Raw genomic sequence first — 230,686 nt, 5'->3', positions numbered from 1 at the left:
ATGCCGTGGGCGAGTATTATAACAAAGCCGAAACGAATTGCAAGCCTTGTCTACAGATTTAATGCCGCTTTTGTCATAATTGTTAATTTAAATGGTTTTATCATTCTCTAGTCATAAGGAATATCTCATTTAGCGGTGAGTTTCCGAGTTTTTAGGTTTTATTACTTATAGTCAAAATATCCCAAAATCGCTACGGCATTGCTGATATATTGATATTACTTTCCACTGATTATATTTACCAAAATCTGCTGGCTATGGCTTTTTGGGCAATGGATGGCTATAGTATTTATCATTCATTATAGGATAAATAAAAGGAAGGGTTATGCGACCGGTAGTACTGTGTTTTTCAGGATTGGATCCGTCAGGTGGTGCTGGATTACAAGCGGATATCGAGGCAGTCGGTCAAGCAGGTGCCCATGCCGCTATCGCTTGTACGGCGATCACCATTCAAAACTCGCAGCAAGTATTTGGTTTTGAGGCTTGTGCGGCCGACTTGGTAGCAGCGCAGGCGACCACCGTGCTCGATGATTTGCCTGTGCGCGTGATTAAGTCAGGTATGCTTGGTACCACTGACAATATCGCCATGCTGACGCGTTTATTTGCCGAACAGGTTATCGCATGTGACACGCCATTTGTCCTCGACCCGGTATTGGTTGCCAATAGCGGTGGCAGCTTGGGCGATGAACAAACCTTGGTAACGGCGTTTAGAAAACTACTGCCCTATGCGACCTTAATCACCCCAAATACGCATGAGCTACGCGCCTTAAGCGGCGAGCAAGATTTGCATATTGGTGCGCAAAAACTATGCGCCCAAGGCACTCAAGCGGTATTGGTCAAAACTTCACACGACTTTACCAGCGGTGATATCAAGCAGTATCTCTATATTAAAGGCGAGATGGTGCATAAAAGCGTTTTACCGCGCCTAAAGGGTGAATTTCACGGTTCTGGTTGCTCATTAGCGAGCTTTATCGCTGGACGTTTGGCGATGGGTGACGCGCTTATCGATGCGGTAAAAGCGGCAGATAGTTGGATTACCCAAACGCTGCGTGCCGCTGATGCGCCGCACCCTAATAATGCCAACGCTCAATTGATACCCAATCGCTTTGTAGAATTTTAGAACAATCTATAGATGGTAAATAAAGAAAGGCGCTCTATAAAATATAGAGCGCCTTTTGTATCTTTTATAGAATCGCTAGTTTTTTAAATTTTATTAGGCCAGCCTAACCCAACATCGGCATAAAATTTGATGCCAAACCGCCAATAAAGATTTCAAGCAGATAAAAGGCAAAAAAGGCAATCATTGGCGATAAATCAATCATACCCAAGTTTGGCGTGATACGACGAAACGGCGCTAAAATTGGCTCAGCCAACATAATAATAATACCAATAATCGGATGCTGAGACTGGGTAAACACCACAATCCAGCTGACAATGATAGAACCGATGACCAGATAGCGACACATGCGTAAAAAGTCTAATATCAAGCTGATAGTACCAGTAAAAAATAGCGGCACAGGCGCGATACCTTTATGGGTCAATGCCGCCTTGCCAGAGATATCAATCAGGCGAATTAAAAACATCAAGACAATGGCAGCAATACTGATACGACCTTGGCCGACAGTGGGGAAAATACGCCCAAATACATCAACGATATGGGTGGCTCTATAAGCAGGCGCAATCATAGGGTTGCTGGCATCCATCCCTGCAAACTGCAGCATAAAACGGATAAATACCAACATCATGGCGAAGGTGGTGACCAAATCAAAAATTTGCAATAACAGGTTGTTCATGAAGTGCTACTCAAGGTGACATTATTAACGGGATTTAGGATGACGAATGTCATTATCAGGCATTTTTATGACTTTAAGTTTTTTATGACTTTAAGTTCTTATAATTATTAATAAGGCAGCTCATCAACCGCGACATGCCCTATCAATAGCGTACTAGCTATTTAGTACTATTTTATTTACTCATCTCTTCGCTTAGCGCTTGGCTACGATCGGCGCAAGCTTGCATGGCTTCAACGATTTGACGGCTGATGTCATTGGCCTGCATGGACTCGATAGCTGCTTGGGTGGTACCATTTGGTGAAGTGACTTTACGGCGTAGCTCGCTTGGTGCATCTTCACTACCCAGCGCCATTTTTGCCGCGCCAAGCATGGTTTGCATCGCTAGCGCTGAAGCTTGCTCTTTATCCAATCCTAACGCGACTCCGCCATCGACCATTGCTTCGATAAAGTAAAACATATAAGCGGGCGCTGAGCCTGATACGGCGGTGACCGCATGCATGTGCTCTTCATTATCGACCCACATGACCAGACCTGAGGCTTCCATCACTGCGGTTGCCAATTGTTTTTGTTCGGCAGAAATATCATCCGTACCGTACAGACCAGTCGCGCCCATTTGAATCATCGCCGGCGTATTTGGCATCGCACGAACAATATTGCTATAGCCGCCGAGCATATTTAATAACAGCTCAGTCGACAAACCTGCTGCCACTGAAATCACCAGCTGCGTGTCTAAAACGTCAGCAAAACCACTGACCACAGCTTTCATGACTTGCGGCTTTACCGCCAATACCACGATGTCAGCACCGATAACCGCCGCTTTTGCATCGGCCGTTGGATCAACCGTATTCAATCCTTTAGCAGCCAATTGCTCGCGCGCTTCACTACTCGGATCAGCAACGGTAATCAGACTCGGTTTGACGCCGCAGCTGATAAGTCCACTAATCAAAGCCTGCGCCATATTACCGCCACCGATAAAGCTGATTTTTTTATTATCTAATACTGACATACGTGTCTCCTATTCAAAAAATGCAAAGGCACTCAAACTAACATAATGATAGGTAAAATGACACTCAGTTTACCATACTGCTACTGGCGTCGTTTGATAAATTGAAAGACTCAGTAATGGCGTTGCTGTTTAAGTAATTATCACTATAGAACGCACCATATTTATTATTTAACAGGTTTTATGCAGAGTTAAATGGCTGTTGATAAATGCGACAAGCTGTTTTACATCTACACTAATATTCGCCTGCTCAGCATTCAACGCCCAGCTTTCAAAAGGTGATAATAATAAAATAGGCAGTTCTATCGGGCAATCGTTCTCTAAAGGCTCATTTTTACTACTTTCTTTATTCATAAAAGTAACGCTCACTACTACCAAACTCTCACGCAGCCATGATGGAATACCTAAAGTTTGATAGAGCTTTTTGCCCGCTTGTGAACGTGATGCTAATGCAGTTTGCACACGCTGATTGCGCTCTAATGGCGCAAAGGTAATCTTAAGCTTATCTGTATCGCTTTCTACGTTATAGCTTTCTAATAGCTGAATTACTTCATTTGGCAAAACTTTTAATTGCCAAGCAAATTTATCCTCATTACGTAAATTAATTGCAACAGGTTGTCTGCCAGTTGCCTGAACATCAGCCTTAATAAGATTAGACTCAGTAAAATTAAATAAGGTTTGAGTCTGCTTGGCAAGCGGCAACTCTAACCACTTGAGCCAATCACTACTTAAACGATAAAGCTGTTGACGATAACGGCGAACAGTATACGACTGCTTGCGACCTTGCCAAAATAGCGCCGTTTGATGGTCATTATCATCACGTTGGCTTAGGCTTAACACATCATCAACGAGCTGTTTGGCTGTCGGTAATGGCTCATCTTGACCAAGCCAATGATGCAATAATTGTCGCTGACGATAAATCGGTAGTTTTTGCAATTTATCTATATTTAGCACGCGCTGGGCAGGCGGCAGCTGTAATGAGGCAACCTCTGTGTGCTGCAAATCCTCGCTTGCTTGGGCATTGATTATTAATTGCGCGTCACTTAATAACTGCGCGCTACGGGCAATATTATCAATAACGTTGGAGTTATAGCTCGCCAATATCGGCATGATGTCTCGACGTAGGCCGCTACGCACATTATCACCAGCATCGTTGGTTGGATCGTCGATATATGGCAGCTTTAAACGCTGAGTATAGGCGCTGATAGTGGCGCGTTTGATAGTCAGCCACGGTCGCCATAATACTATGCGAAGTGTGCCCTGCGTTTGAATGCGCCACGGCTGCATACCTGATAGACCATTTACCCCAGCGCCTTGAATCAGGCGCATTAAAACCGTTTCCGCTTGGTCATCGGCATGATGGGCTAATAATAAAACATCATTTTGATTAAGCTGCCTTCGCATCGCATCATAACGAGCTTGCCGTGCGGCTTGTTCATCTCGACCATTGACCTGCGCCTGTAAAATCCGACAAGGTATATTTTGCGCCTTCGCCCAATTAGCAACGTGCTGTGCCCAAGCGCCACTAGCCGCTTGCAGATTATGATTCACATGCAGCAATTGTGGTAAAAATGGCAATTCCCCCTGCTGATAGAGCTGTACGCAAAGTGCTGCTAATGCCAACGAATCACGCCCCCCGCTACACGCCAGCCAAACTCGCCGACCATGTAGTTGCTCGCCATATTCAGCTAGACTTTTTAACAATGCCTCTGCTAGAACAGCATCGATAGGCAGTTCTGCAATTGGTTCAATGGGGTGTGGAAGGATTGCGCTACTGGTCATAATCGTTCTTATTTACTTGGTGGTTTTATTTACGTATCAATCAATTAAAACATAAACAAGTCGGCACAAAAAAACGCGCCATAAAATGACACGTTTTTATTTTAACATTAAGCGTAAAGCGATATCGTTAAAAGCTAAGTCTAAGTAACTTAGCAATATACTTTCATATAAATGCTTAGCAAGGCAACATCACTTCTGAGTTAAAGGACTTCAATTTCTCATAACGCAGCTCGCAGCGCTCATCCGCATCCATATCTTTAAGCTCACCTAATTGCTCAACAATTAATGCTTTTAGTGCCGTCATGACTGGCTGCGGCTGAAGATGAGCACCCTCGCCTTCATCGATAACTGCGTCAATTAGGCCCATTTGATAAAGGTTAATGGCATTCAGTTTTAATGCTTCACTGGCATCTTGGGCTTTTTCCGCAGTTTTCCACAGAATAGACGCACAGCCTTCAGGAGAAATGACTGAATAAATACTGTTTTGGAGCATATTTACTTTGTCGCCAACGCCAATTGCCAATGCGCCACCTGAGCCGCCTTCACCAATAATAGTGACGATAACAGGTACTTTAAGGCTAGAGAACACGGCGATACTTTCAGCAATGGCTTGCGCTTGGCCGCGCTCTTCAGCACCGATTCCGGGGTAGGCACCTTGGGTATCGACAAAGGTCATCACCGGAATATTAAAGCGCTCAGCCATTTTGACCAAACGAATGACTTTGCGATAACCCTCGGGGTTTGCCATGCCAAAATTATGTGCGATACGCTCACGCGTGCTACGACCACGATGCTGACCAATCACCATTACAGGCTGACCATCTAGGCGCGCAAGACCACCAAGAATAGCCTTGTCATCTGCATAAGCACGGTCGCCATGTAATTGATCAAATTCGGTAAACAGCTGATTGACATAGTCCATAAATAATGGACGTTTGGCATGCCGTGCAAGCTGAACGCTATCCCAGACGGTACTCATAGACGCTTCCCTTTCATAATTCTATATAATATGGTGATGGTTAATAATGGCTGTGTTAGTTAATACTGTTATTATCGACTCTCAAATAATGAAAGTACAGTTGTAAACTCAATAGAAGCTATAGTAGCACATCTTAAATCGCATGGCATTACTGACAACGCCGCTTTTGTTACGTTAATCCGTAGCACCATTATTATAATAGTAACGGCTTCGCATTAAGAATCAGTATTAAGAATCAGTATTAAGAGTCGGCATTAAGAAACAGTATGAGCAATCAGCCCTTATGCCTCAACCATACTTCCATCAACAACACTCAGCTTTACGCCCCATTTAGCAAACTGCTCAATCTCCGTATGCAAGTCTGACAATAAGAAAGTATAGTGCTCACTACTTTCACCAACGGTAATTTGCCAGCGGTTATTGTCAATCACTTTTAAACCCAGTTTTGGTAATTCATGCTCGCTACGGCTATGATGCGCAAGCACCGCCAAACGTAGCAGCAAACACAGATAAACCAGCGAATCGCCACCGATTATACAAGCCTGCTCTAACATATCCGCTTTGAGCTTACGGCGATGATTGAGCATCAGCTGCGCCATGCGTTTTTGATCGACCTGCGAAAACCCTGGAATATCAGAGTATTCAACCAAATAAGCACTGTGTTTATGATAGCCGCTATGCGCAATTGCTAAACCGATTTCATGTAATGACGCTGCTCGTCTAAGTAAATCACCATCTTCTGTACTAAGTCCGAGCTTTTCTTTGACTTGCTCAAATAAACTGCGGCTGGTTTTGACCACTTGTTTGGCTTGTTTTTTATCGCCAGAGTAGCGTTTAATCAGCGCAAGCACACTGCGGTCACGCACATCTTCGCTAGCAAAACGTCCAAGCATATCGTACATAACGCCTTCACGCAGCGCGCCATCTGAATACACCATGGTCTCAATGCCGAGCACTTTCATCACCGCTCGCAATACCGCAACGCCCGCTGGGAAAACCGCTTTACGGTGTTCTTTGACGCCTTCTAATTCAATGTCATCGACGTTGCCAATTTTAAGCAATAATTTTTCTAACTTTTTAACACCTTTATAGGTGATGCGTTCTTGTTCATCTGCCCAGCCTTTTGACACAAGGACGTTGCGTACCGCTTTAATGGTGCCACTTGAGCCAACCACACTACTCCAGCCGGTTTTTTGGTAACGGCCATTAATCGCCAGCACTTCTTTGCGCGCCGCTGAGATGGCATTATTAAAGGCTTCTTTGGTAATCAGGCCGTCCGCAAAATACTTTTGGGTAAAGGCGACGCAGCCCATCTGCAAGCTTTCGGTCAATAACGGATCGAACTCTTGACCAATGATAAACTCTGTCGAACCGCCGCCGATATCAATAACCAAACGCTTATCGCTACTGGCATTGGTATGCGAGACGCCCAAATAAATCAAACGCGCCTCTTCACGTCCAGCGATAATCTCAATCGGTTTTGGCAGGATTTTATTGGCACGGCTGATAAAGTCATTGGCGTTTTTTGCTTGGCGTAGGGCGTTGGTTGCTACCACGCGAAGACGCTCGGGCGGCACCGAATCCAAACGCGCCACAAAGCGGCTTAAGCATTCAAGCCCGCGCTTTTCAGCCGCCGCGCCCAAGATATTATTCTCATCGAGTCCGGCAGCGAGCTGCACCTTTTCAGACATAGACACCACTTTTCGCACTTCACCGTGGTCGAGACGCGCAATCGCCAGATGAAAACTGTTGGAGCCGATATCAATAGCGGCCATCATTTCATCTTCAGCAAGTGGTGGATTTTTTAGGTAGTCTTTGGGCATAAGCGAGATTGTTACCGTATTAGATAAAGTGGTATTTAAAAGCCTTCAAGCTTTTAAAATAAAGAATATGAGCAAGTTTTTCCATTAAAGCATTTATGCCAAACGCTGGCAAGTCAGCGGCTACCATCACTAAACACAGCTTGCAAAAACATTCAAATATCTAAGAAAACTCGATTAAATACTGGCTAAATAGTGATTAAACCAGAACCTTAAAGTCAGTCTCTAACGCTTGTTTTAATGCAATCGGTTTGCTACATTAAAAATGCGTTAGAATCTCATAATTAGCCGGTATATTGTAATAGATAACAAGCACTTACTTATATTATAAACATTGGTTATATAAGCCCATTACATAAAGCAGCCCTCAATTTTGCGATTGAGCATTCATAACTCATTGATGATTTAAAATAACTAATTTGCAAGGAAGCAAAGTCATGAATCAAGCCACTACCCAAACCTCACAAAACAAAGCTGCCCAAACTGAAAATGCCGATACTCATATTAATAAACAAAGTAATGGCAAGATTATCAAGGTAGCAGACCCAGCCAAGCATCAATTTTATGACTTTTATTTAAATGAACATCAAAATATGGCGTGCCGCCGTTTGCACTTCGCCGGTAGTAGCTTTGGCTTATTAGGCTTAGCAAAGTCTGTCAAAAATCGCTCAGCCAAACCGCTGCTTAAAGGCATCGCTGCGGGATATGCTTGCGCGTGGGTCGGGCATTTTTTCTTTGAGAAAAACAAACCTGCTACTTTTAAATACCCATTACAAAGTTTTGCTGGTGATATTCGTATGTTCACCGATGTGCTCCGCGGTAATTTGAGCTTAAAAGACCGTAAGTTCGATAAAGCGCGTTAAATTTATTGATAATAAACAGAAAAAACAAAAACTGGGCCAGTTTAAGACGCTAGCCCAGTTTTTTATGTCGTTATCAAAAATCTATTATTTAGCAGCTATTTAGCGTAAAGACTTACGAAGTATTTTACCTACAGCGGTTTTTGGTAACTCATCGATAAAATCGTAAGCTTGCGGACGCTTATAACCGGTCAAACGCTCTTTGGCAAACGCCGCCAATTCCTCAGCCGTTAAGCTGGGATCTTTTTTAACCACAAACGCTTTTGGCACTTCGCCACTGTGCGCATCTTCAATGCCAACGACAGCCACCTCGAGCACTTTAGGATGTTCCGTCAGCGCCGCTTCCACTTCATTTGGATATACATTGAAACCCGAAACCAAAATCATATCCTTTTTACGATCAATCAATGTCAAAAAGCCATTTTCATCTAACATGCCGATGTCACCGGACTTAAAGTACCCATCATCGGTAAAGGTCTCTGTATTATCCAAACCCCAATAACCCTGCATCACTTGTGGCCCTTTAATCCCCACTTCGCCGGGCACGCCAACAGCACAGGCGGCTCCTTGCTCATCAATGATTTTGATATCCATCATGGCTAAAGGTAATCCGACGCTACCATTAAAGCTATCTATCCCTGGTGGATTAAAAGAGATAACCGGCGACGTTTCTGACATGCCATAACCTTCATTAATAATCATGCCTGTAGCGCGCTGCCATCGGTCAGATACCGCTTTGATAATCGCGGTGCCGCCACCGATAGATAATGCCAAGCGACTAAAATCAAGCTCGGTAAACTTTGGATGATGGAGCATGCCGTTAAATAACGTATTGACCGAAGGAATCACATGCGGCTGATGCTGTTCAATGCTATTTACTAAGCCATCGATATCGCGCGGATTGGTGATCAATATATCTTCCCAGCCGCCATAAATACCCAGTAAACCACAAACCGTGAAGGAGAAAATATGATAGAGCGGTAAAGGGTTAAGTATCTTGATTTGCTCGCTGCGACCTGCTTCGACAACGCTGCCAAACATTGCATAACACTGGCAAATATTAGCCATCAAATTATAATGAGTAAGCATCGCGCCTTTTGGCTTACCCGTTGTGCCGCCCGTATACTGGAGTAACGCCAAGTCTTCGCGCGTGATGGTCGGTGGCTGAAACTGATCTGCATGGTACGCTTGCATAATATGAGCAAAGCTCACATAACGTTCTTGATGAGATTTTGCAACTGTAAGCTCATTTTCACCGTCATTTTCAGTTGAACAATGAATACTGTTAAGGATAGCAATATCATTATCGATAAGCTCAGCACTCGGATTGATAGAACAATGTACGACTAAAGACAGTTGCGCTTTAACCTCATCATCCAATTTATCGAAAGCTGCCGACATACCATCGAGAATCACCAATCCACACGCTTGAGAGTCTGTCAGCTGATGGGCCAACTCATACTGGGTATACATCGGATTGACATTTACCAATACTACCCCTGCGCGCAGACAACCAAGCAGCACCACCGCATATTGCAATATATTTGGCAATTGCACCGCAACACGGTCGCCCTTTTGAATGTTTTGTGCTTGTAAAAAAGCAGCAAAGCGGCGACTTGCAACATCTAACTGAGCAAAATTTAAGGTGGCAGCGCCCATGCTAAAAGCAATAGCGCTACTGTGCTGATCAATTTTTGGTTGTAATAAATCAAGCAGGTTGTCCTTACCGTTTAACACATCCAAATTATTTTCCAAGCCATATTGCTCGTAAGCTCGCTGCCATAATGGCGGAACACGGCTACTTGGCGCATTATTTTCAAAGCTATTATCCATCAAATTGCATCCTTGCTAAAACGTGATTGGTGCTCTCAGAATAGCACAACTTAGACGTTGTATTATAGGTTCTAGAACAAGGATACTTTTAGGTTATAGATTATTTTCAAGCCTAAAAAACTTCCACCATTTATTAAAAATTCGTTTTATTAATGCGCAGGCACAAAAAAACCAGCACGATAATCCTGCTGGTTTTTATGTTGCAGATATAAATTCTAAAGAACATTAAACTTTAAATTTTAGACAAGTAATTTTAACCAAATGATTTACGCTTTTGCCATTTCAGCAAAAATCTCATCAGCGGCGTTAATAGACGCTTCAATGTCTGCATCACTATGCTTGATCGACATAAAGCCCGCTTCATAGGCAGATGGCGCAAGATAAATACCGCGCTCTAACATGCCATGAAAAAAGGTATTAAACACATCCATATCGCACTCGGTGACGTCATCGAAGTTTTGCGGTACGTTTGTCGCCTTGTCTTTAACAAAGAACATCCCAAACATGCCGCCCAGTTTATTGGTGCGCAGATTGATACCATGCTTGTCCGCCGCCGCTTGGATACCATCAATAAGCTGGTCTACTTTCGCAGATAATTCGGCGTAAAAACCATCAACGGTTAAGTCTTCAAACATCGCGATACCAGCGCGCATAGCCAGCGGGTTACCTGATAACGTACCCGCTTGATAAACGCCGCCAAGTGGCGCGATACAAGACATCACTTCTTTTTTACCACCGAAAGCACCAACGGGTAAGCCAGCACCGATAATTTTACCAAAGCAGGTCAAATCAGGGTCAATGCCAAAATGCGCTTGCGCGCCGCCAAGTCCAACGCGAAAACCGGTCATCACTTCATCAAAAATCAATACCGCACCATTGGCGGTACATTCTGCGCGCAAAGTATCATGGAATTCTTGGGTCGGAATGACCATATTCATGTTGCCGGCGATTGGTTCGACAATCACGCAAGCAATCTCACTACCCCATTTTGCAAAGCACTCTTTAATCGCTTGCGGGTCATTATAAGGAATGGTAATCGTATGCTTGGCAAAGTCCGCTGGCACGCCTTTTGAGGTCGGTTCGCCAATATCTAGCATCCCTGAGCCCGCTTTTACCAGTAAGCTGTCGGAATGACCATGGTAGCAGCCTTCAAATTTGACGATTTTGTCACGCTCAGTAAAGCCGCGCGCCAAACGAATCGCGCTCATGGTCGCTTCCGTGCCCGAGCTTGTCATGCGAATCATCTCAACACTTGGGACGATTTCGCAAATCTTATCAGCCACGGTGGTTTCAAACGGTGTTGGCGTACCAAAGCTCAAGCCATCATCAGCGGCTTTTTTAACGGCATCAATGACTTTTGGATGCGCATGACCCAGAATCATCGGGCCCCAAGAGCCGACATAATCGATATAAGCATTGTCTTCGGTGTCATAGATTTTGCTGCCGTTAGCACGGTGCATAAAGATAGGCGTACCACCAACGCCAGCAAAGGCGCGAACCGGTGAGTTTACGCCGCCAGGAATATGTTTGCGGGCTTGCGCAAAGAGTTGTTCATTTTTAGTACTCATAATTAGTCTCTACTTATTCTTTTGGTGTTATTTTATTAACGATAGCTTAATTAACAATCACTTAATTAACAACAACTTAAGCTTTTTTAACCACTGACGATTTGAGCTTCATCGGTCCAAAACCATCGAGTTTACAGTCGATATCATGACCATCAGACGCATCTGGCAATAGGCGAATCCCCTTTGCTTTGGTGCCGACTTTGATAATGGTTGATGAACCTTTGACCTTTAAGTCTTTAATCACGGTGACGGTATCGCCATCTTGCAGCTCGTTACCGACCGCATCACGAATGACCGCCTCTTGTGCTTCAGCCTGCGCCGCATCGGTTTCAGCCGCGGTCCACTCATGAGCACACATCGGACATACCAGTAACGCACCATCTTCGTACGTATATTCAGCATCGCATTTTGGGCAATTGGGTAAGCTCATAATTTCCTCGTCAGCCGTGATAAATTGAGTGTATTCTAACGCTAACATTGTACCGTAACTCGCCAGCTTTCACCAATCGCTTCGCTTGTAAACACAGAACTGTGACTAATTGATACATTCGCTTATCTCTTAACGTGGACGTTTTTTATCACGTGGTTTTTTGTGGTACTCTGCTGTAACCAAATTTGATTTGATCACCATTTGTCTTTAGGTACTAAAAAGATGGTAAAAACTTAAATAACGACTTTTTCGCATTATTTTAACAGTAAGTTTTATAACGACTTTAATCACTCAGTATTAACCCTAATATCTGAGGCTATAGCGACTCATAAATAGGACAATAATAATGACTCAATCAACATTGCCACAATTTGTTCAACTAACCATTCAAGGTGAAGATGCCGCAAAGTTCTTACAAGGGCAGCTGACCTCTGATGTCACTAAGCTTGGGCTTAGCTATCAAGCAACGGCGCTTAGCAATTTAAAAGGCCGTATCGATTTTGGCCTTTGGATTAAAAAACAAGACGAAAAGCATTTTGATGTAGTAATCAGCGCCGATTGCGCTGAGGCGTTCCAAGCGCATCTTAAAAAGTTTGGCGCCTTTTCAAAATTTGATACCAGTGCACCAACGCCCATTTATCCTTGGGTACTCGATGGAGTACCAACCTTTAGTCATAAAGACGAGCATAATACGCCAGCGGACACCCAAGCGTGGATGCAAGCGAGTCTTGCAGCGGGTAACTATTGGATAGTCGCGGACACACGAGGCGAGTTTCAGCCGCAAGAGCTGCGTCTGCATCAGCGCGGCGGTATGGATTACGATAAAGGCTGCTACCTCGGTCAAGAAGTCATTGCTCGTATTTACTTTAAAGCGGCACCAAAAGCGTTTTTACATTATGTCAGCGGCACAGGCGAGGTGCCAGCCGCAGGTGATAAGCTAGAGAAAATTCAGGTGGTCAATGCCATTGCTGATGATAATACGAATGGCAATAGCTTTAGAGCTTTGGTCGTTGCCCGCCCAGAGCATTTAGCCGATAGCGAGCTTACGATATTAGACTTACCACCAGCACTACAAGCGGATGTCGCCCGTCAAAAATAACGTGAAAGGTTTGATAGTCTATTTCACAGTCCAACACGTATTATAAAAAGCACTTTTACTAAAACGCAGCAGAGCAATTTATGACCCATATTGCGGTACTCGGAGCAGGTGTGGTGGGCGTGACCAGCGCTTGGTATCTTCGGCAAGCAGGCTACGATGTGACCGTCATTGAGCGCGAATCTGCTGCTGGTATGCAAACCTCGTTTGCCAATGGTGGGCAGATATCCGTCTCGCACGCAACCCCTTGGGCAAATCCGAGCACACCAATGAAAGCGCTTAAATGGCTATTTCGTGAAGATGCGCCGCTGCTCTACCGCTTGCGAGCTGATAAAGCGCAGTTGAAATGGGCGATGCAATTTTTACAAGAATGCCGCGCAGATCGTGCAGATGCCAATCTGGTACAAATGGTACGTTTGGGCTTGTACTCACGAGATACTTTGCAGCAGCTACGTGCTGATATCAGTATCGATTACGAGCAGCAAACGCGCGGTATCATGCATTTTTATACCAACCAAGCTGAGTTTGATGCCGCCATTGCGCCAACCGAGCGTATGCAAGAGCTCGGCTGTGAGCGTTATGTGATAGATATTAATAATGCTATTAGCCTTGAGCCTGCGCTTTACCCTATCGCGCATGAGCTCAAAGGCGCGACTTATACCAGCCGTGATGAATCGGGTAATGCGCATTTATTTGCCCAGCGTTTGGCGCAGCGCTGCATCGATGCTGGCGTGAAATTTTTATACGATACCGATATCTTGGCGTTAAACACCGACGCCCATTCTGTTCGCCCGCACGTGCATAGTATGACCATTCGTCCCAAGGGCGAAAACGCACAGACTTTTAGCGCCGACAGTTATGTGCTAGCACTTGGCAGCTATAGCGTATTGCTCATGAAACCGCTCAATATTCATCTGCCAATTTTCCCTGCCAAAGGTTATTCAGCCACTTATCAAGTCAATCCGCGTGCGCCACATTTAGCACCTTTCGTTAGCCTTATTGATGATGAGTTTAAATTAGTCACCTCGCGCCTTGGTGACAAATTACGCGTCGCAGGTACGGCGGAATTTAACGGCTATAATATGGATTTAAATAGCACGCGCTGTGCAGCCATTACCCGCCGCGTCCAGCAGTTATTCCCCAAAGGTATCATTGCCAATTCTGTGCAATATTGGACGGGACTGCGCCCAATGACACCTTCTAATGTGCCGTTAATAGGGCGCGCGCATCATGGTCAAGTCCGTCATGGTAGTCATGATACCAATGCCAGCTTTGATAATTTATGGTTAAATACCGGTCATGGCACGCTTGGCTGGACCCATGCTTGTGGTTCGGCAAAGGCGCTCAGTTTATTGATACAAGGTGAAACGCCGCCGGTAGATTTTGACTTTGTTGGCTTAAGAACGTAAAAATAAGCAACTTAGAAATCAGAAACGTAAGAATTAGGAACGTAAAATGAGAAGCATAAAAAAGGCGCTACCACTATAAGTAAGCGCCTTTTTAATTAAATGTAGAATTTCTAACTTAGCTTAATTTTAAGCAGCAGTGGTTACTTTAGTGTCAGAAATAGTTGTATCTAAGTTAACCTCTGCTGGCTCGATTGCTTCTAATTGCACAGGTACGCCATTGACTGCTGCATTACCACTTAGCTGATCGATTAAGGTATCGTCCGTCAAGTCATTAACACTGACTCCGGCATGCGCTTGCGCAATCTTTTGCTGCACACCTTTACGCCCATGACCCCAACCATGAGGAATACTGACTACGCCCGGCATTAGCTCATCGGTGACTTCTGCGGTAATAATCACACTACCAACGCGCGAGGTCACTTTTACTTCTTGTCCATCCTTAATACCATGCTGTTGCGCCGTTTCAGGATGCAGCATCAGCGTACAGCGTGGCTTGCCTTTTACCAAGCGATAGCTATTATGCAGCCATGAATTGTTACTGCGTACATGACGCCGACCGATAAGTAAAATCTGTTTGTCATCATAATCCTGCATCATCGTTTGCACGCGCGCTAAATCGGCTTGATAAAAATCAATATTAAGATGAATTTGCTTATCTTTATGCTTTATTGCTTGCGGTAGCATTCTTTTGAGCGTGCCTAAATCAAGTCCATGTGGCTTTTTCTTGAGTTTATTTAGATTCATGCCAGCATAAGGTCCACGTCTTAAGCCTTGATCAAGCAAAAATCTCGGTCCTAAAGTCTTAACCAATCGGCGCTCAATCTTGGTCGCAAGCGGCGCTTTTTTATCGAGGCGTTTTGCCAGCTCTAAGTAGATTTGCCAATCGTGTTTGGCACTTTTTTTCTTAGCAAACAACGCTGGAGAGTATTTAGCGACATTATGAACGGCAAAATTATTAAAGGTAACGTCATAATGGTCACGCTCTAGCGGCGAGACGGGTGGCAAGATAATATTGGCATGCCGGCTGGTTTCTGTGACAAAGTAATCAATCGCGACCATGAAGTCCAAATTGGCAAAGGCTTTATCTAACTTTTCACCATTTGGCGTACTGAGGACAGGATTGCCAGCAACGGTCATAAAGCCTTTTAATTGACCCTCGCCTGTTACCAGCATCTCGTCACCCATCGCTACGACGGGATAATCACCATTGAAATCAGGCAAGTTACTCACGCGGCTATGACGTTTACCCAGATAACCTGGACCGGAGTTATTGACCACATCGAGTGCAGGATTGGGGAACATGAGGCCGCCCACTTCATCCAAACGTCCGGTGACGATATTAATCGCCATAATCAGATACTGGCTTAATAAGCCAAATTCCTGCACCGATACGCCCATGCGCCCATAGCAGACCGAGCTTTGTGCTTCACAAAACTCTTTGACCAGTCTTTTAATCTCATTTGCAGCAATGCCAGTAATATCAGCAACCGACTCTGCGCTATAGTTTTTAGCAAAATCTGCCAAGCGCGCGATCTCTGGCGCAAGCGCCGCCGCTCTATTATTAGTCTGTGCTTTATCGGCGTAACCTTGGGCATAGATTTCATTGAGCATAGCAAGCAAAAATAAAACATCGGTTGCTGGACGTATAAAATGATGCTCGCTGGCAATGTCAGCAGTTTCGGTACGGCGTGGATCAATCACTACTACTTTGCCATCGCGGGCTTTGATGTCTTTGAGCTTTTGGCGCATATTTGGCGCGGTCATAATACTACCGTTCGATGCCAGCGGATTGCCACCAATGATGAGCATATATTGGGTGCGATTGACGTCAGGCACAGGGATACGCAGCATATGCCCAAACAGGTGCATGCTGACGATATGGTGCGGTAATTGATCGACCGAGGTTGCAGAAAAACGACTGCGGGTCTTGATACTGCTTAATAGATGCTTAATCGTTAGCATGCCGCCCAGATTATGGACGTTAGGATTGCCTAAATAAACACCAAAAGCATTTTGGCCATGTTTCTTTTGTACTGACTGTATGCCAGCAGCTACTTTATCAAGCGCATTATCCCAGCTGATTGTTTTCCAACCGTTAGCCGTCCTCTCGATGGGATGACGCAAGCGATCTGGGTCTTCATGCAAATCTTGTAAGGCAGTTGCTTTTGGGCAAATATAACCTTTAGAAAATGGATCATTTTTATCACCTTTAATCGATAATACCTTTGCTCCATCGTGCTTTACTTCAATACCGCACATTGCCTCGCACAGATTGCAGGTTCTAAAATGTGTTTGCTCATTCGTCTTGGTTTGTTTACTGCTCATGGCCACGCTCCCTGTGATGTTTTACTATCGCTTTCGTTAACTAAATTCCGTTTTATGATATGGATTTTACGATATCAATCGATTCGTAAGTCTTAAAAACTTTGCGAGCTCAGCATTCATTAATTTGCTCACTAGCTACTTATTACTTGCTCATTATTGATAAAAAATCCACCAAAAAGCCCATCAAAGTTTTTGCACAACATCGCAATTGCTTGCTGCTGTGAATAACGTCCTCGATGACAGCCTAATATCAACTCATGAACTTGCGCGCTCGCACTATCAACGCAGAGATAAACTTCAAACGTCTCAAAAGAACACTCGGCTGACTGTAATCCTTGGATGAATATCTTTGTCCATTCCTCGCGTATGTCGGTAAACAAACTTCCCAAACCTTTATCTTCTACTCGCAAATCAAAGCGCAGACTGTCTTCGAGTAACCGTTGGAATAACCTAATATTTTGAAAGGCAGCTGTAAAAATTAGCGTCAAGCAATGCTGACAGCGCTGATTGAACGCCGCTCTAGACAGCGTTGGATAATCACCAAGCATATCTGCCCACGCCTTACGCATCAGTGATAAATAATTGTCTTTTAATTGCCTACTCAACTCACTTTGTAGCGTTTCTACGCTGTCAAAGTGATTATAAAAACTTGGCTGGGCGATTCCCGCCCCTTTAGCGATTTTGTTCATACTCATGCCGCAAGCGCCTTCCAAGCTATAAAGCTGCAGCGCACTTTTTAATAAGGCACGACGGGTTTTGGCTTTTGCCAGCTCACGCTTCGTATCTAATCTTGTCGCGTTTACGGTATTAAGTGGACTCACTGTTATTCTGTCCTAATTGTCTAAGGCTTATGATTTCAGCTATAAGCTTATAGTTATTTAAATAACAAGTCTATAATCAGGGGCGTAAAAGATTAGATTTTCCATTAATAGTTTTAGAATTAGGATTGATAAAGACATAAAAAAGGACAAAGCACTATATAGGTAGAGATTTGGCTGCTGGTTTTCTTTACGTATCGCTCTGACAAAGTGCCCTGTCTATTACACAACTATGCCCTCCATAACATAGCAAGAGCAATGACCATAATTAAGCAACACTACAAACATTGCTCATACAGACACGGCGGTCTAACATTTATATATTGGTATCACAAGTTGGCCACGGGCTAGCTGTAAAGTGCTTAAAACAGTACGAGATAAATAAGAACAATCATAAATAATAACCTGCTCCTAAAGCACTTTACGGTTTATAGCGTTAGAATTTTTAAACTATTTACCGTAAAGTTTTGATAACTAAAATAAGGACTATAATAATGAACGAACATACGCTAAAAGGTGATTGGAAACAGATGAAGGGTACGGTCAAGCAGAAGTGGGCTGACCTAACTGATGATGATTTACTACATATTGAAGGTAGCCGTGATAAACTCGTGGGTAAAGTCCAAGAGCGTTATGGTCACAGTAAAGATGACGCTGAGCGCGAAGTAGATGCATGGCGCGTTGAAAACAAATACTAATTTGTCTTATAAGAATTTTCTTACATATAGATTTTTATAAGCTATTTATTGAGAAAGGTCACATTGATTTAATGTGGCTTTTTTTATCGTCTATGCTTTTTTATTGTCTATAAGTAACTACTCATCATATTGGCTTATGGATTTTAACGATAAAAATATGAGGTCGTTATCATTTGGGATAACGGGTATGATAAAAGTTTTCTAAGGAATACACGTTCTGAGAAAATCTGAATGGAGAATTCTTAACACCCAGACACGATAAAACCGCATAGCAATTAATTGTTATGCGGTTTTATTGTTAACCATCCTTGTTACCCATCACCACTCTAATCGCTGCATCCTTGCAAGATATTGAGTATATTGTGATAGCCGGGCATCCTGCCCATTTGTTCTGACTACTACTGGCATTAGATGCCTGCAGCACGGGTCATGTGTCCTTATTCCAATTGCCTTTATCATCCTGATGCTAGCGATTGAACTATTATCCTTAATACGGTTAACTCAATCCTTGAGTCACATTCCCTTATGCCGTGTGTGTATAGTGTCAAATTATGCATCACGTGTTAAGTCGCGTAAGCGTCATTGCATGTAAGCATATGCTTACGTCGATTTTAAGATAGCCAATATCTCAATCTAAGTTATTGATAAATTTGAAATAATCTTTACGTATATCTTTAATTGTTTCGTACTCCCTATATTAGTCATTAAAAGTGTTAGCGACATTGAACAAATTTAGAAACGCCCTAGTCACCTAAAGTGTCGAATGCTTACGCAACTATTTGCAAAATTTACAACTTATTAACACCAAAGACATGGAAAGATGATTTTTAAGTCTTACTATGTGTATGTAAGAAAATATTTCAATATTAAGAAACAAATATTGGCTTTGCAGGCTTATAAGCTACCAATCACCTATTGTTAAAAGTATCCCTGTTAAATAATCGTTCCTTATTCAGATCATCAGTACTCCAAAGGAGATTTTATTGTGAAAACTCTATCCGCTTTCTCATTTAGGACCGCAATATCTGCTGGTTTAGCGCTGTCTTTGTTAGGAACGGTGGCTGGTTGTGCCGTTGTTGATCCAGGTTATGGAAATTACCCAATATATGGTGGTAACAGCGATTACGGCAATGCTGACTATAAACGCGTTAGCCAGACTCTAAGCAATAATCTACGCCGTCAAGGCTATCAAGTCATGGACATCCGCTCTGATAACTATCGTGGCAACCATGCTATTACTGCAATCGCTAGAAAGAACAATCAAACCTACGAGCTTAAATATAGCTATCCAGACTTAAGACTCATCAGCTCAAACAAAAGAGGTTCCTCTAATGTTTGGCAAGATGATAGAAACGATAAAGACCGTTACGACAAAGATTATTATAAAAAAGACAAGTATAAAAATCATGGTAAATATAAAAACAATAAGCGCTATAAAGACGATGGTATCGAAAACAGTATCAAACGAGATTCTCGTTACCCAGCGATTAAGCAGCGGGCTGTCAATAAAGTAAAGTCAATGGGCTATAGCGTTAAAGATGTAGAACTCGATGAAAAGAACGGCCGCGGTGTGTTCAAGATTGAAGCCAAACGCGGCTCACAAGAATATGAGATTTTTCTTGACTATCCAAACTTGAATGTGATTAAGATTAAAAAAGACTAATCTTTAAACAGTCCATTTTTATACGTTAGCTTTTCTTATGCAACGTTATTGTGGTAGTGCAACATTAAGATCAGTAATTAAATACCAGTAATCGCCACATTACTGATAAGTAATAGGAATTAATAAGATAATAGGAATATTTATTATGAAGATATTAAGCTTCTCAACTTTAAAAACCGCTTTTTCTGCTGGTATTGTGCTTGCTTTATTGGGCACTACCTTTGGTTGTACCGTCACGCCAAGACATGATGGTCAAAGAGTTTATTACCCAAACGGTCCGTATCAGGGTAACGGCAAGTATAACAATAATGGTCGTTATAATAATGGCGGCCATAAAGTCAATCATGCTCACCACGATAGCAAAAAAGGCAAACATAAGAATAAAAACGGTCATCACAAAAATAAAAACGGTAAGCATAAAAAAGATAATAGCCGCTACAACAATAATGGTCGCTATAATAATAACCATTATCGCTACAAGTAACTTAACCTCTCAACAATTTATAGAAATAGCGCATAGCGCCTAATGGCTAGGCGTTTGGGTTTTTGGGTCTGTGCTCTCGTTATTTGACGACGTTTGACAAAATTTAGCTATTTTAGATGAGTACGATTCAATTAAGAACACGCCTTGTACGTACAGATAAGATTTTGGCATCGTTGATGACTTGATGCCCTTGGTCAAATAAGCCAGCCCTTGGTTTAGTTGACCATTTTTTTATTGTGTCGTTTTTAGCATAGAACCTTGCTTATATAGACGAGCTACCAATACCTTTAATAGCATAGCATGAGAGAATATTATGAAAAAATATACGTTATTAAAAACCACGGCGGCGAGCAGTATGATTGCCGCGTTACTGTCCATAACGACTGGCTGCGTCACCGCGCCCGGCTACAATGCTTATGGTGACCTTTATGAAGACATTTACAAAGATACTAAAATCTATAAGAAACACAAGAAAACCATCAAGTCTATTGATAAAGAGCTTTATCAGCCTGCTATCGAGCAGCGCGCGGCCAATCAGGTTAGCAATATGGGTTATCGGGTCAAAGACGTCAGATATAAAAAAGGCGACAGTAAAATAAAAGTAAAAGCTCGCCGCGGCAGTAAAGACTATAAAATTGAGCTTGATTATCCAAGCTACAAGGTGATTAAAATCAAAGAAGACTGATAATTTCTGATAATAAATTTAAGATCTTAAAAGTCCAATACCTCAATCACATCATAAGCAGGCGTTTCATAAGGATGCGTCTGCTTTAATGCTTCAATCACTGGCTTAATATAGGCGTCGGCTACCACCATCTCCACGCGCCACTCTATAACGGTTTCGAGTGTATCCTGCGTGCCAATATGCGGCTGACTGCCTGATAATGGCATGAACTGACCGCTGCCCCGCACTTGCCAGCAGCACTGCTCATAATCACCAATTTTTCCAGCACCAGCCGCAAACAAGGCAGTCTTTACTTGCTCTAGCGCTTCATTGGGAATAAAAACTGTCAATTTATACATCGCTTACCCCTTTCATGCTCTTTAAAAAATTACTAACAACTCTAGATTAGCTATTTTTTGGACAGTGAAGGATGGTCGGTCCAAACATAGCGCAGTAACCAATCTTTTGCCGCGCCCGCATAATCAATGCCAATGCGTGGGCGCAGCGATACCGGCGGCTGGCAGCCGTCGTCTTCGACCCACAGCCGTGACGCGGGCGTGATAGGCTTACCATATAACTCGCGGTCGATTTGCAGTCGTTTGGTCAGCTTGCCAGGGCCTGCAAATTGCTTGGAATGCGTAAGCTGCTTATCAGCGCTAAGGAGTTGCTCGTCGATTAAGCGCGCGCTATCGTCTGTCAAAAACCCTGCGCGTATTAATACCGCTTCTGGCGACTCTGCCGTTCCGCTGACCAAATTGAGCATATGATGGATACCATAAGTCAGATAGACATAGAACACCCCACCCTCGCTATACATAATTTCGGTACGCGGCGTGCGCGTGCCAGCATGGGCATGACAAGCGGCATCACCTTCGCCAATATAGGCTTCGGTCTCTGAGATGCGCATCCGTAGGGTTTTTTGTTTACCATCACTATCGATTAGCTGTCGGCATAAAATCTTGCCAATTAAATCTGCCGCTACCACGCAGGTCGGGCGGACAAACCAGCTAGGTTCTAAAACGGAGGGTTGTATATAAGGTAATTTGTACAATGACATCAAAGATAACCTTTTTTATAGCGGCGTTTATATTGACGATATAAATTTAGCATAAAAAACCACTCAAAGCGGCTAAGCGTTAGACCTTATTACCTATTGCAACTGTTGCTATACAGACAGTTAACTCATTCTAATAGTAAGCTTAAAACTCGCCAATCAATTTTAAAGTTAAAAAACTAAAAACATCCAACACTAAAAAATACAAACAAAAGGATATAACAATGACTAACTCTAATACTAACAATGATAAGCAGCACAACAACGATAGCAATAAAAATGCTAGCGAAAAAGATACGAATAAAAACGCAGTGATGAAAGATAACAACACTAATAATGGTAATAATGCTTCTAAAGGCAACGCTACTAACGATTCAAAGGACAACGCCTCAAAAGATAGTCAGTCTAAGACAGACGATAACAGTAAGAACGACAAGCAAAATAGTCAGTCACAAAGTAAAAACAGCAAAGACGATAAGTCATCTAATCAAGACAATACTAATGACAAAAAAGATGATAAAACGTCGGACAAGAACGATAGTAAAGATAGCGATAATGATAAATCGTCTGATAAAAACAATAGCGGTGCCAAAAAAGACGATCAATCAGACGCTAAAAACAACAGTAAAAATGGTGACGATTCTGATAAGAAGGATAAAGATAGTAAAGATGATGACTCTAAATCTAGCGAAGATAAAGAATCTTCTTTAAAGGACACCGCTACCACTAAAGCTAAAGAAGTGGTTGGCACATTAGCGGACAAAGCTGCCGATGCGATGGAAATGGCTGCTAAAAAAATTAAAGAAGCGCGTAAAGACAAATAACATAGCAATCTTTAACATAACGGTTTTTAAAATGCTTATCCCCATAAAAAAACTGAGCGCATGGCTCAGTTTTTTATTTTTTAAATATTTTATATTTCTAGTTTAACGGCACACCGATACGTTTTGCTACTTCTTCATAGCCTTCAATCACATCACCCAATGATTGACGGAAACGGTCTTTATCGAGCTTTTTCTTGGTCGCTTTATCCCAGATACGGCAGCCATCAGGCGAGAACTCATCACCTAGAACGATACGATCATGGAATACGCCAAATTCAAGTTTAAAATCTACCAGTATTAAATCGCCAGCATCGAACAGCTGTTTTAATACTTCGTTTACTTGGTGACTGAGCTCTTTCATTTTCGCCAATTGAGCCTCGTTCGCCCAATCAAGCGAGATAGAGATGGACTCATTGACCATCGGATCGCCAAGCGCATCGTCTTTATAAAACAGCTCATAAGTAGGTGGTGTCAAAGCTTGACCTTCCTCTAAACCTAGGCGACGTACCAAACTGCCCGCAGCAAAATTACGCACCACGCATTCAACCGGAATCATGTCTAAACGCTTGACCAGCACTTCATCGTCTGACAACTGCTTTTCAAAATGGGTTTCGATACCAGCGTCAGCCAGTTTTTGCATGATAAAGGCGTTAAAGCGGTTATTCACCACGCCTTTACGAGCAAGCTGTTCGATACGCTTACCATCGAGTGCGGAGGTATCGTCGCGGAAGTGTAAAATCAGCAGATCATGGTCTTCTGTTTCATAAACAGACTTGGCTTTGCCTTTATAGAGCAGTTGTTGCTTTTGCATGAGGGAGTTCCTGTTCGTTCAAGCTTATGTGGTAAAAACGCGCAGTGACCGCCAAGCGCTTTGTATTAAGGTATAAAATGCTTAACCATAATAAAAGACCAGCGGTATAGATAAGGATGAAAAAGGGGTTTATTCTGCTGCTTGGGTCACGGCAACCGTACGCTGAGGTCTTGGCAGCTGATATTGTTTACCTGACTCATTTTCTAGTTTCAAGGTATTAGCACCGGCATTAGGCGTTGGGTATAACGGCACAAATGGCGCTGTTTCTTGCGCCGCTGGCAATTCTAATGGTGCCAGTTTTTTGCTTTGCTGATACTCAAGGCTACCATTATCGCGCTTACCAAACAGACCTTTGGTCGCTTGGCAGCCGCTCAACACTAACGTACTACCCAAAACCACGGTCATTAGCATCGGGAATATTTTTGCAGGGTTTGATGATACTGTCATCATATTATCTCTCTGAGTTAGCAGTTATTGCTTATTTGGTGCGTATGTAGGCAAAGCGTTTATAGTTTTACTATGTCTAACTTTTTTACTTAATAATCAAAACCTATAGAGCCACTATAAGCGGTATGTTTATTAAATTTATAAAAACCTAAAGTAAGTTTGCACGGATTAGAGCTTCATCAATGGTCGCATGGTGCTTTTCAGCCAACCATACCAACGGCAAACGAATACCGGTATCTATCATGCCTATTTTATGCAGCGCATATTTAACAGGAATAGGGCTTGATTCGATAAATAAGTCACGGTGTAAGTGCTTGACCACGTCATGAACTTTATGAGCGGCATCAAAATCTCCACGCAGGCCAGCGCTAAAAGTCTCACTCATAGCTTTTGGTGCCACGTTAGCCGTCACCGAAATATTGCCTTTACCGCCAAACTGCATCAGCTCAAGAGCAGTACTATCATCACCAGATAGCACCACCATTCTGTCGCCAACGGCTCTGATCAATTGCTCACCGCGAACAGCCGAACCTGTGGCGTCTTTAATAGCAACGATATTGTCAATATCAGCGAGGCGTTCAACGGTTTCTTGGGCGATATCTACAACGGTACGTCCCGGTACGTTATAAAGCATTTGCGGGATTTTTACCGCTTCAGCGATGGCCTTATAATGCTGAAACAAGCCTTCTTGTGGCGGTTTATTATAATAAGGGGCGACCAATAACGCACAATCAGCACCTGCTTCGGCGGCATCTTGGGTTAGCTTAATGGCTTCCATCGTATTGTTGGCGCCAGTGCCTGCAATCACAGGTACGCGACCTTTGACATGCTGAACAAAGTAGCGAATCACATCGCTGTGCTCTTGCATGGACAAAGTCGCTGACTCGCCAGTGGTACCGACAGCGACCAAGCAATGCGTACCTTGCTCAATCTGCCAATCTATGAGGTCTGCCAGACGTTTATAATCGACCGTGCCGTCAGGATGCATGGGCGTTACCAAGGCTACCATTGAGCCTTGTAGCCGGGTTTTAATATCGTCGTATGCTGTGCTCATAACCGTGCCTGTATATCCTAGCTTTTATTAAAGCTATCACATGATAAGTCGTTTGCAAGTGCCCCTATCCACTCTTCGGAGCTGAACGCTTGATAAAACTAACGTCAGGGCAATACCTTGCGTGATGTTCATACTGTGTATTTATTATGCTAACGTGATTGACGCTATTTAGCTGCCGCCACTTGATTGACTGCAAGCCATAAAAACGCCTGCTAGTGTAGCATATTTTGCCTTCATCGCTATCAAACAATTCATGCTTAACACTTCTATAAAGCGAAAAATTAGCAATCTATCATAATGCTAAGCGCGATGTTATTTGGCTTAAAAAACGTGCGTGAAAACTAAACAATTAGTGTAGCGTATTCGCATAGTAGCGATAAAACCTTTTTAGATATTTTAACGAATCGTCAACACAGTAGGAATTAGACGATATAACTTCATTGTAAATAAAGAAAGCCGATTCGTCGCGCTGCTAATCACCCTATCCACTGCTATTCAATGCGTAAACCAATGATACCTGGAATACCTTGCCGGACTATCTCAATTGTCACCACGCCTTTTTCGGGCAATGACCCCACGGCGCTAGAAAAATCGTTGACCGTTTTAATCGGTTTTTGGTGCAAATTGGTGATAACGTCGCCTGCCAGTATACCCGAGCGCGCCGCGAGTCCCGTCGGCTCAATAGCGGTGACCAGCACGCCGGTCTTATTATCAGCAGCCAGCTCTATTTGCTCCTCTGGCGTTAAATTGCGCAGCGCCAGTCCCAAGCTGATGCCGTTGGCTTGCTGTGCGCCGGTTTGCGATTGCATAGCATTGGAAGCATTACTAAGCTTGCCGGTTATGATAGCTTGTTTACCGTCACGCTGAATCTGAACGCGAAAGATATCGTCAGGCCGCGCCCGATTGATCAGGTTTAATAAATCGGAGGCTTCCATAATTAAGACATCATTGTATTTTAAAATAATATCGCCTGGCTTTAGCCCCGCTTTTTGCGCCGGTGAGTCTGGTGAAACGCGCGTCAATAATGCCCCTTGCGGACGCGCTAAATTATAAGCTTCGGCTAAATTCCGGTCGATATCTTGCGGAAAAATACCCAGATAGGCGCGCGCAACTTCACCGTTATCTTTTAACTGCTCATAAATATCCATCGCCGCATCAATCGGGATAGAGAATGACAGACCCATATAGCCGCCCGTGCCACTAAAAATACGCGAGTTAATACCAATTACTTCACCGCGCTGATTAAATAATGGGCCGCCAGAGTTACCCGGGTTTAATGCCACATCAGTTTGGATAAAGGGTACGCTGGTTTCACGGGAAAAATTGCGCGATTTGGCACTTACAATACCTGCCGATGCTGAATAATCGAAACCAAAGGGCGAGCCAATTGCTAATACCGGCTCCCCTACTTTTAGCGCATTAGAATCACCGATTGGCAAGGCAGGGAATTGGCGCCCCGTGACCTTGAGCACCGCCACGTCTGAGCGCTCATCACTGCCAACCAATTTGGCATCAAGCTCGCTTCTGTCATTGAGCGTCACAGTAATTTTGTCCGCGCCTGCCACCACATGATGATTGGTCAGCATATAACCATCACGGGTGACAAAAAATGCAGTGCCATATGCATGTTCAATCGCAGGCGTCGCTGCTTGGTCAGGAATATGTAAGCGATCACCAAAGAACTTCCGCAATAGCTCAGCCGTTTGGGCTTTAGCAAGCTCTGCCTCGCTGACAGTTTTGGTGACGTTTACTCGCGCGACCGCTGGCGTGACTTGCTGTACCAAGCCCGAAAAATCTGCGGTGGTAACGGCCGCTTGTGCAGTTGGCACGGTCGCGATGTTGATACCTGCCGCCATAGTAGTGGCTACCGCTATGGCCAACGCGCTCTGCTGTAACCAACGGCTCAAATTGGCTGTATTCGACGTTTTAGACATATTGTTAGGCATGTTACCCTCCATATAATGGGTTTTTATAATTGTTATAAACGGTTTGAATAGGACCGTTATGAATAATAATTCTGGCGTCTTATTTATACATTATGCTGATAATCGCTCAGTTTACTTTTTCGCTAACCTCTAAAGCTAACATTTAAAAACTGATTTTTATATTGGTCTTTGCATTGCTGGCTGAGAGATTCTACCGCTTGCTTTTGTTATCTGCGTTCAGCATAAACTTTGGGAAATACAAACTTACAAAGAAGAATGCTTGTTAGTTTACCGTCCATTTTCGACTTATGGTATAAAACTTTATCTTTTCTATCATAAAGATAGCCTTATTGCTAACATGCCAGCACTACTCCCTTTAATAAGCGTTCTTAGCTGAGAATCAAGTGGCGCAAAGATTGCTCTAGAATACGTCAAATAAAACCATGTTATGATAACAAGCCAAATAATTTATATGGCAAACAAAAGTTAATTTTTGTAGGTCGTTATTTTAGCAAATTGGCGATCATCAGCTTATTTTTCATCTTTTGCTTTTTAGATTCTGCTTAGGGATCTAAAAAGCTTTTGTCTTTATAGCGATATCGTACTGATAGCCAACCTCACTTGTGCTTTGATTACTTGTGCTTTGATTACTTGTACTTTGATTATAGTGTGGTTGATGCTTTTATTAACAAGCGCTAGATTTAGCGCTCAGCGGTGACAGATATTGCAACACTATATTTAGACGACTCTTGCTGCAGCTTACGCTAGCAGCGCTGGTAGTGCGCCTGAATAGATATAAAATATGACAAGATTATAAAAGGATTAATTTATGGATACCGCCCTATTGTTATCCGGCGTGGTTGGGCTTGGTATTGCCGCCCAATGGTTGGCTTGGTATTTAAAGCAACCGTCCATTTTGTTTTTATTACTGATTGGTATTATTGTTGGCCCGATATTGGGTGCTTTTGACCCAGACTTGGTGCTCGGCGAGCTGATGTTCCCGTTTATCTCATTGGGCGTGGCGATTATTTTATTTGAAGGCTCGCTGACTTTAGAGTTCGATGAGATTAAGCAGCACGGCTCTGTGGTACAGATGCTGGTGTCAGTCGGTGTCCTTATTACCATTGTCATTGTGGCGCTATCGACTTACCTGTTGTTTGATGTCGACCCTTTGATTGCTTTGCTATTTGGTGCGCTGGTTTGTGTGACTGGCCCTACGGTCATTATGCCGTTACTGCGCAGCGTGCGTCCGAATAAAACCATTTCTAACATTTTGAAATGGGAAGGTATCATCATTGACCCTATCGGCGCGATTGCAGTGGTTTTGGTCTATGAATATATCATTTCAGGCGGCGAAGCCAGTAGTATCTTACTGTTTGCCAAAATTGTAGTATTGGCAGTGGCCATGGGCTTAGCGGGCGCGTGGTTATTGGCGTTTTTAATGCGCCGCCATATGATTCCTGAGTTTTTACGTAATGTCTTTACCTTAGCTTTTGTACTGCTCCTGTTTTCTATCTCCAACCATTTAGAGCACGAGTCCGGCTTATTAACGGTCACCGTCCTTGGCGTGGCGCTGGCTAACTGGCCAAAATTCCCGCGGGAGACGATTTTAGAGTTTAATGAATCGCTGACCATTTTATTGGTATCGGTATTATTTATCATTCTTGCGGCTCGCGTTGAGCTTGCAAGCTTGCTTAGCGTTGGTTTTGCAGGCTTGGTGTTGCTCGCGATTGTGATGTTTGTCGCGCGTCCTTTGTCTGTTTGGGCATCGTCTATCGGCTCCAATCTAAAAACCAATGAAAAGCTAATGATTAGCTGGATTGGGCCGCGCGGTATCGTTGCCGCTGCAATCTCATCGCTTTTTGCCATTCGCTTGCAAGAGTATGATATTCAAGGCGTTGAGCTGCTCGTACCTTTGGTTTTCCTCGTCATTATTGGCACAGTAATGATTCAAGGTTTGGGCGCCAAAATGGTTGGTAATTTCTTGGGCGTCCGTGAGCCTGAAACCAACGGTATCTTAGTCGTTGGCTCCAACCCTATCGCTTTATTGGTAGCGACGTCTTTAAAAGACCAAGGTTTTGATGTCATCGTCGCGCACAATAACTATACCAATATCGCCAAAGCTCGTATGAGTGGTTTGCGTACTTACTTTGGTAATCCTATCTCTGACCATGCCGACCATCACTTAGACCTTATCGGTATTGGGCGTCTGTTTGCCATGAGTACCGACAGGGAAATGAATACCTTGTCTGAAATTCATTACCGTCATGAGTTTGGCGAGCGTAAAATCTATCGCCTTAAATTCAGTGATGAAAAGGTCAAAAGTGAGCGCGATGATAAGCAGGGCAACTTCCATTCGCAGTGGTTGTTTGGTAAAGATGTGACTTATGCCAAGCTTGCCAGTATGCTGTCGAAAAAAGCGCGTATCAAAATCACTAATATCACCGACAGCTATAGCTTTGAGCAATACAAAGCCGATAATAAGCAATTTGTGCCGCTTTATACCGTCGATAAAGAAGGTAAACTGCACGTGATTACCGATAATTTCGATGGGGTGGTGCCGCGTGATCGTAAGCTGATTTCATTGGTCGTCGATGATGAAGTGCAACCAAAAGCGGTCGATGTAACGGCAAAACAAGAGCAGGCCCGCGCGGCTGCAGATGCTAGCTTTGAGTCCAGCTCAAAAGCGCCTGAAAAGCGTAAAGGTATAGAACTGACCGATGCTAGTGATGACACAACTACGTCAGAGACTGCAGCAACCACTGCTAAAGAAGCCAATGTAGCAGAAGCCTCCGAGTCAGAAAAGGCACAAGACAAACAGGCCAATAGCGTTATTGATATGCCTAATAAAACTCAGGTATCAAGCACGACTGTTAAGAAAGATAACGTGCAAACAACAGAGCCTGATGCTACTGCTCCTAATGGTTCTACCAATGCTATAAATAAAGGTGTCATGTCGGATAATTCGACCGCAACTTCGAAAACCAAAACCTCTAGCAGTACCAACGGTAATGGCAGCGCACCAAAAACCAAAAAAGGCACGCTTGACCCCAATCGTTTACCGGATTCTAGCGGTGACAGCCTTGATAACGTTGACAGCATGGATATAGATAAAGAGTAGAGTTATCTTTTTAATATTTTCCATAAACGATAAAAGCCCCAACTGCGCAGTTGGGGCTTTTTTTTGGATAATATAAAGTAGAAATGACAGCTTCAAAACAACATTACACTAATGCAAATTTTTCCTGCACCGCCTGCCAAATACGCTCGCTAACGTCTTCGGCACTGCCTGACGCATCAATACGCTGGATACGCTCCGGTTGCTCGCTGGCAAGGACACTAAACCCTTGATGTACTCGAGTAAAAAACTCCGTCGCTTGCTGCTCAAAACGGTCAGCAGCGCTGCGTTTATTGGCGCGCGCCATGCCTTCTAATACTGGCAAATCCAACCACAAGGTCAGCTCTGGCAACTCTTTGACAAACTGCTCGATAAGCATAGCAATTTTAGCACGTACAGCATTATCACCATGCGCGCGTCCAAAGCCTTGATAGGCAACGGTCGAATCGGTGAAGCGATCACATATTACCCACGTACCGCATTGCAGTGCAGGCAAAATCACTTGCTGCAAATGGTCACAGCGCGCGGCAAACATCAGTAGCAGCTCAGTATCATCATTAATTTTGGTATCCGGGTCTAATAAAATAGCACGCAGCTGCTCAGCAAACGGACTACCGCCCGGCTCCCGGGTACGCAGATAGTCAATGCCTTTTGCTTGTAGCTGATTGCAAAGCTGCTCGATAGCGGTGGTCTTGCCAACGCCTTCAGTACCTTCAAAGCTAATAAAGCGCCCTTGATTGGACGCTGTATTTATATAATGTTTAGGCGAATTTATTTGCGCTGATTTTTCTTGCACTGATTTATCTAGTAGGGATGCTGACATGATATGACCTTATGTCATTGATGAACGTTATGCAATTAGATAGATAGTTATATAAATAGCTATATAAAGACATAACGCTCAGTACACGATAGGTTTTTAGAAAAGATAAAGGATTAAATTACGGCGGCGGTGTTTGTGCTTTTTTCTGACGCATGACGCTGAGATATTCTTTGACCGCTTGGTTATGCTCATTTAAGCTATTGGTAAATTTGTGCCCGCCGTTACCGGTCGCCACAAAATATAACGCTTCGCTATCGGCGGGATGCAAAGTCGCTTCAATCGAGGCCGCAGATGGCAGCGCGATTGGCGTTGGCGGCAAACCATCGATTTGATAGGTGTTATAAGCGGTCTTTTCATCGATGTCTTGACGGCGAATATTGCCTTCATAACGGCTACCCATCCCATAAATAATGGTCGGATCGGTTTGCAAGCGCATATTTTTATTCAAACGATTGCTAAATACTGCCGAGACTAAAGGACGCTCTTCTGCCACGCTGGTTTCTTTTTCGATAATCGATGCCATCACCAGCGCTTCATACGGACTGTCATAAGGCAGATCAGGGTCGCGATTTTCCCACGCTTTGGTCAATGCTTGCTGCTGACGCTTATACAAATCGGTCAATACCTGCTTATCGGTGCTGCCTTCGCCATAATAATACGTATCAGGCGCAAACCAGCCTTCAAGATTGTGATTGACGATAGCATCATTACTATTGATCACCGAATCTGGCAAGATGCCAACCAAATCCAACGCCTGTGCGATGCTGGCATTCGTGCTATCCGCCGTCAGTACTTCTTTTTTGATGCCTTTATTATCTCGTAGCGCCTGATATAAATCTTTTGAGGTTTTGCCTTCGATAATCTGTACCTTGACCATCGCCGCTTTTACCCCTTGCCCCAATACTTCTAAGGCTTCAGCAAAGGTAGGGTTTTCTGGTAATTGATAAATACCGGCATGCAATGGGCCATCGATTTGCGTTTTCATATAAAGCTTGGCAATCGTGGCAGAAAACAGCGGTATTTGCTGCTGCCACTGCGGCAATAGCCCATAATACGTCTGACCCGATTCAATCGTCACCATCTGCTGCGGCTGCTCAATACGGCCAAACAGCGTCTGATACACCATCACCAAAAAAAACGCGGCAATCAGTCCAAGTACCAATAACACCTGATAACCACGCTGCATAAAAAACGATGGATTATCAGCTTTATAGTGGCGCGGTTTAGTGCCACCGCTAATGAGTGAGATATCCGTCGCCGGTACTTCCTCTGCGCTAACGTCGTCAATGATAGGTTTTTTATCCAGCGCCGTCGTCTCGACAGGCTGCTCCGGCGCGTCGTCATGGTCATTTTTTGGCGACTCATCAGGGCGTTTAGGTGGTATTTCAGGTGTTGGCTTGCTCATGGCAACTCGCGAGGCAGAAGTTTGCTAGAATTTAGCACTGAACTGGGCGATTTTCAATGGTATTTGCTTAGCTTATCGATTAACTTGGTGGTTAGAGTAAATTATATGGCTTAATACTCATATTGCTTATTTATCACTTTGAATTTTTCCTTTAATAAAAAAATCGGCTATGAACCTTAATTTCAATCAAAGTCTTGCCAAAAACTATTCATCTGAATCGCAAAAAATTCGTGTGCTCAGTGAAGATTGGGTCGCTAAGCAAAGTTATTGCCCCCGTTGCAATACCGAACCCTTAGTTGAATTTGCCAATAACCAACCTGTCGCTGATTTTTATTGCGCACATTGTAGCGAGGAATATGAGCTAAAAAGTAAAAAGGCAAAACTGAGCCACCTGATTAATGACGGTGCTTATGCCACTATGATTGAGCGTATCAATAGCGAGGATAATCCCAGCTTTTTCTTTTTGACCTACTCGCCAGAATATAGGGTGAATAACTTTTTAATCATCCCCAAACAGTTTTTAAACCGGACATGATTATTAAACGCAAGCCGTTATCCATCACTGCCAAACGTGCTGGTTGGGTCGGCTGCAATATTGATTTGCGTAAAGTGCCCGAATCGGGGAAAGTGTTTTTGGTCAAAGACCAGCAAGTCATACCACGCGATAATGTCACCAAGCACTTTCAAAAAACCTTGTTTTTACGTGAGCAAACTATTGCTTCGCGTGGTTGGACATTGGATATTTGGCAATGTATCGATAGACTGGATACTGACTTTTCTCTCAATCAAGTTTATGCGTTTGCCAACTTATTAAAACTCAAACATCCCGAAAATAACCATGTTAAAGATAAAATCCGTCAGCAGCTACAAGTGTTACGCGATAAAGGCATTATTGAATTTACTGGTCGTGGGCACTATCGCAAATTATATTAAGCGCTTTTCATTATAACGCTCAGCTCTCGGTTGCCCTTTCTTATCGCGATAGGCATCAGCTATCAACTCATCCTTATCGTCCCATAATGGTAAACGTGCCGTTGCAACTAAACGGTCATGAAACTTATGCGGCGGATACTCCCAATCAATTTCATCATTTATTTTAAAAAAGTGCTCTTCTCGATAATCTACATAAGCGTGCATTCTATTTTTAACATAGTTATTCCAATGCCATACTAGCTGCAAAGATGTGCGAGCAGGCTTAGTAAACTGCTTCAAATTGACCGTTAGCGCACGCCTTACTGGTTCATCGTTAGGAAAGACTTTAATACGTTGCTCGATAACTTCTTCTTGTGTTTCTGCATACTCAAACACACCGCCAAAGGCAATAAATTTTTTGAAGTCTTTTAAATACATAACGCCGAGCGATAATTGGGTATAAGGCGATAAGTAAATAATTTCATCAGGTTGTTCTTTTGCTAATTTGCAAATTTCATCAAAAACCATCAAGCGACGAATTTGTATTGGAATTCTGCTTTCTTCATAAATTGGACGCATCGATATCTCTCCCTTTAAAAGGCGCTATTGAACCTTTATGATTGAGAAAATATCATTGATCGATTTGCCTGAGCGCACAAGTCTTTGTCACAAAAGACGATCACTTCTTTTTAAACGCCTTTGCTAACCTAGTAAATATAAATCCTAAAGAAATTTTGATAAGCAGGTATTGGGAAGGGTGATGATGAAAAACGATAAGAATATGGAAAAAGTCTTTCAGATAGAGGTTGTCGAGACGCTAAGTAACCTCGTAAAAATTAGCGCAGAGGACGAACAAGGAGCACTATTAAAAGCGCAAGAACTGTATCGCAATGAAGACGTTGTTTTATACCCTGATAACTTAATTGACACCAAATTTAACATTCTTTAAATACGGTTAACTCGCTTCAAAACCCATCACTTCACCCGAGAGTAACCTCAGACTACTCATGGGCATAATACCGCGCAGCGCATTGCAAAAGAATAGCTGGCTTAAATGAGGTAAATCCTCATCTTGTAATGACCGGATAATGACGGGATTTTCACTAGTCGATAATGTATCGATAATCACTTGCCGCATCACTCCAGCAACGCCCGATTGCGCCATCGATGGCGTATACCATTGACCTTGGGTTAAATAGTTGCTGCTGCTGTTATTTTGAGAGTGTGGAGGATTGGACGATTTTGCGACTGGCGCTTCTACTAATTGATAAAACACATTACTCATCGTGCCCTCAACCCAGCGCCCGCTCATATCGCGTAGCAGACCTTCAGCGATGCTTGGCTTGATAGTGCCTGCCAATGTCTTAGCTTTGATAGCTTGCAGCTCGCCACTTGCCAGCACATTATCGAGGCGATTTAAGCTTTTAAGTCCAGCAAGTGTTGGCGGCAAACAAGCAATTTGAGAGGATAAGCAAATGGCGCTCGCGGTAGGTTGTAGCGGGAGGAATTGATTATTAGCGAGTGGCAGCGATCGTGCGGTAGTAATGGCCATTGGTGAGGATTTAAGCCAAATTTCGCACGCACTGCCGCCACCAATATTTGGTGTATAACCATAACCACGGACTTCTTGCTCGGCGCGCGTGATTATAAGTTTTAGCATACCTTGCTGTAATTGCTTGGCATGTGTTTTTAACACCGTTAATAATGAAAAACTGTCCAGCTGAAGTTGCAAGGCTACCGCATGCGAGACAAGGCGCTGCTGATGATAGTCCAACCACAGTATCTGCCCATCGATGACGCCCATAGTGGTAAAAAAACCATCACCGTATGCCAACCCGCGATTGTCTAACGATACCGTGGTCTGTGTAGCATTTGACGGATGCAAACATATCCAGCTATTGGGCGACATTCAGGCCAGCCCCGCTTATTTATCAGCAGTTTGAGCAGCAGATTTATTAATCACTAGCATACAGCTATAAAACTCGCATTTTGCCAGCTCTACTTTTTGACCGCCGATGGTTTTATTTTTGGCGATTTGACCGCCGAGCATATCAGCGACCAGCTTGCCGCCTTCATCGCCCATTAATTGACGCGCCAGTTGATAAGCTTTTTTGGCATGGTTTTGACTGATTTCTTTTTCTTTATCAGAGTCGGTTGGATTGGCAAAATACCAGCCAAGCTCGAGGTATTTTTCAGAATCAATCAGGTCCAAATACGGCGCATCATCCTGCATAAATCGATATTTGGACGCCGGATTACTGGCATAGTCCAAGCTATTTTCGTCGGTGCTGACCACTTTACCAAAGGCTGATTGTATCTTTTTAAGCTCATCGATACTTAAGGAGGTTACTTTGGCAGTGCCCCACGAGGCGATATCGTATTTTACTGGCGTCCCTTGCGCAGCTGTTGCGCCATCAAGATCAGCGTTGGCATTGGGGTTTTCTGCCTTGGAGGTCTCAGCGGCGGTCTGCTCGCTATTATCAGCGCCTGCTTCTTTGGCGGCAGTATCACTCTCTGTATTGCTATTACAGGCGCTCAAAGACACGCCAACTGTCATTATCGTACTGACCATCAAGGTCTGTAGGCTTTTATTCCACATGGGCAATGTACTCACACTTTTAAAGGGATCCAAAAACGATATTAACGAGCGGGGTTTGCTGCCGCTGATAACGAAAAATGTCTGTTAAACTTTTATAGTTATATAACTTATTGGTTATAGGCTTTGGTAGCAGTCAAATTGTTAAATATTGCCTTTTAATCATCGTAACACAAGGCCGACTGAAATCTTCATGCTCCCTAGTTTACCCAACTGCTTAACACTTGACTAGCTTTTACCTTACACTTACCGCTCCGGCAGAGTACAGATTTGTTAAAGACCTCACGAGATAAAGGCATGATTTATTTGGCTAATGAGCAGCTCCGTTTTTAGCCCTTTTATTGACTTAGCATAATTGGCTTAGCTTAGTTGGTTTAGTATAGGTTTGTGAAAGTTAACGTTATCCCCTATGATAAGTAGGATTTATTAAATGACATTGCATAAGATAATTAAACGGCCACTTTTTTATTGATAACTTCTCACCTGTTGATTTTGCCTATATTTCACCCTTTACAAGCAGCGGACCCTTTATGACCCAGCATTTTATCGTTATAGGCAATCCGATTGCCCACAGCAAATCCCCTGAAATCCATACGCAGTTCGCTGTGCAGACAGGCTTAGAGATTAGCTATCAGCGCCAGTATTGCCCTGATGATGTAGCCAGCTTTACTGCGGTGATTGAGGCATTTTTTCAGGGCGGCGGCGTTGGTGCTAACGTGACTGTGCCCTTTAAGCAAGTAGCTTATCAGTGCTGCGCGGCGCGTGGCGGCTTGTCTGAACACGCTAAGGTTGCAGGCGCTGTTAATACTTTGTTGATCAATAAAACGTTGTTAAAAAATGGCACACCGATAGCCGAGGCGATATATGGCGATAATACCGATGGCCAAGGGTTGGTCAATCACATGACAAGTTTAGATTGGCCGCTAAAGGGCGCGCGTGTGGCAATAATCGGCGCAGGCGGCGCGGCGCGCGGGGTGATATTGCCATTGATTGAAGCGGGTATCAGCGAGCTTACCCTTGCCAATCGTACATTAAATAAAGCGACAAATTTAGTTACTGATCTAAACGCTGCAAGTGAGACAATTGCTAAGCAGCAGATTAAAACCTGTAGCACTGAAACGCTAAGCGGTGAGTTTGATATCATTATCAATGCTACCTCGATTGGGCTAACGGGCGATACGCTGCCGCTTAGCGACCAACTAGACGGCCATTATGCTTACGATATGATGTATGGACGTGAGCTGCCGTTTTTGCAGCATTTTACCAAGCGCGGCGCACAAACGTCAGACGGTTATGGCATGCTTATCGGGCAGGCAGCGTTAAGTTTTGAGCGTTGGACAGAACATAAAGTCGATGTTGCGCAAGTCATCGACAGTTTATAAGTACATTGAATGAACAGCTTAAACCGCGACTAAAAAAGCCATATGAATAGAAATCATACAGCTTTTTATCTGCTAAAAAATTTAGCTAAAACGCGCTAGCAGCCAATTCTCCATCCGGCGCAGCGGCACGCGTAAATCGGTCGAATGCATCACCACCCCGCCGCTTAGCCCCACCACGCAGCCAATCATGGTATCAAACAAACGCGCTAAAATGACCTCTTGATAAGCTTGCTTAGTAAACGGCAACCCACTGCCATATTCGGCAATAAATATCGTCAGCGGCGTGATAAATATCACCGCCAAGCCATAATGGCGGTCGACCAAGGTTTCGATACACAGCATTAAGCTTAATATCGCCAGTGCCACACCCCATATCGGCAAACCCCACGCCAGCATCCATCCCGCCAGCCCAACGCCAACCATGGTGCCAAGCAAACGATGGATTTGCTTAATCCACATGGTACGCAAATGAATACCTTGGATAATCAAAAAACAGCTGACTGCTGCCCAATAGGGATTTGATAAATTTAAGCTCAGCGCGATGACTAAAGATAGACTGACAAAACCGGCGACAATCACACTCTCCGTAATGGTATCGGGCTCATAGCTATAGGTCGGCGTCGGTGTCGCTAGGCGCGTCGCTAATAGAAACAGCGAATATAGCAGCGCCATCACCAAAGCAAAACCACTACCGAGCATCACCAAGCCTGTGGCCGGCATGACATCTTCTAAAGGCAGGGGGATAAATAGCGCAATCGCCCCCGCCATCATCACAAACAAACCTGCGGGCGGCGGTTGACGATAGTAGCGCCCAAAAATTACAATACCAAACGCCATCAAGGTAAATATCGGCAATTTTAATGGCGGAATTTGCTGCGCTATCAGGCCCAGCGCAAAACACAGCGACATGGCAAACCCCCACGCCATCACCGTCACCAAACGAAACGGCAGCTTACCTGCTAACGGTGTATTTAAAATAACCATCGCTCCTAGTGACGCTTTAATACCAGACGGCAGAGCATCAAAGTACGCCCCGACAAATACCGGAAAACTAATGGTAATTGCAGCGATAATCGGCATGTGCCACGGTCGTTTGCTACGGTTTACGGTTAATAAATGGTTAAGCTCACCATCGATGAGTTTTTTTAACCGCCCAACTACTGCCATTAGCCAAAATACTGGCGTCTTTTTCTGCTCTGTTTGGTATGCTAAATTGCGCTTTGGTGCGCTCATAAATTGTGTTCCTTTATTCTGTTTGGGCACGCAACTCATACACTTAACGGTTGTTTTGCGTCTATCCCGCTGTCTATACTAAAACTTACGCTGCAACCTGTACTAAAACTATGGTTGTTTATAAAACTGGACTTATTGATGCCTGTTTATAAATAAATAACCATTTATATTTATAACTTAAATTTTTATGTTTTTTAATATATTATGAATATTAGTTATCGGTTGTATATTTGTGGCTATAGAAGATTTATACTGACCTCAATGCTACGACAGCTGTTTTTTATCAAGGATGCCTTAACGGTTATCAAAATGGACAAGCTGTTCTTAATAAACCTAGATAACGACCTGTAATATTGTCTGCCTTTATCTCAAATAATTAAACTCCCGTTTACATGAACCATGGCTCAATTAATGAGCCGACAGTCTATGCTAACGAACTATCCTAGCCAAATAATCAAAGAGAGCGACTATGTTAACTTACAAAGCACCTTTGCGTGATATCAAGTTTTTGATAAATGATGTTTTTGACTATCAAACGCATTATAAAAGCCTAGACAATGGCGAAAACGCCGATCCTGAAACCGTCGATATGATTTTGCAAGGCTTTGCTGACTTTGCTGAAAATATCTTAGCGCCTTTGTACCAGCCAGCGGATGAAGAAGGCTGTCATTTTGAAAATGGTGTGGTCACTACGCCTAAAGGTTTTAAAGAAGCTTATGACCAGTTCGTCGAAGGCGGCTGGCAAGGTATTTCGTACCCTGAAGAGTACGGCGGTATGAACTTACCGATGTCAATCAACCTTATTAAGTCTGAAATGATGGGTACGGCTAACTGGCCTTGGGCGATGTATCCTGGCCTATCAACTGGTTGTATCAACACCTTACTACAGTACGGTACCGACGAGCAAAAAGCGATTTATTTACCTAAATTGGTTGAAGGTACGTGGTCGGGCACCATGTGTTTGACTGAGCCGCAGTGTGGTACTGACTTGGGTCAGGTTAAATCAAAAGCCATCCCGCAAGATGACGGTACTTATAAAATCAGCGGTACCAAGATTTTTATCTCAAGTGGCGAGCATGACTTAACCGACAATATCGTCCATATCGTTTTAGCTCGTCTACCAAATGCGCCAGAAGGCACACGCGGTATCTCATTGTTCATCGTACCAAAATTCTTGCCAAATGCTGAAGGTGAATCTGGCGAGCGTAATGGCGTGGTTTGTGGCTCTATCGAGCACAAAATGGGTATCAGCTCATCGTCAACTTGTGTTTTAAACTTCGATGACGCAGTTGGTTACTTAATTGGTGAGCCAAATAAAGGCTTGAAAGCGATGTTCACCTTTATGAACACTGCTCGTATCGGTACTGGTATTCAAGGTTTGGCGCACACTGAATTGTCTTTCCAAAACGCCCTACCATACGCTAAAGACCGTCGCTCTATGCGTACGCTATCAGGCACGAAAGACCCTGAAAAAGTGGCTGATGCGATTATTCATCATGCCGACGTACGCCGTATGCTATTGACCCAAAAAGCCTTTGCTGAAGGCGGTCGCTCAATGATTTATCACTCAGCGCGCTATGCCGACAAAATGTCTCAAGGCGTTGCCAATGGTGATGACGCTGAGTTTGAAAAATGGGATGACAAATTGGGCTTTTATACGCCTATCCTAAAAGGCTTTTTAACGGAGCTTGGTATTGAAGCGGCCAAACACGGTCAGCAAATCTACGGTGGTCACGGCTATATCAAAGAATGGGGCATGGAGCTTATCGCTCGTGATGCCCGTATTGCGACGATGTACGAAGGTACCACTGGCGTACAGGCGCTTGACTTACTCGGTCGTAAAGTTATCTTGCAGTCTAAAGGTAAAATTATCCGTGATTACACCTCAAGCATTATGAAATGGTGCGGCGAGTATGCGCTTGATAAAGACATGCGTAAATTCGTTTGGGCACTGACCAAACTATGTGCTGAGTGGAACACCTTGACCGTACGCTTGATGCTGATGGCGCGTAAAGACCGTGAAATCATCTCTGCGGCATCAGATGACTTTTTGATGTACTCAGGCTATGTGATGATGGGTTATCACTGGGCGCGCATGGCGGCGGTCGCTTATGACAAGCTTGAAAAAGGCGGCACTGAGTCACCAGAATTCTACAAAGCTAAGATTCAAACTGCAGAGTTTTACTTTGATAAAATCTTACCGCGTACCTCAGGCCATGCTGAAAGTATGGTTGCTCCAAGCGAGAGCATGACGGCAATGAAAATCGATAACTTTGCTTTCCTAGACTAAGATTGCTTCTCAATTGAGCAAATAATTAACAAGAAAAGCGCCTATTCATTAGGCGCTTTTTTATGTTTAATATAAAGTCAGAGAAGATACTAGAACCATAGTTATCAAGTAATAGACATGCAAATAATAGACAGCTGATAAAATATAATTTAATAAGGAAGTAATGATGTTGTCGATTAATAACAGAACCACTTTATCAAGTACACGAGCGCTAAAAACGCTATTATTGAGTGCCGCATTAATCAGCGTTGGCGCCCATAGCGCGATGGCTAAAACCAGCGATACCCCCATCCATTTTGCCAAAGGCGCTATTAGTAGCGTGGTTACGGGTAAATTAAAACCTAACGAACAGGAGCGCTGGTACCGCTTTAATGCCGCCGCTGCGCAATATGCCATCATTAATATTGCGCCGCTTACTGGCACGTCTGAGACCGCCAATGTCGGCGTCCTGCACATGCCAAATGGTAAATATGATGGCACCAAAGGCGGGTTTATTTATCAAGGCTGCTTACCGGAAAATGGCGAATATCGCTTACGTATCGCCCGCAATTTGATGGCGACTCACGGTAAAACCGCTGGTTATAAAGCTGAGGTGATGGTACTGCCTAAGTTTGCCAGTAAGTCGCTATGTGCAGATAAATAGCTGGTCTGTCATTTTTATAAATCACTCTTATAAACAATTGAGCCTAGCGTTTAGCTCAGCATTTTTTTATGATAAATCGCGCTGATTTCCTCTACTTCGACACAGATTTGAATGTCGGCGCGTCCCGATTGCTGTGCATTCAAGCTTTCCTCTATAGCAGCTGTTAATAATTCAGCGAGTTGATGGCGTATGACTTCGTCACGGCCGCTCATAATTTTTAGATACGCATAAACAAAGCCGTTGCGCTGCTCGTCATCTTCCACGCCAACCAAAAACGTCTCAATCGGTACGATGCGCGCTTTGATATCGGTAGGTTTACCAAAGTGTCCACTGTCCCACAGCACTTGATTTAATGCTTTTAGAAATGATTCTTCATGAGTAATCGTGACGTTTGGCGTCACTTGAATGGTTAAATGCGGCATGGGTAACATCCTTATTTAAAAATAGCAATTCTACTAATAAGCAGCGCAAACACTATTGAGAGCAAATGACAAAGGCGCAGAATAAAGGGCGTGTAAAATTCTTCTTAAATACTAATCATCGATGATATCTACAAAGCGCGCGTTAAGCGTGGTCGCTAATTGCTCAGGTGGCAACTCAATCTCTAGACCTCGGCGACCGCCACTCACATAGATAGTAGCTTGCTGTTGCGCGGCGGCATGGATAAGTGTCGGTAGGCGCTTTTTTTGCCCCAATGGGCTAACGCCACCGAGCACATAACCCGTCGACCGTTCGACCAATTTAGGCTCAGCCATTTGTACTTTTTTACAAGCCAGCATTTTAGTGCTCGATAAAGCCTTCGCCACTTTTTTAAAATTTAGCGTTTGATCGACCGGCAAAATCGCTACGGCCAGCGCGCCTGCGTCGGTTGTCACCACCAAAGTTTTAAACACACGCTCGGCAGTAATACCCAGTTTTTCTACTGCTTCTAGTCCGAAAGAGGCGGCGGTGCTGTCGTGAGTATATTCATGCAACTTATAATCAAGGCTTTGCTGTTTGGCAAGTTTGATAGCAGGGGTCATAATGTTCTGGCTTAGAATAATGAAGTTAAAAGATAAAATTCTACATAGATTTGAATGTAAATGTTTTGATTTAATGCCATACAGTATTGCGCGAAATCGCAGATTTTTCTACCTCTTACTTTAAATAATTTCGCATTTTAACGGTTGGCTCGTTAAGTATTCTCGGGCATTTAAACCAGTATTCTATGCCGTTATGCTGTTAATATTGGCAGTATATACAGACACTATATATCGCTTTGATGGCTTTTATGGCATCATAAGCTCACCACATTTGACTAATTTTGATACTGATTATGATACCGAAGTTCTTAAAAAAACGGATTTTTAAAGCGCCCGTCGCAACTGACCATACAGCCTCGACCCCAGAATTCGAGGCTGAGATGTTGCCGGTTGCCTCAACCCTTTATGCTAATGCGCCTATTAACCAGCTTTATCGCAAGCTGTCGGGTCAGCTGCTTGATGTGGCTGTGAAGCCAAAGCTTTTGGGTGAGTTGCCAGAATTTGACGATGACGACAATATCCTTAGGTTTTATGTGCTGCAAGATTATTCGCGCTCCAACAGTATTTTGATTGACCTACAAACACAAGAGCACAATCTGCCGCCCGCCTTGGTCGGTGTGCAAGATATTACTCATGATGTTAAAGAAAATGCCGCCATTATCTTTTTACATCATCCACATGCCAAAGACAGCCAGTTATCACCTCGCCTATCGCGTCTGGTTGCCGCGGTCTTACAACATCCAGAATTACAAGTGCGTTTGGTGCCAGTGTCGATCCTATGGGGACGCGCGCCAGAAAAAGAAGACTCGCTATTTAAACTGTTGACTGCCGATAACTGGGAAGATCCTAGCATCACCAAGCAGCTATTTAATATCGGCGTGATGGGACGTGATACCTTTGTCCAGTTCCATCCGCCGCAGGATTTACGCACCCTTATCCATGACAGCTTAAAAGGTGATGGCGAAGGATTCTCTGTCTTTGATTCTGTTGCTAGCGAAACCAATACCGTACAAAACACCGCGCAAGCTGATACGGCAAACGATGCTAATAAGGTAAATGATATAGCGCCTAGCTTTGCCATGGTTGCGTCAGCCGATGGCAATCGTGAGCTGGTGCGCTCATTACAACAGCAGCTTAATATTTATTTGGATAAACAGCGAGCCAGCATGCTCGGCCCCGACTTGTCAGACAGACGTAATTTGGTCGACAAATTGGTTTATTCGCCCGCTATCAAACATGCAATAGAAGCAGAAGCGGCGGCGTCAGGCACCAGTGTGCGGGAAGCGCGTATGTTAGCCAAGGGCTACGCCAATGAAATGGTTAATGATTACTCACACTCTATCGTGCGCGGTTTTTATAAGTTCCTGACGTGGTTGTGGACGCAGCTTTATGATGGCGTAGAAGTGCATCACTTTGAGCGGGTACGTGAGCTGGCCGCTGATTATGAGCTTATTTATGTGCCTTGTCACCGCAGCCATGTCGACTACTTGCTACTGTCCTACGTCATTTATATGCGCGGCTTAAGCATTCCTTATGTCGCAGCGGGTGATAACTTAGATGTACCAGTATTGGGGCCATTATTGCGCGGCGCGGTTGCCTTTTACATTCGTCGTAGCTTCCGTGGCAACGCGCTATATACTGCGGTACTGCGTGAATATATGCACACGCTGATTACCCGTAATACCCCGATTGAGTACTTTATCGAAGGCGGACGCTCGCGTTCAGGGCGACTGCTGCCACCAAAGATGGGTATGCTAGCGATGACGGTACATAGCCAATTACGCCGGACCAATAAACCTGTGGTATTTATACCGACCTATATCGGTTACGAGCGCATCATGGAAGGCGGCACTTATGTGGGCGAGCTAAAAGGTAAGCCAAAAGAGTCAGAATCACTAATCGGTCTCCTAAAAGTTGGGCGCAAGATTGAACGCATCTTTGGTAATGTGCATTTAAGCTTTGGTACGCCGCTGCATCTTAGCGACTTCATGCAAAAATTCGATGTGCCGGCCAACAGCTTACCTGCTGATCGCACCGACACGCCACTCGATGATAAAACCAGCGCCATGGTGGATAATATCGGCGTCAAAGTCATGCAGCATATCAATAAGGCAGCGGTCATCACTCCAGTGTCGTTATTGTCATTGGTATTATTATCGGCACCAAAGGCGGCGCTTGATGAAGATATTTGCCGTGAGCAAATCGCCCTTTATCAAGGTCTGGCTCAGCACTTGCCCTACTCTGATGATACGATTATCACCGATATGACGCCGCAGCAAATCATCGATTATGGTATTAAGCTAAAACTTATCGAACGCATACCGCATATCTTGGGTGATATTATCCAGGTTGCTGGCAAACAGGCGGCGCTACTAAGCTATTTCCGTAATAATATCCTGCATGTCTTTATTTTATTGTCTTTCTTATCCGCTCTGGTCGCGCGTAACGGTCGCATTGAGCGCAGCCGTCTCAATAGTATCGCCGAGCAGTTATATCCCTTTTTACAAAGTGAGCTGTTCCTCTATTATTCCGCCCATGGTTTGACAGAAACGCTGAATAAAAAAGTCGATAGCCTGCTTGCAAGTGGCCTGATTGTAGAATTGAGTGATGGTATGCTAAGCGTCCCTGAGACCAATAGCAAATGCTATCAGCAGCTACAAGTGCTTGCGACCCCAGTCGAACAAAGCCTTGAGCGTTACTTTATGACCCTTGCCCTACTTGCGCAGCAAGGCTCAGGCAATCTGACCGAAAACGAAGTTGTTGACCTCTGTCATTTGCTTGGACAGCGTTTGTCAGTCCTCTATGCTGACGACATTCCAGATTTCTTTGACCGTGCGCTATTTACCAGCTTTATCGGTGCTTTGATTCGTCTTGATTATCTGCAAAAAGACGAAGAAACTGGCATCTTAATTTTTGATCAGCGCATCGACGATATCGCCCATCATGCTAAATATGTCCTTAGTCCTGATATGATGCAAATCTTGCAGCAAGTGGCGAGCCTCAACGAAGAAGAGATTGCCCACGCCATTACTGAGATTAGCAATAAAAAGCAGCGTAAATTTGGCCGTAAGCGCTCATAAAGCAACGTAAAAGCTGAACATAAAAAAGACCTCTAATAGATTAGAGGTCTTTTTTTATATCTAAAATTATTGTCCAAAAATACTTATGACAAACAAAGTTTTTAGCAAAGATTCTAGGTAGAAATCTTTTTATACTTCATACGTTTAGGACTGGCGTCATCACCCATGGTCTTTTTGCGATAGGTTTCAAACTCAGAATAGTTGCCATCGAACCAAATAGGGCCTTCTTCTTCGAATGCCAAAATATGGGTCGCGATACGGTCAAGGAACCAGCGATCATGCGACACCACCATTACCGTACCGGGGAATACTTGAATGGCATCCTCTAGCGCACGTAAGGTTTCGATATCCAAATCGTTTGATGGCTCATCAAGGAGCAAGACGTTAGCGCCCTGTTTTAGTGTCTTAGCAAGTTGTAAACGGTTACGCTCACCACCTGATAATTGACCGACGTGCTTTTGTTGGTCTGAACCTTTAAAGTTAAAACGGCCAATATAAGCGCGGCTTGGGGTTTCATAGTCGCCTACTTTGATGATATCTAGGCCGTCAGAGACTTCTTCCCAAACGGTCTTTTTGTCATCTAAGTTATCACGTACCTGTCCGACATAAGCGACTTTGACACTTTCACCCAAATCGACTGAGCCGGTATCTGGCGTATCACGTTCGGTAATCATGTTAAATAGCGTGGTTTTACCCGCACCGTTTGGACCGATAATGCCAACGATAGCGCCCGCTGGGACATTAAAGCTGAGGTTTTCATACAGCAGACGATCGCCAAACGATTTAGAGATATCGTTGACTTCGATGACTTTATTACCCAAGCGAGGGCCTGGTGGAATATAAATCTCAGAGGTCTCATTACGCTGCTGGAACTCTTTTGAGTTCAATTCCTCAAAACGCTGCACGCGTGATTTTGACTTGGCTTGCTGACCTTTTTGGTTTTTACGAATCCACTCAAGCTCTTTTTTCAGCGCTTTAGCAAACGATTCTTCTTGTTTATTTTGCTGCTCTAGACGGACGTTCTTTTGCTCGAGCCACTCAGTATAGTTGCCTTCGTACGGATAGCCATGGCCACGGTCAAGCTCCAAAATCCACTGAGCGACATTATCCAAGAAATAACGGTCATGGGTAATGGCGACGATGGTACCGCTGTAGTTCTGGAGGAACTGCTCAAGCCAAGCAACCGATTCAGCGTCCAAATGGTTGGTCGGTTCGTCAAGTAACAGCATATCAGGGCGTGATAACAGCAGACGGCAAAGTGCCACACGGCGTTTTTCACCACCTGATAGTTTGCTAACGTCCGCATCCCATGGTGGTAGACGCAAAGCATCAGCGGCTTTTTCTAGTTGAGTATTTAAATTATGCGCATCCCATGCTTGAATGATATCTTCCATCTTGCCTTGTTCTTCGGCAAGCTTATCAAAGTCGGCATCAGGTTCAGCATATTCGGCATAAATGGCGTCAAGACGTGACAGCGCATCTAAAGCTTCACGCATACCATCTTCGACGTTGCCACGGACGTCTTTGCTATCATCAAGCTGTGGTTCTTGCGGTAGGTAGCCAATTTTGGTACCCGTTTGCGCGCGCGCTTCACCGCTAAAATCTTTATCCACGCCCGCCATAATGCGTAGCAAAGTTGATTTACCCGCACCGTTGATACCTAGCACACCAATCTTGGCGCCAGGGAAAAATGACAGGTTGATATTCTTTAAAATTTCACGCTTAGGCGGAACAAGTTTTGACACGTTGTTCATCGTGTAGATATATTGAGCCATTAACACTCCAATAGACTGCATAGACGAGACGTGCAAACCAGACTTAGCAATCATGCCAAATGGACTGCGCCTCAAAAATCAGGGTTATAAATTGTTTACCATTATCGCATTGTGGCGCAACCCCTGCAAGCTAACGGACTGTTTTACCTGTCTTTATATGCCTTTTAACTTTTTTTGCAGGCTTTTTACGCTTAGCTGTCTGTTTTAGTAGCTTTCTCTGCCAATACCTTTATGCGAAATCACGCCTTACAAAGTCATGTCGTGACGTTTGAATTAAAGTAAGGCTATTAACATTCGCCCTATCTAGCCTTACGGTAAATGACTAGAAAATCCATTTAAAAAAGCTCACAATAAGTGCAATAAAAGGTTAAAACTGTGCAGATTATGCATATGACAGCTATTTAATAACTAATGCTTAAATAATCAATATTCAAGAATAGCCAGTTTATCAACCGCTAGGAATAATTATAAATATCAATAATTGGAGAATTTTTATGAGTAATAACGACAAACAGAATCTAGATATCGTTCACAATGAGCAAGCCAAACGTTTTGAAACGTCAATCGACGGTCATACTGGCTATATCAGCTATCAAGAGCGCGGCGATCAACTGGTATACGACCATACCATCGTGCCACAAGAATTGGGTGGTCGCGGTGTTGGGTCTGCACTGGTTAAGCATGCTTTAAACTACGCGCAGGATAATAATAAAAAAGTGGTGCCACAGTGCTCGTTTGTCGCCTCATATATTGATAAAAACCCTGAATATAAAGGGTTGCTTTAAGCTTAACAAAACAAGCCAATGATAGATAAAGCTTTATAGTAGTAACTATGCTATAAAAGCCTTATCTTGGTTTAAGCGCTAAAACGTACGACTACCCTCCTATTTATCTGACGATAATTATTATATTTTTGCTTGCAATGATGTAATAAAGACAATCAGAATTAGGTGGGTTTTTTGTCCTATGTGCTTTTTGTCATGACATTGGGCAAGAGAAGATATGTAAAGTGAAATAAAAACCCGCAAACCGCTAACCCTCCCTAATAATAATAAAGGATATCACCATGAGTAGTTTATCTAACCAACAAATCGACTTACAATTGGAAGACTTGGCTGGCTGGCGGCGCGACGGCAATAGTATCGTCAAAAGCTATCATTTCAGCGATTTTATTGAAGCGATGAGCTTTATGAATCAAGCCGCTTTTTATGCCGAAGCGCTCGAACATCACCCTGAATGGAGTAATACTTATAACATTGTTGATGTCCGCCTGACCACGCACGATACGGGTGGTATCACAAGCCTAGATATTCGCCTTGCAAAACGTATGGAACATATTATCCAGCCTAAAACTTTCTAGAACCGTATAAGACGTTTGGTACTAAAAGTAATCAAAATAGTCAAATTTTAGCCATAAAAAAAGTCCTCAATCGAGGACTTTTTCTTATTACCAATATGGAAAATTACGACCTAAGCAGTCACTGTTCTCTATTACATACGGCGACTAACAAATGCGACAATGAATAGAATCACAGCAATGGCTAGTAGGATATAAGCAAAGTTTGCCGATAGACCAGCGACACCGCCAAAGCCTAAGAAACTTGCAATCAATGCGATTACCGCAAAAATAATGGCCCAACGAAACATAATATTCTCCTCAAATTATGGTTAGAAACTAGATATACAGCTAGCAATTTTGGTTATTAATAAACTATTTATCAATCAACCGTTTTACCACTGCACTCTTTTCTTCCTGAAAGTCTTCTTTTTGTTTTGATACAACTTATTACTGCGTACGAATATAGATTAGCAATGATTTTCTCTAAAGAACGTTCATTTTGGTAATAATGTCGATAGGTTATGTAAACTTTGTAGCAACTCTTACCATTTTTAAGTTTTTACTTGGCTTTTCAAGACTTATGTGTAGAGATAGTGAATAGTTACTTAAATTCGCTTATTTTTATGACAAAATCTGCTATAAACCTAGATTGGCTACTTTCTGCAGATTACATATCTAACGTCAGTTGCATAATGAATAAAAACAGCTATTTAGCAATAATCGCTATTTAATAAGGAAAATAACTATGAATACGGAAAACTCAAACGAAACAGCGGCATCAAAACAAGCATCAACAAATCAAGAGCCTGCAAACCCTAGTGAGAAGCGTCCTTACGCGGTAGTCTTGTACGGTGCAACCAGTTTTGTGGGTCAGATTACGGCGCATTATTTAACAGAATTTTTATCGAACGCTAAAGATAAAAATGACGAGAATGTCACGTGGGCGATAGCGGGCCGTGACGAAGAAAAGCTCAATGAGCTACAGTCTAAGCTTGCCAGCAAAGTCGATATTATCATTGCTGATAGTAACGATGCGGCTAGCCTCGATAAGATGACCAAACAAGCCCAAGTTATTATCTCAACCGTTGGCCCTTACCTAAAATACGGCGAGCCATTGATTAAATCTTGCGCTAATAATGGTACCGATTATGTCGATCTGACTGGCGAAGCGATATTCATCAAAGATATGATGGATAAATATCAGGACGCCGCCAAGCAAAGCGGCGCGCGTATCGTCAACTCATGTGGTTTTGACTCTATTCCGTCGGATTTGGGCGTCTATTTTACCCAGCAGCAAGCACAAGAAAAATTCGGTAGCGCTTGTGATGTGATTCATATGCGCGTCAAAGCGGCAAAAGGTGGTTTATCTGGCGGCACGATTGCGTCGATGGCGACAATTTTTGAAGAAGTTGGTCAAGACAAATCACGCCGTAAGCAAGTGGCAAATCCTTATCTGCTCAACGATGACAAAGATGCACCAAACGTGCGCCAAGATAATGTCAGCAAGCCAGAATACGATGAAGAGCACAAACGCTGGCTGGCACCATTTGTCATGGCCAGCATCAATACCCGCATTGTCCATCGCAGTAACCAGCTGCTTGGTTATGAATATGGTCGCGACTTTAAGTATGACGAAGCGATGTGGATGAAAGACGGCGTAAAAGGTAAATTATCAAGCTACGCGATGAGCGCAGGCTTAATGGGTTTTGCCACGGCGATGATGATTAAACCAAGTCGCGAGCTGTTATCTAAACATGTGCTGCCTAAATCTGGCTCAGGTCCTTCTAAAGAAGAGCAAGAAAACGGCTATTTTGATATTCGTCTGTTTGGTGAAACTGCTAATAACGACACCATTAATACCAAGGTAACTGGCGATAAAGACCCTGGTTACGGCAGCACCTCGCGTATGTTGTCGCAAGCAGCTTTATGTCTCGCGCAAGATATCAGTAAAGACGATGTCGGCGGTGGTTTTTGGACGCCTGCTTCGGCGATGGGTGATCGCTTAATGGAACGTTTAGAAGAACATTCTGGTCTCAGCTTTGAAGTAGTAGAAGATTAATAGTAACTATAGCTAAGATTAAAACAAGATTTAGCTCATTGAGTATGACTTTAACTAAGCCAGTAACGACCGCTTCTTGGTAGCAAGAGGCGGTTTTTTTATTGCTTATATTCTTTACCTTGTTGCTCATTACATTTTAGACAAATGTTAATAAACGATAAAAGCGTATTTCTTTGGTAAACGATGTTGCCCCTTTGCCCTTTTTCAATACATTAAGCTACACATTTCCAGACTAATGTCACAGCCATATTGCTATAACTCACGTAGGATTAAACAGGTTATGGCACGGATTTTATAGACCAAGCCTAAGTTCAACAAGCCCAAAGAAACATATTAACAATAACTACATTAATAACAACTAAGAGGGAATGACTATGAAATTAAATGTATTAACAGCCGCAGTTTTGACATCCGGTGTCGCCATGTTTGCGAGTACCGCCAACGCTGGTATGACGACTGATAACCATGGTAACGTTGGTTATGACAGCTACGATGAATGTGTCATGGCGGTCAAAGATGGTTCGGCAAAATTTTATACGCCTTATACTTACCAAAAACCAAAAATGCAGGCAGGCGAAGCGTCGATTAAAAAGATGCGTTTGTCTGAGGTCATGATTCCTCAAGCCGTGGTCAATAGTAATAATTTACAAGCCAGTGATTATTCAGCCGGTGCTTGTGATTTGGGCGTTGGACAGTCAAACGGCCGCTATGGTGTCTCAGGTCCTTTAGTGGGTAAATACGTACCTATCGCTGCTGATATGCCCGTCAACGTCTATATGGACAAAGCCGGTAATCCGGTACGTCTCAGCATGCAGCAGTGCGATAACCACTTTGGCGCCAAATTCCCCACCCCTGTTGTCAGCGACGCTAAAGAAACTGAAGCGCCAGCGCCAGAACCTCAAGTTGCCATCACTGAAGAGCGCAGTATGGAGCCAGTCGTTGTCGAAACTACCCGCGTTATCCGCCCTGCTAAGTATCGTGTAAAAGAAGTCATCATTGCGCCAGAAGACCAAATTAAACGGGTGAATACCGCAAGCGGTACGGCAATTGCGGTAGAAGATGGAGCTAATCGCGCCGTCATCGTTGGTGAAGAAGCAGATAGTAGCGTCCTTGAAGATACCGAAATCAGCCAAACCTTTCCTGTGATTCGCGTGCCGGACAATAATACCCAGCAACGCGTGGTCGATCCAAGAACTGGTAAATATGTGATCGTTGAATAGAATGTTGATAATTGAGTATTAACCATACAGTCTTTAAAATTAGAAAGGAAAGCAAAAAAGACATTTTGCTTTCCTTTTGTCGAGCCTGACAATAACGCTACAATAGTTGCACAAACTCACTTACAAACACCGCTCTGTGAGAGTTTTAATCGATGCGCTACTGAACCCATGCTTATTTAGTTGCTATTCTCCTATTAGATTTTTATCACTGACCCAGTTCAGCTTATAAAACTCTTTAACCAAATCAATCATGATAATCGTTCAATGGTTATCATGATTTTATTTTGTCTATAGTTTTAATGTTAGATATATTAAATATATAAATGCGAAATACTAAATGAATTGGTATAGCAATTTTATTTTATACAACAATACTCAATATAAGCGTCAAGTTTAAAACTCCTTAAACTGACATTATAAGATTGTAAATTAAGGAATGGATTAATGAAAAAAAGTACTCTATCTTTATCGTTACTTATGGGCGCAGCGCTCACTATCCCAAGTTTGGCTATGGCAGCCCCTACTGCTAGCGAAGCAGTAGAAGATGCAGCCACTGCAACCACCCTCGAAGCTGAAGGCACTCCTACAAATGAAGCCGCAGCCGATCACTCTAATCCATTTCAGTTAAGCGAAACTCAAACGATCAAAAGAGCACAGGTTAATAATCTTGCTAGCCAACAGCCAATGACTACTGAGCTACAAGCTGAGCAAGCGACAATTCAAAATACCATGCAAGAAGACATGCAGGCACAACAAGCCGCAATACAAAATCCAGAAGCAGCAATGCAGCAACAAGCCATGCAAGATGATGAAGCAGCGATGCAACAACAAGATTTGCAGCAAGCTATGCTAGATGAAGAAGCAGCCCTACAAGAAGAAGCGTTATCAGAAAACGAAGAAGATGCCGAGCCAACGCAAGCGCTATAAAACATAAATAGCGAAATCAATTTTAAAGAGAATCCTCCAATATATTCTCAATAAAAAAGGCAGCCAGATGGCTGCCTTTTTTGGTTAATCTTTATGATAAATATTATTTTTTAGTTTTAGTAACGCCAGCTTCCTGCAACAGCGCGCCAAGCGTGCCTATTTTATTAGGTGCTTCTTTATGAGATGCGCCTGCTTTCTCCACTCTAGGTGCTTTACGACGGTTGTTGGCATTATCTTTATCTTGACGATTGCCACGTGGTTTTGACGAACGCTTATCAGCCGCTGGACGACTATCACTTGGACGGTTGCTACGTGGACGATTGGTTTTATTCTCATTACCCGTACCTTCTGCAGTTGACTTCGCAGCTGAGCGTACGGGTTTTTCAGATTCAGGCTTCATACTAAAGCCGATACGGCCGCGTTTTTCGTCGATAGAAATCACACGTACCGAGACGATATCACCAGGTTTGACGCGGTTCATCGGGTCAGCGACGAAATCATTGGCCATTTGTGAGATATGCACAAGGCCATCTTGGTGGACGCCGACATCAACGAAGCAACCAAAGGCTGTCACGTTGGTAACAACACCTTCAAGCTGCATGCCCTCGCTTAAGTCTTTAATACTATTAACGTCTTCACGGAAGTTAGCCGTTTTAAACTCAGGGCGCGGATCACGTGCAGGCTTGGCAAGCTCTTCGATGATGGCTTTGACACTGATATTATCATCATTAGCAGCGAGCGCAGTGGTATCGATGCTGTTTAACACGCCATCGTTACCGATAACTTCTGGTAATGCTTTACCCGTCTGCTCAAGTAAGCTGTCAACCAACGCATAGCTTTCTGGATGCACACCTGTCGCATCAAGGGGATTGCTACCGCCGTGCACACGTAAGAAACCTGCCGCTTGCTCAAAGGTTTTTACCCCTAAGCGTGGGACGTTCTTTAATGCTTCACGGCTATCAAAGGCGCCGTGCTCTTTACGATAGGTGACGATTTGCTGGGCGACATTTTTATTCAAACCAGCAATATGCGCCAAGATAGCAGGACTTGCTGTATTTACATCAACACCAACGGCGTTCACGCTGTCTTGCGTGACTTTATCTAAACTATCTGCCAACTGGGTTTGGTTGACATCATGCTGATATTGACCAACGCCTATCGCTTTTGGGTCAACCTTAACTAGCTCTGATAGCGGATCTTGCAAGCGGCGGGCGATAGAAACCGCACCGCGTACCGAGACATCTAAATTGGCAAGCTCGTCGCTGGCAAGCTCACTCGCCGAATAAACTGACGCGCCTGACTCATTAACGATTACGGCTTTGGCTTTTAACTCAGCGTTGGCAGCCAAAATCTCTTTAATCATCGCGTCTGTTTCGCGGCTCGCGGTACCGTTGCCGATAGCGACCAAATCTACATTATAAGTACTTAATAATTCATCGATGACTTTTTTGGCTTCATCCATCTTATTATCAGGAGCGAATGGATAAACGGTTGCGACGACAGGCTTTTCTTCGCTATCTAGCATGACATGGCCTTGGGCATCGACAATCGCCATTTTGACGCCATGACGAATACCAGGATCGACACCTAAAATCACTTTACGGCCGGCAGGCGCTGACATGAGTAAATGCTGTAAGTTATTGGCAAATACATCAATCGCATCGGCTTCAGCGGTCAGACGTTTTTCTGTCAATAAACGATGCTCGATATGCGGACGCCATTTTTCTTTCCATAAACTGGTCGCGGCTTCTGTTAAAAACTCTTGACGTTCTGCTGGCGCTTTGGCATCAATCTCAAAGTGCTTAACGATTTTTTCAATAAATGGCGCGTCTTCGCCTTCGATTTTAAGACCTAAAACGTTTTCTTGGCGACCGCGCAGCATCGCTAATAAACGATGATTCGGCAGACGCGCAAGGCTTTCACTATGTTCAAAGTAATCTTTGAACTTCTCACCAACTTCGCGTTTTTCTTCACTGGCGACGCTCGATACGATACTCGCCGTTTTCGCAAAGCCACTGCGTAGATTATCGAGTAAGTCTAACGCTTGCGTCCATTCATCAACGATGATGGCTTGTACGCCTGCCAATTGCTTGTCGATATCGCTGAAGTCGACTTCAATCTCATTACCACTATCATCGGTAATGCTAGATTGGACTTGATAGTCGGCAAGTGCTGCTGTCGGCGTAATCTCTTGCGTTAAGACCGCTTGTGCTGCCACATCAAGACCGGCGGCACGTGCTTTAGCAGCCGGCGAACGGCGACGTGGACGGTATGGCAAGTAGATGTCTTCAAGCTCAAGTTTCGATGTCGCATTATCAATACGCGTCTGCAGCTCGTCAGTCAAATTACCCTGCGTGCTTAGCAGCTCGGTAATTTTAAGGCGACGGGTTGCCATATCACGCTCATAATTGAGCGACTTCTCTAAAGCTCGCAGCTGCGCATCGTCAAGATTCTGCGTCTTTTCTTTACGGTAACGGGCAATAAAGGGAACGGTCGCGCCTTCATCGTAAAGTTTGACAAACGCATTGACTTGAGCAGTCTTAATGCCAAGCGCGCGAGCAAGCTTGTCGTGAATATTCGCGTGTGTGGTTGCATCCAAAACCTGTGCATTTGTCGAGGTTTGAGATGGCGTTAAGGTATCAGTGCTACTCATAGACGTATCAATCGTTGAGAAATGTAGTTTTGCATTATAGCAAAAGCTGCATGAATAAAAATCCTTTTTATCTTTTCGTTATTTATCACCTGTTTTCTGGCAAAAATCGTCTGATATTGTCCGTTCTTGCGCCCTGTTAAACAAACGCATACAGCATTTAGCATTATCATTGATGCAATTATTACAGCAATCTTATACACTAAAGTCTTAATCGTACAAATATTGCAGTTTACTACTGTACTGAACACTAGTTTGTTATACTTATTGATTTTTAGCAATCGATGGAATGATTCCTAGCTAGTAACACTAATATTGTTACCTTTATGGACGCTTTTTTGAATTCTATTTTTATTAACAAAGATATTAACCCTTGTATTTTTAATCACAATTTCTACCAATAATAATTTTTATAAGAGGATGACTGTATGACAGATAATAACAGCCCTGACACCTTAAACCAGCGTATTTTGGTCGTTGATGACGATGCACGCTTGCGCTCTTTATTGCAGCGTTTTCTAGAAGACGATGGTTTTGTCGTTCGTACCGCTCATGATGGCAATCAAATGGACAAATTGATGCAGCGTGAGCTGTTCTCATTGGTGGTATTGGATTTGATGCTGCCAGGCGAAGACGGTATTAGTATCTGTAAGCGTTTGCGTGAAGATAATGGCGATATACCGATCATCATGCTGACGGCCAAAGGTGGCGATGCCGATCGTATCGCTGGCCTTGAAGCCGGTGCTGATGACTATTTGCCAAAGCCATTTAACCCAAAAGAGTTGCTCGCTCGTATCAAGGCGGTGCTGCGTCGTCAAAATCGTGAACTGCCGGGTGCGCCAAGCCATCAACTTGAAGTGGTTGAGTTTGGACCATGGACGCTTGATTTATCGACCCGTACCCTGAAACGTGATGGCAATGTGGTTACTTTAACAACCGGTGAATTCTCGGTATTAAAAGCCTTGGTGCAGCATCCGCGTGAGCCGTTGACGCGTGATAAATTGATGAACCTTGCTCGCGGCCGTGAATGGGGCGCGATGGAGCGTTCTATCGATGTGCAAGTATCACGTTTGCGCCGCCTGATTGAGGATAATCCGTCACAGGCGCGTTATATCCAAACCGTTTGGGGCGTCGGCTATGTATTCGTACCCGATGAAGCAGAAGTTGAAGCCGCTAAAAGTGAATAGCTTTAGCATTCAGTGTTGATACTATTTAATGCTATAGAAATTAATGCAATAAAAAAGCCCTGCACATTGATTGCAGGGCTTTTTTATTGTTCTAATACCAAACCCAAAATATATAGTATCATCCACTTATGACTATACCAATACATAACCTAGAAGACCATGACTTTGGCAAACACTCAAAGACTGAGCGCAATCCCAGAGCCCGACTACGCCTGCTCATCTTATACCAATATAGTATGGGCAAAGCCACTAACGATATTGCCAAAGACCTCTGCATACATCCTGAAACTGCCAGACGGACATTGAAGCGATATTATGAACGAGGACTTGAAAGTCTCTACGATCGTCATCGTCGAGGTCGTCACAGCAAATTGGCAGAAGCAGACACAGCCGCTTTTAAAGCCATGATAGTCTCTGAACAAGAAAAGCGAGCTGGCGGTCGTCTAACAGGCAAAGACATTCAGCAATTGGCTAAAGAACACTACAACGCTCACTACACCGTTAACGGTATCTACGAGCTACTCAAGCGTATTGATATGAGTTGGATAAGTGCTCGTAGTCAGCATCCAAAAGCCGACATACAAGCTCAAGACGCTTTTAAAAAAACTTTATAGCACAGGTTAAGGCGTCACTGCCTACTGATGTAAGCCTAGATCAAGTGGACATCTGGTTTCAAGATGAAACTCGAATAGGACAACAAGGCTCATTGACCAGAGTTTGGCACTATCGCGGTGGGCGACCTCGACTGATCAAACAGCAACAGTTTCATTCCGCTTATCTGTTTGGTGCCTTTTGTCCAGCGACAAAGAAGGCGGTCGGCTTAGTACTGCCTTTCGTTAATAAACACACCATGTTATTGCATATGCAAGAGATTAGTAAAGCCGTTCCAAAAGGACGTCATGCGGTGGTGGTGATGGATGGCGCATTATGGCATCAACCAAGCTTGAATCAGGCTAATGTCACTATGCTTAAACTACCGCCTTATTCACCTGAGCTGAATCCTTCTGAGAGAGTATGGCAGTACCTTAAGCAAAATGAGTTATCTAATCGTTGTTATGACAGTTATGAGGCTATTGTCGATGCCGCTTGCTTGGCTTGGAATAATTTGCTTAAACAGCCACAAAGAATTCGGTCGTTAACTGCTCGTGCTTGGGCACAACTTTAATTTTTGGGTTTGGTATAACTATTGGTTTAACGCTAAATATTTAGTACGTAAGCCTAACGTAATTGACTGTCCTTACTACCGCGGCGATTAAATAACTCGGTCGCCCTTGCTTCTTTTTCAAGCTCAGACTGACAGCTAACACAGTGCTGCACACCCGGTACCGCTATGCGCCGCGCTTCTGGAATGGGATTGCCACACTCATCACAAAACTCAGCGCTTTCACCGGTCGGCAGTGAGCGCCGTGCGCGTTCTAACGCATCGTTAACCGTTGCATCCATTTGCTCATGTTCTGCTCCATCTCTTGACCAGCCACCTGCCATAATCGTATCCTATTTTTTATTAATGCTATTTAGGTCTTAATTGATAAAAGTCTTTAATAACAAATAGATGGGTCTACATAACGTTTATTTCAATAAATAAGCGGTTTTATCAATGATAAAAATAGCTATGAAATTATTGCTCAATAGAACTGTAGATGACGATTAGTCTTTTGGTTGCAGCTCAACCACTTGACCGCGTACGCCGATGCTTTCATCACTCATCAAAAACACATAACCGCCCATAATATCTTCTGGCGTTTTCAGGCTCATCGGATTTTCACCCGGAAAAGCATGAGCACGCATATTGGTACGGGTGCCGCCGGGGTTGATGCAATTGAAGCGTAAATTGGTGGTATTTTGCGTCTCTTGGGTAAATATATCACTCATGCCTTCTACCGCTTGCTTGGACAGTGCATAGGCACCCCAAAACGCGCGCGGATGGGTGCCAACGCTACTAGAAGTAAAGACGATAGAACCATGGGCGGCATCTTTAAGCAGCGGCAGTAGCGCTTGGGTGAGCATAAAGGTGGAAGTAAAGTTGACCTTCATCACTTGAGCAAACATATCGACATCGTACATCTCAAGCGGTGTCAAAGCACCTAGCATGCCAGCGTTGTGCAATACCCCATCGAGCTGTCCGACTTCTTTTGCTATCAAATTCTCTAGCGTTTGCATCTCAGCATAAGTCGCACCTTCGAGATTCATCGGTAGCATGGCAGGCTGCTTGCCGCCAAAGCTTTCGATTTCATCATAAACGTATTCAAGTTTGCTACTGGTACGACCCAACAGTAACACCGTCGCACCGTAACGCGCATAGGTCAAGGCGGCAACACGGCCGATACCATCACCAGCACCCGTGACCAAAATTGTTTTACCATCTAAGCAGTTATCAGGCGGTATAAAATTACGAATAGCGTCGTGCGATACAGATGGTACAGCGTTTTGCGCAACTGCTTGATTGGCTTGCTGCGGCGTAGGCGGATTAGTATTGTCACTCATGGCATTACTCACTGCTTATTATTTGATGATTTAATAGGTAGGTTGCTTATTAGCTATCTTGATGAATGGCTTATTTGCTTTATAAGTAGTTATTTTATAAATAGTCAAACTTACCTGAAGCAAGTAAAAGCTTACTCAACTCTTTAGGGCTATCGGTAATGTAGTCAGCACCCCATTTCTTTAAGTTTTTTTGATCTTCAGGCGGGATATAACCATAGGCAGCTAAAATGGTTGTCATACCAGCGGCGTTGCCCGCTTCGATATCGCGTATATGGTCGCCAATATAAAGTACGCTTTCAGCAGCGCCGCGCGGGATAGCGAGTTTTTCCAACGCCATATACATCGGCTCTGGATCTGGCTTAGAGCGTGATACATCATCAGGACAGACCAGTACCGAGCAGCGCTCATCTAACTGCATTGTTTCTAGCAAAAGCTCTGCTAAATAGCGCGGCTTATTGGTGACAATTCCCCACGGCACGCCTTTATCCTCTAAGGTGCGCAGTACTTCTTCAAGCTCGCTAAAAACACAGCTATCGACGCATATATCGGCTTCATAATCGTCTAAAAACTGCTGACGAAACTCAAGCAATGCCTCTTCACTAACCTCAAGTTGGCCGTTATGACGCAGCATCAAGCGTACCATCGACGAAGCGCCTGCGGAAACTTGCTCACGAATCTCAGCTTCAGGTGGTGCTTGCCAATCATTCTCGCCGCTCATTTTACCAATAATCCGGACGAAATCGGCGGCAGTGTCGATTAACGTCCCATCAAGGTCGAACAAGACAGCTTTTACAAATTGACTCATAACAGGCGCTCTTAATATTAATTTAAAACATGGATTTAAAAATTGGTTAAAAAGGAATACTCATAAAAAAAATTTACGTCAGCGGTTTTTGTACCGCCATCATATAATTGACATCGACGTTTTGCGCCAACCAGTAGCGTTTGGTCAACGGATTATAATGCAGCCCAATCATATCTTGACGGCTGAAACCCGTATTAATTGCCATTTTATCCAATTCGGCTGGGGTGATAAATTTGGCGTAATCATGGGTGCCGCGATCAAGTAGGCGCAATACATACTCAGCGCCAACGATGGCAAATAAGTAGGACTTAGGGTTGCGGTTAATGGTCGAGAGCACGCAAACGCCGCCTGGCGCTAGTAGCTTAAAACACGCCTCAACGATGGCAGTTGGGTCTGGTACATGCTCGAGCATCTCCATACAAGTCACCACATCGAACTGGCCGGCATGGGTTTCAGCCAATTGTTCAATCGGAATGTGCTGATAACGCAAGGTATTATCTAAATTGCTTTGCTCAGCATGCAAGGCCGCCGCTTTGAGATTTTCTGTGCCAAGGTCAATACCAGTAACATCAGCGCCGCGTCGCGCCATTGATTCTGACAAGATACCGCCGCCGCAACCGACATCAAGAACTTTTTTACCCGCCAAGCCCAACTCTGCGATTTTACTGCTATCGGCACTCTTAAAGCCGTGCTTGACGTTGCCTTCTATCCAATTAAGGCGTAGCGGATTGATTTCGTGTAAGGTGGCAAAGGCGCCGGTTTTATTCCACCACTCGCTCGCCAAATTGTTGAATTTTTCTACTTCGCTGGCATCGACATTAATCGCCGTGTTTTGATTGAATTCGTTAGCAGCATTATTACTATTGCTCATATTGTCAGTAGGATTGTTTTGTTGATGATTCACAAGCTGCGCAGAAGGTAAAACTTGGCTCATAGGATTTTTCCTTTATTGGCATTATAGTTATTATCGGGAAGTATGATGCTACGCTCAATATTAGCATGAGAGCAGCAACTTTGTCGTGAGTACATCGTCACCGTTTGTGAAACGCGCAAATTATAGTCTTATGAGTCAGTTATTCTTATATTGAAAAAATTTGGCTTAACGACTTTGGATTGACGATCGGGCTGAAATTCAAGGTATAAAATAAGCGCAAAACCATAAGTAAGATACCTTAAATAATAGCTCACAGCTTTACAACCGTTAGTTAAGAATCGGGTTCACAACTATGGGCATTTTACGCTATTATAGGCAGTAGTCTATAAAAGGGTGATTTAGGCGACGCATTGCCGCTTAAACTTGTGAGACCTCTATACAAATGCGCTAAATGACTGCTGAATCGAACCTTCTGAAACAATTATTCTGAATCTCGACACCTCAAGGAAAAAGTATGAAACGTATCATCGCATTGACTGGTTTGGCTTGTGCTATTGGGTTTGCCAATATGGGCGCACAAGCCGCCAATTATGTCGCAGGAAAAGACTACCGCGTGCTAGACAACCCAGAAAAAATCAGCGGTGGGGCTATCATTGTGCGTGAATTCTTTTGGTATGGCTGCCCGCATTGTAACGTCCTCAATCCACATATGGAAAAATGGGCCAAAACCAAAGACAAAGACGTGGCATTTTTCAAAACCCCAGCCGCGCTAAACCCTGTTTGGGAAGCCAGCGCCCGTGGTTTCTACGCCGCGCAATTACTAGGCTATGAAGACAAAACCCATGACGCCCTATTTGATGCTGTGCATAAAGACGGCAAACAGTTATTTGACCAAGCATCACTGAGCAAATGGTACGCATCTAAAGGGGTGAATGAAAAGAAATTCAATAGTCTTTATAACTCATTTGCCGTTGGCACAAAAATTGGTCGCTCACAGGCAGGTGCTAAGCGTTATCAGCTTTCAGGCGTACCAGCAGTAGTCGTCCATGGTAAGTATGTGGTGACTGGTGAAAGCGCCACTGTTCCTAAAGTGGTTGATTATCTCGTTGATAAAGTACGTGCCGAGAAAAAATAATTTAAGATGTGTAAATTATTAAGAAAATGAACGTTTATAAAAATGCAAAAAGCCAATCTTTAACGATTGGCTTTTTTATAGGTCATGGTTTATAAATTAATATAAGCATTATTATTAATTAGCTTTTCAGCTGCGACAATATCGCCACTTCACGAATATAACTGGCCAAATCTTCTTTAGACTCCGCCATCAATTCATCGTCTTGTGTATGTTTGGCATATTCAATCCATAGCAGCAACTGATACAAACTATTACGCTCAGAGGCTTTGTATTGTTTTACAAACTGCTTTAGCGTGCCTTCATCATTGATGTTTAAGCGCTCAATCCAGCTTTCGATTTTAGAAATCTGCTCTTTTGGAAAAAAAGCATCGAACAAGGCTTTAACCAATTCATGGCGGTTTTCTTCACTGATGAGTTTACCGACCCGTTTGGTTTGACGATTGCGCGCATTGGCACTGGTAATATCAGCAAGCGCCATCAGCTCTGCCATAAAATAATCACTTGCCGGCAGTTTTTTAAGCTGCTTTTTCGATAAGCTGGCAAGCGGTATCGACAATGCCTGTAAGCGCTCATGAGCTTTTTTGAGCTCTGTGCGCGAGACGCGCATATCTTGTTCTGACCAGTCAATCATAAAAGCTTTCCATTTTTCGAGATAGTAAATAATAGAGTTTATTGCGTCTTGCTGATTATATTGCTTAAGCATTCATCGTAGCTAATAACCATTAATAATTAGCATTACTAACCTTGCCTTACCAACGATGTTTTTCGCGGTGCTTAGCGGTAACGCTCAAACCTTCGGGCAGATTGGTAGTCAATTTATCTTGCAAATGCTTGGTAATAAATACTGAGCGATGCTTGCCACCGGTGCAGCCAATGGCAACCGTTACCGTATGACGGTTGTTGTGTAAAAAATCTGGCAACCAGCGCGTCAAAAATGTAGCGATATCGTCAGTCATCTCTGCCACCTCTGGATAATCAGCAAAAAATTCAGCAACTTCCGCATCAAGCCCTGTCGCAGCGCGCAGTTTTGGGTTCCAATGCGGATTGGGCAAAATGCGCACATCAAAGACAAAGTCGGCATCGATTGGGCTGCCGTATTTAAAACCAAAGGATAACAGGTTAATGGCGATTTGATTGTCAGCGCCAACATAATCGCGCAGGCGCTCTTTTAGCTGATGAATATTTAGCATACTGGTATCAATTTTAAGATCCGCACGCCTAAATATCGGCTGTAAAAGCTGGTTTTCTTTTTCAATTGCCGCTGGTAAATTATCAGTGGTATTTTCTATACCTTTGCTATCTTGCACCATCAAAGGATGAATGCGGCGGGTGGCATTAAAGCGCGCCACCAAGATATCCTCTTGCGCCGTCACATAAATGACGGTGAGCGCCTCTTCGCCATACGTCCGCTTTAACGTATCGTGTATTTCGGCAAAATTGGACAAATCGGCACGCGGAGTGCGAATATCGACCCCAAGGGCGACGCGCTTAATCCCGCTATCACAAACCAGCTTTTGCGCCGCCTCAGGAACCAATGACAAAGGCATATTATCAATAGAATAATAGCCCAAATCCTCTAGGATATTGAGTACGGAGGTTTTGCCCGAGCCTGAGCGCCCTGACACCACCAAGATACTTAAACCATCTTTATGTGTCTGTGTCTGCTCGTTATTTGATTTGGCGTGCTCATTGTCCTTAGTTGTACTCATGATCCGTCATCCTTATACATTGCGTCTAGCCACTCCCGCGCTCATGACGGCAGTGTTACCGTCACTAGCTGATTGTCTAACAAGCGTGCACGGCCCAACCAAGCAGCAACTAAAATCACCAAATCTTGCTGACTTCCAGCGAAAGTTGTCGATTTTTCATCTATCTCTAAAGCATCAAGCTGCGCCGTTTTGACTTCTAAATAATCAATGATAAAACCTGCGGCAGTGATACGCGCGCTAGCCGCTGCTAATAAATGCTCAAGCCCTCGTTCGATATATGCGCCATTCATTAGCTGGTCGGCTAAGCGCTGTAATTCTTGATGAAGCATGGGAGCGATATTGCGCTCAGTTTCAGTTAAATACTGATTGCGCGAAGACAAAGCTAAACCATCAGCCGCTCGTACGATAGGTGCGCCAATGATTTTAATCGGATAACTTAAATCACGCACCAACTGCTGAATAATGGCCAACTGCTGATAGTCTTTTTGCCCAAACACAGCGACATTGGGCTGGACGATATTAAAGAGCTTTGAGACGACAATGCCAACGCCATCAAAATGACTTGGACGCGATTGGCCACATAACTGGCTGGTGATTGCGCCTGCTCGAACGGACGTTGGTGGCGGTAATACCGGATACATCTCATCAATACTGGGCGCAAATACGTAATCGGCAGCAACAGTAGTAAGTTTGGCAACGTCCTCATCTAACGTCCGAGGATAGCTATCAAAGTCTTCACCGACGCCAAATTGGGTAGGATTGACGAAAATACTCACCACCACAATATCGGCATGTTGTTTGGCAAGTTTAACCAACTCAAGATGACCGTCATGCAGATTGCCCATCGTTGGCACTAACGCAATACGCTGCTTGCCATTTTGCTGACCACGATAAGGGTTTAAGGCGTTACGCAACGCTGCGATGTGATGATAAATAATGGACATGGTTAATACGTTTTATCCTGACAGCTTGTTCTACTGATAATGGTCAAATCATTAAATCAAATACGGCTTACTTTAATACGATTTACTTTAATACGGCTAGCTAAATTGGTGCTGCTCAGTGGGAAAACTGCCGTCACGTACCGACTGCTGATACAGCGCAAAAGCCCCTTCAATACTACCTGCGCTATTACGCTCGTCAGTTAAAAAGTCATGGACAAAGCGCGGTACGCGGCCGTGCACCATGCCCAGCATGTCATGCATGACAAGGACTTGACCATCAGTAGCAGCACCAGCGCCAATCCCAATAACCGGCACAGCTACGGCTTCTGTAACTGCCTTCGCAAGCTCAGCGGGTACACACTCTAATACCAAAAGCGCTGCACCCGCCTCGACGACCGCTTTAGCATCAGTCAGCAGTTTTTCGGCTGCTGCATCACCGCGACCTTGTATTTTATAACCACCAAAGACATTGACAGACTGCGGCGTCAGTCCTAAATGCACACAAGTCGGCGTACCTGCTTGCGCCAAGGTTTTGACCAAATCGCAAAGCTCACTACCGCCTTCAATCTTAATCACGTGCGCGCCCGCCTGCATCAGCTTGCGGCTATTGGCCACCGCATCTGGGAGCGTCACATAACTCATAAACGGCAAATCCGCTAAAATCAACGCATGCTTATTACTACGGGCGATATTGGTTGTATGATAAGCCATATCATCAACGCTGACAGGCAAGGTTGAATCATGACCCTGTACTACCATGCCCAAACTATCACCAATCAAAATCGTATCGATTTGCGCGTTGTCCATCATACGCGCAAACATGGCGTCATAGCAGGTCAGACAGGTGAATTTAACACCGTCTTTTTTAAATTTATTTAAAGTAGATAAGGTTGTCATATGACCCTCAATGCGGTTAACTATTTATAGCTTTTGATATTTTAATAAAATGCACAGCCACTATCGTAGCATCCAACTTATTCATAATTCTACAGAGGCACTAAAGAGGCATTAATTCAGTTTTAATAGCTTTAGCCCCGTCCAATCGTCACTGGACGCATAATCCGTTATTGGTTTGTTTAAAATGATTAACTCTGGCGCCAACTCTCGCAGCGGCAGTAGGACGAAATTGCGCTCATGTAAGCCTGCGTGCGGTATCGTTAATTGCGGCTCTGAGATTTTGATATCCCCATACAATAAAATATCGACATCGAGGCTGCGCTCACCCCAGCGGCGCAAACGGGCGCGTTTGGCTTGTTGTTCTAGCGCTTGGCAAAATGCAAGCAGCTCAAACGCAGTTAAGGTAGTCTCAAAACCTACCACCGCATTGACAAAGTCAGGCTGATCTTGCGGTCCCATCGGCGCCGAAGCGTAGAAAGAAGACACTCGTACCGCTCGTATCTGCTTATTTTCTTGCATAGCTACGATGGCTTGCTGTAAATGCTCTACCGGCGAACCTAGCTCGTTTTCTAGATTGCTGCCTAAACCAACATAACAGGTAACCCAACTTATATCGTTACTACTTTTATTGGCATTGCTAGTTTCAAGGTGGCTGTTCATAGTTTTCACTGTGCTTTAGTGCTTTAAAATCGGCTTGTAAGCCTAACCGTTGCTAACGCTTGGCTGACGGCGGCGGCGTTTTGATGGAACCGGCCCTTTTTGCTCATTCATCTTGCTAGCGGCTGTTCGATTCTGAGCTTGAGTAGTCTGTTTCTTAATATTCTGTTTGGTTGCAGCAGCTTTTTTAGCAACAGACGGTGTATCCTCAGCAAAATATGATGCAGCTTTAGGCACTTTTTTCTCATACTTGGCCGTATTTACTACTTGCTCTTTATCGCTAGCTGGTTTTGCCGTTACGTTAAGCAAGTGATCAGCGTTATTTTTACTGTCAGTATTACTATTTTCCGCTATCGCAGTAGGTTGACGACGGCGACGTTTATACGGTATCGGCTCGTTATTTATGCTGACAAGCGCTGGCGTTTGGGCGACAGTACGCTTAGTATGGACATTAGTAGCAGCATTAGTATTGGCCGTTGTAGATAAAGCTGACTGGTCAAAATCGGCTTTGCTAGCAGCAGACTTGGTATCGACTGGTTTTGCTTTTGCATCCTGCTGCTGCGCTTGCTTATCAGCGTTGGCAGAGCTGTCAGATTGGCGTGCAACCCCTAATTTCTTAGATGACGTATTTTCAGCTTTTGGGCTTTGCTGCACAGGCGCTTGCTTTGATTTAGCATTAGATTTTGGCTGATCATCCGTTGGCAATTGCTTGCGTAATGGCGGAACCACTTTTTCATGCTCGATGACAAATAACGGTACAGGCTTGGCATCGTGGCGCTTATTTGCCGTTTGCTTGCCAGTATTCGCCAGGGATAACTGCTGCAATTGCGCCAGCTCATTATTATCTTGTGCTGCTTGCTGCTTATCATAGCCCTTATGATGACTATTATTGCTGGCACTATGACTGCCATTGTTATTAGCCTGCTGAGTAGACTGGCTGGCAGCGCGGCGGCGGCGCGGCGGCACGTTTGAGGCATCATTAGCCTGCTTGCTATGGGCGTTACCGTCTACATTATTTTGTTGATTGTTTTCTATGTGATTTACCTTATCATGGTTTGATGTGTTTAAAGCTTGCGGCTTTTGACGATTACGCCCGCGACCACGCTGCCCTTGTTTATAGGCACCACGACGGATATTCTCATCAAAATCATCAATCGCTTGATCTTGCTGCTGTTCGGTCAGGGTTTGATAGGTTTGCCACCACTCGCCCATGCCATTGGTCGACTCTGAAAGCGGATGTTCGGCATCACCGCACTGCTCACGCAATAGCAAGAAATCAAAACCGGCGCGGAAACGAGGATGCTCAGACAACTGGATAATTTGTTTGCTGCGCGGCGCCGCCAATTTTGGCTGTAATATCCAAATATCACGGATAAATTGTTCGGCAAATTTTGGAATGGCGGTCTTGATACGCTGACGGTCGATGACTTTGCCCGCTGCGTGCAGTTGCGCGTCAGCAAAAGGCATATTGCGTTTTTTGGCTTTTTCCAATTGATGAAGATAGTTTTCCCACAATAACGCGGCATAAAAGAAGGCAGGATTGATACTTTTACCAGCGGCGATACGTTTGTCGGTATTGATAGCGACTTGTTTGACCAAGGCACTTGGCTCAGCAGGCGGATAAATTACTAAACTGTCAATCGCGCCCGACTCAAACAATAACGGCAGTAGCGGCACTAAATAGCCACCGGTAAACATTTTTTGCGTTTCATCATAAAGACGATGCGGAGAAATTTGCTCCAGCAGCGCCCAATTGTCATCATGAAACTGGGCGGCGAGTTCGCTATCAAAATCAAAACCAAGCTTGGCTTTAAAACGCAGGGCACGCAGCAACCTGACCGGATCTTCTTCGATACGCGTCGGTGCATGACCCAATAGACGAATAACTTTATTATCGATATCTTCAAGCGCGCCGCAAAAATCATGTACCACGCCTTTGAGCGGTTGATAATAAAGGGCATTGATAGAAAAGTCACGACGGGCAAAGTCTTGTTTGATATCGCCCCAGACATTGTCGCGCAGAATCATCCCGTCTTGATTGGTATTAGAATTATTCAGTGGTGGTCCACGAAAGGTCGCCACTTCAATAAGTTCGCGCCCAGAGTAGACATGCGCCAATTGAAAGCGGCGACCGATAATACGGCAACGCTTGCCAAAGACGTCTTTAATCTCATGAGGTTTGGCATCAGTGACCGCGTCAAAGTCTTTTGGACGCAGGCCTAGCAAAGTATCGCGCACGCCGCCACCGACGATATAGGCATCAAACCCAGCTCGGGTTAGGGTGGCTATCACTTCGGTAATGGAATTGGGTAATTCAGATTTATTCAGTTCTAACTGCTTGGCGGCACGCTCGGCCATGCATCTACTCCTCGCCTTTATTCTTAACCACCCCGACGAACACAGCGTCTATCAGGCGGATGTACCCGCTAGTTTAACAAATTTTGACCATGGTGGGTGTGTTATGACATTTACTTACATGCTATTTTGTCAATATGGGGGTTAAATAATACAAAATAAAGCGCTTAATCTTGTACGCTTAAACGCTGGCGATTTCTCTCAACCGTTTTTGCGCCGATGCCTTTGACTTTCGTTAATTCTTCGACCGTTTTAAAGCCGCCAAACATCTCGCGATATAAAATAATCGCCTGCGCTTTACTGCTGCCAATACCGTTTAATGCCACCAGCTCGGCTTCTGTGGCGCGATTGATATTAATTCTAGTCTGCGTGCGCACTTGGCTTTGTGCTGCTTCTTGCGTCAATAGATAATGATAAGCGCTTTTAGCATTATCAAAACATGGTGCGGCAAGGGCAGGATGAGACAGCATCACCATGATAGAAAATATGCCTACTAAAAAAACGGCGGCATTTTTAAATAAATTAGCATGCTGCCATTTAATAAATAGGCTTTTATTAGTCGCGTTCATGCTGTTTCGCCGCTTCCCATAACGCATCCATCTCATTGATATCGCTATCTTCTAAACGCTTGCCAGCAGCCGCTAATTGCTCTTCTATATAACCAAAGCGTGATTTAAATTTATGTACACAGGTTAATGTTGCAGTTTCAGCATCGAGGTCGAGTTTACGGGCGACATTGACCAAGGCAAACATGCAATCGCCAAGCTCCCTTTCAATCTCTCTGATATTGGTTTTGATTTCAACTTGGGGCTTATCTAAAATCTCGGCCTTTAGCTCGGCAATTTCTTCATCGAGTTTATCAAATGCGCCGCTGACCCCTTCCCAATCAAACCCCAATTTTGACGCTTGTTTTTGCACTTCCTGCGCTTGCATCAACGCACTACCTGCCTTGGTATTATCCAAACGACGCTTCGGCTTGCCACGTGCGGCGCGAGCTTGGTCTTCCTGTGCTTTAATCTCATCCCAGCGACCTTTTACCGCAGCGTCGTCTTGTAGCGTTTCGGCTTCAAAGACATGCGGATGGCGGCGAATAAGCTTTTCTTGCAACGTGGTAATCACATCGCTAATATCAAAGCGCCCTTGCTCTGCGTACATCTGACAATGAAACACCACTTGCAAAAGCACATCGCCAAGCTCGCCCTTGATATCTTCGTCATCATCGCTTTGAACCGCTTCGCCGAGCTCATAGGCTTCTTCAATCGCGTACGGAATGAGGCTATGATTGCTTTGCTTTTTATCCCACGGACAATCTGCGCGCAGCCGTGCCATTAACTTTAATAAATCGTCTAACTCGCCAGTTGCTACTGGCGTTCCTTGTACAGGGTTGGGCGGCGTAATAGAAGTTAACGTTTGGTTGTTTAAGTCACTCATAAAATACTCTTATATTTTTTATCTTAGAAACGGATAATTATAAAAATGCTCACATAAAGTACCACTACGGCTTTATGACTCATTTGGTAGTTAGTGTATCATTGAACGCTTATTGACTTATAATCCTGTTATCACTCCCTCATTTTTTACTACGCACGCACAAGGAAGCTTATTATTATGTCCACTTCTGCGACTACTGGCTATCAGCCAGCAACAGATTTTCACCCTATTAGCATTCAGTCATTTAAAGCTTACGATATCCGCGGCGAGCTTGGCGTCAATCTCGATGAAGCTATCGCCTACCGTATCGGCCGTGCCTTTGCCCAAATTTTATTCGAGCGTTATCACAGTGCCGATAATGAGGCTACCGCTGAACTAAAAGACTTAAAGCCAGCTATCGTCATCGGTAGCGATATCCGCCACTCCAGTGAGCAGTTAAAACAAGCAACCATCAAAGGTATGCTCGATGCGGGTGTCGGTGTGATTGATTTGGGTATGACAGGCACAGAAGAGGTTTACTTTGCGACCAGTTATTATCAGGCGTTGGGCGGTATCGAAGTAACGGCTAGCCACAATCCGATTAATTATAATGGCTTAAAATTGGTCAAAGAGTATTCCAAGCCGATTAGCGCCGATGATGGCTTGGCAGAGATTCAAGCGTTGGCAGAATCGGGGCAATTTAGTACGGATAATCAACAAGGCGCATTACAATTACTAACGGATAAAAGCGCTTATATCAATCATGTCATGACGTTTATTGATGTTGATAAATTAAAACCGCTAAAACTGGTTATCAACTCCGGCAATGGTAGCGCAGGTCCCGTCGTTGATTTATTAATCGACAAGTTAGCACAAGCTGGCGCGCCAATTGAAGTGCTTAAATTGCACCATACGCCTGATGGTAGCTTTCCAAATGGCATTCCCAATCCAATGATTGAGGCCAATCGAACCGCCACTCAGCAAGCGGTGCTGGAAAACAAAGCCGATCTTGGCATTGCCTTTGATGGCGATTTTGACCGCTGTTTTTTATTTGATGAATACGGCGAATTTATCGATGGTAGCTATGTCGTTGGCATGCTCGCGCAAGCGTTTTTAAATAAATATGCGGGCGAGTCAATCGTCTATGATCCGCGAGTGATTTATAACACCGAAGCCGTCATTGATGAGCATAACGGTAAGGCGGTTATTAGCAAGTCTGGGCACTCATTTATCAAGCAAGTGATGCGGGATTCTGGCGCGGTTTATGGCGGCGAAATGTCCGCTCACCATTATTTTCGCGATTTTTTCTACTGCGATAGCGGCATGATTCCGTGGCTTTTGACCATTGAGTTATTATCGATTACCGGTAAAACCTTATCAGAATTGGTCAGCGGTTATATTGCAGCCTATCCAAGCTCAGGCGAGCTAAATTTTCACCTGACCACTCATGATGCGCCAGCCATTATTAGCGCTATCGAAGAGAAGTTTAGCGCCGAAAATCCAACCAAATCGATGCTTGATGGCTTAAGTTTAAACTTTGGCAAATGGCGTTTTAACTTACGCGCTTCCAATACTGAACCATTAATTCGCTTAAATATTGAAAGTCGCGGTGATGAGAATTTATTACAAACCAAAACCCAAGAGATTCAGCAATGGCTTGCTAGTAAAGGGGCGGTGCCTGCTTAACTTAAGTAATCATAATGCTAAGTAAAGACATTCTGAACTTATGAGAACGAAAAAGCGCCGGTTAATTTTTATATTAATCGGCGCTTTTATTTAGATTCAGTTCATTAGCTGCTTGTCTGCTACGCTTATTTTACCCTTGTTAAAAAGCTTTATTTGGCGCGACCAATCCCTATATAGTCACCGACCAAATCATCAACCTGCGTTCGCGACAGCGCATTGCGCGCATCGAATATCGGCAGCGCCTGCTCATTAAGCCTAGCAACATCTAGCTTATTTTCTGACAACCAGCTGATAATAAAAATCGCCTGCGCTTCATTAAGCTTTTGGTACGGACTGGCGATCAGTTCCAGTAGCGATTGCTGTCCATAGAGCTCGGCAAGCTCGGTTTGGGCTTTATCACTATATACCAGCGTGCGGATATTATAAGACCAGAGTAGCGCTAACAACGGATGAATAGCCGACTCTGCTGTCCGTCCCGAGCCCGCTTTATAACTACCGCCCCAAATCACCACGGTTTTATGGTCGATAAATCCATCAAAATATTGCCAAAACTTACGAAATATCAGCTCTTTTTGGTCTTCATTGATATTAATGACTGCCTGTAGTAACGGCATAGCTAGACTCTTTTCTGTACTGGACTGCTGCAACTTAACCAACTCTGTCGGTAGTGTATTACCACCAAAGCCCCAGCCTGCTTGCAAGTAGCTACTGCCTACGCGCTCATCAAGTCCCATAATGTGACTGACTTGCTGGATATCGACCTGTTGACTATCCGCCAAGCGCGACATCTCATTCATAAAGCTCACCCTTGTGGCAAGCATCGCCATGATACTACTACGGGCAAACTCTATAGTAGCAATATCTGCTTGATGAAACGCGCGCGCCTGTTGCATCAAAGGCTGTAGCATCGTTAAATGATGGCGGCTATTTGGCGTTTTTTCACCCAGCAACAACAATGATGGATTTAGCATTGAGCTGTACGCATCGCCATCTTTTAAGAATACAAATGGCACATAATAAACCCAAGCGCGCTGCAACTGCTTGGACAATGCGTCAACCGCGCCCAGCTGTTTAATGCCACTCATAATAAGCGGTAAGGTTTGCTGATGACTGTGGTTAAAGGCGGTAATCCAGCTGTCTGCTTGCCATACTGAGCGAATGCTGTCTAAAAATAACCAATATAGCGCAACTTGTTTTCTCTCACTATTATCATCCGTCTTTTCATAGTGCTCTAGCAGCTTACTCGCAGTAGTGGGCAAAGCGTAGCTGACAATCTGCTGCTGCTGCACGTACATCTGCCATAGCGCTTGCAAATGATGCTCAAAACCATATTGTTGTAATTGCTGCGTCAATACCTCTTTATCAGTATAAAGATGCACCGTATGACCAAGACTTGCCAGTACCACCGCACTGGTAATGGCCTCAATACTGTGACCGACGAGGACGCAAACACTGGTGTTTTTAGCGGCTTGGTTAAATGAATGTGGTGCGGATTGGTCGTTATCTGTCTGTTGTTTATTTATAGCGGCAGCGCTCATAAGATTACCTTTTATATTGCAAAGTTGGCAGAGTGGATAAGTGGATAAGCCAGTCGCATGATGCCACTAGCTACTAGCCATAAGCCATTAAGACAACAGCTTAATATGCTGCAATAGCTGATTGGTAGAGGTGTCGAATTGCGCATCGCCGCCTTGCTGCATGGCGGTATGCACCGACTCTGCCATTTTCTTGCCCATCTCAACGCCCCATTGATCAAACGGATTGATATCCCAAATGCTGGCCATGACATAAACCTTGTGCTCATAAAGCGCTATCAGCTCCCCCAAACTATGCGGGGTCAGCTCATCAATAAGGAGCGTGGTTGACGGCTGATTACCACGGTAATATTTGTATTTATCGGCATCAGAAGCCGCTTCAATATCCTTATCAGCAATAGCAGCATTACCAAAAGCTAAAACCCGACTTTGCGCTAAACAGTTTGCCAAAGACAATTCATGCTGCTGCTGTAGCGATTCATTTGTCGCATCATCACTATAACGGCGCACGCAAGCGATAAAGTCACAAGAGACCTGCTGCGTTCCTTGATGCAGAAGCTGATAAAAAGCATGCTGCGCATTGGAGCCAATCTCGCCCCACAAAATTGGACACGTATCATAATCAAGGCGCGCGCCATGCTGCGTCACCGATTTGCCATTACTTTCCATCTCAAGCTGGGTCAAGTAGCTTGGCAAATACTCCAAACGCCCATCATAAGGCAGCACGGTATGCGCATTGACTTGTAAAAAGGTACTATTCCAAACGGCGAGCAAACCTAATAATACTGGCAAATTCTCAGAAAAGTCTGCTTGGGCGAAATGCTTATCCATATTATGTGCGCCGGCTAGCAGCTCTTTAAAACCATTCATGCCAATACGAATAGCGATAGCAAGTCCAATCGCCGACCACAATGAAAAACGGCCGCCAACCCATTCCCACAGCTGCAATTGATGCTCAGGGTGAATGCCCCATGCAGTCATTTTTTCACAGTTGGCCGATACGCCGATAAAATGACGGCGCAAGACGCTTTCTTCCGTGCCAGCGCGTAGCTTTGCCGTAGCGAGTAACCATGACAGTGCTGTCTTGGCATTGGATAGCGTGTCAACGGTGCCAAAAGATTTGGAGGAGATGATAAATAAAGTGGTTTCAGGATTTAGGTGCTTGAGCAAATTATCAAGCTGTGTGCCATCCATGTTAGAGACAAAATGCACCTCGATAGCAGTATCTGCCCATTCATCAAGCGCGGTGGTCGCCATCAGCGGGCCTAAATCTGAGCCGCCAACGCCAATATTAACCACATCAGTGATTGCTTTGCCAGAAAATCCGCGCCATGTGCCGTTGCGTACCCGCTCTGACAATCTTTCTACCTGCGCCAAGCTCTCATGTACATCAGCGGCGACATTTTGCGTGCCAACTTGCAGCTGTTCTGTAGCTGGCAAGCGTAGAGCGGTATGCAGCGCTGCTCGCTTTTCACTGGTATTAACCATCGCCCCTTGTAACAAGGCATCGATACGGCCTGACAACTCGCAACTATTCGCCAAATTTAATAAATTTTCTAGCACCGCATCATTAATACACTGCTTGCTATAATCCATATATAGCGCGCCCGCTTGCGTGCTAAAGCGAGACGTCCGCTCATTATCCTGCGCGAACAATGGGGCAAGCGCCCACGGCTGCTCCGCTAACTTGGCTAAATGCTGCCAATACTTAGAGTGGCGGGCACTTTTATAGCCCTTATTATTTCTCTCATCCATTAGCTATTTATCATCCCTTAACTGCTGCTCGGCAAAATAGATAAACGCTTGCATATACGAGCGCATATCGCCTGCGTCATAACTATCGCCGCGCATGGTCGTCACATTAACGCCATATTTGCTAATCAAGGCATCAATGGCATCAGTCAGTTGAATCTCGCCGCCAACCGACGCTCTAGTATTGGCCAGATAATCAAATATATGATTGCTAAATACATAACGACCGACAACGGCCAATTTTGAAGGGGCATCCGCTAAATTTGGCTTTTCGACAAAACCGGCAACTTTAAAGCTCGCGTTTTTATCAGCTTGCTCGATTTCATGCGCTTGATTAAATGCTTCGTCTAATTGGGCAATACCGTATTTATGCACATCTTCATCTGCTACGTTATTGACCAATATTTGCGAATGCGTGTCTTTAGCAAAGGCCTCAATCATAAACGCCAAATTATCAGTCGTTATATCGGTGGTAAATGGATCGAGCACCACATCTGGCAACAGTACAGCAAAGTCATGCTCACCGATGATTGGACGCGCCGCCAATACCGCGTGCCCCAACCCTAGCGGTTTGCCTTGGCGTATCATAGACACCGTTACATCTTCGGGTAACCAATTTAAGCTATCAGCTAACGCGCCTTTACCTTTAGTGCGCAATTGATTATCCAATTCAGCATTGATATCAAAGTAGTTTTCGATGGCGCTTTTTTGCGCATGACCGACCAAAACAATATGTTTGATACCCGCAGCAATGGCTTCTTCAACGACATAATGAATAGCGGGACGATTACCAAGTGGTAGCAGCTCTTTTGGCACTGATTTCGATAACGGCAGCATACGCGTACCAAAGCCTGCGACAGGAATAACAGCGTGAGTAATTTTTTTCATAATTTTTAGACTGTATTTAAAAGTGTGAAATAAGAAACATGCTTAATCAATGCTAAGCGCTATGATAGCCATTCGGGTTTTTACTCTGCCAACGCCACGTATCTTCACACATCTCAGTGATAGATAGTGTGGCATCCCAACCTAGCAAATCTTTGGCTTTATCGGCGCTGGCATAGCAGCTGGCAATATCTCCTGCGCGCCGAGCAGAAAACTGGTAAGGAATATTTTGGCCTGATACTTCAGAAAAAGCCGTGACCAATTCTAAAACAGACGTTCCTTTACCTGTTCCCAGATTAATGGGTAAAAAACCTATTGAGCTGTATTTATCTCGACCTACTTGTTTCTGTAAGTAGTTAAGCGCTGCTACATGACCTTGGGCAAGATCAGTGACATGGATAAAATCGCGTACCCCCGTCCCATCGACAGTAGAATAGTCATTACCAAAAATACTAAGTTTTTCAAGCTTGCCAACGGCGACTTGCGAAATATAAGGCATTAAATTATTAGGAATATCATTTGGATCTTCGCCAATTTGCCCAGATGGGTGCGCACCTACGGGATTGAAGTACCTAAGTGGAATAAGATTCCAGCCATCATCGGTTGCCGCTAAGTCCTCTAAAATATGCTCGACCATCAGTTTGCTCTGACCATAAGGATTGGTGCAAGAACGCTTTGATTCCTCATTGATAGGCAAGGATTCAGGATCTCCATAGACGGTCGCAGAAGATGAAAAAACCAAATTCTTAACATCGGCTTCTTTCATAACTTCCAATAAAGCAATGGTGCCACTGACATTATTATTATAATACAGCAATGGCTTGGCCACCGATTCTCCAACGGCTTTTAGTCCCGCAAAATGAATCACACCAAAGAACTGATGCTCGGCGAAGACCTGTTTAAGTAGATCAATATCACGAATATCGCCTTCAACAAACTCGATGGGTTGATCAATGAGCTTGGATACGCGCTCAATAGCTTCACGGCTACTATTAGACAAATTGTCGTAGACAACAATATCATAGCCTGCTTCCTGTAAAGCTATACAAGTGTGTGAGCCAATATATCCAGCGCCACCAGTTACCAATATCTTATTTTTCATAATTGCTACATTTTAATCAAAGGAAAGTTATTTTTAGAATAAAAAAAGACACCCCATTGTAGGAGTGCCTTTGTTTTTTTTCAACGATGTTTTGGTATTAGACTAGCTATTAATACCTAAATTACCAACCGGTAACTTCTTTTAACTTATCGCCAATTTTTGATGGATCGCGAGTATAAGCAATACCAGCGTCTTCAAAGGCTTTAAATTTCTCTTCAGCAGTACCTTGACCACCAGAGATAATCGCGCCAGCATGGCCCATACGTTTACCAGCAGGCGCAGTCACACCAGCGATATAACCAACAACTGGCTTAGTTACGTGCTCTTTGATATAAGCCGCCGCTTCTTCTTCAGCTGTACCACCAATCTCACCGATTAATACGATGGCTTCGGTTTGTGGATCGTCTTGGAACAGTTTTAGCGCATCGATTTGGTTCATACCTGGGATAGGGTCGCCGCCGATACCGATACAAGTAGACTGACCAAAGCCAAGCTTAGTGGTTTGGGCAACCGCTTCATAAGTCAACGTACCAGAGCGTGAGATGATACCCACTTTACCGGGCAAATGGATATGGCCTGGCATGATACCGATTTTGCACTGACCTGGAGTGATAACGCCTGGGCAGTTTGGACCAACCATACGTACATCGCCTGCTTCTTCGATATAACGCTTGGCTTTTAGCATATCGATAGTAGGTACGCCTTCAGTGATTACGACGATCAATTTTACGCCGGCATCGACTGCTTCAACGATAGAATCTAGTACAAATGGCGCTGGTACGTAGATAACTGAAGCGTCAGCTTGGGTCGCTTCCATCGCTTCTGCCATGGTATTAAAGACTGGCAAACCTAGATGCGTTTGACCGCCTTTACCTGGGGTTACGCCGCCGACTACTTTAGTGCCGTACTCAATTGCTTGTTCAGAGTGGAATGTACCGTTTTTACCAGTAAAACCTTGTACCAATACTTTGGTATCTTTATCAATTAATACACTCATTATGTTTTCCTTATTCGGTTGTCTTGCAATAGCAGTTTTCTCGCTCACTTATCGTTAAATGTTAACGATTTATGCTTTTACTAAAAACTGCCATCACGCTGTGACTATAATGCTTAAGCGTCTGGTTAAGCGAGTTATGAATAAAACAGCGCTTACCCTCACGACTTATATTAAAGGCTTATGCTTTAACCGCATCGACAATTTTTTGTGCCGCGTCTGCTAGGCCTTGAGCTGAAATAATTTTCACATCAGATTGCTCTAGTAGCTCAGCACCTTTTTCAGCGTTATTACCTTCTAGACGGACAACGACAGGTACTTTTACGTTCACTTCTTTAACTGCTTCGATAATCGCTTCGGCAATCATGTCACAACGTACGATACCGCCAAAGATGTTGATGAGAACGCCTTCAACACTGCTGTCTTCTAGAATGATTTTGAACGCTTCAACAACGCGATCTTTGGTTGCACCGCCGCCAACGTCCAAGAAGTTAGCAGGTTTGCCGCCGTACAATTTGATGATGTCCATGGTCGCCATCGCAAGACCAGCACCGTTGACCATACAACCGATGTTACCTTCTAAGGCAACATAGTTTAGGTCAAACTCAGCGGCTTTAAGCTCGCGCTCGTTTTCTTGCGTTTTATCTTGTAAGGCTGCAATTTTAGGCAGGCGATATAAAGCGTTTGAATCGATACCGATTTTGCCATCAACACAAACGATTTCGCCATTTTCGCGAACCGCTAATGGGTTGATTTCTAATAATGCAAAATCATTGTCAACGAATGCTTGATAAGCGCCGCTCATCAATTTTACAAACTGGTTGATTTGCTTGCCTTCAAGACCCAGTTTAAATGCCACTTCACGTGCTTGGTAAGGCATTAGACCAACTAATGGATCAACGCTTACTTTAAAGATTTTTTCTGGAGTTTCGCTTGCGACTTCTTCGATATCAACGCCGCCTTCGGTTGATGCCATAAAAGTTACGCGACGCGTAGAACGATCAACAACTGCGCCAAGATATAACTCAGTTTGTACTGGGTACATATCCTCTGCAACCAAAACAAAGTTTACGGGTTGGCCTTCTGCGTCAGTCTGGAATGTAACCAGATTGGTACCGATAAGCTCTTCAGCAACTTGCTTTGCTTCTTCGCGAGTTTTAACGAGCTTCACACCGCCCGCTTTACCACGGCCACCAGCATGAACCTGCGCTTTAATAACCGCAATATCAGTAGGCGTTTTATCAAAAGCAGCAGCAGCTTCGTCGCCATTATGGGCGATGATGCCTTCTTGAATGGGCAAACCGTAGCTTTTCAATAGCTCTTTTGCTTGATACTCATGTAAATTCATTGATTGTATCCTTTATTTTTTACAATTAATAAAAAGTGAAAACAAGTGCAAGGCAGAATAATGCTGCCACACTTATGATGGCGGCGACCGTTATCATAATAGTGATAGCGGCCGCACCATCCGGTTAAACTTGATATTTACTCAAATGCTTTCATTTTAAGCAAGTTAATCTTAAGCAATTTAATCTCAAAAACTACTTACGTTTTTTACGCTGAATGGCATGAATCGCACGGCCATCTGCTGATAAAGCAGCTTCATGAACCGCTTCAGAAATGGTTGGATGCGCAAATGTCATCAACTGCAAATCTTCGATACTAGATACAAATTCCATCGCAATCATACCTTGATGGACAATATCGCCCGCACCAGCAGAAATGGCATGCATACCTAACAAACGATCTGTTTTGGCATCAGCAACAACTTTGATAGAGCCTTGTGCTTCACTTTGGGCAAGTGCACGGCCGTTCGCTGCTAGGTTAAATGAACCAGTTTTGACTTCATAACCCGCTTCAGTCGCTTCTTGCTCGGTCAAACCAACCCATGCAATTTCTGGATGGGTATAAATGACGTTGATAATGGTGTCATAGTTAACTTGTGCTTTTTCGCCATGAATGCGCTCAACCGCCATCATGCCTTCTTCCATGGCTTTATGCGCAAGCATAGGGCCACGAACCAAGTCACCGATTGCATAAACGCCGTCAAGGTTGGTTTTACATTGGTCATCGACATCGATAAGACCGCGTTCAGTCAACGTGATACCGCTGTCTGCGCCCAATAGTTTTTCAGAGTAAGCACGGCGACCGACACAAACGATCAGTTTATCAAAGCTTTCATCCGAGGCTTCGCCTTTTGCTTCGCTGGTCACGACAACTTGATCGCCTTTCACTTCAGCATTGGTTACTTTGGTATCAACACGGATATCAAGACCTTGCTTTTTCAGCATTTTACCCGCTTCTTTAGCGATGTCTTTGTCAGCCGCTGCTAGGAAGCTTGGTAGCGCTTCATAGACAACCACTTCCGCGCCCAAGCGGCGCCATACTGAACCTAGCTCAAGACCAATTACGCCTGCGCCAATGACGCCTAAACGCTTTGGTACTTCGGTGAAATCAAGCGCGCCAGTAGAATCAACAATACGGTCGCCATCAGTTTTTGCCACAGGAATATCGATAGGCACCGAACCTGCTGCAAGAATGACGTTTTTGGCGGTAATAGTCGTTTCACTTTCGTCTTCTAGGGCAGTAAATTTAACTTTTTTATCCGCACCTTTACCATCTTCTAACGTGCCCCAGCCTTGTAGCCAGTCAACGCCATTGCCTTTTAGCAATGCCGCCACGCCGCCCGTCAATTGCTTAACAATGGCTTCTTTACGGCCAATCATTTGCTCGATATCGATAGCAACGTCACCGGTGCTGATACCATGTTCAGCAAGGTCATGTTTGGTTGCTTCATAACGATGTGATGAATCAAGTAAGGCTTTTGATGGGATACAACCGACGTTTAAGCAAGTACCACCCAGTGCTGGCTCACCTTTATAAACGCGTTTTTCGATACAAGCCACGCTCATACCCAATTGACCTGCGCGAATAGCGGCTTCGTAACCACCAGGACCGCCGCCGATGACGACTAAATCATAATTGTCTTTCATAGTACGTTCCTATTTTTAATTTGGTTCTAATTTATTTCTAGATTTTTTTCTGATTTTATGATGATTTAAATGACTGGTTGGCCTACTGAATGATAAATGACGATTTTTCCGTCGTTAATACACCACAAAAAAAGTCGCATTTATTTGACAATAAACCACAATCTCCTCGTCCAAAGTGAAAAAGCTTGTATCAGTGGTTACCGATACAAGCTTAAAAGCTTACAGGTCTAGGAGTAGCATGGTTGGATCTTCGACCAACTCTTTGATAGTAACTAAGAACTGTACCGCTTCTTTGCCGTCAATCATACGGTGATCATATGATAGTGCTAGGTACATCATTGGTAAAATTTCAACTTTACCGTCGACTGCCATTGGGCGATCGTTGATAGCGTGCATACCTAAGATAGCAGTTTGTGGTGGATTCAAGATAGGCGTTGACATGAGTGAACCAAAGACGCCGCCGTTTGAAATGGTGAACGTACCGCCAGTCATGTCATCAAGACCAAGTTTACCTTGTTGTGCTTTACCACCAAACTCACGAATCTTAGCCTCAACATCAGACATACTCATGCGGTCGGTATCACGCAATACAGGAACGACCAAACCACGATCTGAAGATACGGCAACACCGATATCATAGTAGCCGTGATAAACGATGTCATCGCCGTCTAGTGACGCGTTAACCGCTGGGAAGCGTTTTAGTGCTTCAGTCGCCGCTTTAATAAACAATGACATAAAGCCTAGACGTACGCCATGGCGCTTTTCAAATTGCTCTTTATACTTAGCACGCATATCCATCAACGGTTTCATGTTGACTTCGTTAAACGTGGTTAGCATCGCTGTTTCTTGTGAGGCAGCCAGTAGACGGTTAGCAACTGTCTTACGTAGACGCGTCATTGGTACGCGTTTTTCAGTACGCTCACCGGTTGATTCAGCAACTGGACGACCGCTATCAGATTTGATAGAGCTATCAGCTTTTAGCGTTGGGTTTGCCATGTCGGTTTTGGTTACACGACCACCGCGACCACTGCCTTCGACATTTTTAGGATCAACGCCAGATTCTTTCGCCGCTTTTCGTACCGCAGGGCTTTGGTCTTTATGATCCGCTTCGTCTTTTTTATCTGTCGCTTGGACTGGCTCACCGCCATCGGTAGCTTGTTTCGGCTGTACTGGCGCTGCTGGTTGATCTGGGTCAACTGCAGGCTCATCAGCACTATCGCTGCTACCACCAGCAGAACTACCGCTAGCACCAGCTTCAAACTCGGCGATTAGCTCGTCTGACAAAATCGTATCGTCAACTTGCTTAACGATTTTGGTAACCACACCGTTATCAGGTGCAACCACTTCTAATACCACTTTATCAGTTTCAATTTCAGCCAATAAGTCGTCGCGGCTAACTTCTTGACCTTCAGTGACATGCCATTCCACGAGGGTGCCATCGGCAACCGATTCTGGAAAAACGGGGGCTTTAATTTCAGCCATCGATATACTCCTTAGATATTGATATTACTCTTTATTATTAAGTCGTGATAGGCAGTCAATACCATTCTCAATCGTCTTACTTTAATGGTAATAGCGGTACGGACTGTTATCGCCTGATTCGTGTATCTTATATAATCTGTTGCTTAAGCCAACTACTATTTAGATAGCTCATCCACACTGATGCCAAGACCACCAGCAATGAGTGCTTGCTGCTGCTGAACATGTAGTTTTGGAGATCCTGTCGCTGGCGCCGCACTAGCAGGACGTGCGACCGGCTCCATGACTTTTGCCTTGGTTGGATGCGGCACAACAATGCGGAACATATGCGGCGCTAGATAGTACCAAGCACCTTGGTTAAGTGGCTCTTCTTGCGTCCAAACAATCTCAGCTAAGTTACTATATTTTTCAATCTCAGCAATCAAACGCTCTTCTGGTAATGGGTATAGCTGCTCAATACGCACAATCGCTACATGATCTAAACCTAGCGCACGGCGTTGTTCTAATAAGTCATAGTAAACTTTACCGCCGCACAGCACCATACGCGTTACGTTGTCGGCATTTTGCTGATCGATCTCTGGCAATACTGTCTCAAACTTGCCGTTCGCCAGCTCTTCAAGAGTTGAAGTTGCCAATTTGTGACGTAGTAAACTCTTCGGTGACATGACGATTAATGGCTTACGAATCGGACGTACCGCTTGACGACGTAGGGCATGATAGATTTGCGCTGGGGTCGTTGGCGTAATCACTTGCATGTTGTCTTCAGCACATAACTGCAAGAAGCGCTCTAGGCGAGCAGATGAATGCTCAGGACCTTGACCTTCAAAGCCATGTGGTAATAACATCGTTAGACCACAAACGCGCTGCCACTTAGTCTCACCACTTGAGATAAACTGGTCAATCACCACTTGTGCACCGTTCACAAAGTCACCAAACTGTGCTTCCCAAACGATTAGCGCATTAGGAACTGTGGTCGCATATCCATATTCGAAGGCTAGTACCGCTTCTTCTGATAACAATGAGTTGTAAGTAGCAAAGCGCGCTTGCGTCTCACTGATATGTGAAAGAGGCACATACATGCTGCCGTCATTGACGTTATAGATTTCACTGTGGCGATGCGAGAACGTACCACGGCCCACATCTTCACCAGTAATACGTACCAAGACATTGTCATGGTCAACCAATGATGCATAGGCTAGTGTTTCAGCGGCGCCCCAGTTAAGTGGCTCTTCGCCAGTTTGCATAGCTAGGCGCTGTTCGACCATTTTTTGTACTTGGCGTTGTAGCTTGTAACCTTCTGGCATTTCTGCCATACGGCGACCATAGCCTTTTAGCACTTCGATATCGACGCTGGTATCCCAATCGTCAACCAAATCATGACCTAAGTAAGGTTTCCAATCAACGAAGAGCTCTTCGTTAGGCTGACTCACTAGAGAGCTGGCAACGTATTCACCGCGGTCTAACGACTCACGATATTCATCTTCGTACTGCTGAGCTTCACTCTCGCTCAACACGCCGGCTTTGATCAGTTGCTGTGCGTAGATAGTGCGAGTGGTTGGTAATTTCTTAATCACTGCGTACATTAATGGCTGAGTCGCTGATGGTTCATCGGCTTCGTTATGACCGTTACGGCGATAACAAAATAAGTCAATAATGATGTCTTTATCAAACTCATGACGGTAATCTAATGCCAATTGCGCCGCGAAAACCACTGATTCAGGATCATCACCGTTTACGTGCAAGATAGGCGCGTGCACCATTTTGGCAACATCAGTACAATATTCAGTCGAGCGTGCATCTTCTTGACGACTGGTGGTAAAACCAACTTGGTTATTAATAACAATATGTACTGTACCGCCCGTGGTATAAGCGCGGGTTTGTGACATTTGAAAAGTTTCTTGCACCACACCTTGGCCTGCAAATGCCGCATCGCCATGAATAACGATCGGTAGTACAGAGTTGCCTGTTTTGTTATCTTGTAGTGGTTGGTCATTACGGCGAACTTGACGCGCGCGTACCGAACCTTGCAATACTGGTGCGACAATCTCAAGGTGCGATGGGTTAAACGCCAATGCCAAATGCGCCTCACCGCCCGGTGTCATCACGTTCGATGAAAAACCATTATGATATTTAACGTCACCTGAGCCTTTTTCTGGCTGCACTTTACCATCGAACTCATCAAACAAATCGGCAGGGTTTTTACCCAAAATATTAACCAACAAGTTTAAACGACCACGGTGAGCCATACCGATAACCATCTCTTTAGTACCATAACCGCCAGCACGTTGGATGATTTCATTGATAGCAGGAATAAAGCTCTCACCACCTTCTAGACCAAAACGCTTAACACCCGTATATTTACGAGCCAAATATTTTTCTAAGCCTTCGGCAGCGGTTAAACGCTCAAGGATTGAGAGACGTTTTTCTTTATCAAACTCGATATAACCCAGATTGGTTTCTAGGTATTTTTCCATCCAGCGTTTTTCGGTGCTGGTGGTCACGTGCATATATTCCGTACCGATATAACGGCAGTAGACGCGCTCCATGATCTCAATGATTTCACGTAGCGTCGCTTCATCCTTACCAATATTTAAATCATTGGTTGGGAATACGGTATCAAGGTCGGCTTCAGAAAGATTGTGATAGGCAAGGGTTAAATCTTCCACTTCTGCACGTGGATGCAAATCTAACGGATCAAGCTTAGCACGGCGATGACCACGGCGACGATAGGCTGAAATCAGCTGCTGCACGCCCATTTGCTTTGGGTCAGCACAGTTTGAATTACCAACTGTTGAAGCTGATGCTTCAGTGCTTACTTTGTTCGCCGTTTGATTGCGCGCAAGCAACAAAAACTGATCTTTAATAGCATTGTGCTTGGCATCGTTTGGCGTTTTGTATTGTTCAAAATACGCTTGCCAATCGTTATCAACGCTACTAGGATCATCTAGATATTGCTCATAGAGCGCTTCGATATATTGAGCATTGTCGGCAGCCAGTTCAGTATGATCTAGGCTCGCAGTTTCTTTAGTTATACTATTCATAATAATCGTCTATTTGATAGATAAATGAATGGAATCGTGCTTATTATTGTGTTGTTCGTTATAGGTTAGCGACATCAATCGTCGCTTTTTACCATTAAAACTTGTCTTAACATTATCTTTTTATTAACCATATCTACAAGTTACCGCTCTTGGTCAATAAAAAACATCCTACCCAAGCTATCTCGTTATAAAAAAGATAATTGCAATACCATGCTTACTATTAAAATTATTTGTGAACGGTCGGTTTTCTTTAGTGGCTCGTTTGACAACATTAATTTATATATAATGCTTGCAGCTATAACCAAATTGTTAATAGCATGGTTTTACTCAAAAAATTTTGTCTTCAGTTAGCCTTTTAATTGGCTATTTCCGCTGAAGTGTCTTGCTATGGTAGAAATATAGGCGATATTACGCCAAAGATATAGTGCTGTATAGGGTAACATGACTGCCTAACACGCCATAGTTTGTTTGTTCAATACTAGGTATTTACGAAATGAATATCAACTATCATTTCTCGCAACTAGTTAATTTTTATATGAACAAATAACGGCGCTATCGCTAAGATTTAGCTAAAATTATAGCCTACTTTTTGCATTTCTATAGATTTTGAGCGATATAAACATTTATGGTTAATCACTACCTTTAAATGAATCTGCGCGAAAATATACGGTTGTAATCAATTATATAGACATGCGTACGATATAGCATGCCCTCTTACATACAAGCAACGTATTGTTAATACAGCCTTACTTTCATTGACTGAGTCACCACTGCCCATCAACAATACCGTCTAAAATATCAGTTTTGTGATGCTAGCTTTATAACTGACAGTTTAATGCTGATAACCTTGAATAAAAAACACCACCTAATGAGAGGTGGTGTTTTTTTAACAGCGCTATTATAAAGCTAATTACCAATAAATGGTAGACTAACCTGCTTGATCGATCAGTAAATTGCGCAGATGACCGATGGCTTTGGTTGGATTTAGGCCTTTTGGACATACTGACACGCAGTTCATGATACCGCGGCAACGGAATAAGCTGAACGGATCTTCTAAACGCCCTAGACGAGCACGAATATCAGTATCGCGGCTGTCAGATACAAAACGGTTGGCATTCAATAGTGCGGCTGGACCTAAGAACTTATCAGGGTTCCACCAGAATGATGGGCAGCTGGTTGAACAGCAAGCACATAAAATACACTCATACAAACCGTTCAATTTTTCACGCTGTTCAGGTGACTGCAAACGCTCGGTTGCTGGCGCTGGCTGGTCATTGATTAAGAACGGATGAACTTTTTCGTATTGCTCATAAAATTGGTTCATGTCGACGACCAAATCACGAACCACTGGCAAACCTGGTAATGGACGAACCGTTACTTTTTCAGGCAAGGTGTTCATGTTAATCAGACAAGCTAGACCATTTTTACCATTAATATTCATGCCATCTGAACCGCAAATGCCTTCACGGCACGAGCGTCGGAAAGTAAGGGTTTCATCTTCTTTCTTTAGGCGTAATAACACGTCAAGCAACATACGATCTGAGTCCAATAACTCAATCGTATAAGTTTGCATGCGCGGCGCTGCGTCCACATCAGGATCGTAGCGATAGATTTCGATGGTGCGAGTACCTCGGCTCATAATGCTAAACTCCACACATTGGTGATGCGGGCTCACAAGCGTACAGTCTAAAGACTGCTATTTATCAGCGCTATGATTAAACCATAGCGCTGATAAAAGCTTATCGCTGGCGCTCACCTTTTATTAAATAAGGGATAAAACGTTAATTCTATGTATACACAAAGCTGTATGCTCAAAACTACAGGGGCTAGAATTAATAAACGCGAACTTTTGGCTCGACGTAATCGACCGTCAATGGCACTTTACGCACAGGCTTATAGATAATACGATTGCCTTCAGAATACCATAGGGTATGCTTCATCCAATCATTATCGTTACGGCCGTTTGGTGCATAATCATCATCTTCTGGGCGATCATAGTCAGAAACACTGTGCGCGCCGCGGCTTTCATGACGGTTAGCGGCCGATATCATCGTCGCTTTTGCCACTTCATACAAGTTGGCTACTTCAAACGCTTCGATACGCGCAGTATTAAAGACCTGTGATTTATCAGCCAAATGGATTTGGTCGATTTTATCAGCAAGCGCTAGAATCTGCTTAACACCTTCATCCATCATCGCCTGCGTACGGAATACACTGGCATGCTTTTGCATAATGGCGCGAATCTCGTCAGCCACGTCTTGCGCATTGTAGCCTGAAGTTGATTGTTGCAATTTGTCTAAACGGCGCACAGTGAAATCAAGCACATGTGGATCAAGCGGCTTGTAGTTATGGTCAGCATGATGGAATTCATCAACGATATGCTTACCAGCAGCGCGACCAAAGACCAATAAATCAAGTAGCGAGTTGGTACCTAAACGGTTGGCACCATGCACACTAACGCACGCACACTCACCGATTGCATAAAGACCTTTAACGACGTTGCCTTTGGCATATAGACCGTCTTCATCGGTACCCGCTTCTAGATCCGGTACAATCACCTGACCATGAATCGTGGTTGGAATACCGCCCATCATATAGTGAATGGTTGGGATAACTGGAATTGGCTCTTTAGTGATGTCAACGTTGGCAAAGTTTTTACCAATCTCGAATACTGATGGTAAACGCTTCATAATGGTGTCAACACCCAAATGGGTCATATCCATCACGATATGGTCAGCATTTGGACCACAGCCGCGACCTTCTTTGATTTCTTGGTCCATCGAACGTGATACCAAGTCACGTGGTGCCAAGTCTTTCACGGTGGGCGCATAACGCTCCATGAACGCTTCGCCATCTTTATTACGTAAGATAGCGCCTTCACCGCGGCAACCTTCGGTCAATAGTACGCCGGCACCATGAACGCCGGTTGGGTGGAACTGCCAGAATTCCATATCTTGCAATGGAATACCTGCACGAACCGCCATGCCAATACCGTCACCTGTATTGATATAAGCGTTGGTAGAAGCCGCAAAGATACGACCAGCACCACCTGTGGCTAACACAGTAATTGGTGATTGGAATACCGCAACCGTACCGGTTTCTTGCTCAAGCGCGATAACGCCATTGATGTTACCGGCCTCATCTTTGATCAAATCAAGCGCGATCCACTCGATAAAGAACTCTGTACCTTGCTGTAGGTTTTTCTGATAAAGCGTATGCAATAGCGCGTGACCCGTACGGTCAGCAGCAGCGCAAGCACGTTGTACGGCTTTTTCGCCATAGTTTGAGGTATGACCGCCAAATGGACGCTGATAAATGGTGCCATCTTCGTTACGGTCAAACGGCATACCCATGTGCTCAAGCTCATATACTACTTTCGGCGCTTCGCGGCACATGTACTCAATGGCGTCTTGGTCACCTAACCAATCTGACCCTTTCACGGTATCATAAAAGTGAAAGTGCCAGTTGTCATTACTCATGTTACCCAAACTTGCGCCGATACCGCCCTGCGCTGCAACGGTGTGCGAACGGGTTGGGAATACTTTGGTCAAGACTGCAACCTTCATGCCCGCTTCGGCCAAATGCAATGAAGCACGCATACCTGAGCCGCCGCCACCAACGATGACCGCGTCATAGTTCAGGGTTTTAATATTGCTAATGGTATTATCTTGTCTAGTTGCCATTACGGTTTTCCTAATGCCTGTTAATGCTTAGAAGTAAATAAAAAGGCTGATGTCTATGCTGGTTTCTGTCTTATCATGCGGCAATGTCGGCTAATATTTGCGCTCACGCTACTGACAATAATTTCAACCATCAAAATCTGCTATCAATACCTTTTGACCACTTAACTTGCATATCTATCGTTATATTGGGCTTATCTGTTTATTTAACTATCGGTCTAACTGTTATGCAACTGCTTAATAATGCACTGGTATCAGTGATAAGTTAAATTGAGAAATACCCAACGCTATGATTGGCTCTGTCTATTTTGGCTACTAACGGATTTTATTCTCTAAACGCTTTTAAATCAGTAAGGCTATAAATGCGGTTAGATTCATCCGTTATTATTCATCGATATATGGCTGCTAATACTACGCTTATAAATAGCCTATGAATAAATATTTACCGGTATGATAAAAAGTTAAACAGCAACAACACCGAAGCCGTTACCCCAAAAAATCATAATGCCCCAAAATAGGAAGACTAAAATAGCGATAATCATCAATGTTTGTAAAAATAAACGCAGTTTAGGCGCGCTTTCACCCATCTTGCCAGAGGTAATATAGTCGGTAAATACCGTCCACATACCCACCCACGCGTGACCAGCCAATGCCAAAATAGCCAACAAGCTGAACAGACGCATCGGTAAACTGGTCATAAAATCAGACCATTCAATGAAGGTTACATTGCCATGGGTTAAGAAAAAGCCCAGCAACACCACACTGTAAACGGCTAGAATAACCGCACTGATACGTTGGACCATCCAATCACGGGTACCTGAGCTTGTTAGACCGGTGGCGCTTTTGATTCCTGAATCATTTTTTATCATTAGAACATCACCCATACAAATGACGCGACAATTAAAATCGCTGCAATCACTAAGCTGACAACAGACGCCATACGCGCCGATTGTAGCTCTTCATTTTGACCATTATCAGCAAATAAATGCTTCACGCCCATCACGAAGTGATAAGCAATGGCGGCGACGAAAATCCACGCTAAAAAGCGAATAAAGACATTGTCAAACACGGTTTCAAAACTCTCAGGCGATGCCAAAGAATTCTGTAATAACCACAGCATGACTGGGATAAGTAGAAATAAAACAATGCCAGAGATACGATGCAAGATAGAAGCAATTGCAATCGGTGAGCGGTTAACGCTAATCACTTGGCTTAAGGGCAGATTAATAGGTCGGTTGCTTTTCACAGCGGGCATCCTTTTTGCGGTTATACTCCTGTATCAGCTATCAACGCATTATACGAATACTATTTATCAATACTATTCTACAAGCGGCAAGCAACACATGAGATGAATAAAGTAAGGAAGGGCTAGCTGACGTCGTTTCATTTGCGCTAAATATGCAAGGTCGATAAGTCTTATTTATCTGACGTTCAGATAAACTCTATAAATAAAATCTGTGCCCGTAGCGACTGTTTATTTAGTTGCTATTTGGGTAGTTTCCATTTATAAAGTGGTTATAGACTTCCCTATCGCTCACTGAAGTGACAATCCCTTTTTATGACAAATCATTCACACCCTTTATACAAAATAAAGAGGTTACATGGAGTTCATAATATGGGATAAATCGATTAACTATTCTATTTTTACGACGTTGCATCAACAAAAAAGATAACGCCATAATATCATCTGTAGAGTATCATTTTTTATTAAGGCAAACTTCACTGTTGACTATTTAAAAATAGAACAGTTAACAAGAATATTCAAACGATAAGTCGGGATTTAGTCTATCAACCGAACAGTCAATCATCAAAAAGTCTCAATAAAGCTGGGCTTTACCAATAGTTTTATCAGAGCAGCCTATTCATTTGCGCAAAGCTAGTGCCAGTTAAATCCCTCCAATTATAAAATGACTGCGCCATAATTACAAATTTATCCCCTAAATAGTGGTTATCGGTGATTATTTAACAAAAAGCTAGCTATTGGTAAGGCGAATTTATTAGTATTGATATTTCAGAATCAATTTTTGATCCAAATTAATCTGTCGGTTACGCATACTCTGTCTATGCCATGGTGCGTTGCTGCAAATATGACGGACGTTTATCTTGTAATAAAGTCTTAATTATTATAATGTTAATGAGAATCATTACATTATAAGCAACCAGCGGACTTGCTGCTGAATTACCGCTAAATTACTGAATAGACATATTTTGATACAAAGTTTACAGTCGTTTAGCACGACTAACGCACACCTATTACAGACATTGCTGCTAAAAGTCTTTTCAAAACCTCAGTAATAACTGCTAATATAGCCTGCATATTAAATGGGTTAAATTTTTTTGACCGTTTAACTAGTGAAGACGCGAGGGTATGCGTCGATATATTTTTATTCTAACAAGTTACAAACAATGGAGAGCAGTTTATGGCTGACAACAATGCCAAATTAAGCGTAAATGGTGAAGAATACGAACTTCCTATTATTGAAGGTACTTTAGGGCGCCCAGTTATCGATATTGCTGCTCTACAAGATTCAGGTTTTTGGTCTTATGACCCTGGTTTTAAAGTAACCGCCCCTGTTGAATCTAAGATTACTTATATTGATGGCGGTAAAGGGGAGTTATTACACCGTGGCTACCCTATCGACCAGTTAGCAAACAATGCTGAATATCTAGAAGTGGCGTATGCGTTGATTCATGGTGATCTACCAAACGCTGAGCAAAAAGCGGATTTCTATGAAAAGGTTCGTAAGCACACCGGTGTTCATGACCAATTACGTAAATTCTTTGAAGGTTTCCGCCGTGACGCCCATCCAATGGCGATTATGGTTGGTGTCGTTGGTGCCCTATCAGCGTTTTATCATGACAACTTAGACGTCAGCAATGAAGCACACCGTGAAATCACCGCTATTCGTCTAATCGCTAAAATGCCAACGCTTGCAGCAATGAGTTATAAATACTCACAGGGCGAACCGTTCATGTATCCACGTAATGATTTCAATTACGCAGAAAACTTCTTATACATGATGTTTGCAACCCCTGCTGATGTTGACTACGAAACCAATGACGTGATTACTCGCGCCATGGACAAAATTTTTACTTTGCATGCTGACCACGAGCAAAACGCTTCAACGTCTACTGTACGTCTAGCAGGTTCTACTGGTGCCAACCCTTACGCGTGTATCGCTGCAGGTATCGCTGCCCTTTGGGGTCCATCACACGGCGGCGCTAACGAAGCTGTTCTTGAGATGCTAGATGAAATCGGTACGGTAGAAAACGTCCCTGAATTCATGGAAAAAGTAAAAAGCCGTGAAGTAAAACTGATGGGCTTTGGTCACCGTGTTTACAAAAACTTTGACCCACGCGCACAAGTAATGAAAGAGACTTGCGATGAAGTACTAGGTGCATTGGGTATCAATGATCCTAAGCTTGAGCTTGCGATGGCGCTTGAGAAAATCGCTTTAGAAGACCCGTACTTCGTTGAGCGTAACTTGTATCCAAACGTTGATTTTTATTCTGGCATTATCTTAAAAGCCATCGGTATCCCAACGTCAATGTTTACCGTTATCTTCTCACTCGCGCGTACTTCTGGTTGGATCAGCCATTGGTTAGAAATGCACAGCGCACCGTTCAAAATCGGTCGCCCTCGTCAGTTATATACTGGTGAAACGCATCGCGACTTCGTTAAAGTTGAAGATCGTAAATAGTCAGCTATTGTTATTAGCAGCATAAAAAATCCCGCTACTTGAGCGGGATTTTTTATGGTCTAAATTCAATAAAGAAATAAAAAGTCACACTTTATTGAAACTCTTTTAAGGTCTGCTCATATTTGGCAATTTGCTCGTCATAACCTTGGATGGTTTCATTAAATTTTGCCATCAGTCTCTCAAACTCTTGCTGCTGATTGAGTTTCATCTGCTGCATATCCATCACTTGTTGGGCTTCTATCTGCTCCCAAACTTGATGCTGAATAATCAAACGCGCCAGCGCTGGACTTTTTGCACTAAGTCTACCGGCGATTTCTGCATGTTCGAATACCTGCGGCACCAATGTCGCGATATTGATTAGAGTATCAACATCTTCCGCACTAAGCAGCGTGGTCACAGGCTGATAAAGGGCTTCCATCGCTTGCTGATAACTGTCTATAATCTGCTCATCTGTCAACATCACTGGTTTACGCGGCTCTAAACTGATACGCTTAAGTACGGTTAAATCACGCTCGCCCACTTCAGTGCTGGTATTGATATCAGTGTCCGTAGTCGCATTGGCGTCGACTTCAGGGTCGTTGCTAACGTCTGACTCACTATTATTATTGTCCATAGCTGCGGCTGAATCCGTAGCAGGTGGTTTTGCTATTTGCTCAGAATCTGTATTATTTGCAACTCGATTAGCGGTATTAGACGGCTTAGCATTGTCTACTGACACAGCAGTTGTACTATCAGGTAACAAATCATTGCCACTGTCTGAGGCATCTGCCGCTTGTAGCGATTCATATTCGGCTTGCAAACGCTGCTGTAGGCTTTTTGCTTGCGCAAGGTACAACGGCTGAAACTGCTCTATACGCGCAGCCGCAGAGTCACTTTTGCGCATCGGCTGACCGTCCTCTACGCTAGTTTTTTCTTTGGGTTGACTATTATCAGCTACTGGTGCTTCTGCTTGCTGCTGACAGCCGCTTAACAACAAAACCCCAGTCATAGCGGCGGCTAGCAAGGAGCGGGTACACGGCGACATCATTGCTTTATTTAGCGACCCTGCATTTATACAGGTATGATGAGTCTCACTATCAGGCTTTGTTAATAAATTTTTAAACATCCGAGTTCTCATCCTTATTAAAAGCAGTTCGCTTATATATTGAGACTACTAGCTATTTTATTTTTCTATATCTCTAGCAGCTTGTTATTATTATCAAAAGTTTCAGTCATCATATAAATATTATAGGATAAAAGAAAGATTAAACTTTAACTGTGTCATGAGTTTTATGTTCGTCGCGAGTTTTATTATGGTCATGGCTGTTATCGATTCTTTGTGTCGCTAAAAAAGGAATACAATTTTCAAAACCCTGACAATCGCGTCCGTGCTGCCGACTGATAAAATAATCTTGCACCATGCGTGCTTGCTGCTCGATACCATAGTTGAAAAAGGGTTTGCCAGCGTTAAGGACATAATCATAGCGGCGATTAATCATAGCGCCGCGCACAACTTTAAGACCTTGCTGCAATTGCCACACATGGGTCAATTCATGAATAAGCCAGCTTTGCTTACCCAATGATGATTGGCTAAAATCTGTGACCCAGTCGGCCGGGTGAAAATAAATATTACCATTAGGACTGACAGCGTAATTTTTTAGTACCCAGAATGCTGTTTTTAGCTGAACTTGCTCAAGCCGGATACTATCGCCGAACACCGAACGAGCCAGTGCTATCTCTCCAGCAGTCAGCTGCCGTGAACGCTGCTTGGTAGCTTTAAGAGGCCTAGCACGAAGAGACTCAGCGCGTTTAAATAAACGCTTGAAAGCAGATAGCGACAGCATAAGTGTCTTACCTTGTATTGGTTGCTGGTTTTATATTTGATAATTCGTTATAACATGATTGGTCATAACTGATAAACCATTAATAAGGTCGAAATCGCGTAAAACAAAGCCTTTAAGACATAAGCTGTACACTTAGCTGACTTTTATTAACGTAAATCTGCGTTAGCCTAGCTATAGTCAAAACAATACTAAAAACAGTCGTTTAATTGATAATAGAGATTTTTATGCCACCCAATTTTCATGCCGATACGCCCCTTGCTCAGCGCATGCGCCCAAAGACGCTCGACGCTATTATTGGACAAGAGCACCTGTTAGCAGCAGGCGCACCGTTACGGCGCTTGGTTGAGCAAGGGCACCTGCCGTCGATTATTTTGCATGGCGAAGCAGGCATTGGGAAGACCACCATCGCTATGCTATTGGCTGATGCGGTTGGCCGACCTTTTCATGCGTTATCGGCGTTAAATACGGGCGTGAAGCAATTACGTGAGGTTTTAGATACCAAGGATTCACTAAGCTTTGAATCGCCGGTGGTATTTATCGATGAGATACACCGTTTTAATAAAGCGCAGCAAGATGCGTTACTTGGCGCGGTAGAGTCAGGTGATATTACGTTAATTGGGGCGACGACTGAAAACCCGTCGTTTAGTGTGAATAACGCCCTGCTATCGCGTTGCCAAGTGTATCGTTTAGAGCCGCTGACGCCTGAGCAAATCAGCGCCGTATTGCAGCGCGCGCTAGCAGAAGATAATATTCTTAAAAACCTAAAAGTTGATTTGCAGGCACAAGAGACAATTAGCCAATTGGCACACGGTGATGCCAGAAAAGCGCTCAATCTATTAGAGCTTGCCATTCAAACGGCAGATAGCAAACAATCGCCATTAATTATCAATGATGAATTGGTCGCTCGGGTCGCTCAGACGGCGCTAGTGCGCTACGATAAAGATGGCGAGCAGCATTACGATATCATCTCGGCCATGATAAAATCTGTACGCGGCTCCGACCCTGATGCGGCGCTATATTGGATGGCGCGGATGCTGGTTGGTGGCGAGCCTGCTGATTTTATCGCACGGCGCTTGGTGATTTTAGCCAGCGAAGATATTGGTAATGCCAATCCAAATGCCCTACTCCTTGCCGATGCTGCACTGCGTAGCGTACAGTCTATCGGCATGCCAGAAGCGCGCATTATCTTGGGGCAAGTGGTGGTTTATCTGGCGACCAGCGCCAAGAGTAACAGCACTTATAAAGCCATCAATGCGGCAATGGCCTTGGCAGAAAAAGACGCCTCGCCTGTACCGCTGCATTTGCGTAATGGCGTGACCAAATTGATGCGCAATCAAGGTTATGGTGAAGGCTACACTTATCCCCATGACTACCCCAATCATTATTATCCGCAAAGCTATCTACCGAACAATTTAATCGGCACCAGTTTTTATGAATTTGCTGACAATCAGCGCGAGCAGCACAGCAAGCAGTTTATGGACTGGCTAAAGGGTCAAGCGGCTAGTAATGAATAACAGCATATTTGCATGCATCATTGATAATACTTATCGCTATTTTTAAGCGATTAATGGACATACTGGCAAGATGACGCAGCACAGTAGGATGAAAAGCGTTAAAATAGCCTCATAATGATATATACAAGTCAATTGAGCGCAGCAATTTTTTTGCTTATTGCTGTTATTTATATGGCTGTTATTAAGCCACGCCATGCTTTACAACAGCGCTTGACGCCCTCTGCTGCTACAATAGACAAATAATAATTTAACCTTATCATCAAACCCATCTATACATAATAAAATATTGAGACTTCCTATGAGTTTAAATACGATTCCTGAGATTATCGAAGACATTCGTGCTGGTAAAATGGTCATCTTGATGGATGACGAAGATCGCGAAAACGAAGGCGATATCATCATGGCCGCGACCCACGTGCGCCCTGATGATATCAACTTTATGATTACCCACGCGCGTGGTTTGGTTTGCTTAACCTTGTCAGAAGCGCGCTGCCAACAGCTGGCATTGCCGCTAATGTCTGACCGCAACGAGGCAAAATTTAGCACCAACTTCACCGTTTCTATTGAAGCGGCTGAAGGCGTGACCACAGGTATTTCTGCCGCTGACCGCGCACGTACCATTCAAGCAGCAGTGTCTTCTTCAGCAAAACCAGAAGATATCGTCCAGCCTGGGCATATTTTCCCAATCATGGCACAAAATGGCGGCGTCCTGCACCGTGCCGGTCATACCGAAGCAGGTTGTGATTTGGCCCGCCTAGCAGGGTTGGAGCCAGCAGCCGTTATCGTTGAGATCATTAAAGACGATGGCACGATGGCGCGCCGTGATGACCTTGAGATATTTGCCAAAGAGCATGGTCTTAAAATTGGGACGATTGCCGATTTGATTAACTATCGCATCGCCAATGAGCAAACGGTCGAAGAAGTCGAATCCCATCCGTTTGAGACCGAATACGGTACCTTTACCTTGCACCGTTTCCGCGAGTTTGGTGCAGACGAAACTCATTTAGCTTTGGTAAAAGGTGATGTCAGCGAAGGCGTCAGTACCGTTCGTGTACATGGCTTCCATCCTTTACGTGACTTGTTTGCGGCAAAAAATGACACCACTGGTCGTAGCGGCTGGAGCGTACGCTCAGCCCTAGAAGAAATAAACAATTCAGAGCGCGGCGTGTTGGTTTGGATCGGCAATCATCAGCCGATTGACTTGGGAGAGGCGCTGGATAAAGCGGCTGAAAATCAGTCCATGTCTACCATCGCTCAGCAGCCTTATCGCAGTATCGGGGTTGGCGCACAGATTTTACGTCATTTGGGCGTGCGTGATATGCGCTTACTGTCGTCACCGATGAAGTTTTATGCGCTGTCAGGTTTTGATTTAAATGTAGTAGACTTTATTCATGCGCCTAAGCAAAAATAAAGCCTAGAAATTAAAAAGTACAGCAACATAAAAAAGGCACGCTAATAGTATTTAGCGTGCCTTTTTATTTTTAACGGTATCATTTTAGTGATATTGATACTTAATAATTTGGCCGACTTTTCAAAGTTTTTAAATTTTTTAAAGTTCGGGCGTATGATTAAATTTTGCTTCTAGTGCCAATAAACGCTCACGCTCCTCATTGCTCCACGGCAATTTATCCTTACCATCACTGTCTAAACGGACGATAACGGCATCAGCGGTCGCGACAATCGCTTCTTGAGCGCAGCTATAATAGCTATATTCCATCACAATACTGGTATTACCCAAACGCTGGCAACGCACGCCTAGTAATAACGTATCGGGATAGGTCACCGGGCGTAAATATTGGCAGCTTGATTGCGCCAATACCGTCACCATACTGCCATCAAACATACCGAGCGCTTGCAGGTAACCAATCCGTGCTGATTCCGCATAACGATAATAGACCACGTTATTTAGATGATTAAAGGCATCCATCTCGCCCCAGTGGATCGGCTGCTGATGAATAATTGGATAATGCGCTAGCTCACTAGGACGGTTGTCATCTACGCTATTATTATTTACGTTTGTGTGTTGTTCAAAAGCACTCATCACTGCATTTCTCTTATTTTTTTATAGAATTTCAAAAACGACAATTAACGCTTAGGCTTATCTAAAATTTGCGTGGTCAATAATGGCGTTGGCTGTGGCGCCGTGGCAATCAGGCGATCTAACCAGTCGACAACTTCTGCGGTATTATGAGGGGCAGATTTGGTTTGATCTTTATCTTTAGAAGTTGCGTTGCTCGTTGTTTGAGCGTTTTTATTATCGGTAGCGGATTTTGACGCAGACGTATCTACTAAGGTTTGTAGCTGTTTACGTGCTTGCCGCAGATAGCCAATCAGCTGATCTTTTTCACGCATATTGCTTGCTTGACTGGCAAGGTTTAAAGTCATAATCACTTCATGAATGATAAGCTCTTTACGGGTTATGCCGACATCGTTAGCGCTAGTATTAGACGCGCCAGCTGCACGAGCAGGACGCTGATAACTATGTAAAAACGCTTGGATATTTTGAATGGCTAAGTTTTGTAACTGCCAAGGACTCGGCTGCGAGCTTCTTGCTTGCAAGCGTTCAATGTCTTTCATTAAACTTTGCTTGATTACCACGGTAAGCGCAGGGGCAATCTCATTACTGCTTTGAGACAGTTGCCAATGCAGACCGCGCAACAAATCAATCGCCGCACTCTCGTTATTATCCGCCAACAATCTATCAGCCGCCTGTATCTGAATGCGCAATAAATCAAGCTGGTTTTGCGCTTGGCTACTAGCAGCGACGCGCGGCTCTGGCAGCGTCTGCTGACTCATCGCAAAGATGCGATCGTCCATCTCATTTAGGCGGCTGACGACTTGCTCATTACTTTGCAAGCGCTCATTTATACTGTGCTCAAAGCGCTGCTGACTAATAAACAACCACAGCAGAGCAGCAATAAGCAATAATATGACCAGCCATTGCAAACGTAGCAAAAACATATTTGCTTGCCGGCGCTGCTGAATAGCAGAAGGCTCCTTAACTAACGAGTCAGAATTCATGGACATAAGGCAGCACCGTTGGTGAATAATTTTTTCAGTAAATATAAAATAAATGGCTTGAGAAAAGGAAGTGTTTTTTAACTGCAACCGACTAGCGGTGTATGGATTGCCGCAAAAATGGTTTCGGGCGCCAAATCTTCCACGCGCCAATAACTTAAATCCTGACCAGCGACCATATTGGCTAAGCGCTCGCCTAGTACGACATAAGCAAAATCGTTGAGCAGCAATGGCGCATGGTTTGGCTTTTCTGCAGTTGTTCTTTTTTCTAAATCCTGCGCTGACACCTCTGTAACAATCGCTTGCCAATGCTCAAACGCTGTGCCACTACTGACAATCACGATAGGTTTTGGCTGCTCAGACTGTTGGCTAAGATACTGGGACTGCCACTCTTTATACTGCGCCATAGCATCATTGGGCATTTTGCGCTCATACCAAGCAATACTATCGATATGGACACCGCGCGCCTGTAAAGTATTGACCAATAAACGCCGCCCGCCAAGCCCGCGCCATACCAACAGCCTATCACCAGCCTGCAGGCTGTCAATTTCTGGCATTGCTAACATACCTTCATTATTAGCAATCAGAGGTTGCAATACTTGATAATTCGCCGCATCGAGTTTGGCGTCATTTAATACCGCTGCAGTCGCCTCTCCTACCGCTATCAGATGGCTTGGCGCTTTTAAACCTTTAAAACTAGCGTCCTGTTGCGTGCTATTAGCTCCCTCAACCAGCTGAGCTTGGCGCTCATGCTCAAGCGCCTGCCAAACGGCTAAGCCAGAAGCTGCCGCTGTCGGACTTACAATAACCAGCGCCTGATAATCACCGGCAAACCATTGGCGCATCAAAGCCATGTCTTGCTCGGTAGTTGGACGCATCTCTAAGGTCAATATCGGTATATCAACTACTGAAAATCCTGCCGCTTGCAAATGATTGGTCAGCGGCGCCGCACGTTCAATGGGGCGCGTATTGATGACCACTGGCGGCAGAGATGCTTGCTTATTAATGATTTGGTTTGAAGCAGTAGACTCAGAGGATGACCAAGACATAAACATACCGTAACAGAAGTTAAAAAGTGAGCTTACGCATACAGTCATTGCAGCGACTTTATGCGTAAATGGCTAGCGACATTTTATTGTTATGCCACTTAAAGGTGATTTATTTTAAGCTTTATTTAGATTGATAAATCGCTGATAAAATATCACCCGCACCAATTTCTAGTAGCATCTCAGCCACGTCAATACCTAATTGATTGGCTTGCGCTTCTTGTTCGACTTGACTGCCAGTTAAGGTCAAGCGTTTATCAGCTTTGAGTAGCTCGCTACCGTCTTCTTGACCGACGCGGCCGCGTAGCCATAATACATTACCATTGTCGTTATTACCGTTTTGGCCATTGTTTTTGCTATCGTCGTCTGCATCAGCCATTTGTAATACCGCATAAGCGGCAATCGGTACTTGGCAACCGCCCTGTAAATGACGGTTTAGCGCACGCTCAGCGATAAGACGGATACGAGCTTTGTCATCGTTTAACGGTGCCAATAACTTTAGAACTTCGTCGTCACCTTCGCGGCATTCAATCGCAAGTGCCCCTTGACCAACGGCTGGCAAGCAAATATCAATATCCAGCTCACTACGAATGCGCTCGTCATGCTCGATACGCTGTAAACCACTGGTTGCCAAAATAATAGCGTCATACTCGCCGGCATCAAGCTTACCTAAACGCGTACCAACGTTGCCGCGCAGGGTCTTGATTTGCAAATCGGGGCGATAGGCTTTGATTTGACATTGACGACGCAAGCTTGCGGTACCAACCACTGCGCCCTGTGGCAATTCATCGATATTATGATAAGTGTTCGATACAAAGGCATCGGTTGGCGAAGCGCGTTTACAATAAACACCAAGCGTCAAGCCTTCTGGTAATTCCATCGGCACGTCCTTTAAAGAATGTACCGCGATATCTGCCTGTTTATCATATAACGCCTGCTCGAGCTCTTTAACAAACAAACCCTTACCACCAATTTTAGCCAGCGGCGTATCCAAAATCTTATCGCCTTTGGTGACAATTTTTAGCAGGTTAATGGTTAGCTCAGGATACAGCGCCAGTAAGCGGTCACGAATATGCTCCGCTTGCCATAATGCCAATGGACTTTGGCGGGTAGCAATATTTAAGGTAGTCAAAGCAGGTTGCTGCATGGTACTCATAAAAGGCCTCAATAGATTCGATATAAAATCGCGTTGGTGAATAACAGTTACTTAACGACAATTGCTCAACAACGGTCGCTCAACAACGAAGGATTCAGTATCTTTACAATAATGCGAATGTAGCATTCAATATAAACGTTAAATGTCTTTAAACTGAATGCTACAAAAAAACACCCCTATTTAAGCATAAATAAGGGTTTGATGATATGGCAGGATTATTTCAACAGATTACTGCGCTTGCTGCTTAGTGCTTTCTAGGATGGTTTACCTGTAGACAGTTTGCCGCTACATATTCTGAATTTTTTCACGTAATGCTGGTAGATGACGGCGGCTGACTGCTAGGGTCTCATCAATACCTTTAAAGTGCAGCTGAAACTGTCCGGCATCGAGTGTTTCTAAAAAGTCTAGATATTTAATATTGATAATGGCGTTGCGATGGACGCGAAATAACTTGCCTTCAAACTCTTGCTCAAGCTCTTTTAACGTATCATCAATAAGTACAATGCCGTCTTTGTGGCGTACTTTGACGTACTTTTGATCGGCGGTAAAATAATAGATGTCTTTGAGCTCAATCAGCTCTACACCGCGGTGGGTACGCGCCACGATATGTTCGCGCACTGGGCGCGCGGTTGGATTCTCAAGTTTGCGAATCTCGTTTAATTGCGCCGCATTGAGATTGGTGGCTTTTTTTAGCGCCTCGAGTAATTCATCTTTGTTGGCAGGTTTTAACAGATAACCGATGGCGTTGGCTTTGAGCGCCGCGATGGCATAATGGTCATACGCCGTGACAAAGATAATGGCGGGTGGATGGTTTAACGTTGCAAGCTCTTGCGCGCACTCGACGCCATCCATCTCTGGCATGCGAATGTCGAGCAATATAATGTCTGGTTGCTCAGATTTTACGGCGATAATGGCCTCAATGCCGGTTTTAGCTTGGGCAACCACTTCATGACCTGACTCTTTGACTATTCTAACCAAACGCTCGCGAGCTAAGGGTTGCAAACAGTTAAATAAAACATATACAAACCTACCTATTTATTACTATAATAGATAGATTATATCTATAATATAGAGAGCAAGTTATGGGGAAACTGGTTAGTATTGGGGAGGCTGCCAAACATTTCGGGGTTGCTCAATCCACATTAAGACGTTGGGATGAGGATGGTACGTTAGTCGCCAAGCGAACCGAGAACGGGCATAGGCGATATGATTTAAGTGAAATCAGACCGCATTCCTTGAATACACCACCTAAATTAGACCGAAAAACCATTGCTTATGCTCGTGTGTCGAGTCGTGATCAAAAAGACGACTTACTTCGCCAGTCTCAAGTTTTGGAACTTTATTGTGCCAGGCAAGGCTGGACTTTTGAGACGATTACCGATCTTGGTAGTGGAATGAATTATAAAAAGAAAGGCTTAAAAAACCTGCTTGATGACATACTGAGCAATAAAGTTGAACGGCTGGTAATTACCCATAAAGACAGGCTTTTACGATTTGGTGCAGAACTGGTTTTCATGTTGTGTGAGGCTCGTGACGTTGAAGTGGTAATAATCAATCAAGGTGAAGAGTTGAGTTTTGAGCAAGAATTAGCCCAAGATGTATTGGAGATTATCACCGTATTTTCAGCGAGGCTATACGGCTCTCGCAGCAAGAAAAACCAACAATTAATAGAGGCGGTTAAAAAAGCATTATGATCCGTGGACACATTATCGAACTCAAGCCAAACAACGTACAGGCAAATCACCTTGCTCGTGCTTGTGGCGTGGCGAGAAAAGCCTACAACTGGGCTTTGCATGAGTGGCAGCGGCAGTATGCGCTTGACAAAGCGTACCGTGATGCGTGTTTGGCCGCAGGCGTTGAGGTTGATACTAAAAATCTAAACAAGCCCTCACAGGCGAAGCTCAGACGCGAATTGAACGCCATTAAGCGTGAATTATTCCCCTATATGCTGGAAGTGACCAAATGCGCTCCGCAGGCGGCAATCATGCAGTTGGGTGATGCTTATAACAACTTCTTTAAAGGCTTAGCGAAATACCCAACCGCTCGTAAAAAAGGCCGTGACGATAGATTCAGTTTATCCAACGACCAATTTGCCATTAAAGGTAAATCCATTCGTATCCCAAACTTGGGCTGGGTTCGCTTAAAAGAAGCTTTACGTTTTGACGGCAAGATCATGTCAGCCACCATCTCTAAACGTGGCGGTAAGTGGTTTGTTAGTGTGGCTGTTGAAATACAAAAAGCTGTAATTCCTACTAAAAAGACAGGTAAAAGCGTTGGTGTTGATCTTGGTATTACCGACTTACTGGTTTTATCAGACGGCACTAAAATTAAAGCGCCAAAACCACTTCAAGCAAACCTTAAAAAACTAAGAACGCTAAACAAAGCGCTCAGTCGCACTAAAAAAGGCAGTAAAAACAGAGAAAAAGCGAAAACCAAGCTCTCTCGTTTGCACTATAAGATCAGGTGTATTAGGCAAGATTCTCTCCATCAAATCACAACAAGTCTGGTTAATGAGTTCGATGTGATTGCGATTGAGGATTTGAATGTCAAAGGTATGGTTAAGAACAGGCGGCTATCAAGAGCTATCAGTGACTTGGGTTTCTTTGAGTTTAAGCGACAGCTTATCTACAAAGCCACTGAGCAAGGCAAGGTTGTGAAATCAGTCGGACCCTTCTACCCAAGCTCAAAAACCTGTTCAAACTGCAATCATATCCTTGGTAAAGATGAGCTAACATTGAAAATGCGTGAGTGGTTGTGCCCTAACTGTCAGGTTTCTCATGACCGTGACCTCAACGCCAGCATCAATATTTTAAATAACGCGACTGTTATTTTAACAGCTGCATAATCCTGTTTATTGGACGGTGAGTTCCATCGCCAATTAAAAAAGTCTGTGGAGTCGTGGTCAGTCTAAATCTCAAATGAGAAATAGCGCGTGACAATGAAGCAGAAAGAAAACGTCAAACCTATCTAATAGTCAATATTGGCTAGGTTTGAGTAAGATTTTTGGAACGGCTCATCATCACAAACAACAATCCGCATCCAAACTCCTTTATAAGTGCCTACTTATAAATCTTTTCTCTGCACACGACAAAAAAACAAAAAAGTCTGTTAAAGCAAAGGCATAATAGTAATTTTTAAGACGAATCAGACCATGCCAAACTTTAACAGACTTAGTGAAACTTTAACCCAAAACCTGAGCATGAACAAGGCAAGAATCAATTGTTTGAGCCTAATGATAATAGCCCTGATTACTGCTCAAAGCAGTAATCTTAAAAAAAATAGCAAGACACCTTCCTAAGGGTGGCAAGACCGACAGTCACTATCGCAGACTACAGCGATTTTTTGCCGAAGCGAGGATAGACTACGATCAACTGGCTTTAATGATATATCGACTATTTGGGCTAGGCAAAGTCACCTTAACCATTGACCGCACCAACTGGAAATGGGGTAAAAGTAACCTCAACATCTTTATGCTAGGGGTGGTATATAAAGGGATAGCCATCCCCTTATACTGGCAAATGCTAGATAAGCGAGGTAATACAAACCATCTTGAACGCTGTGAACTTATTGAGCGGTTTATCAAACAATTTGGCAAAGATAACCTTGAGATGATAGTAGCAGACAGAGAGTTTGTTGGCGAAAAATGGTTTAACTGGCTCACCAATAATCACATACCCTTTGCCATACGGATTAAGAAGAACAGTAAAGTTAAGAATCATCATGGCAAGTTGGTACAGATTAAAGAGTTATTACGCCATGTTAGCCATCAAGAAACATATCGACATGGACGAATACTGACTGTCGTTGGTTGTTTGGTTCGAGTATTTGCCAAGCGTGATAAAGACTATGGTTTAGTGATTGTGGCCACCAATCAACTAGAAACAGTGGATGCGATGACAAGCTATGCTAAGCGTTGGGAGATTGAGACTTTATTTGCTTGTCTAAAGGGCCGTGGCTTTAATCTTGAAGATACCCACTTAACCCATCTTGATCGGGTCAGTAAATTAGTCGCAGTGAACGCCTTAGCATTTTGTTGGGCTTATCATGTCGGTATTTATAAAGACAAAGATAAGCCGTTAAAGCGCAAGTTAAAGTCAAACGCTCGACCTCAAGCCAGTTTGTTTGCGCTTGGCCTGGATGTGTTGATTGAGGGCCTTCACTTGGTGTTCTTTAACAATGATAAGACTGTATTTCGACAGTTAGTTAGCTTTTTAACCCCTAAACCTATGAAAATCGGGGGGGGATGATTTTTTTGTCGTGTGCAGAGAAATCTTTTAAAGTATTAATAACCTATCAATCTTTAACACTCATCCCTTAGTAAGAATGCAACTCCCTACTTAAGTTATAAACCAACTGCCGCACTTGTGCAAGCCACGAATCTAACTTTGCCGTTTAAATGCTTTAGCCGTGCATAACAGCTTTGACGGTGCAATAAATATGCCACGATAAATGCTTGGCGATAATTGGCTCATGCATAGCAACTAGAGCAACTGTTTTAAAGAACAAGAATTATAAACTGACATCTTGCAGCGGATAGCTAATATTAGTAAGAATTTTTTTATTCATGATGCTGCTTTGGATGTCGGCACTTTGACCAAAATAGGCGCGCAGACGTTGCGCCTGAATCATAAAATCCATATGTTGGCGTAAGTCATGGTTAATCAACAAGGTTTTTTTCGGCAGCTGCACGCTAATGGTAATGTTGACCCGATGCTGCAACCAAGTGACTTTTATATCAATATAAATGGTTTCGGTGGTCATCCTAATGACGTTCACTAGCATTTTTTCAATCACGCTTTGTAAGGTTAAAGCGGTAATCACCATGTCATACATGACGTCTTCTTTTGGCAATTGCCAGTTTACTACCAATTTATCTGCTAAGCGGATGGATTCAATGGCCAAATAATGCTCACACAGGGCAATCTCTTCTTCAAAGCTGATCTCACGCGCGCCATTAAAACTGGCACGAAAGAGCGCTGAGACGTGCTGCAATAAAACAGCGGCGCGCTGCGGCTCAGACTCAATCAGCGACATCAAAGTATTGATAGTATTAAAAAAGAAATGCGGCGCTAGGCGAGCTTTTAACACATCATTTTGGGCTCTCAATTTTTGCTCAAATGAGTGCTTTAGTGCATTTAGCTCACGATAACGGCGTAAAAAAAACAGCAAGGCGGCAATGGTAAATCCGGCGGCAATCACCGTATTAAATACAATGATTGAGATAAAGTCCGCCAAGTTATAGTTAAACCAGCCAGCGTTTATCATAATTAGCAAGGCCAACGCGACGGTCACCGCCGTGGCAGTGGTCAAAATGAGTAAAACATACATACTGACGGTCGTTACGCGTAAGCCTTTAAAAACTGGACGTAGATAATCGATGAGATAAAAAGAAGGAATCAAGGCCAAGCTGGTTTGGATAAATCTTGCCATAAACTTGATGATAAACTGCGTTTCATTGACCACGCTATGCCGATCGACAATCGCCACAAACAGCGACCAAAAAAAGATTGCCAGCAGCCATTGCCAAGGCTTCATCATCTCCATGAGCTTGGGCATAAAAAACTCTAAGCGCTCCGCTAGTAAGGCAACCTCATCATTTGCTATACTTGAGTTCTTATTCTCTTGACTTGTCTTGAACTGATATGAACGCCAACTCTTCAAATAGTATTAATCCTAATTCAAATAAAAATTCATCTACTCCTGATTCTAGCATAGATGCTTCTATAACCAACACTCCTGCGCTGCAAAGCGCTACAGGTGGTCAAGGTCAGCAGATGTGGGGCGGGCGCTTTAGTGAAGCGACTGATAGCTTCGTTGCCGCCTTTACTGCATCCGTCGGCTTTGACCAACGCTTTGCGCGTCACGATATCCAAGGCTCAATCGCCCATGCAACCATGCTGAAAGAATGCGGCATTTTAAGTGCTGATGAGGTTGCGACCATTATCGATGGCTTACAGCAGGTGCTGCGCGAGATTGAAGCTGGGGAGTTTAACTGGTCGATTGCGCTCGAAGACGTGCACATGAACGTCGAATCGCGCTTGACGGATATCGTCGGTGCGGTTGGCAAAAAACTACATACTGGCCGTAGCCGTAACGATCAGGTTGCGACCGATATTCGTCTATGGTTGCGTGAAGAAACCGACAATATCATCGCGCTACTGGTACGTTTGCAAAGCGGTTTACTAGATTTAGCCGAACAGCATACCGACACCATTATGCCGGGCTTTACCCATTTGCAAACCGCGCAGCCAGTGAGCTTTGGTCATCACGTGATGGCATGGTTTGAGATGCTCTACCGCGATACCGAGCGTCTGGTCGATGCCCGTCGCCGTATCAATCAGATGCCGCTTGGTAGCGCTGCCCTTGCTGGCACGACCTTTCCAATCGATCGTACCATCACGGCCAAATTGCTAGGTTTTGAAGGTATTTGCCAAAACTCGCTCGATGCCGTCTCAGACCGTGATTTTGCCATTGAGTTTACCTCGGCAGCTTCTATTTTGATGATGCATATGTCGCGTATGAGCGAAGAGGTTATCCTATGGATGTCAGCGCAATTTAACTTTGTGCAAATACCAGATCGCTTCTGTACTGGCTCATCTATTATGCCGCAAAAGAAAAACCCTGACGTACCAGAGTTGGTACGCGGTAAAGCGGCGCGGGTTTTTGGCCAATTGATGACATTATTAAGCCTGATGAAAAGCCAGCCACTTGCCTATAATAAAGACAACCAAGAAGACAAAGAGCCGCTATTTGATTGCGTCGATACTTTGACGGGTTCGCTACTCGCTTTTGCTGATATGCTACCGAATATTACTCCGAATAAGGAAAACATGCGCGCTGCTACCATGAAAGGCTATGCAACGGCGACTGACCTAGCCGATTATTTGGTACGCCAAGGGGTGGCATTCCGTGATGCCCATGAAGTGGTCGGCAATGCCGTTGCTTTGGGCATTCGTGAGGGCGTTGATTTAAATGACTTATCACTGGCACAGCTTCAGCAATTTAGCGACGCCATTGGTGATGATGTCTTTGACTTCTTAACGTTAGAAGGCTCATTGGCTGCTCGTGACCACTTAGGTGGCACCGCGCCAAATCAAGTCAAACAGGCGGTGGTTAATGGACGTGCGCGCCTAAAATCGTTTGCTTAAAAGCCTTTTTTAAAGCTGAAGCTAGCAATAAAACTGTGCTTTAAAACTAGCGCTTTTCTCTAACACCCGCCATTGTGCGGGTGTTTTTTTGTCATGCCTGATTTTGCCAGCACTGGATATAGTCAAGGAATTTTAAAATCGCTACAAGGCGATCTACCGCAGATAGTACACTGAGTACATCTAGGGCGAGCAACACCGTAGCGGTTTAAAAGTACGCCGACTATAGATTTGATGTTACCTTCTCTACACCTGATACGCTTTGCTAAATCGTGCAAGCGCGTTATGATAGATTACCAATATTCGACACGATAATTTAATACCACTAATTAATGAGGATTGCCTGATGACTGAGACTTTTAATCCACAAGCCAATACCGTATTTTGCCGCAAATATAAGCAGGAATTGCCAAAAATGCCGCATCCGCCATTTCCTAATAAAAAAGGTCAAGAGCTACAAGAAACCGTTTCTGACAAAGCTTGGAAAGAATGGCTTGAGCAGCAAACCATGCTGATTAACGAAAACCATCTCAGCATGATGGACCCTGAAGCCAAAAAGTTCTTAACTGAGCAACGCGAGAAGTTTTTGGACAATGAAGTCTACGAGCGCGCGCAAGGTTGGACACCAGAAAAATAATACGCACGGTGATTTTATTAATTAAAAAGAATGTCATTAATTGAAAAGCTGTCATTGATTAAAAGACAGTGATTACATTAATAACAGCAAGATTGCCTCTCTACTAACAAACGGCAAATGACTAGGCATCATCCCTATAGTTTGTTAGTATGAGACTGATTTACAACACTGACAGACTCGGGGTGCGGTGTATGACAAGCTTAGTTTAAGCTATTTCATACATTCGCTGAGAGATCACCCGCCGAACCTGATGCGGTTAGTACCGACGCAGGGAAGTCTTAAGACTATGTTTTATATACAAAGGGCGCGCAGAAATGCCTTTTTATTATTGCTCATACTTCATGTGCTAGCGTTTTTACGCGGCCATGAGGAAAGCAATAAAAAGCGGCGCCTACCAATCATTTAACAACGGCATTAGATTCATTTTCAATGAAAGTTGAATTTAATAATAGTGCAGACGTTTAATGATTGAATTTGTCTATCTTGCATCGTCTTGCCCCGCAGCTACTGGCGGTGTTGCTTTTATTCAAAAACCAACACGCTAGGACAGCATATGAACCTCACACAAAATACTTCAACTCCTATTGCCAAAACTTCTGACAAAAAAGCCGACGCTCTAAAAACGCCTGCCCATCGTACCGCAAATGATGCGCGTTTTGAAGAAGACGCTCGCGACTTACACCGCATCTTACCAGCTTCTAAAAAAGTCTATATCGGGGGCTCACGGCCCGATATCCAAGTACCGATGCGCGAGATTACCCTTGACCCTACCCCTATCCAAGGGGTAAGCGAGTACGATTGGGAGCAAAACCCACCATTTTATGTCTACGACACCTCAGGCGTTTACACCGATCCCAATGTCGAGATCGATTTGACCAAAGGCTTACCAAAGCTGCGTGAAGGCTGGATTGCTGAGCGCGGCGATACTGAACAGTTAAAAGGTTTATCTAGCTCATACGGACAAGCGCGCGCCCGTGATATCAGTACTGCTAACTTAAGATTTGCGCATATTGATAGACCACGTCGCGCCTTAGTAGGAAAGAACGTCACGCAAATGCATTACGCGCGTCGCGGTATTATCACGCCTGAAATGGAATATATCGCCATTCGTGAGACGCAAAAGCAGCACGAACTGACCGATATGCGCCAACACGATGGCGAAAGCTTTGGTGCCAATACGCCAAAAATCATCACCCCTGAGTTTGTCCGCAGCGAAGTTGCCGCAGGCCGCGCCATTATCCCCAATAATATCAATCACCCTGAATCTGAGCCGATGATTATCGGGCGTAATTTTTTAGTGAAAATTAACGCCAATATCGGCAATTCAGCGCTCGGCTCATCTATCGATGAAGAAGTATCAAAAATGACCTGGGCAACGCGCTGGGGCGCCGATACCATTATGGATTTATCGACCGGCAATCATATCCATGAAACCCGTGAATGGTTGATTCGTAACTCACCAGTGCCAATTGGTACGGTGCCGATTTATCAAGCCTTAGAGAAAGTCGATGGCGTTGCCGAAGACTTAACGTGGGAGATATTCCGCGATACCTTGATTGAGCAAGCCGAGCAAGGCGTTGATTACTTTACCATTCACGCTGGCGTACTGCTACGTTATGTACCGCTAACCGCCAATCGCTTGACGGGCATCGTCTCGCGTGGCGGCTCTATCATGGCGCAGTGGTGTTTGGCCCATCATAAAGAGAGCTTTTTATACACGCATTTTGAAGATATCTGCGAGATTATGAAGCAGTATGATGTGGCATTTAGCTTAGGCGATGGCTTACGTCCGGGCTGTTTGCAAGATGCCAATGATGAAGCGCAATTTGGTGAGCTACGTACCCTAGGTGAGTTGACGCAAGTCGCATGGAAGCATGATGTACAGGTGATGATTGAAGGCCCTGGACACGTGGCGATGAACCGTATTAAAGAAAATATGGACTTGCAGCTTGAGCTATGTAGCGACGCACCTTTTTATACTTTAGGGCCATTAACCACTGATATTGCGCCTGGTTATGACCATATCACCAGTGCCATTGGCGCAGCGATGATTGGCTGGTTTGGCACGGCGATGCTCTGTTACGTAACACCAAAAGAGCATCTCGGTTTGCCCAATAAAAAGGACGTCAAGGACGGTATCATCACTTATAAAATCGCCGCTCATGCTGCCGACCTTGCTAAAGGCCATCCGGGCGCACAAGCACGTGATAATGCCTTGTCCAAAGCGCGTTTTGAGTTCCGCTGGGATGATCAGTTTAATCTGGCGCTTGACCCTGATACGGCGCGTGAATATCATGACGAAACACTGCCAAAAGATGCGCACAAGTCTGCGCACTTTTGCTCAATGTGCGGACCGAAGTTTTGCTCGATGAAAATCACTCAAAACGTGCGCGAGTATGCTAAAGGTTTAGATGCAAAAGAAAACGGCGTTCAGGCTACTAGTGCGATGAGCCGCGCTGATATTAAAAAAGGCATGGACGAGATGACGCAAAAATATCATGCCGAGGGTCGCCAGTTGTATAAAGAGGTTTAAGCGATTAACGTTAATCCTTAATTCATAAAAAAGCGCTACTCATAAGTAGCGCTTTTTATTGCAAACAGTTTTATCTTTATAGTAGATTAAACCTTTGACGCTTCGTAAATCTCTTTAATAGAAGTATTAATCGTATCAGCAAACTCTGCGTCGCTTTGTTGCTTATTTAAGCCTTCGGTAAAAGCGCGCGAGAAGCTCGCAATCATACCGGGGTTTTGTTTAAGCTTTTCACAGGCGTCATGACGACTGTAACCGCCTGATAGCGCAACCACTTTGAGCACTTTTGGGTGATCAATCAGCTCTTGATAAAATCCGTCTTCTTCAGGCAAAGTCAGTTTTAGCATCACTTGATGATCATCGTCTAAAAACTCAAGATTGTGCAAAATACTAGTTTTAAGGATGATTTCGCAGTCATGCTTTTTGCTACTGTTGATATCCACTTCTGGCTCAACGATCGGCATAAAACCTTTAGAAAGAATTTGCTTTGCGACATCAAACTGCTGCTGGACGACAAGCTCGATACCATCGACACTTGGTTCATAAATGACTGAGCGCATCTTGGTGCCAAATACCGGATAATTTTTTGCTTTATCCAGCAACAAGTCTAGATTTGGCATCGGACGCATCACCTGTACGCCGTTCATGTGTTCAGCCAAACCCTTATCTACCTTTAAAAAAGGTACGATATTTTTATCTTCCCATAGGTAATTGGCGGTCGGTTTGCCATTAACCTCGCGCTCCATGGTATCTTCAAATAAAATCGCCCCGAGTACACGCTCATTATCAAAGGCATCACAAGTCATAATACGGGTGCGCATTTCATGCACCAAATCAAACATCGCTTCATCATTGTCATAAGCATCGCCGCTGACGCCATAGTTCTCTAATGCTTTTGGCGTGCTGCCACCACTTTGGTCAAGCGCGGCGATAAATCCTGAGCCATTTTTTATATGCTGTAGTTGTTTTTCGTATTCCATTGAATGGGTATCCTATCCTAATTAATAAGGGTCAAACGTTATTATAATAAGTCAATCAGCCCTCAATAGTATGAGCCTGACTGTCAGTTACCTTATCATAGGACATGCCACCTGCCTATTGTTGATAAGTTAAAATTTTACCTATTTCATAGTGGCATTATTAAAGCAAAAACAATACCGCTACACAGCCAATCGCCAATAATAAACCGACGATATTGATACGATTGAGGCGCTCTTTAAATACCCCAACCCCTATCAAGGTTGCCACCGCAATCACGCCGACGTTCATGCCTGTAAAGACGATACTTGGCGACTCAGACAATACTTGATGGGCGCGTACATAAGCATAGATATTGCCCATATTGAGCGCGCCAAGTAATAATCCTGCGCTAAGGGCATTGCCCTGCCAACGCACGCGCGTGCTAAGCAGGTAAACGAGTAGCAGCAAACCTGCCAGCCCAAAGGTCACAAATAAAGTTAAAGGAAACGCCGCGCCTTGCTTGGCAACTTGTTTGAACAAAATATCAATCACGCCGTAACCGAGCCAAACGCCAAATAACCAAAGTGGCGTCTGCTTTGCTTGGCTATTTATAAGCCCGTGCTGCGGACGATAAACCAAAGCAGCGAGTGCTAAAAATCCTAACAACAGACCATATATGCGCGTACCCGTTAATACTTCGCCAAATAATAAAAAAGCAGCAACGATAGGAATGATCAGTGATAAACGCTGGGCGGCATCGGTTGCTACCACCCCGACCGATTCAATCGCCCGCCCAAGAATAACAAACACTGCTGGCAACAAGATACCAAGCGCAATAATGATACCCCAAGCATTTCCAAGTGCGCCGATACTACTAACATCTGGTTTTAATAACAGCCAAGTTAATAAAAATGCCACGGGATATCCCGCCACGATGGTTTGGCGAATATCGATATTTTTTTGGCGTAATATTTTTAAAAGTACGGAAACAGCGACGCTACAGAGCACCGCTATCGTTAAATACATCATCAACTTTATCCTTGTTAAGTCGCAACTTTGCGCGTTTATTATTCGTAGGAGTAAAAGAATACTCATTCATTAGCCGATTTTTCGATTATTAAAACGTATAAATAAAAGGAAGCAACAAACTAGAAGAAATGATGGAATGTAACAAAATATTTCATCCACAGCAATCTAATTATTGTGTGCTCTACCTGTCAGCTTACAATTAGCATGCAGGCATGAGGACGAATTTTGTTAAAATAACCAGCAATCCTAATAACAAAAGTAACGATTCACGATAGCGCTTGACGGCGTTTATCTTGGCGTACTGCTATGAATGCTCTTTGACTGCCTATGAACGCTTTATTTCGCTTTTTTGAAACTCGTCTGCCCGCCTTTCCTGAGACGCCTATGCCGCTGCCCTCGCCGCGCGATGGTATGCTCAAATTTATGTGGGCATGTACCAAAGGGCTACGCGGGTGGTTATTGCTATTTATGATTTTGTCTGCTGGTATCGGTATCTACGAAGCGATGCTATTTGCGTGGATTGGCAATATCGTCGATTGGCTTGGCGTTTATACGCCGCAAAATCTGTGGGCAGAAAAAGGCGATATGCTGCTTTTGATACTGGCCGTGATGATTTTAAGTCCGCTTTGGATTGCCCTATCGTCATTTATCCATTTTCAAACCTTGCAAGGCGTCTTCCCGATGCAGATGCGCTGGCGTTTTCATCAGCGTATGCTTGGGCAATCGATGCAGTTTTATCAAGACGAGTTCTCTGGTCGCGTTTCTGCTAAGGTAATGCAAACGGCATTGGCCGTACGCGATACCGTGATGACGGTCACAGACATGTTTATGTACGTCGCCGTTTATTTTATTACTTCTGGCATTATTTTATTTAATTTAGACAGCTTATTATTGATTCCATTTATTGTGTGGTTTGTCTTGGTGTGGCTGGCGATGTGGTATTTTATTCCCAAACTTAAACAAACGGCGATTGTACAAGCCGATGCCCGCGCGTTAATGACGGGCCGCATCACTGATGCGTATGCCAATATCATGACGGTTAAACTGTTTAGCCACTCGCGCCGCGAGCTCGATTATGCCAAAAACGCGATGGGACAGTTTTTAGGTACGGTCCATGCGCAAATGCGCTGGGTCAGCTACCTTGAGGTATCAACCCACTTAATCAGTGTGATTTTGGTCAGTAGTACGGCCGGTATCGGAATTTATTTATGGCAACAAAGCGCTGTCGGTGTTGGCGCAATTGCCGCTGCCACGGCGATGGCGCTGCGATTAAATGGCCTGACGCGCTGGATTATGTGGCAAACTGCTAGCCTGTTTGAGAGTATCGGGACAGTACAAGACGGGATGCGCACCTTATCTGCGCCGCAAACCATCGTTGATAAGCCAAATGCCGCTATCCTTAAAGTCAGCGATGGTCGTATCGTTTTCGACCATGTTGATTTTAGTTATGAAGGCGAAGACGATGCCACAGGTTTAAACAAGCATAAATCAGACAAGCCTCTAGATAACACGCATGAAGATGCTGTTATTCCTGCTGCGGATTCTGCAGCGGGAACTTCATACGCCAAGCTATTAGATAACTTTTACTTAGATATCAAACCGGGTGAGAAAATCGGTCTGGTTGGGCGTTCAGGCGCTGGTAAATCAACTTTGGTTAATCTACTCCTGCGCTTCTTTGATGTTGATAAAGGCAAAATCTATATCGACGGGCAAGCGATTGACGAAGTTACCCAAGAATCGCTGCGTCAGCAAATCGGTATGGTCACCCAAGATACCTCGTTATTGCACCGTACTGTGCGCGAAAATATCGCTTACGGTCGTCCTGACGCAACCGATGAGGAAATCATTACAGCTGCTAAGCAAGCTCAGGCGTGGGACTTTATTAAAGATTTATACGATGACAAAGGCAATACCGGTCTTGATACACAAGTCGGCGAGCGCGGCGTTAAGCTCTCTGGCGGTCAACGTCAGCGCATCGCTATCTCACGCGTGATGCTAAAAAATGCGCCGATTTTGTTACTGGACGAGGCGACCAGTGCACTTGATTCTGAGATTGAATTTGCCATTACCGAAAGCCTAAACGATATCATGACCGGCAAAACTGTGATTGCAATTGCCCATCGATTATCGACCATTGCCGCGCTAGATAGATTGGTGGTCATGGATAAAGGCCGTATCATCGAGCAAGGCAGTCATGATGAGCTACTGGCGTTAAATGGCGTTTATGCGCGCTTATGGCAGCGTCAAAGTGGCGGCTTCTTAGGCGAAGACAGCTAATTGCAAGTTAACAATAAAATGTAAGATAACGGTTAAAAAACCACCACAAGGAAGTGAAGTTTTTATGGAAACTTTTACCAAACGTATTAATATCAGTGGCAAGCAAGCGCGCTATTATGATTTAGAGCAGTTGAACCAAACTGCAAATCAAGCAGACAAACCGAACCACCATAAACGCCCGCCTGCTCATTTTTATGGTGGTAACAGCTTTACTGTTGGTACTTATGCACCATTATTAAATAAGCTCGCAACGGATTTTGATTTATCGGCGCTGGCGCTACGTGGTTATTGGTATGACAAGCCGCAAGCGCCGCGTCTGACCCGTGAGCAAGATGCCGATATACTGATTGAGTTTTTAGAGAAAACCCAAAACGCGCCTATCGTTGGTATTGGGCATTCGCAAGGCGCAACAGCGACCGCTATAGCAGCAGCAAAACGCCCCGATTTATTCTCGCAGTTATATCTTATCGAGCCTGTCACCTTTACTAAAAAACAAGCAACGCTTTATAACTTACTACCGCGCAAGATATTGCTAAGCCGTGAACCTTTTAAAAGCACCCTAACCAAGCAATCGACGTGGGCAAGTATCGATGACTATTATGAGCATTTGCGCGCGCAACGGGCTTATAAACGTATCAGTGATGAGCACTTAAAAGTATTTGCTGAACAAAGTTTGACGGCCAATAACAATGGCAGCTATAGCTTGATGTTTGCCCCCGAGCAAGAGCTTGCCAACTATTTTGGTGCGCCCCATATCGATGCGGCATTAAAAAAACTCAGCTGTCCTTATACCTTAATCACCGGCAAACCGACTTTGTTTATCAATGATAAAGTACGTAAACAATGGCAAGGATTTGTTCCCGCCGATAGCATTATCTCTTTGCCCGATTACGGTCATCTTTTGCCAATGGAAGCACCTGAACTGTGTGCGCAAATTATTAATGAGCATTATGAAAGCAATAAATAAGCCGAGCGATATGGAATGTAGGATATATGGGATATAAGCAATGAGCGACCTTTTTGTCCCTGCGCCAACCGATAATTTATTGCCTTATAATGGCAAAGTTAATGACTTAGGTATCGTTATCGATTATCCCAGTGCCTTATACTATGCCCTATTAACGACGCTACCTTGGCAGTCTGATATCGTGACATTATTTGGTAAGACGCATGTCACCACTCGCCAAATAGTATGGATGGGCGACAGTGCTGCCAGTTATCAATACTCGGGGCACAGGCGGCAAGCCATTGAGTGGACAGACTCAGTGTTTCATGTGAAACATCATATCGAGCGGCAACTATTAAAAATCGGTATCAATACCCACTTTAATTCTTGCCTGCTAAATTACTATCCGTCCGGCGACGATGGTATGGGGTATCATGCCGACGATGAAAAAGAACTAGGCAATCAGCCAGTTATTGCTTCTTTGTCACTCGGAGCGACGCGCAAGTTTGTCTTAAAGCATAAAAAAACTCAAGATAAAGTCGAGCTTTATCTTGAGTCCGGTCAGCTTATCGTCATGCATGGTGAGACGCAAAAATGTTGGAAGCATACTGTTACTAAAACAAAAACGGTTTTAGAAGGACGTATTAGCTTAACCTTTAGGCAAATGATATTAGATTAAACTCGCTTAACTTAAATAACCTCGCTTAACTTAAATAACTCTGCCTTAGCTTGCTTTGAGCACAATCTTGCCAAAGGTATCGCCTTTTTCTAGCTCGCGGTGAGCAGCGACCACTTCAGATAATGGATAAGTTTGCTGAATTTGTAAAATTAGCGTGCCGTCAGCGACATCTTGTAAAACCTTTGCCATATCTTCGCCATTTGGCTTTACCGCATAACCATCGACGCTCAAGTTTTTATTACTACCGGCAGCTTTTAGTTTATCAACCCAAATGGTCGGTAACACTTTAACGCGACCTCCAGATTTGAGTGTGCTCAAAGCGCGCACGCCGGCATCGTCACCGACCAAGTCCATCAGTACATCGGCTTGTAAGTCAGGAAAATCTTGGTCTTTGGTATAATCTATCCAACCTTCCAACTTGCTTTTATCTATCAATTTATCAAGTTTGGCGTATTTTTCTGGTGAGCAAATAAGCGTGACTTTGATATTATCTGACGCTACCTTTTTCAGCAAAAACTGAATCGCTAAATGTCCAACGCCGCCCGCTGGCGCGTTTATCACCACATGCTCAGCGTTTTTTATGTTGGCAAATTCTACAAACTGTAGCGCCGTTTGCCCGATACAAGGCAATGCCCCTGCTTGCTCTAATGTCACAGACTCAGGTACTTTTGCCAGTAAATCAGCATCGATCGCCACGTATTCAGCGTAGCAGCTGCCATCAAAACTAAGGGCCGCGACGTCATCTCCAATCATAAATTTATCGCTATTACTTTTGACCACTATCCCTGCAACATCAAAGCCTAAAATAGCGGGCTCGCCTTTATCAAAGTTATTTTTTTGAATCGCATCGGCGCCCCAGCCTTTACCTTGACGGGTTTTATAATCGACGGGGTTGATACCGGCATAAGCGACTTGTATTAATACTTGGTTATCCTTTAATGCAGGCATAGCCACGCCGTCTTGATATGTCATGACTTCAGGTTCGCCAAACTCGCGTATCTGTACGGCGTGCTGCGTCGTTGGTAGGTGTTTATCAGACATGATTTTTCATCCTTGTATTATTCTAATTTCTCTTTTTTGGTTAGTTTCTTACTTGTTATCCATTAACTGATAACAGCAATTCATAACAATGCTAATTCTGCACTTAGCGGCAAATGATCCGATAGTGTTGACCAAGGCTTACCGGTATGTACCCACGCGTCTTTTACCCTTAGATTGCGCACATAGATACGGTCTAGACTGAGCACAGGCAATTTTGCTGGAAAGGTTGGTAGCAATTTGCCATGACAGTGTTTAAAAGCTTCGGTCATCCCCAAGCTTGAAGCGAGCCTGTCACAAGACATTTTTTTCCAGTCGTTAAAATCGCCCGCCAAAATCAGCGGCTGATTAGGCGCAATCTCATTACGCACATAATTGGAGATGGCTTCGTACTGCTTGATGCGGTCGCGCTCAAAGAGGTTTAAATGGGCGCATAATACCACAACCGGCATCTCCCACCCTAGCGGCTGCACTTCACAATGCAGGACACCGCGCTGCTCAAGTTTATTCACCGTAATATTGACGTTATGTTTAGGATCTAGCGGAAAACGACTCAACACCGCATTACCATGATGACCGTTTTCATACTCTGAGTTTTTGCCATAGCTGTTTTGCAGTTGCAAATATTCACCAAACCATTCGTGCTGTGATTGGTCGGGATATTCGTTATATTGCATATTACGCTTGAGGTTTTGACCCTGCACTTCTTGCAGGCAAAGGATATCTGAGCCAATGATATCAAGCGCTTGGGCGATACCCTGTATCTTCACTTGGCGATTCATCGGCGACATGCCTTTATGAATGTTGTAGCTAGTTAAAACAAAAGAGGTGGTATTAGTCATAAATTTATCAGTTATAAACTCAGTATGGATAGCGTAAGGGTGAACAGCGCTTTATTAGAAACTTATCAAATGACACCAGTCATCAGATAAACGTAAACCTAAGTTATTATAAAAAAGAGCATTGATTCATATCGAACCAATGCTCCCATATTATACCTATGTCGTAACGATGGCTAATTCATTAACGAATAGCAGCCATCACTTAGTAGCGTGTTACCAGAGCAATTGGCTGATCTGCACCCATCAGCTCCTGCGGCATGAATACGGCTTTGCCACCATTATGAATGACGTGTTCGATGATTTCACCAACGGCATCATCAGTAACGCCTTGGGCAGTCGCATCATCAGCCATGCTTAGAGTCTGCGCCGCTTCATCGATCATAGCCGGTTGCATGTAACCGCGGCGGACATATAAAGTCTCGCCAACACCTTGGAAGGCGCTGCGGTAAACTTCTTGCAAATCTGTTTGCAGCATATTGGCACCGCGCGCTTTGTCAATTTCACCCATAGCGGCTTGATGTAATGACGAGCGATAATTTTCAACCGCTTCTTGTACGCTATCAATGATATGCTGCGCGCTGCCTTCTTCTAAATTGGTGGCATTTGAAACGGTAGCAATGATATTATCTGGACGATCACAAACATCTTTATAGTAACCGATATTTTTGGCATCGCCAACGATCACTAACGGCATTTTATTCTCGCCCCATAGCTCTTGGACGCTCTTATCTACTTGGTTAAAAAATTCTTTTAGATAGCTACTCTCGTTGTTCGCTGAGCGATCAGAGCCGGCATCACCTGTTGTATATAAACCATTATTTTCTACAGGAAATGGAATGTTTTCCATATTATTTTGTGCATCGGTATCTTGGTCGAACTCTTTGACCACACGGTCGTTAGACGCTTCAATCAAGCGCGCCTTATCACGCGTCAATACCACCGTATAATAATGCACAGCACTAGCCATATCACGCACCAAATCACGTGTTGCAAATCTATCAGAGATTATCACGCGCTCTTTGGTATCAATAGGCATACGGACGATTTGAGCATCGTCAGTGCTAGCAAATATGGCTAAGGTATCTAAGTTATAGTTGTGATTCAGGTCACTGGTTTTATTCTGGATATTTTCTAAAATAGAGGTGGCGGTACTTTTGTCGTACTCGTTGTTTAGGCGCTCTTCGACGACTTTTAATTGATTTTTTAGGGCGATAGGATCTTTTTGATTGTCAGGATGCTCACGGTGCGTTTTGACAAAAATACTGACCGCTGGATTGGCTTTGGTCTCACGTAGACTTTTAAGAGTTGCTTTCATAAATACTGCTCCTTATTTTATTATCATTGGTTGGTATCGCAAAGTTTGTCATAGAATTTGAAAATTATTTTTAACAACTGCCTTGTGTTTAATTTATTATATTAAGTCCTTGTATTACTAAGATGCTAACAACTTGTCCTCACTCCCTGTAGGGTTAATTTGCAAGTAAATGATGACGCTTTGTAAGTGAAACTTAGCAAACTATCAGTCATATCGATAATTAGCGCTAGGTTATTATCCAATTGGACATTTCTAAAAATCCCATTTATAAAATGAACACTCTAAAACCAATTATAACGCTGGCTTGTATTTCAACCGCGTCATACCCATCTTTTAGATAACCTTTACTTTACATAACGTTTTAAACTACGTTTTAAATAACGTTCATAGCACTTTATCTAAATTATAATAATTTATTCATTACTAACAGACCTTGACTAACAGACATTGGATACCTTTCTTTATGAACTCTATTGCTCCAGACCTACACCTTGTTGATTTTTCCAGTACCACACCTGATGCCTTACAAAGCCAGGTCATCAGTGCTATCGATGCTGCCAACCGTTTTTTAGATGAGATGTCGGCAGATAGCAAGCTTAGCGCTGAGCAGGCGTTGGCAGAGGTGATGAGCTTTGACCATATAAATCTGGCGTTAGATCGTAGTTGGGGCATTTTGTCGCATCTTAATAGCGTGATGAGTAGCGATGAGATTCGTCATGTCCATCATGAATTGTTGCCCAAGCTGTCTGCTTATGGCACGCGTGTTGGTCAGCATCAGCCGCTATTTAGTCGCTATCAGACGATCGTCAATGATCAGGCTTTCTTTGCCGAACTAGACCCAGCAAGGGCGCGAGCAATTGAGCTTGCGCTGCGTAGCTTTGAGCTATCAGGCGTTGCGCTACCCAAAGCTGAGCAAGAAACCTTTGCTGCTATTCAAAGTGAGTTATCGACTTTATCAGCGACGTTCTCAGACCATATCTTGGATGCTACTCAGGCGTATGCCTTACCGCTTGAGCAAAGCCAATTAGCAGGGTTAACTGAGAGTGGTTTGGCGCTATTAGCGGACGCAGGCGAACAATATAAAGCTCGCGAGCTTGCCAGCGATAAGCTCACCCAAGCACAAATTGATGCGTTGCCGACGCCTTATTATGTTGCAAGCTTAAACATCCCCGTTTATCTTGCCGTCATGACCCATGCCGATGATCGTAATCTGCGTGAGACGCTGTACCGTGCTTATGTTACTCGCGCCTCTGAGTTTGATGCGCATACCAATGCCAAAGGTGAGTCGCTCAATAATGCCGATATCATGAGCCAAATTCTGCAATTACGCGCGCAAAAAGCCAAGCTATTAGGTTTTGATAATTATGCAGAAGTGTCACTGTCGACCAAAATGGCAGATAGCGTAACGGAAGTGGAAACCTTTTTACGGGATTTGGCGGCGCAAGCGACTCCAGCTGCTAAGCAAGATTTAGCACAGCTACAAAAATATGCGCAGGCTTATGGTATTACTGAGCTACAGCCGTGGGACAGCGCTTATATTGCCGAAAAAGTAAAACAGAGCGAATTTAGCTTATCGCAAGAGGAGATACGTCCTTATTTCCCACTACCGAAAGTGATTAGCGGATTGTTTACGATCGTCGAGCGTTTATACGGTATCAAGGTACAAGAGCACAGTGAGTCTGTATCACGCTGGCACGATGACGTACGTTTTTATCAATTATTTGACGCCGATGATCACTTGCTTGGTGGCTTTTACTTTGACTTATTTGCTCGTAGCGGCAAACGCGGCGGCGCGTGGATGAGCGGTTTTCAATCACGTTATACCTATGCGGAGCAAAACCATCAGCAGCTACCGGTTTGCTTTATGGTCGGCAACTTCACCCCTGCCCTCGATGGTAAACCAAGCCTATTGACTCACGATGAAGTACTGACCTTGTTCCACGAGTTTGGTCATGGTTTACATCACTTATTAACCCAAGTAACTGTTGGTGATGTCGCTGGTGTCAATGGCGTTGAGTGGGATGCAGTCGAATTGCCCAGTCAATTTATGGAAAACTGGGCGTGGGATGCCGAAGGGATTGCTTTAATAAGTAGCCATGTTGAAAGCGGCGAACCCTTGCCAAAAGACAAACTTGCCGCCCTACTAGCGGTCAAAAACTTCCAAAGCGGCATGCAAACCTTACGTCAAATCGAGTTTGCACTTTTTGATTTATTGATTCATGCGCAGACGCCAGCACTTGATTATGATGGTATCTTGGCGACGTTAAACGCCGTGCGCGATGATATTGCGATTGTGCAGACGCCAGATTACAACCGTTTTGCTAATGGCTTTAGTCATATCTTTGCTGGTGGGTATGCCGCCGGTTATTACTCGTATAAATGGGCGGAGCTATTGTCTGCCGATGCGTTTAGTAAGTTTGAAGAAGAAGGTATCTTTAACCCAACTACCGGCAAAGCCTTTCGCGAGACTATTTTATCGGTCGGTGGTAGTTTTCCTGCTAAGACCAACTTTGAGAACTTCCGCGGTCGCAGCGCCAGCATCGATGCTTTACTACGGCATAGCGGTTTTGACAATGCTAAAAATGACATTGCTAAAAATGATGCTGCCGCCACTGCTAAAGCCAATGTTCAAACGACGCGCGAGGTCATCTAAATGCGCTATCAATCATCAACGCCAAAGCGCCGGTTTTTAGCAGGCGTTCGCTGTCCTAAATGTCAGGCGATGGATGCTGTGATGCAAGTAAATATCGTCGTACCCGAACCTGATGAATACATCGAATGTACGCAGTGCGGACATACAGAGCACCGCCCCGATCCTGATACTATCAGTGCTAAAAACCATTTAGAGGACCAGATTGCTCGTGATGCCATGTCGACAGGTACCAGTGGTACAGTCAAATTCAAGCCATAAGAGTCATATTTGATAGTTAACGTTAATTTTTAATAGCACAAAGCCTGTCTAGCAATAGATGGGCTTTTTATTTTGAGTTTGTTATAGTATGGCTACTTATATTTTTGCCAGAAATCGACCATCGTATGAATAAAAAACGTCTACGTCCTTTATCGACTAAGTCAGCGCTGAAAAAGTCTGCCAAATCGCGTCAAAAATGGTGGCTTATTATCATAGTGGCGGCTTTATTGATTGGTTATTTGGTTTGGGAAAACAATTCGCCAGACACTGAAAAGGCGCCGATCGAAAGCACACCACCTACTGCCGATTCTATTGAGCAAGATAGTGCTGAGCAAGCAAATATCCCGTCATTAGATAGTAATGACAATATATCAGATGACAGCCAGCTAACTTTAGAGAGTGATGACTCGGCAATTACAAACAGCCAAATCCCTAATCCCGACGCTATTTTAAATGCGCCCTTGCCGGAAAATGATAGTTTAGCAAAAGAAGAAATAGATCGCTTGGAAGACGAGCGTCAGCGCTTAGCCGAACAAGAGAAGCTGGCCGCTGAGCAATTAGCAATGAATAAGCAGTTGACAGAGATGAAAGAAGAACAAATCGCCCTGCTGGAGGAGCAAATTGCCCAATTAGAAGCTGCGGAAAGCGCGAAAAACAGTGTAAAATAATATTCATTTCACAGAGGGGCAAATAGATAAATGGCAAGTCTACAACTTACCCACGCCCCTATTTTAAATAGCAGCGCCCAACTGCTGATATTGCCGGTGAATAACGCCGGTATCCTGCTAGATCCTATCCTTATGCGCAGCAAAAACTTATATCCAGACAATTACCAACGTTACTTTAGCGCCTGCCGCGAGGGTAGCCTAATGGTTGGTAGCTGTTTAATGCATAAGCGCGCACGTGAGCAAGCTGGGCTTGGCGTCAGTAGCAACGGTAGCCAACCAAGTTATATTGCCAACCTTGTCGTATCGGATCATCCCTATCATTCACCGAGGGCAAGCTGGTTAAGCGCAGCTCTAGTCGATTTACAACAGCAGCTAATACCTTTAATACGTTATCAAGGTATACGCCGGATTGCATTGCTAGCGCGCCCGCTTATTGCTCATTATTCGCAAAAAAATTCTGCTCAAAATAATATTGCTGATAACGGTGAAATAACAACGTCAATTGCTTTAGATTGGTCTAGCAATATCTTGCCTCTTGTCACCCATCATCTACAAGATTTACCAAAGCTACGTATCGATATTCATCTTCCTAAAGACATCAATATATAAATCATTTTCTCATTGTCATTATTCTTTGTGCGCATAAAAAAAACCGCCTTGTTTGCCAATATCAGCAACCAAAGCGGTTTTTTTAAATCTAACTAATTCGAAAAACGAAGATTAGTTTTGCTCGATACCTTTCATGGTCAGCTTAATACGGCCACGGTTATCAACATCTTGTACCAATACGCTGACGGTTTGACCTTCTTTTAGGTAGTCAGACACGTTTTCTACGCGCTCATCGGCGATTTGCGAGATATGCACGAGACCATCGGTGTTTGGCAAGACGTTAACGAAAGCACCGAAGTCAACGATACGCGCAACCGTACCTTGATAAGTTTTACCGACTTCTACCTCCGCGGTGATGGCTTCAATTTTGCCGATAGCCGCTTTGGTTGCTGCTTTATTTTCACCAAAGATACGAATGGTACCAGCATCATCGATATCGATAACCGCGCCAGTTTCTTCGGTTAGCTGACGAATCGTTGCGCCGCCTTTACCAATCACATCACGGATTTTTTCTGGGTTGATTTCGATAACCGCATAGTTAGGCGCATGAGCGTTGATTTCCGTACGGCTTGCAGGCAGTACTTTATTCATCGCTTCTAGGATATGAATACGACCAGCGTGGGCTTGCTTAAGGGCTTGCTCCATAATGTCTGGGGTAATGCCTTCGATTTTAATATCCATCTGTAGCGCGGTAATACCGTCTTTCGAGCCTGCTACTTTAAAGTCCATATCACCAAGATGATCTTCATCACCTAGGATGTCAGACAATACCGCAAAGCGCTCGCCTTCTTTAACCAGACCCATCGCGATACCCGCAACTGGTGCTTTTAGCGGTACGCCTGCGTCCATCAATGCCAAGCTTGCGCCGCAAACCGAAGCCATTGAAGATGAACCATTTGATTCGGTGATTTCAGATACCACACGAATCACATATGGGAAGCGTTCGCTATCTGGCAACATCGCTTCAACGCCGCGGCGCGCTAGGCGACCATGACCGATTTCACGACGTTTTGGCACACCTTCACGGCCGGTTTCACCAACTGAGAAATGTGGGAAGTTGTAATGCAACATGAAATGGTCACGAATCGTACCAGCCAATGAATCAATCATGTTTACATCACGGGTGTTACCAAGCGTGGTGGTTACCAATGCTTGTGTTTCACCGCGGGTAAATAGTGCTGAACCATGGGTATATGGCAATACGCCTACTTGTACATCTAGCGCACGAACGGTTTCAAGATCACGGCCATCGATACGCGGCTTACCTGACAAGATATTGTCACGAACGGTGCGGTATTTTAACTCTTCATAAATCTCTTTTAATTCAGATACCGTATCGTTATACGTTTCTGCTTCGGCGTCACCTGCCAATGCTTCGATGATCGCTTGTTTGATTTCGTCAAGTTTGCTGTAGCGCTCTTGCTTATTGGTAATAGTATAAGCATCAGCCACTTGCTCACCAAACTGCTCTTTCATGCTGGTTTCTAACGCTTGATCGCGAACAGGCGCGGTATATTGCTGCTTAGCGGTACCAACCTCTTCTGCCAATGACGCGATATTATCAATGACGATTTGCTGCTGCTGATGACCGTATAAAACCGCACCTAGCATTTGGTCTTCAGACAATTCTTTCGCTTCTGATTCAACCATCAATACTGCAGATTTGGTACCCGCAACCACCAAGTCAAGGTCGCTGTCTTTGAGCTGATCAAGCGTTGGGTTAAGAACATATTCGCCATTGATAAAGCCAACACGCGCTGCTGCTACCGGGCCATTGAATGGGGCGTCAGAAATAGCCAGCGCTGCTGAAGCACCGATGAGTGCCGCGATATCTGCCGACTGAGTTTTATCAGACGAGACAACCGTCGCCGTAATTTGAATTTCGTTCACGTAGCCTTCAGGGAATAGCGGACGAATAGGACGGTCAATCAAACGCGATGTTAAGGTTTCATTTTCGCTTGCGCGGCCTTCACGTTTACCATAAGCACCAGGGATTTTACCGGCTGCATACATTTTTTCTTGATAGTTGACGGTCAATGGGAAGAAGTTTTGCCCTTCTTTAGCATCCGACTTTACTACTGCCGCTACTAGGACAGTCACGCCGCCCATGTGAACCAAAATAGAGTTTGCTTGACGCGCGATACGACCCGTTTCAATAACGACCTGCTGGTCGCCGTACTGGAATTCACGCTTAATGGTATTAAACATTGTCATATAATTTTCCTAATATTGACTGACGAAAGGGATATCAGCATCATAAAAAGCTGATATCTGTCATTAAAAATTCTTGGTAACTGGTTACTCGTGATTGGCTACTAATTGACGTTAACATAATTGGAAACTGGGTCGATTAGAGCAATTTTGTTACCTATTTATTTGATACATTTATTTAAATAACGATTTCACGTTATTTGCTGACTAAAATCTGCTTTGCTAGCCACTGTTTGATAAATAATACTCATCACGATAAACCTTATAAATAATTAATCGAGCGCGAATACTACTCTCAAACTCATAAGGCATTATTTTACAGTGATTTATAGCCATTGACCAATGAAATGCCAAACTGTCTGTTTGCGCATTACCGTTATGAGCATTTCAGTATAAAAAAGTCGGTTAAAATAGGAGTTTGTCACATTAAACGTATGCCGCTAAGGCATAATTTTTTAACAGTCAAACTCATATAAATACGCATAAAAAAACGGCGTGAAACTATTCCACACCGTCTTTAGAGAAAATCTATTTTATCGAGCTTAGCAAGCAAATACCAAGTGGCTTAGCAAAAAATCTAAAATCTTGCCACATTCTGGCATATTCTATATTAGCGACCACTCGTACTATTGTCGCCAAATTAACGACGTAGACCTAATTGGCTAATAAGGGTGGTATAACGACCAAGGTCTTTACCTTTTAAGTAGTCAAGCAGTTTACGGCGCGTGTTAACCATACGGATAAGACCACGACGGCTATGATGGTCCGCTTTGTGCTCTTTAAAATGGTTCTGTAAATCGTTGATACGAGCACTCAATAGTGCTACTTGAACTTCTGGAGAACCAGTGTCGTTTTCGCCACGTTGGTATTGAGCAATGATTTGTTCACGATCAGAATTGGTTAGCATAAATCTCTCCGGCAATGCTAAATGTACTAAGATACTTTCAATTTAAAGCATCTAGGCACAATAGAATAAAAATAAAAAGTTTAACCGTCATTCAGGACAACCCTGCATTACTAGAGTTGACCTAGTGTACGACAAACTTATCAATTAGAACGTTTAGTTAAGAATAAAGCGAAAATTAAACGTGACAGCGATTATAACAAAAAACTGCTGAACTAGCAGCAGTTTTTATAGTAGTTTTACAATTTTTGCAGAGAAAAATTGATTAAGGTCTAAATTTATAAGACTAACGTTTCAGCAACTATTTATCCTTCTTAACGTCGTCCTGCGTAGCATTACCGCCAAGCTCATTATCTTCAAGAGGAGCCGTCGTTGCTTCCGCTAAACTAGCTGGAATATTATCTTTTTTAGGATTGATATCTTCGGCTTGTTGTTTAATTTTTTTCTCTTGCGCGTCCATGTTGCCTTTTGAGTCAGTCATAAATACTCCCAGTTATCATTATTTTTGTATATTTTTACTAACTATCTTATTAATAATCAGCAGATTCAATAAATTACGGAGTTAACTATTTTTCTTCTTTAGCATTTTTTAAATTATCAGCAATACGGTCTGCAGCCGCTTCAGTATCTTGCGTATGATTATCTTCTGTTTGGCCCTTTAGGGCAGCAGTCGCTGATTCTGAACGTTGTTGCTCAAGCTTGGTATCGTTCGGATTAGGATTTGACATAATAATTTCCTTTTCTGTAGTTATGAATTCTGTAGTTATGAATTCTGTAGTTATGATTTTAAAGTTATGGTAATTTCGTAAAATCAATATAAATAAAGCGTTAATAAATAGTAGCTGCTTCTTTTAGGTTAATCTATAAAATTTAATTGGCTTATTAATCTAAGATAGCGCTTTATCAATAGCAGCGACAAAATCGTTAATATCATCTGGATTACGTGAGGTAATTAAATTACCATCCACTTGCACGCTTTTATCGACGAAATTTGCGCCCGCATTTTCTAAATCGGTCTGTAACGAGTGATAAGCTGTTAAGGTTTTACCTTTAGCAATGCCTGTATTGATTAATACCCAAGGCGCGTGGCAAATGACCGCTAATGGTTTACCTGCATCGTTAATAGCATTAATAATACTGTGCGCTTCTTCGTTACCGCGTATGGTATCGGCATTCACCGTGCCACCTGGCAAAACCAGTGCCTCATAATCAGCAACGTTAGCGTCTTTAGCAAATATATCTGCAGTGAAGGTATCACCCTTATTGACGTCCTGCTGCATGCCTTGGACTTCTTTGTCTTTATTGGTCGTAATGAGGACTGTTTTATAACCTTTATCTTTTAATTGGTTGTTAACTTCTTCATATTCAGCTTGTTCGAAGTTATTATGTAATAAGAAAGCAATGGTTTTCATAATAATCCTTATATTTTAGATTTCAACTTTAGGTATGAGTATTTTTAAAATACATTTTTTATTATTAATCTCAGATACTTTTTATATTAGTTAATGTCTTTTTATTTTTATTTATACTGCTTTTTTATAATTCTAATATTTAATAAAATCCCATTTTTATGATTTTTATTTCCTTATATTTTTTATATCCTTGTCACACTTTCCGTAGCTGACTTAACTAAGGTACAAAAAAAGCAGGTTTCACTATAGGTGAAACCTGCAATAAAATGTGATGATATGTGATTAGTGTAAACTCTTAGTAAGTTTGACCCAATTTCAGTTATGGCTACTACCGCTTATTTAAGCATTAACGCTACAACTGGATAAGCTTTTTGGGCTGTAAGCGCCCGTTTAGGCTTACCGCTCCTAAACCTATAAACTGCCCTTGCTCATCTATAAGACGAATATCTACGGGCATTTCATGAGGTAATAAGGTTTCACTATCTTCTTTGTCACCGTCATTTTCATAATGCTGTTGTTCGATAGCCGTTGTAATATAGCTTCGTATATCGTCCGTCAGCTGCTCGGTGACATTTAGGCGCTGTCCCATATGAACACGGGCGCACTGCTCTGTGGTTAAGGTAAGCTCAGTATCAAGGGTGATACAAGCATCAACGGGTAATAGGTGGGTTAGGCGACTCTCAAGCGACAACGCTTCTAGATTGGCCAAACCAATCGCATTATCAATCTTAAAACTACCAACCTTTAGGCGCCGTAAAGCGGTGAGATGCCCTAGCGTGCCAAGGGTTTTAGCGATATCTTCTGCCAATACTCGTACGTATGTACCTTTCGAGCAAGTCACTGTCAACTGAATTTGTTGCGCATCGATTGCGGTTAAATCAATGGCTTTAATGACAATATCTCTTGCGGGCCGCTCAATCTCAATACCTGCTCGCGCATATTCATACAATTTTTTGCCATCTTTTTTTAGCGCCGAATACATCGGAGGAATTTGCTGCTGTGGCCCTAAAAATTGCTGAGCAATGTTTTCTAATATGGCATGATCAAACTGTGGAATAAGTGCTTCAGCAACAATCTGCCCGTCGGCATCACCCGTATCGGTTTGACTACCCAAAAGAATGGTTGCTTGATAAGTTTTATCGGCATCGAGTTGATAGTGACTAAACTTAGTGGCCTCACCTAAGCAAATGGGCAATAAACCCGTTGCCATCGGATCGAGTGTGCCTGTATGACCAGCTTTTTTACTGTCATGGTTGGGTGATTTAAACAGGTATTTCACCTTTGACACTACTTGTTGCGAGGTCATACCTTGCGGCTTATCCACTAATATTACGCCCGAGACTTTGATTTTCTCAGGCGTTTTAAGCGTTTTTGCAGCGGCTAGCGTAGAGGTGTTAGTAGAGGCGGTCGACATAATAGCTATTACTCGTTAATTTCTTGCTCATCAGACTCGTTTTGCTCAGTTTTGGTCACAGCCTTATTGATAAGATCCATCATATAGTTGCCACGCGCCGTCACTTCATCATAATGAAAGCGTAAACGCGGTGTGGTACGCGTTTTTAGACTGTGGCTTAATTCGGTACGCAAAAAACCCGCCGCTTTATTGAGGACCTTGATGCTGTCTTCATGGCTAGATTTGGTCATCGCATCGTTAAGCTCAGGCTCCATGATGGTGACGTAAATATCTGCGTAACCCAAGTCTGGGCTGACTTTAACGCTAGAGATAGTGACAAAGCCCGTCAAACGCGGGTCATTGACTTCATCACGGATAAGGACCGCAAGCTCACGCTGAATCTGATCAGCCAAGCGTTGTAAACGTTGATTCATGTTATTACCTTACTTTAATGTAGCTTATTTTTTATTGATGAGTAGGTTTGCTTAGTAACAAATTTTAGGACTAGCATTTGCTAAAAAAGGCCTAGCAGGGTGTACCTGTTAGGCCTAAGTACAGCTGAATATTAAGAATTGTCAAACGACTACTTTAGATAGTACGAGCGAATTCTTGGATTTCAAAGACTTCGATTTTATCGCCCGCTTCGACGTCGTAACCACGAACCGCTAGACCACACTCCATACCGGTACGTACTTCATTAACGTCTTCTTTATAACGACGTAATGATTGCAATTGACCCGTAAAGATAACTTGGTCATCACGCAAGACGCGGATAGGTTTGTTGCGATAAATCGTTCCTTCAACCACCATACAACCGGCAGCAGCACCAAACTTACTAGAACGGAATACTTCGCGAACCTCAGCAACACCCAAGATTTTCTCACGATGTTCTGGCGCTAGCATACCACTCATTGCCGCTTTGACATCATCAATCAAGCCATAGATAACGCTGTAATAGCGGATATCCATTTTAGCAGCGTCCGCTTTACGGCGTGCGGTTGCGTCTGCACGGACGTTAAAGCCTAATAATACCGCTTCGCTCGATTCAGCCAATGTCACATCAGATTCAGAAATTGGACCAACGCCTGAGCTAATCACTCGAACTTTAACTTCATCCGTCGATAACTCATTTAAAGCCGCAAGTAACGCTTCAAGCGAACCACGCACGTCAGTTTTTAAGACGATATTTAAGAATGACACATCGCCTTGTTCCATCTGATCAAACATGCTCTCTAGACGCATGGCGTTCTGACGTTCAAGCTGGCGCTCGCGCTCACGGTTGGTTCTAAAATCTGCCACTTCACGGGCTTTTTTCTCGTCGGTTAAGACTAAGAACTCGCTACCAGCAGCGGGTGTTTCAGGTAAACCTAATATCTCTACAGGGATAGACGGACCAGCAGATTTGATTCGTTGACCATTTTCATCGGTCATGGCACGAACCTTACCGTAATGCTCACCTGCTAGTACTAAGTCGCCCTGTTTTAAGGTACCTTTTTTAACTAGGACACTGACAACTGGCCCGCGACCTTTTTCAAGTCGTGATTCAATAACAACGCCTTGGGCAGCACCATCTAGCGGTGCTTCTAGCTCCATTAGCTCAGCTTGTAGACTGATAAGCTCTAGTAGCTCATCAATACCGTCACCCGTTTTGGCTGAGATACGCGCCATTGGGGTATCACCGCCCCATTCTTCTGAAACCACTTCTTTAGCAGTGAGTTCATTAAGTACGCGATCAGGATCGGCGCTTGGCTTATCCATTTTGTTGATAGCAACGATGATAGGCGTACCAGCAGCGCGCGCATGATCAATCGCTTCTTCGGTTTGTGGCATCATACCATCATCGGCAGCGACAACGATGACAACGATATCCGTCGCCTGTGCACCGCGCGAACGCATCGCACTAAAGGCGGCGTGACCTGGGGTATCAAGGAAAGTGATAACACCGCGATCGGTCTTCACATGGTAAGCACCGATATGCTGAGTAATACCGCCAGCTTCACCGGTAGCAACTTTCGTTGTGCGGATTTTATCAAGTAATGAGGTTTTACCGTGGTCAACGTGACCCATGATAGTCACAACTGGTGGACGCGTTTGCACGTTACTGCTACGCTCATCTACCGCATCTTGTAGATCGTCTTCAACTTTGGTATCACTAACCGGTACTGGGTTGTGACCCATTTCTTCAACAATCAGACTAGCTGTTGCTTGATCAATAGTGTCGGACTCGCGTGCGATTTCACCCATTTTCATGAGCAATTTGGTCACTTCGCGAGCTTTAACCGCCATACGCTGTGCTAAATCAGAAACCGTAATGTGTTCACTGATTTCAACATCGTAAACGATTTTATCGACTGGTTTTTCAAACTTATGCTGTGAGGCTTGCGTTGAGCGTAAACCGTTTTTACGGTTTTTGATTTCACGCTCGTCTTGATTCTTACGGCGACCACGACCGCGAGCACTGGTGCTACTGGTACCGCGTTTGATTTCGCGACGTTCTTTTTCAAACGATTCTTCTAAAGCATCGCCGACCAAACCTTCGGCTAACGGCTCATCTTTACGCACTTCAGTAGCCGGCTGATCGGTATATTTACCGGCCATTTTACGCATTTGCTCAAGGGTACGCTTTTGCGCTTCTTCGGCTTGCGCACGGCGGGTCTCTGCTTCGATTTCACGCAGACGCGCTTCCTCGACTTCACGAGCTTCGCGAGCTTTACGCTCTGCTGCCGTTTCAACTTTTGGTTTCGTCGCGGCAACTTTTTTCTTCGGCTGCTCTTTCGGTTTAACTTCTACCGCCGCTTTACCGCCTTTTTTCACCACTACTGAGGTTGAGATATCGTCATTCTTATCGTCTGACTTTTTGCTCGAACCTAAGCTTGCACGCATCGCTGCCAACGTAGCCGCTTGACGTTCTTCCGCTTTTTTCTTAGTAGCGGCACGCTCTTCTGCTTCTTTAGTTGCACGCTCTTGTGCTTCAATCATGGCTTGTTCGCGCGCTGCCAATTCTTCCGCCATCTTTTCTGGATCAGGCTTCTCGAATACTTTCTTTTTGCGCACTTCTACATTAACGCTCTTAGATTTACCTGAAGAGCCGGTCACGCGTGCGGTGCTGGTCGTCTTAGATTTCAGGCTAATACGTCGCTTTTCTTGCTGGCCATGACTTTGCTTTAAATACGTCACCAACTTCTCTTGCTCAAGCTCGGTGACTAGGTCATCCTCTGCGCGAGCAGGCAGTCCAGCATCTACCAGTTGCTGTTGTACAGCACTTGCGGTTTTGCCTACCATATCTGCCAGTTCTTTGACGGTCTTATCTGCCATTTATTATCACCTACTGTCTATTATTTGCTATATGTTCAATTCAGTTGTTGGCTACAAATGATTGGGTTAAGGCTAGTATTTGTAACGCATTTGATTGGGTTACGTCATACCAGCCCTTATTATCGATAGCATATCACTAAAAGACAGCGATATGCAGTTACCGCTTATTCATTGAACCAAGATTCCCGAGCTTTCATGATGAGTTTTCCTGCGGTTTCACTATCTAAACCTTCGATATCTTCTAGATCGAAGACGGCTTGTTCTGCCAAGTCATCGACAGTAATGATGTCTTTTTGTGCCATTTTATAAGCCCAACTGACTGTCATTCCTTCAAGATCTTGTAGTTCTTGACTTGGCTCTTTCATGTTCTGTTGTTTGACCAATTCATCGGCAATGACCACTTCTTTGGCACGCTCTTGAATCATGTCAATCGCTTCGTCGTCTAGGCCTTCGATATCATAAAAGGTTTCGACTGGTACATAAGCGACTTCTTCAATACTGGTAAAACCAATATCAACCAGCGCTTGGGCAAGATCTTTATCGACCTCTAAGCGCTCATAAAATAACTCAATAAAGGCCTTGCTTTCGTTTTCTTGACGTTGCTGATATTCTTCCTCTAACATCATATTGAGCTTATAGCCGGTTAACTCAGAGGCTAAACGTACGTTTTGACCTTGTGAGCCAATCGCCCGCGCCAATTGATCATTGGTGCTAAAGATAATATCCGCCGTTTGCGTGTCTTCATCGAGAATAATACTGCTGACGTCCGCTGGCTCTAGCGCACTGATGATAAATTGGGCTGGGTCATCTGACCACACCACCACATCAATACGTTCGCCATCAAGCTCTTGTTGTACCGCTTGGATACGCGTACCACGCATACCAATACAAGCGCCAACGGGATCAATACGATGATCGTTGGTTTTAACCGCTATTTTAGCACGCGTACCCGGCAAACGCGCGACATTGCGAATTTCAATAATTTGTTCGGCAATTTCAGGCACTTCTTTTTGCATCAATGCTGAGAGCATTTCAGGGTGCGTGCGTGATAACAATAACTGGGCGCCGCGGTTTTCGCGGTTAACATGGTACAAAATGGCATTGATACGAGATTTTGGGCGCAATTGTTCACGAGGTAGCATCTGATCACGTGACAAATAGCCTTCAGCGTTGTCACCTAAATCAATGATATAACCATCGCGCGTTTGTTTTTTAACTTCGCCATACATCATCTCGCCAATACGTGGCTCAAAAGCGTCGGCTACTAAATTGCGCTCTGCTTCACGGATTTTTTGAATGATAACTTGCTTGGCTTGCGTAGCTGCAATACGACCAAATTCAATCGATTCAATCTGCTCTTCTTTAATATCACCAATTGACCATTCGTCTTGGTCAAGATCGGTAATCGCCAGCTGACACGCAGGCATCTCATGGTCTTCATCTGCAACCACTGTCCAATAACGATAAGTATCATAATCGCCCGTCGCACGGTCAATAGCAACCCGTACCGCTACTTCTGGCTGATCGGTATAGACTTTTTTCTTCGTGGATACCACCAAAGCATCTTCGATTGCTTCAAAGATGTCTTCAGGATTTAAGCCCTTTTCATTACTGACAGTTTCTACTACCGTTAAGATTTCACGACTCATGCTATACCTGTCCTATCGTTTTATAATTGACTTAAACTTTATCGTTAATGTGTTGACGTTATATTTTCACCATAAGCCAAAGGCTGTTTGGAGAGTAAAATATTCATTTATCAAGCTACTGTTTTTAAACTAAGCATCTTCATAAATCAAGTTGGCTTTGTCAATATTGCTTAATGCAATCTCAAACTGCTCACCATCAGTGGCGGTCAGTTTTAAAGAAGTGTCATCAATACTGTCTAAAGTACCAGTTGCTTTGCGGCGTTTTTTATCGCCTTCACCAATCGCTTGGATCAAACGCAAGCTAACGGTTTGACCGACATAATCACGCATTTGCTCATCTGAGAAAAAGGCACGATCAAAACCTGGCGACGATACTTCTAAAATATACTCACCAGCAATCGGGTCATGAACTTCAAGAATACCGCTCACTTGATGATTTACCGCGGCGCAGTCCTCGATGGTCACTTGCTTATCTTGGGCTTGGTCTTCTGGCAATGCCTCAATATAAATGCGTAACAACGAGCGACGACCTTGTGGCGCAAATTCAATACCCCATAGCGCCACATCACAAGCAGCAACTGCAGGAGCAATAATATTGGTCAGTTCTGTAACTTTTGTCGAAAGCTTCATAATCTATTTATCTTTTCCTATTCACTTCTCGAACATAGCGAGTTAAGTGTTTTTAATTTTATGCATCGAACTTTTATAAGTTCAAAATTTATTAAAAGCGCTTTATTAATCAAAATCTTATGAATCAGAGTCTTATCAATCAAAGCTTTGTTAAGCATTGTCTTATATAGACAAGAATATTACTTCAGCAATAATTATCATTCTATTCTTAAAACGTAACTATTATGCCTGGCCTTATATACTAGGCGTTTTATGACTCGTGCTTTTATATAGGGATGAGCATAAAAAACATCAAGCTCAACCAGACAATGCCTTTATTATTTATAAAGCAGAACTATCGATAAAAGCGTGAGGAGTAAAGGATAGTATGCTTACCAAGCATCGCGCCGGTCGCGGCAGATGATGGTTAGTAACGAATAGCATCGCACTCTATAGAGATAGAGCTTAGCATAAGTAGGATAGATATCGCGATAACACCGACCATCAGATACAAAAAAACCCACAAACATAATGGTGGGCTAATCGTTACTGACAAATTTAGTGTACAAAACATCAGTATAAAAAGTGGTAGCGGGGGCTGGATTTGAACCAACGACCTTCGGGTTATGAGCCCGACGAGCTACCAGACTGCTCCACCCCGCATCAATCTAGAACGCATATTATAGAGAGGTTTTAGAGGGCTGTCAATACTTATTTTAGATAATAATCAAATTAAGCATTAATGACGATGAACCCTGCTTTCTATAATGTTTGAGTACAACAACGTTCAAGTAAAACATCATACAAATAAAGCTTGGTGCGATTGGGGGGACTTGAACCCCCACAGCTTGCGCCACCACCCCCTCAAGATGGCGTGTCTACCAATTCCACCACAATCGCATTTTTCTTACTACTCTGTTTTTGAGCTTTAACCTTTTATAACCGATGCATAAGGAAAGCAACGAAAGTTAAAGACCACTAAAAACAGAGAAGCATTGTAAATCTAACATCTTAAAATAGCAAGTACTGCCTGAATTAAAAGATAACTGCTAAAAATATCTGTCAAAACAATTAAACAGATACTAACGCCAATATAACTACTGAGGATTTTGTGTCAGCGGGCGTGGCGTTTGCGGCGCTGATACTGGCGCATCTAAACGAAACTGGTCTTCTGCTTGTTTACGTGCATGTACGGCAAGCGTCATACTGGTGATAAAAAATATCACCGTTAATACTGCAGTGGCACGCGTCAAAAAGTTTGCAGTGCCGGCGGCGCCAAATACAGTACCTGATGAGCCCGCACCAAAAGAAGCTCCGGCGTCTGCCCCTTTACCATGCTGTATCAAAATCAAGCCAATCATGGCAATCGCCACGATAATGTGCAGGGCTAATATAAACGTAAACATGGTGGCCTCTTTTGCCGCGTAATGACGACTGATAACGTAAAATAAATCGTAGGATTAAATAATGTAAATAACTGGCGTTTAACGATTGACCTCTAATATGGCCAATAACGCCAAACCAGTTGTGTAAATAAAGCAATCATCTAAATAAGGCGCATTGTACACGATTGCAAGGTCACTGTTAAAGCCACTTTTGCCAACTGCGAAAGACATTTTTTGAGCAAAGTTATTGTTCAATATGGATTAAATTGTAATTTTACTGAATACGACTACGCTTTATTGCCGCCAAAAGCCTTAGCAATCGCTAAAAAACTTTCTGCTTTTAGCGATGCGCCGCCAACCAATGCCCCATCAATCATGCTATCAGCAGCAAAACTGTCGGCATTGTCAGCATTGACGCTACCACCGTATAAAACCGTTATGTTGTCTAATTCGCCATTGAAGCTCGCAAGGGTTTGCTTAATATGTTGATGTGTCGCACTTACTTCAGCGACGGTTGGTACTTTGCCCGTACCAATTGCCCAAACTGGCTCATAAGCGATGATTAAACGCTCTGACAAGTTTGTAGCAAGTTCAGGATTTTGTGCAAGTAAATCTTTAATCACCGCTAATTGCGCATCAATGACTGCCAGCGTTTCTTTGGCATCATACTGCGCTTGGGTTTCGCCAATGCAAAATATCACGCCTAAGTTTTGTGTGAGGGCGTGAGCCATTTTTTGCAATAAGCAATCATGAGATTCTTGATGGTATTGACGGCGCTCAGAGTGTCCCAGTATCGTCCATGTTGCGCCAGTATCAGCAATTTGCTGCGCTGAACAATCACCGGTATAAGCGCCGGTACTGGCACTATAGGCGCTTATATCTTGAGCGGCGCTCAGTATTGAACTACCTTTTAGCCGCTCACTGACAGCCGTCAAATGAATCAGGCTCGGGGCGATCATCAATTGACAATCAGCGTTATCAGGCTGCTCTTTTGTGCTAACAGCCATTAATAAGTCATCTAGTAGCGCCTTGACGTCATGGCTCGTCGCTGGATTCTGCTTCCAATTTCCAATTACCCAAGCTTGCATACCTATATACCTTATCTTATCTATTGCTGCCAATATGGCTTATATGCGCGCAAGTATAACAAATATTTCCTAAGTGCTATAGTTATAGTATGAGGCGCTCAAAGTTGGAACTGATTTTGCATAAAATTATTTTAAATAAGTATTTGGCACATTGACGTTTTTAGCAGATTAGTCATCTTATACGCTATATAAAGTCTTTTAACTCTAAAAAATTCCTATATCATTCTATTTATAGAAAATAAAACCAAGGCAATCAATCATTTGTTTTTAGAATAAATGTTACTAATCAATGTAGCGATTATAAATAAGCTACTGGTGTTATATATAGTAGATGCTTTGGTTTCGGTAAAAAATACAGCCCATTTGGTATCACGCATAGAGAGGTCTTAATGTCTATCACAGCCAGTAAATATGGTGGTTTAGCGTAGCAGTTAATTAGCGAAGGCATCGTCAGCGAAGCGCATATGAAAACCGCGCAAACAGAATCACAACAGCAGAAAATGGGCTTGGTTCCCTATTTGGTTGACAATAAGCTGGCCAATGCTTATCAAGTAGCGCAGATGCTATCGCAAGCGTTTGGTGATCCTTTGTTTGATCTTGATGCCTTAAGCTCAGATGTCATTCCAAAAAACTTGGTCGATGAAAAAATCGTACGTAAGTTCAACGCCCTACCACTGTTTAAACGCGGGCAACGCTTATTTGTGGCATTGAGTGACCCGACCCGTATCGATGCCATCGACGCTATTGCCTTTAACTCGCGCCTGTCTATCGAGACTGTCGTCGTTGAAGAAGATAAGCTCAAAAAGCGTATTGAGAATCTGTACGCTGATACCATGCAAAGTTTTGATAGCTTTTCTGACAGCGATTTAAATATTGGCTTTAATGAAAGCGAAGAAGACGAAGGCGAAACCAAACTTAGCGACGGCGTCGATGAAGCGCCCGTGGTGAAGTTTGTTAATAAAATGTTGGTTGATGCCATTCGTATGGGCGCCTCGGACCTACATTTTGAACCTTATGAAAAAACCTATCGCGTGCGCTTTCGTGTCGATGGCGTCATGCAAAAAATGGCCAGTCCGCCGGTACAACTTGCGGGTAAAATTGCCGCGCGTCTAAAAGTCATGTCGCAAATGGACATCTCTGAGCGCCGTGTACCGCAAGATGGTCGTATTAAGCTTAAAATCTCTAAAGACAAAGCCATCGATTTCCGCGTAAACTCCCTACCTACCTTATTTGGCGAAAAGCTGGTTTTACGTATTTTGGATCCATCATCTGCCATGCTTGGTATTGAAGCATTAGGTTATGAGCCCGACCAAAAAGAGATGTTTTTAGAAGCCTTACATAAGCCTCAAGGTATGCTGCTGATTACTGGTCCTACTGGTTCAGGTAAAACCGTCTCCCTTTATACCGGTATTAATATTTTAAATACTGGCGAGACCAATATCTCAACCGCCGAAGACCCCGTTGAGATTAATCTTGAAGGTATCAATCAGGTCAACGTTAACCCGAAAGTCGGTTTAACCTTTGCCAATGCGCTCAAATCATTCTTACGTCAAGATCCTGATATCGTCATGGTCGGTGAGATTCGTGACCTTGAAACGGCTGAGATTGCGATTAAAGCAGCACAAACTGGACATATGGTGCTGTCTACCCTGCATACCAATTCTGCCCCTGAAACCTTGACGCGTTTGCGCAATATGGGAGTTGCCTCATTTAACATTGCAACGTCAGTGAACTTGGTTATTGCCCAGCGATTGGCAAGACGTTTATGCAAAAATTGCAAAAAACCCATCAATATACCGCGCCAAAGCTTGCTTGAGCTTGGTTTTACCGATGCTGATTTAGACAACCCAGACAATGTCATTTATGAACCTATTGGCTGTAATGAATGCCGTGAAGGCTACAAAGGCCGTGTCGGTATTTATGAAGTGATGAAAGTCAGCCCCGATATTTCGCGCATTATTATGGAAGATGGTAACGCCATAGATATCAAAGACGCTGCCCTTAAAAACGGCTTTAGAGATTTACGCCGCTCGGGTATTTTAAAGGTGCTGCAAGGGGTAACCAGTATTCAAGAAATGATGCGCGTGACTTCTGAATAACGACCGTCGAAAAACAAAAAGTTCCAACTCGTGATTTTGAGCCTTTATGTTTATGAATTAGTAATATTGTTTAACAGATATACTTAGATATAAAACAGATATATACTGGCTTTTTTCGCTAGAATAAAGTAAGCCAAAGGGAAAGTTGCTGAAATTATCCTGCTTTTATAGGTTTGCAACTTCTTGTTGATTCTTTCCATGACAAATTACAAGGGTAGTAACATGGCCAAAGCTAAAACCGACATGCTATTAGACTTTGTCTATGATGGAGTCAATCGGCGTGGGCAAAAAGTAAAAGGCGAAACCACCAGTCGTAGCTTGGAGTTGGCAAAAGCAACCTAGCGCAAACAAGGTATCACCGTTAAAGCCATCAAGAAAAAACCCAAGCCTTTATACACCTTTAAAAAGTCTATTAAACCGATTGATATTGCTATTTTTGCGCGGCAGTTGGCAACTATGATGAAAGCTGGCATGCCATTAACCCAGTCTTTTGAGATTGTTGCTGATTCTCTTGATAACCCGAGCATGAAAGATTTGGTCTTACAAATAAAAGCCGATATTGAAGCTGGTGGTACCTTTGCTTCAGCACTGCGTAAACATCCACGCTATTTTGATGACCTTTTTTGCTCGCTTGTTGATTCTGGCGAGCAGTCCGGTTCGTTAGAGACCATGCTAGAGCGGGTTGCAACCTATAAAGAAAAAAGTGAGCTGTTAAAAGCCAAAATTAAAAAAGCGATGAAATATCCTATCGCCGTTATTGTCGTTGCCATTATCGTCACTATTATTCTACTGGTTAAAGTTGTTCCTGTATTTGCCGATTTATTTGGTTCATTTGGTGCCGAACTACCTGCGTTTACTCAGATGGTAGTAGGGATGTCAGAATGGATGCAATCTTGGTGGTTTATTTTAATCGTACTGATTGGTGGCGCCGTCATTGGCTTTTCAGAAGCTAAAAAACGCTCTAAGAAGTTCCGTGATTTCTTAGACCGTGCGGTATTAAAAGCACCCATATTTGGCAATATTGCTTATCAAGCGGTTATCGCTCGCTTTGCGCGTACATTATCGACCACTTTTGCTGCTGGTGTACCCCTGATTGATGCTTTAGATTCTACCGCTGGCGCTGCAAATAACGTAGTCTTTTATAACGCCATTCAGCAAATAAAAAACGATGTTTCAACCGGTCAGCAATTGCAATTTTCGATACGCTCAACCAACTTATTCCCAAGTATGGCGATTCAAATGGTTGGTACTGGTGAAGAATCAGGTAGCTTAGAAGAGATGCTCGATAAAGTTGCGGTCTATTACGAAAACGAAGTCGATAACGCTGTTGATGGTTTGACCAGCTTAATGGAGCCGTTAATTATGGCGGTGCTCGGTGTATTGGTTGGCGGCTTAGTGATTGCCATGTATTTACCAATCTTCCAAATGGGCTCAGTGGTAGGCTAACAGCCACTGCAAGGAAAACGATTTCATGCAATTTCTTCAGTTATTACAAGAAAATATGACACTCGCTTTAATTATTTTTGGTCTACTTGGCCTCTGTGTCGGCAGCTTTTTAAATGTGGTAATTCATCGGACACCGCTTATGATGTTAACGGCTTGGCGGCAAGAATGTAGCCAGTTTATGGCTGAGCAAGCAGACATGCCACCTGAACATACGCGACCATTATCAGATATCGTCGCTGCTGATACTCCCATCACACTAAGCACACCTGCTTCACGCTGTCCGCACTGCGCCCATAAAATAAAGTGGTATGAAAACATCCCTTTAATAAGCTGGCTTATATTACGCGGGCGCTGCTCAGACTGTAAAGCTGCTATCGGACTGCGTTATCCTATTGTTGAGCTGGTAACTGCTCTGCTATCTATGTTGGTCATTTATCAGTTTGGCGTCAGCGCCGCAGGATTATCAGCATTGATTTTGGTCTGGACGCTGGTTGCTTTAACGGGTATCGATTTTGATACCCAGCTATTGCCTGACCGCCTGACCTTTCCTTTAGCGGGCTTAGGATTGGCGGTAAATTCGCAAGGCTGGTTTGTCTCACCTACGCAGTCAATCTGGGGACTTTTACTTGGCTTTTTATCTTTGTGGGTCGTGGTAAAAATCTTTTATTTCATTACGAAAAAACACGGCATGGGACAAGGCGATTTTAAATTACTAGCCGTCTTGGGTGCTTGGCTTGGGCCTATGATGTTGCCACTCATTATCTTGCTCTCCTCCCTATTAGGTTCTATCGTCGGGATTATTCTGATGAAAAAACAAGGAGAAAGTCGTCCTTTTGCTTTTGGTCCTTATATCGCCATTGCTGGTATCATTGCATTATTATACGGCCCAGATATCGTCAATTGGTATTTAGGAATGTACGCTTAAACCCCTATACTGACGCAAGTAGACGCGCAATTTCTCAAAAATGCGCTTTAACCTGCTAGAATAGGCTATTGGTATATTGTAGCCTCCCTCTTCTATCGGTTAAATAAGTCATTACTATGTCAAATTATGCCTCATCTTCATCTTATTCCTATCAGCCACAGTCGCCCCAATCCAAAAGCAAGACGTTAGTTGTCGGCTTGACCGGCGGTATCGGCAGCGGGAAGTCGGCGGCAAGCGATTGGTTCGCGCAGCAAGGGATTGATATTATTGATGCAGATGTGATTGCTCATCAAGTGGTCGCTAAAGGTAGCGCTACTTTACGTAAAATCAAAAGAAAATTTGGTGATTGGGTATTAAATGATGATGGGGAAATGGATCGCGCCGCCGTGCGCACTCATGTCTTCACCCATCCTGAAGCCTTAATTGAGCTTGAAGCCATCACCCATCCAGCCATACGCGAAGCGGCAAAGCTGCAACTAGCAGCCAGTACGTCGCCATATGTCGTGCTATCAGCGCCACTACTGATTGAGGCAGCAGAAGCGGGCCTTGCCAATTTATGCCAGCGTATATTGGTGATGGATGCCACCGAGGAAACTCAGCTTGCCCGTGCCAGCCAGCGCGATGAGCAAAGCGTGCAAAAGATTAAAGCCATTATGATTAATCAGCTCAGCCGCGAAGAGCGTAATCGTCATGCAGATGATGTGGTGCTTAACGAGAGCGATCTTGCGGCGCTATATTTACAGCTTGAGCCATTACATCAAAACTATCTTACGCTTGCCCAGCAGCTAAAGTTCGCTGCCGATTAATCTCATAGAGCGCCATACCAGTCGCCACACTCACATTTAAGCTTTGCAGGTTACCATGCTCGTTGCCTGACATCGGAATATAAACCAGCTCATCGCAGCTCTCCATCGTCAGGCGACGCATGCCCTCGCCCTCAGAGCCCATAATAATCGCAGTTTTACCCGTCATATCAGCAGCATGTATTGGCTTTGCCTCTGCATTTAATGCGGTGCCAAACACAAAGACGCCAGCATTTTTAATCTTGCTTAACGTACGAGCCAAATTGGTCACACTAACGATAGGCATCATCTCGGCAGCTCCTACCGATACTTTCGCAACCGTTGGCGTCAGGCTTGCCGCATGGTGTTTGGGGCAAATAACGGCATCAACGCCCATGGCCACTGCGGTACGTAAACACGCACCAAAGTTATGCGCGTCGGTAATTTGGTCGAGCACCAATAATAAGCATTGCTCACGCTTAGCAAGGGTATCCAATAAACCTTCGTCAGCGAAACCTAACGGACGCGCATTCAGTACCACGCCTTGATGCTGCGGGCTACCGCATAGCTGAGTAAGCTTATCTTTTTGTGTCGGTTGAATACTAATACCATTATCACGTGCTTGCGCCATAATCGCTTGTACGTGGCTGTCGCTCTCACGTCCTTGTTGGACAAATAAACTGAGTCCATCAAGCGGGCGATATTCGAGTAAGGCTTCAATCGCGTGAATGCCATAAAAATAGCTAGGTTTTGCCATAGTGGGTCTACAATATAAAAGTGGTATCGCGTACGGCGATAAAAAATAGGAAATATAGTCAGTCCTAAATAAAATCAGTACAAGTATGATGACCCGCTACTGGTATTCATTTTGCGCAGCCTCTGTCTGCGTAGGCACAGCAAGCAAGGAAAATGAATACCAGTAGCTCTATGTTCATCTTATAGCGGACTGCCTATATAACGATAATTGTAGCAATTAACGCGTGGCGAAACGAAAAATTATTAAAATAATTGCAAAAAAAAGAAATAAACCTTGGCGTAAGATTTATTTCTTCTAACTTGTTTATTTAAAGGGGTGGCAAGTTGTCTTGTAACACCTTTAATCGTATGATTTTTTAGCCAGCTTAACCTTCTAAATGACAAATATACTGCACGATTTCTTCTGTACGCAAATTAAAACCACTATTGCCTTCGACTACGAATGACTGTCCTGCGCGGTAGTAGCTAAATTCTTCCTCACCGTTTATTTTGACCTCACACTCACCGCTGATGATTTCGATGCGCTCCGAAGTATTGGTGCTAAAGTGATAGTGCTCAACCAAATTGTCGCAAGGCAAAATAACCCCGAGCGTTTTATGGCGACCGTCCTCAAACATAATGGTATGGCTTGAGCAACGACCATCGTAGGATATCGTGGCTTGAGCATTGACTGTTACATTGGTAAATTGCGCCGCTGTCATAGTGGCTTCCTTATCAAATAATTATTGCCAAACTAAAAGACCAAATTGAAAAACTAAATAGCAGAATAACTCATCGCTTAACTGACAGTTCTATTACAACTTTTTGACGATTCACTCTATATTTAGCTCGATATAACTGTTAACCAAATAAAGACTCGCATAGAGAATACACTATGAAAAGTAATGATGAAACGCTTACTTTGTCTAGCATGAACTCACCTCTCGTCTTTTACTAGAAACATCATAGATAGCAGATTGTATGAAAATCTGGTGGTAAGAGTTTATCATTATGTGAGATTATGCTACCACATTATATCTATAAAGTTTGTTACAGCGACTAGGAAAGTTGCGCTTATTGTTAAATGAATACCTAGCTTTGATTACCTTTAAAATTTGTATTTCCTACCTTTTGCCACCATAATATTTGCCAATTATCGTTATCTTATTAACACCATTTACCAAAGCTGTTTTTATTTATTTATCCTATTTTGTAGACCTAAAAATCAGCCTAATTGCTGATATTTATTGTCTGCCATGAGAGGCGTTGATGCTCGTATCATTAACTTTACAGCAGTTTGCATTGATTGCTCAGCATGAGCTGAGCATGGCTGAAGGCTTCAATGTCATCACCGGTGAGACAGGTGCTGGCAAGTCATTATTACTAGATGCGCTGTCTTTGTGCGTAGGTGAGCGCGCTGATAGTGCCATGGTCAGGCACGGCGCGGCGTATGCTGATATCTATGCGCAGTTTGATGTAGAAAATAATGACGTCGTGGCAGAATGGTTTGCCAAGAACGAGCGCCCTTTAGAAGAACCTGAAGTCTTGATTCGCCGTCAGCTTAGTAATACAGGACGCTCTAAAGCCTGGTTAAATGGCACGCCGGTCAGCTTAGCGGAACTTAAAAGCTTAGGCGCTTTATTGGTAAACATTCATAGTCAACATGCCCAGCAAGCCTTACTAAAGCCACAATTTGTGGTGCAATGGCTTGACGAGATGGCACAAATCACGCCACTTGCTGTACAAACGACCAGCAGCTATCAAGCTTATCAGCAGCTCAAACGCCGCGCTGATGATATCGCCAGCCGCGAAGCTCAGCGTCAAGATCGCATTCAATTGTTGCAAAGCCAGCTTGCTGATATTGCGCCGCTACTCGCGGTTGATTATGCAGAAGTAGAAGCGGAGCACGAAGAGCTGTCTAATATCGAAGCGTTGATGACGGAAGCCAGTCACGGTTTACACCTGCTCGATAATGACACCGATGAGCCGGATGTCATGACCTTGCTCGGGCAAGCAATTAAGCTTTGCGACAATCAAATGAGCGTCAGTCAAACCTTTGAGCAGGCGTCCGAACAGTTGCATTTGGCGCAGCAGCAAATCACTGAGGTCACAGGCTTGCTATCGGATTATGCGGAACAGCAATTACCCGACCCTGAGCGCTTGCAAACACTCGATAGCTTAATCAGTCTTGGGCACCGCTTGTCGCGTAAGCATGGCCTGCCCGCAAGCGATTTGATTGATGAAGCAAAGCAGTGGCAAGCGCAATTAGAACAGTTAGAAAACGAGCCAAGTAGTGATGCAATGGCAGCGCAAATCGAGCAAGCATGGCAAGAGTATTTGTCACTTGCCACTGAGCTTAATAAACAGCGCTCAAAAGCGGCGCCAAAAGTCAGTAAACAGCTGATTGCGCAATTACAACCGCTTGCCCTGCCAAATGCGCGCTGCGAGTTTGTCTTTACCAAAAAGACCGATCCTAGCCAGTATAATGGTCAAGGCTGCTATGATATCGATTTGTTGTTTAGCGCCAACGTCGGTATGCCGATGCAGCCGCTACATAAAATTGCCTCAGGTGGTGAGCTGTCGCGGATGGCACTGGTCATGCAAGTTCTGCAAGCGACCAATGCTAATAATAATGCTGCCAAGCCGATGCTCGTCTTTGATGAAGTGGACGTCGGTATCAGTGGCGGTACGGCGCAAGTGGTTGGTGAGCTGTTACGTGCGCTTGGGCAGACGCAGCAGTTATTGGCCATTACTCACCAAGCACAGGTTGCGGCGCAAGCGCATCAGCATATCTTGGTACAAAAACATCATGATGAGCAAACTGAGAGCGAGTTATTAATTTTGACCGATAGCGCGCAAGTCGATGAGCTGGCCCGTATGTCTGGCGGTGTGACCATCACTGATGTCACCCGTGACCATGCACGTAGCTTATTAAGTGATGTTAAATAATGATTATCGAGTGATGGCTACTAAATAGCTGGCAGGTACATGGTTAGTAGAAAATAACTCGCAAATAATGACCAGTCGAGAGTACAGTCTTTTAGCAAACAATCGCTAAATATTTGCTTTAGTTGATTTTTTACGCCTAAACGCCATATAGTGGTCTATCCTCTTAATAATTTCACCTTTAATATTAGGTTGCGTTTGTTTATATGTCTAAAGCCAATTTGACCCATCACTTCTTAATCGCGGCGCCCGAGCTGTCAGACCCACGGTTTGAGCAGGCGCTGATTTATATCTGTCGCCATGATAAACATGGGGCGCTTGGTCTGATGGTCAATCGTCCGATAGAGCAAGCGCGCGTCGGCAAACTGCTAGAAGACTTAGACATTGAGGTCACCGATCCGCAAGTAATGGAAGATATGGCGCTAGAAGGTGGGCCTATGTATCCAGAAGTCGGTTTTGTCCTGCATACCGGTCAACCAGAATGGGCGTCGTCTTTTGCCATCTCAGAAAACGTCTGTATTACTACCAGTCAAGATATTCTAAAACGCATCGCTGCTGGTCAAGGTGTCGGGCATTATCAGCTGTGCTTAGGTCATGCCAGCTGGGGTAAAAAACAGCTCGACCAAGAACTTGCGAGTGGCGACTGGCTGGTTTGTCCTGCGGATCTGAATTTACTGTTTGATACGCCATTTGCAGAGCGTTGGCAAATCGCTGCCGATAAGATTGGCGTTAATTTTGACTATTTGAGCAGCGATATTGGTCATGCCTAGCGTTATATATTAAGTGCTATATACTGAGCAGCATTTGCTTCATGAAGACAGAAACAGGAAGTACCCCAAATTATGGTCAATAGTATTCTTGCAGATAGCGCGGGCGCTATAACTACTGATAGCACAGACGCTATAACTACTGATAGCGCTACAGAGCCAACGATTAAGCCGCATCTAATTTTGGCGCTCGATTATGGCGTCAAAAAGATGGGGATGGCGCTAGGCAATTCTATTACCGAGACGGCGCGCGCCTTTGATATTTTGGCGATGAATAATGGTCAGCCGGATTGGGACAACCTGCTTGGTATTATCAAAGTTTGGGGCGTGGCAAAAGTGGTGGTCGGATTGCCACTCAATATGGATGGTAGCAGCTCAATGTTGTCCAAGCGGGCGCACAAATTTGCTCGTCGCTTAGCGCATAGAATTATGGAGCAGCGTTTACCCGTCATTGTCTCTCTCTGTGATGAACGTCTGACCTCAGTTGCGGCGCGTGAGATAGCTTGGGAGAATGGCTGGATTCAAAACGAGCGTGACCCGATTGATGATATCTCCGCCTGCATCCTGATGTCGACGTATTTTGCTGATCCGAGTAGCAGTCTCGCCATCGACGCCATTAAAGCGAATTAGTAGAAAGCGGTTGAATAGTACGCTAAATCCATGGCTAATATACCGCGCCTCTTCGCTATATCATCTAAACGAATAAATGACTGATTAATATGACCACTGTCTCAGATCCATCTTTGCAAAACAAGTCGCAACGTGGCTTTGCACCGCTAGCGATTGCGCGTATCAAAGGCGCGCAGCGAGCAAACCAGATAGCGATTTATCTTATTTATGCCGCTATTCTCGCCTTTATGGTCTTTGGCACCATTGCTAGTATCAAAGCCTTTCATAACAATCAGCTGCTTTATCAATTGTTCTATAACCTGCCCTACGCTTTGGTGGCGCTGACGATTCCTATTACTATTTATGATGCATTGGTGATTTATCGTTATCGCTTAAATCAGCCATCAATGATTGCCATGAGTATTGGTGTATCGACGGTTATATTACTTGGCGGGCTACTATTTGCCGATACTGCTTGGTTAGGATTGGCATGTTGGCTTGGGGTGGCGTTTTTATTTAAGGTGAGCTTTAAGCGCTTTTTTAACTTTTTAGACGCTGAAGAAACGTCTGAAAATGTTAAAGAAACATAAAACTTCCTGATAAAAATGCCATCACTAATAAAGAACTGAAAACATTCACCATATTTTATTGATTTAAAAAACGACTATGACAACTTCAACATCTGATAGTACCATTCAACATCATTTAGATACCCAAGGGCTGATTTGCCCTGAGCCGGTGATGATGCTACATCGAACCATACGTAATGCCGAAGCTGGCGCAGTGATTGAAATACTCGCTACAGATCCTGCGACCACTCGCGATATTCCTAATTTTTGCCGTCATTTGGGGCATGAGCTTGTAAAGCAAGAAACGCTTGCTGAAAATGTGCCGTTAAATATTGATCCTGATGAAATCACAATTACGGACGATGATGATGCACCTATTAACGCCACGCTTTATCGCTATTTGGTGAAGAAAAAGAATGCTTAAATGCATTTGATTGAGCTTAAAGCACTCATAGCATCAACGCACTAATAGCATCCAGATATCTTTGCTTTGTACGAAACATATCATTCACAAATTAAAGGTAGATAGCATGTTAGCGCCCCAAAAGCAGTATGTGCAGTGGCTCGAAAACAAAGACGGCAGCGAGACGTTACATCAAGCACTTTGGTTGTCGGAAAGCAATCATGCGCCGCCTGCGCGTATTGTGTTGGTCGATGATAAAACGACCGCCGATGAGGCTTATCGCTTGGCTTGCGGAGGCACTTCACTACTGTGGCGTGGTGACTTTCATAATGCACGGCAACTGCTACAAGCGCTCAATCGACGCATCGAGCGTACCAATGAGCGCTCTGAGCTACGTAAAATAAAAAAAGCAGCAAATCAATCTGCAAAATCCAATAAAAATGTAGATAAATCTTCAGAGTTATCCAAAAGTATTCCTAACTTATTTCATCAGCAGCGCCAATTGCAAGCCCAGCGTGCGCGCATATTAAGCCGTCTGCTACTCGAGCTTGATGCCAATTATGTCAGCCAATTACGCCGCGCCCCTGATATGAGTGCGGCTTGCATAGCTGCTTTTGGTCAGTTGGATAATGAACTGAATGAGTCGTATGTGCTGTCTTTTCGTGACCTACAAGGAGCGCTTGGTGCAGCGCAGTGGCGCGAAAAAGGCGTTCCGATTGATGGTTTAGATTTATCGATATTCCCGCATTATGGTGTCTTTGCCCCAACCCGCCATGAATATGTGCAGCTATTACTCGAGGCGCCACTGCCAGATACTTGTGATGTCGCTTATGATATCGGTACGGGCACTGGCTTGCTGGCTATTATCTTAGCGCAGCGCGGTGTCAAACAAGTAATTGCCACCGACTTAAATCCGCGAGCTTTAACCTGCGCCAGCGAAAATTTTACGCGATTAGAATTAGCTAATGTACAGTTGCAACAGGTGGATTTATATTCAACGGATGCGCCACTCGCTAATTTAATTGTCTGTAATCCGCCTTGGCTACCCGCTAAGCCAAGCTCGCCGTTAGAGTATGCCGTTTATGATGCCAATAGCAAAATGCTGCGTGGGGTTTTGCAGGGCGCGAAATCTCATTTAGCTAAGCAAGGAGAAGTCTGGTTGATTCTGTCGGATTTGGCTGAGCATTTACAATTACGCACTCGTGAGGAATTATTAGGCTGGTTTGCTGATAGTGGTTTGAAAGTAAAATACCGCCTCAATACCAAACCTAAGCATAGTCGCAGCCAAGATGAGTCTGATCCACTATTTGCAGCGAGGAGTAGCGAGATTACTTCATTATGGTGCTTAGAACCTGCCTAATCTTTAATAATTGATAATTAATCATTGAGTATCAAATTATGAGCCGCGACCGCGCCGTCCAACAGCGCCAACCTAAAGCGCTAGCCGTCGATGACGAGCCAGCTTACATCACCGAGTTTCGGCAAGCAATGCTCGCCCGCGGTTTAGCAACGCGGACGCGTAATGCTTATGTGCGCGATTTACGTTCTTGCGAGCTGACCAATCCTATCGCGCTGACGAAATGGCAGCCTGAAGACGTGCTGCACTGTTTATCAACCCTTACCATCGAGGGCAAAACGCCGCGCACGCAAGCACGTACGCTGTCAAGCTTGCGCCAGTTCTACCTTTGGATGATTGCTAGTAATTTGCGTGAGGACAATCCGTGTGAGCGTATCAAAAGCCCCAAATTAGGTCGTCCACTGCCAAAGGATTTGAGCGAGGCCGATGTCGATAACCTCCTCGCTGCACCTGATAGCAGCACGGCGCTCGGTCTACGTGATAAAGCCATGTTAGAGGTGCTCTATGCTTGTGGTCTGCGCGTCAGCGAGCTGATTAATCTGTCGCTTGAGCAAGTCAATCTAAACGCTGGTTGGCTACAAATTACCGGTAAAGGCAATAAAACCCGCTTAGTGCCACTCGGCGAATATGCAGCAGATGCGCTAGAAGATTATCTAACGCACGCTCGTGGCGATTTGATTGCGCATTTGAAATCTGGTAATTGCCAAGCGGTGTTTTTGACCGCGCAAGGCGGCTATATGACACGGCAGAACTTTTGGTATCTATTAAAGAAATACGCCAAAGTTGCCAGCATAGATAAAGAGCTATCACCGCATACCCTACGCCATGCTTTCGCCACCCATTTACTCAATCATGGCGCAGACCTGCGTAGCGTGCAGTTATTACTGGGGCACAGTGATTTATCAACCACACAGATTTATACTCATGTGGCGACGGCGAGATTGCAGAAGTTGCATGCCGAGCATCATCCGCGCGGTTAGAATTGAAATTAAAGATTTATTGATGATTGTAAAAGGAATAAAACGTGTCGCAAGCTCAGCCATCTACTTTGCCTACCCTAACAAAAGGGCAAAACTCTGCCCTCAAAAACCTGACCATCATGGGTTACTTAGAAGGCACGTCTTTTTTATTATTGCTTGGTATCGCCATGCCACTAAAATACATGTTAGGTATTCCTGAAGCAGTGAAATATGTCGGTATGGCGCATGGGGGATTATTTATCGCCTATATTTTGATGCTGTTGATTGCAACGAGTAAAATAAAAATGCCGCTATGGGCAATGCCTGCAGGTGTGCTTGGCTCGTTTTTACCATTTGGTCCGTTTATATTTGATCATTTATTAAAAAAGCGTTTGAAAAAATAGAATTAAGTATTTTTGGTTATCGATTAGACCTCTTGCAAAAGTCATAGGTTTAGCTCGAAATTAATGATACCAGCAAACAGCTTCATTCTAAGATCATAGCGCTGACGACGGTTACGATATTTATGAGCCACGATTTTGAACAACTTGATTAAGCCTATTTTGTGCTCAACCACAATACGGAACTTTGCCAGATAGTGATTGGCCTGTTTGCATATCTCCAGTAACTGACCACCACGTGGCTTTTTAAAAGGGGTGAAGGTTTGCTTATGTAGCTTTGCTAACCCTTGATAACCACTATCTGCTAGTAATTTAGCATTGTCAGGAAGCCAATCAGGACAAGTATCTTTATAGAGCTTAAAATCGTGGATTGACCCTTCGCAGGTTTGCACATCAAGTATCAACCCTGTTTGCCAATGAACGATAACCTGCGCTTTCAAGGTGTGTTGTTTTTTCTTACCGCTATAGTAGTCGCTTTGGTTTTTTTTGGACGCTCAATTGGGGTTTCGGTCGCATCAACAATGACGACGCTCCAATTGATGTCATCATCGACGCGACTAGGGAGCTTTTTGGGCAATTCAAACTTGCCAGAGTCAATCAGGATGTCTTCTACTTTACGGATGATACGACTAGCAGAAGACTCATGAATACCAAAGTCCATACTGATATGATAAAGCGTGCGGTATTCACGCCAATAAGTCAGGGCTAGTAGTATCTGCTCCTTAAGACTGAGCAAGCTTGGTCTGCCTGATTTGGTTTTAGATGCTTCATGCTCTTGCATGGCCTCAAGCATGTCATAAAAGGTGGCTTTATGAATGCCAGTGTAGCGTTTAAAACCAGCGTCACTTTGTTTGAGTAGCTTATCTATGTTTGGCATGGTTCCTAAAAAGTTATGAGCGTCTTCTTATTTTAATTCCCTTTGCTACTTTTGCAAGAGGTCTATTGTCTTTAGACTTTTGAGGATAGTGATCCGTCAAGAACAAGATAAAATAAGTTGGACACCCATTATCATCCGCCTAGATAAACCAAAATGCTTACCTTATTTTGCTATCACTATACTAGGGTTACGCGCTTTTATTTCTTGGTAAAATAATCGTTTGTCTTTTGGCGATATTAATACCTTTTTATTTTTATAGTCTACCTCAAGTCTATCTAACGACAGAGCTGGTGCAGAAACCATATTTCGGGTTGGAGCAATATAAGTAATGTCTGTAAGCTCAATACGCTGCGTAGAAAAACCATTATTTATAAGAAGATGACCGTCTGATAACGTATATTTCGTACCAAAAAACGGCATAAGCATTAATACTATAAAAGGTAAGAAAATAAATGCCAAAAAAATAGCTTTAGCTAACGAGCCGTTTTCACTTTTCTTCCATTGCCAAAATGGAATGCCAATCATCATAAAGCTACCTCCCAAGAGCGTAAATCCAATCCAGAAATCAATTTTAGATGTAAATACAATGTCTGTCATAAAATACTCTATAGTTAGCTAAAGCGGATTTAAGTCTAGCAATAATAATCAATCTTATCTTTAACTAAGATAAATTTTAAATGAATCCCTAGCTGCAAACCTGCCCTTTTCTCGTTACAATACCTGCCATAGTATATTAACCTTCTATTTATTAAATAATCCGAGAATCCCATGAGCCATAGACCCCCTGCTGACCTGTTAAAAAGCGCCGAACACTGGCGTGAAGATATCAACTTTCGCCAAGATGTGCTGGGCAAGCCGTTTGATTTTGCGACCACATGGGGTATATTCTCGCCGCAAAAGCTCGATGATGGCAGTTTGATGCTGCTTGATTATGTGGATTTTCAAGCGGATGATGATTCGATAGATTTGGGCTGTGGCTATGGCGTGCTTGGTATGACGGCGGCGCGTGAATGTCCGAATGGACTGCATACCTTGATTGATAAAGATTTTATGGCGGTAGAATATGCGCGCCGTAATTGCGAGAAAAACGGTCTGAAAAATGTTGATGTGCATTTGTCTAACGGCTTTAATCATGTGGCAAAAGACAAAGACTTTAGCCTTGTGATGTCGAACTTGCCAGCCAAAGTAGGTAAAGAGCAGCATTATTTATACTTCCTTGATGCCTATGCGCGCATGCGTCAAGGTGGGCGTTTTTATGTGGTGACGATTAATGGCTTGCGTCAATTTATGAAGCGCTCATTTACCGAAGTGTTTGGTAATAGCGAAAAGGTTAAACAAGGTAAAACTTATACCATTACCATGGCGACCAAAGACTAAGCTTAAGCAACTTAAAAACTGAGCAAACAAAAATCCCGCTAACAAGATGATGTCTTAGCGGGATTTTTTATGGCTAAATTTTTAGAACTATATTTTTAAAGTTATATTTTTACAATTACATTTTTAAGGTTACATTTGCCGCTTCAACAAATAACCACCCAATATCGCACTGGCGATAATCGGTAATAACACCATTAATAATGGCGAGAATCCAGTCGCGAGCGAAACAAAGCCAACCAAGTCTTGCACATAACTAAACAGCAAGCCAAATAGCAATGCCACCACGATGCGTAAGCCCAAGCTATGCGTACGTAGTGAGCCAAAAACGAATGAGCAAGCGACAATTACCAGCGATAAAATCGATAATGGTGACAGCAGCTTTTGCCAAAAGGCCAGCTCATGACTTAACGAGCGCGTGCCTTGCTGGCGCATAAATTGGCGATGCTCATATAACTGGGTCAATGATAAATCTTCGGCCTTACGAGTGAGTAAATACACCGACTCAGGGGCAAAAGGCAAACTCAAGGTATCTGACGGTGCGATAGCTTGGCTACTCTCAAAGCCCTGACCAATCATCAGCTTGGTCATATTATTCAGCTGCCACTCGTAACGGTATTGCTCGCTCGGCTTGCTGCTATCGGTATCTATCGGTTCGCGGCCGATATATTTGCCGCCCTCAGCATGAATAGCAGATTGCAGATTGCCATTATTATCCAAATGCCAACGTTTAACTTCGCCGATATTGCCTTGCACATCGGCATAATCGATATATAAAATATCGCTGCCATCTGGCTTGGCACTGCCGTCTTTTGCACTCTCAAAGCGTGGCTGTACCGTCCAATAACCGCGTACCGAGGTGACAAGCGAGCTGTTATCTTCATCGTTAATCTCTTGCGCCAACTGATTCGAATGCGGTAGGACAAACTGATTAATCACCAATGCCAATAGCACAAAAATCAAGGCAGGCTGCAACACCCAGCCGACGATACGATAAACACTGACGCCAGCAGCGCGCATGACGACCAGCTCGCTTTTATTGGCCAATAAACCCAAACCGACCACGGCGCCAAGTAACGCGCCCGTTGGGATAAATTGCTCTAAAAAGTAAGGCGAGCGATAAAAGATATATTTAATCGCCTCGCCCATCGTATAGTTATCATCTAACGAATCTAGCTCAGACAAATAAGAAAATACCAGCTGCAATGCCCACAAGCCTATAACCGCGCCGATGATGGCAAGCAAAGCGTTTAGTTTAACGTAACGGCTCAGCACTTTTAGATTGGTTGGTTTAGGCGCAAATTTCAGTTTGGCTTTTGGCGAATTTGGCTTTGATGAATTAGACGATGATGATTTAGAGAATAAAGCGCTCATTAGGATTGTCCTCCTTGTGAGCCATTGCTTTTTTGGTCAATATTGCCTTGATGCTCGCTAACGGTTAACAGCTCATCTGGTTTGCGAAAGCGCAAACGATGTTGGACGCGGCTGCCCCAATTCATATAGAGCGCCAATGCCATAAAGCCTAATACCAACCATGCATACGCCCAAACGCTAACACTGCCTTTACTCACCGCATTTTTGAGGGAAATAATACCCAGCGCACAGCTGACAAATAATAAAATCGATGGGAACAAGCGCAGCCAGCGACCTTGACGCGGACGTACTTGCGCCAGTGGCACGGCCAGCATCGGTGCAATAATCATCAGCCAAGGCAAAGCAAGACGATAGCCAAGCTCCCCTTGTGCCGCTCGTAATGCTTTTTCGCTATTCACTGCTGTACTGCCTGTTGCGGCTTGCCATAATGGACCAATCGCTTGGGTTTCGATATTGGCTTCGGTGATGACTTCTTTAGAGGATTCGGTCAAGGTGATACGGTAGCGATCAAAGCCCACTTGATTGTATTTTAAACTGCCCGCGCCGACTTCATAGCGGCGACCTTGGAATAAGTCCAATTGGGTGACGCCGCTACTGCCGGTATCTACTTGCTGAGCGCGTTTGGCAAGGGTAATGGTATCTTTACTGATACTATTCTTGCCTATAAGGGCTTTTGGTAGCTCTGGAATATTGAGCTGCTCAGCAGTTTCTGGGTCGATATTATTATTTACATCAGCGGCCGCGTTTTTTGCTGCATTGCCTTTAGGCTTAGGCTCAGATTGTATCAATATCACATCTTGCAATTGCTTTTTATCATCACTCAAGCTGCCGACGTACAAATGATAATTGCCACTACTGATAAACTGATTGGGGCGAATCAAATCAAAAGCGCTGGTCAATGCCTGTTGCTGCCAAACACTTTCCGATGAGCGTACGCCCCACGGTTTTCCAACAATAGATAAGGCCGCCTCTCCAACAAATAATGCCAATATCAATGGTGTCATCAAACGTCCAAGCTTACCGCGCGACACGCCGCTGGCATTAATCACCGCCATTTCTTGGTCAACATACAAGCGCCCAAATACTAGCATGAGTGCGATAAAAAACGCCAACGGTAGGATAAGCTCTAAAAAGTAGGGCAAATTATAACCAATGATGGTAAATAATAAGCTGATGTCTAAATTGCCTTCTGCGGCAATACCAAAATAACGGATTAAACGGCCGCCGAGCATCATCACCACTAAAAACCCCAACACCAAAGCGGTCGTTGAGGCAACTTGTTGAGTCATATAGCGGCGTAATATCACAATAGGCACTCTTTAAGAAAGGTTGGTATGCGCACAATTTAGCGCAGTTTGACTGGCGCTACGTTATAAATAGTAGCGATAAAGATAACCGCTAATCCTAGCATATTTTGCTCAAAAATGGCTGTAAAATGTGTTGGAAAACATTGTATGCATCTTGCTATAAGCCTTGATTGTTTGGTTCATAATAGCTAAAACTAACAAAGCCTACAGCGTATATAATTTATAAGAATACCTTAATCTAAAGGTGAATCTATTAACTATTTACGCCGTATGTTTGCTTTATACTATTTAGCAAAGTTTGTTTGTCCTTGGTATCATTTGCCGCGCTTTTTTGGGTTTTGTTGCTAAACTACTGTTTCTGCCAAATTTAATTAGTACAAATACTTTAAATAGCACAAATAAATAGGTAGTCGATTCAAAAAAATACAGAATTGCTATGTTGATAGCGACGCCGCGCTCGCTGCGCACTCGCCTCGCAATATGCTACACTATTGTGCTAGCTGCATAAGCAACGGTATTTAAAAAGTATTATTTTAAAAAGCACGAATACATTAATAAAATACGCATTTCATAACTCTAATAAGGATAATTATATGAATATTAAATTAACGCAAACCCTGCCAAAAACCCATACACAAAAAATACTTAAAAAAGAAGCCAAAAGTAAAGATGCCGCCTGTCTTGTGGTACTCATCGATGATAAGAAAAATATCTTAGCTGAAGCCACATTAAGCGATTATCAAAGCCGTATTAAGCAATTGATGGAAGTATCACATTTTAATGGTAAAGCCTGCGAAACTGTCGCTGATTATGCCTTGGCTGGTGATAAAAAAACGGCTAAAGAAAATCCAGTACAGCTGTTACTCGTCGGTGTGGGTAATATTGATAAGCTTAGTCATAGCGGCTTGCAGAAAATCGCTAATACCATTTATCAAAGCACGCAAAAACGTGTTGACTCTATCACCGTTGCTTTAGGTGATGCGCTAGAAGAAAATCATTTCAGCCAGTTTGCTTTGAATTTACTCGCAGCAAGCTACCGTTTTGACAAATATAAATCTGAGCAAAACACGCCTGTTTTAACCGACATCTATTTACTTGCCGACCAGTCTTTGCAAGCGGCATTAGACTTTGCTCAAGCGGTATTCGCTGGTCAAAGCTTGACCCGTGATGTCGCCAATGAGCCGGGCAATATCTGCTTCCCAGCTTACATGGCCGAACAAGCCGAAGCGCTTGCCAAAGCTTATCCTGACTTATTAAAAGTCACCGTCTTGGGTGAAGATAAGATGTCAGCGCTGGGTATGAACTGCTTCTTAGCGGTTGCCCAAGGTTCAGCCAAAGAAGGTAAATTGGTATTGTTAGAGTACCGCGGTAAATCTAACTTTAGCGCTAAAGCCAGCGCTAGCAAAATCGCTAATAGCGGTGCAAAAGTAACGGGCGGTCTAAAAGCCTTGGCAGATAAATTACCGACCAAAGCTGCTAGTAAAAAATCTGACAAAAACAGCGATGCAAAAACTGTCAATGATGATGCGCCTATCGTCTTAGTCGGTAAAGGCGTGACCTTTGATTCAGGCGGTATCTCAATCAAACCCGGTGCGGCGATGGATGAGATGAAATTTGATATGGGCGGTTCAGCCTCAGTACTCGGTACGATTAAAGCTTTATGTGAAGCGCGTCTACCAATTAATGTCGTTGGTGCGCTTGCTTGTGCGGAAAACATGCCATCAGGTGATGCCACGCGCCCAGGCGATATCGTCAAAGCCATGAATGGCAAGTCGGTTGAAATCTTAAATACCGATGCCGAAGGTCGTTTGGTGTTGGCCGATACGTTATGCTATGTACAGCGCTATAATCCAAAAGCCATTATTGATGTGGCAACGTTGACCGGCGCTTGTGTGGTTGCCTTAGGTCACGTGCGCTCAGCGGTATTTAGTAATGACGAAGACGTGTTATTTGAACTAGAAAACGCCAGTCATTTATCGGGCGATTTAATCTGGCATATGCCGTTAGATGATGAGTATCAAACACAGCTTGACTCGCCTATCGCTGATATGCAAAACATCGGTGGTAAAGGTGGCGGGGCTATCACAGCCGCTTGTTTCTTATCTCGCTTCGTTGAAGAAGGTCAAGCATGGGCGCATTTGGATATCGCTGGTACGGCATGGAATTCTGGTCAAGACAAAGCAGCAACTGGTCGCCCTGTTCCGCTATTTATGCAATACCTCAAAAACAGCGCAAACAATGCCTAATCTGTTATTAATAATCTATTGGTAAAATACCAATTTATGAAAATGAATTTATGAACATCAGTTTTTATATTTTAAGTGAGAGTAAAGCCCAAGATATCTTGGGCTTTATTTGTCAATTGACCCAAACCGCGCTGAACAAAAGCAGCCAACCGCTCTTGATTCTCATTGATAAAGATGATGAATTGCTATCGACGCTTGATGAAGCGCTATGGTCATATGATGGCGCAAGCTTTATACCGCATCAGCGACTTTTGCACGCTACTATTTCTGAGCCTAAAGATGCTAGTAAACCTGTGCAAGATAATAATGAGGCATTAGCCCCTGTTTTACTTAGCAGTTATATGCCAGCGGATTTTAAAGGTATTGTCCTAAATACCACCATCCATCCTGTCAATCGTTTTATGGCAGCGACCAATAATGCCCAGCCTACTCGGGTGCTTGAGCTGATAAAACCTGACCCTGAGAGTACGCAAGAAGGTCGGCATAAATACAAAGCCTATCAACAATTGGGCTACGAGCTGACCCATTTTAAGGTTTAATCGACAAACCTTATCTATTTTTTGTCTTAAAAAACACTTCTATTTTTTCACATTGTGCACTTTTACTTGACCTTATGTGCCTAGGTAGGCATGGGTTAAAGGTAGGCGTTTATCTTAAAAAAATGCTACCATCCTTCGATTACTTTTCCGTTCTATTATAAATTTTATATTTATTGACAAAGTCGAGGGTGTATAGATGCGTTCATTGATTGCGATGTACCAGCGTATAGGGCTGGTGCCGCTTATTATTATCGGTTTAATATTAGGCGTTTTGATTGGCTGGCTGGCACCAAATATCGGTGTTGCGCTGGGCCTATTAGGGACGCTATTTGTCGGCGCCCTAAAAGCAGTCGCGCCGATATTGGTCTTTATTTTGGTCATGGCAGCGATTAGCCAACATCGCAGTGGCAATGAGGTGTATGTCAAACCGGTGTTGATTATGTATATGTTCGGCACTTTTTTGGCAGCACTGACCGCCGTTGGCGCAAGCTTCTTATTCCCAACCGAGCTAATATTGGTCAATGCCAACATTGAGCAAGTACCCCCTGCTAACCTGCAAGAAGTACTCACCAACCTGCTGATGAATTTGGTTGCCAACCCTGTGCAGGCCATCGCTGATGCCAATTATATTGGTATTTTAGCGTGGGCAATCATCATTGGTTTTGCCCTACGTCAAGCCAGCGATACCGCGCGGGCGGTGGTCAGTGATTTTTCTGATGCCATCTCGCAAGTGGTCAAATGGGTCATTGCGCTAGCGCCATTTGGTATTTTAGGCTTGGTTGCCAATACCGTCGCTGAGACAGGCTTTGCCGCCCTAGCAGGTTATGCGCGCATCTTGATGGTACTGGTCGGTTGTATGTTGTTTATTGCGCTAGTGGTCAACCCTATTATCGTCTTAGTTAAGACGGGTAAAAACCCTTTCCCACTGGTGTTTACTTGCCTGCGTGAATCAGGGATTACCGCGTTTTTTACCCGTTCATCAGCCGCTAACATTCCGGTTAATATGAACCTTGCACGTAAATTAGGTCTACACGAAGACACTTATTCAGTCACCATTCCGCTAGGTGCGACCATCAATATGGCCGGTGCGGCGATTACCATTAACGTCTTAACCCTAGCAGCAGCGCATACACTTGGTATCGAAGTAAGCTTTGCCTCAGCGCTACTACTAAGTTTGGTCGCAACGATTAGTGCTTGCGGCGCTTCTGGTGTGGCTGGTGGTTCGCTACTTTTAATTCCATTGGCAGCAAGCTTATTTAGTATTCCAAACGATATCGCCATGCAAGTGGTGGCAATTGGCTTTATCATCGGGGTGGTACAAGATTCCGCTGAAACTGCCTTAAACTCGTCAACGGACGTCTTATTTACCGCTGCCGCTGATCCAAAATATGCGCGTTAATTTTTAATTATTGACGTTGGTTTTAATGAAAAACCGTCATTTTTAAAGCGGTATTTTTAATAGTATAAAGGGTCTCATTTAGAGACCCTTTTTTATGGGTAATGACAAGACACTGGCTATTTTAAATGCTCAACGTCTACTTCAATCACCGGCATCTGCATATCAAGCTGGCGCTTAAATTGGCGCAGCTGCTCAACCTCATCTAGTAACTCCAGTATCAAACCAATCGCCGGCACGCTGGCTTCAAAGTCACGGCTGAGGCGCGAGGCACGGCGTACGGTTGTCAGCTGATAACCGGTAAATTGCTGACGCTCTGGTACATCATATTCGATAATATTTTCTTCAAGCAATTCGATGACCCATTGGCGCTCTTGCCCACAGGCAGATACGAGCTCATCTAGGCTCAAGATAATGTCGGTAAATTCAGGCGAGTGTTTCATAATGATTATCCTCGTTTGCGCTTTATTTTATCGTATGGTCTTTATCTCTATTACAAGGCGATTATTCATGATTCATCACAGTTAAAAACTGATAGCACCAATCGTTAATAATAGCTGTTAATACCCGTCGTTAACGGCTGATACTGGTATCAGCAAACGCTTCTTTAAGCTGTTCATACGCTTTTATAGCCGCCTCGCTGCTGACATCAGGATTGACGATATTTAAGGTTAAATATAGATTGCCCGCTTGCTTCGCAGGAATACCTTTACCTTTTAGGCGTAAATTGCTACCTGATTTGCTGTTTTTAGGAATCGTCACCCCAAGCGAGCCAGCTGGGGTATTAACGGTAATTTTTTCACCGAGCGCCGCTTCCCAAGGCGCAATATTAACGGTTTGATAAACATCGGCGCCTTCAATACGGATATTACCAGCGTGACTGATTTTAACCTTTAAAAATAAATCGCCGTTTTTACCACCGCCGATACCAGCAGCCCCTTGTCCTGCTAAGCGGATTTGCTTGCCATCGGTGATACCTTTAGGAATTTTGATTTTAAGGGTTTTATTTTCATAATCGACCCTACCATTCGCCTGACGAACGGGCACATTTAACTTGATGCTATAGTCATCACCGCTATAGACCGAGGCCAAATCCACGGTAATCTCCGCATGTTGGTCTTGACCTTGACTGTCTTGCGCGCCAAAACCGCCGCCAAACTGCTCAAAGCCGCTGCTTTGTGAGCGGCCACCAGTTTGTCCACGCGCACCGCGACCAAAGGCTGAAAAGATATCATCGAAGCGAAAACCGCCACCACCATAAGCTTGACCTTCACCAAACTGATCATTGATGTCTTCCCAGCGAAAACCGCCTTGACCACCAGCCGATTGGCCACCAAAACCGCCAAAGCCACCAGCGCCGCCTGCACCAGCAAAAGGATTGTCTAGCATGGCATCATATTCTGCACGCTTATCTTTATCCCTAAGGGTTTCATAAGCATTGTTGATCTCCGCGATTTTATTATCAGCGTCTGGATCATCACTGACGTCAGGGTGATATTGGCGTACCAGCTTACGATATTTCTTTTTAATCTCAGCATCGCTGGCATCTTTTTTGACGCCCAAAATGTCATAGTAATTTTTTTCTGCCATGTTAATTTTCCTCAATATAAAAGCCTGTGAATAAGACTGCTATGCCAATGTAAACGAAACGATGGACCGGTTTGTATGAGAGCGATATAACGCATATAACGTCTGGTCGTTATCATTGTTATTGTCATCTACGTATCATCATAACAATAATAAACGGCCAACAACACCAACCCAAACTGTTAGACAAATAGATAGTTACCTTAAGTATAAAGGCTATATTTATAAGTAATAATGGAGATATTGTTAACAAAATTAAAGAGTGGTTAATAGGATTAAGCAGTGGAGAATCATAGATTTGCAGGCGTAACAGCGCCCTTTTGACCTTAGTAGTTCTTTTACATACCTGTAAGGGTATAACAAGCTCTTTCTTGTAAAATGCCTTTATTATTTGTACTCGCAGGGAGTATGGGTAACATAGGCAAGAGTATCTGTCTATCTCATCAACAAGAAATAGGTATTAAATGTCTTATTTAATCAAGTCTTTAGTCATCACTTTATCGCTACTGTTAAGTACGACTGTTTTTGCCGGCAACACCAGTTATTATGGTAGTAAGTTCCACGGCAAACGTACCGCAAGTGGCAGTATCTTCAATATGAACTCCCTCACCGCCGCGCATAAAACGCTGCCGTTTGGTACGAAGGTACAAGTGACCAACAAAAAGACAAAGCAGAGCGTAATCGTAAAAATTACTGATAGAGGACCTTATATTAAAGGTCGTATTTTGGATTTATCGAAAGCCGCTGCTGGTCAAATAAACTGTGAACTTTGCACAACTACTATGAAAATACTGTCTTATGGAGATGGTAAATACCGGATGGAATAATGGCATAAAAAAGGGAGAGCTTAGGCTCTCCCTTTTTTTATATCGACGAGTTTTTATAGTGGCTATATATAGTGACTATATATAGCCACTATATTAAGCGCTTAAATAATCACGCTGTCACCTTGCCGTGACAACTTTTTATTGGAAACGCGCTTCCATTTCTTCTAAATTTGTCATCGCTAGCAACAACTTTTCTTCATTATCACTATGCTGCTGTTGTAGCGCAGTCTGCTCATCTAACAATAGCAATAAATCAGCCTTGCGGCTTTCTTCGTACAGCTCAGTATCGGCAAGCTTGGTTTCTAAACTGGCCAATTTTTCATCAATTTTAGCCAAAGCTTTTTCTGTGTTTTCAATCTCACGGCGTATCGGTGCGGTGAGCTTACGCTGCTCAGCAGCCAATTTGCGCTGCTCTTCTTTGCTAATCAAAGGCTGAGCGGCTTTATTATTTACAGGTGCAGTTGACGCTTTACTGTTTATTTGATCTGATTGGCTGACTGATGGTTTGGTCATTTGACTGTTTGCCGAACCTGTATCTGTTTCACGTGAAACGGATTTCTTATTGTCTTTTTTGTTCTTTTTCTTACCGGTATTTTTGTCCGAGGCATTTTCTTGTTTGCGTTTTTCTGCTAGCCATTTACCGTAGTCACTGATATCGCCATCGAACTCGTCGATTTGGCCGTCATGCACTAAAAACAGCTCGTCGCAGACGTTGGCAATCAGCTCACGGTCATGCGATACCAGCACCACTGCCCCTTTAAACCCTTGCAAGGCAATGGTCAAAGCCTGACGCATTTGTAAGTCTAAATGGTTGGTTGGCTCATCGAGAACCAGCACGTTTGGACGCTGCCAAACGATTAATGCCAAAGTCAAACGCGCGCGCTCGCCACCAGAAAACAGCTCACTTGGGGTATCGATACGGTCGCCGCGAAAGTCAAAACTACCAAGGAACGAGCGTAGTTCGGCATCAGAGGTTTTACCTGCTAGGCGGCGCAGCATTTGCATCGGTGTCGCTGCGGCGTCTAAAGTATCCATTTGGTGCTGATTAAAATAGCCAAGCTTTAAGGTGTCAGAGACGCGATAGCTGCCTGATAAAATACCAATTTCACCAACCAAGGCTTTAATCAAGGTCGATTTACCCGCGCCATTCATCCCCAATAAACCAAGGCGGGTGTCGGGCGTTACTTGGACGTTGGCATTATGCAAAAGCGGCGTCTCGCTATAGCCGATATCAGCATTGCTCATTTCTATCAGCGGCGAGCTCATATTGGCCGGCTCATAAAAGCGGAACGAGAACGGATTGTCTGCCATCATCGGCGACAGCTCCGCCATGCGCTCAAGCTGCTTAATACGGCTTTGCGCCTGTTTGGCTTTACTGGCCTTGGCACGGAAACGACGAATAAAGTCATCCAAATGGGCTTTGGTTGCTTGTTGCTTTTCAAACGCTTGCTGCTGCTGCGCCATACGCTCGTGACGGGTACGGATAAACTGCTGATAATTACCTGTATAAAGGGTGATTTTTTGTTGTTCGACGTGCAAGATATGACCGACGGTGGCGTCCAAAAACGCTTGGTCGTGCGAGATAACAATCACCAAACCGGTATAAGCATTAATCCAGGTCTCAAGCCAAAGAATGGCGTCCAAATCCAAATGGTTGGTTGGCTCATCAAGGAGCATTAAATCGGCGCGGCTCATCAAGGTTTTGGCAAGGTTTAAACGCATACGCCAACCACCCGAGAACCCTTCAACGGGCAATTCATGCTGACTGGTCTTAAAACCAAGACCTGCCATGATTTGGGCCGCTTTGGTCGGCGTACGATAGCCGTCAATTTCATCAAACTGCTGATGCAATACGCCAATCTGATCGTCACTGACACTGCTTAAATCATTTAACGCCGCATTAATCTCATACCACTGCTCATCACCGCTTAGCACATAATCTATCGCCGTCTGCGTGCTCGCCCCGACTTCCTGCGCCATGTGCGCCACCTGCCAGCTATCAGGAATGCTCACCTCACCCTTATCAAGCGTCACTTCGGTATCGCCGGTGCCCATTTGCGTCAATAATAAGGCAAACAAGGTGGATTTACCGGTGCCGTTATTGCCCGTCAAGCCAACTTTATGGCCCGGATGGAGCTGAAAGCTTGCCCCTGCAAACAACTCACGACCATCACGGCGAACGCCAACGTCTTTAAATTCGATCATATAATTTCTTCATCTCAACAATAATATAAAACTTAAGGCAATAAAAACACACGTCTGGCATGTTTACAGGCGGCTATTATTTCAAACGCTTGGCGCATAGGCAAACGATTAAATAACTATTTTAAATTCAAACCTTTATACGGCTAAAAACCACTTGCGATCATAATGGCATGCGAACGATTAAAAGTTTTGGCATTTAAAACCGCTATTTGGCATGTAAAACTACTATATAGTTGCAAACGCTACTGTCACCCTTGACAAATCAATCAGCACCCCAATTATGTTATACTAGTAAAATACTATTGACATCATGCAGTTAGGTGTTCGAAATTGAGCGTTTAAAGTTAAGTAGCGGCCGTATTGCTATTCACCAAATTGCCATGCCACAATAATGTTTCAATACTAAGTTACATTGCTAAAATGTTACATTGCTAAATGCCTTAACAAATATAAAAAATTTTACCGTAGCCTAGGCGTTATCAGCCGCTACTTATCAGTCGCCCTATCCAGTATAAATAGACGACCTCGCAGAAATAAAAAACAAATCATTTGATTTTAGCAACTGAGGTAGATATGAACGAATCAGCCAATCAATTTAATCCAAGCACAAGTCAACCAGTCGACCCAACCGCCTTAAACTTGACCGACAGCGCGGCAAAAAAAGTACGTCGCCTACGTGAAGAGGAAGGTGACAGCAATCTTATGCTGCGTGTCTATGTGACGGGCGGCGGCTGTTCAGGTTTCTCTTATGGCTTTAACTTTGCCAATGAGCTCAATGAAGATGATGCCAATTTTGATAATGATGATGTGACCTTAGTCGTCGATTCGCTAAGCTATCAGTATTTGCAAGGCTCGACCGTCGACTATACCGAGGGTTTAGAAGGCGCGCGCTTTATTGTCACCAATCCAAATGCCACTACGACTTGCGGCTGTGGTTCATCGTTTTCTCTTTAAATAAGTCGAGATAATAGTTTCGTTATAGAAGTAACCTAGTCAAGCAATATAGTATTGTTGGGATAATTTAAGTATACAATCGTAAACTAAAAAAGTCGTTTTTGACCGATAATCTGGTAAAAGGTGGCTTTAATCGGTTTACGATTGTTTTTTTATGGGGATGTGCTTAAATACCGCCTTCTTTTGAGTAGCTAGTCTAATCAATCTGTTGTATGAGTGAGCGCTTAACCTGTTTGTAAAGCTTATGCTTGCGAGCCTTTTATTAAAAGATTGTTGTTAGAAGATTGTTGATTAAAGGATTTTGCTCATAAAGAATAATCACTAAAAAAATCCTACTCCTACCCCAAATTATGAAGGCACCCCCTCATGGCGAAGTTATAGTAAAAGAAACAAAAATCCGCTACAGTATACAATATGGCATACTCAAAAGACTACCGACAACTGATCCTCAATAAGCTTGCAGAAGGCTATAGCATTCGACAACTTGCCGAGGAATATCAAATTAGCACCAACACTATTCAGCGTTGGAAAAAATTTCCTGAGCGTAAAAAACGTCAGTTTACCCCAACTAAAATAGACGATGCATTACTGAGAGCGGATGTAGAGGCTTATCCTGATGACTATCAGCACGAACGAGCTCGGCGTTTTAATTGTACTCAAAGAGCGATAGGCATTGCATTAAAACGAATCGGCATCACTCAAAAAAAGAGCTTAACTCATCCAAAAGCAGATGATAAAAAACGTTTAATATTTCTTGAAAAGTTAGCGCAATTTGAGTTTGATGATAAGCCTATTATCTATCTTGATGAAAGTGGCTTTAAGTCTCATGAAAACAGGCCTTACGGTTACTCTAATAGAGGTAAAAAATGCTTTGGACAATACAACTGGCAGCTTAAAAACCAAACCAATGCGATAGGTGCTATTTACAATAATCAGCTGTTCGCTGTTGGACTTTATGATCGCAGTGTCAATAGTGATGTATTTCATAGCTGGGTTGAACAACTGCTGCTACCAAGCTTACCGAAAGACAGTGTAATCGTTATGGATAATGCAACCTTCCATAAGCGCAAAGACACAACTGAACTTATAGAAGATGCAGGGCACACTATTTTATGGCTGCCACCTTACAGTCCTGATTTGAATCCTATCGAGCAAATGTGGGCTTGGGTCAAACAAAAACGTAAGGAATGGCGGCTAGATTGTGTTGACACACTGTTCTTTTATTTCTTATGGCTGTGTGGCGATTTATAAGTTCTTTGACTATATCACTTGACGCACTAAATGACATCGACGGCTTTATCGCCGCCGCGCTAGTAGACAGCGAATCTGGTCTTGCAATGGCCACGCTTGGCTCTGGCATCGACCTTGAGCTAGCAGCGGCTGGCAACACCGAAGTACTACGCTCTAAGCGCAAAGTAGCAGCAGCGCTAAATTTAGATGAGAACATCGAAGACATTCTTATCACTTTGAGCAAGCAGTATCATTTGCTACGTCCATTGGTACGTAATGACAGCTTATTTTTATACCTTGTACTTGACCGTCAAAAATCAAACCTTGCAATGGCGCGTCATATTCTAAAAGGTTTTGAGACGGAATTAGAGTTTTCGTAAGCCTGTTTATATTAAGTAATGAGTTATCTAAAGCATCTACCTGATAAGTAGATGTTTTTTTGCTTTATAGCTGTTTGATTTAGAGCAGCAGATTTGACTAATAGCTGTGCTGTTTAACCAATTTTATAAACCAAACAACCGTTATTTGAGCGCCAGTGAAGCTTACTGTATTTGTAATTGTACGTGGTTTTTGGGGCGGCTTTGGGCTAAACTGACGTGATTCTATAACCCGTTTTTTCGGTTGCACAGCGATTGTGTGGCGACCGACCATAACTAATAACAACAGATGACTATTATGAGTAATTTTGCGAGCAGCTTTGTCGATTTTAAAATTCCAAACTGGTTTGATAGCAAGCATTTAAGCGGCATGCTGCGCGGTATCGAAAAAGAAGGGCTGCGGGTTAAACCTGATGGCTACTTGGCGCAAACTCCGCATCCAGCCAAGCTTGGCTCCAAGCTCACCCATCCATTTATCACCACCGATTACTCTGAAAGTCTGCTCGAACTTATCACTGACCCAAAAACCTCTCCAAAAGAAACGCTAACCATGTTGCGCCAATTGCATCTATTGGTTTATCAAGGTATGCCTGAAGGCGAGCTGATGTGGCCATTGTCAATGCCGTGTATGCTGTCATCAAAAGATGAAGATATTCCGCTAGCAGACTATGGCAGCTCTAATACGGGTAAGCTAAAAACCCTCTATCGTAGTGGACTTGGTATCCGTTATGGTCGCCGTATGCAGACGATTGCCGGCTTGCACTATAACCTATCGTTTGGCGATGATTTATTTGCCGCGTGGCAAGCGCAAACGCCAAACGCGCAAGATTTGACCCTAACCGAATTTAAAAATGACAAGTATCTGGGATTGATTCGTAACTTTAAACGTCTGACCAGTTTGGTACTGTATTTATTGGGGGCAAGCCCTAGCGTTTGTCCGTGCTTTGTGTCAGGTATCGAGCATGACCTTGAGCTGCTCAATGACTCAACCTACTATAGACCGACGGCGACCAGCCTACGTATGGGCAAGCTTGGCTATACCAACAGCGTGCAAGAACATCTCGATATTCGTTATAATAATTTGCCCGAGTATATCAAAGGACTGCGCCGTGCGATTCAGACCCCGCATGCAAGCTTTGAGAAACTTGGCTTAGATGATGCCGACGGCAATCCGATACAAATCAATGACCATATTCTACAAATAGAAAATGAATACTATAGTCCGATTCGCCCCAAACAAATCGCGATGAGTGGCGAGAGCCCAACCGAAGCGCTTGAGCGTCGCGGTATCGCTTACGTTGAGTTTCGTGCTATCGACCTCGACCCTTATAGCGATATTGGCATTCGTTTATCTAGCGCCTGCTTTTTAGAAGTGATGGCGTTGTACTGCTTGCTGAGTGATTCGCCAGAGCTGCTGCCAGCAGAAGAAGAGGCGTTGGCGGTTAATTTAGAACGCGTGGTCAACGAAGGTCGCCGCGAAAACTTGCAAATCATTAATAATGGCGATGAACAAACCCTAGAAAGCTGGATGCTTATGCACTTAAGCCGTATGCAGCCATTGGCAGAGCTGCTTGACGCGCATTATGGTGGTAATGAATATCGGACAGCGGTTGCCTTGATGCAAGGTAAAGCGGGACATTCTGAATCAACCATCTCAGCACAAGTGAACTCGGATAGTAAACGTTTGGGCAGCTTATGGCAGCTTGGCTTTACTTTGGCGCAGCAGCATCGTGAGTCGATATTACAGCAGACGTTGAGCCCAAACACCCAAGCCAAATATGAAGTACTTGCCGAAAAATCTATCTTGCAGCAGGCAGAGCTTGAAGCCGCCGAAACCGAAGATTTTATGGAATTTTTACAACAGTACCGCTAATGGTTGATTAATTTGACCTTTTAACAGTCTACTTTTTATTAGTTTTATCCTATATCAATGAGCATTTTATAAGAGTATTCGCCCCATGCGACAGCTGACCACTTACCGTAATCTGCAAGTATTTTTAGTAATCATGGCCGTGATCGGTATGAGCTTTGCGCTATTTTTCTTACAGCGTTATATGGGATTTTCGCCTTGTCCGCTATGTATCTTTCAGCGCATCGGTCTGATGGTTATGGGCGGCTTTGCTTTGATTGCCGCTATATTTGACCCAAAATCAAAAATCGTCCGCTTACTATTATGGCTTGGCAGTTTGGCTGGGATTGGCTGGGCAGCAGCAGTTGCCGGTCGGCACGTATGGCTACAGCATTTGCCCGCCGACCAAGTGCCTTCTTGTGGGCCCGGCTTAGATTATTGGCTTGATACCCTACCGATGCAGCAAGTATTAAAAGAAGTATTTGCCGGCTCTGGTGAATGCGCGTCTATTGAGTGGACGTTTATGGGTTTGAGTATCCCTGAGCAATCTTTGATTTTATTTAGCATTTTGATATTGGTACATGTATTAATTTTATGGCGTATCGTGCGCCCTGCCCGCTAACCTGCTTCTACTACCCTTATGAGTAGCCAATAACCGTCCTGCACAATGCATGGACGGTTATTTTTTTGGCTCATATTTCAGGCGTTTTTAGCACGGTTAAAGCCATAGGGTTTAATTAACGACACGCTCTAGTCACTTTTACACTTTGATATATCCAAGGTGTTTATTTACCCTAATGGAATAACGGTAGTCTTAATTGCACTTTAAATGTATATAGCCAGTGTTTGCAAGACCTCAGCGCGAGCTTTGCTATCAAAACCATGAGGTTTATCACATAATTTAACGAAGTTAGGGTCGCAAGCGCTGCCTGTTGGCGCTAAGATTGTCCCTCACAATTTCTTTAACTTTTACCAAGACTTTAATTAGTTATCCTACTGACAAGGCTTAAACCCACTATTAAAAAATGTTTTTTGGTAACGCTATGATTACTCTCTTACCCTATTCCTCCGCTGCAATTACCGCTATGAGACGCTGTACGCGCCCCTTGGTAGCGCTGCCGCTCTGTTTGCTACTCACGAGCTGTGATAGCGCCTCATCTTCTACGACTGCCAATAACACAACGACGCAAGGTGCTCAGACTACCAATAGTGTCGCACTTGCTGACTTGCAGGATGTTGATGTTCAAAATAATCTGACTGACGATGCAGTGGATGAGGCAGATAATGCAGAAGGCCAATCACTGATAGCAGCGGCAAACTCAAGTGATAACAGTCGCCGCGCGCCGATGATTTCGGCCGCCAATAGCGACAGCAGCTTACAAGCCACCTTGATGGGCGATTATGGCGGTGTGGTACCGTGTGCTTCTTGCGATAATATCGAGGTTACCTTAAATTTATTCGCTGATGGCTCTGTGCTAAAAACCAGTGTTTTTAATGATGCAGCGCCGACCGTTCCGCCTTTGTTAGAATCAGGGGTTTATCGCCAAGATGACGATAAAATCACCATCGTTTATGAGAGAAAAAACATCGAAACCTATAAAATCAGTGACAACCATTTGATTATGATGGACGCTGATGCCAATCTTAACGATGACTACACCCTTTCTCGTAAATAAATAACTGCCTACCTCAGCCAAATTGAGAGTCCACACAACGCCTACTGACTAGGCGTTTTTTATTGGTCATCTTATGGTGTTTACTTTACAATGAGGCTTTGATTATTGAGCTGTCTACTAAACTGCCTGCTGCACCACTACCTGTTGGCTGACATTCAAGCTCAATCTCCTTTTTTTAAGCGTGTACGGAACGTCTATGCATATTCATATTCTTGGTATTTGTGGTACTTTTATGGGCTCGCTGGCGTTACTGGCGCGCAGCCTTGGGCATACGGTCACAGGCTCAGACGCCAATGTTTATCCACCGATGTCCACCCAACTTGAAAATGCAGGCGTGACCATTGCCGAAGGTTATTTGGTCGAGCATTTGCAGCCAGCGCCTGATTTGGTGGTGGTTGGTAATGCTATGAAGCGTGGCATGGATGTCATCGAATATATGCTCGATAGCGGCCTGCGCTATACCTCAGGGCCGCAGTTCTTATCCGAGCAAGTGTTGCAATCGCGCCATGTCATCGCTGTGGCTGGTACGCATGGTAAAACCACCACGACCACCATGCTGGCGTGGATATTACATTATGCCGGTATTGATACAGGATTTTTGATTGGCGGCGTGCCCTTGGTTAATACGAGCGATGAACACCTGCAACAAGTCTTTGCCCATAGCAGCTACTTGGGTGCTGAAAAAGTCGCTGATGGCAGTGGAGAAAAAATCGGCTACTTCGTTATTGAAGCCGATGAATACGATTCAGCGTTTTTTGATAAACGCTCAAAGTTCGTCCATTATCGCCCGCGTACCGCTATTTTAAACAATCTTGAATTTGACCATGCCGATATTTTCGCTGACCTAAACGCTATCCAAACCCAGTTTCACCATATGGTGCGTATGATTCCAAGTAGCGGCAAAATCATCATGCCAGCGGCGACCATCAGTCTAGAAGAGACTTTAGCAAAGGGTGTTTGGACGCCAGTTTGGCGGACAGCCGTTATTGATAAACAGTCAGTTGATTATAAAAAAGACGAGCAAAATTTACAGCACACTAGCGACTGGCAAGCCGAGCTTATCAGCGCTGATGGCGGTCAATTTAGCGTCAGCTTTGCAGGGAACGATGAGCATACCGCGATTGTCGATTGGTCGATGAGCGGCATTCATAACGTTAATAATGCGCTAGTTGCGGTTGCCGCCGCTTATAACATTGGAGTGGATATCAAAGCTGCGTGCGCGGCATTATCCGCCTTTGCTGGTATCAAACGTCGTATGGAGCTGATTGGCGATGTCAACGACATCTTGGTATTTGATGATTTCGCCCATCATCCAACCGCCATTACCACTACCTTAGATGGCGCTAAAAAGAAACTGGCAGACAGACGGATTTGGGCGATTATCGAGCCGCGCAGCAACACCATGAAAATGGGTATTCACCAAGACAGCTTGGCTGAGTCTGCCGTCCTTGCCGACCATACTTTATGGTATGAGCCAACCGGACTTGAATGGGGTCTAAAAGACGTCATTGATAATGCCAAAGCTAACAATCCCAATATCGCAAGCCAGCAAGTATTGTCTAGTACCGAGGCGATTATTGGGCATATTATTAATAACGCTCAAGCGGGCGATGCGATTGTCATTATGTCGAATGGCGGCTTTGAAGGTATTCACCAGCGTCTACTGACCGCGCTGCGCAATAAATAAATCTCCACTTATATAGCAAGCGTATTAAAGCCTGATTATTTCTAAAAGCATAGTTCGTTAAACGAGCTATGCTTTTTTTATGGTTACCTGCCGTTCTATAGATGACTTTTCTAACGTTTATAAGTTCATATAATTATTTGAATAATTTACACATTATAGTAATCAACGCTTTGTCACGTTAGCGACTTTACTACCGTTTTAACCTGCCGTTTACCTATTTCATCTGCTTGATAGCAAATATGGCTTTTTTCTCACATAGCCCGTACACAGATAACATTTCGTCGTTACTTTTTATAGTGGCTAATGATTACAATGAATTCATCAAATAAGTAACAGATTATAAATAACCGCATAAATTAAAAATATTAGGAGAATAACAATGAGCTTTATTTGGATGATTATCGTAGGTTTGGTCGCAGGTTTATTGGCACGCGCTATTAAACCGGGCAACGACCCGATGGGTTGGATTATGACCATCGTATTGGGTATCGTCGGTGCGATGCTTGGTGGTTTTGTCGCAGGTTTAATCGGTATCAATGCTGATGGTGGCTTTACTGGTCTTATCTTCTCAGTAATCGGTGCGATTATCTTACTATTTATCTATGAGATGATTATGAATAAACGCCGCGTATAACAAGCGCAAGCCATTACTTGTATTAAATTAGAGTATATAAAAAAGGTCTTACCCAGCGTAAGACCTTTTTTAATGACTGCATTTTCTATCTGAATTATGAGTCATAAGTTTTGCTTATGTTATTACCTAAAAAAAACAGGCTATTGATATGCATTACTTTTGCCCCCATTTATCTTATAATATCAGACCTATTTTATCTTTATCGTTGAGGTGAGCCTTATGGCGTTACTCCCTATTTTAAGCTATCCCGACCCGCGCTTACGCACGATTGCTAAGCCTGTCAAGGAAGTTACGGCTGAAATCAAAACCTTAATCGCCGATATGATTGAGACGATGTATGATGCGCAAGGTATTGGATTGGCGGCAAGCCAAGTCGACCGTCATATTCAGCTTATCGTCATGGATTTATCGGAAGACAAAGACAGCCCAAGGGTATTTATCAACCCGAAAGTCACGCCATTGGTAGAAGAAAAGCAGCCGTACGAAGAGGGCTGTTTGTCGGTGCCTGAAGTCTACGATAAGGTTGAACGTCCAACCAAAGTACGTATCGAGGCCTTGGATGAAAATGGCAATAAGATTGATGAAGAAGTCGAAGGCTTACTTGCTGTCTGTATCCAACATGAAATGGATCATTTAAATGGCGTTATCTTCGTCGATTATTTATCGCGTCTTAAACAAACGCGGGCGCGTGATAAAGTGCGTAAAGTCCTTAAAATACGCGAAAAACAGGGCGAGCAAATCGCGGATAAACAGCCACAAACCACCAACTCTTAATACATTTATATTTTAAGCCACGTTTGTTGTTCTCTCATTATCGTTAAAAATGATGGCTTTACGATGATAAGATTGGCTTTTATATTCTAACGTTTTAATTCTCTGCTATTTTTATTCTCCGACATTCACTGTCTTCATTAAGGGTTTCCCACCATGACCATGATCAAAATTGACCAATATTTTGACCCTGCCGGCTGGCAGAAATTTACCAAAGCTGCCGAAGGTCGCGAAACCCCGTTTTTGGTGGTCGACTTAAGCCGCATTAAAACAAAATATGCGGAAATGGTTGGTTTTTTTCCAAAGGCAAAAATTCATTATGCTATGAAGGCAAGCCCTGCGGTTGAAGTCATTAACTTATTGGCTGAGCTTGGGTCAAACTTTGACTGTGCGTCAATCTATGAGCTGGATCGGGTGCTTGATTGCGGCGTTGAGCCATCGCGTATCTCTTATGGCAACACCATTAAAAAAGCGCAGCATGTCAAATATGCCTTTGAAAAAGGTATTGATTTGTACGCAACCGATTCTGAAGCGGATTTAAAAAATATCGCTAAGCACGCGCCTGGTTCGAAAATATTTGTGCGTATCCTAGTCCAAGGCTCTGAAACCGCTGAATGGCCATTATCACGTAAATTCGGTTGCCATCCAAATATGGCGATTGACTTGTTGATTCAAGCGCGCGAATTGGGCTTGGTGCCGTATGGTATCTCGTTCCACGTCGGTAGCCAGCAAAAAGACGTCGCCGCTTGGGATGATGCGCTCGCCAAGGTCAAATATATGTTTGACTGGATGAAAAATGAGGAAGGCATTAAGCTACAAATGATTAATTTGGGCGGCGGCTTTCCGGCGAACTATATCAGCGAAGTCAATCCGGTCAAAGTCTATGCAGAAGAGATTACCCGTTATTTGACTGATGATTACAATGAAGATGAGATGCCAGAGATTATCCTTGAGCCTGGTCGTTCATTGGTTGGCGGCTCGGGTGTCTTGGTCAGCGATGTGGTGCTGATTTCGCGTAAATCAGATACGGATTTGACCCGCTGGGTATATACCGATGTGGGCTTATTCCAAGGCTTGATTGAGACTTTAGGCGAAGCAATCAAGTATCCCGTTTATACCCCAAAAATGGAAAACTCAACCAGCGAAGGCACGGTCGTATTGGCAGGCCCAACGTGCGACTCAACCGACATTATGTACGAGGAAGCGGGTTATCAGTTGCCAGAAGAGCTTGAGATTGGCGATAAAATCTTTTGGTTAACGACTGGTGCTTATACCAACTCGTATTCGTCGGTTGAGTTCAATGGTTTTCCGCCATTAGAGGTGGTTTATATTGATTAGTTTTTAACCAATCAATATCAATAACAAAGCGCGGTACTGTAATAAGCAGTGCCGCGCTTTGTTATCTTTGCTTCGCGACAATATTAATAATCAACTACTGTACCAATAATGAGATAGGTACGCTATTGCTGCTATTTAGCGTCCTATTACTGCCATAACCTGAGTTTTTACTTTGATTGTTTTGTGAGATTTGTCCAATATTGACCCACTGCCCGCGTGGCACGACAATGGTGCTATTCAATCTTTGCCCTTGCACGCTATTATTATAACCATAGTTATTATAAGAAGGATTAGCGCGCACGAGCTGTTCTTCTACTTGGGATAATTGTACTTCGACCTGCCCGTTTGGTAGTAGCCTTGGTGTCACCGCAATCCCTTGCGTCGTCGGCAATAATACTTGCTGCTGAATAATAATTTGCCCTGAAGAGCGATGAACATTCGAATAATTTGGATAGGCTAGATAGCTATTGGCAATATAGCTTTGGTTTAATGAGTAAAGCGTGCCGGTGCTAATGCTTGCTGCACTGCCAGACAAGGTTTGTACTTGATATAAATTATTACCATGTTGTTGGCTATTACTTTGGTTTATTACGCCAGTACCTTGAAGACCGCGATTGCTAATAATAACCCGACCTTGCTGGATATTACCTTGGGATTGGCTACTATTTCCAACACGCACAGCAACGGTCAATGCTTGCGGTTGACCGTCAATCTGATTGAGTAACTGCTGTACTTTTTGATAATTAGCAGCCGTGGTATGTAATACGAGCTTATCTTGATAAGTCGACACCGAGCCGCCGTCGCGACTGGCATTTAACTGCTGACGCACCGCTGGTAATAAGCGCTCGCCACCATAGGTATGAATGACATAGGTTTGATAAGCGGCCGCTTGTACGACTATTGGCAATACCGTCAAGCCTAACGTAAATGCTATCGGACGCGTATAACTTGTGGTTTTGGTAGCTTTTATCATAGCCAACGTACGGCCAAAACTTGTTATTAGATGTTCGCTAAACTTATTCATGTCTGATTCCTAGCAGTCATTCTGCTTTATCAATAAGTAACCGCTACCAAACCATCAATGAGAAACCTAATTCTTTAGGTTTAGTCATTTAAGCCTAAAACATCCTGCATGTTATATTGTCCAACTTCTTGCTTAATCACCCAAGTAGCCGCACGTACTGCACCAGCGGCAAAGGTCATACGCGCTCGGGCACGATGGGTAATTTCAACCACTTCACCGTCAGCGATAAACATCACGGTATGATCACCGATGATTTCACCGCCGCGTATCGCATGAATACCAATACTGCCAGCTTCGCGCTCGCCTGTTTGCCCTTCGCGGCCATAAATGGCGACGTCTTTTAGGTTCTGTCCGCGCGCTTCTGCAACCGCCTCTGCCATCATATAAGCCGTGCCCGATGGGGCGTCGATTTTGTGTTTATGATGGGCTTCGATAACTTCTACATCGGCATCATTGCCAAAGGCTTTTGCGGCCATAGCGAGCAGCTTTAACGACAAATTAACGCCCGTTGAATAATTACCCGCATAGACGATAGCGATTTGCTTACTGGCTTCTTTTAATACTTGCTCTTGTTGCTCATTAAAACCTGTGGTGCCAATCACCATCGCAACTTTGTTCGCAGCGCAGATTTGCATATTTTGCTCGGTCGCATCCGGCAAACTAAAATCAATCAGCACATCAATGTCATTAATAACGGCTTTTAAATCATCGACAATTTGTACATTTAGACGACCGATAGCAGCAACTTCGCCAGCATCGGCGCCGACAAGGCTTGAGCCTTGACGTTCAATCGCGGCATTTAGCGTGGTTTGTGGGTTGTCCTGTACGGCTTCAATTAACATACGTCCCATACGTCCGCCAGCACCGATGACACCAACGTTAATAGTTTGCTCTTCTGTTTGTTGACTCATATCTTGTCCTAAATGTTTTATTTTCGATAGATTGGTTATTAAATTTATGAGGATAAGTTTAGCAAATATAATGGTTAAATAGTTTTTTATAGCATCACCAAAAAGGCCTATCGTTTCACGTGAAACAATAGGCCTTAAAATGACTTAAACAGTAGGGCTTAGCTATCAATCAAATAATTCGCCAATCTTTTTAAAGAAAGACTTTTTATGGGGAGACTGCTGATGCTTGCTGTCACCATCAAGCGTATCTTGGAATTGACGTAACAAGTCTTTTTGCTCGCGCGTTAGATTTACTGGCGTCTCGATGACCACACGACAAATCAAATCGCCTTTCATCGTCGTACGTACTGGCGTCACACCTTTACCGCGCACACGCAGCAATTTGCCACTTTGCGTCCCTTCGGCGACCTTGATTTTGACTTTGCCATCTAGGGTTGGGATTTCCACTTCTTTACCGAGTGCCGCATCAGTAATGCTCACTGGCACGTCCATATAGAGGTCAGCGCCTTGACGGTTAAAGACGTCGTGCGGTTTCACACGTACTTCAACGTATAAGTCACCGTTTTGTACGCCAGCGCCGCCCGCTTCGCCTTCACCTGCTAGGCGGACACGGTCACCATCGTCAACGCCCGCTGGGATAGACACTTCAAGCGTGCGCGATTTATCTTTTACGCCGCTGCCATGACAGTCAGAGCAAGGGTTTTTAATCTGTTTACCAGAGCCGCCACACTGCGGACACGTCTGCTGCACGGCAAAAAAGCCTTGCTGCATACGCACTTGGCCTTGACCATGACACATCTGACAAGTGACCACGTCAGAAGCGTCTTTTGCGCCTTTACCATCGCAAGTATCGCACGGCGCAGGCGCGGTAAAGCTGATTTCTTTTTTACAGCCGCGCACCGCTTCTTCTAAGGTTAGCTCAATGACATAACGTAAGTCTGAACCGCGGCGCGAACGGCCACCGCCGCCGCGTGATTGACCAAAAATGTCACCAAAGTTGCCAAAAATATCGCCAAAAATATCTTGGAAATTGCCACCGCCGCCAAAACCGCCACCGCCCATGCCGTTTTCAAACGCCGCGTGCCCCATGCGATCATAAGCTGAGCGCTTTTCTTCATCGCTCAATACTTCATAAGCCATCGACGCTTCTTTAAATTTGTCTTCAGCATCAGGGTCTTCAGAATTACGGTCTGGATGGTATTTCATGGCCAGCTTGCGGTAGGCTCGCTTAATTTCCTTGCTGTCAGCGGTCTTACTGACACCTAATACTTCATAAAAATCGCGCTTACTCATGGGCTCTCCTATCGTCTTTACAGTCCACCGATCGGCCGATTCATCAACCCGAATCAATCTTCTCCTTTGCACTGCACGCACCTACTTACAGGTTTCACATGAAACGTGGGGAATAGGTAACAAAAAGAGGATAACTTATGAATCTTACGAGCGAATACGGCGGGATGCTGCTTAGCCAAATCAATTATTAAAAGTTTGCGCTATTTATGGAGATGATGGCAGGATTTATCAAGCACTGAGGCGTCTAAATTATAAATTATGAGGCTGTAGATGCCCTAAAAAAGGATTTATTAAGAATTGCACAAAGGTTTCCATACCTTTATAAGGTGTAGGCGTGCTAATATTTAGCGCGATATTGATATATATATAAATACTGTTTTTAATTTTTTAACCATTAGATTTGCGCTAAGGTCGTATTTTTATGAAAAAGCTGATTGTTTTATTGATTGTCATTGCCGTCGCTATCTATGGCGGTTCGCCTTATTACAGCGCTTATCAGCTTAAAAATGCCTATGACGCCAAAGATGGTGCAACGATCGCAGCGGCGATTGATTATGAGCAGGTGCGACCCAGTATTCAAAATCAGCTGACCAGCCAATTTGCAGTGACCATGACCAAATACCCATTGGTTGCCGAACTTGGCGGCGCGCCATTAACCGAAGCGGCCAACGGCTTTATTATCCAAGCGGTCGATGGCGCCATTACACCGCAAAATATTGAAAAACTGATTAACACCCAAGGTCAAGCCAATACCGCGACCAAGGAGCTTGCCGCCGCATGGGCGATAGCCAGTAATCAAGTCGATCTTAAAAATCTGATTCAAAATTTAATCATTCAGCGCGGCGACGTCAATGCCGTGGTCAAAAACCAAATGCAGCAAATCATGCAAAAACAAGCGGCCGAGCTTGAGCAACAAGCGGCGCAAGGTACGGATAGTGACAAGCCAAAACTGGCTTATTGCGGGATTAACTGCTTTACCATTAGCGGTCAGGTGAAAGGTTATCCGCTGACTATCGAGATGCAGCGCGAAGGTTTGATAAATTGGAAAATCGTCGATATTGTTTTACCGCAATAGCTGTTACTACAATAGCTGTCACTGAGATAGACTGATAGAATCAATCATTAAGCACCATTAAAAACTGCCCTATGGACATCGCTCATAGGGCAGTTTTTAATGGTTACTTTCTATGTTATAGACTTTTTAATAATCAGAGCTTTTAATAATCAGAGCTCTTAATAAACAGACTTCTTAATCATTTATTCTACACCCAAGAACTCTAAAAACTCTGGGCTCTCAAAGCTTGCTTGATAAAGGACGCCGTCTTCGCGGTAAATAGCCGGCGTTGCCATGACCGCAAGCCCTGCTGATTTTTCACGGTTAGGCGTTACATAATCGGCTTTACAGCTGGCTGGTGCCGGCGTCATTTTACCTTGTAGCATTGCTTTATCAAAAGCTGTGCGGCGGCTGTCCTCACTACCCTGACACCAGATAGCGCGCATTTGCTCAGGCGACTTTTCATAGATTGGATAACCGATGGTTTTTACCGTCACGCCTTTAGCATTAAGCATAGGTAGCTGTTGATGGAGACGGCGACAATAAGGACAATTGACGTCATTAGCGACATAAATAACCGCTTTCTCAGGGCTGGTGGCAGGATAAGTAATCAGTTGGCTGTGGTCTAAGGTTGCAAATACCGCTTGGTTTTTAAGGCGCTCAAAGTTGCCATCAAGCCCGATAAACTGACCGTTTTCAATCACTGATATCTCACCATCGGTGATATATTGCCCATCGTCTGATAATAGAAATGGCACACCTTCTAAAGTCGCACCCCAAATGACTCCCGGCACGGCAGTATAAAAGAACGGCGTTTTAGCACTCATGTTTTTTAGCGCGCCCATATTTGCCAATAGGTCAGATTTTAGGCTGGCACTGACGGGCTTGCCCACTTGCAAGCTGCTGCTACGCGCTGGTTTTTTTGTGACGACGCGTTTGCTTGGATTTTTTTGTAGCTCGCCTTGGATGACATATTTGCCTTCTTTGGTGATATGCAGCGGCGGCTGGCCTGCCAAATTCACTTGATACATATTGGGTAATTTAGAGGGCACAATAGAAGTGATTTGCGTTTTGATACCGGCTTGGCTCAGCAGTTGGCGTAATTGACTATCGACAGCTTTGCTCACACTGCTAGTCGCTTGCGTACTTTGTATACTTGCACTATTTTGCGGCGCTTGGTTGACATTATTTTTGATAGTGTCAGTGGCGCTTTGCTGCGCACAAGCGGTGGTGGTCAATAATATGACACTGATTAAGCTGGCGGATTTTAACAGAGAGAATTTCACAGAAGACTGTCCTATTGATTTTTAATAGCAATACTTTAAAAATGCTCATTATTAATAAAGCTGACTATATTATGTAAAAATATAGATTAAAAAAAGATAGGCAGACTTTAGCACAAGGACAGTTTTTGCAAAGGTATTAGGGCTTAATTTTGCAAAACTGCTACTTAGCTTTAAGAGATAGGCAACACAGACAGTAGCCAGGGAATATAACGGTAAACAGTGGACATTAAAAAAGCAGCGCACTTTTTCGTGGCTGCTTTTTTGTAGAAAATTTTTATGACTGTTTAAGATGCAGCAGAGCCTAATTTTAGAATTTAGCGACTTCTTCCGGCGTTAAGAAACGACTGTCACCTTTCTCCAAACCGTCTAAGGTGATATGACCAATGCTGGCGCGATGCAGCTCGGTGACCCGATTACCAAAATAGCCCATCATACGTTTTACTTGATGGTATTTACCCTGCTCCAAGGTCAAGCGTGCATGGGTTTCATCGATAAACTCAAGGGTAGCAGGCTTAGTTTCTTCGTGGTCGCCTTCTAAAAGGATACCTTCAGCCACTTCTTTGACTGCATTGGCCTGCGCGTCGCTGTCCATGGGACTTGCTAATGTGAGCTCGTATATTTTGGCATGCTCATGTTTGGGGCTGGTCACGCGGTGCAACCAACTGCCATCGTCACTGATAAGTAGGGCGCCCGTGGTATCGACATCGAGGCGCCCTGCAATACGCAAGCTGCCAAGCTCAGGTACCGCGATTAGCTCGGTGACGATAGGATATTCTTTGGCTTTTAAAGAGCATTCAAAACCTTCGGGTTTATGAAGTAAGATATAGCGATTGCCAGTCGCAACCGACAATGGCTCGCCCGCCCACAGTACTTCATCGTTGACGATATCGACATGCAGTCCTGGATCTTTGACCACCGCATCATTTACCGTCACTTCACCGGCGTGCAAAATCCGCTTTGATTCTTTGCGCGATAGCTCAGTGGCTTTACTTATAAATTTATCTAGACGCATATGCTTGATTACCATTCGTTTTATACTACCAACTTCGTATCAAAAGCCAATGATACAAGCGCAGCTATTGCGCTTGTCCGCTGTCTTAAGTAATGAGAAGTGGTACTATAATAAAAAATTAAATGAACACTGCGCCCAATACGGCAGGCAGTGAAAGTTAAGTAAGTTTACCATATCCAACCTAGACCTGATGAAATATGAGTTATCAAACGCTAAAACATGCGGTCAGCGCGCGCTTAGATATTAAAAAGTCTGAGTTTATTGCATACGCCTATCCTGTTACCTCGCGCGAACAAGCAATGTTTCACGTGGAACAGTTACGCGCGCAATATGCCGATGCGCGTCATCACTGCTGGGCGTATATCATCGGTGACCCCGATAACACCACCAGCGCAGGTTTTGACGATGATGGCGAGCCCAGTGGTACCGCAGGACGACCGATATTAAATGTCTTACAGCATAAATCTATCGGCAACGTGATTATCATTGTCGTCCGTTATTTTGGCGGTATCAAACTCGGTGCAGGCGGTCTAACTCGCGCTTATGCGGGTTCTGCGCAGGCGGCTGTTGATGAAATGGTTCTGCTACCCTACGTGCCGATGGCGCAAGTGCAAATAATCGCTGAGTTTGCCACCGAAGCACAGTGCCGCTACGTGGTTGAGGACTTGGGCGGTCATATTGATGATGTGACTTATAGTAAACAAGTGACCTTGACCGTAACGCTTGCTGAAGCAGATATCGATCGTTTAAAAAAGCGGCTGGCGATGGATGGGCGTGTCTTAGAGTCGCTATAATTGATAAGTATGTATGCAGAGCCATTTTTCTTAGTTCTTCTGAGTGGTAGTTCTAGATGAATTGCTTTGAGTGACCATTCGTTCACTGAGCGTTCACTGAAAAGCATTGGTTTTGGCAACCGCCGTCGGTATGATAAGGCATTGATTGTTAAAGACGATTTTAACGATCATTCATATAACCACTAAATAAGAAACCTTTATGCCAACATCGAAAACACATAAAACCTTTGCCCCTGCCCCTTTTAAACCGCCGTTTTGGCTAAGCAATCCACATCTACAAAGCATTTTACCCAAGTTTTTTGCCCCAAAAACGCCGACTTATCGCCGCGTGGTCGAAAAAGACTCTTTGGATGAAAGTGATATTGCTTATGACTTTTATGATGCTCATCCTATAGACGCCGATGTTATAAACTCAGCAGAAAATGGTGAACTTGAGCAAACCCCATTAATCGTATTGTTTCACGGTATGGAAGGCAGTAGCGACAGCCATTATGCGCGCGCGTTGGCCTATCAGATGCATGCGCAAGGATGGCACTTTGTCGTCGCCCACTTTCGTAGCTGCGGCGGTATACCTGCAAGCGGTCGCGTCTTTTATAACGCTGGTGACACCGGCGAGTTGCACCATATGCTTGAGAACTTGCGCAAAAACTTTGCCCATATCTATGCGGTAGGCGTGTCCTTAGGCGGTAATGCACTGGCAAAATATATGGGCGAATATGGCGACAAAGCGCTCTGTGACGGTGCGGCGGTGATTTCAGCACCTGTCGATATGTCGTCGGCGGCGCTTAGTATGCACAGCTTTTTGAGTCACCGCATTTATACCCCGTATCTGCTGAATCCCATTATCAAAAAAGCCTTGGCGAATGACATTACTAAAGATGAGATTGACTCCATCAAAGCGGTCAATCGTATCAGTGACTTTGATGATATCTTTACCGCCCCGCGCCACGGCTATCGCTCTAATAACCATTATTATCACGCCTCATCGGCGCTGCCTTATTTGATAAAAGTGACCAAACCTTTATTATTAATCAGCGCTAAAGACGACCCATTCCTTGGGTTTACCGCCACGCCAAACGACGTCTCCGATACTGTCACGCTTTTAGAAACTGAGCATGGCGGGCACGTGGGCTTTATTCGTTATAACGTCGATAAAGACAAATCGACGCATCTTTATAAACAATCCAGATTTGATATCAATTGGTTACCCGAAACGGTCAGCGCTTATTTTGAGTCTATTGGCGTGCCGTCTAACCATTGATAATGACATTTGCCACTCTGCCAAACTTTAGTCTTTTTACTTAACCTTTAACTCTTTGAGATTGCGCCATGTATCCATTTATTCGTTATGCTAGTACCATCGCTCGCGCCGCACTACAAGTAAAAAAGGGCAATACCTTAACGTTTAAAGATACCAGCGAGATTAGCTTTCGCTGTCGTCTGACCGATATTGATAATTTCTTGGAGATGAATAATGGTCGCGTGCTGACCCTTTTTGATATGGGGCGTACCGACTTTGCGGTACGGAGCGGACTTGGTACACAGCTCTTAAAGCAGCGTTGGGGTCTGGTAGTCGCTGGCAGTACCATCCAATATCGCAAACGCATTCGCGCCTTTGATAAAGTTACCATGAAAACTCGTATCGTCGGCTTCGATGAGCGCTGGATCTATATCGAGCAGTCGATGTGGGTCAAAGGCAAGCCTTGCTCCTCTGCCCTACTGCGCACGGGCGTCACCGAGGGCGGCAAAGTGATTGAAACCTCGCGTGTTTTAGCGGCGTTAGATCAAGCAGATTGGGAGCTACCGCCGAGCGGCTACGTGGCAGAATGGATTATCAGTGATGCCGACCGTCCGTGGCCACCGCAAGCTTAAGACCAATAACTCAACGGTTTTCGTAAGTCATAAGCACCACATCTTAACCAAGTAACCTTATAATTACTGTATAGCTACTATTTACTAACAATACATTATATAAATAAGTATATTAAATGTTAGGATGGTAGTGAGTTTTTTACTCAACTGAATAATGTTTAAATAAGAAACAGTCTACTAAGGAAAACAATATGGTTAATAATACGGAATATGTCGGCACGCTATTTGATAATAGTGACTCAAACCCAAGCAAAATTACTTTAGCTTTTACCATGGCAGGAATTGCCCTGAAGAAAGGGCACTCTGCTTCCGTGATTTTGATGGTAGATGCGGTGCATTTGGCATTACCAAACGCCTTGAATGACGTCAATATTGGCGCACCATTTGAGCCTGCGGGCGAATTGCTCGAAGTCTTTATCGAAAAAGGTGGTCAGGTATTGGTTTGCGGCGCCTGTATGAAACATAATGGTGTCGAAGAATCCGCCATCGATAAGCGCTTTACGGTCATCAGTGGTGATGATGTGGTTGAGCTGCTAATGAATGCGAAAGGGTCGTTGCAGTTGAATTAAGCGTTTAAGCTAAGCAATAAGTTTAAGTAAATGGGTTTGTTTCCTAGTCGTCATTTTGATGGTTTGGAAGCTGGCCTATTTTTTATTTAAAGTTTAGTTTTGAACTATTTTATAGCTTCATTTAAGTAAGTAAATTAGAAAAACATAAATAGTATTCAGTTGCTAAGACACAAATGTTAGTGATAGATTAGACACATCTAATGCCTATAGAAAAACAATAAATGCAAAGCTATATTGCTAGAAAGCTCGAATATGAACCCCGTAATGAAGAAGGAACCCTCAAAACTATAATTTTAGAGGATTCACAACTATTAGATATAGCGCAGTCTAAGCCTATTGTCATTCTTGCTGATGCAGGTATGGGTAAAACTGAATTAATAAAGGAGTTGGCTAAACTATCTCATGTTAAAACAAAGTATTTAAGTGCATCAGACTTAGTTCAAAAATCAGTTAAAAGGCTAAGTATTCAGCCTGATGAAACTCTCCTAATAGATGCATTCGACGAAATACCTTCTACTAAAGATAGTAGTGGTATTGATAGTGTCTTAAACAAGCTTGCTGAATTGGACTATCCAAAATTTATATTAACTTGTCGAAGTATTGAATGGAACAATAGCAATAAGAACGAGATTCAGAATGACTACAAGGATATATTGACTGCGAACTTAATAAATCTATCTAGAGAAGATGCTCAGCAGTTTTTAAAATCGCGAGGTCTAGCCTCAGAAAACGTCTCTCAGCTTATCACCCAATTAGAAGAAAATAGCTTATCTTCCTTCTATGAAAATCCTAGAAATTTAGCCCTGTTGGCGGAAATTGACTTTTCAGTTCATCCTATACCTGAAACGAAGGCTAAACTTTTCGAACTGGCAACTGAAAAACTGTGGCAAGAGGTGAACTCAAAAGCACAGAATGCACTTGGACAATTACATCAAGATCAGGTCATTGAATGTGCAGGGTTAATTTTTGCTATTTATCTATTAACAGGAAAGCAGTTTATTTATAAAGGTATGACAGGCAGCACACCTGATGATGCAATAGGCCTTCATTCTCTAACTGACCTTATAAATAGTGAGACACTAGAGTCAACTATACAGTCGCGACTATTTCAATCAGTAGGAACTGACTTATTTAAACCATGGCATAGAAGTATTGCAGAATACTTAGGTGCCAAGTGGCTTGCAAAAGCGATATCTAGTCCTAGAATCAAACGCCATATCCTATCCTATTTGATTTTCAATGATGGCATAATTGCATCGTTGAGAGGAATTTTTGCTTGGTTGCCAACCTTTAACCCCAATTTATCTGAAATAGTCATCAAAACTGACCCTTACGGGCTGATAGAGTATGGCGATACTACTTACTTCTCAGATACTGATAGTGTTTTATTGTTTAATGCTTTAGAAAAACTAACTATAGAAAACCCTTGGTTTCGCAAAAATAATTATTGGAAAAAAACTAAAGCTGAAGGGTTAGTTAGCCGTTCACTACTTAATAAATATAAGAAAGTATTAAGCGACAAAGAAGGTAACTTTCACTTTTTAACGACCATCCTTGAAGCATTACGAGATGCTGATTTTATTGACGAACTAGCCGATGAGTTATTTGTAATATCTTACGATGATAGCTGGCCTTACTCTGCTCGTTTCAATGCTTTTATATTACTTCATACTAACGGCATAATTAATATTCCTGATAATTTCACTCCTTTGATAGAACAGGGTACTCAACCATCTTTAAGGTTAGTTTTTGAGTATGCTAAGAAATATGGCTATGATTTAATTACAGATGAACAAGTCATCTCGTTGATTATGAAATCTTATAGTTTCAGACTTTCTGACTCAAAGCGAGAAGATAATTTTGCACCTCAGAACGGCAGTTATTATTACTTTTCACAATATCCAATTGATAGAATTCCTACACTTTTAAAGAATATTAGAAGAAATATTCTCGCACTAAATATTGATAAATATGACTATAATTATGAATCAGTCAAAGACATTAATGACTTAATCGTAACCCTTATACAACGATATATTTCTGAGAGTCAGCAGACCTTAGATTCACTCGTTTTCTATCAAAGCATCTCAATCTTTGATCAGTTCTATACTTATTCAACAGATAAAGAAGCTTATGCATTCCTCATGAATTACTTTCAGGAAAATCCAAGGGAAAGAATAAAAATTCAGAAGTATTATTTAGAACAACCAAGTGAGCATTTTAATTTTTATTTGTTTGGCCAAACTATTTTATCTTCACTCATGCCATCTCATAAAGATATAGAACAATTATTACTATATATTCAATCGGAAAGTGCGACCGAACATACTATTGATAGATGGAAACACCTTATAGATTTATACTGTAATAGAAACGCTATCTCTGACGAGCTTTATCTACTCGCATTACCTTATGCTCAAAGCAATCAGCTTTTAGCATATTTAGATGGTAAGAAGAAACCTATTATTCTTGAATGGGAAATAAAAAGTAAACGCCGTAGCCTTCGTAGAAAGCTAGATGAGAAATTAAGATTCCAAAAAATTAGAAATGACTTATATCCATATCAAGTAGATTTAGAAAAAGGCAATGCTAAGTTCTGTAATTACCCTGCCAAGATTTTATTGTACAAATACTCTAATACGCCTAATGACTTAGAAGGCGTTGATAAAGTCAATCATATCTTCAATAAAACCTTGACTAACTCTGCCATCAAGGGATTTGAAGCCAGTCTGCATAACTCTGTTCCGACTATATCTGATCTTATTCAAAACCATTACCCTATCGAACCTGTCTTGATAGCTGGTATTTATTGTCGGTTGTTAAGGAATGAATCAATATCTGATTTACCTGATAACGTTATTTTAGCTTGTTCTTTTATTCTAGACTATGACCATCGTCTTGGTTTTACGTTTCAAGATGATGGTACACCTAGGCTTTGTGAGTCCATCAAAGAAGAAATAATCAGTAGAAGTTTGAAGCAAACGATTATTAATGAAATGTTTATTCCTCAATTTCTGACTGATGGCGCATTAATAGAAGGCCTCCATTGGGTTTACGGCAAAGATGTAGATGAGCTTTCAATCGTTACTATTGTCCATTTATTGAATACCTACCCTAGAATGCACAGCCAGACAAAGGATAGATTCATAGATACGCTTATCAATAATGATGAATTAACAAGGATAAGTGATTTAATAAGTACTAATGCAAAAAATATAGTTAATAATGATGAAAATATCGAAGAATCCAATAGATGGTTGTCATTATTAAGCATTGTTAACGAGAAGACCTTTTTGAACTATTTAAGATGCTATCGATATCCAAAATTAGTATTTTGGCAACTAAAAGAAACCTATCATGAATCACGGTTAACCAAAAATCCTAAGATGAGCCTGACGTTAATGTCTTGGATTGCCTATCGCTTTAGCTATCCATTTCCGAATGCCAATAGACCTACAGGAATAAGCTCTGGGAGTAGGAATGGGTGGCAGGCAAGTGAATTTATTACTTTTTGCTTATCAGAAATTGGTAATATTACCACTCTTGAAGCTCAGGCAGAACTTAAAATGCTTAAAAATTGTGTTCATTCAAGTTATACGATATTCATTACTAACCTACTAGCAGAACAAGCTAACAATATTAGAGATGCTAATTATCAAGCGCCAGTGCCAGCTGACTTACTAAATATTTTTCAGAATAAAGCGCCTAAGAATTGCAAAGACTTGAAAGCCTTAATCTTAGAACTGATTAATGAGGTACAAAGCAAGGTCAAATCCAGTGAACTTGACAGCTATAAAATGTTCTATGAAGATGGTAAGAATAAAAACCCTAGAAAGCCTCATGGTGAGAACTATTGTAGAGATAGATTAGCGGATTTATTAAAGCCCTATGTTGAACCTTATCAATTTAGATTAGATACTGAAAAAGATATGCCAGACGATAAACGTGCTGATTTGGTATGTAATAGCAGTAAGATGCAGCTGCCTATAGAAGTTAAAGGACAATGGCATGATGATTTATGGACAGCCATGAATGACCAACTAGGCGACTTATATCTCAAAGAGTACCAGTCTAAAGGACAAGGTATTTATTTGATATTTTACTTTGGTGAGAATACAACTAAGAATCCTAAGAGAAACGATGAGTACAAACCACATAATGCTCTACAACTCCAAGAGTGTTTAACTGCTTGTGTTGAAGAGAAGTATAAAGAAGGTATTGATGTTTTCGTGATGGATTTATCAATTAAAGCAACTTAACTACAAAACTGTAGTCAAATATTTTAACTACAGTCTTGTAGTCAAAAAAAACTTTTTTGTCGAATAACTAAATACACATTATCTAACACGCACGCCGTTCAGCTTTGCTAAAGTAAGTCATGCAAATTTTCTCATAAAATAACAAGGACGCCCGTCATGACCTTACTAAATACCTTTGATTTAACCTACCCTATCGTACAAGCACCGATGGCAGGAGCAACCACGCCTGAGCTGGCAGCGACAGTAAGTAATTTTGGTGGACTGGGGTCATTGGGAGGCGGAACGACGGCGCCAACGGTTTTAAATGAGCAAATCAATACCCTTAAAACACTGACTGATCGTGCTTTTATGATCAATCTAATGGTGTTATCCGAGCACGATTCTACTACTTTGGATAGCAAAATTCCTACTTGGTTAGACGAGTATTATGAAAAAAACAACATAGACATGGCGTTACCTGAACGTCCCGCGCTAAGCTTTGCAGAGCAGCTACAAGTGCTGTACGACAATCCCGTTCCTGTCGCTAGCTTCACCTTTGGTATTATCAGCGCCGAGCAGGTGCAGGGTTTAAAGGTTTTGGGCACACGCGTCATTGGTACTGCCAATCATCCGTTGGAAGCTAAAGCATGGGCAGATATTGGCGTCGATGCGGTCTGTATTCAGGGCTCGGAAGCGGGCGGCCATCGCGGTGGTTGGTTGCCACAAAGCGCAAGCGATCCATTGGGTTTACTGACGCTGATTAGTCAAACGCGCGCGTGCACCGATATTCCTTTGATTGCAGCGGGCGGTATTATGACGGGGCAAGCGATTAAAGCGGTGCAAACCGCTGGCGCTGAGCTGGCGCAAATAGGCACGGCATTTTTGACTACCGATACATGCGCTATTAATGACACGTATAAACAAGCGCTACTTGATGCCAGTCTGGGTAAGCGCAGTAGCGAGACACGTTTGACGCGGCTGTTTTCAGGTAAGCAAGCACGCGGATTGTTAAATGACTATTTGCTCGATTTTGGTCAATTTGAGAGCGCGCATGAGTTACCGCCTTACCCACAATTAAATGCCATGACCAAAAACTTGCGTGCTGATGCAAAAAGAAACCTCGATGCCGAACATCAGTCTTTATGGGCAGGACAAGGGGTCGCGTTGGTCAGAGAAGAAAGTACGCTTGAATTGCTCGAGCGACTTGTCAAAGATTTATAACTTAAACGACTTCATTAAAATCTTATAGACAATAAAAGAAACACCAGAGCATCTGATGTTTCTTTTTTATTTTAAAATAAATACTTTTAACCAATCCCTAACGCTGTGCGTCTACTATATTTCTAAACGCTTTGTAATCGTCTGCCGTTTGTTCCACCGCCTCGATCATCGGTACATGACCAATTTCTGGCATCATAATCACCTGCGCTTGCGGGATGATTTTTTTTATGAGATTGACCGTTTCAGGTTTAATAATCTGATCTTTATCACCCCAAACGACGAGCGTCGGAATGTTATATTGGGCGATGATTTTGGCGCGCTCTTCGACATTATCGGTGACGATTTGCTCCAAGATTTTGGCGTCCAGCTCTTTATTTTTGATACGCTCTTGGGCAAACACCGCTTTGACCGATTTTGGCAAATATGGCGGCTTATACATGACAAAATCATACATTTTATAAAAATCTTCATTGCTATTAATCAACAGCGGATTGTTCTCTAACGTCGCGCCTTCTAACGATTTAGGAATACCAGCTGACCAAAAACCTGCGCTATCGACGAGCCATAAGCTTTTGACGTCTTTAGGGTATTTTGCTGCGTAAGCTACGCTGATAGCGCCGCCCATCGAGTTGCCGCCGACATGAATATTGGACGCTAAGCCTTTGGCTTGCAGCAACTCATGTAAGCGCGTCGCTTGCGCCTCCGAGCGATAATCAGCGCTCATCGGTTTGCTCGACTCACCAAAACCAAGCAAATCAGGAATGATCAAATGGTAACCTTCTAACTGACGCGCGATACGGGTAAAGTTGTCTTTATTACCGCCAAAGCCATGAATGAGTAATAACGGCTCGCCAGCCACGTTGCCGTTTTCGGCATAGACCATCTTATCGCCAGAGGCCAATGTCAGCGCTTTGATTTCTAAATCAGACTTATTACGCTCGTATTGAATAATCTTTTGCGTGGTATTGACCGCTAATTGATTGGGCGCGGTGGTACAACCGACTATAGAAAGACTAAAAAGCGCGGCAAGAGCTAGGCGTTTTAAGAGCATCGAAACATCCTTGTTATAGTTATTAGAGAAAAAAGTTAAAGGCGGTTAAATCGCAATCTTAACATAAGACTATTAAAGGCTAGTTTATTTAGTCAACAATTTATCGATGTAATCGGTAGCCTTGTCGTATCTATCATCATAGTTGCCGCTGATAATTTGATAGCGCACCCCAAACTCATTTAATAAAGATTTTAGAAATTGATTGTTTTTATCGCGAACTTGCACTTCACCAAAAGACCTCAAGCCGTCACCGACCCACTCAATATCTGTTTCCAAAAACAACCACAAGTCATAATCTTGTAGTTCGGCGATTTCATCAAGTACACTTTGTCTTATGCCCAGATAAGCCATCGAAAAAAACTGGGTCGTAATTGCTTCTGTATCCACGAAATACACCTTGTTTGCCGTCTTTCTAGCTTGCCTCTCATGATATTTATGTTCATAAGCAATCTGGGGAAAATCTTCAAGCAAGACAATTTCAGCGTTTATTTCCTCATAAAACTTGCGCCCTGCTTCTTCGACATAGCAAGTGTCGTAACGATGGGCTAAATTTTTTGCTAATGTAGTTTTTCCCGTACTTTCTGTACCAACGATAACGACACTTTTGACAAAACAAGGCTTTACCGCGTCGGGCAACATATCCCAATACTCAATCGCGCCGTCACGACGTAGCTGGCTTGCGGATATAGGATAAAGCTTACGGTCGGCGTCGATGACAATATGCTTTGTTTTAGGATATAAGTCATCGAAGTAATCACTATAACTTGGTTCAGAACTAAAAATAAAATCAATGGGCTTGCGTATTAATGCTTTAATCCTATCAGCGCAGCTTTGCCAGTCAGGCTCAGCGTTAGCATGAGCTTGGGAATAAGCATTAGTACCAACATCGATATGAGTATCAGCATTTTTCTTAATATTGGTTTCTTCTATTGCATAGACGTGCACATTATCCAGCTCTTTAGTAATTTCATGCCACCAACGCAGTCTTTGCTCCACCGCTATCGGGGCGATTTTACTTTTATGAAAATAAACCTCACGCTCAAACATCACGTTATAAGTCACTATAAGGTAAAGCTTATCGACCATAGCCGCCGCTTTGCGCATCGCACGCACATGCCCTTTATGTACTATTAAGAACTTGCCACCAAACATACCTATCGTTTCTTTTTTCATATTGTCATTGTTTACTCTCGATTAGCTTTAGTACTACTACTGCCTATTAATACATTATATAAAAAAACGTTACCAGTCTAACCAAGATAGCACAGACAAGGTCATCTATAATGAGGGTTTTTATGTCATAAAATATAGCCAATTTGGATGGCGCAAAAGGATAAACATTGAGTAAGACAACTACCTCCACTGCTAAAAGCCGTGACCTCACCCAAGGGTCAATTGCCAAAACCATGCTGCTATTTGCCTTGCCAACCCTTGGCTCATCAGCCTTGCAGTCGTTGAACGGCTCGATTAATGCCGTCTGGGTAGGTCGATTTTTAGGGGAAGAGGCGCTGGCTGCGACGGCAAACGGCAACATCTTGATGTTTATCCTCATCTCCTTCGTTTTCGGTTTTGGTATGGCGGCGACTATTTTGATTGGTCAAGCTATGGGACGTCGTAACGACATGACGGTGAAAAGAACCATGGGCACGGCGCTGGGTAGTATTATTCCTATCAGTATATTGGTGTCGGCAATCGGCTGGCTATTTGCTCCACTGCTGCTTAACCTGCTCGGTACGCCAGCAAGTGCGGTAGAGCTTGCCCTGACCTATCTGCGGATGATTTTTGTAGCGATGCCGGTCACCTTGACCTTTACGCTAATCATGATGGCACTACGCGGAACGGGCGACTCTACCACGCCGCTTTGGTTTATCATTATTTCGGTGATTATCGACCTGATTTTGACGCCGGTGCTGATTTTGGGTATCGGCCCCTTTCCTGAATGGGGTATCTTTGGCTCGGCTTTTGCAACTGCTGTCGCCAACGCGCTGGCGCTGATTGGCATGATTGTCACTATGTATTTGCGTGGTTCTGTGCTGACCCTTAAGCTGCCCGAGCTGCGTTTTTTACGCGCAGACCGAGATATCCTAAAGTCGATGTTTTCAAAGGGGCTGCCGATGGGGCTACAGATGATTGTTATCTCTTCAGCAGCGCTCACAATGCTGTCGCTGATTAACCGCGAGGGCGTACAAACAACGGCCGCTTATAGCGCAACGCAGCAGCTTTGGACCTATGTGCAAATGCCTGCAATGGCACTCAGTGCTGCAGCCAGTGCGATGGTCGCGCAAAATATCGGTGCCAATCAATGGAACCGCGTGGCAGGCATCACGCGCTGGGGGCTTATCTTTAACGTGATATTGACGGGCGCTATGATTGGGGTATTAAGCATTTTTGATGAGACTATTTTGGAGCTATTCCTTGGTAGTGACAGCGCTGCAGTGCCGATTGGGCGCCATATTCAGTTGATGGCGACATGGGGCTTTATCTTTTTTGGCATCGCGCAAGTTTTCTTTGGTACCATGCGTGCCAACGGTTATGTGGTTTGGCCGCTGATCGTCATGGTGATTTCGATGTATCCTGTGCGCCTTGGCTTTGCGTTCGGGCTGTATCCATTCCTTGGAGCCGATGCGCTTTGGCTATCGTTTCCAGCAGGCATGGTAGCAACGGCGTTGATGGGCGCAGGATTATATCTATACGGCGGCTGGCGCAAAGGTAAAAATATGCCAGCCGAAGAAGCAGCGCAAAGGTCGGAGGAGTTTCGCGCCCAAACCGGCACCAGTGCATCGTTTCGCGATATTTTACCGACCACAGTGTGGAGACTATCGCCTTTACGCCGTATTACAAGGCTGCGTCGTCGACTACAAAAACGCCTGCAAAAACACCGTATGAGAAGAAAACATAAACGTTCCTCGCGCGGTTTATAGGTAGTCAATGCAATGGGTTTAAGTTCAACCGTTTTAAAATTAACTATTTTAAAATCACTAACCTTAAAACCAAGAACTTAATAAAAAATCCACCGCTGCTGCTGCATGAATTGCAGTGGTATCAAATACGGGAATGGGGCTGTCTACTTGCTGAATCAGCAGTCCAATTTCGGTACAGCCCAAAATCACACCTTCCGCGCCTTTATCCGCTAAGTCTTCAATCACTTGCAGATAATACTGGCGTGAGCTATCAACTAGCTGACCTTGACACAGCTCCTCATAAATAATGCGATGTACCTCTGCCCGTGCGCCTGTCTCTGGTATCCACACTTGCAAACCCGCATCTATCAAACGCTGCTTATAAAAATTCTCTGTCATGGTGAACTGTGTGCCAAGTAGCGCAACTTTGGTTAGCCCTTGCTGCTTAATCGCCGCAGCGGTGACATCAGCAATATGAATAATCGGCAGATTGGTAGCGGCTTGGACGTCATCGACGACTTTATGCATGGTATTAGTCGCGATAAGCAAACCTTGCGCGCCAGCCGCTTGCAGACGTTTGCCGCTATTAGCCAATACTTTGCCCATTTCATCCCATACGCCTTGTGCTTGCAGCGCCTCAATCGGTGCAAAGTCCACGCTATGAATCAGTAAATCTGCTGAATGTAAATTGCCAAGTCTAGCTTTGATACCCTCATTTATGAGTCGATAATAGCTTTCGGTACTTTCCCAACTCATGCCGCCGATGATGCCAAGCGTCCTTTGTTTACATGAGTTTTTGGATAAATGTTTTTCTACGTTCTGCGCTAAATTACTTGGATTGGCAGACATTTTTATCCTCATAGAGTTGTTTTGGATAGTGCTAAGTTTACTTCATCAACATGAATGGCGACAAATTATTAAAACTGAATGATAACAATATAATAAGGCGGACTTGATGATTGATAATAACCATTTTACCTCGCAGTCATCACGCGTTATCATAGTCGCCGCTAAGCATGAACAATGCTTTATCTCATCCTCTCTCATCGCAAAATATCACGTTTACAGCAGCAGTGAAACGTGGCTCTCATCAAGCAGGACAACAGAACATTATGGCAAACTTCCCGACCGTCAGAATACGCACGCGGCGCAAATACTATCGGCTGATTTTCACCTTTTTAATGGCGCTGATGATGTCGACGATTATCTCGACGGCCCTGCTACTGATCAATGTAGGATTTGTCGAAGGCTTTTTTATCACGCTGTTTAATTCGTGGAAATATGCCTTTATGGTCGCTTGGCCGAGCGCCTATATTTGCGCCTATTTAATCCAAGAGCACCTGCTGAGTAGGATTGAGTTTTATTAAAACATAAAAGTTAATAAATCATAAAATTTAGTAATTTATAAACTTTAGTACATTATGCCAGCGTAAAAACAGCTAAGATAGGCTAAAAACCGTTTTTAATCAGAGGCGACTATGAGCCACGCACGGCGTACTATTGAGCAGTTACTGCAGCAAGATATCCTCTCTCTTAAAAATGCCGAGGCAGCAGCAACGCATCTAGAAGTCTATCCGAGTAAACGCAGGTGGCTAGACTTTTTTGATAAGGCGCTGCTGATTATTGGCGCGGTAGCACTGGTCTTATCCCTAGTGTTTTTTATCGCTTATAACTGGCAAAACTTGGGCAAAATAGGCAAATTCGCTTTAGTTGAAGGAGCGCTGACGATCACTATTGCGCTTTATGTAGCACTGTCTTTTAGGCGACAATTTCAACTGATTCGGCAGTTATTATTACTTATCGCTAGTATTATTACCGGTAGCTTATTGGCGCTATTTGGGCAGGTCTATCAAACAGGCGCTGATACGTGGCAGCTTTTCTTTGCTTGGGCGATACTGATTACACCTTGGGTAGTTATCGCCCGTTTCCCTGCGCTCTGGCTGCTTTGGTTAGGGCTAATCAATGCATTTTTGCTACTCTATTTAGATGTCGCAAATCTACAATTTATTAAATATAGCCTGCAAAACGTCTCTCAAGTAGCCATCCTTGCACTATTTAATTTTATTGCCTTTTATAGTTGGCTGATTGGTTTCGATAATAAAACTTCCTCTTCTACTCCCTATCTGTTTCATCGCATTAACGTTAAAAAATCCACTGCTCAAATAAACAGCGCTCAAACCAATTCCAGCTTGCATTGGAGCACTTATGTCGTCGGTTTATTAAGCACGTTTTTTATGACGTATCTGGCGATTGTCACGGTCTTTGATAATGGCAATATCTGGGCGACGCTTATCGCTACCATAGTATGGTTAGGCTGGTGCGGCTTTATGCTTTGGCAGTTTTATCAGCGCCGTCTTGATTTACTGATGCTGACCTATTTGTCGTTTTCTATCATTATTGTGGTGATGTTTCGGGTCGGCAAATGGCTGTTAGATGATTTTGAGGGGGGTGGATTTCTACTATTAGCCTTGCTACTTGTTGGCATGAGCTCTGCGGCAGTTGTGTGGCTGCGCAAAGTTGCTTATATCAACAATGATGACACTATCTCTTCTATTATTAAGGGAGACAGTGATGAACAATGAGCTGAATAATATCAACCATAACAAGCAACAGCCCGAGATTTTGCTATTACAACAGCAGGGATTCATCGACGCACAAAACGTCAATGATAAGCTTTTAAATAATGCAGCTGCAGCGCCTAGCCCGTGGTTTATCAGTTTGCTTTTTGGTTTTAGTGGCGTATTTGCCAGTTTATTTTTTATCGGGTTTTTGACCTTAATTTTAGACAACACCGGCTTGCTTGATAGTACGCTAGCGCTATTTATTATTGGCGCGATATTAAGCGTTAGTGGCGGATTCTTATTTTATAACGCCCGCTTGCGCCATAGCGCTTTTTGGAACAGTTTAGCCTTTGCAGTTACTCTAGCAGGTCAAGGTTATATCGCCTATGCTTTACTAGCGAGTGAGATTACAGAGCCGCTCAGTATAGTACTATTGTTCCTTGTACAACTGTTGATGACGGTTGTCATTCCCAATTTTGTCTATCGTTTATTGAGCGCAACCTTGGCTTTAGTCTGCCTACTTTACCTGTTAAATTACTATCACTTATCCGAAGTCAGCTTAGGATTATTGGCTTTGATAACCAGCGTGACTCATTTACAGCGTTATACACTCGCTGTATTTATCCCGAGAAAATGGCGAATGAATGCGTTAGAAATCATGAGTGCTATGGGCTATGCGAGCGCCTATGTCTTGCTCAGCATTTCCGTCTATTTTATCGCTGCGGAATATGGCAATAGCTTTGATAGTGATGGAAAAGCCTTTAGCTATAACTACTACCTGGCCCAAGGGCTATTAACGCTTGCCAGTCTTTATGCTGCTTATCTCATTTTAAAGCGCTATCACAGCAAATTATTATCAACAGCAGGACTACTCATTAGCGCTGCGATTGTATTACTTGGGATCATGTCTATTTATGTCTCAGGCTTATTGGCCACCAGTTTGATTATTATCATTGCTACTGCTAATAGCCAACGCGTGCTATTAGGACTGGGCATTATTGCCTTGGTCGGTTATATCTTTTGGTATTACTATCAGCTCGATACTTCTTTATTGGTCAAGTCCGTTTCCCTGTTTGTTATTGGAATCGCGCTATTGTTGCTGCGCTGGCTGCTTATCAAAAGCTATTTTACGAAGATAAAACCAAGCGCTAACGACAATCAGGAGCGGCTGTCATGAATGATAAAATTTTGACCAAGCGCTTGCTTAAGGGCACATCAAAGACCCATTGGCTACGAAAACCGGCTGTCACGATTATTATTGCCCTTCTTGGATTGGCGCTGGTATTGGTGGTGATGACGAGGAATATTATTAAATACGAAAACCATCTCGCGACTGGCGATACGGTTTTATTAGCGCTTGCACCCGTTGATCCACGCGGCTTTATGCAGGGCGACTATATGACGCTTAGCTATGCGCTAGAGCGTGACGTATTTGCCGCCTTAAATAAAGACCCCGGTAGCTATCCTATTAACGAACAAGGCTATGTCATTGTCGCTTTAGACCAACATAATGTCGGACAGTTTAAGCGCTTAGCGGCTAATCAGCCTAGAAATCTAGCCTCTAATGAGATGGCGCTTCACTACCGTATCCGTAACGGCGTAATGCAGCTTGCGACCAATGCTTTTTTCTTCCAAGAAGGTCATGGCGAAGCATTTGAGGCAGCAGAATATGGGCTATTTCGGATTAATGATAAAGGGGAGCCGCTACTGACCAATTTAGTAGATGACGATTTTAAGGTTATTAGTCCAGAGCAGGCACATGCAGAACAAATAACCACAGAACAAACTGCTAATGATTAATGAAACCAACTAAATGCTGCTCACTTAACGCTGACTACTTTGCTTTACCAAAGTAATATTGCGACAAGCAAGCTGGGTTTGCTACTGTTGATGGCTACAAATTTATTCGCTCGTCAAAAACATTTGAAACAAACTTAAAATTAAAAAAAGGATTTATTATGCGTAGTGCAACCTATGATCATTTTGGCAAACCAACTGAAGTATTGAGCCTCGGCGACCGTCCTATCCCCGAGCCAAAAGCCAATGAGGTGCGCGTCAAAACCATTCTCGCCTCCATCCATAACCATGACCTACTTACCATTCGCGGTCAGTACGGCTTTAAACCTGAAATGCCGGCTATCGGTGGTAGCGAAGCCTTAGGCATTATCGATGCCGTTGGTAGTGAGGTTAAAGACTTAAAAGTCGGGCAACGCGTGGCAGCTGCCAGTGTGCAAGCAACGTGGGCAGAGTATTTTGTCGCATCAGCCGATATGGTGTTTCCTATCCCTGATAGTTTAGAAGATAAAATGGCCGCGCAGCTGATTGCCATGCCGCTGAGTGCGTTGATGCTATTAGAGTTCTTAGAAGTAGAAAGCGGTCAATGGGTTATTCATAACGCCGCCAACGGTGCCGTTGGTAAATCGCTTGCCATGCTAGCGGCGGCGCGCGGCGTCAAAACCATTAATCTGGTAAGAAGTGACGATGCCATAAAAGAGTTAGATACTCTCGGTATCAAAAACAATATCAACACCTCAGATGATGACTGGAAAGAGCAAGTCAAAGCGATCATCGGTGATGATAAAATCAGTGCGGCGGTCGATTCAGTCGGCGGTGAAAATAGCGGCGATTTGTTATCGTTACTCGGTCATGGTGGCACCTTCGCCGCCTTTGGCGCGATGTCGGGCAAACCTATGGTCATCAATCCTACCCATATGATTTTCAAGCAAGCGGTGATGAAAGGCTTTTGGGGCAGTAAGCTCAGTCAAGAGATGAGTGTGCAGAATAAACAGCGCCTAGTGAATGAACTGATCGATAGAGCGGTAGACGGACAATTAAAACTGCCTGTAGAAGCGGTATTTGATTTGGCCGATATCGTAAAAGCGGTCGATGGCAAATTGCAGTCAGGCAAAAAAGGTAAGGTATTGCTAAAGCCTTAAACTATCGTTAACTTGTAACTTAACTAACCTTCGTTTTATTGACCATGGCAGCGTTCTTTATTAAGAGCGCTGCCATTTTTTATGGCGACTTTTTATAACCTATCTCTTATAGCCTACCGCGCAATATCCTGATAAATAGCAACAACGTTCCTTTACCAAAGTCAGGTTGCGGCTTGCAAGACCCGCTTGTTAAGGTTGATGGGCAATTATCTACTGACGTCGCTTAAAAATTAAAACATTGAATTAAAATAATAAAGGAAATCATCATGCGTAGCGCTACTTATAACGAATTTGGCAAACCTTCAGAAGTACTGAGTATCACCGACAGCCCTACCCCAGAACCCAAAAACAACGAAGTCCGTATCAAGACCATCCTGTCCTCTATTCACAATCACGACATCGTGACCATAAAAGGCGAATACGGTCATAAACCTGATTTGCCTGCCACTGGTGGCTCTGAGGCGGTTGGTACGATTGATACGTTAGGTAAAGACGTCAAAGGTTTTAAACAAGGTCAGCGTGTCGTCGTGTCTGGCGTATCAGGAACTTGGGCGGAATATTTTATCGCGCCGGCAAAAAGCATTATCCCTATTCCAGATGCCATCGATGATGAAATGGCCGCCCAGTTAATTGCCATGCCGATGAGTGCACTGCTATTGATTGAATTTTTAAATATTAAGCCCGGTCAATGGCTTATCCAAAATGCCGCCAATGGTGCGGTCGGTGAATCGATGGCGATGCTAGCGCCTGAGCGTCATATCAATACGATTAACTTGGTACGCAGTAAAGAGTCAGAACAAGAGCTTATCGAGCTTGGTATCACTGAAAATAACATCGTGACCGATGATGACGACTGGAAAGAGCAAGTACAAAAAATCGTTGGTGACGCCAAAATAAGCGGCGCGGTCGATGCGGTCGGCGGCAAATCAGGCGGTGAGCTGCTGTCACTACTCGGTAAGCATGGCGCAATGGCATCATTGGGGTCGGTGTCTGGCGAACCGCTGATGCTAAACCCGAGCAATCTGATTTTCAATTTGACTAAAGTTAAAGGTTTTTGGGCAAGCGATTTGATGCAAGAAATCAGCGCCGATGATAAGCAGCGTTTAATTAAAGAGCTGATTGAGCGTGCCTCAAGCGGTATCCTAAAACTCCCTACTGGCGGCATCTATGATTTAGACGATATTCAAAAAGCGGTTTCAGAAGACGTCCAGTCAGAGAAAAAAGGTAAGATATTGATTAAGCCTTAAGCTGCTTTTGCAAAGAGCATTTACTATAAAAGCAATAAAAAAGGATTCAGACAATGTCGAATAACAAAACCTTTAAAGCCTTAGTGGTTCACGAGACTAGCAACGGTGAATTTAAAAAAAGCATTGAGCAGCGCAGTGTCAGCGACTTGCCTGACAATGATTTATTAATCGAAGTCCATTATTCATCATTAAACTTCAAAGATGCTATGTCAGCATCCGGCAACAAAAGAATCACCAAACACTACCCGCACACACCCGGTATTGATGCCGCTGGTGTGGTGGTCAGTGATAAGTCTGGAACCTTTACGGAGGGTCAAGAAGTCGTAGTCTTTGGCTATGATTTGGGCATGGATACCGATGGCGGTCTCGCTCAGATGATATCTATCCCTGCCGATTGGGCGGTCGAATGTCCGTCTTCGCTCACGCTAAAAGAAGCCATGATCTATGGTACGGGCGGTTTAACCGCAGCGTTAAGTGTGCAAAAGCTTGAGAAAATGGGCGCAAAACCGGAAGACGGTCCAGTCGCGGTGACGGGTGCAACGGGCGGCGTCGGTAGTATCAGCATCGCTATATTAAGTCAGCTTGGCTATGAGGTCATCGCCTTCTCTGGAAAGCCTGAGCAAAGCGACTATCTAAAAGCGCTTGGCGCAAGCGAAGTCCGTCATCGCGATAGCATCAATGAGATCGGCGATAAACCTGTCGGTCGCGAGCTATGGGCAAATGCTATTGACACCATCGGCGGCGACTATCTGGCAAACCTACTAAAGCAAACCAAAGCGGGCGGCGCAGTGACCTCTTGCGGCTTGGCGAGCGGCGCTGAATTTACGATGACGGTATTGCCGTTTATCACTCGCGCGGTGTCCCTACTCGGTATCGATTCGGTCTATATTCCCCTAGCTGATAAAAAAGCCATTTGGCAGCGCGTCAGTACTGATATGAAGTTGCCTAATTTAGAGAATTATTGCGAAGAGATTACGCTTGAGCAAACGCCGGAATACTTAGATCGCTTTATGGCTAGTCAGACGGTTGGGCGTTATGTGGTGAATGTGCGGGGTTAAAGCTTAGATTGTTAACAGCTAAATTTTATAAGCAGTGGCGGTGTTCTTCACTTTGGAGAGCACCGCTATTTTTTTAAATCTTATAATAGAATTTTATAAACTCCAAAAATTGCGATTTAATGCAAGAACCATAAAAACACTTATCAACTATAGTAAACCCTATTAGCTTAATAAGAAAATAAGGAAGCCATAGTGTTTGAAATAGGAAAAATCTATAACCGTCGTTCTGATATACACAGTATATATAAAGGGCAACAATATGGTGGCATAGCAACGCCAGCCGAGCATCCATATATATTTATTTTTACCGGCGATGCTGGCGGCGAATATGGCTATATTGATGATTTTGACCCTAACGGCACCTTTAAATATACGGGTGAAGGCCAAGAAGGCGACATGAGAATGACCAAAGGTAATTTGGCAATTCATGACCATCAAAAAAACAATAAAGAAATTCTACTTTTCGAATCAACATCACGAGGCTTTGTACGGTTTTTAGGGTATTGTAATTACGTTTTTCATCATATTGCAGAACGACCAGATAGAAATGGCGAGCTTCGTGACGCTATCGTTTTTCATCTAGATATAGTTAATACTAAAAATACTGATATAGCTCAAACTCTGTCCCCTAAAGTAGTTGAAGCCCCTAAAGCCGTTTATATCACTAAGCCTAGTAAAGGTAAGTCATTACAGCAATTACGAGAGATTGCCTTAAGTTCAACACCAACCCACGCAAGCACTAAAGAAAAAATTCAATCTATTCAAAACCGTAGTACAGCCATTAAGCTATATGCCAAAAAAAGAGCTAATGGTATATGCGAGGGATGTAATGAGACAGCTCCATTTGAAACTAAATCTGGACCTTATCTCGAAATCCATCATCTAACTAGGTTGGCAGATGGTGGTGCGGACTTACCTCAAAACATTATTGCGTTATGTCCTACCTGTCATCGAAAAGCTCACTACTCTTTAGACTGTTTAGAATTTAATAATCAGTTAATAAACAAAGTTGCTGCTATCGAAGCAAAACTTATCGAGTAAAACTTTTATGTTTAAAACAAAAAACACCCAACCAAGTTGAGTGTTTTAACTAAAGAGAAGTGCCGCTAAATCAAATTATTTTTTCTTCTTTTTCTCAGCACGTTTTTTCTCAATCAGGGTTTGAGCAGTAGTATTTTCTTCCCACCAATCGCCCATATCTTGCCAGTAGAGATAAGCCTGCTCTTTACCACCAATTTCGATACCATAACTATTGATACCCATACCGCGTGGTCTAGGATGACGCTTTTTAAGAATTTCATGCGCCACTTCAGGCAAGTTATCTTTTGCGATATCCCACTCTTTTTCAGCCTTATCTAATTTATCTTGATAACAGTAAGCCAGCACCTTACCGAAAGCGATATTTGCAAGCATATCCTCTGGATAGTTGCCGCAAATTCGAATTATTTTCTGATACTCTTCGGTAAACATGTACCATTCTATCAGCGCTTCACGCATACCTAGGTTATCATTAGGGCAAACTTGTAGCAGCCTTTCTCCCTGCTCGCAGGCTTCATCAAAGCTCATATTGTCAGCATAGACATTTGCCAGCTGAAACAGCGCTCGCAAAAAGGGACGGTTCTCCATGATGCCCCATGGCAGCTTACTTTTTTGCCAATTAAAGTTTTTGGGGAAATACTCTAAGTATAGGCGCATACATTCGCGGCTACTCAATAGTGCTAAAAAGCTGTCGTCATGCTGCTCACACAAAAATGCTAAGTTAAAGTAAGCATCAGGGTCATTCATATTCTCTAATACTAAAAACTGAGCAATATCACGAGCCACTTCATAACCTTCTTTCTCCAGCGTCATCTGTATCACTTGGAATGAGGTTGGCGGCTGCTCATCAAAGTCTTGCACAATTTCATGCTGAAATTTGGTCATGACTTCATTCATAATATCGTTGATATCACGACCTCTTTTTACCTCGGCATCTACAAAGGCTTTTATTTTAAGATTAAGCGCTCTACCAGCGCCAAGCGCATTTGATCTATTGTCAGCCAACTTATCGCTAACGTCATCTTCAAACATCCACTCGTTTTGTCCCACATGAACCAGTTTCATAGTCCATCACTCCTTTGCGTTGATATTACAATCATAGCGTATGAATAATTATTCCCACTCAATCGTCGCCGGCGGCTTACTCGACACATCATAAGTCACGCGAGATACTTCCGCGATTTCATTCATGATGCGGTTCGATACCGTCTCAATCAAATCATACGGCAGATGCGCAAAGCGAGCCGTCATAAAGTCTACGGTCTCAACGGCACGTAGCGCGATCACCCACGCATAGCGGCGACCATCACCGACCACGCCGACTGATTTAATCGGTTGGAATACCGCAAATGCTTGCGCAGTCTTGTCATACCAGCCTGAGCGCTCCAGCTCTTGCATAAAGATGGCATCGGCAAGGCGCAGGATATCGGCATATTCCTTTTTGACTTCGCCAAGGATACGCACGCCCAAACCCGGACCTGGGAACGGATGACGGTAGATCATTTTCTCTGGTAGGCCAAGGGTGATACCAAGTTTACGCACTTCATCTTTAAACAAATCGCGTAATGGCTCGACCAACTCAAACGCCAAATCGTCTGGCAGACCGCCAACGTTATGATGGCTCTTAATGACATGCGCTTTGCCTTGATGCGATTTTGCTGATTCGATAACGTCAGGGTAAATCGTCCCTTGTGCCAAAAATTCAATGACTTTGCCATCGCTTTGCGCGCTGATTTCACGGGCGCTATTGGCGAACACATCGATAAAGGTTTTGCCGATGATTTTACGTTTGGCTTCGGGATCAGACTCGCCTGCTAAGGCGTTTAAGAATAAATCTTCGGCATCGACACGGATGACTTTGACACCCATGTTTTCAGCGAACACTTGCATCACCTGATCGCCTTCGTGCAAACGCAAGAGACCATTATCAACGAACACACAGGTCAGCTGATCGCCAATGGCTTTATGCAATAGCGCGGCAACCACTGAGCTATCGACACCGCCGGATAAACCGAGCAATACTTGTTTGTCACCGATTTGCTCTTTGAGCTGTGCCACGCGCATATCGATAATATTGTCAGGCGTCCAATCGCCGGCGCAGTCGCAAACCTGATGGACAAAACGACCCAATAACGCTTGACCTTGTAAAGTATGCGTCACTTCAGGGTGGAACTGTAGACCATAGTACTGCTTGTCGTCATTGGCCATAATGGCAATCGGACAGCTCGGCGTACTGGCGATAATATCAAAGCCTTGCGGCGCTTCGATCACTTTATCACCATGACTCATCCAAACGTTTAGCGTGGTCGCGTTGTCTTCACTGACGTGGTCTTCGATACCTTCGGTTAATTTTGAATGACCATCGACATTGATGGTCGCGGCACCAAATTCATGGATATCGCTGGCATGAACTTTACCGCCGAAACGATCCGCCATTGCCTGCATACCGTAGCAAATGCCCAATACTGGCACACCAAGCTCAAACACGGCGTCATTGATACGCGGGCTATTTTCCGCATGCACGCTCTCAGGGCCGCCCGATAGGATGACACCTTTTGCGCCAAAGTCCGTGATGCGCTGGGTGTCGATATCATAAGGGAACATCTCACAAAAAACGCCAGAGTCGCGTACACGGCGAGCAATCAGTTGGCTATATTGCGAGCCAAAATCAAGAATAAGAATACGATCTTCTTTGATAGTAGGGATAGCAGCGGCAGTGGTCATAAATCGATGTCCATCAAGAAAAAATTAGTGCCCTATTTTAACAAGTTTGCGCCTATTAATGGCTATTAGATGGTGAATTATTGACGATTTTTGCGAGATATTACGCCTTGATAAGAATAATACGCCAACGCGAACCCCAATAATGCCGCTACTAAATAAAAGTCATAAATTTTTATTATACAAAAGACGAGTCTATATGAAATATTTGTTTATATTGTGCTATGCTCAAACGATAAATATGTTTGCTTTAGGATTGGTGATTGGCATAAGCGCTTAATATCGTATGATTTTTACGATAACCCTGAGCCTAATCATTCATCTATGCTGAGTAGAAAAACTGAGTCAGCTTCAACCGAATCCTTTAGTATAAAAACTGTGATAACGAATCGACAGGTATGTCCCTATGAGCATAATCAAATCTCTTATTCGTAAAACCACCAACTTTCCTGCTACCAAAAACACTGATAATAATTTAGAACCTATCCAAAAAAATAATACGGCTACTAATTCGACTGCCAATACGCCTATTGAGCAGACGCGCTGGAACGGTTGGGGCAATGTCAGTATCAATAAAACTGTCTCGCCGCATGGTGCAAAATTAATAAAATCACATATCGGTAAAACCAAAAAACTGTCCTCTGTGAGCTTACAACAGGTACTCAAAACCGTACCAAAATCACGCCTGCCTGCTGCGCTCACCGACCTTAATATCGTCTCAACTGATAAAGAAGTGAGGCTCAGACATGCGCGCGGTCAAAGCTTCCCTGATTGGATAGCGATGCATGGCGGCGACTTTGAAGTATTTCCTGATGGAGTCGCTTTTCCTGAATCGACCGCTGATGTCGAGACTTTATTAACGCTCGCCAATGAGCATGACTTAATTGTCATTCCTTTTGGTGGCGGCACCTCAGTCGTTGGACATATCAACCCACAAAAGGGTTCACGTCCAGTCCTTACCATCGCCATGAGCAAGATGGATCAGCTGCTTGACTTAGATTTTGAGAGCCAAATCGCAACCTTTGGCGCGGGCACACAAGGGCCAGCTGTCGAAGCGCAATTGGACGCGCACGGTTACCGCCTAGGACATTATCCGCAGTCTTGGGAGCTATCAACGCTTGGTGGTTGGATTGCCGCGCGCTCTAGCGGTCAGCAGTCATTGGGCTACGGACGCATCGAGCAGCTATTTGCCGGTGGTACATTAGTCACTCCGCAAGGTGTGCTCAATATCGCCGATATTCCAGCGTCATCAGCAGGACCTGATTTGCGTGAGATGATGATGGGCACTGAGGGTCGTGCTGGTATTTTTACGACAGTCAAAATGCGTGTACAACCGCAGCCTGAGGAAGAACTGTTTAAAGTGGCTTTCCTGCCTAATTGGGAAGCAGGTAAAGAAGTGCTTAGACAAGCGGTGCAAAAAAATGTTCGCTTATCTATGTTACGTCTCAGTAATGCCGTCGAAACTGATGCGCATCTGCATTTAGGCACGTCACCGAGTCAATTTTTAGCCATTAGCACCTATCTAAAAGCCCGTGGACTAAGCTCAGATAAGGTTATGCTCACTTACGGCGTATCAGGCGATAAAGCGCAGAATAAATTGGCGCTGACACAGTTTAATAAGCTGTTAAAGCAGCACGGTAGTGTCACGGGTAAAATCACTGATATCATGGGCAGTGTTTGGACGCATGGGCGCTTTAAATTCCCTTATTTGCGTGGCACTTTATGGGACAAAGGCATCATGGTCGATACCTTTGAGACCGCGACCAATTGGAATAATATCGACGAGCAGATGCAGCAGATGCAAGAAGCGGTGCAAAACGCCTTGGCAGATGAAAATGAGGCGGTTATGGCCTTTACTCATATCTCACACGTCTATAAGCAAGGTGCGAGCCTTTATACCACCTACTTTTTTCGCGCGGCAAAAGACCATGCGACTACCTTAAGCCGCTGGCAAAAAATCAAACATGCTGCCAGTGTTAGCCTTGCTAATGGTAAAGCGACCATCTCGCATCAACACGGCGTTGGCCGTGATCATGCGCCATACCTTGCCGCCGAAAAAGGCAAGCTTGGCATGCAAGTAACCCATGATATGCTCAAAAGCTTAGACCCTGAACAGCGTATGAACCCGGGTGTATTGCTTGAGAAGTAATAAACAAATTAAGAAGAGTGAGATATGACTCAAACCAAGCAACGGCAACAAGCATTAGCGCCTTTATCTTGTGGCTCGTCTCAAGCAGAACCTTGGGATATGCTGATTATCGGTGGCGGTATCACCGGTGCTGGGATTGCGCGCGAAGCGGCACGGCGCGACCTTAAAGTTTTACTTATTGAGCAAAAAGACTTTGCTTGGGGTACATCAAGCCGCTCGAGTAAAATGGTACATGGTGGGTTACGTTACATTGCCTCGGGTGATTATAAAACCACCTTGCTTAGCGTGCGCGAGCGTGAGCGTATGCTCAGTGAAGCAAGCGGCCTAGTCAATGAAATGCACTACATCATGCCGCATTATAAAGGCAAGTTTCCGCCGCCATGGATATTTAATACTTTATTACGCGTTTACGATGGACTGGCGGGCAAGCGCTACTCTAAGTACTTTAAAAAAGATGCTTTTCTTAGCCTGAACCCAAATATCAAACAAGACAAGTTTTTAGGTGCCAGTCAATTTAGCGATGCGGTGACCGATGACTCGCGGCTGGTGATGCGCGTCCTTGCTGAGGCGATTCACGACGGTGCGCAGGCGATTAATTACCTAAAAGCCGAAACGTTGATTACCAATGAACAAGGCTTGGTAGTAGGCGCAACGCTCAAAGACACTTCTTCTGAGGACAATGCTCAAAACAATATTCAAAACAATGTTCAAAGCAATGCTCAAAGTTACAATATTTACGCCAAAGTGGTGGTCAGTGCCACAGGCGCTTGGGCGGATACCTTACGGATGCAAGCCAGTAAACAGACTGAGCAAAGTTTTCATAAGCAAATTCGTCCGTCACGCGGCAGTCACTTGGTCGTGAGCAAAGAGCGCTTGCCAATCGAGCAAGCCTATACCTTTTTGCATCCTGAAGATAAAAGAGCGGTATTTGTCTTTCCGTGGGAAAACCGTACCGTGCTTGGCACCACTGATTTGGATCATCCCCCTTTGGACGATAGCGAGGTTGGCATCACGAATGAAGAGGTCGATTATTTATTAACGGCGACTAACGAGCTGTTTAATGATGCCAAGCTTAACCGAGAAGATGTCATTAGTACTTGGGCGGGCGTGCGTCCGCTGATCTCAGAAGGCAATGCTAGAGAGGATGGCAAACGCGTCAGCCCCAGTAAAGAAAAGCGCGACCACAGCGTGTGGCTCGACAATAACCTCGTCACCGTTAGCGGCGGCAAGCTAACAACCTTTCGCCTGATTGCTTTAGATGTCCTTGAAAAGTGTCAAGAAGTGCTCACCCTTGATAAGTCTGTCATTCAAAAGCAAACCTTAAATGATGATCACGTTTTTAGCAATACCGCGCCAACCAATCCTAAATTTTTTACTTTACCAAAAGCTCTACAACAACGCTTACAAGGGTTTTACGGTCGCCAGCTTGATACTTTACTTGAGCTTGCGCATGAAGATGATTTGGCTTATGTCACCGACAGCAATACCATTTGGGCAGAGATCCGTTTTGCCGCGCGCCATGAGCAAGTCATGCATTTAGATGATTTATTACTGCGGCGTACGCGCTTGGGTTTAATCCTACCGAATGGGGCAATGACACCGTTAATTAGCGCTAGACTGAAGCAGATATGTCAGCAAGAGCTCGGCTGGAATGAGCAAAAATGGCAGCAAGAAGCCCAGCGCTATCAAAACTTATGGCAACGCTATTATCATTTGCCTGCGGCTTAGCGCTTTTCTATTATATTAATAGCCATTGCTACTGGTATAACTTTTTCTTGCTCGCTGTGCCTGCGTAGACAGAGGCTGCGGAAAATTTACATCAGTAGCAAGCGATAATCATAGTGTGTTTTTATTTTGCGCTACCTATCTATTTTTACATAGTTAAGGACGACTATGACCACTACTTTTGATGCACCTATTTACTTCTTAGCCATCGATAATGGCACCCAAAGTGTCAGAGCACTTATCTTTGATCAGTTTGGCACTGAGATTGCTAAAGCGCGCGTTCCTATCGAGCCTTATTTTTCTACTGAGCCTAATTTTGCTGAGCAGCATGCCAACTATTATTGGCAAAAGCTAAGCAAGGCTTGTCAGCAATTGTGGCAAAGCTGCGATATTAAACCTGAGCAAATCGCAGGCGTCAGTCTCGCCACCCAGCGCTATACCATGATTTGCCTCGATAAAGATAAGCAGCCACTGCGCCCCGCTATTGTATGGATGGATTTGCGCCGCGGCGAAACCAACGATATTGGTTTTTTAAGCCCACTAACCAAAATTATTGGCATGGGCGAACTGGTACAAGAGGCACAGCAAAAAGCCCGCTGTAATTGGCTTGCATACCATGAGCCAGAGATGTGGGCAAAGACCGCCCATTACGTCAATCTATCTGCGTATCTTACCTATCAGCTGACAGGCGAATTAGCCGATTCCACTGGTCATGCCCTAGGTTATCTGCCTTATGACTATAAAGCGCAAACATGGCTAAAACCCAAAGATCTTAAATGGCGTTTATTTAGCTGTCGACCTGAGCAAATGCCTAAGATTGTCGCGCCAGGTCAGTCACTTGGTCATATCAGCGCCAAAGCGGCTAAAGCCACAGGGATTTTAGAAGGCACGCCGATGATTGCTGCCGCTAGCGATAAAGCGTGCGAAGCGTTGGGTTCGGCAGGTCTCGCTGCTGACACTGCCTGTTTAAGCTTTGGCACTACTGCGACTATCAATACCACGTCAAGCAATTACGTCGAAATCCTTAAACACATGCCCGCCTACACCGCAGCTGCGCCAAACTACTACAGTCATGAGTACATGATTTATCGCGGCTTTTGGATGGTCAGCTGGTTTAAGGAGCAATTTGCTCACTATGAAGAACAACTTGCGAAAACCAAAGGTATCGATACCGAAAAGCTCCTCGATCAGGCAGTCAAAGATATTCCGGCCGGTTGTATGGGGCTGATGATGCAGCCGTATTGGTCACCTGGCGTCCGTCATCCGGGGCTTGAGGGCAAAGGTGCGCTCATTGGTTTTGGCGATGTGCACACGCGGGCGCACGTTTATCGCGCTATCTTAGAGGGGCTGGCTTACGAGCTTAAGCTTGGCTTTGATACCATTGAAAAACGTACGAGTAAAACTATCAAACACCTGCGTGTCTCAGGCGGCGGCTCGCAAAGTGACTCAGCGATGCAGCTTACTGCTGATATCTTTGGTATGCCCGCTTATCGCCCGCACACTTATGAAGCTTCAGGCTTAGGCGCTGCCATCAACTGCGCAGTTGGACTCGGCGTCTACCCTGACCATGCAGCCGCAAGTGAGGCAATGACTCATTTAGGCGATGAGTTCATCCCTATTGAGGCCAACGTCCAACTCTACAAACGCCTTTATAATGAGGTTTATCTAAAAATGTATGAGCGCTTAAAACCGTTATATCAAAGTATCCAAGACATCACAGGATATCCCGCCAAGTAGTTTGCGCAAGTTTGAAGTGTAGGAGTATTGGAAGTGGTCAAAAGGTGGAATAATTTTGGCTAAGAGGTTGTAGGAGCTGATCCTACTATTTGCTATTATCTGCCAGTCTAGGCGACGATTATATTATTACGAACCTCAAATTGCTCACCATTATTTTGCATATATAACAGCTTTTGAATAGCTTCAATCAACTTCGTTTCATTCTCAGCAATTGTCTTTTTAAAGGCTTGATAACTTGTGACCTGTTGCGGAATAGCTAGCTTAAACTTATGAATACTACCACCAAAGCCATTCAACAAGCCCATATTTAAAGCCAAATTGTCATCAATTGTAGGAGCAATATAGCCTCCTATATCTGCTCGATATAAAAACAGATAAGATAGAATTTGATTCAGGTCATCGCGACTAATGTGATTTTCTTTCATGCGTTTATATTTGGCGTCCAAAATAATGCGGCTATCTTTTACAAAGTCAGGATAACGACGCACGTTATTACCCGAAAGCTTTTGTGCATATACTTTGATACCGCCTTTTCGATTATTATTTGTCGGATGCTTATAACCGATAGGGTGTAGAAGCGTATTCAGATACTCCTCCCACAACCAAGCGCCATCAAACAGGATACCGTGTGCTTTGGCGTCATTTTTGGCATATTTAAGACCTTCATGCCGTAGGATTTGTAGGCAGATTTTTTGCAAGCCAGTATATTCAGTAAAGTAAGGATGGACGAAAGGCTTGCGGTTGGCATTGATGACGGTGTGTCTATCTCTTGCGTGATATAACGGGGTATGCTGGGCAATCAGATTAACAAAATCCAAGGTTTCGCTATCGCTGTGCAGTATGTCTCGCAAGTTTGGTTTTTGTCTAATAAGTTCAATAGTATGACGGATAAGCTGAGTTATCGAATTATCAAAACTGTGCTCTCGTAAACGGTAGGCGACCTTACCTCGAAACGGTAAGTTTTGTTTCAGATGCGTTTTAATATCAATAGCACCTTGAAGATTGCTATCATTATAGGTTTTCTTTTGATACTCCTTGTACAAGCCTTGCGAAAGCGCTTTTTTAAGGAAATAAGGAAACAGGTACACCAAGAAATCAAACAAGTTAGTTTGGTTACGGCTGTGCTTTAAGTCAAACAGATTAAGGCACAATACCTTTTGTAGCATATAGTGCAAGAAATAATCTTCTTCATTGCCTTTCTCCTGATCCACTTGGTCACCATAAACAGCAGAGGCCTGAGCAAAACGAGATTGGATTTTTAGTTGCGTATCTTGTACGCCAATAAAACCCATGATATTACCCGTCCTTAAAACCGTTTTAGAGTTACTAAGAGTTAGTTCATAAATTGGGGCGATTTCGATATCGTCCTCGTTATCTTTAAAACACTCAGGGAATATCAACAGCTCAGGATTTGCTTTTACCAGCTCGCCAATACTTTTATTGGCAAGTGATGATAAATCGGCTATGGCTTTATTAACGCTTGGCATATTAGAGTCTAAAGCCAATGAGGTATTATCTGTCGTTACTAGCATCAGCCTCAACCAAGTCATAGGCGTTTTTTAAGATAACTAGCTGTTCATTAGCATCAGGATATCCACGTAAATATTCAAACAATAGTGACTCTAAATGATACGTCCACAGCTTGTCGAAATCGCCGTCATAGTCAGCTAATTTCAAAAAGTAGGCAGGTCCGACGTGATAAGCAGCGCTTAACCCTTGTATATCTTCAATAGCACTATTTAAAGTGATTAAACGCTGTTTAGCTTCCTCAGCCCAATCGCCGATTTGATCTTCCCACATAGACAATCTATCTTCTGCTTTGATTTCTTTCCAAGCAAAACGACGGCGCATAGCAAAATCAAAAGACTCCACACTACGGTCAATGTCATTCATTGTACCGATGATATAGACGTTATCAGGTATATAGAAGCCGTCTTTAAACACATCTTCTTCGGTTTGTAGATTAGCGTATTGAGTGGTAACTCTGCCACTCTCACCTCGATAGCCGGGGTCAATAGAGAAAAACAGCTCACCCAATACTTTGGAGATTTCGGCGCGGTTTATTTCATCGAGTATAAGGATGAATTTTTTATTCTTATCCTCCGTATTAGCCATTTGCAAATCGTAGTTTGCTTCGATGTATTCACATACGGGAATCAAATAGGGTTTCCAGTTCAGCGATTTACCTGTTTCAAAATAGGTCTGTATCAAAGATTTGGTTAAAGTAATTTGTCTCTGTGTTTCGCTTGAGAGAACGGCTGTAATATTATCGCGTGAATTGACAATAACGCTAAATGGACTTTCTTGGCTAGGAGTTGCTAAATCTAGAGCGCTCTCGGATACATCATCTATAAATCTTTGATAGACCTCGTCAAAGTTGCTTAACTGTTGATTGTTTTGATATTTAAGGGCTTCTTTACAGAACTTTTTAAAGCTACCGTCCCGCAGTTCAAAACCAACCTCGCCTTCCTCGCTTTGAATGGGTCGTAAGCCTTCGACAAAATCAGTGTAATCGTATGAAGGATGAAACTGTATGAGCTTGTGCTCTGCTCCCCATGCTTCAGCCAATGCTTTTGCTAAGTAGGTTTTACCTGTTCCCGGCGCCCCAGTAAGTATAAGGTTTTTATTGGCAAGCAGTAGCTCGCTAATTTCTTGTAGTAAAGGATTGGTAATAGGCTGCTGAATCTTTTTCATACTCGATTGTTCAGTCATGGTTAACTCATTAGCAAGCTTAAAAACGTTTTTATAAGCCTCAAACAAATCGCCTTTTAAGTCATTGATGATGCTGTAGTAATCAACCAAAGACAGTTTCTGTTCATGATCTAACGCTATTATTCGACCAAATAAGTAATGCTCATCTTTGACAGGACTTTGGAAGTCGGCTTCATCCGTACTCAATGCAAAGCCTCTATCGGCAAGCTTGGTCATCTCGTCACTGTCTTTCAAAGCAATAAAAGCATCCATATAGGGCTTGATATACTCTATCGGGGTCTTTTCTTCTTTGAATCTGACATAAAGCGTATTAAAACCCAAACCATAACCAATTTTATGGTCTGATAAGTAGATATGATATTGAACTTCTGTTCCAGCCCCTTCATTAATAGCCCACTCTCTGTCTTCGCTATCATATTTAAACAATAACTTTGAGTTAGTGATTCTTTGATTGCCTGTCAGCTCTTTTCTCGCTATAAGAAAGTCTCTTTTTAAATCACCAACGTCTTTGTTTATAAGACTGACTAAACGACCAATGCTATCTATTTTTATAGCATTAGCATTGATATAGTCTAGTTCTTGCATTGCTTCAACTAACTCATCGCGTAGTTTCCATTCAAATAAGTTACCCGCTACCTTCTTACCAAGCATTGTAACTAACCAATAAGTTTTATCACCCTCTTCTGTAATTATTTCAAACTTATTTAAACGCTCTTGAACACCTCTACTAAAACCAGTAATAAACCCACTGAGTGAAAAGGGAGATGAATGATATTTTTCAGCTAAAAACTTACAGGTTGCTTTGTGTTCTGGCTCTAAGTAAAAGAGACTAAGCGCATATTTATAGTTATTAGTCATGAAATCATCGTCAGATAATATCTTTATCCAGTCTTGCTTAGTGACTTGTGGTGAGCTGTTATAGTCATCCTTTTTTACGACGATTTTCTGCACTGGAGTATCCTTTTAACGAGTTATAAGCTATGAATATGCGTGATTATAAAACGAGTGAGTATTTATGGTTAATTTAAAGTAATTACTCACTTAACAGTAGTTAAGATTGAACCCCACCAATAAGAGCCTCATAAATACGATTTAACCCCTCACGCAGCAGCGCCTCAGGACACGCCACATTCAAGCGCATTTTAAGATGTCCCTCATTACCGTATTTAATACCAGAATTGAGCTCAACTTTAGCAGCTCGTAGCTTGTCATACAGCGCCTGATCATCATCGCCGTACGCCGAACAATCTAGCCAAATTAAATACGAGGCTTCTGGACGCATAACCTTAATATCAGGCAGATGCTGCTCTAAAAAGCTAATGATTAAGTCAATATTGGCTTCGATATAAGCCAGCGCCTGCTCTAGCCATCCTCCACCATTTTCATAAGCGCTACGCATTACTTCATAAGCAAATAAATTGAGCTCATATTCATCATTTAACTGCTGCTGCTGACTTATTTTTTTGATTAATGAATTATCTTTAGCAAAGATCATCGAGCCTTTGATCCCCGCTACATTAAAGGTCTTGGTCATTGAGGTTAGACTGACGACGTTATGCGCGTAACCTGCCGCTTCTGCCAATTTTAAAAAAGGCGTAAAGGTATGACCACTCAAGGTTAAATCTTGATGAATCTCATCGCTGACAACCGCCACGTCATGTTTTTTGCAAAGCACAAGCAGCGCCTCAATCTCATCGGTCGTCCACACGCGTCCGCCAGGATTGTGCGGATTGCACAACAAATATAACTTTACCTTATGCTCGATAATTTTAGCTTCGATATCGACTAAATTCAGATGATACTTACCATCGACCTCCTTCAATAGCGATGTCACAAGTGTGCGACCGTTTTGCTCAACCTTGGTCATAAAAGGCGTATAAATAGGGTCATTAACCAGTACCGCATCGCCTGCTCCGGTAAAGACGTTCATCATCAGTGCGAGGCTTGGCACAACGCCCGGCGAAAACAAGATATTCTGCTTATCGAGTAGCAAGCCATAACGACTGCTATGCCACTGAATAATCGAATCATACAAAGCCGCATTGGGTCTGGTATAGCCCAATATGCCATGCTGCGCGACTTGCTCAATCGCCTTTAAGATAGGCTGGGCAGTCTTAAAGTCCATATCCGCAACCCATAACGGAATCGTGTCATCGTTATAGTGCCATTTAACTGAACCGGTATTACGTCTATCAATTATCTCATCGAAGTTGTATTGCACCACTATTCTCCTAAGGGGAAAATCTTTGAATAACTAACGTCCCTGAAACTCAGCTTCCCTTCTCTCAACCATCGCCATCGCTCCCTCTTTCGCATCTTCTGAATAAAATAAAGACGGCAGATAGCCATGAATATTGGCTAAAGCCGCTTTTGCGCCATTCCGACTGGCATCTTGCGCTGAGGACAATAATCCTTGTACGCCGAGCGGAGCTGCTTTACATATCTCTTGAGCAATAGTCATTGCTCGTTCGTATTCTGTGCCATTTGCCACTACTTCACTGACCAGATTTAACCTATCTGCGGTTTGTGCATCAAAGGCTTTACCAGTGAGCAAATACGGCATGGCTTTTTGCCAACCTGCTGCTGCGACGAAACGTACCGTCGCGCCACCAAACGGCATGATACCGCGCTGAACTTCCATTTGTGCAAAGTTGCAGTTATCACTTGCGATAACGACATCACTATTTAGCATTAATTCAATGCCAGCGGTAAAGCAAGTTCCTTGAATCGCAACGACCACAGGTTTGCTGCGTAATTTGCCACCGATTCCCCATGGGTCAATCTCATTATCATTAAACTCAAACGCGCCTTTATCCCACTTATCTTGCAACTCCATTAGATCAAGTCCGGCGGTAAAGTGCTCACCATGGGCAAATATGAGCGCACAGCGTAAGTTCTCGTCGTTTTCATAACGCGTCAGTGCTTCGGATAATTGCTTAATCATATGGCTATCAAAGGCGTTGCGTTTATCGGCACGATTGAGCCCGATTAGGCAGATATAGCCGTCAGTTTCATAGGTGATGCGGTTATCGGTACTGGGTTTATTACTTTCCGTTGTCATATTTTTATCCTTTTAAATGCATTTTTGTCATCTGCTGCGCTTATAAAATAGCCGCTTTATGCTCATTTGGCTTAGTTTCAATATAGACACCCCCATGCGATAACGCAAGGACAGATATACGCACTCAGGCAGATTGCGATTCTTATTTGCTATAGGCAAATCAGTAGCCATGGATAAACCGATAGACGGGCGTGAAATCTGCTAAACTGGGTGATTATATTCAAACATCGCAGTCCGAAACTATGACCAGTAAGCCCAGCACAAATACATCAAACGCCCGTAGAGTAAATGCTAACACTCATCGCAATCGCTCACCTGAGACCGCCAAAAAGCTCGGCAAGCTACACCCGCACAATCCGCACCAAGGGCGCTATGACTTTGCGCTATTGACCCGTGCCCTGCCTGAATTGGCTAAGCACACCATCACTAACCCGAAAGGTGAGCCGACGATTAACTTCTCTGATAGTGAGGCGGTACGCGTCCTCAATCAAGCGTTGCTCGCGCATTACTATGGCGTGAAGTTTTGGGATATTCCAGAAGGCTATCTCTGCCCGCCGATACCGGGTCGCGCCGATTATATCCATTATATTGCTGATTTACTCGCGCAAACCACGCACGTTAATGACGACAATACCCCGCCGACGGGAAAAGAGATTCACGCCCTTGATATTGGTACCGGGGCCAGTGCGATTTATCCGATTATCGGTAGCCAAAGCTATGGTTGGCGCTTTACCGCGAGCGACATTGACCCTATTTCAGTCAATACCGCCGCGCTGATTTGCGAAGCCAACCCAAAGCTAAAAAGTGCCGTTAAAGTAAAACTACAGCCTGAGCCTAAGTTTATTTTTAAAAACATCATCGGTCGTCAAGATTACTTCGATGTGGTCGTTTGCAACCCACCGTTTCATGCGTCATTAGAAGAAGCGATGCAAGCCAATACCCGCAAGCAGCATAATCTGCAACGCCATCGTGGTAAGAATGAAAACGAGCAAATCAGCCGCCATTCAACCAAGGCTGGAAATGCTGCGCAAAATCTCAACTTTGGTGGTCAGCATAAAGAGTTGTGGAGTGAGGGCGGCGAAATTGCCTTTTTGACCAAAATGATAAAAGAAAGTCAAGATTTTGCCGAGCACGTTGGCTGGTTTACCAGCTTGGTGTCAAAGTCAGAGAACGTGAAACCATTACAACTGTTATTAAAACAGCTTGATGTTGCCCAAATGCGCATCATCGAGATGAGCCAAGGTCAAAAGAACACCCGTGTTCTAGCGTGGCGCTTTAATATTGACGAAGCGTAATTAATAAAAAATGACTATCTAAAAAATATTTATTCAAAGTTTCACGTGAAACAAGAAAAACCGCTTTGTTTATCAAGGCGGTTTTTTTATAGAGTAAGAGCTTAAGGTTAATAAACTAGCTAAAAAACATTACTTTTAAGCCAATGAGTATAAGTACTAGCCCACCAAGCGCTTCCGCCTTATCTTCAAGATACGTCCCTGATTTCTTACCCAAATAAACACCAAAAACGCTAAAAATAGCCGTGATAATAGCGATAATGAAACACGCTAACCACGCATTAAGCGCCAACAAATTAAGCGTAAAACCAGCTGCCATCGCATCAATACTGGTGGCAATAGCAAGGGTAAACATGGTGCGATGATTGATATTTTTCTTTAGGTTGTCATTTACAGAAACTGTCTCACTATTTATATGCAGGGCTTTATCTACAACCTCTTCTCCATCTCCAAAAAACACTTCATAAAGCATTTTTCCGCCAAGACCGATAAGGATAAAGCCACCAATCCAAGGTGCAGCCGCAGCCAACCAGCCTAATAAAGCGGCGCCCAATAAATAACCGATCAACGGCATCACGCCCTGCGCAATGCCAAAATACAAGCCCGCATAAATTGCCAAATGCAACACATAACGATGATGTTGTTTTTGTGATTTAGCTCCTAACCCAATCGCAACAGCAAACGCATCCATCGCAAGAGCAATAGCAAGTAATATAACTTCAATCATTTTATTCTTCGCTTATTTCTGCTTATTGCCATAAGTTTCACGTGAAACACTATATCAATCTAATCGTTTACCTTTTCCCAAAAACTACGCTTTTTACCATGCTTGTCTTTAAGGGTAATGACATATTCTTTATGGGTCGCAAGTTCACTGTAAGGCTTAGACGATTTACTAATAACCGTATCAAGTTTGGTTAGACGATCGAAGTAGCGAGCGGCGTGACCATAAGCTTTGCTGCGAGAGCTGTCTAGAATATCGTTAAGTAAAGTGCGGTAAATAATAACTTGAAGTAAATCTGTCTTAGTTGGCAAATCTTTTAACATGCTTGTGAGATCTGTGTAATGCACATCAGCAAACTGGGAATGACGGGCAACTGCAACCTCATTAGCAAGCTCAATCTCTCCTATTTCTAGCAGTAGCGATGTGGCCATAAATACATTTTCTTGTTGTTCTGCCAGCTCATAAGCTCTTTTTCGCCACTTAGATTGCTGAGCAGGACTGGCCACAGCCATGATAGCTTTTAACCGCGAAGGGGTTGATTGTAGCTCAAACGCCTCGCCTAGCACCTCCATGAGCGCGTCGGTATCTTTTTGCATGTGATATATGTGACTCAGCCAATCCAAACGTCTGATCTTATCTAACAGACCATCGCTTTGCCACTCTTCATTTAAGTAGTGTAATGCCTTATCAAAAGCTCTTTGATTTAGCAGAAATGTTAGCAACTCTTCTAATCTTCGAGGATGAACCGGTCTAGTCTCTTGCATCTCAAAGAATATGGTTTCAAAAAAACCCACATCACCTAGCGCCCTTGTTAGGTTTTTTATGGCGATCTCAATTACCATTTTTTCATAGTTAATTGAAAAAGCATCATCACTTAAAGGGCTGTTTTGCCTTTCATTGAGCGTATCTTTAATTGCTTTTTTTGTTTGGATATTCTCACGCTCTTGTTGATAATCACCGATCAATCCACGTATCTCAGTCTCAGATAACAGTTGATCAATATTTTCTAATAAACTATCTTTGGTACCATAATCATTATCGTCAGCCAGCACTTTTACTTTCTTTATCCAAGCTTGACTGAGTATATCGCGCTCATCAACAGGTATGTCTCGCTTTTCTTGCTCATAGCAAGTGCTAGCCACTGCTAGCCAAAATGACGTCAAACTCCTATAAATATCACCGATATAACCGTTGGAATCATCAGCACGTTCTAGGCTAGCATTAGTAGACTCTATAAATAACTCAAGTAACGTCAAGCACTCTTTTGGTTGCTCAGGATAAAGGCTCATTATATCGCTGGCTAAGTGCTGAAGCTCAGTAGCAAATTCACTAGATTCCCAGTAATCTACAAACTTCCTTCGTCTTCTAAGTCCTTTTAGTGTAGTGGTTAACTTTTTTATAAGTTTAGGTTTATCTGATTGTAATAGCAGACGCTCAATTTTTTTATCGAGCATTTTATCTATACCATACACCTCAGAGACAAAATCAATTAAGGTCTTTTTTGATAGTTGTGACAAATACTTCTTTTGTTCTGCGTTTAGCATAGTATTCCCTTCACTATTTTATTGATAATATTTCACATGAAAAAAGCCACCTTGCGAGCAAGATGACTTTATACCAATAAACAATTATATTCAAACTTCAAAACTATAACTTCAAGGTCTATAAACTAAAAGCTTAAAAGCTAAATATCCAAATTAGACACGGTCAGCGCATTCTCTTCAATGAAAATACGACGTGGCTCGACATGGTCACCCATTAGGCAGGTAAACATATGGTCAGCGGCAATCGCATCTTCAATTGTCACGCGTAACATACGGCGGTTTTCAGGATCCATGGTGGTATCCCAAAGCTGATCAGCGTTCATCTCGCCCAGCCCTTTATAACGCTGAATCGCCAAACCACGACGCGCCTCAAGCATCATTTGTTGCCAGAGATAATCAAAATCGCGTACTGGGATATCTTTGGTCGTACCTGCGCTTGCTTCACGGCGGATAAAGGCATCTTCTGCAAGCAAGGTATTCCATTCAGCGGATAAGCGCAGCAGCTTGGTATACTCACCTGAATTGATAAAGCTGGCATCTAACAAATAATGATGCGCCAATTGATGCACATAAACAGTGATACGCGGTAACCATTGAGCTTTGGCAGATAAAGAATCACTGTCATCAGCAGATGTTTCACTTTCATCAAGTTCTACCACTGCGGTCATACCCAATAAATCAGCAGCGGCAGCATCCATATTCTTTGGTTGCGGCGCATGGATATTGACCAGTTCAATCTCAGGATTTAAATCACTACCAAAGTGCTCAAGCTGTGTTTGTAATGACGCTTTCCACGCTTCCATTACTGACTTATCATAAGTCATATCGGTGCTAAGCTTCGGCGTATGCGTCAATGCATCCAATAATACTGCAGGATAACGAATCTGCAAACGCGCTTTGATAAGCTGGGTTTGGTTATAGTCATTGAGCAAGGTCTCAAGCGCTTGACCAGTAATAGCCGGCGCATCAGCACTGATATGCAACTTAGTATTATCGATTGTCGAGGATAATAAATACGCTTTTAAGGCTTCATCGTCTTTTAAATACAGCTCTTGACGACCTTTTTTTACTTTATAAAGTGGTGGCTGAGCGATATAAATATAACCGCGCTCAATCAATTCTGGCGTTTGACGGAAGAAAAAGGTCAACAGCAGCGTACGAATATGCGAGCCATCGACGTCCGCATCGGTCATGATGATGATTTTATGGTAGCGCACTTTGTCAGGATTATATTCATCCGGACCAATGCCGCAACCAAGCGCGGTAATCAAGTTACCAACTTCAGCAGAAGACAGCATTTTGTCAAAACGAGCACGCTCAACGTTAAGAATCTTACCTTTTAGTGGCAAAATTGCTTGAGTCTTACGGCTACGACCTTGCTTGGCTGAACCACCAGCAGAATCCCCTTCCACAATATAAAGCTCTGACAATGCTGGATCTTTTTCTTGGCAATCCGCCAATTTACCCGGCAGGCCTGCGATATCTAGCGTGGTTTTACGGCGGGTCATCTCGCGGGCTTTACGCGCCGCATCACGCGCACGCGCCGCATCAATGATCTTATTGGCAATTGCTTTACCGGCACTTGGGTTTTCAAGCAAATAGTCGTTAAACTTATCATGCATGGCCGATTCAACGGCAGATTTCACTTCGCTCGACACCAGCTTATCTTTGGTCTGACTGGAAAACTTAGGATCCGGCACTTTTACCGAGACAATCGCTGTCAAACCTTCACGCGCATCATCACCCGTGGCAACGATTTTCTCTTTCTTAAATAAGTTTTCGCGATCCATATAGCTGTTAAGTCCGCGCGTCAAAGCTGAACGGAAGCCAGATAAATGCGTTCCGCCATCACGCTGCGGGATATTATTGGTAAAACACAATACTTTTTCGTTATAGGTGTCCGTCCACTGTAGCGCCACTTCGACACTGATACCGTCGTCTTGCTCACTAGTGAAATGAAAGACTTCATTGATACCGTCTTTGCCCGCATTAATGTAGCTGACAAATTCAGACAAGCCGCCCTTATGCTCAAACTCATGACGTTTATCGATGCGCTCATCGGTTAGGACAATGCGCACGCCAGAGTTTAAAAATGATAGCTCACGTAAGCGTTTGGCTAAAATATCGTACTCAAAAATGGTACCAGTAAAGACATCGTTACTCGGATAAAAACGGATTTGCGTACCGGTTTTATCGGTCGCTTCCATCTGCTGAATATCGGCATCAGGAACGCCATCGGTATAGGTTTGATGATAATGATAGCCTTCGCGCCAAATATTCATCTCAAGCTTTTTAGACAAAGCGTTTACAACTGAAACCCCAACGCCGTGTAGGCCGCCCGATACTTTATAGCTGTTGTCATCAAACTTACCACCAGCGTGCAGTACAGTCATAATAACCTGCGCTGCCGATACACCCTCTTCTGGATGGATATCCACAGGGACACCGCGACCGTTATCCATGACACTGACCGACTCGTCTTCATGGATAATGATATCAATTTGGTCGCAATGACCAGCCAGCGCCTCATCGATAGAGTTATCCACCACCTCAAAGACCATATGATGCAAGCCGGTACCATCATCGGTATCACCAATATACATACCCGGACGTACGCGCACCGCTTCTAGTCCGCGCAATACACGAATATCTTTGGAGCTATAATCAGAGGGCATTCCTTCAGGGACGGCAGCAGGCGCAGTAATCTCTACAGCGCTGTCGCTCATCAATTGTTCGTGGTCGGTAGGTAATGAATCACTCATGTGCATTCCTTAATCTAGCCATTATCAGCTATATGTCATCTGCTCACCACAATGGCAACGCTCGACGACGTTATCTTAAATTTAACGTTTTATGGTCAAAATATGTAGTTATAGAGTTAGCAAAAGTTTTATCAGAAGTCGCTTAAAAGAAGATAAAACAGTATTAAACAAGTGGACTTAAATACAGCCAATTTCTCAAAGACTGTTTTTAATATACGCTGTCATTTCTTTTACGCTTCATTAAAACAGCTTAGAAATAAGCATATATCTATCAAGCACTTAGAAGCTGAAAATTATCAAGAAACCCTTAAACAATACTGATAAAATTTTATAAGATAACTTGCTGAGAACAGGGCAAAAATAAAGCTCTATTTTAACATTTTTCTGGCGCTAAGTCACTGTTTACTGACAGTTTTCTCGGTATTAAGCAAGTATTTTAGAAAGGCCACTTTTCTACTAAACACATAAGCATAATAATGAAATTTTGCGGAAGATATGAAGCGTGGTTGATAAAAATGAAGCACAAACTTAGCGGATATTGACGAAACTATTTCTAAAAAACGTTTCTATAAAACATCTTTATAAAGACCTTAGGCTTCCTTGTTTCACATGAAACACGTTAGGTTCTGACCAATACTCATTCACCAACGGTAAGATATCTTCGGTTAAGCTAGTCATAAATACCTGACATGGCAGCTGCGCCAATGTCGACAATAGAATTTGTATCGCCCTAGCATCAAGTTCAGCGGTAATATCGTCTAGTAGCACTACTGGCGTGGCTCGCGCTTTATTATGGTCATTTGGCAAAATAACACTGCTATTGTCCTTTTCTATCGCATGGGTAGAAGTGTTTTCATTAAGCAATAACGGCAATTGCGATAAGCGTAGAGCGGTAATTAACAGTTTTTTCTCGCCGCGGGAGAGAACGTTAGCAGCCTGTTCTTTTATAGTCGGTAGTTTGGCCGCGGTGTCTGCTTTTTCTATGGTTTTTGATACTGCTCTCGCACTGCTGTCTGCTTCGTTGTTAGCATGCTCTGATAAATCACTAGAGCGCCAATGTACATGAATATCGGCGCGGTGATTACCTATCCGCGTATAACCCAGCTGCAAATCCTGCTCCAAACGCTCGTTAAGCTGGATATCTAACGGGATATTGGTGTCGTAGCCGGCGTTATAGCTTAAGCTTAGCTGCTCAGCGTAAGCAGGCAATAATTGCGTGATACTCTTAGCAAAATAAGGCTGCCAGTCGCTAAAGACTCGCTCACGATAATGATGAATAAGCGCCGCATGACTAGCAAGCCCTTTGTCCCATGATTTTAACTCAGCAACCTGCACTGGCGTTAAGTAACGGCTCTTTTTTAGCAAACTATTGCGCTGTTTTAATAAACGCTGATAGGCGACCCATTGCGCATGAAAACCCTGTTTCATGTGAAACACTAGCCAATCTAATAGCTGTCGGCGACTAGCACTACCCTGCTCTAACATATCCATCGACAACGGATCTATCAGTAATGTGGGTAGTTGCTCGGTTAAGATACTTTGGTTATAAACCGTGGTTTGATTCAGCCGTAGAACCGTCGTTGCATCCGCTTGCTTTTGAATAGCTAAGGTGCTGTTATCATTAAGTCTGGCATGCACTGTTACTGCATTTTGATGGTGCTGAATATAGCGTTTAGGCTGATGATGACGGAAGCTTTTGCCTCTTGAAAGCAAGAATATCGCTTCAAGTAACGAGGTTTTGCCACTGCCATTTGCACCGATAATAACGTTGCAAGCAGCAGTATTTAAACTGATCTGGGTTAGATTACGCAGGTGTGAGATCTGTAGACGTTCAATCATAAGGGTGACAGCCGCCTATATTACGCTCATTATCTAATAAGCAAAAGTTCGTTATTTTATAAGGTAGCCAATTTATATACGCATGGGCATAATAACATACTGATGGAAGTCATCATTGAGCTGATTGACCAGTACCGAGGCATTGGATTGGCTCATATGCATTTGCAAATCACCTTGAATCACGCCCAAAACGTCTTGTAGATACGCCGCATTAAATGACAGCTCCATCGGCTCGCCTTGATACTTTGCTTGAATTATCTCGACTGCCTCATCTTGCTCAGCGTTATTAGCGCGTACTTCTACCATGCCATCACTGGCAAAATTAAACACCACACCGCGAGATTTCTCATTACTTAAAATTGCCACACGGCGCAGCACATCAGTCATTTTTTCTTGGTTAAATAGTGCCAACTTATCGGTATTGCTTGGCATGACGCGGCGATAATCAGGGAATTTACCATCAATAAGACGCGCGGTAAAGGTCACCATTAAATCATCACTCACCTGCCCTGTACTATCCACATCACCGAAGGGTAAGCTTACTTGCAAAAACTCACGACCAAAGCTCAGTGTCACAGCATTGTCTTTATCACCAAGCATTTTTCCCAGCTCAGAAGCCAAACGCTCAAGCTCAATCACCGCTTTACGCGGCAAAATCGCTTGCATATTTAAGTCGCTACTGACATCAATAACACTGCGCGCTAACGCCAATCTGTGTCCATCGGTCGCAACTGTAGTTAACTGCTGCTGTGAAACATCAAATAGCATACCGGTCAAATAGTAACGCACATCTTGGATAGCCATTGCAAACTGAGTTTTATGAATTAAGTCGGTCAAACGACTGCGACTGATGATCAAAGGTGTGATATTTTCAGGATTACCAAGACTTGGATAGTCCTCGCTAGGCAATGTACCTAAAGTAAAACGACTTTTACCACTGGTCAGCAGGCAACGCTCATTTTCTTGAGTGGTCAGATTAACTTGTGCTTGCGTGGGCAATGATTTACAGATGTCTCTGAGCTTTGTGGCAGGTAATGTGGTGGTACCTGCTTCGATACAGGCACCAGCAGGCAATTTTAATGTCGATGTCAGCTCTACTTCTAAATCAGAGGCAGTTAAAATAAGCGCCGCCTCAGACAATTGCAGCTTAATATTGCCCAAGATAACCATATTGTGGCGCTTATCGGCGGCCTTGGCAATCAAGTTGATGGCTTTTAGTAACGACTCTCGATTAATCGATAATTGCATGCTTAGTTACTCTTGTTTATTAGTTGCTCTTATTAAAAGAATTTTTATACGTTTTTAAATCATAGGGTTTTAAAATAATGGCTTAATAATACCTTGTCTACTGATGATAATCCATACAGCGTCTGTCCGCTAAACATTAAAATATTATAAACCATATCGACTCGTGACAACATTGTGACGCCATAAGCTTTTAACCCGCTTGCAACATCAAGGCAAGCGTTTTGTAATCCTTATCAAACGCGGGGTCAGCGGCACGTAGCTCATTGACCTTATCACAAGCATGCATCACTGTCGTGTGGTCACGTCCACCAAATGACTGACCAATTTCAGGAAAGCTTTCACTGGTTAATTCGCGCGATAACGCCATCGCTATTTGCCGTGGTCTGGCAATGCTGCGCGTACGTTTACGACCCATAATATCTTTTACGCTCACATCATAGTATTCGGCGACCACTTTACGAATATTATCCATATTTACCGCTTGCACGCGCATCGCAACGATGTCTTTTAGGGCGTATTGCACCATCTCAAGTGTAATGGGCGCGCCCGTTAAGTTGGCATTGGCAAACACTTGGTTTAGTGCACCTTCTAATCGCCTGACATTAGAAACCACGTTTTGAGCGATGAATAGGGCACACTCTTTAGGCAGGCTCATGCCGTACGATGCCGCCTTTCTTTGTAAAATTTGTACTCGAGTGTCAATCTCAGGTGGATCTACTGCAACCGTCAAACCCCAAGAAAAGCGCGACCTGAAACGCTCGTCAAACTCCGTCATTTGTGATGGATGACGATCTGATGCCAGAATCAGTTGCTTATCACCGCTGGTAAAATCTGCAAATAAGGTTAAAAACTCATTACTACTTTTTGTTTTACCAGCTAATACATGAATATCATCTACAATTAATAAATCTACTTTTTTTATTTTCTTTTTAAAATCTTCTATTTTATTATTTCTTAATGAATAAACTAATTGATTAATAAATTTTTCGGAAGTGAAATAGTAGAAAGTTAGATTATTTTTTAAATAGCGATGCGCTACAGAATGCATTAAATGCGTTTTTCCCAAACCAGAAGGTCCGTATATAAATAAAGGATTGTGACGATTTTTTGATTGGCGTTTTCCAAGCTCGTAACAGGCCTTATAAGCTAAGTTATTAGACTTACCAGTGACAAAGGTTTCAAAGGTGAAGTCAGGATTCAGATAGCTTAATGATTTGGCATCGGCAGACTCAATCAGTTCTGCATGACGCATATTGGCATCGATATCCGCTCTAGCAATATCATTATGCGTGCTTTGAAAGTTGTAATCAGCAGGGGGAGGGGAGGGCTGGTCTTCTTCAAACAATGAGCCTGACTGGGCCAGATTACTATCAACCATCTCACGGCCAGCATTATCAACACGTACAATAACGGCTTCAATACTACCTTGGCTATGTTTAGCAACCAACTGCTCGATGTCGTGTAAATGATTCTTTTTGATATAGGTTACAAAGTAATCATTAGGAGCAAGAATAATCAAGCTATTGGCTTCTTGATGAGCAGATAACGGTCTCAACCACATCGTAAAGACATTATCTTTAACATGATAACGTAAGTCGTTTAGGCATTTATCCCAAATAGTTGCTGTATCAATCAT

195 protein-coding genes, 2 tRNA genes, 2 pseudogenes and 1 riboswitch are annotated in these 230,686 nt (G+C 43.6%); of the genes and pseudogenes, 90 read left to right on the top strand and 109 right to left on the bottom strand.

Annotation, left to right across the window (positions count from 1 at the left end; genetic code table 11):
* Positions 1–322: 322 nt before the first annotated feature.
* Positions 323–1,117, top strand: coding sequence for a hydroxymethylpyrimidine/phosphomethylpyrimidine kinase (locus RAH45_RS00995; RefSeq protein WP_306495400.1), 795 nt, complete (start codon positions 323–325; stop codon positions 1,115–1,117).
* Positions 1,118–1,220: 103 nt separating this feature from the next.
* Here the strand turns inward: RAH45_RS00995 and RAH45_RS00990 are convergent, their stop codons facing one another.
* The 5 genes from RAH45_RS00990 to ppx all read right to left on the bottom strand — a co-directional run bounded on the left by RAH45_RS00990 (position 1,221) and on the right by ppx (position 7,377).
* Complete coding sequence (locus tag RAH45_RS00990) at positions 1,221–1,790, bottom strand: YggT family protein (RefSeq protein WP_306495399.1); 570 nt, start codon at positions 1,788–1,790, stop codon at positions 1,221–1,223.
* 172 nt (positions 1,791–1,962) lie between these two features.
* On the bottom strand, positions 1,963–2,796 hold the full coding sequence (gene proC, locus RAH45_RS00985; protein WP_306495398.1) for a pyrroline-5-carboxylate reductase: 834 nt from the start codon (positions 2,794–2,796) through the stop codon (positions 1,963–1,965).
* Positions 2,797–2,964: 168 nt separating this feature from the next.
* Complete coding sequence (tilS, locus tag RAH45_RS00980) at positions 2,965–4,575, bottom strand: tRNA lysidine(34) synthetase TilS (RefSeq protein ID WP_306495397.1); 1,611 nt, start codon at positions 4,573–4,575, stop codon at positions 2,965–2,967.
* 175 nt (positions 4,576–4,750) lie between these two features.
* Complete coding sequence (locus RAH45_RS00975) at positions 4,751–5,554, bottom strand: acetyl-CoA carboxylase carboxyltransferase subunit alpha (protein ID WP_306495396.1); 804 nt, start codon at positions 5,552–5,554, stop codon at positions 4,751–4,753.
* Positions 5,555–5,835: 281 nt separating this feature from the next.
* A complete protein-coding gene (gene ppx / locus RAH45_RS00970) occupies positions 5,836–7,377 on the bottom strand; it encodes an exopolyphosphatase (RefSeq protein WP_306495395.1) in 1,542 nt (513 codons plus the stop codon).
* A gap of 434 nt (positions 7,378–7,811) precedes the next feature.
* Here ppx and RAH45_RS00965 point away from each other — a divergent pair, with 434 nt between their 5' ends.
* On the top strand, positions 7,812–8,237 hold the full coding sequence (locus RAH45_RS00965) for an Mpo1-like protein (RefSeq protein ID WP_306495394.1): 426 nt from the start codon (positions 7,812–7,814) through the stop codon (positions 8,235–8,237).
* A 99-nt stretch (positions 8,238–8,336) separates the two neighbouring features.
* Here the strand turns inward: RAH45_RS00965 and RAH45_RS00960 are convergent, their stop codons facing one another.
* From RAH45_RS00960 to RAH45_RS00950, 3 genes are all read right to left on the bottom strand, one after another.
* Complete coding sequence (locus RAH45_RS00960) at positions 8,337–10,067, bottom strand: AMP-binding protein (protein WP_306495393.1); 1,731 nt, start codon at positions 10,065–10,067, stop codon at positions 8,337–8,339.
* 266 nt (positions 10,068–10,333) lie between these two features.
* Positions 10,334–11,635, bottom strand: a complete 1,302-nt coding sequence (gene hemL / locus RAH45_RS00955; protein WP_306495392.1) for a glutamate-1-semialdehyde 2,1-aminomutase — start codon at positions 11,633–11,635, stop codon at positions 10,334–10,336.
* 76 nt (positions 11,636–11,711) lie between these two features.
* Positions 11,712–12,065, bottom strand: coding sequence for a zinc ribbon domain-containing protein YjdM (locus RAH45_RS00950; protein ID WP_306495391.1), 354 nt, complete (start codon positions 12,063–12,065; stop codon positions 11,712–11,714).
* Between the two features lie 346 nt (positions 12,066–12,411).
* Between RAH45_RS00950 and RAH45_RS00945 the strand changes: the two genes are divergently transcribed.
* Both RAH45_RS00945 and RAH45_RS00940 read left to right on the top strand, forming a co-directional pair.
* Entirely contained in the window at positions 12,412–13,164 is a 753-nt protein-coding gene (locus RAH45_RS00945; RefSeq protein ID WP_306495390.1) for a CAF17-like 4Fe-4S cluster assembly/insertion protein YgfZ, read from the top strand.
* An 80-nt stretch (positions 13,165–13,244) separates the two neighbouring features.
* Positions 13,245–14,570 (top strand): D-amino acid dehydrogenase, encoded by a 1,326-nt coding sequence (locus RAH45_RS00940; RefSeq protein ID WP_306495389.1) that lies wholly within the window; start codon positions 13,245–13,247, stop codon positions 14,568–14,570.
* Positions 14,571–14,696: 126 nt separating this feature from the next.
* Here RAH45_RS00940 and RAH45_RS00935 read toward each other — a convergent pair whose 3' ends face one another.
* Both RAH45_RS00935 and RAH45_RS00930 read right to left on the bottom strand, forming a co-directional pair.
* Entirely contained in the window at positions 14,697–16,895 is a 2,199-nt protein-coding gene (locus tag RAH45_RS00935; protein ID WP_306495388.1) for a molybdopterin oxidoreductase family protein, read from the bottom strand.
* Positions 16,896–17,026: 131 nt separating this feature from the next.
* The gene (locus RAH45_RS00930; RefSeq protein WP_306495387.1) at positions 17,027–17,716 is read right to left on the bottom strand and encodes a TetR/AcrR family transcriptional regulator; all 690 of its coding nucleotides are present in this window, start codon (positions 17,714–17,716) and stop codon (positions 17,027–17,029) included.
* A gap of 491 nt (positions 17,717–18,207) precedes the next feature.
* Between RAH45_RS00930 and RAH45_RS00925 the strand changes: the two genes are divergently transcribed.
* The 4 genes from RAH45_RS00925 (at position 18,208) to RAH45_RS00910 (ending at position 21,243) form a co-directional block, all read left to right on the top strand.
* Positions 18,208–18,411 (top strand): CsbD family protein, encoded by a 204-nt coding sequence (locus RAH45_RS00925; RefSeq protein WP_068405819.1) that lies wholly within the window; start codon positions 18,208–18,210, stop codon positions 18,409–18,411.
* 985 nt (positions 18,412–19,396) lie between these two features.
* A complete protein-coding gene (locus tag RAH45_RS00920; protein WP_306495386.1) occupies positions 19,397–20,074 on the top strand; it encodes a PepSY domain-containing protein in 678 nt (225 codons plus the stop codon).
* A gap of 145 nt (positions 20,075–20,219) precedes the next feature.
* A complete protein-coding gene (locus RAH45_RS00915; RefSeq protein WP_191692287.1) occupies positions 20,220–20,558 on the top strand; it encodes a hypothetical protein in 339 nt (112 codons plus the stop codon).
* 313 nt (positions 20,559–20,871) lie between these two features.
* Complete coding sequence (locus tag RAH45_RS00910; RefSeq protein ID WP_193030503.1) at positions 20,872–21,243, top strand: hypothetical protein; 372 nt, start codon at positions 20,872–20,874, stop codon at positions 21,241–21,243.
* Between the two features lie 26 nt (positions 21,244–21,269).
* Here RAH45_RS00910 and RAH45_RS00905 read toward each other — a convergent pair whose 3' ends face one another.
* Positions 21,270–21,581 (bottom strand): YqfO family protein, encoded by a 312-nt coding sequence (locus tag RAH45_RS00905; protein WP_305935627.1) that lies wholly within the window; start codon positions 21,579–21,581, stop codon positions 21,270–21,272.
* 50 nt (positions 21,582–21,631) lie between these two features.
* Positions 21,632–22,279 (bottom strand): DNA-3-methyladenine glycosylase, encoded by a 648-nt coding sequence (locus RAH45_RS00900; RefSeq protein ID WP_305935626.1) that lies wholly within the window; start codon positions 22,277–22,279, stop codon positions 21,632–21,634.
* A gap of 221 nt (positions 22,280–22,500) precedes the next feature.
* Between RAH45_RS00900 and RAH45_RS00895 the strand changes: the two genes are divergently transcribed.
* Positions 22,501–23,100, top strand: a complete 600-nt coding sequence (locus RAH45_RS00895; RefSeq protein ID WP_306495385.1) for a hypothetical protein — start codon at positions 22,501–22,503, stop codon at positions 23,098–23,100.
* A 97-nt stretch (positions 23,101–23,197) separates the two neighbouring features.
* Here RAH45_RS00895 and purC read toward each other — a convergent pair whose 3' ends face one another.
* From purC to RAH45_RS00875, 4 genes are all read right to left on the bottom strand, one after another.
* Positions 23,198–23,911, bottom strand: coding sequence for a phosphoribosylaminoimidazolesuccinocarboxamide synthase (gene purC / locus RAH45_RS00890; protein WP_068405834.1), 714 nt, complete (start codon positions 23,909–23,911; stop codon positions 23,198–23,200).
* Positions 23,912–24,040: 129 nt separating this feature from the next.
* On the bottom strand, positions 24,041–24,361 hold the full coding sequence (locus tag RAH45_RS00885; protein ID WP_225211718.1) for a hypothetical protein: 321 nt from the start codon (positions 24,359–24,361) through the stop codon (positions 24,041–24,043).
* A 145-nt stretch (positions 24,362–24,506) separates the two neighbouring features.
* Complete coding sequence (gene dapA, locus RAH45_RS00880) at positions 24,507–25,412, bottom strand: 4-hydroxy-tetrahydrodipicolinate synthase (protein WP_305935624.1); 906 nt, start codon at positions 25,410–25,412, stop codon at positions 24,507–24,509.
* Between the two features lie 491 nt (positions 25,413–25,903).
* Complete coding sequence (locus tag RAH45_RS00875; RefSeq protein ID WP_306495384.1) at positions 25,904–27,358, bottom strand: Do family serine endopeptidase; 1,455 nt, start codon at positions 27,356–27,358, stop codon at positions 25,904–25,906.
* Positions 27,359–28,166: 808 nt separating this feature from the next.
* Between RAH45_RS00875 and RAH45_RS00870 the strand changes: the two genes are divergently transcribed.
* Positions 28,167–30,458: a cation:proton antiporter gene (locus tag RAH45_RS00870; RefSeq protein WP_198327970.1), complete on the top strand. Its 2,292-nt coding sequence runs from the start codon at positions 28,167–28,169 to the stop codon at positions 30,456–30,458.
* Positions 30,459–30,561: 103 nt separating this feature from the next.
* Here RAH45_RS00870 and tmk read toward each other — a convergent pair whose 3' ends face one another.
* Together tmk and mltG are read right to left on the bottom strand one after the other, a co-directional pair.
* Positions 30,562–31,278 carry a dTMP kinase gene (gene tmk / locus RAH45_RS00865; RefSeq protein WP_198327969.1) on the bottom strand — a complete coding sequence of 239 codons (717 nt, stop codon included), beginning with the start codon at positions 31,276–31,278 and terminating at the stop codon, positions 30,562–30,564.
* Positions 31,279–31,396: 118 nt separating this feature from the next.
* Complete coding sequence (gene mltG / locus RAH45_RS00860) at positions 31,397–32,683, bottom strand: endolytic transglycosylase MltG (protein ID WP_198327968.1); 1,287 nt, start codon at positions 32,681–32,683, stop codon at positions 31,397–31,399.
* A gap of 169 nt (positions 32,684–32,852) precedes the next feature.
* On the opposite strand from mltG, the pseudogene RAH45_RS00855 reads away from it, so the two are divergent.
* Together RAH45_RS00855 and RAH45_RS00850 are read left to right on the top strand one after the other, a co-directional pair.
* Positions 32,853–33,331 (top strand): annotated as a pseudogene (locus RAH45_RS00855) (DpnI domain-containing protein); the annotation flags it as partial.
* The gene (locus tag RAH45_RS00850; RefSeq protein ID WP_265090556.1) at positions 33,311–33,616 is read left to right on the top strand and encodes a hypothetical protein; all 306 of its coding nucleotides are present in this window, start codon (positions 33,311–33,313) and stop codon (positions 33,614–33,616) included. The pseudogene RAH45_RS00855 and the gene RAH45_RS00850, both read left to right, overlap by 21 nt.
* Here the strand turns inward: RAH45_RS00850 and RAH45_RS00845 are convergent.
* A complete protein-coding gene (locus RAH45_RS00845) occupies positions 33,608–34,174 on the bottom strand; it encodes a hypothetical protein (RefSeq protein ID WP_198327967.1) in 567 nt (188 codons plus the stop codon). The two genes, RAH45_RS00850 and RAH45_RS00845, sit on opposite strands and share 9 nt — an antisense overlap.
* Positions 34,175–34,355: 181 nt before the next feature.
* Here RAH45_RS00845 and RAH45_RS00840 point away from each other — a divergent pair, with 181 nt between their 5' ends.
* Entirely contained in the window at positions 34,356–34,544 is a 189-nt protein-coding gene (locus tag RAH45_RS00840) for a DpnD/PcfM family protein (RefSeq protein WP_198327966.1), read from the top strand.
* A gap of 6 nt (positions 34,545–34,550) precedes the next feature.
* Here RAH45_RS00840 and RAH45_RS00835 read toward each other — a convergent pair whose 3' ends face one another.
* Together RAH45_RS00835 and RAH45_RS00830 are read right to left on the bottom strand one after the other, a co-directional pair.
* Positions 34,551–35,504 (bottom strand): aminotransferase class IV, encoded by a 954-nt coding sequence (locus RAH45_RS00835; RefSeq protein ID WP_198327965.1) that lies wholly within the window; start codon positions 35,502–35,504, stop codon positions 34,551–34,553.
* Positions 35,505–35,519: 15 nt separating this feature from the next.
* Positions 35,520–36,209 (bottom strand): hypothetical protein, encoded by a 690-nt coding sequence (locus tag RAH45_RS00830; protein ID WP_306495383.1) that lies wholly within the window; start codon positions 36,207–36,209, stop codon positions 35,520–35,522.
* A gap of 512 nt (positions 36,210–36,721) precedes the next feature.
* On the opposite strand from RAH45_RS00830, the gene aroE reads away from it, so the two are divergent.
* Complete coding sequence (gene aroE / locus RAH45_RS00825; RefSeq protein ID WP_191692275.1) at positions 36,722–37,573, top strand: shikimate dehydrogenase; 852 nt, start codon at positions 36,722–36,724, stop codon at positions 37,571–37,573.
* 81 nt (positions 37,574–37,654) lie between these two features.
* On the opposite strand, the gene RAH45_RS00820 is transcribed toward aroE, so the two are convergent.
* Positions 37,655–38,806: an FUSC family protein gene (locus RAH45_RS00820; RefSeq protein WP_198327964.1), complete on the bottom strand. Its 1,152-nt coding sequence runs from the start codon at positions 38,804–38,806 to the stop codon at positions 37,655–37,657.
* A gap of 469 nt (positions 38,807–39,275) precedes the next feature.
* Between RAH45_RS00820 and RAH45_RS00815 the strand changes: the two genes are divergently transcribed.
* A complete protein-coding gene (locus RAH45_RS00815; RefSeq protein WP_306495382.1) occupies positions 39,276–41,096 on the top strand; it encodes an acyl-CoA dehydrogenase C-terminal domain-containing protein in 1,821 nt (606 codons plus the stop codon).
* 163 nt (positions 41,097–41,259) lie between these two features.
* Positions 41,260–41,739, top strand: coding sequence for a hypothetical protein (locus RAH45_RS00810; protein ID WP_227678259.1), 480 nt, complete (start codon positions 41,260–41,262; stop codon positions 41,737–41,739).
* Between the two features lie 50 nt (positions 41,740–41,789).
* Here RAH45_RS00810 and RAH45_RS00805 read toward each other — a convergent pair whose 3' ends face one another.
* Positions 41,790–42,161 (bottom strand): 5-carboxymethyl-2-hydroxymuconate Delta-isomerase, encoded by a 372-nt coding sequence (locus RAH45_RS00805; protein WP_198327962.1) that lies wholly within the window; start codon positions 42,159–42,161, stop codon positions 41,790–41,792.
* Positions 42,162–42,272: 111 nt separating this feature from the next.
* Entirely contained in the window at positions 42,273–42,761 is a 489-nt protein-coding gene (ybaK, locus tag RAH45_RS00800; protein WP_198327961.1) for a Cys-tRNA(Pro) deacylase, read from the bottom strand.
* Positions 42,762–43,054: 293 nt separating this feature from the next.
* Between ybaK and plsB the strand changes: the two genes are divergently transcribed.
* Positions 43,055–45,841, top strand: coding sequence for a glycerol-3-phosphate 1-O-acyltransferase PlsB (gene plsB, locus RAH45_RS00795; RefSeq protein WP_306495381.1), 2,787 nt, complete (start codon positions 43,055–43,057; stop codon positions 45,839–45,841).
* 113 nt (positions 45,842–45,954) lie between these two features.
* On the opposite strand, the gene ettA is transcribed toward plsB, so the two are convergent.
* Positions 45,955–47,616: an energy-dependent translational throttle protein EttA gene (ettA, locus tag RAH45_RS00790; protein ID WP_198327959.1), complete on the bottom strand. Its 1,662-nt coding sequence runs from the start codon at positions 47,614–47,616 to the stop codon at positions 45,955–45,957.
* A gap of 494 nt (positions 47,617–48,110) precedes the next feature.
* Here ettA and RAH45_RS00785 point away from each other — a divergent pair, with 494 nt between their 5' ends.
* Together RAH45_RS00785 and RAH45_RS00780 are read left to right on the top strand one after the other, a co-directional pair.
* The gene (locus tag RAH45_RS00785) at positions 48,111–48,401 is read left to right on the top strand and encodes a GNAT family N-acetyltransferase (RefSeq protein ID WP_198327958.1); all 291 of its coding nucleotides are present in this window, start codon (positions 48,111–48,113) and stop codon (positions 48,399–48,401) included.
* Positions 48,402–48,682: 281 nt separating this feature from the next.
* The gene (locus RAH45_RS00780) at positions 48,683–48,976 is read left to right on the top strand and encodes a 4a-hydroxytetrahydrobiopterin dehydratase (protein WP_306495380.1); all 294 of its coding nucleotides are present in this window, start codon (positions 48,683–48,685) and stop codon (positions 48,974–48,976) included.
* A 131-nt stretch (positions 48,977–49,107) separates the two neighbouring features.
* Here RAH45_RS00780 and RAH45_RS00775 read toward each other — a convergent pair whose 3' ends face one another.
* Positions 49,108–49,263, bottom strand: a complete 156-nt coding sequence (locus RAH45_RS00775; RefSeq protein WP_068407724.1) for a DUF1328 domain-containing protein — start codon at positions 49,261–49,263, stop codon at positions 49,108–49,110.
* A 437-nt stretch (positions 49,264–49,700) separates the two neighbouring features.
* On the opposite strand from RAH45_RS00775, the gene RAH45_RS00770 reads away from it, so the two are divergent.
* The 3 genes from RAH45_RS00770 (at position 49,701) to RAH45_RS00760 (ending at position 53,161) form a co-directional block, all read left to right on the top strand.
* Positions 49,701–51,014, top strand: coding sequence for a saccharopine dehydrogenase family protein (locus RAH45_RS00770; RefSeq protein ID WP_198327957.1), 1,314 nt, complete (start codon positions 49,701–49,703; stop codon positions 51,012–51,014).
* A 374-nt stretch (positions 51,015–51,388) separates the two neighbouring features.
* Positions 51,389–52,234, top strand: coding sequence for a hypothetical protein (locus RAH45_RS00765; protein WP_198327956.1), 846 nt, complete (start codon positions 51,389–51,391; stop codon positions 52,232–52,234).
* Between the two features lie 444 nt (positions 52,235–52,678).
* Positions 52,679–53,161: a hypothetical protein gene (locus tag RAH45_RS00760; protein ID WP_198327955.1), complete on the top strand. Its 483-nt coding sequence runs from the start codon at positions 52,679–52,681 to the stop codon at positions 53,159–53,161.
* A 103-nt stretch (positions 53,162–53,264) separates the two neighbouring features.
* Here RAH45_RS00760 and RAH45_RS00755 read toward each other — a convergent pair whose 3' ends face one another.
* Positions 53,265–55,814, bottom strand: a complete 2,550-nt coding sequence (locus RAH45_RS00755; RefSeq protein WP_198327954.1) for a Tex family protein — start codon at positions 55,812–55,814, stop codon at positions 53,265–53,267.
* A gap of 425 nt (positions 55,815–56,239) precedes the next feature.
* On the opposite strand from RAH45_RS00755, the gene ompR reads away from it, so the two are divergent.
* The 3 genes from ompR to RAH45_RS00740 all read left to right on the top strand — a co-directional run bounded on the left by ompR (position 56,240) and on the right by RAH45_RS00740 (position 58,163).
* Positions 56,240–56,998 carry an osmolarity response regulator transcription factor OmpR gene (gene ompR / locus RAH45_RS00750; RefSeq protein WP_068407795.1) on the top strand — a complete coding sequence of 253 codons (759 nt, stop codon included), beginning with the start codon at positions 56,240–56,242 and terminating at the stop codon, positions 56,996–56,998.
* A gap of 128 nt (positions 56,999–57,126) precedes the next feature.
* Complete coding sequence (locus tag RAH45_RS00745) at positions 57,127–57,612, top strand: winged helix-turn-helix domain-containing protein (protein WP_305935888.1); 486 nt, start codon at positions 57,127–57,129, stop codon at positions 57,610–57,612.
* Positions 57,613–57,656: 44 nt separating this feature from the next.
* On the top strand, positions 57,657–58,163 hold the full coding sequence (locus RAH45_RS00740; RefSeq protein ID WP_192992684.1) for an IS630 family transposase: 507 nt from the start codon (positions 57,657–57,659) through the stop codon (positions 58,161–58,163).
* 53 nt (positions 58,164–58,216) lie between these two features.
* On the opposite strand, the gene RAH45_RS00735 is transcribed toward RAH45_RS00740, so the two are convergent.
* The 4 genes from RAH45_RS00735 to ubiG all read right to left on the bottom strand — a co-directional run bounded on the left by RAH45_RS00735 (position 58,217) and on the right by ubiG (position 61,221).
* Positions 58,217–58,483 (bottom strand): DksA/TraR family C4-type zinc finger protein, encoded by a 267-nt coding sequence (locus RAH45_RS00735; protein WP_198327953.1) that lies wholly within the window; start codon positions 58,481–58,483, stop codon positions 58,217–58,219.
* 162 nt (positions 58,484–58,645) lie between these two features.
* The gene (locus tag RAH45_RS00730) at positions 58,646–59,482 is read right to left on the bottom strand and encodes a YciK family oxidoreductase (RefSeq protein ID WP_227678260.1); all 837 of its coding nucleotides are present in this window, start codon (positions 59,480–59,482) and stop codon (positions 58,646–58,648) included.
* Between the two features lie 94 nt (positions 59,483–59,576).
* Positions 59,577–60,287 (bottom strand): HAD family hydrolase, encoded by a 711-nt coding sequence (locus RAH45_RS00725; protein WP_306495379.1) that lies wholly within the window; start codon positions 60,285–60,287, stop codon positions 59,577–59,579.
* Positions 60,288–60,360: 73 nt separating this feature from the next.
* The gene (ubiG, locus tag RAH45_RS00720) at positions 60,361–61,221 is read right to left on the bottom strand and encodes a bifunctional 2-polyprenyl-6-hydroxyphenol methylase/3-demethylubiquinol 3-O-methyltransferase UbiG (RefSeq protein WP_306495378.1); all 861 of its coding nucleotides are present in this window, start codon (positions 61,219–61,221) and stop codon (positions 60,361–60,363) included.
* A 454-nt stretch (positions 61,222–61,675) separates the two neighbouring features.
* Here ubiG and RAH45_RS00715 point away from each other — a divergent pair, with 454 nt between their 5' ends.
* Positions 61,676–62,296, top strand: a complete 621-nt coding sequence (locus RAH45_RS00715; RefSeq protein ID WP_306495377.1) for a thiol:disulfide interchange protein DsbA/DsbL — start codon at positions 61,676–61,678, stop codon at positions 62,294–62,296.
* Between the two features lie 118 nt (positions 62,297–62,414).
* On the opposite strand, the gene yjgA is transcribed toward RAH45_RS00715, so the two are convergent.
* From yjgA to mazG, 8 genes are all read right to left on the bottom strand, one after another.
* Positions 62,415–62,927 carry a ribosome biogenesis factor YjgA gene (gene yjgA, locus RAH45_RS00710; protein ID WP_198327950.1) on the bottom strand — a complete coding sequence of 171 codons (513 nt, stop codon included), beginning with the start codon at positions 62,925–62,927 and terminating at the stop codon, positions 62,415–62,417.
* Between the two features lie 118 nt (positions 62,928–63,045).
* Positions 63,046–64,005, bottom strand: a complete 960-nt coding sequence (rapZ, locus tag RAH45_RS00705) for an RNase adapter RapZ (protein WP_198327949.1) — start codon at positions 64,003–64,005, stop codon at positions 63,046–63,048.
* A 41-nt stretch (positions 64,006–64,046) separates the two neighbouring features.
* Positions 64,047–64,949, bottom strand: a complete 903-nt coding sequence (gene panC / locus RAH45_RS00700) for a pantoate--beta-alanine ligase (protein WP_198327948.1) — start codon at positions 64,947–64,949, stop codon at positions 64,047–64,049.
* Between the two features lie 96 nt (positions 64,950–65,045).
* Positions 65,046–65,846, bottom strand: coding sequence for a 3-methyl-2-oxobutanoate hydroxymethyltransferase (panB, locus tag RAH45_RS00695; RefSeq protein WP_198327947.1), 801 nt, complete (start codon positions 65,844–65,846; stop codon positions 65,046–65,048).
* 111 nt (positions 65,847–65,957) lie between these two features.
* Positions 65,958–66,506 carry a 2-amino-4-hydroxy-6-hydroxymethyldihydropteridine diphosphokinase gene (folK, locus tag RAH45_RS00690; RefSeq protein ID WP_198327946.1) on the bottom strand — a complete coding sequence of 183 codons (549 nt, stop codon included), beginning with the start codon at positions 66,504–66,506 and terminating at the stop codon, positions 65,958–65,960.
* A gap of 42 nt (positions 66,507–66,548) precedes the next feature.
* On the bottom strand, positions 66,549–68,861 hold the full coding sequence (pcnB, locus tag RAH45_RS00685) for a polynucleotide adenylyltransferase PcnB (protein ID WP_198327945.1): 2,313 nt from the start codon (positions 68,859–68,861) through the stop codon (positions 66,549–66,551).
* 164 nt (positions 68,862–69,025) lie between these two features.
* Positions 69,026–69,427: a ComEA family DNA-binding protein gene (locus RAH45_RS00680; RefSeq protein ID WP_198327944.1), complete on the bottom strand. Its 402-nt coding sequence runs from the start codon at positions 69,425–69,427 to the stop codon at positions 69,026–69,028.
* Complete coding sequence (gene mazG / locus RAH45_RS00675) at positions 69,414–70,289, bottom strand: nucleoside triphosphate pyrophosphohydrolase (RefSeq protein ID WP_198327943.1); 876 nt, start codon at positions 70,287–70,289, stop codon at positions 69,414–69,416. The genes RAH45_RS00680 and mazG overlap by 14 nt, the downstream gene beginning before the upstream one ends.
* A 177-nt stretch (positions 70,290–70,466) precedes the next feature.
* Here mazG and RAH45_RS00670 point away from each other — a divergent pair, with 177 nt between their 5' ends.
* On the top strand, positions 70,467–71,954 hold the full coding sequence (locus tag RAH45_RS00670) for a phosphohexomutase domain-containing protein (RefSeq protein WP_227678261.1): 1,488 nt from the start codon (positions 70,467–70,469) through the stop codon (positions 71,952–71,954).
* A 149-nt stretch (positions 71,955–72,103) separates the two neighbouring features.
* Here RAH45_RS00670 and RAH45_RS00665 read toward each other — a convergent pair whose 3' ends face one another.
* The 13 genes from RAH45_RS00665 to sdhC form a co-directional block, all read right to left on the bottom strand.
* On the bottom strand, positions 72,104–73,492 hold the full coding sequence (locus RAH45_RS00665) for a UDP-glucose/GDP-mannose dehydrogenase family protein (RefSeq protein WP_193029924.1): 1,389 nt from the start codon (positions 73,490–73,492) through the stop codon (positions 72,104–72,106).
* 87 nt (positions 73,493–73,579) lie between these two features.
* Entirely contained in the window at positions 73,580–75,244 is a 1,665-nt protein-coding gene (gene pgi / locus RAH45_RS00660) for a glucose-6-phosphate isomerase (protein ID WP_068407819.1), read from the bottom strand.
* Positions 75,245–75,247: 3 nt separating this feature from the next.
* Complete coding sequence (locus RAH45_RS00655) at positions 75,248–76,129, bottom strand: UTP--glucose-1-phosphate uridylyltransferase (protein WP_068407821.1); 882 nt, start codon at positions 76,127–76,129, stop codon at positions 75,248–75,250.
* A 52-nt stretch (positions 76,130–76,181) separates the two neighbouring features.
* Positions 76,182–77,228, bottom strand: coding sequence for a UDP-glucose 4-epimerase GalE (gene galE, locus RAH45_RS00650; RefSeq protein ID WP_102077760.1), 1,047 nt, complete (start codon positions 77,226–77,228; stop codon positions 76,182–76,184).
* Positions 77,229–77,349: 121 nt separating this feature from the next.
* The gene (gene sucD / locus RAH45_RS00645) at positions 77,350–78,225 is read right to left on the bottom strand and encodes a succinate--CoA ligase subunit alpha (protein ID WP_068407825.1); all 876 of its coding nucleotides are present in this window, start codon (positions 78,223–78,225) and stop codon (positions 77,350–77,352) included.
* A gap of 178 nt (positions 78,226–78,403) precedes the next feature.
* Positions 78,404–79,570: an ADP-forming succinate--CoA ligase subunit beta gene (gene sucC, locus RAH45_RS00640; protein WP_068407827.1), complete on the bottom strand. Its 1,167-nt coding sequence runs from the start codon at positions 79,568–79,570 to the stop codon at positions 78,404–78,406.
* Positions 79,571–79,763: 193 nt separating this feature from the next.
* Positions 79,764–81,215: a dihydrolipoyl dehydrogenase gene (gene lpdA, locus RAH45_RS00635; RefSeq protein ID WP_068407828.1), complete on the bottom strand. Its 1,452-nt coding sequence runs from the start codon at positions 81,213–81,215 to the stop codon at positions 79,764–79,766.
* Positions 81,216–81,434: 219 nt separating this feature from the next.
* Entirely contained in the window at positions 81,435–82,697 is a 1,263-nt protein-coding gene (odhB, locus tag RAH45_RS00630; protein WP_068407829.1) for a 2-oxoglutarate dehydrogenase complex dihydrolipoyllysine-residue succinyltransferase, read from the bottom strand.
* 155 nt (positions 82,698–82,852) lie between these two features.
* On the bottom strand, positions 82,853–85,735 hold the full coding sequence (locus tag RAH45_RS00625) for a 2-oxoglutarate dehydrogenase E1 component (protein ID WP_068407832.1): 2,883 nt from the start codon (positions 85,733–85,735) through the stop codon (positions 82,853–82,855).
* Positions 85,736–86,663: 928 nt separating this feature from the next.
* Positions 86,664–87,374 carry a succinate dehydrogenase iron-sulfur subunit gene (locus tag RAH45_RS00620; protein WP_068407835.1) on the bottom strand — a complete coding sequence of 237 codons (711 nt, stop codon included), beginning with the start codon at positions 87,372–87,374 and terminating at the stop codon, positions 86,664–86,666.
* A gap of 193 nt (positions 87,375–87,567) precedes the next feature.
* The gene (gene sdhA / locus RAH45_RS00615) at positions 87,568–89,418 is read right to left on the bottom strand and encodes a succinate dehydrogenase flavoprotein subunit (protein ID WP_068407838.1); all 1,851 of its coding nucleotides are present in this window, start codon (positions 89,416–89,418) and stop codon (positions 87,568–87,570) included.
* Between the two features lie 458 nt (positions 89,419–89,876).
* On the bottom strand, positions 89,877–90,281 hold the full coding sequence (sdhD, locus tag RAH45_RS00610; RefSeq protein WP_102077800.1) for a succinate dehydrogenase, hydrophobic membrane anchor protein: 405 nt from the start codon (positions 90,279–90,281) through the stop codon (positions 89,877–89,879).
* Positions 90,282–90,283: 2 nt separating this feature from the next.
* Positions 90,284–90,670: a succinate dehydrogenase, cytochrome b556 subunit gene (gene sdhC, locus RAH45_RS00605; protein WP_082894375.1), complete on the bottom strand. Its 387-nt coding sequence runs from the start codon at positions 90,668–90,670 to the stop codon at positions 90,284–90,286.
* A 1,165-nt stretch (positions 90,671–91,835) separates the two neighbouring features.
* On the opposite strand from sdhC, the gene gltA reads away from it, so the two are divergent.
* Entirely contained in the window at positions 91,836–93,116 is a 1,281-nt protein-coding gene (gene gltA, locus RAH45_RS00600; protein WP_102077758.1) for a citrate synthase, read from the top strand.
* 91 nt (positions 93,117–93,207) lie between these two features.
* Here the strand turns inward: gltA and RAH45_RS00595 are convergent, their stop codons facing one another.
* The gene (locus tag RAH45_RS00595) at positions 93,208–94,221 is read right to left on the bottom strand and encodes a hypothetical protein (RefSeq protein ID WP_193029922.1); all 1,014 of its coding nucleotides are present in this window, start codon (positions 94,219–94,221) and stop codon (positions 93,208–93,210) included.
* Between the two features lie 139 nt (positions 94,222–94,360).
* Positions 94,361–94,936 carry a type IV secretion protein Rhs gene (locus RAH45_RS00590; protein WP_369811315.1) on the bottom strand — a complete coding sequence of 192 codons (576 nt, stop codon included), beginning with the start codon at positions 94,934–94,936 and terminating at the stop codon, positions 94,361–94,363.
* Positions 94,937–95,163: 227 nt separating this feature from the next.
* On the opposite strand from RAH45_RS00590, the gene RAH45_RS00585 reads away from it, so the two are divergent.
* Together RAH45_RS00585 and ribBA are read left to right on the top strand one after the other, a co-directional pair.
* Positions 95,164–96,453 carry a replication-associated recombination protein A gene (locus tag RAH45_RS00585; protein WP_193029921.1) on the top strand — a complete coding sequence of 430 codons (1,290 nt, stop codon included), beginning with the start codon at positions 95,164–95,166 and terminating at the stop codon, positions 96,451–96,453.
* Between the two features lie 298 nt (positions 96,454–96,751).
* Complete coding sequence (gene ribBA, locus RAH45_RS00580; RefSeq protein WP_068407844.1) at positions 96,752–97,864, top strand: bifunctional 3,4-dihydroxy-2-butanone-4-phosphate synthase/GTP cyclohydrolase II; 1,113 nt, start codon at positions 96,752–96,754, stop codon at positions 97,862–97,864.
* Between the two features lie 138 nt (positions 97,865–98,002).
* Here the strand turns inward: ribBA and RAH45_RS00575 are convergent, their stop codons facing one another.
* The 5 genes from RAH45_RS00575 to RAH45_RS00555 form a co-directional block, all read right to left on the bottom strand.
* The gene (locus tag RAH45_RS00575; protein ID WP_102077754.1) at positions 98,003–98,494 is read right to left on the bottom strand and encodes an acyl-CoA thioesterase; all 492 of its coding nucleotides are present in this window, start codon (positions 98,492–98,494) and stop codon (positions 98,003–98,005) included.
* A gap of 44 nt (positions 98,495–98,538) precedes the next feature.
* Positions 98,539–99,480 (bottom strand): hypothetical protein, encoded by a 942-nt coding sequence (locus tag RAH45_RS00570; RefSeq protein WP_193029920.1) that lies wholly within the window; start codon positions 99,478–99,480, stop codon positions 98,539–98,541.
* A 71-nt stretch (positions 99,481–99,551) separates the two neighbouring features.
* Positions 99,552–100,520: a uroporphyrinogen-III synthase gene (locus RAH45_RS00565; RefSeq protein WP_193029919.1), complete on the bottom strand. Its 969-nt coding sequence runs from the start codon at positions 100,518–100,520 to the stop codon at positions 99,552–99,554.
* 121 nt (positions 100,521–100,641) lie between these two features.
* The gene (gene hemC / locus RAH45_RS00560) at positions 100,642–101,673 is read right to left on the bottom strand and encodes a hydroxymethylbilane synthase (protein ID WP_193029918.1); all 1,032 of its coding nucleotides are present in this window, start codon (positions 101,671–101,673) and stop codon (positions 100,642–100,644) included.
* Positions 101,674–101,958: 285 nt separating this feature from the next.
* Positions 101,959–102,675, bottom strand: coding sequence for a LytR/AlgR family response regulator transcription factor (locus RAH45_RS00555; protein WP_198327939.1), 717 nt, complete (start codon positions 102,673–102,675; stop codon positions 101,959–101,961).
* 80 nt (positions 102,676–102,755) lie between these two features.
* Here RAH45_RS00555 and RAH45_RS00550 point away from each other — a divergent pair, with 80 nt between their 5' ends.
* The 3 genes from RAH45_RS00550 to RAH45_RS00540 all read left to right on the top strand — a co-directional run bounded on the left by RAH45_RS00550 (position 102,756) and on the right by RAH45_RS00540 (position 105,920).
* Positions 102,756–103,367 carry an IS607 family transposase gene (locus tag RAH45_RS00550; RefSeq protein WP_068404139.1) on the top strand — a complete coding sequence of 204 codons (612 nt, stop codon included), beginning with the start codon at positions 102,756–102,758 and terminating at the stop codon, positions 103,365–103,367.
* Entirely contained in the window at positions 103,364–104,518 is a 1,155-nt protein-coding gene (locus tag RAH45_RS00545) for an RNA-guided endonuclease InsQ/TnpB family protein (RefSeq protein WP_093071385.1), read from the top strand. The genes RAH45_RS00550 and RAH45_RS00545 overlap by 4 nt, the downstream gene beginning before the upstream one ends.
* Positions 104,519–104,924: 406 nt before the next feature.
* Positions 104,925–105,920: an IS4 family transposase gene (locus tag RAH45_RS00540; protein ID WP_306495892.1), complete on the top strand. Its 996-nt coding sequence runs from the start codon at positions 104,925–104,927 to the stop codon at positions 105,918–105,920.
* Positions 105,921–106,182: 262 nt separating this feature from the next.
* On the opposite strand, the gene RAH45_RS00535 is transcribed toward RAH45_RS00540, so the two are convergent.
* A complete protein-coding gene (locus RAH45_RS00535) occupies positions 106,183–107,229 on the bottom strand; it encodes a sensor histidine kinase (protein WP_227678276.1) in 1,047 nt (348 codons plus the stop codon).
* Between the two features lie 218 nt (positions 107,230–107,447).
* Here RAH45_RS00535 and argH point away from each other — a divergent pair, with 218 nt between their 5' ends.
* From argH to thiC, 3 genes are all read left to right on the top strand, one after another.
* A complete protein-coding gene (gene argH / locus RAH45_RS00530) occupies positions 107,448–108,821 on the top strand; it encodes an argininosuccinate lyase (RefSeq protein WP_198328649.1) in 1,374 nt (457 codons plus the stop codon).
* 343 nt (positions 108,822–109,164) lie between these two features.
* Positions 109,165–109,455, top strand: coding sequence for an oxidative damage protection protein (locus tag RAH45_RS00525; protein ID WP_193029872.1), 291 nt, complete (start codon positions 109,165–109,167; stop codon positions 109,453–109,455).
* 168 nt (positions 109,456–109,623) lie between these two features.
* Positions 109,624–109,746, top strand: a riboswitch (TPP riboswitch).
* A gap of 262 nt (positions 109,747–110,008) precedes the next feature.
* Positions 110,009–111,988, top strand: a complete 1,980-nt coding sequence (gene thiC, locus RAH45_RS00520; protein WP_226928737.1) for a phosphomethylpyrimidine synthase ThiC — start codon at positions 110,009–110,011, stop codon at positions 111,986–111,988.
* 86 nt (positions 111,989–112,074) lie between these two features.
* Here the strand turns inward: thiC and RAH45_RS00515 are convergent, their stop codons facing one another.
* Together RAH45_RS00515 and RAH45_RS00510 are read right to left on the bottom strand one after the other, a co-directional pair.
* A complete protein-coding gene (locus RAH45_RS00515) occupies positions 112,075–112,965 on the bottom strand; it encodes a fructose bisphosphate aldolase (RefSeq protein WP_102077747.1) in 891 nt (296 codons plus the stop codon).
* A 160-nt stretch (positions 112,966–113,125) separates the two neighbouring features.
* Positions 113,126–113,974 carry an EamA/RhaT family transporter gene (locus RAH45_RS00510; protein ID WP_193029871.1) on the bottom strand — a complete coding sequence of 283 codons (849 nt, stop codon included), beginning with the start codon at positions 113,972–113,974 and terminating at the stop codon, positions 113,126–113,128.
* Positions 113,975–114,301: 327 nt separating this feature from the next.
* Here RAH45_RS00510 and RAH45_RS00505 point away from each other — a divergent pair, with 327 nt between their 5' ends.
* The 3 genes from RAH45_RS00505 to RAH45_RS00495 all read left to right on the top strand — a co-directional run bounded on the left by RAH45_RS00505 (position 114,302) and on the right by RAH45_RS00495 (position 117,876).
* Complete coding sequence (locus RAH45_RS00505; protein ID WP_102077745.1) at positions 114,302–116,251, top strand: ABC transporter ATP-binding protein; 1,950 nt, start codon at positions 114,302–114,304, stop codon at positions 116,249–116,251.
* 64 nt (positions 116,252–116,315) lie between these two features.
* Positions 116,316–117,218: an alpha/beta fold hydrolase gene (locus RAH45_RS00500; RefSeq protein WP_102077744.1), complete on the top strand. Its 903-nt coding sequence runs from the start codon at positions 116,316–116,318 to the stop codon at positions 117,216–117,218.
* Positions 117,219–117,258: 40 nt separating this feature from the next.
* Positions 117,259–117,876, top strand: coding sequence for an alpha-ketoglutarate-dependent dioxygenase AlkB family protein (locus RAH45_RS00495; RefSeq protein ID WP_306495375.1), 618 nt, complete (start codon positions 117,259–117,261; stop codon positions 117,874–117,876).
* Between the two features lie 45 nt (positions 117,877–117,921).
* On the opposite strand, the gene RAH45_RS00490 is transcribed toward RAH45_RS00495, so the two are convergent.
* From RAH45_RS00490 to RAH45_RS00480, 3 genes are all read right to left on the bottom strand, one after another.
* Positions 117,922–118,917, bottom strand: a complete 996-nt coding sequence (locus tag RAH45_RS00490; protein ID WP_068407878.1) for an NADP-dependent oxidoreductase — start codon at positions 118,915–118,917, stop codon at positions 117,922–117,924.
* A gap of 80 nt (positions 118,918–118,997) precedes the next feature.
* Positions 118,998–119,756, bottom strand: a complete 759-nt coding sequence (locus RAH45_RS00485) for an endonuclease/exonuclease/phosphatase family protein (protein WP_068407879.1) — start codon at positions 119,754–119,756, stop codon at positions 118,998–119,000.
* A 202-nt stretch (positions 119,757–119,958) separates the two neighbouring features.
* Positions 119,959–121,071, bottom strand: coding sequence for an AOC03_06830 family ribosome hibernation factor (locus RAH45_RS00480; RefSeq protein WP_068407880.1), 1,113 nt, complete (start codon positions 121,069–121,071; stop codon positions 119,959–119,961).
* 463 nt (positions 121,072–121,534) lie between these two features.
* On the opposite strand from RAH45_RS00480, the gene RAH45_RS00475 reads away from it, so the two are divergent.
* From RAH45_RS00475 to RAH45_RS00460, 4 genes are all read left to right on the top strand, one after another.
* A complete protein-coding gene (locus RAH45_RS00475; protein WP_068407881.1) occupies positions 121,535–123,724 on the top strand; it encodes a M3 family metallopeptidase in 2,190 nt (729 codons plus the stop codon).
* Positions 123,725–123,982, top strand: a complete 258-nt coding sequence (locus tag RAH45_RS00470; RefSeq protein ID WP_068407882.1) for a YheV family putative zinc ribbon protein — start codon at positions 123,725–123,727, stop codon at positions 123,980–123,982.
* 125 nt (positions 123,983–124,107) lie between these two features.
* Positions 124,108–124,650 carry a hypothetical protein gene (locus RAH45_RS00465; RefSeq protein ID WP_068407884.1) on the top strand — a complete coding sequence of 181 codons (543 nt, stop codon included), beginning with the start codon at positions 124,108–124,110 and terminating at the stop codon, positions 124,648–124,650.
* Positions 124,651–124,680: 30 nt separating this feature from the next.
* Positions 124,681–125,259: a hypothetical protein gene (locus RAH45_RS00460; protein ID WP_068407886.1), complete on the top strand. Its 579-nt coding sequence runs from the start codon at positions 124,681–124,683 to the stop codon at positions 125,257–125,259.
* Between the two features lie 111 nt (positions 125,260–125,370).
* Here the strand turns inward: RAH45_RS00460 and pnp are convergent, their stop codons facing one another.
* From pnp to tpiA, 14 genes are all read right to left on the bottom strand, one after another.
* Positions 125,371–127,473, bottom strand: a complete 2,103-nt coding sequence (gene pnp, locus RAH45_RS00455) for a polyribonucleotide nucleotidyltransferase (protein WP_068407889.1) — start codon at positions 127,471–127,473, stop codon at positions 125,371–125,373.
* Positions 127,474–128,110: 637 nt separating this feature from the next.
* Positions 128,111–128,377: a 30S ribosomal protein S15 gene (gene rpsO / locus RAH45_RS00450; RefSeq protein ID WP_068407892.1), complete on the bottom strand. Its 267-nt coding sequence runs from the start codon at positions 128,375–128,377 to the stop codon at positions 128,111–128,113.
* Positions 128,378–128,675: 298 nt separating this feature from the next.
* A complete protein-coding gene (locus RAH45_RS00445; protein WP_068407894.1) occupies positions 128,676–128,855 on the bottom strand; it encodes a hypothetical protein in 180 nt (59 codons plus the stop codon).
* 85 nt (positions 128,856–128,940) lie between these two features.
* Positions 128,941–129,102, bottom strand: coding sequence for a hypothetical protein (locus RAH45_RS00440; RefSeq protein ID WP_156508534.1), 162 nt, complete (start codon positions 129,100–129,102; stop codon positions 128,941–128,943).
* A gap of 159 nt (positions 129,103–129,261) precedes the next feature.
* Positions 129,262–129,786, bottom strand: a complete 525-nt coding sequence (locus RAH45_RS00435) for a type 1 glutamine amidotransferase domain-containing protein (RefSeq protein ID WP_068407895.1) — start codon at positions 129,784–129,786, stop codon at positions 129,262–129,264.
* 352 nt (positions 129,787–130,138) lie between these two features.
* On the bottom strand, positions 130,139–131,200 hold the full coding sequence (gene truB / locus RAH45_RS00430) for a tRNA pseudouridine(55) synthase TruB (protein WP_068407896.1): 1,062 nt from the start codon (positions 131,198–131,200) through the stop codon (positions 130,139–130,141).
* Between the two features lie 8 nt (positions 131,201–131,208).
* Complete coding sequence (locus tag RAH45_RS00425) at positions 131,209–131,613, bottom strand: ribosome-binding factor A (protein ID WP_068407899.1); 405 nt, start codon at positions 131,611–131,613, stop codon at positions 131,209–131,211.
* Between the two features lie 154 nt (positions 131,614–131,767).
* Positions 131,768–134,494 carry a translation initiation factor IF-2 gene (gene infB / locus RAH45_RS00420; protein WP_068407901.1) on the bottom strand — a complete coding sequence of 909 codons (2,727 nt, stop codon included), beginning with the start codon at positions 134,492–134,494 and terminating at the stop codon, positions 131,768–131,770.
* Between the two features lie 164 nt (positions 134,495–134,658).
* Positions 134,659–136,143 carry a transcription termination factor NusA gene (nusA, locus tag RAH45_RS00415; RefSeq protein ID WP_068407903.1) on the bottom strand — a complete coding sequence of 495 codons (1,485 nt, stop codon included), beginning with the start codon at positions 136,141–136,143 and terminating at the stop codon, positions 134,659–134,661.
* Positions 136,144–136,272: 129 nt separating this feature from the next.
* Entirely contained in the window at positions 136,273–136,773 is a 501-nt protein-coding gene (gene rimP, locus RAH45_RS00410) for a ribosome maturation factor RimP (RefSeq protein ID WP_068407904.1), read from the bottom strand.
* Between the two features lie 565 nt (positions 136,774–137,338).
* Positions 137,339–137,415 (bottom strand) — tRNA-Met (locus RAH45_RS00405).
* 152 nt (positions 137,416–137,567) lie between these two features.
* Positions 137,568–137,652: transfer RNA gene (locus tag RAH45_RS00400), tRNA-Leu, on the bottom strand.
* A gap of 197 nt (positions 137,653–137,849) precedes the next feature.
* On the bottom strand, positions 137,850–138,158 hold the full coding sequence (gene secG / locus RAH45_RS00395; RefSeq protein WP_025652589.1) for a preprotein translocase subunit SecG: 309 nt from the start codon (positions 138,156–138,158) through the stop codon (positions 137,850–137,852).
* Positions 138,159–138,424: 266 nt separating this feature from the next.
* Positions 138,425–139,225, bottom strand: a complete 801-nt coding sequence (gene tpiA / locus RAH45_RS00390; protein WP_082894377.1) for a triose-phosphate isomerase — start codon at positions 139,223–139,225, stop codon at positions 138,425–138,427.
* Between the two features lie 464 nt (positions 139,226–139,689).
* Between tpiA and pilB the strand changes: the two genes are divergently transcribed.
* From pilB to coaE, 4 genes and pseudogenes are all read left to right on the top strand, one after another.
* Positions 139,690–141,324: a type IV-A pilus assembly ATPase PilB gene (gene pilB, locus RAH45_RS00385; protein ID WP_068407905.1), complete on the top strand. Its 1,635-nt coding sequence runs from the start codon at positions 139,690–139,692 to the stop codon at positions 141,322–141,324.
* A 222-nt stretch (positions 141,325–141,546) separates the two neighbouring features.
* Positions 141,547–142,770 (top strand): annotated as a pseudogene (locus RAH45_RS00380) (type II secretion system F family protein).
* Between the two features lie 25 nt (positions 142,771–142,795).
* Positions 142,796–143,695, top strand: coding sequence for a prepilin peptidase (locus tag RAH45_RS00375; RefSeq protein ID WP_068407907.1), 900 nt, complete (start codon positions 142,796–142,798; stop codon positions 143,693–143,695).
* 116 nt (positions 143,696–143,811) lie between these two features.
* Positions 143,812–144,501: a dephospho-CoA kinase gene (coaE, locus tag RAH45_RS00370; protein ID WP_068407908.1), complete on the top strand. Its 690-nt coding sequence runs from the start codon at positions 143,812–143,814 to the stop codon at positions 144,499–144,501.
* On the opposite strand, the gene rlmB is transcribed toward coaE, so the two are convergent.
* Both rlmB and RAH45_RS00360 read right to left on the bottom strand, forming a co-directional pair.
* Positions 144,464–145,234, bottom strand: a complete 771-nt coding sequence (rlmB, locus tag RAH45_RS00365) for a 23S rRNA (guanosine(2251)-2'-O)-methyltransferase RlmB (RefSeq protein WP_068407911.1) — start codon at positions 145,232–145,234, stop codon at positions 144,464–144,466. The two genes, coaE and rlmB, sit on opposite strands and share 38 nt — an antisense overlap.
* Positions 145,235–145,598: 364 nt before the next feature.
* A complete protein-coding gene (locus RAH45_RS00360) occupies positions 145,599–145,934 on the bottom strand; it encodes a pyrimidine/purine nucleoside phosphorylase (protein WP_068407914.1) in 336 nt (111 codons plus the stop codon).
* A 547-nt stretch (positions 145,935–146,481) separates the two neighbouring features.
* Here RAH45_RS00360 and recN point away from each other — a divergent pair.
* The 8 genes from recN to RAH45_RS00320 all read left to right on the top strand — a co-directional run bounded on the left by recN (position 146,482) and on the right by RAH45_RS00320 (position 153,226).
* Positions 146,482–148,161, top strand: coding sequence for a DNA repair protein RecN (gene recN / locus RAH45_RS00355; protein WP_068407916.1), 1,680 nt, complete (start codon positions 146,482–146,484; stop codon positions 148,159–148,161).
* Positions 148,162–148,364: 203 nt separating this feature from the next.
* Positions 148,365–148,928, top strand: coding sequence for a YqgE/AlgH family protein (locus RAH45_RS00350; protein WP_068407919.1), 564 nt, complete (start codon positions 148,365–148,367; stop codon positions 148,926–148,928).
* 72 nt (positions 148,929–149,000) lie between these two features.
* Positions 149,001–149,555, top strand: a complete 555-nt coding sequence (ruvX, locus tag RAH45_RS00345) for a Holliday junction resolvase RuvX (RefSeq protein WP_068407922.1) — start codon at positions 149,001–149,003, stop codon at positions 149,553–149,555.
* Between the two features lie 89 nt (positions 149,556–149,644).
* Positions 149,645–150,124 (top strand): hypothetical protein, encoded by a 480-nt coding sequence (locus RAH45_RS00340; protein ID WP_068407925.1) that lies wholly within the window; start codon positions 149,645–149,647, stop codon positions 150,122–150,124.
* Between the two features lie 76 nt (positions 150,125–150,200).
* The gene (gene tusA, locus RAH45_RS00335; protein WP_068407927.1) at positions 150,201–150,527 is read left to right on the top strand and encodes a sulfurtransferase TusA; all 327 of its coding nucleotides are present in this window, start codon (positions 150,201–150,203) and stop codon (positions 150,525–150,527) included.
* A 106-nt stretch (positions 150,528–150,633) separates the two neighbouring features.
* Positions 150,634–151,866: a methyltransferase gene (locus tag RAH45_RS00330; protein ID WP_068407933.1), complete on the top strand. Its 1,233-nt coding sequence runs from the start codon at positions 150,634–150,636 to the stop codon at positions 151,864–151,866.
* A 38-nt stretch (positions 151,867–151,904) separates the two neighbouring features.
* Complete coding sequence (gene xerD, locus RAH45_RS00325) at positions 151,905–152,843, top strand: site-specific tyrosine recombinase XerD (RefSeq protein ID WP_068407934.1); 939 nt, start codon at positions 151,905–151,907, stop codon at positions 152,841–152,843.
* Positions 152,844–152,887: 44 nt separating this feature from the next.
* Positions 152,888–153,226 carry a DUF3817 domain-containing protein gene (locus tag RAH45_RS00320; protein WP_068407936.1) on the top strand — a complete coding sequence of 113 codons (339 nt, stop codon included), beginning with the start codon at positions 152,888–152,890 and terminating at the stop codon, positions 153,224–153,226.
* 41 nt (positions 153,227–153,267) lie between these two features.
* On the opposite strand, the gene RAH45_RS00315 is transcribed toward RAH45_RS00320, so the two are convergent.
* From RAH45_RS00315 to RAH45_RS00305, 3 genes are all read right to left on the bottom strand, one after another.
* Positions 153,268–153,663 (bottom strand): transposase family protein, encoded by a 396-nt coding sequence (locus RAH45_RS00315; RefSeq protein WP_306495374.1) that lies wholly within the window; start codon positions 153,661–153,663, stop codon positions 153,268–153,270.
* Positions 153,660–154,100 carry a transposase family protein gene (locus RAH45_RS00310; RefSeq protein ID WP_198328646.1) on the bottom strand — a complete coding sequence of 147 codons (441 nt, stop codon included), beginning with the start codon at positions 154,098–154,100 and terminating at the stop codon, positions 153,660–153,662. The genes RAH45_RS00315 and RAH45_RS00310 overlap by 4 nt, the downstream gene beginning before the upstream one ends.
* A 162-nt stretch (positions 154,101–154,262) precedes the next feature.
* Entirely contained in the window at positions 154,263–154,697 is a 435-nt protein-coding gene (locus tag RAH45_RS00305) for a PH domain-containing protein (RefSeq protein WP_068407355.1), read from the bottom strand.
* Positions 154,698–154,868: 171 nt separating this feature from the next.
* Here RAH45_RS00305 and RAH45_RS00300 point away from each other — a divergent pair, with 171 nt between their 5' ends.
* The gene (locus RAH45_RS00300) at positions 154,869–155,477 is read left to right on the top strand and encodes a class I SAM-dependent methyltransferase (RefSeq protein WP_068407352.1); all 609 of its coding nucleotides are present in this window, start codon (positions 154,869–154,871) and stop codon (positions 155,475–155,477) included.
* Between the two features lie 129 nt (positions 155,478–155,606).
* Here the strand turns inward: RAH45_RS00300 and lptG are convergent, their stop codons facing one another.
* Together lptG and lptF are read right to left on the bottom strand one after the other, a co-directional pair.
* Positions 155,607–156,848: an LPS export ABC transporter permease LptG gene (gene lptG, locus RAH45_RS00295; protein ID WP_068407349.1), complete on the bottom strand. Its 1,242-nt coding sequence runs from the start codon at positions 156,846–156,848 to the stop codon at positions 155,607–155,609.
* Positions 156,848–158,137, bottom strand: a complete 1,290-nt coding sequence (lptF, locus tag RAH45_RS00290) for an LPS export ABC transporter permease LptF (RefSeq protein ID WP_068407346.1) — start codon at positions 158,135–158,137, stop codon at positions 156,848–156,850. Before lptF ends, lptG begins: the two co-directional genes overlap by 1 nt.
* Before the next feature lie 611 nt (positions 158,138–158,748).
* On the opposite strand from lptF, the gene RAH45_RS00285 reads away from it, so the two are divergent.
* The 3 genes from RAH45_RS00285 to sstT all read left to right on the top strand — a co-directional run bounded on the left by RAH45_RS00285 (position 158,749) and on the right by sstT (position 162,339).
* Positions 158,749–160,401 (top strand): leucyl aminopeptidase, encoded by a 1,653-nt coding sequence (locus RAH45_RS00285; protein ID WP_306495373.1) that lies wholly within the window; start codon positions 158,749–158,751, stop codon positions 160,399–160,401.
* A 50-nt stretch (positions 160,402–160,451) separates the two neighbouring features.
* Positions 160,452–160,940: a DNA polymerase III subunit chi gene (locus RAH45_RS00280; RefSeq protein WP_068407340.1), complete on the top strand. Its 489-nt coding sequence runs from the start codon at positions 160,452–160,454 to the stop codon at positions 160,938–160,940.
* A 196-nt stretch (positions 160,941–161,136) separates the two neighbouring features.
* Positions 161,137–162,339 (top strand): serine/threonine transporter SstT, encoded by a 1,203-nt coding sequence (gene sstT, locus RAH45_RS00275; RefSeq protein WP_068407337.1) that lies wholly within the window; start codon positions 161,137–161,139, stop codon positions 162,337–162,339.
* A gap of 116 nt (positions 162,340–162,455) precedes the next feature.
* On the opposite strand, the gene RAH45_RS00270 is transcribed toward sstT, so the two are convergent.
* On the bottom strand, positions 162,456–162,779 hold the full coding sequence (locus tag RAH45_RS00270; RefSeq protein WP_068407333.1) for a chaperone modulator CbpM: 324 nt from the start codon (positions 162,777–162,779) through the stop codon (positions 162,456–162,458).
* 130 nt (positions 162,780–162,909) lie between these two features.
* Positions 162,910–163,926, bottom strand: coding sequence for a DnaJ C-terminal domain-containing protein (locus tag RAH45_RS00265; protein ID WP_068407330.1), 1,017 nt, complete (start codon positions 163,924–163,926; stop codon positions 162,910–162,912).
* A 461-nt stretch (positions 163,927–164,387) separates the two neighbouring features.
* On the opposite strand from RAH45_RS00265, the gene RAH45_RS00260 reads away from it, so the two are divergent.
* Complete coding sequence (locus RAH45_RS00260) at positions 164,388–164,750, top strand: septal ring lytic transglycosylase RlpA family protein (protein ID WP_102076714.1); 363 nt, start codon at positions 164,388–164,390, stop codon at positions 164,748–164,750.
* Between the two features lie 138 nt (positions 164,751–164,888).
* On the opposite strand, the gene RAH45_RS00255 is transcribed toward RAH45_RS00260, so the two are convergent.
* Complete coding sequence (locus tag RAH45_RS00255; RefSeq protein WP_068407324.1) at positions 164,889–166,955, bottom strand: ATP-binding cassette domain-containing protein; 2,067 nt, start codon at positions 166,953–166,955, stop codon at positions 164,889–164,891.
* Positions 166,956–167,528: 573 nt separating this feature from the next.
* Between RAH45_RS00255 and erpA the strand changes: the two genes are divergently transcribed.
* From erpA to RAH45_RS00205, 10 genes are all read left to right on the top strand, one after another.
* Positions 167,529–167,909, top strand: a complete 381-nt coding sequence (gene erpA, locus RAH45_RS00250; protein ID WP_068407319.1) for an iron-sulfur cluster insertion protein ErpA — start codon at positions 167,529–167,531, stop codon at positions 167,907–167,909.
* Positions 167,910–168,323: 414 nt separating this feature from the next.
* Complete coding sequence (locus RAH45_RS00245) at positions 168,324–169,160, top strand: IS630 family transposase (protein ID WP_306495372.1); 837 nt, start codon at positions 168,324–168,326, stop codon at positions 169,158–169,160.
* Positions 169,161–169,165: 5 nt separating this feature from the next.
* Positions 169,166–169,519, top strand: coding sequence for a roadblock/LC7 domain-containing protein (locus RAH45_RS00240; RefSeq protein WP_238060251.1), 354 nt, complete (start codon positions 169,166–169,168; stop codon positions 169,517–169,519).
* Positions 169,520–169,814: 295 nt separating this feature from the next.
* Positions 169,815–171,389 (top strand): glutamate--cysteine ligase, encoded by a 1,575-nt coding sequence (gshA, locus tag RAH45_RS00235; RefSeq protein ID WP_082894365.1) that lies wholly within the window; start codon positions 169,815–169,817, stop codon positions 171,387–171,389.
* Between the two features lie 85 nt (positions 171,390–171,474).
* The gene (locus tag RAH45_RS00230; protein WP_068407305.1) at positions 171,475–171,987 is read left to right on the top strand and encodes a disulfide bond formation protein B; all 513 of its coding nucleotides are present in this window, start codon (positions 171,475–171,477) and stop codon (positions 171,985–171,987) included.
* Between the two features lie 421 nt (positions 171,988–172,408).
* Complete coding sequence (locus RAH45_RS00225; protein ID WP_238060252.1) at positions 172,409–173,041, top strand: copper resistance protein NlpE N-terminal domain-containing protein; 633 nt, start codon at positions 172,409–172,411, stop codon at positions 173,039–173,041.
* Between the two features lie 196 nt (positions 173,042–173,237).
* The gene (mpl, locus tag RAH45_RS00220; protein WP_238060253.1) at positions 173,238–174,728 is read left to right on the top strand and encodes a UDP-N-acetylmuramate:L-alanyl-gamma-D-glutamyl-meso-diaminopimelate ligase; all 1,491 of its coding nucleotides are present in this window, start codon (positions 173,238–173,240) and stop codon (positions 174,726–174,728) included.
* 379 nt (positions 174,729–175,107) lie between these two features.
* Positions 175,108–175,362: a GlsB/YeaQ/YmgE family stress response membrane protein gene (locus tag RAH45_RS00215; RefSeq protein WP_068408390.1), complete on the top strand. Its 255-nt coding sequence runs from the start codon at positions 175,108–175,110 to the stop codon at positions 175,360–175,362.
* 219 nt (positions 175,363–175,581) lie between these two features.
* Positions 175,582–176,136, top strand: a complete 555-nt coding sequence (gene def, locus RAH45_RS00210; protein ID WP_068408392.1) for a peptide deformylase — start codon at positions 175,582–175,584, stop codon at positions 176,134–176,136.
* A gap of 159 nt (positions 176,137–176,295) precedes the next feature.
* The gene (locus RAH45_RS00205) at positions 176,296–177,471 is read left to right on the top strand and encodes a type III PLP-dependent enzyme (protein ID WP_068408400.1); all 1,176 of its coding nucleotides are present in this window, start codon (positions 176,296–176,298) and stop codon (positions 177,469–177,471) included.
* A 94-nt stretch (positions 177,472–177,565) separates the two neighbouring features.
* Here the strand turns inward: RAH45_RS00205 and RAH45_RS00200 are convergent, their stop codons facing one another.
* The 3 genes from RAH45_RS00200 to dnaJ form a co-directional block, all read right to left on the bottom strand.
* Entirely contained in the window at positions 177,566–178,495 is a 930-nt protein-coding gene (locus tag RAH45_RS00200; protein ID WP_102076618.1) for a hypothetical protein, read from the bottom strand.
* Between the two features lie 80 nt (positions 178,496–178,575).
* A complete protein-coding gene (gene dapB / locus RAH45_RS00195) occupies positions 178,576–179,406 on the bottom strand; it encodes a 4-hydroxy-tetrahydrodipicolinate reductase (protein ID WP_068408396.1) in 831 nt (276 codons plus the stop codon).
* A 165-nt stretch (positions 179,407–179,571) separates the two neighbouring features.
* Positions 179,572–180,699 carry a molecular chaperone DnaJ gene (gene dnaJ / locus RAH45_RS00190; protein ID WP_068408398.1) on the bottom strand — a complete coding sequence of 376 codons (1,128 nt, stop codon included), beginning with the start codon at positions 180,697–180,699 and terminating at the stop codon, positions 179,572–179,574.
* Positions 180,700–181,120: 421 nt separating this feature from the next.
* On the opposite strand from dnaJ, the gene RAH45_RS00185 reads away from it, so the two are divergent.
* Entirely contained in the window at positions 181,121–181,774 is a 654-nt protein-coding gene (locus RAH45_RS00185; RefSeq protein WP_068405689.1) for a DUF2939 domain-containing protein, read from the top strand.
* A gap of 182 nt (positions 181,775–181,956) precedes the next feature.
* Here the strand turns inward: RAH45_RS00185 and RAH45_RS00180 are convergent, their stop codons facing one another.
* Together RAH45_RS00180 and RAH45_RS00175 are read right to left on the bottom strand one after the other, a co-directional pair.
* Complete coding sequence (locus RAH45_RS00180) at positions 181,957–183,039, bottom strand: disulfide isomerase DsbC N-terminal domain-containing protein (protein ID WP_306495371.1); 1,083 nt, start codon at positions 183,037–183,039, stop codon at positions 181,957–181,959.
* A gap of 307 nt (positions 183,040–183,346) precedes the next feature.
* Positions 183,347–184,051 carry a pseudouridine synthase gene (locus RAH45_RS00175; protein ID WP_068405762.1) on the bottom strand — a complete coding sequence of 235 codons (705 nt, stop codon included), beginning with the start codon at positions 184,049–184,051 and terminating at the stop codon, positions 183,347–183,349.
* Positions 184,052–184,248: 197 nt separating this feature from the next.
* Here RAH45_RS00175 and RAH45_RS00170 point away from each other — a divergent pair, with 197 nt between their 5' ends.
* The 6 genes from RAH45_RS00170 to RAH45_RS00145 all read left to right on the top strand — a co-directional run bounded on the left by RAH45_RS00170 (position 184,249) and on the right by RAH45_RS00145 (position 192,745).
* Entirely contained in the window at positions 184,249–184,845 is a 597-nt protein-coding gene (locus tag RAH45_RS00170) for a YigZ family protein (RefSeq protein WP_306495370.1), read from the top strand.
* Positions 184,846–185,044: 199 nt separating this feature from the next.
* Positions 185,045–186,106, top strand: coding sequence for a YheT family hydrolase (locus RAH45_RS00165; protein ID WP_306495369.1), 1,062 nt, complete (start codon positions 185,045–185,047; stop codon positions 186,104–186,106).
* A gap of 68 nt (positions 186,107–186,174) precedes the next feature.
* Entirely contained in the window at positions 186,175–186,717 is a 543-nt protein-coding gene (locus tag RAH45_RS00160; RefSeq protein ID WP_068405700.1) for an acyl-CoA thioesterase, read from the top strand.
* A gap of 191 nt (positions 186,718–186,908) precedes the next feature.
* Complete coding sequence (locus RAH45_RS00155; RefSeq protein WP_306495368.1) at positions 186,909–187,286, top strand: DsrE family protein; 378 nt, start codon at positions 186,909–186,911, stop codon at positions 187,284–187,286.
* Positions 187,287–187,507: 221 nt separating this feature from the next.
* Complete coding sequence (locus tag RAH45_RS00150) at positions 187,508–191,545, top strand: NACHT domain-containing protein (RefSeq protein WP_306495367.1); 4,038 nt, start codon at positions 187,508–187,510, stop codon at positions 191,543–191,545.
* A gap of 156 nt (positions 191,546–191,701) precedes the next feature.
* A complete protein-coding gene (locus RAH45_RS00145) occupies positions 191,702–192,745 on the top strand; it encodes an NAD(P)H-dependent flavin oxidoreductase (RefSeq protein WP_306495366.1) in 1,044 nt (347 codons plus the stop codon).
* Between the two features lie 97 nt (positions 192,746–192,842).
* Here the strand turns inward: RAH45_RS00145 and RAH45_RS00140 are convergent, their stop codons facing one another.
* A complete protein-coding gene (locus tag RAH45_RS00140) occupies positions 192,843–193,796 on the bottom strand; it encodes an alpha/beta hydrolase (protein WP_306495365.1) in 954 nt (317 codons plus the stop codon).
* An 84-nt stretch (positions 193,797–193,880) separates the two neighbouring features.
* Complete coding sequence (gene nadR / locus RAH45_RS00135) at positions 193,881–194,969, bottom strand: multifunctional transcriptional regulator/nicotinamide-nucleotide adenylyltransferase/ribosylnicotinamide kinase NadR (RefSeq protein ID WP_306495364.1); 1,089 nt, start codon at positions 194,967–194,969, stop codon at positions 193,881–193,883.
* 167 nt (positions 194,970–195,136) lie between these two features.
* Between nadR and RAH45_RS00130 the strand changes: the two genes are divergently transcribed.
* Positions 195,137–196,717 (top strand): MATE family efflux transporter, encoded by a 1,581-nt coding sequence (locus tag RAH45_RS00130; RefSeq protein WP_306495363.1) that lies wholly within the window; start codon positions 195,137–195,139, stop codon positions 196,715–196,717.
* A 63-nt stretch (positions 196,718–196,780) separates the two neighbouring features.
* Here the strand turns inward: RAH45_RS00130 and RAH45_RS00125 are convergent, their stop codons facing one another.
* Positions 196,781–197,545, bottom strand: coding sequence for an aspartate/glutamate racemase family protein (locus RAH45_RS00125; protein ID WP_306495362.1), 765 nt, complete (start codon positions 197,543–197,545; stop codon positions 196,781–196,783).
* A 224-nt stretch (positions 197,546–197,769) separates the two neighbouring features.
* Between RAH45_RS00125 and RAH45_RS00120 the strand changes: the two genes are divergently transcribed.
* From RAH45_RS00120 to RAH45_RS00085, 8 genes are all read left to right on the top strand, one after another.
* On the top strand, positions 197,770–198,063 hold the full coding sequence (locus RAH45_RS00120) for a DUF2798 domain-containing protein (RefSeq protein WP_264753696.1): 294 nt from the start codon (positions 197,770–197,772) through the stop codon (positions 198,061–198,063).
* A 111-nt stretch (positions 198,064–198,174) separates the two neighbouring features.
* Positions 198,175–199,278, top strand: coding sequence for a DUF2157 domain-containing protein (locus RAH45_RS00115; RefSeq protein WP_068405718.1), 1,104 nt, complete (start codon positions 198,175–198,177; stop codon positions 199,276–199,278).
* Complete coding sequence (locus RAH45_RS00110) at positions 199,268–200,434, top strand: DUF4401 domain-containing protein (protein WP_289051024.1); 1,167 nt, start codon at positions 199,268–199,270, stop codon at positions 200,432–200,434. The genes RAH45_RS00115 and RAH45_RS00110 overlap by 11 nt, the downstream gene beginning before the upstream one ends.
* A complete protein-coding gene (locus tag RAH45_RS00105; protein ID WP_082894313.1) occupies positions 200,431–201,057 on the top strand; it encodes a GDYXXLXY domain-containing protein in 627 nt (208 codons plus the stop codon). The genes RAH45_RS00110 and RAH45_RS00105 overlap by 4 nt, the downstream gene beginning before the upstream one ends.
* A 158-nt stretch (positions 201,058–201,215) precedes the next feature.
* Complete coding sequence (locus tag RAH45_RS00100; RefSeq protein ID WP_068405725.1) at positions 201,216–202,193, top strand: zinc-binding dehydrogenase; 978 nt, start codon at positions 201,216–201,218, stop codon at positions 202,191–202,193.
* 266 nt (positions 202,194–202,459) lie between these two features.
* Positions 202,460–203,440 carry a zinc-binding dehydrogenase gene (locus tag RAH45_RS00095; protein WP_289051021.1) on the top strand — a complete coding sequence of 327 codons (981 nt, stop codon included), beginning with the start codon at positions 202,460–202,462 and terminating at the stop codon, positions 203,438–203,440.
* Between the two features lie 53 nt (positions 203,441–203,493).
* Positions 203,494–204,498 (top strand): YhdH/YhfP family quinone oxidoreductase, encoded by a 1,005-nt coding sequence (locus tag RAH45_RS00090; RefSeq protein WP_068405731.1) that lies wholly within the window; start codon positions 203,494–203,496, stop codon positions 204,496–204,498.
* 192 nt (positions 204,499–204,690) lie between these two features.
* Positions 204,691–205,539 carry an HNH endonuclease gene (locus RAH45_RS00085; protein WP_068405734.1) on the top strand — a complete coding sequence of 283 codons (849 nt, stop codon included), beginning with the start codon at positions 204,691–204,693 and terminating at the stop codon, positions 205,537–205,539.
* A gap of 75 nt (positions 205,540–205,614) precedes the next feature.
* Here RAH45_RS00085 and RAH45_RS00080 read toward each other — a convergent pair whose 3' ends face one another.
* A complete protein-coding gene (locus tag RAH45_RS00080; protein WP_068405737.1) occupies positions 205,615–206,601 on the bottom strand; it encodes a tetratricopeptide repeat protein in 987 nt (328 codons plus the stop codon).
* Between the two features lie 48 nt (positions 206,602–206,649).
* On the bottom strand, positions 206,650–208,260 hold the full coding sequence (gene guaA / locus RAH45_RS00075; RefSeq protein WP_068405740.1) for a glutamine-hydrolyzing GMP synthase: 1,611 nt from the start codon (positions 208,258–208,260) through the stop codon (positions 206,650–206,652).
* 403 nt (positions 208,261–208,663) lie between these two features.
* Between guaA and RAH45_RS00070 the strand changes: the two genes are divergently transcribed.
* From RAH45_RS00070 to RAH45_RS00060, 3 genes are all read left to right on the top strand, one after another.
* Positions 208,664–210,406 carry an FAD-binding oxidoreductase gene (locus RAH45_RS00070; protein ID WP_068405743.1) on the top strand — a complete coding sequence of 581 codons (1,743 nt, stop codon included), beginning with the start codon at positions 208,664–208,666 and terminating at the stop codon, positions 210,404–210,406.
* A 24-nt stretch (positions 210,407–210,430) separates the two neighbouring features.
* The gene (locus tag RAH45_RS00065) at positions 210,431–212,134 is read left to right on the top strand and encodes a glycerol-3-phosphate dehydrogenase/oxidase (protein ID WP_305935962.1); all 1,704 of its coding nucleotides are present in this window, start codon (positions 210,431–210,433) and stop codon (positions 212,132–212,134) included.
* A 165-nt stretch (positions 212,135–212,299) separates the two neighbouring features.
* The gene (locus RAH45_RS00060; protein ID WP_306495360.1) at positions 212,300–213,868 is read left to right on the top strand and encodes an FGGY-family carbohydrate kinase; all 1,569 of its coding nucleotides are present in this window, start codon (positions 212,300–212,302) and stop codon (positions 213,866–213,868) included.
* Positions 213,869–213,975: 107 nt separating this feature from the next.
* On the opposite strand, the gene RAH45_RS00055 is transcribed toward RAH45_RS00060, so the two are convergent.
* The 4 genes from RAH45_RS00055 to RAH45_RS00040 form a co-directional block, all read right to left on the bottom strand.
* Complete coding sequence (locus tag RAH45_RS00055; protein ID WP_197488877.1) at positions 213,976–215,400, bottom strand: McrC family protein; 1,425 nt, start codon at positions 215,398–215,400, stop codon at positions 213,976–213,978.
* Positions 215,381–217,531 carry an McrB family protein gene (locus RAH45_RS00050; RefSeq protein ID WP_068405752.1) on the bottom strand — a complete coding sequence of 717 codons (2,151 nt, stop codon included), beginning with the start codon at positions 217,529–217,531 and terminating at the stop codon, positions 215,381–215,383. Before RAH45_RS00050 ends, RAH45_RS00055 begins: the two co-directional genes overlap by 20 nt.
* A gap of 100 nt (positions 217,532–217,631) precedes the next feature.
* The gene (locus RAH45_RS00045; RefSeq protein ID WP_306495359.1) at positions 217,632–218,801 is read right to left on the bottom strand and encodes a MalY/PatB family protein; all 1,170 of its coding nucleotides are present in this window, start codon (positions 218,799–218,801) and stop codon (positions 217,632–217,634) included.
* A 33-nt stretch (positions 218,802–218,834) separates the two neighbouring features.
* Entirely contained in the window at positions 218,835–219,641 is an 807-nt protein-coding gene (locus RAH45_RS00040) for a crotonase/enoyl-CoA hydratase family protein (RefSeq protein ID WP_068405759.1), read from the bottom strand.
* Between the two features lie 242 nt (positions 219,642–219,883).
* On the opposite strand from RAH45_RS00040, the gene rlmF reads away from it, so the two are divergent.
* Positions 219,884–220,936, top strand: a complete 1,053-nt coding sequence (gene rlmF / locus RAH45_RS00035; RefSeq protein ID WP_068405776.1) for a 23S rRNA (adenine(1618)-N(6))-methyltransferase RlmF — start codon at positions 219,884–219,886, stop codon at positions 220,934–220,936.
* A 115-nt stretch (positions 220,937–221,051) separates the two neighbouring features.
* Here rlmF and RAH45_RS00030 read toward each other — a convergent pair whose 3' ends face one another.
* The 6 genes from RAH45_RS00030 to dnaA all read right to left on the bottom strand — a co-directional run bounded on the left by RAH45_RS00030 (position 221,052) and on the right by dnaA (position 230,686).
* Positions 221,052–221,660: a manganese efflux pump MntP gene (locus RAH45_RS00030; RefSeq protein WP_068405055.1), complete on the bottom strand. Its 609-nt coding sequence runs from the start codon at positions 221,658–221,660 to the stop codon at positions 221,052–221,054.
* A gap of 59 nt (positions 221,661–221,719) precedes the next feature.
* Complete coding sequence (locus RAH45_RS00025) at positions 221,720–223,201, bottom strand: DUF6880 family protein (RefSeq protein WP_068405054.1); 1,482 nt, start codon at positions 223,199–223,201, stop codon at positions 221,720–221,722.
* A gap of 140 nt (positions 223,202–223,341) precedes the next feature.
* A complete protein-coding gene (gene gyrB, locus RAH45_RS00020) occupies positions 223,342–225,876 on the bottom strand; it encodes a DNA topoisomerase (ATP-hydrolyzing) subunit B (protein WP_068405063.1) in 2,535 nt (844 codons plus the stop codon).
* Positions 225,877–226,542: 666 nt separating this feature from the next.
* A complete protein-coding gene (locus RAH45_RS00015) occupies positions 226,543–227,802 on the bottom strand; it encodes a DNA replication/repair protein RecF (protein WP_306495357.1) in 1,260 nt (419 codons plus the stop codon).
* A 72-nt stretch (positions 227,803–227,874) separates the two neighbouring features.
* Entirely contained in the window at positions 227,875–229,050 is a 1,176-nt protein-coding gene (dnaN, locus tag RAH45_RS00010) for a DNA polymerase III subunit beta (protein ID WP_306495356.1), read from the bottom strand.
* A gap of 190 nt (positions 229,051–229,240) precedes the next feature.
* Positions 229,241–230,686 carry a chromosomal replication initiator protein DnaA gene (gene dnaA / locus RAH45_RS00005; protein ID WP_306495354.1) on the bottom strand — a complete coding sequence of 482 codons (1,446 nt, stop codon included), beginning with the start codon at positions 230,684–230,686 and terminating at the stop codon, positions 229,241–229,243.

Source organism: Psychrobacter sp. van23A (assembly GCF_030845275.1).
In the GTDB taxonomy this organism is placed as follows: domain Bacteria; phylum Pseudomonadota; class Gammaproteobacteria; order Pseudomonadales; family Moraxellaceae; genus Psychrobacter; species Psychrobacter faecalis.
The sequence above is the reverse complement of the archived record's forward strand: the minus strand, read 5'-3'. Positions and strand labels throughout refer to the sequence as shown.

Coding starts and splice junctions, on each gene's coding strand:
- coaE (WP_068407908.1), top strand. CDS start 143,812: ATGTCAAATTATGCCTCATCTTCATCTTATTCCTATCAGCCACAGTCG.
- sdhA (WP_068407838.1), bottom strand. CDS start 89,418: ATGGCAACTAGACAAGATAATACCATTAGCAATATTAAAACCCTGAAC.
- RAH45_RS00505 (WP_102077745.1), top strand. CDS start 114,302: ATGAACGCTTTATTTCGCTTTTTTGAAACTCGTCTGCCCGCCTTTCCT.
- RAH45_RS00100 (WP_068405725.1), top strand. CDS start 201,216: ATGCGTAGTGCAACCTATGATCATTTTGGCAAACCAACTGAAGTATTG.
- RAH45_RS00870 (WP_198327970.1), top strand. CDS start 28,167: ATGGATACCGCCCTATTGTTATCCGGCGTGGTTGGGCTTGGTATTGCC.
- ompR (WP_068407795.1), top strand. CDS start 56,240: ATGACAGATAATAACAGCCCTGACACCTTAAACCAGCGTATTTTGGTC.
- panC (WP_198327948.1), bottom strand. CDS start 64,949: ATGTCCATTATTTATCATCACATCGCAGCGTTGCGTAACGCCTTAAAC.
- nusA (WP_068407903.1), bottom strand. CDS start 136,143: ATGAGTCGTGAAATCTTAACGGTAGTAGAAACTGTCAGTAATGAAAAG.
- RAH45_RS00470 (WP_068407882.1), top strand. CDS start 123,725: ATGCGCTATCAATCATCAACGCCAAAGCGCCGGTTTTTAGCAGGCGTT.
- RAH45_RS00735 (WP_198327953.1), bottom strand. CDS start 58,483: ATGGCAGGTGGCTGGTCAAGAGATGGAGCAGAACATGAGCAAATGGAT.
- tpiA (WP_082894377.1), bottom strand. CDS start 139,225: ATGCAAGCTTGGGTAATTGGAAATTGGAAGCAGAATCCAGCGACGAGC.
- ybaK (WP_198327961.1), bottom strand. CDS start 42,761: ATGACCCCTGCTATCAAACTTGCCAAACAGCAAAGCCTTGATTATAAG.
- RAH45_RS00515 (WP_102077747.1), bottom strand. CDS start 112,965: ATGGAATACGAAAAACAACTACAGCATATAAAAAATGGCTCAGGATTT.
- RAH45_RS00940 (WP_306495389.1), top strand. CDS start 13,245: ATGACCCATATTGCGGTACTCGGAGCAGGTGTGGTGGGCGTGACCAGC.
- lpdA (WP_068407828.1), bottom strand. CDS start 81,215: ATGAAAGACAATTATGATTTAGTCGTCATCGGCGGCGGTCCTGGTGGT.
- gltA (WP_102077758.1), top strand. CDS start 91,836: ATGGCTGACAACAATGCCAAATTAAGCGTAAATGGTGAAGAATACGAA.
- RAH45_RS00060 (WP_306495360.1), top strand. CDS start 212,300: ATGACCACTACTTTTGATGCACCTATTTACTTCTTAGCCATCGATAAT.
- RAH45_RS00170 (WP_306495370.1), top strand. CDS start 184,249: ATGAGTTATCAAACGCTAAAACATGCGGTCAGCGCGCGCTTAGATATT.
- tmk (WP_198327969.1), bottom strand. CDS start 31,278: ATGTCAGCATCCCTACTAGATAAATCAGTGCAAGAAAAATCAGCGCAA.
- RAH45_RS00960 (WP_306495393.1), bottom strand. CDS start 10,067: ATGGATAATAGCTTTGAAAATAATGCGCCAAGTAGCCGTGTTCCGCCA.
- rlmB (WP_068407911.1), bottom strand. CDS start 145,234: ATGGCAAAACCTAGCTATTTTTATGGCATTCACGCGATTGAAGCCTTA.
- RAH45_RS00270 (WP_068407333.1), bottom strand. CDS start 162,779: ATGAAACACTCGCCTGAATTTACCGACATTATCTTGAGCCTAGATGAG.
- RAH45_RS00185 (WP_068405689.1), top strand. CDS start 181,121: ATGAAAAAGCTGATTGTTTTATTGATTGTCATTGCCGTCGCTATCTAT.
- RAH45_RS00480 (WP_068407880.1), bottom strand. CDS start 121,071: ATGAAAGCAACTCTTAAAAGTCTACGTGAGACCAAAGCCAATCCAGCG.
- sucD (WP_068407825.1), bottom strand. CDS start 78,225: ATGAGTGTATTAATTGATAAAGATACCAAAGTATTGGTACAAGGTTTT.
- mltG (WP_198327968.1), bottom strand. CDS start 32,683: ATGAGCAAGCCAACACCTGAAATACCACCTAAACGCCCTGATGAGTCG.
- RAH45_RS00090 (WP_068405731.1), top strand. CDS start 203,494: ATGTCGAATAACAAAACCTTTAAAGCCTTAGTGGTTCACGAGACTAGC.
- RAH45_RS00465 (WP_068407884.1), top strand. CDS start 124,108: ATGAATAAAAAACGTCTACGTCCTTTATCGACTAAGTCAGCGCTGAAA.
- RAH45_RS00945 (WP_306495390.1), top strand. CDS start 12,412: ATGACTCAATCAACATTGCCACAATTTGTTCAACTAACCATTCAAGGT.
- RAH45_RS00765 (WP_198327956.1), top strand. CDS start 51,389: ATGAAATTAAATGTATTAACAGCCGCAGTTTTGACATCCGGTGTCGCC.
- RAH45_RS00230 (WP_068407305.1), top strand. CDS start 171,475: ATGCGACAGCTGACCACTTACCGTAATCTGCAAGTATTTTTAGTAATC.
- ppx (WP_306495395.1), bottom strand. CDS start 7,377: ATGCCCAAAGACTACCTAAAAAATCCACCACTTGCTGAAGATGAAATG.
- proC (WP_306495398.1), bottom strand. CDS start 2,796: ATGTCAGTATTAGATAATAAAAAAATCAGCTTTATCGGTGGCGGTAAT.
- RAH45_RS00805 (WP_198327962.1), bottom strand. CDS start 42,161: ATGCCGCATTTAACCATTCAAGTGACGCCAAACGTCACGATTACTCAT.
- RAH45_RS00625 (WP_068407832.1), bottom strand. CDS start 85,735: ATGAATAGTATAACTAAAGAAACTGCGAGCCTAGATCATACTGAACTG.
- RAH45_RS00990 (WP_306495399.1), bottom strand. CDS start 1,790: ATGAACAACCTGTTATTGCAAATTTTTGATTTGGTCACCACCTTCGCC.
- RAH45_RS00680 (WP_198327944.1), bottom strand. CDS start 69,427: ATGAACGCGACTAATAAAAGCCTATTTATTAAATGGCAGCATGCTAAT.
- RAH45_RS00670 (WP_227678261.1), top strand. CDS start 70,467: ATGTCCACTTCTGCGACTACTGGCTATCAGCCAGCAACAGATTTTCAC.
- RAH45_RS00810 (WP_227678259.1), top strand. CDS start 41,260: ATGATGTTGTCGATTAATAACAGAACCACTTTATCAAGTACACGAGCG.
- RAH45_RS00585 (WP_193029921.1), top strand. CDS start 95,164: ATGCCACCCAATTTTCATGCCGATACGCCCCTTGCTCAGCGCATGCGC.
- odhB (WP_068407829.1), bottom strand. CDS start 82,697: ATGGCTGAAATTAAAGCCCCCGTTTTTCCAGAATCGGTTGCCGATGGC.
- lptF (WP_068407346.1), bottom strand. CDS start 158,137: ATGACTCAACAAGTTGCCTCAACGACCGCTTTGGTGTTGGGGTTTTTA.
- RAH45_RS00200 (WP_102076618.1), bottom strand. CDS start 178,495: ATGAATAAGTTTAGCGAACATCTAATAACAAGTTTTGGCCGTACGTTG.
- RAH45_RS00460 (WP_068407886.1), top strand. CDS start 124,681: ATGGCAAGTCTACAACTTACCCACGCCCCTATTTTAAATAGCAGCGCC.
- RAH45_RS00935 (WP_306495388.1), bottom strand. CDS start 16,895: ATGAGCAGTAAACAAACCAAGACGAATGAGCAAACACATTTTAGAACC.
- RAH45_RS00620 (WP_068407835.1), bottom strand. CDS start 87,374: ATGAGCCGAGGTACTCGCACCATCGAAATCTATCGCTACGATCCTGAT.
- gshA (WP_082894365.1), top strand. CDS start 169,815: ATGAGTAATTTTGCGAGCAGCTTTGTCGATTTTAAAATTCCAAACTGG.
- panB (WP_198327947.1), bottom strand. CDS start 65,846: ATGACAACCTTATCTACTTTAAATAAATTTAAAAAAGACGGTGTTAAA.
- RAH45_RS00775 (WP_068407724.1), bottom strand. CDS start 49,263: ATGTTTCGTTGGGCCATTATTTTTGCGGTAATCGCATTGATTGCAAGT.
- dapA (WP_305935624.1), bottom strand. CDS start 25,412: ATGAGCACAGCATACGACGATATTAAAACCCGGCTACAAGGCTCAATG.
- RAH45_RS00900 (WP_305935626.1), bottom strand. CDS start 22,279: ATGTCATTGTACAAATTACCTTATATACAACCCTCCGTTTTAGAACCT.
- RAH45_RS00025 (WP_068405054.1), bottom strand. CDS start 223,201: ATGCTAAACGCAGAACAAAAGAAGTATTTGTCACAACTATCAAAAAAG.
- RAH45_RS00925 (WP_068405819.1), top strand. CDS start 18,208: ATGAACGAACATACGCTAAAAGGTGATTGGAAACAGATGAAGGGTACG.
- sdhC (WP_082894375.1), bottom strand. CDS start 90,670: ATGCCCGCTGTGAAAAGCAACCGACCTATTAATCTGCCCTTAAGCCAA.
- pnp (WP_068407889.1), bottom strand. CDS start 127,473: ATGACAATGTTTAATACCATTAAGCGTGAATTCCAGTACGGCGACCAG.
- dnaA (WP_306495354.1), bottom strand. CDS start 230,686: ATGATTGATACAGCAACTATTTGGGATAAATGCCTAAACGACTTACGT.
- aroE (WP_191692275.1), top strand. CDS start 36,722: ATGACCCAGCATTTTATCGTTATAGGCAATCCGATTGCCCACAGCAAA.
- xerD (WP_068407934.1), top strand. CDS start 151,905: ATGAGCCGCGACCGCGCCGTCCAACAGCGCCAACCTAAAGCGCTAGCC.
- mpl (WP_238060253.1), top strand. CDS start 173,238: ATGCATATTCATATTCTTGGTATTTGTGGTACTTTTATGGGCTCGCTG.
- RAH45_RS00080 (WP_068405737.1), bottom strand. CDS start 206,601: ATGAAACTGGTTCATGTGGGACAAAACGAGTGGATGTTTGAAGATGAC.
- RAH45_RS00780 (WP_306495380.1), top strand. CDS start 48,683: ATGAGTAGTTTATCTAACCAACAAATCGACTTACAATTGGAAGACTTG.
- RAH45_RS00260 (WP_102076714.1), top strand. CDS start 164,388: ATGTCTTATTTAATCAAGTCTTTAGTCATCACTTTATCGCTACTGTTA.
- pcnB (WP_198327945.1), bottom strand. CDS start 68,861: ATGGCCGAGCGTGCCGCCAAGCAGTTAGAACTGAATAAATCTGAATTA.
- RAH45_RS00840 (WP_198327966.1), top strand. CDS start 34,356: ATGATGAAAAACGATAAGAATATGGAAAAAGTCTTTCAGATAGAGGTT.
- yjgA (WP_198327950.1), bottom strand. CDS start 62,927: ATGATTGACTGGTCAGAACAAGATATGCGCGTCTCGCGCACAGAGCTC.
- RAH45_RS00905 (WP_305935627.1), bottom strand. CDS start 21,581: ATGTATAAATTGACAGTTTTTATTCCCAATGAAGCGCTAGAGCAAGTA.
- def (WP_068408392.1), top strand. CDS start 175,582: ATGGCGTTACTCCCTATTTTAAGCTATCCCGACCCGCGCTTACGCACG.
- gyrB (WP_068405063.1), bottom strand. CDS start 225,876: ATGCCCTCTGATTATAGCTCCAAAGATATTCGTGTATTGCGCGGACTA.
- RAH45_RS00280 (WP_068407340.1), top strand. CDS start 160,452: ATGAACATCAGTTTTTATATTTTAAGTGAGAGTAAAGCCCAAGATATC.
- RAH45_RS00285 (WP_306495373.1), top strand. CDS start 158,749: ATGAATATTAAATTAACGCAAACCCTGCCAAAAACCCATACACAAAAA.
- RAH45_RS00040 (WP_068405759.1), bottom strand. CDS start 219,641: ATGACAACGGAAAGTAATAAACCCAGTACCGATAACCGCATCACCTAT.
- rapZ (WP_198327949.1), bottom strand. CDS start 64,005: ATGAGTACAACTAAGGACAATGAGCACGCCAAATCAAATAACGAGCAG.
- RAH45_RS00095 (WP_289051021.1), top strand. CDS start 202,460: ATGCGTAGCGCTACTTATAACGAATTTGGCAAACCTTCAGAAGTACTG.
- RAH45_RS00820 (WP_198327964.1), bottom strand. CDS start 38,806: ATGAGCGCACCAAAGCGCAATTTAGCATACCAAACAGAGCAGAAAAAG.
- RAH45_RS00910 (WP_193030503.1), top strand. CDS start 20,872: ATGAAAAAATATACGTTATTAAAAACCACGGCGGCGAGCAGTATGATT.
- tusA (WP_068407927.1), top strand. CDS start 150,201: ATGACAACTTCAACATCTGATAGTACCATTCAACATCATTTAGATACC.
- RAH45_RS00150 (WP_306495367.1), top strand. CDS start 187,508: ATGCAAAGCTATATTGCTAGAAAGCTCGAATATGAACCCCGTAATGAA.
- RAH45_RS00570 (WP_193029920.1), bottom strand. CDS start 99,480: ATGTCCATGAATTCTGACTCGTTAGTTAAGGAGCCTTCTGCTATTCAG.
- nadR (WP_306495364.1), bottom strand. CDS start 194,969: ATGAAAAAAGAAACGATAGGTATGTTTGGTGGCAAGTTCTTAATAGTA.
- RAH45_RS00835 (WP_198327965.1), bottom strand. CDS start 35,504: ATGTCGCCCAATAGCTGGATATGTTTGCATCCGTCAAATGCTACACAG.
- RAH45_RS00205 (WP_068408400.1), top strand. CDS start 176,296: ATGATCAAAATTGACCAATATTTTGACCCTGCCGGCTGGCAGAAATTT.
- RAH45_RS00255 (WP_068407324.1), bottom strand. CDS start 166,955: ATGATCGAATTTAAAGACGTTGGCGTTCGCCGTGATGGTCGTGAGTTG.
- RAH45_RS00215 (WP_068408390.1), top strand. CDS start 175,108: ATGAGCTTTATTTGGATGATTATCGTAGGTTTGGTCGCAGGTTTATTG.
- RAH45_RS00055 (WP_197488877.1), bottom strand. CDS start 215,400: ATGCTAGTAACGACAGATAATACCTCATTGGCTTTAGACTCTAATATG.
- pilB (WP_068407905.1), top strand. CDS start 139,690: ATGAAAACCGCGCAAACAGAATCACAACAGCAGAAAATGGGCTTGGTT.
- ettA (WP_198327959.1), bottom strand. CDS start 47,616: ATGGCTCAATATATCTACACGATGAACAACGTGTCAAAACTTGTTCCG.
- RAH45_RS00510 (WP_193029871.1), bottom strand. CDS start 113,974: ATGATGTATTTAACGATAGCGGTGCTCTGTAGCGTCGCTGTTTCCGTA.
- RAH45_RS00550 (WP_068404139.1), top strand. CDS start 102,756: ATGGGGAAACTGGTTAGTATTGGGGAGGCTGCCAAACATTTCGGGGTT.
- RAH45_RS00105 (WP_082894313.1), top strand. CDS start 200,431: ATGAATGATAAAATTTTGACCAAGCGCTTGCTTAAGGGCACATCAAAG.
- RAH45_RS00975 (WP_306495396.1), bottom strand. CDS start 5,554: ATGAGTACCGTCTGGGATAGCGTTCAGCTTGCACGGCATGCCAAACGT.
- RAH45_RS00500 (WP_102077744.1), top strand. CDS start 116,316: ATGGAAACTTTTACCAAACGTATTAATATCAGTGGCAAGCAAGCGCGC.
- RAH45_RS00065 (WP_305935962.1), top strand. CDS start 210,431: ATGACTCAAACCAAGCAACGGCAACAAGCATTAGCGCCTTTATCTTGT.
- RAH45_RS00440 (WP_156508534.1), bottom strand. CDS start 129,102: ATGTCAAATCCTAATCCGAACGATACCAAGCTTGAGCAACAACGTTCA.
- RAH45_RS00425 (WP_068407899.1), bottom strand. CDS start 131,613: ATGAATCAACGTTTACAACGCTTGGCTGATCAGATTCAGCGTGAGCTT.
- RAH45_RS00770 (WP_198327957.1), top strand. CDS start 49,701: ATGAATACGGAAAACTCAAACGAAACAGCGGCATCAAAACAAGCATCA.
- RAH45_RS00475 (WP_068407881.1), top strand. CDS start 121,535: ATGAACTCTATTGCTCCAGACCTACACCTTGTTGATTTTTCCAGTACC.
- RAH45_RS00070 (WP_068405743.1), top strand. CDS start 208,664: ATGAGCATAATCAAATCTCTTATTCGTAAAACCACCAACTTTCCTGCT.
- RAH45_RS00225 (WP_238060252.1), top strand. CDS start 172,409: ATGATTACTCTCTTACCCTATTCCTCCGCTGCAATTACCGCTATGAGA.
- RAH45_RS00265 (WP_068407330.1), bottom strand. CDS start 163,926: ATGGCAGAAAAAAATTACTATGACATTTTGGGCGTCAAAAAAGATGCC.
- RAH45_RS00495 (WP_306495375.1), top strand. CDS start 117,259: ATGAGCGACCTTTTTGTCCCTGCGCCAACCGATAATTTATTGCCTTAT.
- dnaJ (WP_068408398.1), bottom strand. CDS start 180,699: ATGAGTAAGCGCGATTTTTATGAAGTATTAGGTGTCAGTAAGACCGCT.
- RAH45_RS00525 (WP_193029872.1), top strand. CDS start 109,165: ATGACTGAGACTTTTAATCCACAAGCCAATACCGTATTTTGCCGCAAA.
- folK (WP_198327946.1), bottom strand. CDS start 66,506: ATGAACAGCCACCTTGAAACTAGCAATGCCAATAAAAGTAGTAACGAT.
- RAH45_RS00125 (WP_306495362.1), bottom strand. CDS start 197,545: ATGTCTGCCAATCCAAGTAATTTAGCGCAGAACGTAGAAAAACATTTA.
- RAH45_RS00545 (WP_093071385.1), top strand. CDS start 103,364: ATGATCCGTGGACACATTATCGAACTCAAGCCAAACAACGTACAGGCA.
- RAH45_RS00300 (WP_068407352.1), top strand. CDS start 154,869: ATGAGCCATAGACCCCCTGCTGACCTGTTAAAAAGCGCCGAACACTGG.
- RAH45_RS00875 (WP_306495384.1), bottom strand. CDS start 27,358: ATGCCTAACAATATGTCTAAAACGTCGAATACAGCCAATTTGAGCCGT.
- dapB (WP_068408396.1), bottom strand. CDS start 179,406: ATGAGTCAACAAACAGAAGAGCAAACTATTAACGTTGGTGTCATCGGT.
- RAH45_RS00350 (WP_068407919.1), top strand. CDS start 148,365: ATGTCTAAAGCCAATTTGACCCATCACTTCTTAATCGCGGCGCCCGAG.
- erpA (WP_068407319.1), top strand. CDS start 167,529: ATGAACGAATCAGCCAATCAATTTAATCCAAGCACAAGTCAACCAGTC.
- rimP (WP_068407904.1), bottom strand. CDS start 136,773: ATGAAGCTTTCGACAAAAGTTACAGAACTGACCAATATTATTGCTCCT.
- RAH45_RS00375 (WP_068407907.1), top strand. CDS start 142,796: ATGCAATTTCTTCAGTTATTACAAGAAAATATGACACTCGCTTTAATT.
- RAH45_RS00330 (WP_068407933.1), top strand. CDS start 150,634: ATGTTAGCGCCCCAAAAGCAGTATGTGCAGTGGCTCGAAAACAAAGAC.
- RAH45_RS00725 (WP_306495379.1), bottom strand. CDS start 60,287: ATGAGTCAATTTGTAAAAGCTGTCTTGTTCGACCTTGATGGGACGTTA.
- RAH45_RS00785 (WP_198327958.1), top strand. CDS start 48,111: ATGAGTAATAACGACAAACAGAATCTAGATATCGTTCACAATGAGCAA.
- RAH45_RS00575 (WP_102077754.1), bottom strand. CDS start 98,494: ATGAGTGCTTTTGAACAACACACAAACGTAAATAATAATAGCGTAGAT.
- lptG (WP_068407349.1), bottom strand. CDS start 156,848: ATGAGCGCTTTATTCTCTAAATCATCATCGTCTAATTCATCAAAGCCA.
- galE (WP_102077760.1), bottom strand. CDS start 77,228: ATGAAAAATAAGATATTGGTAACTGGTGGCGCTGGATATATTGGCTCA.
- RAH45_RS00445 (WP_068407894.1), bottom strand. CDS start 128,855: ATGACTGACTCAAAAGGCAACATGGACGCGCAAGAGAAAAAAATTAAA.
- RAH45_RS00745 (WP_305935888.1), top strand. CDS start 57,127: ATGACTATACCAATACATAACCTAGAAGACCATGACTTTGGCAAACAC.
- RAH45_RS00845 (WP_198327967.1), bottom strand. CDS start 34,174: ATGCGTCCAATTTATGAAGAAAGCAGAATTCCAATACAAATTCGTCGC.
- sstT (WP_068407337.1), top strand. CDS start 161,137: ATGCGTTCATTGATTGCGATGTACCAGCGTATAGGGCTGGTGCCGCTT.
- thiC (WP_226928737.1), top strand. CDS start 110,009: ATGAACCTCACACAAAATACTTCAACTCCTATTGCCAAAACTTCTGAC.
- RAH45_RS00915 (WP_191692287.1), top strand. CDS start 20,220: ATGAAGATATTAAGCTTCTCAACTTTAAAAACCGCTTTTTCTGCTGGT.
- RAH45_RS00110 (WP_289051024.1), top strand. CDS start 199,268: ATGAACAATGAGCTGAATAATATCAACCATAACAAGCAACAGCCCGAG.
- RAH45_RS00950 (WP_306495391.1), bottom strand. CDS start 12,065: ATGAGCTTACCCAATTGCCCAAAATGCGATGCTGAATATACGTACGAA.
- RAH45_RS00760 (WP_198327955.1), top strand. CDS start 52,679: ATGAAAAAAAGTACTCTATCTTTATCGTTACTTATGGGCGCAGCGCTC.
- ubiG (WP_306495378.1), bottom strand. CDS start 61,221: ATGAGCCAAGTTTTACCTTCTGCGCAGCTTGTGAATCATCAACAAAAC.
- RAH45_RS00485 (WP_068407879.1), bottom strand. CDS start 119,756: ATGACTAATACCACCTCTTTTGTTTTAACTAGCTACAACATTCATAAA.
- RAH45_RS00360 (WP_068407914.1), bottom strand. CDS start 145,934: ATGACAGCGGCGCAATTTACCAATGTAACAGTCAATGCTCAAGCCACG.
- mazG (WP_198327943.1), bottom strand. CDS start 70,289: ATGAGTGACTTAAACAACCAAACGTTAACTTCTATTACGCCGCCCAAC.
- truB (WP_068407896.1), bottom strand. CDS start 131,200: ATGTCGACCGCCTCTACTAACACCTCTACGCTAGCCGCTGCAAAAACG.
- infB (WP_068407901.1), bottom strand. CDS start 134,494: ATGGCAGATAAGACCGTCAAAGAACTGGCAGATATGGTAGGCAAAACC.
- RAH45_RS00535 (WP_227678276.1), bottom strand. CDS start 107,229: ATGCCCAAGCTCATGGAGATGATGAAGCCTTGGCAATGGCTGCTGGCA.
- ruvX (WP_068407922.1), top strand. CDS start 149,001: ATGGTCAATAGTATTCTTGCAGATAGCGCGGGCGCTATAACTACTGAT.
- purC (WP_068405834.1), bottom strand. CDS start 23,911: ATGCAAAAGCAACAACTGCTCTATAAAGGCAAAGCCAAGTCTGTTTAT.
- RAH45_RS00665 (WP_193029924.1), bottom strand. CDS start 73,492: ATGAGCGCTGCCGCTATAAATAAACAACAGACAGATAACGACCAATCC.
- RAH45_RS00165 (WP_306495369.1), top strand. CDS start 185,045: ATGCCAACATCGAAAACACATAAAACCTTTGCCCCTGCCCCTTTTAAA.
- rpsO (WP_068407892.1), bottom strand. CDS start 128,377: ATGCTAACCAATTCTGATCGTGAACAAATCATTGCTCAATACCAACGT.
- RAH45_RS00245 (WP_306495372.1), top strand. CDS start 168,324: ATGGCATACTCAAAAGACTACCGACAACTGATCCTCAATAAGCTTGCA.
- plsB (WP_306495381.1), top strand. CDS start 43,055: ATGATACCGAAGTTCTTAAAAAAACGGATTTTTAAAGCGCCCGTCGCA.
- secG (WP_025652589.1), bottom strand. CDS start 138,158: ATGTTTACGTTTATATTAGCCCTGCACATTATCGTGGCGATTGCCATG.
- RAH45_RS00815 (WP_306495382.1), top strand. CDS start 39,276: ATGTTAACTTACAAAGCACCTTTGCGTGATATCAAGTTTTTGATAAAT.
- sucC (WP_068407827.1), bottom strand. CDS start 79,570: ATGAATTTACATGAGTATCAAGCAAAAGAGCTATTGAAAAGCTACGGT.
- RAH45_RS00175 (WP_068405762.1), bottom strand. CDS start 184,051: ATGCGTCTAGATAAATTTATAAGTAAAGCCACTGAGCTATCGCGCAAA.
- RAH45_RS00895 (WP_306495385.1), top strand. CDS start 22,501: ATGACTAACTCTAATACTAACAATGATAAGCAGCACAACAACGATAGC.
- RAH45_RS00155 (WP_306495368.1), top strand. CDS start 186,909: ATGGTTAATAATACGGAATATGTCGGCACGCTATTTGATAATAGTGAC.
- RAH45_RS00490 (WP_068407878.1), bottom strand. CDS start 118,917: ATGTCTGATAAACACCTACCAACGACGCAGCACGCCGTACAGATACGC.
- RAH45_RS00140 (WP_306495365.1), bottom strand. CDS start 193,796: ATGCTCTTAAAACGCCTAGCTCTTGCCGCGCTTTTTAGTCTTTCTATA.
- RAH45_RS00160 (WP_068405700.1), top strand. CDS start 186,175: ATGTATCCATTTATTCGTTATGCTAGTACCATCGCTCGCGCCGCACTA.
- RAH45_RS00565 (WP_193029919.1), bottom strand. CDS start 100,520: ATGTCTTGGTCATCCTCTGAGTCTACTGCTTCAAACCAAATCATTAAT.
- RAH45_RS00715 (WP_306495377.1), top strand. CDS start 61,676: ATGAAACGTATCATCGCATTGACTGGTTTGGCTTGTGCTATTGGGTTT.
- RAH45_RS00595 (WP_193029922.1), bottom strand. CDS start 94,221: ATGTTTAAAAATTTATTAACAAAGCCTGATAGTGAGACTCATCATACC.
- RAH45_RS00435 (WP_068407895.1), bottom strand. CDS start 129,786: ATGAAAACCATTGCTTTCTTATTACATAATAACTTCGAACAAGCTGAA.
- pgi (WP_068407819.1), bottom strand. CDS start 75,244: ATGGATGAGAGAAATAATAAGGGCTATAAAAGTGCCCGCCACTCTAAG.
- hemC (WP_193029918.1), bottom strand. CDS start 101,673: ATGAGTACCATGCAGCAACCTGCTTTGACTACCTTAAATATTGCTACC.
- argH (WP_198328649.1), top strand. CDS start 107,448: ATGTGGGGCGGGCGCTTTAGTGAAGCGACTGATAGCTTCGTTGCCGCC.
- RAH45_RS00145 (WP_306495366.1), top strand. CDS start 191,702: ATGACCTTACTAAATACCTTTGATTTAACCTACCCTATCGTACAAGCA.
- RAH45_RS00965 (WP_306495394.1), top strand. CDS start 7,812: ATGAATCAAGCCACTACCCAAACCTCACAAAACAAAGCTGCCCAAACT.
- rlmF (WP_068405776.1), top strand. CDS start 219,884: ATGACCAGTAAGCCCAGCACAAATACATCAAACGCCCGTAGAGTAAAT.
- RAH45_RS00030 (WP_068405055.1), bottom strand. CDS start 221,660: ATGATTGAAGTTATATTACTTGCTATTGCTCTTGCGATGGATGCGTTT.
- RAH45_RS00885 (WP_225211718.1), bottom strand. CDS start 24,361: ATGATGACAGTATCATCAAACCCTGCAAAAATATTCCCGATGCTAATG.
- RAH45_RS00995 (WP_306495400.1), top strand. CDS start 323: ATGCGACCGGTAGTACTGTGTTTTTCAGGATTGGATCCGTCAGGTGGT.
- RAH45_RS00115 (WP_068405718.1), top strand. CDS start 198,175: ATGAGCCACGCACGGCGTACTATTGAGCAGTTACTGCAGCAAGATATC.
- hemL (WP_306495392.1), bottom strand. CDS start 11,635: ATGAGTACTAAAAATGAACAACTCTTTGCGCAAGCCCGCAAACATATT.
- ribBA (WP_068407844.1), top strand. CDS start 96,752: ATGAGTTTAAATACGATTCCTGAGATTATCGAAGACATTCGTGCTGGT.
- RAH45_RS00015 (WP_306495357.1), bottom strand. CDS start 227,802: ATGATTGAACGTCTACAGATCTCACACCTGCGTAATCTAACCCAGATC.
- recN (WP_068407916.1), top strand. CDS start 146,482: ATGCTCGTATCATTAACTTTACAGCAGTTTGCATTGATTGCTCAGCAT.
- guaA (WP_068405740.1), bottom strand. CDS start 208,260: ATGACCACTGCCGCTGCTATCCCTACTATCAAAGAAGATCGTATTCTT.
- RAH45_RS00340 (WP_068407925.1), top strand. CDS start 149,645: ATGACCACTGTCTCAGATCCATCTTTGCAAAACAAGTCGCAACGTGGC.
- RAH45_RS00310 (WP_198328646.1), bottom strand. CDS start 154,100: ATGCCAAACATAGATAAGCTACTCAAACAAAGTGACGCTGGTTTTAAA.
- tilS (WP_306495397.1), bottom strand. CDS start 4,575: ATGACCAGTAGCGCAATCCTTCCACACCCCATTGAACCAATTGCAGAA.
- dnaN (WP_306495356.1), bottom strand. CDS start 229,050: ATGCAATTATCGATTAATCGAGAGTCGTTACTAAAAGCCATCAACTTG.
- RAH45_RS00755 (WP_198327954.1), bottom strand. CDS start 55,814: ATGAGTAGCACTGATACCTTAACGCCATCTCAAACCTCGACAAATGCA.
- RAH45_RS00655 (WP_068407821.1), bottom strand. CDS start 76,129: ATGAAAAAAATTACTCACGCTGTTATTCCTGTCGCAGGCTTTGGTACG.
- RAH45_RS00730 (WP_227678260.1), bottom strand. CDS start 59,482: ATGAGTGACAATACTAATCCGCCTACGCCGCAGCAAGCCAATCAAGCA.
- RAH45_RS00305 (WP_068407355.1), bottom strand. CDS start 154,697: ATGACAGACATTGTATTTACATCTAAAATTGATTTCTGGATTGGATTT.